We start from the raw sequence: 230,686 nt of genomic DNA on the forward strand, positions 1-230,686 counted from the left end.
GCGGTATGTGCCGTTTTTCATGTACGGTCCGGCGATTGAGGCAGGGAAACGGGTTGATGAGAAAAGAAGCCTCGTCTCGCTGGCGCCGACGATCGCCTATTTGCTCGGCGCGCCGTATCCGAGCCATAGCCGTGGTCCGGTTTTGATCGAGGCGATGAGAAAGGAGGAGAGCGATGAAGAAGCAGCGCGTCATCGTCTTTTTGCCGGCGCACAATGAGGAAGGGGCGATTGGGGACGTGATTCGCCGCATTCCGCGTCATTTCCATCCCGATGTAGAGGTCAGCGTCTTGGTCATTGATGACGGGTCGACCGACCGGACTGCTGAAGCGGCGCAAGAAGCGGGGGCCGATATCATTTGCCGCCTGCCGGAAAACCGCGGCCTCGGTGCGGCGGTGCGGCGAGGGCTTGAAGAGTGTGTCCGTCTTGGCGCGGATATCGGCGTGATGATCGATGCTGACAACGAATATCCGCCGGAACAAATTCCTGACCTTTTAGCGCCGATTTTCACCGGTGAAGCGGACTATACGATCGGCTCGCGCTTCCTTGGCACGATTCGCGGCATGAAATGGCATCGCCGCCTTGGGAATTATTTGTTCACTTGGCTGCAGTCGCTTCTTCTAGGACAGCGGCTGTATGACGGACAGTCGGGGATGCGCGCCTTTTCGCGCCACGCGATGGAGGAGGCGGAAATCATCCACGATTACAACTACGCCCAAGTGCTGACGCTCAACTTGGTGCGCAAAGGGTTTCGTTTGAAAGAAGTGCCGATCCGCTATCAAGTGCGGACGACCGGCCGTTCGTTCATCAAATTCACCGCCTATATGACCGCGGTCATCCCGGCCATCTGGAAGGAAATGCGCCGTCCGGTGAAAAAGGTGGCCGTCGATCGAGAAGCGCATGGGCGCTCCCAAGAGCGGGCGCGCCATTGCTCGTAAGGCAGTTCGTGCTTAGAAGGCAGGCGAAAAACTGCATTCACGCGCCAATCGGCGGCATTTTCATCAGAAAAGAAAGCTGATTCTGCGAAGTTTCTCTAATTGAGAAATAGATGGAATCAGCAGTATTTTGCACTAAATCATCAGCCTTTTAGAAGGCGGGTGATGTCATAAGACATGCGGATCTACTTCTCAACTTGAGGAATCCTGTTTTTCTCTCTAATCGCGAACGATGGATTGAGGAAGATGATCGTTTTTTCACCAGCCTTTTCGACGATGGATGATTTTTTATTGACAATAAGTATGATAATGATTATCATTGATCTTGATGGAGGGAGAAGGGAACGTGAAATCGTTTCGTTTCTTTTTTTACATAGCAGTGATCATTATTCTCAATCTCATTCCGCTGAAAGCGTTCGCCTATTCGTATGGAGACCCGAACAAAGAGGCGGTTGCTGAGGCGTATAAAGAGATGAAAGAAAAGTTGAACGAGCAGCCGCCGAACTTTGCCGCAGCGAAGGAAATTTTCGAAACCGTAAAAGAAGAAATCGACATGCATATGGGACCTGAGCCGTCCAAGGCGGTGCTTGCGGCCATCGAAGCGAAGGACCGTCAAACGGTGATCAAGGACATGGAAAACATTTTAGTGCTCAATATCGCTCGCCGTTTGGACAATATTGAGGCAAACTTTGATCAGTACGACACGAGCAAGCGGCTGTTGGCGAAGGCGTTTGCGACGTATGAAGCGCTGTCGCCGGTCATCCAAGGGAAAGACCCTGCACTTGATAAACAGCTGCGCACCGAGTTTGACAAGGCGCTTCAGTCGCTTGGCAACCCGGGGCTGTTCGGTGTCGGCGAGAAAAAATCGGATATCAACGTGTTTAAGAAAAGCAAAGAGACGATTTTAACAACGCTGCAGAAGCAATTCGGCCTGAAAAGCCTAAAAGTCGGCCATTTTTCGGAAAACGCTGCAGAAAAGCCGGATGCAGTGCAAAAGAAAGAGTGGACCGATTTGTCTAAAGTAAAAAACTGGATTCCGCTCGTTGTCATCGTTATTGTGGTTCTCGGCGCGGCTCTCATTTATGTGCGGCGTCGGAAACGGGCTTAGTCCAAATATAAGGGGAGGCGGAGACATGGAAGTCCAAGCGCTGCTCATTACGTTTCGTGAAGCGCTGGAAGCGCTGCTGATCGTCGGCATCATTACATCGTATTTGAAACGTGTCGATCACCGCGAATACACGAAGTACGTATGGCTTGGTGCTGGTTTGGCCGTGTTGGCGAGCATCGGGGCGGCCATTTTGTTTCAAGTCGTGTTCACGGGATTTGCCGCGATGGGCAGTGAAATCTACTTAAAAATCGGCATCATGATCGTCTCCGCGTTGCTCTTGACGCAGATGGTGTTTTGGATGGCCGAGCATAGCCGGGACATGAAACAAAACGTTGAAGGGAAAATGGACCAGTTTATTACCGCCGGCAATGTCGCCGGCATGGTCATTCACTCGTTTTTAGTCGTGCTGCGCGAAGGAGTGGAAACCGTTTTTTTCTTCGCTGCCATCACGCACGGCAACATCGGCGCGGCCATACAAGGCTGGGGAGCGGCGACAGGCATTGCCATTGCCGCTTTGGTCAGCTACTTCTTCTTTAAAGGAACGATGCGCATTCCGCTGAAAGCATTCTTTAAAGTAACCGGAGCTTTTATCGTCTTGATCGCCGCTGGCCTGCTCGTGCAAGCCATTTCGATGATGCAGGACATTGGGCTCATCGGCAGCGTCATGCCGCACGTATATGATTTGACATGGCTGCTTCCAGAACATCCGATTGACTACGAACATTACGTGCGCGATCATGGCGTCGCCCCCGTCTTTTCCGGCGAAGTCGGCGTCTTTTTAAAAGCGTTGTTTGGTTATTCAGCGATGCCGTCGCTTGAAGAAGTGATCGCCTATATCGGCTACTTCGCCGTCGTGTATTTGCTGGTGACGAGCCGCCGCGGTCAAAAGAGCGCTGTGGTCGAGAAACCGGCGATTGCCGCTTTGGAGGAAAAAGCAAAAAACGTCATGTAACGTACAAGGCTGCTGCGCCTTGTACTTTTTCTTTGGAGGGGAACACGGTGAACAAACGGTTCGGCGACCGCTTTTGGATTGGCTTTGGTGTCGGAACGGCCTCTTTGTTGGTTGGCGCCTGTTTGTATTGGGCGAGCCCGTATGCGGCCACATGGGATGAAGTTGATTTTGCCTTGGCGCTTAGGCGCTATGATGTGTTAGCCATGCAGCCGCATTTCCCAGGCTATCCGTATTTCGTCCTCGGGGGCATGGCGGTGCACGCTTTCATTGCCAATCCGGCCAAAGCGCTTTCGATCTTGAATGTGCTCGTGTTGTTTTCCGCCGCCTTTCCCATCGTTTTGCTGCTTGCTCGGCATATGCCGCGTCCAGCGGCGTTATGGGCGGCGCTTTCGGTGCTTTCTTCAAGCTATGTGCTTCTTGCCTCCGCCCGACCGATGTCAGACGGTGCGGCGCTCGGCGTGCTTTGGTGGTACATCTGGGCCGTGGAATGGGCGCGGCGGCGAATGGCATGGACCGCGCAGCTGCTGCCGATGGCGTTATTCAGCATCCTCATGGGGGTTCGCCTATCGTACATCCCCTTTGCCTCGGCGTTATTGTTGCTTTGGCATGAAGACTGGAAAACGCACCGCCGCCTCGGCCGCGTGGCGGCATCGCTGTTGGCGGCGGCCGCCTTTCAATTTGTTTGGGTGGCAGCGGTCGCGGCGACGGAAGGCGGCCTTTGGCCGTTTTTCAAGCTTGGCTTTGCGTTTGTTGTCGGTCATTTCAGCGACTGGGGGGGAACGGCGGCGGCGAGCCCTCTTCCATTTTGGGAGCGGGTGTGCCGCTTTGTCCTTGACAACTTTCTTTGGACCGGCATGGCCAGCCGAAATGCTTGGCTGCTGGCTGCCTATGCAGTGGTCGGCGCCATCGCCTGGCGCGCGGGGCGGTTGGGGCTTCCGCGCCCGCTTGTCGTTTCCGCGTTGCTGTATGCTTTGTGGGCGCTTTTCGGACAAAACATTGACAAGCCGCGTCATCTCCTTCCGCTCGTTCACATTGCGCTCGTTTTCGTGTGGGGGCGGCTGCTGGCCGCGCCCCGGACATGGCGGTTTGTTCTTGCCGCGGCAGTGGTGATGCTGCAGTCTACAATCGGCATCGGGCTGTTGCGCGAGCAGGCAAAGACGCCGCCGGCAGTGTATCAGCTTGCGGACGATTTGCGTGACAAACGGCAGCCGTTTGTGGTATATACGTGGGAAGAGACGCGCGTCCTAGACTATTTGAACGTGCCCTTTCCACATAAAGACGTGCTCCATTTTTCCTTCTTTTTGCAAGACAAAGAAAACTACCGCCATGCTGCGATATATATGACCAATCACGTTGTCCAAGGGTTCGAGGCTCAAGGGATCGATGTTTCCTGCCATGTGCGCAAAATGAAAACGTATCGTTCCAGTTTGCTTGCTGATCCGGTGTATGGGACGATTACGCTGTACGAATGGGTTGATGGAGCAGTGAGGTGATGGCCAATGAACGAGCGGCTGAAAGAAAAATTGGCTGTGCTGCCGGAGCAGCCGGGCTGCTATTTGATGAAAGACAAACACGGAACGGTCATTTACGTCGGCAAAGCGAAGTCGCTGAAAGCGCGCGTCCGCTCGTATTTTACCGGGACGCATGACGGCAAGACGCAGCGGCTTGTTGAGGAGATCGCTGATTTCGAATACATCGTCACCTCGTCAAACGCCGAGGCGCTCATTTTGGAGATGAATTTGATCAAAAAGCATGATCCGAAATACAACGTCATGCTGAAAGATGATAAAAGCTACCCGTTTATTAAAATCACCGCAGAAAAGCATCCGCGCCTGCTTATCACCCGCAAAGTGAAAAAAGACGGCGGCAAATATTTCGGCCCGTATCCAAACGTGCAGGCGGCGAACGAAACGAAAAAGCTGCTCGACCGCTTATATCCGCTCCGCAAATGTTCGACGCTGCCTTCGCGCGCCTGTTTGTATTACCATATGGGCCAATGCCTCGCCCCGTGCGTCCACCCGGTGTCGGACGAACAAAATAAGGCGATGGTTGAACAAATCGTCCGCTTTTTAAACGGCGGGTATGAAGACGTGAAGCGGGAGTTGGCCGAGAAAATGCACGAGGCGGCGGAAACGCTCGAGTTTGAACGGGCGAAAGAATACCGCGATCAAATCGCGGCGATTGAGATGACGATGGAAAAGCAAAAAATGATGCTCAACGACTTCATCGACCGCGATGTATTCGGCTATGCGTACGACAAAGGCTGGATGTGCGTGCAAGTGTTTTTCCTTCGCCAAGGGAAGCTGATTGAGCGCGACGTGTCGATCTTCCCGCTTTACCAAGACCCGGATGAGGAAATGCTTACGTTTTTGGGTCAGTTTTATGCGAAAGCGCATCATTTGAAGCCAAAAGAAGTCGTCCTCCCGTCCGACATTGACGGCGAGCTCGCCCGCGAATTGCTCGGCGTTGCCGTCGTCCAGCCGAAAAAAGGGAAGAAAAAAGAGCTTGTTGAGCTGGCGAGCAAAAACGCGGCCATTGCTCTGAAAGAAAAATTTTATTTCATCGAGCGGGACGAAGAACGGACGATCAAAGCAGTCGAACGTCTCGGAGAGCGTCTTGGCATTCCGGCGCCGCGCCGCATCGAGGCGTTTGACAACTCGAACATTTACGGGGCCGATCCGGTCTCGGCGCTCGTCGTTTTCCTCGATGGCAAGCCAGCGAAAAAAGAATACCGGAAATATAAGGTGAAAACGGTCGCAGGCCCGAACGATTATGAAACGATGCGCGAAGTCGTGCGCCGCCGCTATACGCGCGTGTTGAAAGAAGGATTGCCGCTTCCCGATTTGATCATCATCGACGGCGGCAAAGGCCACTTGTCGGCGGTGCGGGATGTGCTCGAAAACGAACTTGGACTGGATGTGCCGCTGGCTGGATTGGCGAAAGACGAAAAACATCGCACATCAGAGCTTTTGGCCGGCGACCCGCCGGATGTCGTGCCGCTTGACCGGCAAAGCCAAGAGTTTTATTTATTGCAGCGCATCCAGGATGAAGTGCATCGGTTTGCCGTTATGTTTCACCGAAAGACGCGGCAGAAAACGATGTTCCATTCCGTGCTTGATGACATCCCCGGCGTCGGGGAAAAGCGGAAAAAAGCACTCTTGAATTATTTCGGCTCGGTGAAAAAGATGAAAGAGGCGACGGTGGAAGAGTTGCAGCGGGCGAACATTCCGCGAGCGGTGGCGGAGAAAATCTATGAAAAACTGCATGAATAATGGCTGAACGGGCGCCCGTTTTGCGAGCGGGCGCCCGTTGCCTACATTTCATTCGATCGCCTGCTTCCGATCCCATTTCACCAAAATGCGCGCTTTGCCGTCCCGCTTTGGCGGCAGTTCGACCGCTTCGGTGACGAACCGCTTTTGTTGTTCGATTTGCTGGGCGAGAAATCCAGCCTCAAGCTGGAACGAGCAGCTGCCGTACAAGGAAAAGCGGGCGGCGATGATGGGGCCTGACAGCTCGATATATAGTTCGTCGTTTCGCTCTTCGCCGGTTGATAGCTCCCCCCAGCCCGCCCGTTCAAAAAATACGGCGACGTCATCGAGCGTTCCGAGCGGGTAGCGCCGTGCCAGCTGTTTGCCGGCCCAGTACAGCAGCGAAGCGGCATCTTTGCCAAGCAGCTCGGGAAGAAGCGAATGGCGAAGCAGCTCAGCCCCGAATGCGGAAAGCGCAATCGACCCAAACATTTGATATTGATCCTCTAATGGTGGCTGTTTCATCGTTTTCCCCTCTTTCTATCCATTTCCCCATTATAGCTGAATTGCTGCCGGAGTGCATCCTCTTTCCTAAGGTGGCGCAACTATGAGAATGTTTGAACATTTTGTGGCAGTGTTTTCTTGACGCTTGTACAATGTGGGAGTACAATGAATGTGACAAAGCGAATAAGGGAATGGAAGGCGTTTCCGTTTCCGCATGGCGAGCGAGAGGGACATATTTTTTATTCAATTGAAGGGGGTTTACATAATGGCAGGGAATCGCGAGTTTTACTATCGCCGGCTCCATTCGCTGCTGGGGGTTGTTCCCGTCGGCATCTTTTTAGTGCAGCACTTGGTCGTCAACCATTTTGCGACCCGTGGGTCGGAAGCGTTTAACCGGGCGGCGGCGTTTATGGAAAACTTGCCGTTCCGCTATTTTCTTGAAATTTTTGTTATTTTCCTTCCATTGTTGTTCCACGCTGTATACGGCATTTATATCGCGTTTACAGCCAAATTCAACACTCGCCAGTACGGCTATTTTCGCAACTGGATGTTCATGCTTCAGCGGATCACCGGCATCATTACATTGATTTTTGTCGTCTGGCATGTGTATGAAACGCGGGTGCAAGCCGCATTCGGCGCCGAAGTGAACTACGATATGATGGCCAACATTGTCGACAATCCGTTTATGCTCGGATTTTATATTGTTGGAATCTTGTCCACTGTCTTTCACTTCGCCAACGGCTTATGGTCGTTCTGCGTCAGCTGGGGGTTGACGGTGTCCCCTCGTTCGCAGCAAGTATTTACGTACATTACGATGATCATTTTCATCGCGCTTTCCATTGTCGGCATTCGCGCCATCTTAGCGTTTGCGTAAGACAAGCGTTCCATTCTTAGGGAATGATTCGACGATGAACTGCTGCGTTGGCTCGTGACAGATCGCGTCTTAGCCGTTCGCCGAACGATCGCTTGGTCGATGGCGGGCCGGCAAGGCAAAACGTGCGGCATGCAAGCAAAAGCAGCAATCTATTAGGGAGTGAGTAGCTATGAAAAAAGGGAAAATCATCGTTGTTGGCGGTGGGCTGGCCGGTTTGATGGCCACGATTAAAATCGCCGAAGCAGGAGTGCCTGTCGAACTGTTTTCGCTCGTTCCGGTAAAGCGTTCTCACTCCGTCTGTGCCCAAGGCGGCATTAACGGAGCGGTCAACACGAAAGGGGAAGGCGACTCGCCGTGGGAGCATTTTGACGACACCGTCTATGGCGGGGACTTCTTGGCGAACCAGCCTCCGGTCAAAGCGATGTGTGAAGCGGCGCCGGGGATTATTTACATGCTCGATCGGATGGGCGTCATGTTCAACCGGACGCCGGAAGGGTTGCTTGATTTCCGTCGTTTCGGGGGGACGCAGCATCACCGGACCGCCTATGCTGGAGCCACGACTGGCCAACAAATTTTGTATGCACTTGATGAACAGGTGCGCCGCCATGAAGTGGCCGGGCTCGTCACGAAGTACGAGCATTGGGAGTTTTTAGGCGTCGTTTTGGATGACGAGCAAATCTGCCGCGGCATCGTCGCACAAGATTTGCGGTCCATGGAAATCAAAGCGTTTCCAGCCGATGCCGTCATTTTGGCGACCGGCGGCCCGGGGATCATTTTTGGGAAATCGACGAACTCGGTCATCAACACTGGTTCAGCGGCTTCGATCGCCTATCAGCAAGGCGTTTACTACGCGAACGGCGAGTTCATCCAAATTCACCCGACCGCCATTCCGGGCGATGACAAGCTCCGCCTTATGAGCGAATCGGCGCGCGGGGAAGGCGGACGCATTTGGACGTATAAAGACGGGAAACCGTGGTACTTCCTTGAGGAAAAATATCCGGCTTACGGAAACTTGGTGCCGCGCGACATCGCCGCACGGGAAATTTTCCACGTCTGCGTCGATTTGAAGCTCGGCATCAACGGCGAAAACATGGTGTATTTGGATTTGTCACATAAAGATCCGAAAGAGTTGGATGTTAAGCTCGGCGGCATTATCGAAATTTACGAGAAGTTCATGGGCGAAGACCCGCGCAAAGTGCCGATGAAGGTGTTCCCGGCCGTTCACTACTCGATGGGCGGCTTATGGGTCGACTATGACCAAATGACGAACATCAAAGGGTTGTTTGCTGCCGGCGAGTGCGACTATTCGATTCACGGCGCGAACCGCCTCGGGGCAAACTCGCTTCTGTCGGCGATTTACGGCGGAATGGTCGCCGGCCCGAACGCCGTCCGCTACATCCGCGGCCTCGAGAAATCGGCGGATGCGATGCCGTCGACGTTATACGACAGCTATGTGAAACGGGAGCAGGAAAAATGGGAGAACATTTTGGCGATGGACGGCACGGAAAACGCCTATGTGCTGCATAAAGAGCTCGGTGAATGGATGACGGCGAACGTGACGATCGTCCGCTACAACGACCGGTTGCTGAAGACGGATGAGAAAATTCAAGAGCTGATGGAGCGGTACAAAAACATCAGCGTCACCGACACGTCGAGATGGAGCAACCAAGGAGCGACGTTTATCCGCCAGCTGTACAACATGCTGCAGCTCGCCCGCGTCATTACGCTTGGCGCTTACCATCGCAATGAAAGCCGTGGGGCGCACTACAAGCCGGAGTTTCCGGAGCGCAATGACGAAGAGTGGCTGAAAACGACGATGGCCCGCTACACGCCAGATGGTCCGGCGTTCCATTATGAAGACGTTGACGTCTCGTTGATTAAACCGCGCAAGCGCGACTACAGCAAAAAGAAAGAGGAAGTGAAGTAAGATGAGCGAGAACAAAACGGTTCGTTTGATCATCACGCGCCAAGATCGTCCGGATTCCGCGCCGTATGAAGAAGAGTTTGTCATTCCGTACCGCCCGAACATGAACGTCATTTCGGCGCTCATGGAAATTCGTCGCAATCCAGTCAACGCCAAAGGGGAAAAAACGACGCCGGTCGCTTGGGAAATGAACTGTCTGGAAGAAGTATGCGGAGCCTGTTCGATGGTCATTAACGGCAAACCGCGCCAGGCGTGCGCCGCGCTCATTGACAAACTCGAGCAGCCGATCCGCCTTGAGCCGATGCGCACATTCCCTGTCATCCGCGACTTGGTCATCGATCGGAGCCGGATGTTTGACGCGTTGAAGCGAGTGAAAGCATGGATTCCGATCGACGGAACGTACGACTTGGGTCCGGGGCCGCGCATGCCAGAGCGGAAGCGGCAATGGGCGTACGAGCTGTCAAAATGCATGACATGCGGCGTCTGCCTCGAAGCGTGCCCGAACGTCAACAGCAAGTCGAACTTTATCGGCCCGGCGCCGCTGTCGCAAGTGCGGCTGTTTAACGCCCACCCGACCGGGGCGATGCATAAAGCCGAACGGCTGCGGGCGATTATGGGCGACGGCGGACTGGCCAACTGTGGCAACTCGCAAAACTGCGTGCAATCGTGCCCGAAGGGCATTCCGTTGACGACATCGATCGCGGCGTTAAACCGCGAAACGACGATTCAAATGTTCCGCGATTTCTTTGGCAGCGACGAAGTGTAGCGGCAGAATCAAAATCCCCTTCATTCGAATAGACATGAGGGGGATTTTTTGTTTTTCTGGACAAGCGGCAGCCAACCGTCTCCGGCGAACCGAAAGATGAAGAAAAAAAAAGACCCATTTTTCTATTAGATAAGCAAATTTTCGTCACCGCCGCTCTTGCTCTCACATACGATATGGCGAGGAAATACCCATCCGGCAGTTCGGGCCCATTGAGAGCAAGGAGGGTTACAACCGTTGAAGGACAAATCGTTTCAATCGAAGCCGCTTTTGACAAAAAGAGAAAAAGAAGTCTTCGAATTGCTCGTGCAAGACAAGACGACGAAAGAGATCGCCAAAGAGCTGTTTATCAGCGAGAAAACGGTCCGCAACCATATTTCGAATGCGATGCAAAAGCTTGGGGTCAAGGGGCGCTCGCAAGCTGTCATTGAATTGCTTCGAATGGGCGAACTTGAACTATAAACGATGCCGGCTTTCCTTGTTGGACAGCCGGCTGTTATGTTCCCTTGCGGCCGGACGAGGCTTGGCGCCCGTCCGGCCTTCGTCCGCGGCGGCCGCCGCATTTTTTTGTTGATTATCTTTGCCGGTGTTGTAAAATGAAAAGTAAGAATAGCTGTCGGCGCAAGCCGCCGTTTGAGGCTGGCCGCGGAAACGATCAAGGAGAGATGGTATGCCGTCTGCGATGAATGAAAGAACGGTCGCCGAGTTGGAAAAATTGCTTCGCTATATCGCCGCAAATTTGAAACAGCGCGGCCGTGAAATTTTAACCAACTATCCGATCACCCCACCGCAATTTGTCGCCCTGCAGTGGCTGCTTGAAGAAGGGGACTTGACGGTCGGCGAGTTATCGAACAAAATGTATTTGGCGTGCAGCACGACGACCGACTTGGTCGACCGCATGGAGCGGAACGGACTTGTCGCCAGAGTCCGCGATGAACACGACCGCCGCGTCGTCCGCATTCGCCTTCTTGAAAAAGGGGAGCGCATTATCGAAGAAGTGATTGAGAAACGCCAGCGCGATCTAGCGAGCGTGCTTGAAAGCTTTTCAGACGAGGAAATCGTCGTCTTTGAGCGTTGTTTGCGCAAATTGCATCAAGAAATGACGAAAGAATGAGGCGATCACTTGGAAAGAGCAATTGGTGTCATTGACTCAGGAGTCGGCGGTTTGACCGTCGCCAAAGAAATTATGAGGCAGCTGCCGAAAGAACAAATTATTTACTTAGGCGACACCGCCCGTTGCCCGTACGGGCCGCGGCCGGTGGAAGAAGTCCGTCGATTTACGTGGCAAATGATTGATTACTTGCGGCAATATCCGTTGAAAATGCTTGTTATCGCCTGCAACACCGCGACGGCGGTCGCGCTTGACGACGTGCGGGCGAAGCTTGACATTCCTGTGCTTGGCGTTATTCATCCCGGCGCTCGCGCCGCCCTGAAAGCGACTAGGCGCGGGCACATCGGCGTCATCGGCACGATTGGCACGATCCGAAGCCGGGCGTATGAAAAGGCGCTTCAATCAATCAATCCGCGCGTCCAAGTCGAGAGCTTGGCCTGTCCGAAATTCGTTCCGCTGGTGGAAAGCGGCGACTTTGAAGGGCAGGAGGCGATGGCGATCGTCGCCGAATCTCTCGCTCCGCTCCGACCGTTGCCGATCGATGTGCTGATTTTAGGCTGCACGCATTATCCGTTGCTCGCGCCGCTCATTCGCACGTATATGGGCAAACGCGTGAAGCTCATTTGCTCAGGCGGTGAGACAGCTCGTGAAGTGAGCGCGATTTTGCATCACAGCCAGCTCCTTTACACCGGCGAGCGCGAACCGGAGCATTTGTTTTTCACGACTGGGCCGAAAGAGCTGTTTGAAAAGATTTCCGGGAAGTGGTTTGGCAAGCCGATCGGCACGGTCGAAGCGATTCGGCTGTAACCAACAAATCCTTTAGCGTCCATGCGCTAAAGGATTTTTTTTATTCTATTTTGGAAAACGGCTCGTATACATAGTAGTACAAACTACGAGTAGGAGGGAACGTCAATGAAACGGACGACTCACATATGGGCGGCGCCGCTGCTCGCCTCGCTGTTGTTGCTTGGCGGCTGCGGTTTGTTTGGGCGAGATGAGGCGGTGAAGGAGATCGATCCGCCGCAAGAGACGAGTTATGTCAAAGACGGCCAAGCGCTTCAGGAAGCGACGGAAAGCCAAAAGGAAGAGAAGGAGAAAGCGAAGGCCACCGAGACGGTGAAAAGAGAGCTGTACTTGATTGACAAAAACGGCTTTGTCGTGCCGCAAACAGTGGAATTGCCGAAAACGCAGGCCGTGGCGAAACAAGTACTCGAATATTTGGTTGAAGACGGACCTGTGTCAGAAATGTTGCCGAACGGCTTCCGCGCGGTCATTCCGGCCGGAACGACGGTGCTTGGCACAAAATTGGAAAAAGACGGAACGTTGATCGCCGACTTCTCTCCGGAATTTAAAAACTATAAGCCGGAGGACGAAAAACGAATTTTGCAGTCCATTACGTGGACGTTGACGCAATTTGACAATATCAAGCGCGTCAAAATCCGCATCAACGGCTACGATCAAAACGTGATGCCGGTCAATAAAACACCGATTCAAGATGGGGTAAGCCGCGCCGACGGCATCAATATGGAAGCGAGCGGCGTGCCAGACATTACGAATACGCATCCAGTCACCGTTTATTTTGTCGCCCAACAAGGGAACAGCACATACTATGTGCCGGTGACACGGCGTGTGTCCAATAAGGAGAAAGATGATATTGCCGCGGCCGTCAACGAACTGATTCAAGGACCAGAGCAAGGGAGCGGGCTTGTCGGCGTCTTTCAGCCGGACGCGAAGCTTGTCGATGCCCCGAAATATGAGGATGGCAAAGTGACGCTCAACTTTAACGAAGGCATTTATGGAAGCAACAAGAAAAATGTCATTTCCGACGTCGTGTTGAATTCCCTCGTTTTGTCGCTCACTGAGCAAAAAGGAGTCGAAAGCGTGGCGATCACAGTCAATGGCAAAGCCAATCTTGTCACGGAAGACGGCAAGCCGCTCACCAAACCGGTCGCTCGGCCGCAAAACGTCAATACCGGGACATTTTAACCGGTTGGTGCTGACAGGCTGGAAACGAATAGGACGTTATGGTATAACAAAGAGGTGGAAACGTATTCCGCCTCTTTCTTTTTTTCGCTAGGCGGAAAGAAATGCGGCGTCTGGCATTCCGTTGAAGATGGAGAAAAGGAGGACTCAGTTGATGAGAGCGGACGGACGAAGCAGTTGCGAGCTGCGCCCTGTACATATACACCCGCATTACATGAAGCACGCTGAAGGGTCGGTGCTCATTGAAATCGGCGACACGAAAGTCATTTGCACGGCGACGGTCGAAGAGAAAGTGCCGTCGTTTATGCGCGGCGGCGGTAAAGGATGGATTACGGCCGAATATGGGATGCTGCCGCGGGCGACAGAGCAGCGGAATGTGAGGGAAGCGAGCAAAGGAAAAGTGTCGGGGCGGACGATGGAAATTCAGCGCTTAATCGGCCGTGCGCTTCGCTCGGTTGTTGATCTTGAACAGCTTGGCGAGCGGACCATTTGGATCGATTGCGACGTCATTCAGGCGGATGGCGGAACGCGGACGGCGTCGATCACCGGTGCGTATGTGGCGCTTGTGTTGGCGCTTGCCAAACTGGTGGAAGAAGGGAGGCTCGAGGCGCTTCCGATCCGCGATTTTCTCGCCGCTACCTCGGTCGGCATCGATCCGGAGCATGGGGTGATTCTTGATTTAGATTACAACGAGGATGCGCGGGCGAAAGTGGATATGAACGTCGTCATGACCGGAGCCGGTCAATTTGTTGAGATTCAAGGGACCGGAGAGGAAGCGGTTTTTTCACGCGCCGAGCTCGATGAATTGCTTGAAGCGGCGCAAATAGGCATCGAGCAGCTCATCGCCGTTCAGCGCCGCGCATTGGGCGAGTGGGCGGCGCGCATCGGCGAAAAAAAAGAAGCGGCAGAGGAGGACACAGAGTGAAGGAGATTGTCATCGCGACCAAAAACGCTGGCAAAGTGCGCGAGTTCGCCGCTTTGTTTGCCAAGCGGGGCGTCGAAGTGAAATCGCTGCTTGACTTTCCGGACGCTCCGGATGTCGCAGAAACGGGAAGCACGTTTGCGGAAAATGCCGTGCTCAAAGCAGAAGCGGCGTCGCGGCGTCTAAAGCGGCCGGTGATCGCCGATGATTCCGGGCTCGTGGTCGATGCGCTCGGCGGCCGGCCGGGCGTTCATTCGGCCCGTTATGCCGGGGAAGATAAAAACGATGCACGCAACATCGCCAAGCTGCTTCGCGAGCTTGACGGGGTGCCGATGGAGCAGCGCACGGCTCGTTTTCATTGTGCGCTCGCCGTCGCGATCCCAGGGCGGCCGACCGCCGTTGTCGAAGCGACATGCGATGGTTATATCGCCGAAGCGCCGCGTGGGGAGGGGGGCTTTGGCTATGATCCGGTTTTTTACCTTCCGGAGCGGGGAAAAACGATGGCGGAGCTTGCGCCGGAGGAAAAAAATCAAATCAGTCATCGCGCCAAGGCGCTGACGAAGCTCGATGAGCAGTGGGAGGAGATCGTCGGTGGAAAGGGGCGGACGGAATGAAGGCGGTGATTGTGAGCGACAGCCATGGGCTGACTGCCGAACTTGCTGCAATTGTCAACCGTCATCGCCATGAAGCGGATTTGTTTATCCATTGCGGCGACTCGGAGTTGGAGGTGGGGGCGGACGAGATTGCCCCGTTTGCCGTCGTGCGCGGCAACTGCGATTTCGCCGCGTTTCCTGCTGAGCGCATCGAAGAGGTGGGCGGCGTTCGGTTGTTTGTCACCCACGGCCATTTATACGGGGTGAAAACGTCGCTTTTGCGTTTATCCTATCGCGCGCAAGAAACAGGGGCTCACGTCGTTTGTTTCGGCCACTCGCATTTGGCCGGTGCTGAACAAATCGATGGGTTGCTGTTCATCAATCCCGGCAGCATCGCCTTGCCGCGGGGAAGAAAAGAAAAAACGTACGCGGTGCTGACGGTCGACAGCGGACGGGCGCACGTCCAGTTTTATGAAGTGGATGGACAGCCTATTCTCAAAATGGAACAAACGTTTTCTATCTAAGCCGGCAAAACCGCCGGCTTTTTCACGGTAAGCAAGGCCGCTTCAACAGGTTCGCTTTCAAAATGGAAGTGCCATATAGCGTGTTTGGAAAGGGGGCCTGTGTTTGGGCCGCCTTTTTTCGTTTTGGGGAGATGAAGTGGAAAAAGGCGCATCGTTTTGATTCGTCATTTTCATGTCCGAGTGAGAAGCGAACGTTGCTTACGGATCTTTTCTATCAGAAAAATGAGCGCGCCTTGAGCCCGTTATGTTCATATCGAATGAGGAGCGAACTGCGCTCAAGGGCGTTTTCTATGAGCCGCCAAGAAAAAAATTTTTTGAATCGGCAAAACCTTGATTCTATCATAATGTAAGCGCATTCAAATAGTTTGACCAATCGGAATTTTCAAAAAACGTTATTGACGGCGCAAAGGTTTCGGATTATTATAATTTTCAAATAAGAGAAACGACTCAATACAATGATCGAGCCGTTCAAAGCAACTGCTGACTGATCAAGGAAGAGGGGAACCGAAGTGGGCGAACAATGGATCTTTTTAAACGGAGAATTTGTGACAAAAGAAAACGCCAAAATTTCCGTGTATGACCATGGGTTTTTGTATGGCGACGGGGTATTTGAAGGCATTCGCGTCTATAGCGGCAACGTATTCCGCCTCGAAGAACATATAGATCGGCTATACAATTCAGCGAAGTCGATTTTGCTCGACATTCCGTACACGAAGGAAGAAATGATTGGCCACGTGCTCGAAACGATCCGCCGCAACGGCTATCAAGATGCATACATCCGCCTGGTCGTTTCGCGCGGGGTCGGCGATTTAGGACTGGATCCGTACAAATGCAAAACGCCGCAAATCGTGATTATCGTCGAGCCGCTCGCGCTCTTCCCGAAACATTTATATGAAATCGGCATCGAAGTGGTGACAGTGGCGACGCGCCGCAACCGCTCTGATGTGCTGAGCCCGAAAGTCAAATCGCTCAACTACCTAAACAATGTGCTTGTCAAAATCGAGGCGCATTTGGCGAACGTAAGCGAAGCGCTGATCTTAAACGATCAAGGCTATGTCGCGGAAGGTTCGGGAGACAATGTTTTCATCATCAAAAACGGCGTCATTTACACACCGCCTGGGTATGTCGGGGCGCTTGAAGGCATTACGCGTCAAGCGATCATCGAAATCGCGGAGGATCTCGGCTATACGGTGAAAGAGGAGCCGTTTACCCGCCATGATGTCTATGTCGCGGATGAAGTGTTTTTGACGGGGACGGCGGCCGAAGTCATTTCGGTCATTAAAGTCGATGGCCGGACGATCGGCGACGGGACGCCGGGACCGCATACCAAGCGGTTGCTTGAAGAATTTCGCCGCCGCGTGGTCGTCGAAGGAGTAAAGGTGTATCCGACGAACGCCAATGTCGGTTGATCGTCCATGACAAGTGGATAGCGAAAAAGCGTTGACGAGGATAAGTAGTCAGCGGGGTCAACATCCACAGAGAGCCGGGGGAGCTGCGAACCGGTGATGTTGCCGCTTGATGAACTCACCTCTGAGCGCCAGCCTGAACGCCGGACGGCTAGTAGGGCTGGACGAGTGGAGACGCGCGCTTCACTCGTTACCAAAATGAGCGGCCGGCTTCGGCTGGCCGCTCCTGAGGCGGCCGTCACGGCCGTGAAGAAGGGTGGTACCGCGGAAAGGAAACCTTTTCGCCCCTTTGGCTGGAAATGACAGCCATCGTGGGCGGAAAGGTTTTTTATATGGATGACAAATCACAGGGAGGATCGACGATGACAAAAATGAAAGTCGAGGAACAAGAAAAAGCGAGGACGAAGGCGAGAATGAGCGGGTCGCTGATGCTCATTGAAGCGCTCAAGGAAGAAAAAGTCGAAGTCATCTTCGGCTATCCGGGGGGGGCGGTGCTCCCGCTGTATGACGAGTTGTATAAAGCCGGCGTGTTCCACGTGCTGACGCGGCATGAGCAAGGGGCCATCCATGCGGCGGAAGGATATGCGCGCATTTCTGGAAAACCAGGGGTCGTCATCGCCACCTCCGGCCCGGGAGCGACCAACATCGTCACCGGGTTGACCGACGCGATGATGGATTCGCTGCCGCTCGTCGTCTTTACCGGGCAAGTGGCCACGAGCGTCATCGGCTCGGATGCGTTTCAGGAGGCGGACGTTGTCGGCATTACGATGCCGATTACGAAACACAACTACCAAGTGCGCGACATCAGCGAGCTGCCGAGAATCATTAAAGAGGCGTTTCACATTGCGACGACCGGGCGCCCCGGACCGGTGTTGATCGATATTCCAAAAGACATTACGACGGCCGAAGGGGAGTTTGATTACGATCAAGACGTTCATTTGCCTGGCTATCAGCCGACGACGCAGCCGAACCATTGGCAAATCCGCCGGCTTGTCGAGGCGGTCAGCCAATCAAAGCGGCCGGTCATTTTAGCCGGCGCTGGCATCTTGCACGCCAATGCGTCCAATGAATTGCGGCAATACGCCGAACAGCAAAACATTCCGGTCATTCATACGCTCCTTGGCCTTGGCGGTTTCCCGGCCGACCATCCGCTGTTTTTAGGCATGGCCGGCATGCACGGTACGTATACGGCGAATATGGCGCTGTGTGAATGCGATTTGCTCATCAACATCGGCGCCCGCTTCGATGACCGGGTCACCGGCAATTTAAAATATTTCGCGCCGAAAGCGACCGTCGCCCATATCGACATCGATCCGGCGGAAATCGGCAAAAACGTGCCGACGAAAATTCCAATCGTCAGCGATGCAAAAGCCGCCTTGCAAGAGCTGATCGCCCAGCAAGGCAAGCCGGCGGACACGGCGGCGTGGCTCGCGCAGCTTGATGAATGGAAGCGGCGCTTCCCGCTCCATTATGAGCCGGAAGCCGGCACGATCAAACCGCAAAAACTGATCGAGATGATCTATGAAATGACAAACGGCGAGGCGATCGTGACGACGGACGTCGGCCAGCATCAAATGTGGGCGGCGCAATATTACAAGTTCAACCGGCCGCACCGGTGGGTGACGTCCGGGGGGCTCGGCACGATGGGCTTCGGGCTTCCGGCAGCGATCGGCGCCCAGCTCGCCGATCGGAGCGCTACGGTCGTTTCGATCGTCGGCGACGGCGGCTTCCAAATGACGTTCCAAGAACTGTCGGTCATCCAGGAGCTACGGCTGCCGATCAAAATCGTCATCGTCAACAACCAGGCGCTCGGCATGGTGCGGCAATGGCAGGAGCTGTTCTATGACAAACGGTACTCCCATTCGCTCATTCCGAACCAGCCGGATTTCGTCAAGCTTGCCGAAGCATACGGGATGCCAGGTCTGCGGGCGAAGACGGAGGCGGAAGCGGCCGAAGTGTTAAAACAAGCGTTTGCGATGGATGGGCCGGTGCTGCTTGATTTCCATGTCCGCGCCGACGAGAACGTCTATCCGATGGTGGCGCCCGGCAAAGGGCTTCATGAAATGGTGGGGGTGAAAGCATGCGAAGAATCATCACGATGACAGTCAACAACCGCCCCGGCGTCTTAAACCGCATTACCGGGTTGTTTACAAAGCGGCATTACAATATCGAAAGCATTACGGTCGGGCATACGGAAATCGAGGGCATTTCGCGGATGACGTTCGTCGTCAACGTTGACGATGAACGGACGGCGGAGCAAATCATTAAGCAGCTGAACAAGCAGATTGATGTGTTGAAGGTGAATGACATCACTGACCAAGCGATCGTCGCCCGCGAGCTGGCGCTCATTAAAGTTGCCGCTCCTCCGGCGGTCCGCCAGGAAATTTACACGCTCATCGAGCCGTTTCGCGCCTCGATCGTCGACGTAAGCAAAGACAGCCTCGTCATTCAAGTGACCGGCGAGCCGGAGAAAGTCGAGGCGTTGATTGAACTATTGCGCCCGTACGGCATTAAGGAAGTGGCGCGCACGGGAACGACCGCGTTCACCCGCGGGGCGCAAAAAGCGACGACGAATCAGAAAACGGCGTTCATTATTTAACAGCTATCATACAAAACAGCGCTGATTGCTTCATGGAACCGCCAAACAAGGGGCGGCCAAGCGTAGGGATTGTCAAACTACAGAACAAAGGAGAGGGTAATCATGGCAAAAGTCTACTATAACGGGGATGCAAACGAACAATATTTGCAAGGGAAAACGGTCGCGATCATCGGCTACGGCTCGCAAGGCCACGCCCATGCGCAAAACTTGCGCGACAGCGGCGTTCGCGTCATCGTCGGACTGCGAAAAGGAAAATCGTGGGAGCAGGCAGAACAAGACGGATTTGAGGTGTATTCAGTCCGCGAAGCGGCGAAGCAGGCTGATATCGTCATGGTGCTGCTGCCGGATGAGAAGCAGCCGGCCGTGTACAAAGAGGAAATCGAGCCGGAACTCGAGCCAGGCAATGCGCTTGTGTTTGCGCACGGCTTTAACATCCATTTCAGCCAAATTGTCCCACCGAATCATGTTGACGTCTTCTTGGTTGCGCCGAAAGGCCCAGGCCATCTCGTGCGGCGCACATATACGGAAGGAGCGGGCGTGCCGGCGCTCATCGCCGTCTACCAAGATGTGACCGGACACGCGAAAGAAACGGCGCTCGCCTACGCGAAAGCGATCGGCGCTGCTCGAGCTGGGGTGTTGGAGACGACGTTCAAAGAAGAGACGGAAACCGACTTGTTCGGTGAACAAGCGGTGCTGTGCGGTGGGCTGACGGCGCTCATCAAAGCCGGGTTTGAAACGCTCGTTGAAGCCGGGTATCAGCCGGAAGTCGCCTATTTTGAGTGTTTGCATGAGATGAAGCTCATCGTCGATCTCCTTTACGAAGGCGGTTTGTCGTGGATGCGCTATTCGATTTCCGATACGGCGCAATGGGGCGACTTTATCACCGGCCCGCGCATTATTAACGACGCTGTGAAAGCGGAAATGAAAAAGGTGCTCGATGACATTCAAACCGGCAAATTCGCGAAGAGCTGGATTTTGGAAAACCAAGCGAACCGTCCGGAGTTCAACGCCATCAACCGGCGTGAGAATGAGCATTTGATTGAGATTGTCGGACGCGAACTGCGAAGCATGATGCCGTTTGTGAAGGCAAAACAAATCGAGGCGGTGGTGCCAGGTGCGAAAAATTAAGTTTTTTGATACCACATTGCGTGATGGGGAACAATCCGCTGGTGTGAACTTGAATTTGCAAGAAAAGTTGGAAATTGCCCGTCAACTTGAACGGCTGCGGGTTGACATCATCGAGGCGGGTTTCCCCGCCTCATCGAAAGGCGATTTTGAGGCGGTCAAACAAATTGCCGAAACGGTGAGAACATGCTCGGTCACCGGGCTGTCGCGCTCGGTCCGAAGCGACATTGATGCGGCGTGGGAGGCGTTAAAAGGCGGCGCGGAGCCGCGGCTCCACCTATTCATCGCCACCTCGCCGATCCATATGGTGCATAAATTGCGGATGACGCCGGAACAAGTGATTGAAGCGGCGGTTGAGGCGGTGAAATACGCGAAGCGCTTTTTCCCGATCGTCCAATGGTCGGCGGAAGATGCGTGCCGAAGCGAGTTGCCGTTTTTGGCGAAAATCGTCGCCGAAGTGATCAAAGCCGGCGCCTCGGTGATCAACATTCCGGATACGGTCGGCTATATTACGCCGAAAGAATACGGGGAAATTTTCCTCTATTTGCAAAACAATGTTCCGAATATTGAAAAGGTTTCACTCTCCGCTCATTGTCATGATGACTTGGGCATGGCGGTGGTGAACTCGCTGTCGGCCATTGAACATGGAGCGACGCAGGTCGAGTGCACGATCAACGGCATCGGCGAGCGGGCCGGCAATGCGGCGCTTGAGGAAATCGCTGTCGCCCTTCACATCCGCAAAGACTACTATCAAGTGGAAACGCGCCTCAATTTGCAGGAAATTAAGCGCACAAGCAATCTTGTCAGCAAGCTGACCGGGGTCGTCGTTCCACCCAACAAAGCGGTCGTCGGCAAAAACGCGTTTGCGCATGAATCGGGCATCCATCAAGACGGCGTCTTAAAAGAAAAAACGACATACGAAATCATTTCGCCGGAGCTCGTCGGCGTGCCGTCGAATTCGATGGTGCTCGGCAAACATTCCGGCCGCCATGCGCTTCGCAACCGGGTTGAGGAGCTCGGCTACACGTTGTCCGATGAAGAAATCAATCAGCTGTTTGTCCGTTTTAAAGAATTGGCGGACAAAAAGAAGGACATTACCGACGACGATTTAATCGCGTTGATTTTCGAAGAGAAGTTCGACCACTTTAAAGATTTTTACCAATTGTCTTCCATTCAAGTGCAATACGGGACGAATCAAATTCCGACAGCGGTCGTTGTACTGAAAGACGGGAAGGGGAATGAAATCCAAGAAGCGGCGACCGGCGCCGGCAGCGTCGAGGCGCTGTACAATACATTGGAACGTTGCTTCCAAACGCCGGTGACGCTGCTTGACTACCGGATCGAATCGGTCGGCGGCGGCCGCGATGCGTTGGCCCAAGTGTTCGTCAAAGTGCGCGCCCATGACATCGAGACGAGCGGGCGCGGCACTGCACAAGACGTGTTGGAAGCATCGGCGAAAGCGTACATCAACGCCATCAACCGTGTGTTTATGATCGAAGCGATGCGCGGCGAAAACGAGAAAGTGGCAACACCATAAAAACGGGGGGATTCAGAATGGGAAACTATCGGATTGCCGTCTTGCCAGGGGATGGCATCGGCAAAGAAGTGACGTCCGGAGCGGTCGAGGTATTAAAAGCGGTCGGCATCCGGTTTGGCCACGAGTTTACGTTTGAATATGGATTGATCGGTGGAGCGGCGATCGATGAGGCGGGGACGCCGCTCCCCGAGGAAACGCTCCGCCTTTGCCGAGAAAGCGATGCGGTGCTGCTTGGGGCGGTCGGCGGTCCGAAGTGGGATGACAACCCTCCGCATTTGCGCCCGGAAAAAGGATTGCTTGCCATTCGCAAGCAGCTCGACTTATATGCCAACTTGCGGCCGGTTGTTTGCTATGACAGTTTGGTTTCCGCTTCGCCGTTAAAACCGGATCTCGTGCAAGGCGTCGATTTTGTCATCGTCCGCGAGCTGACCGGCGGCATTTACTTCGGCCAGCCGAGCGGCCGCGTCGTCGAAAACGGCGAAGAAAAAGCAGTGGACACCTTGTTATATAAAAAGGAAGAAATTGAGCGGATCGTCCGCATGGCGTTTATACTCGCACGCGGGCGGAAGAAAAAAGTGACTTCGGTCGACAAGGCGAACGTCCTTTCGTCAAGCCGTCTATGGCGGGAAGTGGCCGAAGAGGTGGCGAAGCAGTTTCCGGACGTCACGCTTGAGCATATGCTTGTTGACAATGCCGCGATGCAGCTCATCCGTGCGCCGAAGCAGTTTGATGTCATTGTGACAGAAAACATGTTTGGCGACATTTTAAGCGATGAAGCCTCCATGTTGTCCGGTTCGCTCGGGATGCTGCCGTCAGCCAGCTTATCCGCTTCCGGTCCGAGCTTGTATGAGCCGGTGCACGGTTCAGCGCCTGATATCGCCGGCATGAACAAAGCCAATCCGATTGCGGCGATTTTGTCGGCCGCGATGATGCTTCGACTGTCGTTCGGGCTCACCGCGGAAGCGGAGGCGGTAGAGCACGCGGTGTGGCAGGCGCTCGCCCTAGGTTTGCGCACCGCCGACTTGGCGCCAAGCGGCGGCCGCATCGTATCCACGAACGAAATGGTCGAAGAAATCAAAGCGGCGGTGCTGGATTATACGGCCATTGCTCAAATTATGACCGTTTATGCCTAAGACGTGCGAGGTGAAAGCCAATGAAGCCGAAAACGATCATCGATAAAATTTGGGAAAACCACGTCGTCTACCGTGAGGAGGGCAAACCGGATTTATTGTACATCGATTTGCACTTAGTGCATGAAGTGACCTCGCCGCAAGCGTTTGAAGGATTGCGGCAAAAAGGGCGGAAGGTGCGGCGGCCGGATTTGACCTTTGCGACGATGGACCATAACGTGCCGACCGTTAACCGATTTGTGATTACCGACGAAGTGGCGCGCAACCAAATCGCTGCGCTTGAGCGCAACTGCCGCGAGTTCGGCATTCCGCTCGCCGACCTACACAGCGAAGAGCAAGGAATCGTTCACGTCATCGGCCCAGAGCTCGGGTTGACCCAGCCGGGAAAAACGATCGTTTGCGGCGACAGCCATACGTCGACGCACGGGGCGTTTGGCGCCTTGGCGTTTGGCATCGGCACGAGCGAAGTCGAGCATGTATTGGCTACACAAACGCTTTGGCAGCATAAGCCGAAAACGCTGCAAATCTGCATCAACGGCCGCCTCGGCAAAGGAGTGACCGCCAAAGATGTCATCTTGGCCATTATCGGCCGCTATGGCGTTGGCATCGGCACCGGTTATATTATCGAATTTACAGGCGAAGCGATCCGACGCATGTCGATGGAAGAGCGAATGACGATTTGCAACATGTCGATTGAAGCTGGGGCGAGAGCCGGCCTCATCAGCCCGGATGAAACGACGTTTGCCTATTTGCGCGGCCGCAAATATGCGCCAAAAGGCGAGGAGTTTGACAAGGCGGTGGAACGGTGGCGGGCGTTAGCCAGCGATGAGGGGGCAAAATACGATAAAACGATTGAAATCGATGCGTCGACGATCGCTCCGATGGTGACGTGGGGGACGAACCCCGCGATGAGCACTTCCGTCGATGGCGTCGTGCCGCATCCCGAGCAATTTGAAAGCAAAACAGAGCAAAACGCGGTGCGCCGGGCGCTTGAGTACATGGGGCTCAAGCCGGGCACGCCGATTACGGATATTCCGGTGCAGCACGTCTTCATCGGTTCGTGCACCAACTCACGCCTCAGCGATTTGCGCGCGGCGGCGAGCATCGTGAAAGGGAAAAAAGTGGCTCCGGGTGTACGGGCGCTCGTCGTGCCTGGATCGCAGCAAGTGAAAAAACAAGCCGAAGCGGAAGGGTTGGCGCAAATTTTCATCGACGCCGGTTTTGAATGGCGCGACTCCGGCTGCAGCGCCTGTTTGGGCATGAACCCGGACATCATCCCAGAAGGCGAGCACTGTGCGTCAACGTCGAACCGCAACTTTGAAGGGCGGCAAGGAAAAGGGGCGCGCACGCATCTCGTCAGCCCGGTGATGGCGGCGGCGGCTGCGATTTACGGACATTTTGTCGACGTGCGCCAGCTTGAAGCCGAGCCGGTCTGTTAAATTGACGATCGTGATGGCAAAAGAGGCGGCGCGGCATCCTAGGAAGCCGAGCTCCTTTGCCATCAGCGACATCCATAACGGAAGGGGGAAAGGACGATGAAGCCGTTTACGATCCATCGCGGAAAAACCGCCGGCATCGATCGGGCGAATATTGATACCGATCAAATCATTCCAAAACAGTTTTTGAAACGGATTGAACGCACCGGCTTTGGCCAGTTTCTCTTTTACGATTGGCGGTATTTGAGCGACGGCACGCCAAATCCGGCGTTTGAGCTCAACCGCCCGGAAAACGAAGGGGCGACGATTTTAGTCGCCGATGAAAACTTCGGTTGCGGCTCATCGCGCGAACATGCGCCGTGGGCGCTGCAAGATTACGGATTCCGCGTCATCATTGCCCCATCGTTTGCCGATATTTTTTACAACAACTGCTTAAAAAATGGGCTGTTGCCGATCCGGCTGGATAAAGAGGATGTCCGCTACTTGCTGCGCCAAAGCGAGCGCGCAGACTATGAACTGACGGTTTCGCTTGAAGAACAGCGGGTATTTGACGATGAAGGATTTTCGCGTCCGTTTGACATTGACCCGTATCGAAAACAGTTGCTGTTAAAGGGATGGGATGAAATTGATTTAACGTTTGTCTATGAACCGTATATTCAAGCGTATGAACAACAGCATAGCCCGCGGCCGTAAGCGTCTATTTTTTGCGGTGCAGCGCGGCGGCAAAAATCGGCTGTTCCGCCGTTATTTTGGCAGGAACAGCCTCTTTGTTTTGCATATAGGAGGATGAAGAAAATGGACGGCGGCAGCAAGCGCCAAAAAGGGTTGGCTTGTTTCGGCTAAGAAAACTTGTTACACTTGTGGTAAACACATATAGGAGCGGGCGAAGATGGCCGGGAAAAAAGGAAAAATCATCATGTTTCCGCAAACGAAAGAACGGCTGATGGAAGAGGCGTTTGCTGCGCTCGAGGCGAAGCGGTATAAAGAAGCGCTCCGCTTTTTGCGCGCCGCCGAACAGCTTGGCGACCACAGCTTTCCGGTTCGGCTTGGGCTGGCTGTCTGTTGCTATGAGCTTGGGGAATATGATGAGGCGGAGCGGCGTCTTGCCGGTTTGCTTGACGAGCAACCGGGCAACGGTGAACTGTTGCAAATGTATATTGCCATATTGTTGCAAACGAATCGATACAGCAAGGCCGAAACCGTGATCCGCCACGCCTTGCGCCGTCCGTCGTTATCCGTTTCGCTGCGCGAACAGCTTCACCAGCTGCTTCGATTCAGTGAAAAAATGAATGCCCGCACGCTTCCGCCCGCGGAGTGGAAGCGGGTGAGACGGCTGCTTGAGTCCGGGGACATTGCTGAGCAGCTGCAACTGATTAAACAACTGGAAAAAGAAGACATCGAGCCGGTGCTGCCGTTGCTCAAGCAATATTTACGCGCACCGGAAAAAAGCCCGATGGCGAAAACGATGCTCCTTCGCCTGTTGACAGGGAAGCGAGTCAACGAAACGGTGACGGTTGAGAAATTTGGCCGTTGCATGGAGGTCGTCCCGTCAGCGTTGGACGAACAGACGGAAACGGAATTTGCTTCATCGCTGCTGGGTCGGCTTGAACAGCAGCTCGCGGCGGAAAGCCCGAGTTTGTATGAAACGGCGGCGGACATTTGGCTTCGCTATGCATATGTGTTGTACCCGTTTCCGCCAGAGCCGGCGGATGCAGCGGCCTGGCTTGCTGCTCTCCATTGGATGGCGAGCCGGTTTTTAGGCTTGGATGCTGACGCGACCGCCTTGGCCGACCGCTACGGTGTGGAGGCGGCGGAGATGGCAACGCTTTGCCAAAAGCTATACGAAATAGAGGAACTTTCCTCCCTCTAATGGCTCGTTCTCTGTTGAAACATGGCTGTTGTATGTTATAATATAATGGCTGTGCTATGTATCTGTTTTCGCATACTTGTCTACATAATTGGGCATCATAAAAAGATCTGGACAAGCGGAGTGCGCTATGGTCCGAGCAATGATTTCAGGTGGAGGGAACAAGGATGTCAGTCAAATGGGAAAAGCTTGAAGGGAACGAAGGCGTATTGACCGTTGAGGTCGACGCCGAGAAAGTGAACAAAGGCTTGGACGCCGCGTTTAAAAAAGTGGTGAAAAACATCACGCTTCCGGGCTTCCGCAAGGGGAAAGTGCCGCGCGTTCTGTTTGAAAAACGCTTCGGCGTCGAAGCGCTCTATCAAGATGCGCTCGACATTTTGCTGCCAGAGGCGTATGCCAAAGCCGTCGAAGAGGCAGGCATCGAACCGGTGTCAATGCCGGAGATTGACATTGAGCAAATGGAAAAAGGCAAAAGCTTAATTTTCAAAGCGAAAGTGACCGTAAAGCCGGAAGTGAAGCTCGGTCAATACAAAGGGCTTGAAGTGGAAAAAATGGATACAACCGTGACGGACGAAGATGTCGAAAACGAATTGAAACGTTTGCAAGAAAATTACGCCGAACTTGTCGTGAAAGAAGACGGGACGGTGGAAAACGGCGATACGGTCGTCATCGATTTCGAAGGGTTTGTCGACGGCGAGCCGTTTGAAGGCGGCAAGGCGGAGAACTATTCGCTTGAAATCGGCTCTGGAACGTTCATTCCGGGGTTTGAAGAACAGCTTGTCGGCATGAAAGCCGGCGAGGAAAAAGAAATCCAAGTCACATTCCCGGATGAATACCACGCGAAGCAATTGGCCGGCAAACCGGCGACGTTTAAAGTGAAAGTGCATGAAGTGAAAGCGAAGCAATTGCCGGCTTTGGACGACGAGTTTGCCAAAGACGTCGATGAAGAAGTCGAAACGCTTGACGAACTAAAGGCGAAAATTCGCGCCCGTTTGGAAGAGGCGAAAAAGAACGAGGCGGAGACTGCCTTGCGCAATGCGGTTGTCGAAAAAGCGGCAGCCAACGCCGAAATGGATATTCCGGAGGTTATGATCAAAAACGAAACCGACCGGATGCTTCGCGAATTTGACCAACGCCTGCAAATGCAAGGTTTGAACTTGCAGTTGTATTATCAATTCTCCGGCCAAGATGAAGCGTCGTTGCGCGAGCAAATGAAAGAAGATGCCGAAAAACGGGTGCGCGCGGCGTTGACGCTTGAAGCGATCGCGAAGGCCGAAAACATTGAAGTGACCGACGAGGAAGTAAACAAAGAGCTCGAAAAAATGGCGGAAGCCTACAAGCTGAGCGTGGACAAGCTGAAAGAGCTGCTCGGCAGCTTAGATGGCGTCAAAGAAGATTTGAAATGGCGGAAAACAGTTGATTTTCTTGTAGAGCACAGCAAGGTTGCGGCATAATATATCTTAAGGAAGGAACAAGGCGCGAGACTTCGTGCCTTGTTCTTTATCCACAACCATGGCGCCTGAACGGCAATTTTCAAACTTTTCCAAATGGACGACGGTTTTTTCATTCGCTTTCTCAGGAACATGTATGGTAAAATAGCGAATACATACGTTTTTACGACATAAGAGATGGCGGACATGGATACATAAGCAGGCGCGATTTCGTTGGCAAGGGGTGAAATGACATGTTTAAGTTTAATGATGAAAAAGGGCAATTGAAATGTTCGTTCTGCGGCAAAACACAAGACCAAGTCCGAAAGCTCGTTGCCGGTCCGGGGGTTTACATTTGCGACGAGTGCATTGAGCTATGCACGGAAATTGTTGAAGAGGAGCTCGGCAATGAAGAGGAATTTGAATTTAAAGACGTGCCGAAACCGTTGGAAATTCGGGAAATTCTAGATGAGTACGTCATCGGTCAAGATGAGGCGAAAAAATCGCTCGCCGTTGCGGTTTACAATCATTATAAACGGATCAATTCCGGCAGCAAAATCGATGATGTCGAGCTGTCGAAAAGCAACATTTTAATGATCGGGCCGACCGGGAGCGGGAAAACGCTGCTGGCGCAAACATTGGCGCGCATTTTGAACGTGCCGTTTGCCATCGCCGATGCCACCTCGCTTACAGAGGCCGGCTATGTTGGCGAAGACGTCGAAAACATTTTGTTAAAGCTCATCCAAGCGGCGGATTATGACGTCGAACGGGCGGAAAAAGGCATTATTTACATCGATGAAATTGACAAAATCGCCCGCAAATCGGAAAACCCTTCCATCACTCGCGACGTATCCGGCGAAGGGGTGCAACAGGCGCTGTTGAAAATTTTAGAAGGCACCATTGCCAGCGTTCCGCCGCAGGGCGGTCGCAAACATCCGCATCAAGAATTCATTCAAATCGATACGACGAACATTTTGTTCATTTGCGGTGGAGCGTTTGATGGCATTGAGCCGATCATCAAGCGCCGTCTTGGCAAAAAAGTGATCGGTTTTGGCGCGGAAATGAACCAGACGGATGTCGACGAGAAAAACTTGTTGTCGAAAGTGCTGCCGGAAGACTTGCTCAAATTCGGACTGATTCCGGAGTTCATCGGCCGTCTGCCGGTCATTACGACGCTCGAGCCGCTCGACGAACAGGCGTTGATCGACATTTTGACGAAACCGAAAAATGCCATTGTCAAGCAATACCAAAAAATGCTTGAGCTTGACGGCGTTGAGCTCGAGTTTGAAGAAGCGGCGCTCCGTGAAATCGCGAAAAAAGCGATTGAGCGGAAAACGGGCGCGCGCGGCCTTCGCTCGATCATCGAAGGCATTATGCTCGATGTGATGTTTGAGCTGCCGTCGCGCGAAGATGTGCAAAAGTGCATCATCACGCTCGACACGGTGCGCGGCACAAAGCCGCCGACGCTGATCCGTCATGACGGCACCGTCATCGAGCTGGAACGGAAAACATCTGCCTGATGGGAAAACCGCCTTTTTTCGGCGGTTTCTTTTTTTGCCGCCCATGCCCTGGGCGCCGGTCGGCGCTTTTTTTGTTTATTCCCGCCAGTTCGCGGAGATACTATCATACTACATACCATCTAAAGGCAGGAGGATATCGGGGCATGGATTGGACGAACATCGTACTGGTCATCCAGCTGTTTTTCGGGGTCATCATCGGCCTTTATTTTTGGAATTTGCTAAGAGGGCAACGTGTGCAAAAAGTTTCGATTGATAAAGAGTCGCGCAAAGAGATGGAACAGCTCCGCAAGCTGCGTTCGATTTCGCTCACCGAGCCGCTGGCGGAAAAAGTGCGGCCGAAAAGTTTTGACGACATCGTCGGTCAGGAAGACGGCATCAAGGCGTTAAAAGCTGCTTTATGCGGCCCCAACCCGCAGCATGTCATCATTTACGGCCCCCCTGGCGTCGGCAAGACGGCAGCTGCTCGGCTCGTGCTTGAGGAAGCGAAAAAAAATCCGCTCTCCCCGTTTAAGAAAAATGCGGTGTTCGTGGAGCTTGACGCGACGACGGCGCGCTTTGACGAGCGCGGCATCGCCGACCCCCTCATCGGCTCGGTGCACGACCCGATTTACCAGGGGGCCGGGGCGATGGGGCAAGCCGGCATTCCCCAGCCGAAGCAAGGGGCGGTGACGAACGCCCACGGCGGCGTTTTATTCATCGACGAAATCGGCGAGCTTCATCCGATCCAAATGAACAAGCTGCTGAAAGTGCTTGAGGACCGGAAAGTATTTTTTGAAAGCGCCTATTACAGCAAAGAAAATCCGCAAATCCCAAGCCATATTCACGATATTTTCCAAAATGGACTGCCGGCTGATTTCCGTCTTGTCGGGGCGACGACGCGCACGCCGAACGAAATTCCTCCGGCCATTCGCTCTCGTTGCCTGGAAGTATTTTTCCGTGAATTGGACCAAGATGAAATCGCCCTCATCGCGAAAAAGGCGGCGGAAAAAATCCGCTTGAACGTGTCAGAAAGCGGCATTCGCCTCCTTGCCGCCTATGCGCGCAACGGGCGGGAGGCGGTCAACATGATGCAAATTGCCGCTGGCCTGGCCATCACGGAAAACCGAGAAAACATTTTGGACAAAGATATTGAATGGGTCATTCAATCGAGCCAAATGACTCCGCGCTATGAGAAGAAAATCGCTTCCGCTCCGGCGGTCGGCGTCGTCAACGGTCTGGCTGTGTATGGACCAAACACCGGTGCGTTGCTCGAAATTGAGGTGACCGCCTTGCCGGCGAAAGGAAAAGGATTGATCAATGTCACCGGCATTGTCGAGGAGGAAAGCATCGGCAGTGCAGAAAAATCGGTGCGGCGCAAAAGCATGGCGCGCGGCTCGGCGGAAAACGTCATTACGGTGTTGCGGGCGATGGGCGTGCCAGCGGACCGCTACGACATTCATGTCAACTTTCCGGGCGGGGTGCCGGTTGACGGCCCGTCAGCCGGGGTGGCGATTGCCGTCGGCATTTATTCCGCCATCTACCAGCTGCCAGTCGATCATACGGTCGCGATGACCGGAGAAATCAGCATCCGTGGCTGCGTGAAACCGGTCGGCGGCGTGTTCGCCAAAATCAAAGCGGCCAAACAAGCCGGGGCGAAAAAAGTCATCATCCCGATTGAGAATATGCAATCGTTGCTAGGCGAAGTCAGCGGCATTCAAATCATCGCCGTCCGCCGCCTCGAGGAAGTGCTCGTCCATGTGTTCGGCGAAGAGGCGCTCCGCCGCGGCCCCGCGCTGCTGCCAGCGGCTATGGACCGCTCGGAGAAAAAGCTCGTCTAGCCAAAGGAAACGGCGGCAAGGCGAACGATTGGCAACGAAAGCGGGCGATCCGCTCGCAACCGAGTCGGGCGGTTCGCCCGGCCTCTCTTTTATGTACGGCTTCGGCGCAAGCGGATCGTCGCTGAAGTCGGTTTTTCTTTGCCTGCAGACGGAGCGCCGCGCGCTTTTTCGTTCGTCAAATTTTACAAACCCGGCTACCGTACTATACAATAAACGAATAGAAGCGAGAGATGGAGGTGTTCGGCGTGAACGGAAAGAAAAAGGAGACGGTCGTTCCGCTTTTGCCGCTGCGTGGGCTGCTCGTGTTTCCGACGATGGTGCTCCATTTGGATGTCGGGCGCGAGAAATCGGTCAAAGCGCTCGAACAAGCCATGGTTGAGGATCATATGATTTTGCTGACGTCGCAAAAAGACGTTGCCATCGACGAACCGGACATGGATGACTTATATAAAATGGGAACGATCGCGCGCGTCAAGCAACTTCTAAAACTCCCGAACGGCACGTTCCGCGTGCTTGTCGAAGGCGTCGCTCGGGCGCTCATTACGGAAGTGATCAGCGAGGAGCCGTACTTTCTCGTCAAAGTCGAAAAGTTTGCTGATCGGGCGGCGAAAGATTTAGAAGATGAGGCGCTCAAGCGGACGATGCTTGAATATTTCGAGCAGTACATAAACTTGTCCAAGCGGCTGTCGGTCGACATTTACGCCTCGATCGTCGACATCGATGAGCCGGGGCGAATGGCGGACATCATCGCCTCGCACTTGCCGCTTAAGCTTGAGGAAAAGCAGCGCATTTTAGAAACGATCGACGTGAAAGAGCGCCTCAATAAAATCATCCAAATTTTGCACAACGAAAAAGAAGTGCTCCAGCTTGAGAAAAAGATCAGCGCCCGCGTCAAGCAGTCGATGGAGCGGACGCAAAAAGAGTATTATTTGCGCGAGCAAATGAAGGCGATTCAAAAAGAGCTTGGCGAAAAAGAAGGAAAAACGGGCGAAGTCGAGGAGCTGAAAGAAAAAATCGAGGCGGCCGGCATGCCGGAGCATGTGAAACAAACGGCATTGAAAGAGCTTGACCGCTATGAAAAAATTCCGGCGACCTCAGCGGAAAGCGCAGTCATTCGCAACTACCTCGATTGGCTCATCGCCTTGCCGTGGTCGAAAGAAACGGAAGACATCCACGACATTAAGCGGGCGGAAGCGATTTTAAACGAGGAGCATTACGGGCTCGATAAAGTGAAAGAACGGGTGCTTGAATTTTTATCCGTCAAGCAGCTGACGAAATCGTTAAAAGGTCCGATTCTTTGCCTCGCCGGACCGCCGGGGGTCGGCAAAACGTCGCTCGCCCGCTCGATCGCCAAAGCGCTCGGCCGCCGCTTCGTCCGCGTTTCGCTCGGCGGCGTCCGCGACGAATCGGAAATTCGCGGCCATCGCCGCACGTATGTCGGCGCCATGCCGGGACGCATTATCCAGGGGATGAAAAAAGCAGGCACGATCAACCCCGTCTTCTTGCTTGATGAAATCGACAAAATGTCGAGCGATTTCCGTGGCGATCCATCGGCGGCCATGCTGGAGGTGCTTGACCCGGAGCAAAATCATACGTTCAGCGACCATTACATTGAAGAGCCGTACGATCTATCGAAAGTCATGTTTATCGCCACGGCCAACCATTTGGCGGCGATTCCGCAGCCGCTCTTGGACCGGATGGAAGTGATCCACATACCAGGCTACACAGAAGTGGAGAAGCTGCATATCGCCAAGCGGCATTTGCTGCCGAAACAAATCACCGAGCACGGGCTGAAAAAGGCGGCGTTGCAAATTCGCGATGACGCGATGCTCGATATCATCCGCCATTATACGCGCGAAGCCGGGGTGCGGGAGCTTGAGCGGCAGCTCGCCGCTATCTGCCGAAAAGCGGCCCGCCTCATCGTTTCCGGCGAGAAAAAGCGGGTTGTGATCACAGAAAACAATCTTGAGGAATTTTTAGGGAAGCGAAAATACCGCTACGGCCGAGCGGAGGCGGAAGACCAAGTCGGCGTGGCGACCGGGCTGGCGTATACGGCGTTTGGCGGCGATACGCTCGCCATCGAAGTGTCGCTCGCGAAAGGAAACGGCAAACTCGTTTTGACCGGCAAGCTCGGCGATGTCATGAAAGAATCAGCGCAAGCGGCGTTCAGCTACGTGCGGTCGCGCGCTGAGGAGCTTGACATTGATCCGAAGTTCCATGAGAAATATGATATTCACATCCACGTTCCGGAAGGAGCGGTGCCGAAAGACGGGCCATCGGCCGGCATTACGATTGCGACCGCACTCATTTCCGCTTTGACGGGCAAGCCGGTGAGCCGCTTTGTCGGCATGACCGGGGAAATTACGCTGCGCGGCCGCGTTCTTGCGATCGGGGGGCTGAAAGAGAAAACGTTAAGCGCCCATCGTGCCGGATTGAAAACCGTCATTTTGCCGAAAGACAATGAAAAAGATTTGGCTGACATTCCGGAAACGGTGAAGCGCGACTTGCGCTTTGTGCTCGTCTCTCATCTCGATGAGGTGCTGCCGCACGCGCTGGTGGGGTGGAAGCGATGAATGTGAAGAAAGCAGAGCTTGTGACCAGTGCCGTCAAGCCGGAACAATATCCGGACGGCGGACGGCCGGAGGTGGCGCTCGCCGGCCGTTCGAACGTCGGCAAATCATCCTTCATCAACAAAATGATCAATCGGAAAAACTTGGCGCGCACCTCCTCAAAGCCAGGTAAAACGCAAACGTTGAATTTTTATTTGATTAACGACTCGTTTTACTTTGTGGACGTGCCAGGTTATGGTTTCGCCCGCGTGTCGAAGCAGGAGCGGCAAAAATGGGGGAACATGATGGAGACGTACTTTACGACGCGCGAGGTGCTTAAGGCGGCGGTCCTGCTCGTTGATTTGCGCCATCCGCCGACGAAAGACGATGTGATGATGTACGAGTTTTTAAAACATTACGAGATCCCGGTGATCGTCATTGCGACGAAAGCGGATAAAGTGCCGCGCGGCAAGCATCAAAAACACGCGAAAATCGCGCGCGAGACGTTGCGGATGGCTGACGGCGACCCGCTCATTTTGTTTTCCGCCGAGACCGGACAAGGGAAAGACGAAGCATGGGCGGCGCTTTTGCCGTTTGTGGCTTCATGACGAAAACACCAGCGATTCCGCTGGTGTTTTCACTTCCAAGGCTATTTTCGCCTAGTCCATAATATATAGACGCCGATGGCGATGAGTCCGAGCGGCCAAAACTTCCAGACAGAGGAAAGTCCGGCTTGGACGAGGTGAAAGAATGGCTGGCCGCGCCCGGAAAACGTCAGCACGACAGCGAGAAGCAAAAAAAGCACGCCAAAGCCGGCCCCGCCTTTTTGTTTGCGGCTGCTGGCGAAAAAAGCGAGCGCGATGAGGAAAAAAAACATGTTCACGCCGCGGGGCCAGGCCGAAAATGCACTCGCAAGGAGCAGTTCAACGCCAAATCCGAGTAAAAGAAAGCCGGGGAAAAGGTAAGCATATTCGCGCGCTGAATGCGCCTGGCCAAGCAAAGCCGCGCCGCAAATGGCAAGCAAGGCCGGCCACCCTTGGAAGAAATGGAAAAGGGGGGATTCCATCTGTCCGGCGAGAAAATACAGTCCGAGGCCAATGAATAAGATGCCGGCGAATACCGTTCGGGTTTTCATGATCGTCGCGTCCTCCGTTTCCCTTTTGGACATGTTTATGATAGAATGATCACTGTCTACAGTTTAGCATAGCTTTGGAGGCATGTTCACAATTTTTTCAAACCGGAACGATGGACGGTTGTGATATAATGATAAAAGGGATTCGGTCAATAAGGGGGTTGGCATCGTGCAAATCGTAGTCGTTGGCGTCGACTATAAAACCGCCCCTGTAGAAATCCGCGAAAAGCTCGCGTTTGCGGAAGCGGAACTCGGTGCGGCGATGAAACAGCTCGCCAAGCAAAAAAGCGTGCTCGAAAACGTGATCGTCTCGACGTGCAACCGGACGGAAGTTTATGCAGTGGTTGATCAACTGCATACCGGCCGTTACTATATGAAAGCATTTTTAGCCGAATGGTTTGGCGTCAAAGTGGAAGCGATTGCTCCGTATTTGCGTGTGCTTGAAGGAGAAGCGGCCATCAAGCATTTGTTCCGCGTGGCGGCCGGCCTTGATTCGATGGTGCTTGGGGAAACGCAAATTTTAGGGCAAGTGAAAGACAGCTATTTGCTCGCTCAAGAGGTCGGGACGAGCGGCACGATTTTCAATCATCTGTTCAAGCAGGCGGTGACCTTTGCGAAGCGCGCCCACTCGGAAACGGGCATCGGCGCGCACGCTGTATCGGTCAGCTATGCGGCGGTTGAGCTGGCGAAGAAAATTTTCGGCCGCCTTGCCGGCAAGCACGTCTTGATTATCGGGGCCGGCAAAATGGGGACGCTGGCGGCGCAAAACTTGTACGGCAGCGGCGTCGGGAAGGTGACGGTTGTCAATCGGACGCTTGAAAAAGCGAAACAGCTTGCGAAGCAGTTTGCCGGCGAAGCGAAGCCGCTCGGCGAATTGTCATGCGCTTTGCTGGAAGCGGATATCGTCATCAGCTCGACGGGAGCCAAAGGCTATATTTTGACGAAGGAAATGGTGGCGCCGCTTGAGAAAATGCGCAAAGGCCGCCCGCTCTTTATGGTTGACATCGCGGTGCCGCGCGATTTGGATCCGGCGTTGGCTGATTTGGAAACGGTGTTTTTGTACGACATTGACGATTTGCAAGATGTGGTGGCGGCCAACTTGGCGGAACGGCAAAAGGCAGCGGCTCGCATTGAAACGATGATCGAAGCGGAACTTATGGCGTTCAGCCAATGGCTGCAGACGCTCGGCGTCGTGCCAGTCATTGCCGCATTGCGCGAAAAGGCGCTGGCCATTCAAGCAGAAACGATGAAAAGTTTGGAGCGGAAACTGCCGCATTTGTCGGAGCGCGACTGGAAAGTGTTGAATAAGCATACGAAAAGCATTATTAACCAGCTGCTCCGCGATCCGATTTTGCAGGCGAAGGAACTCGCCGCCGGCCCGAATGCCGAGGAGGCGCTTTTGCTGTTTATGAAAATTTTCAATATCGAAGATGCGGTGAAAGCCGAGCGGCATATAGAGCAGGCGAAATCCGTGCAATGCGATGAACAAGACGCGGAAGCGGTCCGTGCCGCCCGCCCATCATGGCAGCTGTAAGGTGGGATGGATGGTGGCGCTGTTGTATGAGTTGTCCATTTTGCTTTACATCGCTTCGATCCTATTCTATTTCATCGATTTTTTGCAACAAAACCGGAAGGCGAACGACATCGCCTTCTGGTTGCTTTCTATTGTATGGCTTTTGCAGACAGTGACGTTTGTTTCTCGCATCATGGAGACGAAGCGCTTTCCGATTTTAACGATGTCGGAAGGGCTTTATTTTTACGCTTGGCTGCTCATTACGCTGTCGCTCGTCATCAATCGGCTGCTGCGCGTCGATTTCATCGTCTTTTTTACGAACGTGCTTGCTTTTTTTATTTTGGCCATTCATACGTTTGCACCGTCTTCGCAGTCGCCGGCTGTTGCGGAGCGGCTCGTCTCGGAGCTGCTGATCATCCACATCACCCTTTCGCTCGGAGCGTATGCGGCGTTTACGCTGTCGTTTCTGTTTTCGGTGCTTTACATGTTGCAGTACAGTTTGCTGAAAAAGAAAAAGTGGGGGGCGCGCCTTTGGCGCATGGCGGATTTGTCGCGGCTTGATTTTTTGTCGTATGTTTTAAATGCGCTCGGCTTGCCTATGTTGTTATTAGGGCTCATTCTTGGCGTGATTTGGGCGTATATTCAAATCGACCATTTCCATTGGTATGATGCGAAAGTGCTCGGGTCGTTTGTCGTTCTTCTCGTCTATGGCGTCTATTTTTACAAGCGAGCCGTCCGGCAGATGCAAGGGAAGGCGATCGCGCTATGGAATATCGGTTCGTTTTTATTTTTGCTTGTCAACTTTTTCTTGTTTGGCAGTTTGTCAAAATTTCATTTCTGGTATTCGTAATCGAGGTGGAACGAGATGCGGAACATTGTCGTTGGCTCGCGGCGCAGCAAGCTTGCCTTGACCCAGACGAAGTGGGTGATCAACGAATTGAAACAGCTTGGGGCGCCGTTTACGTTTGAAGTGAAAGAAATCGTCACGAAAGGAGATCGGGTGCTTGATGTTACGCTCTCGAAAGTCGGGGGCAAAGGGTTGTTTGTGAAAGAGATTGAGCATGAATTGCTCGCCGGCGGCATCGATATGGCGGTCCATAGCATGAAAGATATGCCGGCTGTGCTGCCCAAAGGTTTAGTGATCGGCGCGGTGCCGCGCCGCGAAGATGCACGCGATGTGCTTGTCAGCAAAGGAAACCGGATGCTCTCCGACTTGCCGCCTGGGTCGGTCATTGGCACGAGCAGCTTGCGCCGTTCGGCGCAGTTGCTTGCCTATCGCCCGGATTTGACGATCAAATGGATTCGCGGCAATATTGACACAAGGTTGGCGAAGCTCGAAAGCGAAGAGTACGATGCGATCGTGCTGGCGGCGGCGGGTCTTGCGCGCATGGGCTGGAGCGATGAGGTGATCAGCGATTATTTGCCGCTTGACGTCTGCGTTCCAGCGGTCGGTCAAGGGGCGCTCGCCGTCGAGTGCCGCGAAGAGGATGAGGAATTGCGTGAATGGCTCAACCGACTGAACGACGAGCAAACCGAGCGGGCTGTTCGGGCGGAGCGCGCTTTTTTGCAACAAATGGAAGGAGGCTGTCAAGTGCCGATTGCCGGCTACGCGGAAGTGAAGGAGGGGACGGTGCGTCTTACCGCGCTTGTCGCCTCCCCGGATGGCAAAGAAATGTATAAAGAAATCGTCACTGGCGCCGATCCGGAAGCGGTCGGCCGACAGGCGGCTGCTGTCTTGATCGAACAAGGGGCGAAAGCGCTCATCGAGCGGGTGAAACAGGAGTTGAGCCAATCATGACACACAGCGCGCTCGCCGGCAAAACGGTGCTCGTGACGCGCGGCAAAGAGCAGGCGGCATCGTTTTCTGCCAAGCTGCGCGCTGTCGGCGCCGTGCCGGTCGAGATCCCGCTCATTGCCATCCGACCGGCGGCGCCGGAAGAAATCGCTTCTATGGTTGAGCGGCTTGGCGAATACCGTTGGCTCGTTTTCACAAGCGCGAACGCCGTCCGCTTCTTTTTTCCGCACGTTTCGTTGCCGCGGCCGCTGCCGGAGATGGCTGTCGTCGGCCGGAAAACAGCGGCGGCGCTCGCCGAGCATGGTCTTTCCCCGGCGCTTGTGCCGGATGATTACACCGCTGAACGGCTGGCTGACTTGCTCATGCCGCGCGTCAAACAAGGCGACCGGGTGCTGTTTGTCAAAGGCAATTTGGCGCGCCCGACCTTGCCTGAGGCGTTGCGAAACGCCGGCGCCGCGGTCGACGAGCTCACGGTGTATGAGACCGAGCCTGATGAAAACGGCCGGGAGCGGTTGTTGTCGCTGCTGCGCCGGCGGGAGCTTGATGCGGTCACCTTGATGAGCCCGTCGGCGGTTGACAGCCTTGTCCGCCTTCTCGACAAAGAAGTGGATGCCCTTCTTTCCGGTGTTGCGGTCGCCTGCATCGGACCGGTGACGAAAGAAGCGGCCGAGCGGGCGGGCATTCCGGTCCATATTTGTCCGACGGATTACACCACGGATGGTATAATCAAAGCGATGGAACAATATTTTTCCATGGAGGGACGATGAATGGCACTGTCATTTGACCGCCATCGCCGTTTGCGGCAAACGGCTGCGATTCGGGCGATGGTGCGTGAGACGCATCTTCGCGTCGAGGATCTCATTTATCCGCTGTTTGTGGTCGAGGGAAGCGGCATTAAGCGGGAAGTGCCGTCGATGCCAGGGGTTTACCATTTATCGCTTGACCGTTTATCTGAGGAAGTGGACGACATCGCCAAGCTTGGCATTCCCGCCGTCATGGTGTTTGGTGTGCCGAATGAAAAAGATGAAGTCGGTTCGCAGGCGTATTGCGAAACAGGGATTGTTCAGCGGGCGATCCGCCAAATCAAAGCTGAACACAAAGATCTAGTCGTCATTGCGGATACGTGTTTATGTGAATATACGAGCCACGGCCATTGCGGCGTCGTCGAAAACGAGCGCGTGCTGAACGACCCGTCGCTTGATTTGCTTGTCAAAACAGCTGTCAGCCAAGCGCAAGCCGGCGCTGACATCATCGCGCCGTCGAATATGATGGACGGTTTTGTGGCCGCCATTCGCCAAGGGCTTGATGAAGCAGGGTTTGAGTATGTGCCGATCATGTCGTATGCGATCAAATACGCGTCGGCGTTTTACGGTCCATTCCGCGATGCTGCCGACAGCGCACCGCAGTTTGGCGACCGGAAGACGTACCAAATGGATCCGGCCAACCGCCTTGAGGCGTTTCGCGAGGCGGAGTCGGATGTCAAAGAAGGCGCTGATTTCTTGATGGTGAAGCCAGCGCTTGCCTACATGGATATTATCCGCGACGTCAAAAACCGTTTTCCGCTTCCGCTTGTCGCCTATAACGTGAGCGGCGAGTATGCGATGGTCAAAGCGGCGGCGCAAAACGGCTGGATCGATGAGAAGCCGGTCGTCATGGAAATGTTGACAGGGATGAAACGGGCGGGCGCGGATTTGATCATTACGTATTTTGCTAAAGATGTCGCCCGCTGGCTGGCGGAATAAAGAGGAGGACGGAATGATGCGGAGCTATGAACGGTCAAAGGCAGCATACGAAGAAGCGGTGAAATTGATGCCAGGCGGGGTGAACAGCCCGGTGCGCGCCTTCAAGTCGGTCGGGATGACGCCGATTTTTATGGCGCGCGGCCAAGGAGCGAAAATTTACGATATTGACGGCAATGAATACATCGATTATGTGCTGTCATGGGGTCCGCTCATTTTAGGGCATGCCAACCCGCAGGTCGTGGAAGCGTTGAAGCGCGTGGCGGAACAAGGCACGAGTTTTGGCGCTCCGACATTGCTTGAAAATGAGCTCGCTAAGCTCGTCATCGAGCGGGTGCCGTCCGTCGAGGTTGTGCGCATGGTCAACTCCGGCACCGAGGCGACGATGAGCGCCCTCCGTTTAGCGCGCGGCTATACGAAGCGCAACAAAATTATCAAATTTGAAGGCAGCTACCATGGCCATGGCGATTCGCTGCTCATTAAAGCCGGCTCTGGCGTGGCGACGCTCGGCCTGCCGGACAGCCCGGGCGTGCCGGAGTCGATCGCCCAGCATACGATCACCGTGCCGTACAACGACTTGGACAGCGTCCGCTATGCGTTTGAGCGGTTTGGCGAAGACATCGCCGCGGTGATCGTCGAACCGGTCGCCGGCAATATGGGCGTCGTTCCGCCAGTGCCTGGCTTTTTGGAAGGGCTGCGCGAGGTGACGAAACAATACGGCGCTTTATTGATTTTTGATGAGGTCATGACCGGATTCCGCGTCGATTACCATTGCGCCCAAGGGTATTACGGCATTGAGCCGGATTTGACGTGCCTTGGCAAAGTGATTGGCGGCGGCTTGCCAGTCGGAGCGTACGGGGGCAAAGCCGAGATCATGGAGCTTGTCGCGCCGAGCGGCCCGGTGTACCAAGCCGGCACGCTTTCCGGCAACCCGCTCGCCATGACGGCCGGGTACGAGACGCTCCGCCAGCTGACGCCGAAAACGTACGAAGAGCTTGGCCGCAAAGCGGCGCGCCTTGCGGATGGTCTTCATCAGGCGGCGGAGAAGTACGGCATTCCGCATACGATCAACCGCGCTGGATCGATGATCGGCTTTTTCTTCACGAACGAGCCGGTGGTCAACTACGAGACAGCGAAAACGTCCGACTTGAAGCTGTTTGCCGCCTATTATCAGGAAATGGCGAATGAGGGTATTTTCCTGCCGCCGTCGCAATTTGAGGGGCTGTTTTTGTCGACGGCGCACAGTGATGATGATATTGAATATACGATTGCCGCTGCTGAGCGGGTGTTTGCCCGTCTGCGTGGATAAGGAAAGGGGCTGCCGACGGTCGGCAGCCCAATTTTTTATCATACCGCCTCTTTTCCGTTCATACAATGGATAATGTCATAGAAACTATTTGCCGAAGGGACGGAAGGAGGAGGCCCGGTTGGAGCAATCGTATTTGCGTTTTTCATTGGAAGAATCGGTCTGGTTTAAAAGAGGACAGGAAGTCGCCGAGTTTTTATCCATTTCTCTTGATCCGGTCATTTCCGTCGATGAGTACGACCAATATATTACGATCCGCGGCGCGCTTGAGTTGAGCGGCGAATTCCGCCAAGCGGACGAAGGGCAGGCCGAAGCGGATGACGACGTGTTTGAGCTGGCCAGCTATCGGTTCATTCAGCACATTGCGGTGCGCGAAGACGGGATCAGCGAACTGTCGCACCGGTTTCCAATCGATATTACGATTCCAAAAAACCGCATTCGTTCCCTTGAGGATGTATACGTGACGGTTGAATCGTTTGATTATGATTTGGATGAAAACGGAAGATTGCTGATCACTGCCGACATTTCGATCAGTGGGATCAGTGAAGCGCCGCTTGACGATGATTTGCCGGACGATGAGGAGGACGATGAGCCGCTGTTTGCCCCGTTTGAATCAATCGCCCGCAAGGAAGCGGCCGGTGAGGAAGCGTTTGCTTCCGTGGATGATCTCGCCGATGAGGCGGATGAACAGCCGGCTTTTGCCGCCGGCGAAACGACGGTTTCCGTCATGGAGCCGGCCGCCATGCGTCATGAAGAAACGGAGGCTGAGGAAGAAGAGGAGGCCAAAGAGCCGTTTTTGCCGCTTGAGACGGAAACGAAGACGGTCAGCGCACAGACGGAGGAAGACATCGCTTCGCTGCTGCCGCCAACTGAGGCGAAGGTATCGATCGGGGCGGCGAAAAAGGCGGTTGAGGAAGAAGAGGAAGAAGAAACGAAAACAAAAAGCGAAAATGCGCTTTACTTGACGAAACTGTTTGCGAAAAGCGAGGCGGAAGAGTTTACGAAACTGAAAATTTGCATCGTCCAGCAAGGAGATTCATTGGACAAGATTGCCGAACGGTATGATGTGACCGTCTCGCAGCTTTTGCGCGCCAATGATTTGGAAAGCCCAGATGACGTGCACGAGGGGCAGCTTTTGTATATTCCGGCCATGGCGGGAAGCCGTCCTTTCTCATAAAAGGGACGCTTTCCGTTTCTTTTGCCGATAAGGGGGCGTAACGATGGCCGCACAGTCTGACCGATATGATGCTGTGCTCGTCCAGTATGGGCTTCGTCCAGTGCGCATGGAGCAGCGAGGCAAAGCCGTCAAGGTATACACGAACCGCGGCGTTTTCGCTTTAAAGACGCTTGAAAGCGAGCAAGAAGCCGCCGCCGTTTGGCAGTCTCTTCAGCATGGCGGCCCCCGTTGTCTCCCGCTTTACCTGACGCGGCGGCGGTCGCTGTTTGCCACAGAAGGCGGCCGTCTTTATTATTTGCAAGCATGGCATGACGGCGAATCAAAGGTGGAGAAGGATGCCGTGGACGCCTTTTTTCGCGAGCTCGCCCGCCTCCATCGCACCACCGTCCGCACGATCGAGGTGAGTGAGGAAGAGGCGGCGGCGTACCGAAAGAAAAAAAAGGACGAATGGCAACGGGCGCGGACGGTGTGGGAAGAACGGATTGAGCGGTACGAAGCGGCGTGGTACATGTCTCCGTTTCAGCTCCAATGCTGCACGTATTTTCATGAGGTGATGCGCGCGTACTCGTTCGCTGAAGAACGGCTCGATGTGTGGGAAGAGACGCTCAAAGAGACGAAGCAATGGCGCATCGCTTGGGTGCACGGCAAAGCGCGCCTCTCCCACTATATCCCGCCGTATTGGATCAGTTGGGAGCGGGCGCATTGGAATTCGCCGCTCTTTGATGTGATCGCCGCGCTCCGTTTTCACGTACAGACAATGCCGCCGCTTGGGCGCGAGTGGCTTGAAGGGATGGGGGAGTACGAGAAGGAGTTGCCGCTGTCCGACGGGGAGCGGGCGTTTTTATACAGCCATTTGGCGGAGCCGCGTGGGTTTGTCCGCTGTTTGGAGCGGTATGAGGCCGCTTCGCGAAACGAGCGGAACGAACGGGAATATGTGGCCGCGTTGCAGCGTCGTTATTTGGCGTTCAAAAATATGGAGGCGCTCGTTATGCACCTTGTCCAACGCGACGCCGTGCGGCAGCAGGAAGAAGCGGTAGACAACGAACCGCCGGCGGATGAAAGCAGCAATGATTAAATGGGTTTTGAATGCAGCCCAAACAAAACGGCGTCGCACTAAATCCATTCCAGATGGAGCGCCACCGCAATGAAAACGAAGATGGCCAATAAAATGACATCAAACGTTGTTGGCAGAAAAATGGTGCGGATCGCTTGAAAAATGGTGAGCGGGATGATCACTTGGGCGCAGACGGCGCGCACTTGCCTCAGCCACGGCGGCCACGAATACGGGTTGAATCGCCGCATCGACATTCCCTCCTTCTCCGGTTTACTATACAATATGAAACGTGCGATGGTTTGTCACCAAATGCACACGGATGGAATAAATAAATAAAAACTTGGCAAAGATGATGGACAATGGTAGTATAATAATCGAATCATGACGACAAAAGCGAAGACGGGGAGGAGTACAGCGGTCCGCGCCTGCAGAGAGGGAAATCGGAAGCTGCGAGATTTCCTAGGATGACGGCTGCTGGAAGGTCGCCCTTGAGCTGCTTCTTTGAAAGGCGCTGCTGCCGAGTAGAGGAAGCCGGCATCATGCCGTTATGCCAATGAAGCGCTTAAGCTTCTAGAAGGCCGGTCAACCAAACTGATTGTGGGCTCGCCAGCCGATGTTTCACCGGTGGGTTGGCCGTGTTGCGGTTCTCTTCATCACCAGCCTTCTAGGCTTAAGAAAAAAGGTGGTACCGCGAAAGCAGCTCCTTTCGTCCTTTTTGGATGAAAGGGGCTTTTTAGCTTGCCGGCTGTGCGGCATTGCTTAGTGGGAAGCCGCCGTCGGCCGCATTGTCCATCATGTTGAAGGAGGGAAATGAAACATGGCACAGCACGAAGTGTCGATGCCGCCGAAATACGACCATCGCGCCGTTGAAGCCGGGCGCTACGAATGGTGGCTGAAAGGAAAATTTTTTGAAGCGACCGGTGATCCGAACAAACGACCGTTTACGATCGTCATCCCGCCGCCCAACGTCACCGGCAAATTGCACTTAGGGCATGCGTGGGATACGACGCTGCAAGACATCATTACGCGCATGAAGCGGATGCAAGGGTATGACGTTTTGTGGCTTCCGGGAATGGATCACGCCGGCATCGCCACCCAGGCGAAAGTCGAGGAAAAATTGCGCCAGCAAGGGCTGTCGCGCTACGATTTAGGCCGGGAAAAATTTTTAGAAGAAACGTGGAAGTGGAAGGAAGAATACGCCGGCCATATTCGCAGTCAATGGGCGAAGTTAGGGCTTGGGCTTGATTACACGCGCGAGCGGTTTACGCTTGACGAAGGGCTTTCCAAAGCGGTGCGCGAAGTGTTCGTCTCGCTCTACCGGAAAGGGCTTATTTACCGCGGCGAGTACATCATCAACTGGGACCCGGTGACGAAAACGGCGTTGTCGGACATTGAGGTGGTTTATAAAGAAGTGAAAGGCGCGCTCTACCATATGCGCTATCCGCTCGCCGACGGCTCCGGCTTCATCGAAGTGGCGACGACCCGTCCGGAGACGATGCTCGGCGATACGGCCGTTGCCGTGCATCCGGATGACGAGCGGTACAAGCATTTGATCGGCAAAACGGTCAAGCTGCCGATCGTCGGCCGTGAAATTCCGATCATTGCCGATGAGTACGTCGACATGGAGTTCGGCTCTGGGGCGGTCAAAATTACGCCGGCGCACGACCCGAACGACTTTGAAATCGGGAACCGCCACAACTTGCCGCGCATTCTCGTCATGAACGAAGACGGCACGATGAACGAAAACGCCTTGCAATACCAAGGGCTTGACCGGTTTGAATGCCGGAAACGGATCGTCCGCGATTTGCAAGAACAAGGCGTTCTCTTTAAGATTGAAGAGCATGTTCACTCGGTCGGCCATAGCGAACGAAGCGGCGCAGTTATTGAACCGTATTTGTCGACGCAATGGTTCGTGAAAATGAAGCCGCTCGCCGAAGCCGCCATCAAGCTCCAGCAAACGGACGGCAAAGTGCAGTTCGTGCCGGAACGGTTTGAAAAAACGTATTTGCATTGGCTTGAAAACATCCGCGACTGGTGCATCTCGCGCCAGCTTTGGTGGGGGCACCGGATTCCAGCTTGGTACCATAAAGAAACGGGTGAAGTGTACGTCGACCATGAGCCGCCCAAAGACATCGAAAACTGGGAACAAGACCCCGATGTGCTCGACACATGGTTCAGCTCGGCGCTTTGGCCGTTCTCGACCATGGGCTGGCCGGATACAGAATCGCCGGATTACAAGCGCTACTACCCGACCGATGTGCTGGTCACCGGCTATGACATTATTTTCTTCTGGGTGTCGCGCATGATTTTCCAAGGGCTCGAATTCACCGGCAAGCGCCCGTTCAAAGACGTGCTCATCCACGGCCTCGTCCGCGACGCCCAAGGGCGGAAAATGAGCAAGTCGCTCGGCAACGGCGTCGATCCGATGGATGTGATCGACCAGTACGGCGCCGATGCGCTCCGTTACTTCTTGGCGACCGGCAGCTCGCCGGGGCAAGACTTGCGCTTCAGCACAGAAAAAGTCGAAGCGACGTGGAATTTTGCTAACAAAATTTGGAACGCCTCGCGCTTTGCCTTGATGAACATGGGCGGCATGATGTACGAGGAGCTTGATTTGAGCGGCGAAAAAACGGTCGCCGACCATTGGATTTTAACGCGTCTCAACGAAACGATCGAGACGGTGACGAAGCTCGCTGAGAAATACGAATTCGGCGAAGCGGGGCGTACGCTGTACAACTTTATTTGGGACGACTTGTGCGACTGGTACATTGAAATGGCGAAATTGCCGCTTTACGGTGACGACGAAGCGGCGAAAAAGACGACGCGCTCCGTGTTGGCGTATGTGCTCGACAACACGATGCGCCTGCTTCACCCGTTCATGCCGTTCATTACCGAGGAAATTTGGCAAAACTTGCCGCATGAAGGCGAATCGATCACCGTCGCTCCGTGGCCGCAAGTGCGCCCTGAGCTGTCGAACGAAGAAGCTGCGGAAGAAATGCGGCTGTTGGTTGACATCATCCGCGCCGTCCGCAACGTCCGCGCCGAAGTGAACACGCCGCCGAGCAAGCCGATTGCGCTCTATATTAAGGTGAAAGATGAACAAGTGCGGGCGGTGCTCATGAAAAACCGCGCCTATCTTGAGCGGTTCTGCAACCCGAGCGAGCTCTTGATCGATACAAACGTTCCCGCGCCGGACAAAGCGATGACGGCGGTCGTCACCGGCGCCGAGCTCATCATGCCGCTTGAAGGATTGATCAATATTGAGGAAGAAATTAAGCGGCTTGAAAAAGAGCTTGACAAATGGAACAAAGAAGTCGAGCGCGTCGAAAAGAAACTGGCGAACGAAGGATTTTTGGCGAAAGCGCCGGCTCATGTCGTCGAAGAAGAGCGGCGCAAGCGGCAAGATTACATGGAAAAACGCGAAGCCGTCAAGGCGCGCCTCGCCGAGCTCAAACGGTAGACAAACGATCTAGCTGTTGATTATGATGAAGACGAATCCGCTTTCCTGTGGATTCGTCTTTTTCGATGGATCATGATGGAAGGTTGGCATATTCTGAGAAGAGGTTTGTTGTCAACATATACTCGCTTTCACCAGGCTTCTCGATGTGTGGCGCATCTGCCGCATGAAGCCGGCAGGGGGCGGCAAGACACCAATGGAAAAAGGAGGATGATGGACATGGTTCGAACGTATGAAGAAGCGGTCGCTTGGATTCACGGGCGGCTGCGGCTTGGCATAAAACCGGGATTGAAACGGATGGAATGGATGATGGAAAAACTTGGCCACCCGGAACGCCGCGTCCGCGCCGTCCATATCGGGGGAACGAACGGCAAAGGGTCAACGGTCGCCTATTTGCGCTCCATTTTGCAGGCGGCGGGCTATTCGGTCGGCACGTTCACCTCGCCGTATGTCGAGCAGTTTAACGAACGAATCAGCATAAACGGCCAACCGATTCGCGATGAAGAGATCGTAGAGCTCGTGCAAACGATCAAGCCGCTTGCGGACGAATTGGAACGGACAGAACTTGGCGGGCCGACCGAGTTTGAAGTGATCACGGCGATGATGCTGTATTATTTTGGAAAACAGAACATTCAAGACATCGTGCTCGTCGAAGTCGGGCTTGGCGGCCGCTTGGACTCAACCAACATCATTTATCCGCTCGTTTCCGTCATTACAAACGTCAGCTACGATCATATGAACATTTTAGGCGATACGCTTGGGCAAATCGCCGCGGAGAAAGCCGGAATCATCAAATCGGGCGTGCCGCTTGTGACGGCGGTGAAGGAACCGGAGGCGTGGGAAGTGATCGCCAAAACGGCGGCGGAGCGGAAGGCGAAAACATATCGTCTCGGCGTCGATTTCATTGTTTCCGACCGGCAGGCGACGGTGGAAGGGGAGCAGTTTTCGCTTGTCACGCCGTTTTCTGAATACCGCGATGTGCGCATTCACATGCCCGGCGCCCATCAAGTCGAAAACGCGGCGGTGGCGGTGATGGCGGCCGAACTATTGCGGCTTGGCTATTCGTTTTTGATCGACCCGGAGCATATCGCCGATGGGCTGGCTGCAGCTGCTTGGCCCGGCCGGTTTGAGCGGGTGAGCGACAAACCGCTCATCATTCTCGATGGCGCCCATAACGAAGCCGGGATTCGCTCGCTCGTGGAGACGGTGCGCGCCCATTATCCGGACAAACGCGTCCATGTCTTGTTTGCCGCTTTGGCGGACAAGCCGCTTGAGCGGATGATTCAACGGCTTGATGAGCTCGCGGATACGATCACGTTTACCACGTTTGATTTTCCGCGCGCGGCAGCAGCGGAACAGTTGGCGGACCTTTCGTCTCATCCGCAGAAAGCGGTGACAGGTGATTGGATCGGCTGGGTCGATGGGAAGAAAAACCGAATGGGGAGAAATGAGTTGCTGCTCATTACGGGATCGCTTTACTTTATATCTGAAGTGCGAAAACGTTTAAAAAAATAATGCCAAGCGATGAAAAGGCTTGATATAATGGAAGAAAGATAGTCCTTTTGGCGTGGGAGGGGAGGCGCATGGAGCGGTGGCGCGGCTGGCTTTTATGGGGAATGTTGTTTTGGCTGATGACAAGCCTATGGCCGATGAAAGCAGGTGTTGTGTATGCCGATCAAACAGAGGGGGCCATTACGTTCGTTTCGGATGAGAAGATCGAGGGATGGGCGACCGCACCAGGGAGCGGCAACGGGCAAGGGAACAGCATTCGCTACTTTATGATTCGCATTCAGCCGAAGGAACAAAGCGGCGCGGCAGTCAGCTACCGAGCCGAAGCGGTGGAAGCGCCGGCGGACCGAAACGGGGAGAAAAAATATACGTTTTCTCTTGATATGCGCGGGAAGTGGCCGTCGGCTTCGGGAACAAGGGCGACTTACCAAATCACTGTCGATGCGTATCGCGTGTTGGGAAATGGAAAAGAGGATGTGTATTTTTCATTTCCACAGATGCCTTATCTATATACGAGGCAAATGGAGGCGAGCACGGCGAAATTGGATTTTTCCCTTGCGTTTTCACAGCCGGAATACGCTAAGCCGCCGAACGGCGATGCCCAAGGCCGGCTCGATGTGACGCTCATTCCACAAGGGGCCGTTTCGTCGCCCGTCCGTCCGCCGATCGATGTTGTGTTTGTGTTTGACGTCTCGGGCTCGATGACATGGGAGAAGCTTTCGAGCGCCAAGACGGCGCTCCGTTCGGCTGTCGATTACTTTAAAGCCCATTCGCATCCGAACGACCGGTTTGCCCTCATTCCGTTTTCCGACCAAGTGAAACAAGTCGTTCCGTTTGGGGATCAGCCGAATGTCGCCGCCCAACTCGAGAAAATTCGGACGGTCGGCGACAGTTTGACCGCTGGAGGCGGCACGAACTATTCGGCGGCGCTGTCGCTTGCGCAGTCGTATTTTAACGACCCGGTGCGCAAAAAGTATGTAATTTTCTTGACAGACGGGATGCCGACCACCCTTAACGCAACAGAAACAATCACCTATCGGGAAGTCGAACGGATTCTTTGGTTCTACTACTATACAGGAGAAAAAATCACGGCGCCGTTGCCGCTGACGTACGAATTGTATACAAATGGAAAGGCCGGCATTCGTTTTATCGACAAACGCGGTTTTTCCCGCTTGTTTACAAGCGACGGATGGGACTATGTAAACGGTGCTGATATCCCTCTAGGTCGAAGCGACTATCCATTTAGTTACAGCAGCATAGAGAAGAAAATTCGTGATCATGCTATCAATGTGGCTAAGGCGCTCGGAATGAACAATATTACGCTTTATTCGATCGGTTTTGGCAGCAACGATGAAGTCGATATGAGCTTTTTGCAAACGCTGTCCGCGACTGCCGGCGGCGAGGCGCGGCAAGGAACGACGCAAAATTTGACCGCCTTGTTCCAACAGTTTTCCCAGCTTGCCACCACGCCGGCGATCACAGGAACGATCCGCATCCCGCTTTCGTCGTTTGGCGGCAATGTCGCCGTTGCGGAAAACGGCCAAGTATGGCTGGATGAAAATAAGCAAAATGCGTATATTTCGTTTTCGATTCCGTATGAGGTCGGGAAGCCGGCGCCGGCTCCTATTACGATTCCGGTTTCCGTCTCCTTTAAGCAAAAAGGGACCTATACGTTGACCGCAGAGTTGACATACCGCGATGTGTATGGGCAACTGCAGCCGCCGATCGCAAAATCGGCCACGATCTCGATCGTTGTTAAGGTTCATAGCTTGACGCTTGGCGATTACAAACCGACGATGAACGTTGACGAAATGCAAACCATTCCAGTGACGATCGTTCCGAGCGACGCGACGAACAAAACGCTTGCGTGGACATCAAGCGACCCGAATGTCGCATCCGTAGATCAAAACGGCATGGTGACAGCGCGAAAGCCTGGAACGGTTACGATCACCGTCCGCGCGACTGACGGCAGCAACGCGTCGGCATCGGCGGTCATCAAGGTGATGAATCTGGCGCTTCAAGGTATGGAGTTCCGCAACCCAATCGTACGCATGAACGTTGGCGACCGGCTGGAGGTGGCGCCAGAGCTCCGCTTTATTCCGGAAAATGCAAGCGACCGAACGCTCCGCTCTGTTGCATCGTCTGACCCGCGCTTTGTCAATGTTGTCCAAGAAAATGGCCGATGGTATTTGGAAGCAGTGGATGTCGGCTACGCGGTTGTGACGGCGACCGCCAATGCGAGAACGCCGGATGGCAGGCCAATTCAAGCCTCAGTGTGGGTCTTTGTCCAACCGCGTGAAGATGAGGGGGGAAGCGGCAGCAGTGGTGGGCGTTGGTGATGATGGAAAAAGCGGCCTCCTGAATTGGAGAGCCGCTTTTTTTCGTTTGTCCAGGGGATCGAGAGGATGAGAGAGGGAATTTAGCCGTCTTCGTTCACTCAACTTCAAGCCGGTCGGCGACGAGCGAGATTTGATTGACAAACGGCAATCCTGTTCCTTGTTCGACTAACACCCGTGGATTATATTTGATGATCAGACGAGATTGTTGCATGTCAGAGCTTGGAATGAAGTTCCCCGGCTCACCGTCTTTCGGCTCGATCCGGCCGCGAAAGGCGTTGATGACGAGCCCGTTGATGTCTGTATCCGGAGCAGCCGCTCCGTTCCCGCGGGCGAACAACCCGCCTTCAATGTACAAATACGATCCGACAGCATAAATCGTCGCGCTGCTGTCCGTATAAAAATACCCTTTTAAGTTCGGGATTTCACTTGAGTCTTGAAATTCATTGATGCGGGCGATATCGAGCGTGCCTTTGGACAACAACACGAGCCCTTTTCCATCCGCTCCGTCGATATGGCTGTTGTAAATGGTCGTCTTGCCAGTGACGTAAATGCTCGCGTTCAACGCCAAGTTTCCGGTGAGCGTCAAATCACCGAACACGATCAAATTGCCGCGTACAGCCGCTGTTGATTTTGTCGGTCCTTCAATGCGGAGATCGCCATTGACAATGAGCCATTGGTTTTGGCCATTTTGCCGCACGTCAATGTCGCGATAAAGGGTGATCTCCTTCCCTTCTGCGTCCAACCAAAGCGGCTTGTCTTTTGGCATCTGATTGATGGATTGTTCATACGGCGTTTCGTCGTCTGTCACGACCCGAGCCAATTTCCCTTCTTGCTCAAGCTCCCGCGCTACATCGAGCGGCGGCTGGTGATCGTTTTCAATGCGCTCGATATACGCTTGTTGGGTTTCAGGCGACAACGGCGAGAGACCGGCCGCTTGAAGCAATTTATCTTTCACGGTGCGCTCGAAATCAGTATCGATGAAATCGTCCGTCTCTTGTTGAATGAGAGGGCCGCCATCGTCCGGCCATCCTGGGAAGAAAAGGCCTTCTTCCATTTGGAAAGCTCGGCCGCCAGTCTTCCAGCAACTGCTCGTTTGCGTGCATGAAAACAGCAGCTTGTCATGAATGTGCCAAATCGAATCGCTCATTGATGCGGGCAGTCCGGCATCGATAGGAGCGATCGTTAACTCGCCGCTTTTTTTCACGTAGTTTGCCGCGTTGCTGATGTAAGCGCTTTGTCCGGCGTATACGTTTCCTTGCTCCACGTAGACGCCGCCGTTTAAGATGACTGTTTCTTTTGATCCGAGCGCGTATTTGAGAAAGCTGGGCGTATTTGTTAAAAAGACGAGCCGTTTGACTTTCCGCTCGCGATGGCCGTCCGTAAACGGTTTGGACAAATCGAGCGCGCGGAGGAACACTTTGTTCGTCGGAATGTTGTACAAGCGATAGGACACGTCTTCCACCTCCACGCCGTAGCGCGCTTTCAGCTTGCCGGCGATCGTATCCGGGCCGGGGGTGTCCTCGTTAATGCCGAGAAAGGCATCCCATTGACTGGGGGTGAAAATGTCATGACGAACAAAAAAATCGTCGTCTGAAAGCTCAGCTTTAAGTCCAGCAATTGCTTCATTAAGCGCTGTTTTGGCTTCATGAAACGATTCGATGTTCTCGACGCGCACCGCGGTAAATCGCGCTTGCTGGACGGCGACTGTTAAAATCGTCAAGCCGAGCAAAAAAAAGAGGGTGATCATGAGCATTGTTGTCACCAAGCTGTAGCCAGCAGCGTTCAAGCGCAGTCGGTTCATCGCGGCCCCTCCCTTCATAGGACAAAATTTCGGAACGCAATACTTAAAAGCCGAATTCTGTTGTTAATGTAAACGGCGGCACATACAGCCAACCACTCGGATCGGCGTGTCGACGGTCGGAGACAATGAGACGGATCGTCATGACGCCGCTGCGGCACAGGTTGCCTTCTTTTCGTGCGCAACGGAATGAAAACGATGAAGAGTCGTCCAGCAAAAAGCGGGAAGAGGTGATCGTTTCGCCATTGATCGCGAGCGCGCCGTCTTGGATGGACATCGTCATCCGCTCGATGCTTTCCGGCTTTTTCTTTTCACGGGAGACAAGCCCGGTGTCCGCATCGGCTTTGAATTCTTGGTTTTTCACAAAAGTGACGGCCGTTAACGGCTTGTTTTCTTCTTGACTTTCCATTCCATCCGGAGAGAGCGTGTACAGCTCGTTCATTATTCGGGCCATGGCGTAGTCCGCTTCGCTGCGCAAGTCGTTTTCGATGCCGATGCGCTCGTAGGCGCGAATGCCGGTTAAAAACACCGTGTAGATAGCGCCGATGATGAGCAAAGAAATGGAAACGGCGGCCAACAGCTCGATCATCGTCATGCCGGCTTCGCTTCTAGCGGATTGTTTCATCGGTGATCACTCCTTCGACCCACGCCGTCTCGTTCGTGCGCTCGCCCCAACGGACGGAGGTGTATAATTTGATCATGTAGCCGCCGGCGTTTGATTCGGCTGCTTTTTCCGTTTCAGCGCGGATGCGCGCCTGCAGCGGCGCAGGCAAGGAAGTGAATTTCGACGATGAAGTGAATGCATCCCATGCCTCCTTGTCGTATCGGACAAGGTAAACGGAAGCTTCGTAACGGACATTGTTGATTTTCGGGGCGAACTGCGCTTCACATACCGTATGCAGTTGGCCAGATTCACCGGGAAAAAACAGCGCCGCCAACGATTCGTTGCCGCAATCGTCTTTTGTTAGCTCAAGAAACGGTGTTTGATGGTCTTCCATATACTCTTTTAGCCGGGAGAAATCTGCGTTTTTTTCAAAATAGACAGCGACGCCGCGGGCGACGTTGACGGCCACCGTCCGACCTTGGTTGTAAGACGTATGCATCATCGCATTCGTGAAAAAGTAAAACAAACCGATCGCGACGCCCGATAAAAGAGTGATGGCCAGCAACGTTTCGATCAACGTAAATCCTGCTTGACGACTAGGAAGAGGAAAATTGCTTCCCGCCATTTGTCATAACCTTCTTTCAAAATATGTAACTTTATTATACAATATTTTCGAGTCGAACCATGTAGAATTTTAGGATAAGAGAACGAGCAATGGCATATTTGTCGCGTTATTGCCAATGATACGCCGGGAAGGAACGGGTGGGCATGTGGAAAGAGGCGGTTGTTTACGTTGTTGCATTCATAGTGGCGCTGTTGGCCGTTTGGCTGCTGCCGCTTGGCTTCAGCAGGGCCGGGGGCGCGGCGGTGGTGGCGGCTGCCTTTTTGGCTGCGGGGCTGGCGCAGTTGGCCGAATCGGCGATTCCGTTATGGCAAATCGTCCTGCTCGTCGGGCTTTTGCTGTTGGCGGGCTCGTATTTGCTTGATCGTTGGTTCGGTCCGCTTCTTTACCGGTCGGTGGAGACGGAGGAAGCTGGGGAACGGAGAAAGGGAGGATGGAAAGAGAGTGGCGACCGGACGGCAGCGGGCGATAGGTACGGGACGATGGTCCAGAATGCAACGGAAAATCTAGTCGATTCGGCCTGGCCGGCAGCTTTTGGACAAAACGGCGCTTCTAGGGAATTTCAAGGCGCTGACTCGGGTGGGGAGGCGTTGCGATCGCACGTGCAGGAAACCGGTAACACCGCTTCAGGAGCGTCGCCTGCAGAGTCGGAAGCAGCTTCGGGAGAGACGGAGCGGGCGCCGAAATCCAGCGAGGAGCCCTGGGAAGAACAGACTGTTTTCTTGCTTCGATCGATGGATGGCATAGAGGAAGCCGCTTCCGATCCCGGAGCGGATCAAACCGAGCCGGAGGAGCTGCTTTCGTTGGATTCGGCCGATGCGGAGCAAAAAATGCGCTCCGTGGACCGAGACGATGCCGAGCAAGAGGAGTTTTTCCCGTTGGATTCGGATCGTGTGGAGCTGGAGAAGTTGTCCGCCTTGGATTTGGATGCAGTAGAGCCGACCGCCATGACGGGTGACGGTGGCGGGCTGAATGTTGAGCCGGCGCGCCGTCTGCGCGATTGGCTCGATGAGCTGCCTGTCTCGATGACGCCAGACATCGAAGCGGCGGTGCTGCAGGCGGGAGCGGCCGCCGACGGCCGCGGCCTGTTGCAGGCGCTTGATCTCAGCCATGAAGAAGAGGAGGGGCAACTTTCCGCGTTCATGTCTTCTAGCTCGGCGGGCGTTTCTGCTGTAGAAAACGGGCTGCCTTCCGGCCAGGCAATGCCGCGTGAAGGGGCGCTTTTGGAAGAAGCAATGCCGGGTATTGTCGACTGTTCGCTGCCGGAAACGGACGAGGCTGCCGAACCGCCCCGTCAGGAGGACGCGATGAAAGCAGAGCCTGACAGGCAGGAAGGGCAACGAGCGGAGCATGGCCGGTCGGAAGGCGAACAATCAACCGAGCGCCGCGAGCCGGAAGAAGATGGGCAAACGGAAAGCCGGCGGGAGAAAGAGAGCGAACGGCCAGCGCGAATGATCGGTCCGGAAGTCGTGCAGGCGGTCGTTCTTGAATTGCGCCTCAACCGCCGTCGTTTGGGCGCCGCCGATTACGAGCGCTGCATACGCCGCTGTTTGGACGCTCCGCTTTCTGACCGCGACTATTACGTATTGGCCCGTTTGTTAATGGAACATTATGTAGTAGAACAACAGTACGGCAAGCTCGCAGCGTGGCTCGAGGAGCTCGCTGACCGTTTTCGCGCCTATCCGGCTGTGGCCGAAGAGTTGGCGCTTTGGCGGCAGTTTGCCGCAACACTAAACAGTTGGGGTGAACAAGATGAAAGCTAGCGCGCAAATCATTGGGCTGCCGATCATCAGCATTGCTGACGGTGCACAAATCGGCACGGTGAAAAGTTTGGTGATCAACCCGGACAAAGGATCGATCGATTTTTTGACCGTCGAACAAGACGATGTGCAACTCAGTTTAAAGGCCATTCCGTTTAAAAAAGTCGTCGGCATCGGCGAGTTTGCCGTGACGGTGGAGCAAGGGCACGATGTGATTGACCTCTCGGAAATTCCGATCGCCAATCAGCTCGTCAATAAGCAAATCCGGATTAAAAATACGAAAGCCATCACGCGAAAAGGGCAGCTGCTCGGCGAAGCCCGCGAGTTTTTTGTTGATGAAGAGTCAGGGGATATTGTCGGCATCGCTCTTCAGCTCGAGAAAGGGGAAGCGGTGCTGCCGGCCTCGGAAGTGTTGACGTACGGCAAAGATATTTTGATCATCAACGACGGAGCGAACGAGTCGCTTCTTGATGACCCGGCGGAGTTGTTGAAGGCAGAGAGCATCGAGCCAACCAGCGTTATGGCGGAAGAGGACGTTTCCGCGCAAATGGAGGCGATGGCCGAAAGCGCGGAAAATGTTGAAGCGCTGCAGTCGCTGAGGGAAAAACAAGTTGCGCTGTTGGCTGGAAAACGGCTGACAAAAGATATTTATGATGCAGACGGCCGCCTGCTGTTTAAAGCGGGCACTCTGCTTGGAGAAGAGGATGTGCGCAAGGCGCAAGAGGCGGGGCCAAGCGTCATCGTCGATGTCTCGATGAATGTGGAGGCGTAATGGAGGAGGGTCGGCGGTGAAAAAGGCTGCCGCGTGGAAATTGTTTGTTGTCATGGCTGTTTGCACCGTTTATTTTATCGCTTTTTCGCATCTGGGCACCTTCGCCTATGATGTTTTGGCCCCGGATGACGGCCGCCTTGGCCCGGGCACGGCGGTCGGTCCAGTGTCACTCTCCGGCATGACGCCGGAAAGAGCCCGACAGGCGGTTGTCGAGCGGGTGAACGAGTGGCGGGCGACCGCTTCCATTTCTTTGCAGTACCAAGAAAAGCGCATTGACCTGCCGGCGGACGCGTTTGCGTTCCGTCTTGCCGAGAGCACGAAGCGGTTTGTCGACGGGAGGCGCACGCCGCTGTTTGTGATCGCTGATTTAGAAAAATGCCTCCAAGCGGCGGCAGCCATCGTTCCGCCGGCGGCGTTATCGGCGCTTGACATCAAGAAGCTTGGGGCGGATTTAGAGGGACAGGCGGCTCAGCTGCAAAAGTCATCATCTCCGATCGACTTGGCTCGCTACATATCGTTGGCAAACGGCCGGCAGCTGGTCGTCAGCGAAGCGGCCGCATCGGTGCCTGACTCTTCGGCCGTCCGCTGGCTGTCTGGCGAGCGGCGCGCGGTGATCAAGGCGAAACAGCTGTTTTCGTTTGGCGATTATATGAAAAAGGCGAAGGCCGATTTGTCCGATGAAGCGGCCGATGCGATCGCTTCAGCGGTGTACCGGGCGGTGCTGGCGACCAATTTCACTGTCGTGGAGCGCTATACGAGCCGTATGTTGCCGGATGGAGTGACGCCCGGTTTTGAGGCGGCCATTAGCGGCGGCCGCGATTTGGAATGGTTCAACCCCAACACGACCGACTACACGCTTCTTCTCCGGCATGATGGACGAAAGGTGCGTGTTGCCATTATCGGGTTGCCGTTTGCCTATCAATATATCATTCGCCTGGGCGAGGCGGAGTCTATCGAACCGCGTGTCATCGTCCGCTATGACGCGCGCCTGGCGCCGGGCGAGAAGAGGACGGAACAGATCGGGCGGCCGGGGCTGGTTGTGACGGTGGAACGCGAAGTGCGTGACGGCGCTCGGCTCGTGCGCAAAGAAACGATAAGCGAAGATTTTTATCCGCCAACGTATACGATTAACGTGCGCGGCCTTGAAGTGCCGGAAAGCAATGTTGGGCAAAGCGGCGACGGAGAAGGCGGAACGATGGAGCCGGCGAATGGGGTGACGGAAAACAACGGAGCGGCGAACCAACCGGATTCGACTGCGGAAAACAGCGGTGGGAATATAGAGAGCCGGACCGGGTCAAAGAAAGGCGATGAGGCGGGCAACGGGGAATCGGCCCCCGCCGCTGGCAGTGAAGAGAAGACGGATGCGGGCGGAGGAGAGGACAAATGAGCAAAAAGCAGGAACGGAAACGGCTTGGTGATTTGCTTGTCGAAGCGGGGTTGATCACCGAAAGCCAGCTGGCCGAGGCGCTGCGCGAGAAGGCGCCCGGGCAAAAGCTCGGCGACGCCTTGTTGCAGCGCGGCTACATCACGGAACAGCAGCTGATTGAGGCGCTCGAGTTTCAGCTCGGCATTCCGCACGTCAGTTTGTACCGGTACCCGATCGATCCGAAAGCGACAAACCTCGTGCCGAAAGAGTTTGCCCGCCGCCATATGGTCATGCCGCTCAAGGTGGAAGGCGATCGGCTGCTCGTTGCCATGGCTGATCCGATGGATTTTTTTGCCATCGACGATTTGCGCCTGTCGACCGGGTTTCAAATTGAAACGGCGATCGCTTCAAAAGACGATATTTTGCGGGCGATCAATAAATATTACGACATCGACGAAGCATTTGAGGATTTTTTGCAAACGCCGCCGCCTGAGGTGCGCGACGACGAGCGGGCTGCTGAGGACGATTCTCCCATCGTTCGTTTGGTGAACCAAATTTTGCAGCTTGCTGTTGAACAGCGGGCGAGCGACATTCATATCGATCCACAGGAGACGAAAGTGCTCATCCGCTATCGGATCGACGGCCTGCTTCGCACCGAGCGCGCGCTGCCGAAACATATGCAAAGCATGTTAACGGCGAGAATTAAAATTTTGGCCAATATGGACATCACCGAACACCGCGTGCCGCAAGACGGACGGATCAAAATGGACATCGATTTTCATCCGGTTGATTTGCGCGTTTCAACGCTGCCGACCGTATACGGTGAGAAAATCGTCATGCGTGTCCTCGACTTGGGCGCAGCTTTAAACGATATTCATAAACTTGGCTTCAATCCGATTAATTTAGATCGATTCATCCGCTTGATCGAGCGGCCGAACGGCATCGTCTTGATCACCGGGCCGACCGGTTCGGGGAAATCGTCGACGCTCTATGCGGCGCTCAACCATTTAAACAGCGAGCACGTGAACATTATTACGATTGAAGATCCAGTCGAATATCAGATCGAAGGCGTCAACCAAATTCAAGTCAACCCGAATGTCGGCTTGACGTTCGCCCAAGGGCTCCGCTCGATTTTGCGTCAAGACCCGAACATCATCATGGTTGGGGAGATTCGCGACCGCGAGACGGCGGAAGTGGCGATCCGCGCTTCGCTCACCGGTCATTTAGTGTTGAGCACGCTCCATACGAACGATGCATTAAGCACGATCACCCGCCTGATCGATATGGGGATTGAGCCGTTTTTAGTGGCCACATCGCTCGCCGGCGTTGTCTCGCAGCGGCTTGTGCGCCGCGTCTGCCGCGACTGTCAAGAGGTGTATGAGCCGACAAAGCGGGAGAGGGACATTTTCGCCCGCCGCGGCATTGAGGTTCATCAACTTGTCCGCGGCCGCGGCTGCCCGACGTGCAACATGACCGGTTACCGCGGACGGCTGGCGATTCACGAGCTGCTTATTGTCACCGATGAGATGCGGCGCGTCATTTTAAACAACGAGCCGTTTTCGAAATTGCGCGAGCTTGCCCTGCAAAACAAAATGATTTTTTTGCTGGATGATGGGCTGTTGAAAGTGAAGCAAGGGTTGACCACGCTTGAAGAAGTGCTGAAAGTGGCCATTTTGCATTGATGGGTGAGACGGATGAAGGAAAAGCTTGAGGCGTTATTGCGCGCGGCCTTTGAATGCCGCGCTTCCGACGTGCATTTGACCGTCGGTGCGCCGCCGATTTTTCGCGTGAACGGGGAGTTGAGAGCTTACGGCCATGAGCGCCTGCACCCGGAGGAAACAGAGCAAATGGCGAAAGCCGTCATTCCGGCGCCGCTTTGGCAGCAGTTTCAGGAAACCGGAGAGCTTGATTTTTCGTATGGCATTGCCGGCGTTTCCCGCTTTCGCTTAAACGTGTTTAAACAGCGGTCATGCGTGTCGCTCGCCGTGCGCCTCATCCCGGTGCGCATCCCGACGCTGGAGGAACTTGGCCTGCCGGATGTTTTAAAGCGCATCGCCGAAAAGCCGCACGGACTCGTGCTTGTCACCGGACCGACCGGCAGCGGCAAATCGACGACATTGGCGGCGATGATCGACTATATGAACAAAACGATGTCGAAACATATCATCACGCTGGAAGATCCAATCGAGTATTTGCATAAACACGGGAAATCGATCATCGACCAACGCGAGGTGGGATTCGACACTGGCAGTTTTGCCGCCGGATTGCGTGCTGCGCTTCGTCAAGATCCAGACGTCATTTTAGTCGGGGAAATGCGCGATTTGGAAACAATCCAAACGGCAATCACCGCCGCGGAAACGGGCCATTTAGTGCTTGGCACGCTTCATACGGCGAGCGCGCCGGCGGCGATTGAGCGGATGATTGACGTCTTTCCGCCGGCCCAGCAGGCGCAAATCCGGCTGCAGCTCGCTTCCGTGCTTGTCGCCATCATCGCTCAGCGCTTGTTTCCAAACAGACACAAAACCGGGCGGACGGCAGCGCTGGAAATTTTAGTGAACAATGCGGCCGTCGCCAACTTAATCCGCAACGAAAAAGAACATCAAATCATCAACATTATGCAAACGAGCCGCAGCATCGGCATGCAGACGATGGAAATGAGCGTTAAGGAGCTTGCAGCCGCCGGGCGCATCGATCCGCTGGCGGCCGAGGCGTATTTGGCGGGGGAGCGTGAACAGGATGGCACAGTTTAAGTACGAAGGGCGCGACCGAAGCGGACGGAAAAAAGCTGGGGTGATCACTGCCGTTTCGCGGCGCGAGGCGGCGGCAAAGCTTCGGGAAAAAGGAATTCGCCCGCTGGCGCTTGCCGAAGTGCCGCCGTCCATATGGAACAAAGAAATTTCGTTTGGCCGCGCCGTCAAACTGCAGCACTTTGTCATCTTTTTGCGCCAGTTCGCAACGCTTGTGCGCGCCGGAGTGACGATCGTCGATTCGATCCGCATTTTGGCGGAGCAAACGGAAAGCAAGCCGCTCGCTAAGACGCTTCTTGACATCGAACAGTCATTGCGCGGCGGGAACCCGCTCTCAGCGGCAGCGGCGAATCATCCGCGCATCTTTCCGCCGCTGTTTGTCAACATGGTGCGCGCCGGTGAAGCGAGCGGCACGCTCGATGAAACGCTCGACCGGCTTGCCGACCATTTTGAAAAGGTGCATCGAACGCGGCAAAAAATCGCCTCGGCGCTCGCTTATCCGGCGGCGGTCGCCATCATCGCCACGGCCGTCGTCATTTTTTTGCTCGTTGCCGTCGTGCCAACGTTCGTCGAGATGTTTGCCGAGTTTCATGCTGAGCTGCCAGCGATTACGAAGTTTGTGCTCAAGGCAAGCGGTGTGATGCAGCGGTATTGGTGGGCCGTCGTCCTGCTTTTTGCCGGCGTGTACGCATCGTTTGTGGTCCTTCGGCGGCAAAAGACAACGAAGTACTATTTGGATTATGCCGCCCTGCGGATGCCGATGTTCGGCACGCTCGTGCAAAAAGCGGCGCTTGCCCGCCTGACGCGGACGCTCAGCTCGCTTGTTGCAAGCTCGGTGCCGATTTTAGAGGCGCTTTCCATCGCCGGGCGCGTCGTGGAAAATGAAGTGATCGCATCTGTGCTGGCTGAAGCGCGAACCTCCCTCGAGCGCGGGCAATCGCTCTCGGAGCCGCTCCGCCGCCATTGGGCGTTTCCGCCGCTTGTTGCGCAAATGATCACGATCGGTGAACAGACCGGTGCGCTTGACGCCATGCTCGGCAAAGTCGCCGATTTTTACGAAGCGGAAGTCGATGCAGCCACCGACCGATTGAAATCGCTCATCGAGCCGCTTATGATCGTGCTTCTCGCCGGCGTCGTCGGGACGATCGTCACTTCGATCATCGTGCCGATGTATGATATTTTCAACCATATTCAACAATAAAATAAGAATATATTCCTATTTTTCTTCCTATGTTGTAGAATAATAGGGAAAACAGGCTAAAAATGAAAGAAAGGGAGAGTGAACCATGTTCAAACGGGTGTTGAAAAACGAGCGCGGCTTGACGCTCATCGAACTGCTCGCCGTCATTGTCATTTTGGGGATCGTTGCGGCGATTGCCATTCCGGCCATCGGCGCTATTATGGACAACTCGAAAAAAGACGCCCATATTGCCAACGCGAAGCAGGTTGCGAGCGCAGCGCGGCTAGCCATTGCGGCAGATAATAACACGAAAACGAGTTACACGTTGAAACAATTATATGATGGTGGATATTTGGAAAACATTCCGAAATCTCCAGGGAAGCATTCGACAGCGAAGTATGATGCAGATGAAAGCAAAGTAGACATTGTAAAAGAAACAGATAATAATAACAACGTCACGGGTATTCTATACAAAGTAAAACTCGTGGATGGTGACGGAAGTTTTGTTTACATTGACGGCACCAAAGATGTAAATGAATTGACTCGTAAGGATGTGGACCTGGAATAAGGAGTTAATTTGTTGTACAAATGATACTTTTTCTCATTTTTCTTTACTCCCTCCTCCTCGCCTCGTTCTTTAACGTCGTCGGGCTGCGGGTGCCCGTCGGGGAGTCGATCATCAGGCCGCGGTCGCATTGCCCGGCGTGTGGGCGGACGCTGTCGGCGAGGGAGTTGATCCCAGTTGTGTCTTATGTCGTGCAGCGCGGGCGGTGCAAAGGGTGCGGGGGGCGCATCTCCCCCCTTTACCCGGCGATGGAATTGGCCACCGCTGCCTTGTTTACGGCCGCGCCGATGTGGGTCGGCTGGAGCGGGCGGCTCGTTGTGGCGTGGACGTTGATCAGCTTGTTTGCCATCATTGTCGTCTCCGATCTTCGCTACATGCTCATCCCCGACCGGGTGCTTTTGGTGTTTGCCGGTTTGTTTTTGGTTGAGCGGCTTGTGATTCCGTTTTTGCCGTGGGCCGATATGCTCCTTGGGGCGGCGGTCGGATTTTCGCTTTTATGGCTGATCGCCGTTTTGTCCAAAGGCGGGATGGGGGGCGGCGATGTGAAGCTGTTTGCCGTGCTTGGGTTTGTGCTCGGTTGGAAAATGGTGTTGCTCGCGTTTTTCTTGGCGACGTTGTACGGAACGGTGATCGGGCTTGTCGGCATGGCGTTGGGCCGCGTGCGGCGCGGCAAGCCGATGCCGTTTGCGCCGGCGATCGCACTCGGGGCGTTGACCGCGTTTTTCTTCGGAGAAGCGATCGTGCGCGCGTATATTTCACTCATGATGTAAAGACGGCAGAAAGGAAGCGGAATGAAGATGGCGTTATGGCGGCGAAAGGCGAAACAGGCGAACATCATCATCAAAGATCATGTCCTCCGCTATGTGGAAGCAAAGCCGGGGCAGCCGCCCGAGGCGAGGCGATGGGGCGAGCGAGCCTTGCCGCCCGGCATCATTCGCGATGGAAAAATCGCCGATCGGGAAACGTTGGCGATGATTTTGGACGAATGTGTTGACGAATGGAAACTTGACGGGCGGCGTGTCCGCTTTGTCGTTCCCGATCCGTTTGTGATGATCCGCCATTTGCCGCTTCCCGCTCATTTGTCGGACGAGGACATCCGCGGCTATTTGTTTATGGAGCTTGGTGAATCGATTCCGCTTCCGTTCGCCGATCCGGTGTTTGACTACGTCGTGGCCGAGAGAACAAGCGAGGTGCTGAACGTGCTGTTGTTTGCCGCGCCGGAAGAGGCGGTGGCCGAATATGCGGCGCTCTTGGAAGACGCCGGCCTGCGCCCGGTGGCGGCCGATGTGTCACCGCTTTGCGCCTATCGCCCGTTTTTTGTTGCCGGACAAGCCGCGGCGGACGACCACATTTTGCTTGTCCAGTTTGACGAATCGGCTGTCAATTTGAGCGTCTTCCACCGCCATTTGCCGCAGTTTATGCGCCATGTGCCGCTTGAGGCGCCCGGGGAGCCGACGGCGGCGATCGTCGACCCGTTTATTGACGTGTATAAAGAAATCGAGCGGATGATGAGCTTTTATTCGTTTTCCATCCAGCAAGGAAAACAGCAAATTACGCGCCTCTTCCTCACCGGCGACCATCCGCGGCTTGACGATGTGTTTGCTGTTATGTCAGAGCGGCTTGATGTGCCGCCGGAGCGGCTTTCTCGCTCGCTTGATCCGTTGCCGGACCGTTATCATCTCGCCTGGGGATTGGCGTTGAAAGAAGGAATGGCTGACCATGATCGTTGACATCAACTTGCTGCCGCGCAAAGAGCCGCGCCGTGCGGCGGGCGCCGTGCTGGCGGCCTTCGCCGTTTTGCTTCTGCTGCTTGGCGCTGGGGGAGGCTACTGGCTGATGGAGCGTGCGAATCAACGGCTCGCGGCGCTTGAAGGGGAGCTTCGGCAAGTGCGCGCCGAGCAGGCGGCGATGGAGGCGAAGGGAAAAACGACGGAGCAGCAGCAAGCTGAGCAAGAGCTTGCTAAAGCGGTCGAATGGGCGAACCGTTATCCGCTCAAAACGGTGCCGCTGTTGCGTGCGTTGGCCAAACAACTGCCGGAGCGCGGCTTTATCATGAACTTTTCGTATGCCGGTCAAAAGACGGTGACGATGACAGTGCAGTTTGATGCGGCGGAAGAAGCGGCCTATTATTTAGATCGGCTTGAGGAAGTTCATTTGGTCAAAGCCGTCAAATTGACCGGCATCTCGGCCAGCGGCGAAAGCGGCGGGGCAGAGGGGGAAACGATCGTGCCGCGGTATATCGCGCAATATGAGCTGGAACTTCAGCCGACAGGAAAAGAGGGGGACAACGAATGATGGGCCGTTTTGGCAAATGGCCGCTCGTGTTTACCGGGGTGTTTCTTCTTGCCGCTCTTTTGTTTGCCGCTTTCTATGTTTTTGTGCTCATGCCGCGCTACGAACAAATGGATCGGCTCGAGTCGGTCGTACAAAGCGAGAAAAACGTGTTGGCTGCAATGAAAAAGCAGGCGGCGGGGAATCGAGAAGAAACGGCAGAGAGCCTGGCGGCTTTGCAGAGGAAAGTGCCGGTGCGCCCGTTCGCCGACCAACTGTTGCTGGCGTTTCAAAAAGCGGAATATATTTCTGACAGCCGGTTATTGAGCGTCAGCTTCGATGAAGGGCAAGGAACCGGAGAATCTCCTTCGCAAGGGAACGCGAATGGAGCGGAAAGCAAGGCGTCCGGAGACAAGGCGTTGATTCCTCCAAGCGGCATCCAGTCTATTACCGCCCAATTGACGGTGGAATCTCCCTCCTATTATCAGCTTGAACGGTTTTTAGAGGTGCTTGAGCACTCTGAGCGCATTTTGGCGGTGGAAGGATTGACGTTTACCGGCCCGTCGGAGTTGACGTCCACCGCTGTCGACGTGCAACCGCTCGCCTATTCCATCAATGTCCGCGCCTTTTACGCGCCGCAGCTTGAGAAATGGAAGCAGCTCATTCCCATCCGCGATGTCCCTCCGCCAAGCGGCAAAGACAATCCGCTCGTGGAAGTGGCGCCGCCTTCGGGACGGTAGCGGGGATGGTGGAAGGCCGATATGCTCATTCGCATGAAGCGGGGGATGACCCTCATTGAGCTTTTGGCTGTGCTCGTCATCATCGGTATTGTGGCGATGATCGTCGGTCTTGCCATGTGGACGGTGATTGATCGGGCGCGCGAGCGGGCGTTTGTTTCCGATGCGTATGGACTATATGAAGCGGCGCGGCTGTATGTCGGCGCCGAGAAAGTGGAATTTTTGCCAGCCCGTTCTTCTGCCATATTGTCGTATGGAGAATTGGTGGGCAACGGTTTGCTGGATCCAATCGAAGATCCGTTTACCGGAAATGTATTGCCGCCGGAAACGAATCCATCGTACGTGCTTGCCACGAAGCGGGAAGACGGCGGGATCGATTATGCCGTTTGCTTAAAAGGCGAGACAAAGCAGCTTTGCACCTATGAGGGGCGCGAGCAGCCGATTCCTGTCGAAGCGCTGGGGACCGAGGCGATTCGCAACCGTTGATGTCGGAAAATGAAGAACAGAAGCGGGGACAAGACGACAAATGTCTTGTTCTTTTTTTTTCCGTTTGTGGTAAGATAGGCGAAAGAAATCGAAGCATGAAGAAGGACGGTGGCCAAATGGACAAGCAGCGCATGCGCATTATGGTGAATATCAACGGCAAGCCCCGCCCATTTACCGTGGAGCGTTCGTCGGAAGGACGGCCGTCCGAGGAGTCGGGTGGATATCCGGTGGACAGCCATCTAGGGAAAGGACAGCGAGCCAAAAACGAGGCGGATGACAGCCGCCAAGTGAGCGCGTTTCAAGAAGGCGGGCCATCCGCAGGCAAGCCATCAACAGGCCTGTGGGTTGTGGAGGATGGGCAAGTTCGAGAAGATGTTGAAACGACGGGTTGGGAAGAGGCGGCCGCCCTTGAGGCGGATGAACGGGTCATTTCCGTTTCCGAGGCGATGCAACAAAAGAAAAGCGCCAGACGTCGGACATGGCGGCTGCCGGCTCAAGCCAAGTCGCTGCTCGCCGCCGCGTTGGTCGCTGCGTTGGTCGGCATGGCGTTTGGCATGACGGTGCTGCGCATCATTCCGAAGGAAAAATTGGCTTCGTCGCCGGCATCTGAAGCGATGACGGAATTGACAAAGCCTGAAACAGCGGCGGGCGAAGAAGGAAGAGAAAGCGTCGTACGAGCGCCGTTTTCCATTGCGGTCATTCAAGCTGGCGTCTATTCGAATGCGGCGGCGGCCAAGCAGGCGTCCGAATCGATCAAAACAGCAGGCGTGCCGGTCGTCGTCGCGGGGCAAAAACCGGCAGCGCTCTATATCGCCGTCGGCGCGGATAAGGAAACGTTGCGGACGGTCAACGACCAATACCGCCAAAGGGTGCCAAGCACGTATGTCAAAGAGCTGTCGTTTGCCGCCGAAGCGGCGGCGCGCCGGTCGGAGGCCATCCAAAAAGGGGAGGTTTTGTATGAAAACATGGCAGCGGTCTCCGCGGCTTTGCTTGGCGGCAGGAAAGCAGGAGAAGATGACTGGCAGGCGCTCCAAAAGGCGTATGACGCGTTAGAAAAAAGCAACGCTTCAAGCGACAAAACAGTCGGGCGGTATGTTGAAGCGCTGAAGCAGGCGTATGTCGCCCTTGCCGCATACAAAGAGCAACGGGATGAAGCGCTGTTGGCCAAAGCCCAGCAACAGCTGCTCGAGGCGCTCGCCGTTTATATCGAATTGGTGCCGCTAGGGAGCTAGAAGCCCCGTTTTTTTTTGCCTATTGCATGTATAAAGAATTTCCGATTTTTCGTTTCTATATTTATCTCCATACAAGTCGACTATGATATAACGTGGCGAGTGATCGGCTGGATGTAAAACAAAATTTCAACTTTATATAGATGGCAACGAAAACGTTTCACATATCCTTGACGGAAAAGCCGTTTGTCCATTTTTCGACTGTCGAAGGCAAGCCTGTGGCTTGGAAGACCGAACAACCACCCGCTTCACAGACCCATACATGGGTCTGAAAGCCGCGTTGTTCGGTCGCCCGACAGTCGATCAAATGCCTAGTAAAATCTGCAAATGTTCATGCTTCAAATGGCATCTATACAGAAAATTGCCTTTCACCGCAAAATTTGCTACGATACAAATGAATCTTCCGAGCCGAAACGAGTGAAAGGAGAATGAACGATGCCTCCACGGTTCGTGCTTGCTTCCCGCTCCCCGCGCCGCAGGCAGATCCTCGAGCTGGCCGGTTGGCCGTTTGACGTTCAAGAAAGTCAAGCCGATGAGACGATCGCCCCCGGAACGCCCCCTGATGAAGCTGTCCAACTGCTTGCCCGCCGGAAAGTTGAGGCGGTGGCGCCGTCTGTCCCTGATGCGTACGTTCTTGGCGCTGATACAATCGTGGTGTGCGATGGCCGCTTGTTAGGGAAGCCGCGCACGGAAGAAGAAGCATTCGCCATGTTGCGGCTCTTGTCCGGGCGAACGCATGACGTATGGACCGGCGTCGCCATCGCACTCCCTCATGGTGTCATCACATCGTTTGCGGAAAAAACAGCCGTCACGTTTTGGGAGCTCGATGACGAGGAAATTGCCGCCTATATTGCGACCGGGGAGCCGATGGACAAGGCGGGGGCGTATGGCATCCAAGGCCGCGCCGCCCTGTTTGTCAAACGGATCGAAGGCGACTATTTGACGGTCGTCGGCCTGCCGCTGTCGCGGACGGTGAGGGAATTGCGCCGGCTCGGGTGGCCGCCGGCATAGATGAAAGCACAGGCGGCCGCCGTCTGGCGCCTTTTTGGCAAAAGAACGCCCCCGCAAACGGATTCTGCTGTCGTACCGAGGGGCGGTTCAAGCCTCTCCATCTTTCGATGAAGCAAAACAAAAAAGGGGGAGTATGATGGCGTGGATGATCCGCGATGTTCCGAAAGACAGCCGGCCGCGTGAACGGCTGCTGTCATCAGGGCCAGAAAGTTTATCCGACCATGAACTGATCGCCATTTTGTTGCGCACGGGCACGAAGGAGGAGTCGGTCGTGCAGCTCGCCCAGCGTCTCCTTCGCCATTTTGAGGGGCTGAGGTCGCTCAAAGACGCAACGGTCGAAGAAATGACGAACATCAAAGGGATCGGGCCGACGAAAGCCGTGCAAATTTTGGCGGCGCTCGAGCTCGGCCGACGCATCCACCAGTCCGGCTGCGCCGACCGCTATGTGATTCGTTGCCCGGAAGACGGAGCGAAATACGTCATGGAAGATATGCGCTTTTTATCGCAAGAACATTTTGTCGCCATTTATTTAAATACGAAAAATCAAGTCATCTACCGCAAAACGGTGTTCATCGGCAGTTTAAACGCCTCGATTGTCCATCCGCGCGAAGTGTTTAAAGAGGCGATCAAACGTTCCGCCGCCTCAGTCATTTGTGTGCATAACCACCCTTCTGGCGATCCGACTCCAAGCCGCGAAGACATCGATGTGACGAAACGGCTCGCGGAATGCGGCCGCATCATCGGCATCGAGCTCTTGGATCACCTCATCATCGGCGATCAAAAATTCATCAGTTTGAAAGAAAAAGGCTATGTCTGACGGTTCTCATTTTTTGTCGAATCAGTTATAATATCAACTATGGGTTTTTCCGAATCCGTTCGGGCGGTGTTGTACAATTTATAAATGACTTGACATCCGATCCATGTTGTCAATAGAAAATCATATGCATTTCGTTTCGGAAAGGAAGATCGATCATATGTTTGGAATTGGGACGAAAGATCTCGGGATTGATTTAGGAACAGCGAATACGCTCGTTTATGTGAAGGGAAAAGGGATCGTTTTGCGCGAGCCGTCGGTTGTCGCCATTCAGCGCGACACGAAGCAAATCGTCGCTGTCGGCAATGAAGCGAAAAACATGATCGGGCGCACGCCGGGCAACATCGTGGCGCTTCGTCCGATGAAAGACGGCGTCATCGCCGATTATGAAACGACGGCGACGATGATGAAATATTTCATTCGCAAGGCCGTCAAAACGAAAGGGTTGTTTGCCAGCAAGCCGTATGTGATGGTATGCGTGCCGTACGGCATCACAGCCGTGGAGGAGCGCGCGGTCATCGATGCGACTCGCCAGGCTGGAGCACGCGATGCCTATACGATTGAAGAACCATTTGCGGCCGCGATCGGCGCCAATTTGCCGGTGTGGGAGCCGACCGGGAGCATGGTCGTCGACATCGGCGGCGGTACGACTGAAGTGGCTGTGATTTCGCTCGGCGGCATCGTGACGAGCCAGTCGATTCGCATCGCCGGCGATGAAATGGATGAGGCGATCATTCAATACATCCGAAAAACGTACAATTTGATGATCGGAGAACGGACGGCGGAGGCGATTAAAGTCGAGATCGGCTCAGCCGGAAATCCGGAAGGAATCGGAAACATGGAAATTCGCGGCCGCGACTTGCTCACTGGGCTGCCAAAAACGATCGAAATCAGCGCCGAAGAAGTGGCTGAGGCGCTGCACGATACGGTCTATGCGATCGTCGAGTCGGTGAAAAACACGCTCGAAAAAACACCGCCGGAGCTGGCGGCTGACATTATGGACCGCGGCATCGTGCTGACAGGCGGCGGCGCTTTGTTGCGCAACTTGGACAAGGTCATCAGCAAAGAGACGGACATGCCGGTCATCGTCGCGGAAAATCCGCTTGATTGCGTGGCCATTGGCACCGGGAAAGCGCTCGACCACATCGACTTGTTTAAAAACAAGGCGAGAGACCATCGCTGACGGTAAGAAGGTGTGACGCATGCCACAGCTTTTTGGGAATAAGCGTCTCATTTTTTTGCTCGTCAGCATCGTCATCCTTGTCATGTTGATCGGCTTTTCCCTGCGCAGCCGCAAAGAATTGACGTGGCCGGAGCAGTTTGTAAAAGATACGGTTGGTTTTGTTCAGCTTCTGTTTGGGAAGCCCGCCCAGGAGATCGCGGGCTTCTTTGAAAATGTGAGCGATCTTCGCCGTACATATAAGGAAAACGAACTGCTGAAGGCAAGACTTGAGGAATATGCGGCGCTTGAGACCGAGGTCGAGGCGTTGCGGCAAGAAAACGAACGGCTGCGCGCGTTGCTCGATAAAAAAGAGAGCTTGCGTGATTTTGTTTCGATTCAGGCGACGGTGATCGGGCGGAACCCGGATCGTTGGCGGGAAACGATCATCATCAACAAAGGCGAGCAACACGGCGTGAAAAAAGATATGGCCGTCATCACCCCAGCGGGGCTTGTCGGCAAGGTGCAGCACGCTTCCCAATTTACGTCCACTGTGCAGCTGTTAAGCGCGCTTGACCAAAACAACCGCATTTCCGCTTATATCCAAGGAAAGGAAAACGTGTTTGGGTTGATCGAAGGCTACGATGAGAAGCGGCGCGAGTTGCTGCTCGGAGAAATTCCGATTGACGCCAAAGTGGAAAAAAGGCAAAAAGTGTTGACTTCCGGCCTTGGCGGCGTGTTTCCGAAAGGACTGCCGATCGGTGAGGTGACCGAGATCAAGCCGGACCAATACGGATTGACGAAAGTCGTCTATGTCAAGCCGTTTGCCAACTTGTATGATATTGACGACGTCATGATTGTGAAACGAACCATCGATGTAGCACTGCAGGAAAAGGAGGAGGCAAAGTGAACAAGTGGCGTCTCCCTTTCCTTGCGGTGTTATGTTTTGTGAGTGAGAGCCTTTTTGTTGATGTATGGCCAAAAGGCGACTTGTATGTCCACTATTTTTTTGTTCCCCGGTTTTTTCTTGTTTTTCTCGTGTTCACAGCGATGCATTTCGGCGGGACGCGGGCGATGGGGTACGGGTTCATCTTCGGGTTCCTGTATGACTGCGTCTACACAGAGCTGCTCGGTGTTTATGCGTTTGCCTATACGCTTATAGCCTACTTGGCGGGCAAAGCGATGAAATGGTTCCACCAAAACTGGTTTGTTGCATCGCTCTTGTCGCTGCTTTCCATTGTGCTGCTTGACAGTTATATCTACGGCATCCAGCTGTTGATCGGGCGGACCGATTGGTCGTTTTCTGTTTTTTGGGACCGCCGTCTATGGCCGACGCTGCTTCTGAACGTCGCGTTTTTGCTCGTCTTTTCGTACCCGCTCGAACGGCGATTGGCCAAAATTCGCCGGTTTGAGCAGGAAGAATAAAAGAGGAAAAACGGCCCGTTTTGTAGAATTATTCGTTGGGGTGAACGTTGTGGCGAAACAAAAGCAGCAGTACGTGACGATTAAAGGGACGAAAGATGGGCTGACGCTGCATCTCGATGACCGCTGCTCGTATGACGATTTATTGAAAGAAATCGAGGAGCGGCTTGTCAAACAAGCTGGCGTCGCGCCAGACAGCCCCCTTGTCTCTGTTCATCTGAAAATTGGGAACCGCTATTTGACGCCTGCCCAAGAGGAAGAGGTGCGTGCGCTCATCCGCCGTTCAAAAAATTTGGTCGTCGATTCGATCGAAAGCAATGTCATGTCGAAAGCAGAAGCGATAGAATGGATGAGAAAAACGGAAATTGTGCCCGTTTCGCGCATTGTCCGTTCGGGACAAGTGCTTCATGTCGAAGGGGATTTGCTGCTGATCGGCGACGTGAACCCTGGCGGAACGGTCATTGCCGGAGGCAACATTTTCATTCTCGGCGCCTTGCGCGGCATCGCCCATGCCGGGTATGCCGGCAATAAACAGGCGATCATCGCTGCATCGGTCATGAAACCGATGCAGCTGCGCATCGGCGACATCATGAGCCGAGCGCCCGATTCGAAAACGGATGAAGGAAATGAAATGGAATGCGCCTATATTGATGAGCATAACCAAATTGTTGTCGACCGCCTTCAGCTGCTTATGCATTTGCGGCCGAATTTGACGCGCTTAGAAAGGAGAATGTGACCGTGGGAGAAGCGATCGTCATCACTTCCGGAAAAGGCGGCGTCGGCAAAACGACGACGACCGCGAACCTTGGGACGGCCCTCGCCATTCTAGGGAAGCGGGTGTGCCTTGTCGACACCGACATCGGGCTGCGCAACCTCGATGTCGTGCTTGGGCTTGAGAACCGAATTATTTATGATTTGGTTGATGTCGTGGAGGGGCGTTGCACGGTGCAGAAGGCGCTTGTGAAAGACAAGCGGTTCGATAACCATTTGTATTTGTTGCCGGCCGCGCAAACGAGCGATAAGTCGGCGGTCAACCCCGCGCAAATGAAACAGCTCATTGAGGAGCTGAAACAGGAATACGATTATGTGCTCATCGACTGTCCGGCTGGAATCGAACAAGGCTATCGCAACGCTGTCGCCGGCGCGGACGAAGCGATCGTCGTCACGACGCCGGAAGTGTCGGCGGTCCGCGACGCCGACCGCATCATCGGCTTGCTTGAAGCGGAGGAGCACGTCAAACCGCCGCGCCTCATCATCAACCGCATTCGCAGCCATATGGTGAAAAACGGCGATATGTTGGATGTCGACGAAATCATCTCGCATTTATCGATCGAGTTGCTCGGCATTATCGCCGACGATGAAAACGTGATCAAAGCGTCGAACCGCGGCGAGCCGATTGTGCTGGACCCAAACAGCAAAGCGTCGATCGCCTTCCGCAACATTGCCCGCCGCATCCTCGGCGAGTCGGTGCCGCTGCCGCCGCTTGAGGAAGAGGAGAAGGGGCTGTTTTCAAAGATTCGGAAAATATTTAGTTTGAAATAATGGAGTTGGCGCAAGAAGGCCGTTGAATGGGCCTTCTTTTTTTATTCATAATTGTTGTGCTGTTTGGAATTCCTGATCTGTAACAACGGAAGCAGATGGTATCGATCGGTTGCGGCGCTCAGCCGAAACGTTGGTGTGAAACCGTTTGAGGGATTTGTTCGCGGACGTGTTCGGCGAGGCGCGGCGAAAAACGCTCGTTCATATTCCATGAGGTTGTCTCATAAATTAGTACAAACGTTGTTGGAAAGGTGGAGGGGGGACGTATGGATCGACGCGTCCGTGAGATGAAAAAACGCATTGAAAAACGAAGAAGGGAACGTCAATATAAGGGGCAGGATCCAAAAGAATCTAGATGGAGCGCCGCTGATGAGGAGCGGTACGGGCTGCCGGTCGTCACGTATGACCGCTATTCGTTTGAATCCGCTCCCCATCCGTTGTTCCGCAAAGAATGGTTTTTATTCAAAACACTCATCGCTGCCTGTCTCGTGCTAGTGACGGCCATTTTGTTCCGGCATCCGTCCGCTTCCCTCGAGCCGGCGCGGCAGTTTATTGCCCGGACGATGGAAACCGAGTTTCAGTTTGCGGCCGTCTCAGCCTGGTATGAAAAAACGTTCGGTGAGCCGCTCGCTTTTTTTGCCCCGAAAAAGGAAGAAAAGGTGAAAACGGCTTCATCCTATGCAGTGCCGGCTTCTGGACGGATTCTCGAAAGTTTTGAAAAAAACGGGGAGGGTGTGACGATCGAAACCGAGAATGGAGCCAAAGTGGAAGCGATGAAAGAAGGGATTGTCACCTTTGCCGGTACGAAAGACCGTCTCGGCAAAACGGTCATCATCCAACATGCGGACGGCACGGAGACGTGGTATGGACGTTTGGGGGCCATTTCGGTGAAATTGTATGATTTTGTAGAAATGGGGCAGGAAGTTGGCACGGCCGGGGCGAGCGAGGCAAATAAACAGAAAGGGCTGTTTTATTTTGCGATTAAACAAGGAGATGAATTTATCGATCCGATTCAGGTGATTTCCTTTGAATAAGTATATGGCGCTGCTCGGGAAGCTGCACGTCCACCCGCTGTTATGGTTGATCGGCGGCATCGCGGTGCTTACCGCCCATTTCAAGCAGCTTTGCCTGTTGTTTTTCATCGTCCTCGTTCATGAGCTTGGCCATGCGGCGGCAGCCGCGTTTTTCTCTTGGCGGGTGAAGCGGATTTTGCTGCTGCCGTTCGGCGGAGTGGCGGAAGTCGAAGAGCACGGCAACCGGCCGTTCCGCGAGGAGTGGATCGTGACGCTCGCCGGGCCGGCCCAGCATCTGTGGCTCGTAGCGGCGGCGTTTTTTTTGTGGAAGGCCGGCATGATGGATGGCGGGAGCTGGGAGCTCTTTTTTCGCTACAATGCGGCCATTTTCGCTTTGAACTTGCTGCCGATCTGGCCGCTGGATGGAGGCAAGTTATTGTTTTTGCTGCTGTCCTACCGCCGCCCGTTCAGCGAAGCGCATCGAAACACGGTCGCCATATCGGCCGCCGTGCTTGCTGTCGGCGTTGTTCTTTTGTTTGTGTTGGCGCCGCGCCAGCTTGATTTATGGGCGATCGCCGCCTTTTTGGCGCATGCTCTTTGGCAGGAGCAAAAGCAGCATCCGTATGTCGTCATGCGCTTTTTGCTTGAGCGGTATTATGGAAACAAAGGCGGCTATACAAAGCTGCGGACGATTACGGCGCCGGCGGACGAACGCATCTCGGCCGTGCTGCAGCGATTTTACCGCGGACAAAAGCATGCGATCATCGTCGTTCGCGACGGGCGCGAACGGGCGACGCTCGATGAAAACGAGCTGCTGCATGCGTTTTTTGCCGAAAAACAAGCCGATGCGCCGCTTGGCGCTCTCATCTATTGATCGTGGCTATATATAAAAGTTTCACATATCCTTGATGGAAAAGTCGCTTATCTATTTTTCGACTGACGAAGGCAAGCCACAGGCTTGCCCTCGTCACACCTTGGCGTGACGGGAGGCCGAACAGCCGCTCGCTTCACAGACTCATACATGGGTCTGAAAGCGGCGTTGTTCGGTCGATCAACAGTCGATCAAATACTCGGTAAAGTTGCAAATGGCAAAGCTTCAAATGGCCTCTCTATATAGTCGTTTGCACCGTTTCATCATCGCCCGCCGGGGGACGAAGATGACGGTTGACGGCCGGCCGTTTCTATGTTACGATAGATGACGTTGTAGACTTTTTGTCCTGCCAACAAGGGCAAAAGAGGGCGGCTGTCGCAAAAAGACGCACCCGCACTACAACCGCTCAGCGCGGGCGATGAAGCGCTCCGTCTTGGGCCGCCTTGGCGCTGGCGAGTCTGAGTCCATGAAGGAGGTGCGATGCATGTACGCAATTATCGAAACTGGCGGCAAACAATTGAAAGTCGAAGAAGGCCAAGAAATTTACATCGAAAAATTGGATGCGAATGAAGGCGATACGGTCACGTTTGACAAAGTGCTGTTCGTCGGCGGGGAAACGGTGAAAATCGGCAACCCGACAGTCGAAGGCGCAACCGTGACGGCGAGAGTGCAAAAACACGGCCGACAAAAGAAAATCATCGTCTTCAAATATAAAGCGAAAAAGAACTATCGCCGCAAACAAGGCCACCGTCAGCCGTACACGAAAGTCGTCATCGAAAAAATCAACGCGTAAAGATGATCCGCGTCACGATTGAACGGGAAGCGGACGGCCGCATCCGCGCGTTTACGATGGAAGGGCACGCCCATTTTGCGAAACGCGGGCAAGACATTGTATGCGCCGGCGCTTCGGCGGTCTCGTTCGGCACGATCAACGCCATCGAGACACTTATTGGCGTAAGCCCGCATGTTTCGCTCGGCAAAGACGGCGGCTACCTCCGCTGCGAGCTTCCGGAGCTGGAAGAAGCGGCGGCAGAGAAAGTACAGTTGTTGTTGGAAGCGATGGTCGTTTCGCTAAAGACGATCGAACGCGATTACGGAACATTTATCCGCGTGACATCCATCTAGCGGGAGGTGACTGCCATGCTGAGACTTGACCTGCAATTTTTTGCTTCGAAAAAAGGGGTCGGTTCGACGAAAAACGGCCGCGACTCGATCGCGAAACGTCTTGGCGCAAAACGGGCTGACGGTCAATTCGTCACCAGCGGTTCGATTTTGTACCGTCAACGCGGAACGAAAGTCCATCCGGGCTTGAACGTCGGCCGCGGCGGCGACGATACGCTGTATGCGAAAATCGACGGCATCGTACGCTTCGAGCGGCTCGGCCGCGACCGCAAACGCGTCAGCGTCTACCCGGTCAGCCAAGAAGCGTAATCGATGTGGAAAAAACTCTAACCGTTCGGTTAGAGTTTTTTCTTTTTGGCGTAGAAAAATCGTTCCTGTTCAATGTCAAAAAATGTTATAGTAAAAGTACATGCCTCCCCCATGGAGGCGGAAGTCCAAGCGAGGCAGGGAGCCTACGCTTAGTGGATAGGGGAGCGTCGGATGGAGAAGCGATGGACTGTCGTTGAGGTGATGCGCCATGCCCGCCATGACTGGCTGAACAAAATTCAGCTCATCAAAGGGCATTTGGCGCTTAATAAAATCGAACGGGTGCAGGAAATCATTGAAGACATGATCGGCGAGATGCATCAGGAAACACGGTTGACGAATTTGAAGGCCGAGCGGTTCGCCGAGCTTATCATGACCTATAACTGGGAGCCGCGCCCGCTCGTTCTTGAGTATGAAATCATGGACGGCAAAGCGGATTGGTCGCAGTACGATGAACAGCTGGCTGAATGGTGCCGCAAATTTTTTCGCCTGCTCGAAGCGCAATCCGATGAGCGGACAGAAAACCATTTATGTTTGTCCATTGAGCTGTCCGACCGACGGGCGGCGCTGTTTTTGGATTACCGCGGCACGTTTAGGGACGGCGAAACCATTCGCGCTTGGCTTGAGCGCTGCGAACCATCACCGCCGCTTCGGCTCGCGTCGTTTGCCGTTGGCGAGGGCGAATTGACGGTGGAGCTTGAGCTTTTGTCGGCGGAATCTTGATCGTTGATTGGATGAAGGAGCACGGAAGAGTTCATGGAGTGCGGACGGATCGATCCAATCGGACCGGAAAGCGGCGGATGGGCTTGAACCGCCCGCCAGCCCGCAGACGGCCGGTGCTTGCGTACATATTGACATCATGGAATCGACTCTGTATACAATAATAAGTATTAGTCATACTCATTTCGCCATGATACCATGATGGAAGCGAATCGGAGGAACAGCCATGTTTGTTGATCAGGTGAAAATTTATGTGAAAGGCGGGGACGGCGGAAACGGCATGGTCGCGTTCCGCCGGGAAAAATACGTCCCAAAAGGCGGGCCGGCCGGCGGAGACGGCGGCAAAGGCGGCGATGTCGTCTTTGTCGTTGATGAAGGGCTGCGGACGTTGATGGATTTCCGCTACCAGCGCCATTTTAAAGCGCCGCGCGGCGAAAACGGCATGTCGAAAAACCAGCATGGCAAAAATGCGGAAGACTTGATTGTCAAAGTGCCGCCAGGCACCGTTGTCATCGATGCGGATACGAACGAAGTGCTCGCCGATTTGACCGAGGCGGGGCAGCGGTTTGTCGTCGCCAAAGGCGGGCGCGGCGGGCGCGGCAACACCCGATTTGCGACGGCGTCCAACCCAGCGCCGGAAATTGCGGAAAACGGCGAACCGGGCGAAGAGCGCAACATCATTTTAGAGCTGAAGCTTCTCGCTGACGTCGGGCTGGTCGGGTTTCCAAGCGTCGGCAAATCGACGCTGCTGTCGGTTGTCTCCGCAGCCCGTCCGAAAATCGCCGAGTACCATTTTACGACGCTCGTTCCGAACTTGGGCGTTGTCGAAACGGAAGACGGGCGCAGTTTTGTGATGGCCGACTTGCCGGGATTGATTGAAGGGGCCCATCAAGGGGTCGGGCTCGGGCATCAGTTTTTGCGCCATATTGAACGGACGCGTGTCATCGTCCATGTCATCGACATGGCGGCGGTCGAAGGGCGCGATCCGTACAACGATTATCTCGTCATCAACGAAGAGCTGAAACAGTACAATTTGCGCTTGACCGAGCGGCCGCAAATTGTTGCCGCCAATAAAATGGATATGCCGAACGCCGAAGAAAATTTGCGCCGCTTCAAAGAGAAAGTCGGCGATGCGGTGCCGGTCTTTCCGATTTCTGCAGCGACAAGACAAGGAGTGCGCGAGCTGTTGTTTGCCATCGCCGACCTGTTGGAAACGACGCCGGAATTCCCGCTTCATGAACGGGAAGATCCGGCCGTGCAGCGCGTCGTGTACAAATATGAAAAAGAGGAGCCGCCGTTTACGATCACCCGCGCCAGCGACGGAGCATTCATTTTGGCGGGCGACAAAATTGAAAAGTTGTTTAAGATGACGGATTTCTCGCGCGAAGAATCGGTGCGCCGCTTCGCCCGCCAGCTTAAGGCGATGGGGGTGGATGATGCGCTGCGCGAGCGCGGCGCGAAAGACGGAGACACGATCCGGTTGCTTGATTACGAGTTCGAGTTTGTCGACGACTGGGATGAATAGAGCGGGGGAAGGTGCGGTGGAGAAAAAATTTTATTTGGTGCGCGAAGACGTCCTGCCGGAAGCGATGAAGAAAGTCGTGCTCGCTAAACAGCTGCTTGAGCGGAAAAAAGCCGCCTCGGTCGCCGAGGCGGCGCAGCTCGCCAACATCAGCCGCGGTGTGTTTTACAAATACCGCGATGCCATTTTTCCGTTCCAAGCGGTGACGAAAGAAAACATCGTCACGCTCTTTTTCCATTTAGAAGACCGCTCCGGAACGTTGTCACAGCTGCTTGGCGTTGTGGCGGCGGCCGGCTGCAACGTGCTGACCATCCATCAAACGATTCCGCTTCAAGGGAGGGCGAACGTGACGCTGTCGGTCAGCACAAACGATATGAACGAGGAGATTGATGAGCTCCTCGCTAAGCTCAAACAGCTCGAATTTGTCGAAAAAGTGGAAATTGTCGGTTCGGGAGTGTATTAAAGCAAGGGAGAGGCAAACGAGATGAAAATCGGTTATTTAGGACCGAAGGCGACGTTCACCGAAGCGGCGGCTGCTCTTCTTTTTCCGTCGCAGCCGCGGGAGCCGTATGACACGATTCCCGATTGCATTGACGCCGCGGCGGCCGGAGAGATTGAAGCGGCCGTGGTGCCGCTCGAGAACGCCTTGGAAGGATCGGTCAATTTGACACTCGACTATTTAATTCACGAACAGCCGTTGCCGATCATCGGCGAAATCGTTGTGCCGATCGAGCAACATTTGATGGTGCACCCATATTTCACCCCTCATTGGCGCGAAGTGAAAGAAGTGTATTCCCACTCGCACGCCATTGCCCAATGCCGGAAGTTTTTGCATACGGTGCTGAAAGGGGCGAAGCAAGTGCCGATGACGTCAACGAGCGCCGCCGCGAAATTTGTGAGCGAGCATCCGCACTTGCCGGCGGCGGCGATCGCCAACCGGCTGGCGGCGGAAAAATACGGGCTAGTGATCGTGCAGGAAAACGTCCACGATTACGATTACAACCATACGCGCTTTATTGTCGTCAGCCGGCGCAAAGAGCCGCTTTCGCCTGCTTCGCCTCTTTATGCTGGCGACAAGACGACCGTGGTCGTCATGCTGCCGCAAGACCGTCCGGGCGCACTCCATCAAGTGTTATCAGCGTTTGCCTGGCGGCGGCTCAACTTGACGAAAATCGAATCGCGCCCAGCGAAAACGGGCCTTGGAAATTATTTCTTTATTATTGACATCGACGCGCCGATGGATGACGTCCTCATCCCGGGGGCGATCGCGGAAATTGAGGCGCTCGGCTGCACAGTGCAGCTGTTGGGCAGCTATCCATATTATTTTGCTTGATACAGACAAAAACACGCGGGCGGTCTGCTGCCGTCCGCCTGTTCCTTTTTAGACGGCCCGCCGCGCAGTATTCCGCAGGGAATGAACCGATGTTCGGCCAGGTCCAGTTTACGCTTCGATGAGAAAGCCGGCTTGTTTCAAGGCGCGGCAGGCGGCGTCAAGCTTCACTGGTGAATCGGCTTCCAGCGTATGCAAATGGGTTCCGTCCGTCAGCTGCAACAAATACGACGATTTTGTCGCCTCGATTTTGGCGATGAATTGGTCGACTTCTAGGCGGTTGCTCACCATGATCGAAGCGGTTAAATCGCCGTAAACCGGATGCTCGATTTTGACGTCCTTGACTGTCACGCCGCAATCCACGAGCAAATACAACTCTTCTTTCGTCTGTTCTGGCGTATGGAAGCAGGCGACCGTCCTCGTGTACGTTTTGGCCGGTTCAGCCGGCTTTAAATACAAATAGCCTTGGCTTGTGGCGATGATTGGTTCGTTGCGCGCCTTTAACAGTGAAATGTCTTGGACGATCACTTGGCGGCTGACGTTCGTTTTCGCTGCCAGCTCAGCCCCCGTGAGCGGCGCTTCGCTTTCTTTCAACCATTGCAAAATGAGCTGGCGCCGCCTTTCCCCTAAAATTTTCTTTTCCTCTTTCACCTGCCATTCCTCCTTTCATGCCGATGTAAGTCGCTCCAATGTGGAAACGAACTGGTCGATCTCCGCTTCGGTCGTGGCCGCGCCCAATGAGACGCGGATGAATTGCTTCGCTTCTTCAGGCGTTTTCCCGACGGCGAGCATCGTCCGCGACGGCGCTTGCAGCCCGACTTGGCAGGCGCTGCCGGTGGAAATGGCGATGCCGGCGCGGTTGCATTCAAGCATCACAAGCTGCCCTTCGTACCCAGCGACGGACAAACCGATAATATGGGCAAGACGGAAATCGGGATGGCCTTCCACCGCCACGGGCAGCTGTTTGGCGGCGATGGCGTGAAGCAACCGATTCCGCAGTCGTTCCAAACGCGACTGTTCGTCCGCCATTCGTCGATGGAGCTGCTGCGCGGCCGTAATGAAGGCGGCAATACCCGGTACGTTGACCGTTCCCGGCCGAAAGCCTGATTCGTGCGTCGCTCCCGGGAATACCGGCTTCCAATGCCGGCGCGGGTTGATGTACACAGCGCCGACTCCTTTGGGGCCGTACACTTTATGGGCGGAAACCGATAGGCTGTCCAACCCGATCGCTTGAACATCTAGCTGTATTTTAGCAAAAGTTTGCACGCAGTCGCTATGAAAAAGGATGCCGTGCGCCCGCAGGAGGCGTCCAATGTCGGTGAGCGGCTGAATCGTGCCGATCTCTGAGTTGGCATGCTGAATGGAAACGAGAACGGTCTGCGGCGTGATGGCGCGTTCCAAATCGGCCAGCCGAATGCGCCCGAATCGGTCAACGGGCAAATACGTGACCGTATATCCTTCTGTTTCCAACTGTTTGAACAGATGATGGAGCGAGGCATGCTCGATTTCAGTCGTGATCAGGTGGTTTCCCTTATGCCGGTAGGCGGCGGCCAGCGAACGGACCGCAAGAACATTCGCTTCCGTTCCGCCGCTTGTGAAATAGATTCCTTCCGCTTCTCCGTTGATCATGGCGGCGAGTTCGCGCCGGCATAAGGCAAGCAGTTGTTTCGCTTTCGTTCCGATGTCATGCAGGCTGCTTTCGTTGCCAAAGTAAACGGAAGCCGCTTCAGCGTAAGCGGCGATCGCCTCTTGGCACATTGGCGTTGTTGCCGCGTAATCCAAATAAATCATATTCTCCCCGCCTTTGCATCATTTTTTTCGCTAAACCTCTTGTCATTAGTTTAAATATGTGTAAATATATATGTCAAGACAGGTGAAAAGAAAGGGGCGTCCGAGAGTGAAGGAAGGTGGCGTCATTATTGTTGGGAGTGGGCTGGCTGCTTTAACGGTCGCCGATCATTTGTCGCAACATGAACATGTGATCATTTTCACGAAAAAGCGCCGCACCGACAGCAATTCATGGCGGGCGCAAGGAGGGGTGGCCGCGGCGCTGGCAGAGAGCGACGATTGGCGCGCTCATTTCCGCGATACGATGGCCGCCGGATGCTTTCATAATGATGAACGAATGGTCGAACGGCTCGTCCGTGAAGGACCGAGGCGGCTGCAAGAATGGATCAACGCCGGCATGGCGTTTGATCAGGACGAACGCGGCCGGCTTTGTTTCGGTCTTGAAGGCGGGCATAGCTGCCGCCGAATTTTGCACGCCGGCGGCGATCAGACGGGCAAGGCGCTCGTTTCGTTTTTGCTTGAGCGGCTCGAGGGACGCGTATGGATGGAAGAAGGCGAGCAGGTGATCGATTTGCTTGTGGAAGAAGGGCGTTGCGTCGGGGTGAAAACGAAGCGGGAAGACGGTTCGGTCTCCATTTGGCCGGCGTCGGCCGTCGTGTTGGCGACCGGGGGATGCGCGGGATTGTACACGGTGACGTCCAACGCGCCGACGGCGACCGGCGACGGCATTGCCATGGCGTACCGCGCCGGCGCGGCGGTCGCGGATATGGAGTTTATCCAATTTCACCCGACGATGCTCGTTGCCGGCGGAAAAGCGGTCGGGCTCGTCTCGGAAGCGGTGCGCGGCGAAGGGGCGGTGCTTGAAACGGAAGACGGACGGCCGTTGATGGACGGCATCCATCCGCTTGGCGATCTTGCGCCGCGCGATGTGGTCGCCCGGGCGATTGCAGCGGAGCAAGACCGAGGCGGCCGCGTCTATTTGAATATTTCCTGCGTGTCTCACTTCCGCCGCCGCTTTCCGACGATCGCCGCGCTATGTGAGGACTATGGCGTCGACCTTGAAGCCGGCCGCCTTCCGGTTGCGCCGGGCGCCCATTTTTTAATGGGCGGCATTGTTGTCAACGAGTGGGGGCAGACGACGTTGCCGGGCTTGTACGCCGTCGGGGAAGCGGCGTGCACCGGTGTGCACGGTGCCAATCGTCTTGCGAGCAACTCGCTGCTTGAAGCGATCGTCTTTGGATCCCGGGCAGCCTGCGCCATCCGCCGCCGTGCCGCGTGGCCGAAAACGATGCGGCAGGCGGCCCCGTCACATCCGCGCCGTTCGTTTGCGCCGCGGCTGCCCGGGCGGGCGTTGATTCGCGAACAGCTGTCAACGTTTGTCGGCATCGTCCGTGACGGCGATCGGCTTCGCAAAGCGGTCGACTGGTTGGAACAGTTTTCATTGCCGGATTGGCTGGATGGCGACCTTGAACGATTGTCAGCAGAGGAGATTGAAACAGGATATATGCTGCTAGTGGGCTGGCTTGTCGCCTCATCAGCGCTTGGGCGCACGGAAAGCCGCGGCGGTCATTACCGGAGCGATTTTCCGCGTGAACGCCCGGAGTGGCGGGGACGGCGCCTTGTGCGAACGAAAGAAGAGTGGGCCCGCCTTGGGGCTAGGCGGTAAAGCGGCAAAGAAAACGGAGGGATGAAAGATGAACCGGTTGAAGCTCGAACAACTGCTGCGACAGTTTTTTCTTGAAGATATTGGCGATGGCGATGTGACGAGCGAGATGATTTTTCCGGCTCATGAACGGGCATCAGGCATGTTTATGGCCAAAGCGGACGGGGTGGTGGCCGGCGTCGGCATTATTGCGGCGGGCTATCAGTTGCTGGATCCACGCGTCGAAGTAACCATCATGAAACAGGACGGCGAACGGGTCCAAGCGGGTGAAACGATCGCCGCCGTGTCCGGGCCGGTCGGGCCGCTGTTGTCCGGCGAGCGCGTCATTCTAAACTTGCTGCAGCGGTTAAGCGGCATTGCCACCGTGACGCGGCAGGCCGTTGACTTGATTGGCCAAAGCCACACGCGCATTTGTGACACAAGGAAAACGACGCCGGGGCTGCGCATGCTTGAAAAATATGCCGTCACATGCGGCGGCGGCTACAACCACCGCTTCGGCCTGTACGACGGCGTTATGATTAAAGATAATCATATCGCCTTTTGTGGATCGATTGCCCGCGCTGTCAAAATGGTGCGGGAGCGGCTTGGGCATATGGTGAAAATCGAAGTAGAGACGGAAACGGAAGACGAAGTGCTCGAGGCGGTCGAAGCCGGGGCGGACGTCATTATGTTTGACAACCGGACGCCGGATGAAGTGCGGGCGTTCGTCCGGCTTGTGCCGAAGCCGATCATCACGGAAGCATCGGGAGGAATTACGCTCGCGAATGTGGCGGCGTACGGCGCGACCGGAGTCGACTACATTTCGCTCGGATGTTTAACCCATTCCGCCCCGGCGCTCGATATGAGTTTCAATTTGCGATAATGGAGGGGAGAACCGTGAACGTCCTTGAACAGTTGAAACGGCTGGATGAGATGCCCAAACGGTATAAAACGATGGAACGAAGCGAGCTCGAAGCACGCGCCCGCGCGGTGAAAGAACGGTTCGGACGGCGTCTTTTCATCCCGGGCCATCACTATCAAAAGGATGAAGTCATTCAGTTCGCCGACGCGACTGGCGATTCGCTTCAGCTTGCCCAACTCGCGGCAAAAAACAGCGAGGCGGAATATATTGTGTTTTGCGGCGTCCATTTTATGGCAGAAACCGCCGATATTTTAACGAGCGACAGCCAAACGGTCATTTTGCCGGATTTGCGCGCCGGCTGTTCAATGGCCGATATGGCCGATATTTTTCAAGTCGAGCGGGCATGGGGGGCGCTTACTGAGCGGTTTGGCGAGACGATCGTACCGCTTGTGTACGTCAATTCGACCGCGGCGATTAAAGCGTTTGTCGGCCGCCATGGCGGAGCGACCGTCACCTCGTCGAACGCGAAAAAGATGATGGCTTGGGCGTTTTCACGGAATGAACGGATTTTCTTTTTGCCGGATCAGCATTTAGGGAGAAATACGGCCTATGCGCTCGGCATCCGTCTTGACGAGATGGCGGTGTGGGATCCGCATGAGGAGACGCTCCAAGGGGCGGACGATCTTGACAAGGTGAAAGTCATTCTTTGGAAAGGACATTGCTCCGTGCATGAAAACTTCACCGTGCGACAAATCGAGCATATTCGACGGATGAAGCCGGGAATCCATGTCATCGTCCATCCGGAATGCAGCTGGGAGGTCGTCCAGCAAGCAGACTACGCCGGTTCGACAAAATACATTATTGAAACGATCCGCAATGCTCCACCCGGCACCCAGTGGGCGATTGGAACGGAAATGAATTTGGTGAACCGGCTGAAGCATGAACATCCAGACAAAGAAATCGTTTCTCTCAATCCATATATGTGCCCGTGTTTAACGATGAATCGAATTGATTTGCCGCATTTCGTCTGGGCGCTCGAATCGCTTGAGCAAGGAGCGATCGTCAATCGCATCACCGTTCCGAAAGACATCGCCGCAGAGGCAAAAGAGGCGCTCGACCGCATGCTTTCGCTTGCCTAGCTTTTTCCCTGGCTTGACGAGGAGGGATCCTCGTTCGGTCAGGGATTTTTTTATCATAAATCAACGATCATCGTCATACATTGTGTTGAAAGACGATAACGGGAAACAAGCATCGGTTCGATCGAGCGTAAACAGTCTCGGTTTAGGAGGGGAATGGAGTGAAAATCCATATTGTCCAAAAGGGCGACACCCTTTGGAAAATCGCCCAAAAATATGGAGTGGATTTTGAACAATTGAAAAAAATAAATGGGCATTTGAGCGACCCGAATATGATTATGCCTGGAATGAAAATCAAAGTGCCGACAGCAGGGGTGCCGGTCAAAAAAGAGACGAAGGCGCCTGTGTCACCCAAAAAAATGCACGTAAAAGAGCACCCGTACGCGGAGGCGAAACCGTTCGTCTCATTCCACATTGATACCGAGCTTGACACTGCTGTCGCCCCTGCTCCGGAAGGCGAGGCAGCGGTAAACGAACCGGCGGGTGAGGCGCCGAAAGCAGTGGTAAAGAAAACGCCCAAAGCAGTCGTAAAGGAAACACCGAAAGCGCCGGAGAAGAAGGCGGAGAATGTGCCAGTGAATGAAGCGCCAAACGTGCCGGTGAACGAAATGCCAAATGTATCAGTGAATGAAACGCCAAACGTGCCGGTGAACGAAATGCCAAATGTATCAGTGAATGAAACGCCAAATGTGCCCATCAATGAAGCGCCAAAGGCCGTCGAGAAGGAAGCGCCAAAAGCGGCACCAAAAGCAGTGGTGAATGAAGCGCCGAACGTACCGGTGAACGAAACGCCGAATGCGCCCATCAATGAAGCGCCAAAGGCACCGGCGGGTGAGGCGCCGAAAGCGGCGATGAACGAAACGCCAAAGGCTGTCGAGAAAAAAGCGCCAAAAGCAACGGCACAAGAAGCACCAAAAACGCCGAAAGCGGAGGCAAAAGAAGGGGCAAAAGCGAAAGGCGCCTCTGTGCCGCCGCTTGTGCATACGATTCCGCCGGTGGCCCCGCCTCCTCAACTTTCGTTCGCTCAATCGCTGGCCAACGTGCCGCCGATTCCGCCGAAGCCGAGCAATATTTTGCCCAACATGATGAAAGAGGAGGACAATGAAAGCCCAGCTGAATGGAAAGGGGAACCGGCGGCTGAGAGCGAAGACGCGCCGCCGCTGCCGAACATTCCATACGTTCCTGTCGCCCCGCCGACGATCCCAATATTTGGCACTGACCAAGGATGTACGCCAGTGCCGCCAGTTTGGCCGGGGAGCGGTTTTTACGCGCCGCCGCTGCCGATCATGCCGACGTCCTATCCGCCATCGTCTGCGCCGTCGGCCGTTGGGAAAAGCGGTGAAAGTCCGGAAAACGGTTCGGCGCCGTTTCCCGGCATTCACGAAAGCAGCAGTGAATCATTAGAGCCGCCGTTTTCTGGGCCTGGGGTTGCCGCCCCGTTTGTCCCGTCCGCAGGGGGCGTTCTCCCGCCGCCCGGCGCTGCAACGCCAGTTTATGCGCCGCCTGCGGCGCACCCCTCGCCTGTCGGCTATCCGCCTTTTGGGTATGCACCGGCCTATGCGCCGCCCCCGTACTATTATGGAGGGTACGCCCTGCCGGCTCCATACGGATATGCGCCGCAGTCAGCGCCGCCGCTTCCGTGGCCAGGCGTCGTTTATCCGACAAGTCCAGCGGGATACTCGCCGCCATCCTACCCGCCATCATCCGCCCCGCCGGTCGCCGGCCCCCGTTTGTTTAGCGAACCGCCGGATGAGGAGAGCGGGCATGGCGAGGAACAATAACCAAGTGAAAAGAGACGCCGCCGGCCGTCTCTTTTTTCTTCTTGACCGCCAATATCGGCTTGTTATTCAACAAGTTGTGGCATTGAAACCGCATGTCTTAGCCATTGCCGCCCGGCAAGGAATGTTTGTCGCCAAAGCGTATCGCTTTCCTGTTGCGGCCGCGCGGCACGCCTGGCTTCTTGCCGCATTAAGGAAGACCGGTTTTTCCGCCGCGCCGGCCCCTATGCCGATCGGGCGCGGAGGAGTGGTTGAAGCCGGCGGATGCTATTGGCTGCTGACGGAATATGTAGCCGGAGCGCGTCCAATCTCGTTTGCCGCTTGGGCTGACGCCGCTGACGGACTTCATTTGCTCGAACGTTACCATACCATAACGGCAAACATCGCCAGCAGCAAGCAGGAGGCGATGGGGCTGCCGCGTGCGCAGCTGTATGACAAATGGCGGCGCCGCTATGAGGAGTTTTGCCGACATTTGCCTGTTGTTGAAACGATCATGGACAAAGAAGACATTTTATTTACGCTGCGCTGGGCGGATTACTGTCTATCAACGTGTCGCGAGCATGCTCCAGAGTTGACGGCGGATTCTGCTGCCATCATTCATGGTGATGTCGCCTCCCATAATTTTTTGCGCACCACAACCGGCCAGATGTACCTCATCGACTATGACGCGGCCGCTCTTGCCTCGCCCGGGCTTGACTATTGCCAATACGCCAATCGCCTCTTGCCGTATATCGGTTGGTCATATTCAACACTCGCCCGTTTCGCTCCGCTTCGCCGTTGGTTGGAAAAACGCTGGTTTTTGCATGCGCTCTTATTTCCGGCTGATGTGTTTCGCGAATGGCGGTCAGCCGCCGCGCGCCGCCGCCCTCTTGTGTTTGACCGCAAGCGTAGAGAACGGTTTGTCCGCCGCCTTTATGCTATGCTACAATGAGAAATGGAATCTTTGGAAAAGGAGTCGAGGGCGGATGCAAGAAAAAATTGACAAACTCGTGCAATGGTTGCGTGACCAAGTCTCATCAGCCGGTTTAAACGGGGCGGTCGTCGGCATCAGCGGCGGCATCGACTCGGCGGTTGTCGCCCATTTGATTAAGCGTGCCTTTCCGGACGATTCGCTGGGGCTGATTATGCCTTGCAAAAGCAATCCGAAAGATATGGAAGATGCGCTGAAAGTGGTGAAAAGCTGCGGCATCCGGCATTTGGTCATCGATTTGACCGAGGCGCACCGGACGTTGTTTGGCGCGGTCGAGGCCGAGCTGAAAGCCATCGGGGAATGGAGCGAAGAGCGCGCGCGCCTCGGCGATGCGAATACAAGGGCGCGTTTGCGCATGACGACGTTGTATGCGGTCGCCAACAATTACGGCTATCTCGTCGTCGGTACGGACAACGCCGCCGAATGGCATACGGGCTACTTTACGAAATACGGTGACGGTGGAGTCGATTTAGTGCCGCTCATTCACTTTACAAAAGGCGAAGTGCGCGAAATGGGCCGTCTGCTCGGCGTCCCGGAAGAAATTATCAAGAAAGCTCCAAGCGCCGGACTGTGGGAAGGGCAGACGGATGAAAGCGAAATGGGCACGACGTATGAAATGATCGATAAATATTTAAAAGGGGAAGATATTCCAGAACGCGATCGGAAAATTATTGAACGGCTTCATGAACGTTCGCATCATAAACGGCAGTTGGCGATTGCGCCGCCGAAGTTTTAGCTGTCATCTCGTTGGGTTGAACTGACAGCGATAAACCCCCCGCGTTTGCCGCAAGCTAAACGTAAGGCTGGCTTCATGCCAGCCTTGGGCGAAGGAAACCAAGGGGGGTTTTCCATTGAGATACGCGGTCAGATGGATCGGCGCGTTGTCGGTCGCCGGATTGCTCGCCTCATGCACCAACTACCGGGCGAATGAGGAAGGGGCGCAACGTTATCATGATGCGGCGAGACCGATCGGTTTTTACTCGACGGAGCGAGGCGACGATTTCCGCTATGGCCGATACGGGACGAATGCGCTCAATTATGACAACCGTTATATATGGGCGCGCCGCGGTCCGGTCACCGATTATTTGACGGACGGCGGCCGCCTCGGAGGACCAGCAGCGACCCGGTTTGACACGGACGTTCCGGCTCTTCCGCCCGACGTCGATTTCGGTGACAGTGATTACAACTACCATGGGCATTTGCACTCGCTAAACGTCGATCCGCACCCGTCGTACTACCGAAGCTATGCCGGCGGTTTGGCTGAGAAGCTCTCCCGCCGCGCCGCAGCGGTGAACGGAGTCGACGATGCCCGCGCGGTTGTGTATGGCGATCAGGCGCTCATCGCGATTGCCACAGACGCCCGCCATCCCAAGCGGCTTGAGAAGCGTGTCGAGCAAGCGGTCGCTCCGTACGCGGACGGCAAGCGGGTGCGCGTCACCTCGAATCCGAGCATGTACCACCGCATTCGCACGATTGACAACGCGCTTCGACGCGGGACTCCAATCAATATGGAAGAAATCCGCCGTGATTTGCGCACCATTTTTATCGATGGCACGATTCAAGAACGGCCGGAAAACACTCGGTGACAAACGAAAAAGGCGTCCCAAAAAAGCGGGGCGCCTTTTTTCATGGCTGCTCCTTCGCTGGAGCTTGGCTGACAATTTCCGCGTTTTTTGCTATAGTAATAGTCGGAACATTCCGTTGCGATGAGAGGAGAACTGTCGATGGCTGGACATTCGAAGTGGAAAAATATCCAACGGCGGAAAAATGCTCAAGATGCCAAACGCGGCAAACTGTTCATGAAACTGGCGAAGGAAATTTATGTGGCCGCCAAAAGCGGCGGAGGCGATCCAGCGTCCAATCCGAGCCTGCGCCTTGTCATTGAGAAGGCGAAAGCGGCCAACATGCCGAGCGAAAACATTGAACGGGCGATTAAAAAAGCAACTGGAACCCAAGAACATACCAACTATGAGGAAATTCGCTACGAAGGATATGGACCAGGCGGCGTTGCCGTCATGGTCGTTTGCCTGACGGATAATAAAAACCGCACCGCCGCCAACGTGCGTGCGGCGTTTTCGAAAAACGGCGGCAATTTAGGGGAAACGGGCTGCGTCTCCTATTTGTTCGAGCGCAAAGGGCTGCTCGTGATTGACCGCGAACAGCACAACGTTGATGAGGATGAATTGCTGCTGTTGGCCATTGAAGCGGGCGCCGAGGAGATGGAAACAACGGACGAATCGTTCGAAATTTATACAGCGCCCGAATCGTTTGAAACGGTGAAAGACGAGCTGGAACAGCAAGGATTCACGTTTGCCAGCGCGGAAATTACGATGATTCCGCAAACGTATACGACGCTTGAGGGCGACGATTTGAAAAAAATGCTGAAGTTGATCGATACGCTTGAAGATGATGATGACGTCCAAGAAGTGTACCATAATTTGGACGAATCGGTGCTTGAGGAGTAGCGACGTCCGTCGGCGAAGCCGGCGGATTTTTTTGTACATACGTTCGAAGGTCGTGGAACATAATGGAATATGATGATCGAGCGCCGTTGGCTCGAATCCCCGCCCCACTTTTTGGATCGGCGGCAGCTTGCTTGGCAAAAAAGCTGATGGATCAAGGAATAAAATGGCGTCCGCTGGTGAAACTAGTGGCGTAAAGGAACCATCATCCGAGAAGAGAGGAACAAACGATGCGAATTCTTTCCCTCATACTGTGGATCGCCGCCATCGTGTTGCCGGTTCATTCGGCCTCCGCCGCACCGGTTAAGATGACGATTGTGCTCGAGCGGCAATACTTGGACGGAGAGATGAGCGAAGAGAAAGTCACCGAAACCGTCGATTCGATGACAGAAATATGGAAAAAATATCGCGGTTGGCAACTCGTGACGCTCGATGATCAGACGATCGTGTTTCGCAAAACCATCAACGACATTTCGCCGTTGTTAAAAACAAACGGCTACTTCGGAATTACGGACGATGGCACGTTGTCTATCTTCAACGGCAAACCGGGCCGGTCGAGCGAAATCATCCAGTCGTTTTTCCAAATCGACGTGCAAAAGCTCGAAAGCCGTCAGCAAGAAAAGCTGAAGAAAGGAATTCGCGTCCTCTCGAAAGAGCGGTATGAACAAGTGATCGAAATGTACCGCCATTTTGCGGTCGTCCAATAAACCAAGCGAAAGCCCGTGGTGCAAAGCGCATCGCGGGATTTCTTTTTGCTATAATGAAATCATATGATACAATGAAAGGACGAAAAAAGGAGAGGAGCATCCATTGATCGAGTTTATCCGTGGGTATGTCGATTACGTCTGCCCGGAATATATCGTCATCGACCATAACGGCATCGGCTACGAGATCTTTACGCCGAACCCGTTTGCGTTTCAGGAAAGCCGCGAGGCGGCGGTGACCGTCTATACATACGAATATGTACGCGAAGGTGTGCACGCCTTGTACGGGTTCCCAACGCGCGAGGAGCGCAACTTGTTCGCCAAGCTGCTGCAAGTGTCGGGCATCGGGCCGAAAGGCGGCCTCGCCATTTTGGCGGCCGGGCGTCCGGATGAACTGGCGCGGGCCATCGAGGAAGAAAACGAGGCGTTTTTATGCAAGTTTCCAGGCGTGGGCAAAAAGACGGCCCGGCAAATGATTTTGGATTTAAAAGGGAAGCTCGGGGCGCTTGCGGCGCCGGCGGCTGCACGTTCGGCCGCACCGCTTTCCGGTGCGCTCGCCGAGGCGGTGGCGGCGCTCAAGGCGCTCGGCTACGCTGAACGGGAGATCGAGAAAATCATTCCGGCGCTCCGCGAAGAAGCGATGTCGACGGAACAGTATGTGAAGCGGGCGCTGGCGCTGCTTTTGGGATAAACAGCGGCCAAAGGGAGGAATGACGGTGGAGGAACGGCTTGTATCCGGGGAGGTCTTAGGGGAAGAAACTGCGCTTGAACCGAGTTTGCGCCCGCAATATTTGCATGAATATATCGGGCAAGATAAGATCAAAGAAAACTTAAAAGTGTTCATTGAAGCGGCCAAGCTCCGCGAAGAGACGCTCGACCATGTGTTGCTGTACGGACCGCCGGGGCTTGGGAAAACGACGCTCGCCGTGATCATCGCCAATGAAATGGGCGTCAAGCTGCGAGCGACATCTGGACCGGCGCTCGAGCGGCCGGGAGATTTGGCGGCGCTTCTCACTTCGCTTGAGCCGGGGGATGTGCTCTTTATTGATGAGATCCACCGGCTGCCGCGGGCGGTGGAAGAGGTGCTCTATCCGGCGATGGAAGATTATTGCTTAGATATCGCGATCGGCAAAGGGCCGGATGCGCGCACGCTTCGCCTCGACTTGCCGCCATTTACGCTCGTCGGGGCGACGACGAGAGCCGGGGCGCTGTCGGCGCCGCTTCGCGACCGGTTTGGTGTCATCAGCCGGCTCGAATACTATCACGTCGACCAACTCGCCCAAATCATTGAGCGGGCGGCGGCCATCTTGCAAATCGGCATCGAGCGCGAAGCGGCGCTTGAGCTTGCCCGTCGGGCGCGCGGCACGCCGCGCATCGCCAACCGTTTGCTGCGGCGCGTCCGCGATTTTGCGCAAGTGCGCGGAGAGGGGGGAATTACGCTGCCGCTTGCTGTCGAGGCGCTCGAGCGGCTGCAAGTCGACCGGCTCGGGCTCGACCAAATCGACCATAAGCTGCTTTCAGCGATGATTGAAAAATTCGCCGGCGGCCCGGTCGGGCTCGAAACGCTGGCGGCCGTCATCGGCGAAGAAGCACAAACGATTGAAGAAGTGTATGAGCCGTACTTGATGCAGATCGGTCTCTTGCAGCGTACGCCGCGCGGGCGCGTCGTCACGCCGGCTGCGTACACCCATTTAGGAATGGAGGTTCCGAAGCGGTGAACAGCTTGCCAAAGTTGATCATGACGATCGGCGTTGTGCTCATCATTGTCGGGTTTGTCATGCAGTTTGTCAAACTCGGCCGCTTGCCGGGGGATATCGTCATCCGCAAAGGGAATATGACGTTTTATTTTCCCGTTGTGACATCCATCTTGCTGAGCGTTGTGTTATCGTTGATTTTTTACGTGCTCGGACGATTTCGCTGAAGGAAGGAGAACTGCATGAAAGTCGATTTGTTTGATTTTCATTTGCCGGAAGAGTTGATTGCGCAAACGCCGCTTCCAGACCGGGCGGCATCAAGGCTCATGGTGCTCGATAAACGAACGGGCGCCATTCGCCATGAAACGTTTCGCAACATTATTTCGTACTTGAATCCGGGCGACTGCCTCGTTTTAAACGATACGCGCGTCATGCCGGCGCGGCTTTACGGCGAAAAAGAGGAAACGGGCGGAACGGTCGAAGTGCTGCTGTTAAAGCAATTGGACGGCGACCGTTGGGAGACGCTCGTCAAGCCGGGAAAACGAGTCAAGCCAGGAACGAAACTCACCTTTGGCGGGGGGAAGCTTGAAGCCGTCTGCCTCGATACGCTGGAACACGGCGGGCGAGTGCTTGAGTTTTCGTATGACGGCCTGTTTTATGAAGTATTGGCCGAACTTGGGGAGATGCCGCTGCCCCCGTACATTAAAGAAAAGCTTGACGACCCGGAACGGTATCAGACGGTGTACGCCCGTGAAATTGGTTCGGCAGCGGCGCCAACCGCCGGTTTGCATTTCACCGAAGAGCTGCTTGACGCCATTCGCGAAAAAGGGGTGCATATCGTCTTCATCACCCTTCATGTCGGGCTTGGCACGTTTCGGCCGGTGCAAGTGGACGAAGTCGAGAAGCACGATATGCACGCCGAATTTTATCAAATGAGCGAGGAAACGGCCGAGACGTTAAACCGCGTCCGGGAGCAGGGCGGCCGCATCATCGCCGTCGGCACGACGTCGACACGGACGCTCGAGACGATCGCCGGCAAACATAACGGCCGATTTGTTGCAGAAAGCGGCTGGACCGACATTTTCATCTATCCGGGCTATGAGTTCAAAGGGATTGATGGGCTGGTGACGAACTTCCACCTGCCGAAATCGACGCTCATCATGCTCGTGAGTGCGCTCGCCGGGCGCGAAAATATTTTGCACGCGTATCAAGTAGCGGTCAAAGAGCGATACCGCTTTTTCAGCTTCGGTGATGCGATGCTCATCATTTGAGAAAGGAGACGAGCACGTTGACGACACCGATTCGCTTTGAACTGATCAAAACGTGCCGGCAGACGGGCGCGCGCCTTGGCATCCTCCATACGCCGCACGGCTCGTTTGAAACGCCGATGTTTATGCCGGTTGGGACGCTCGCCACGGTCAAGACGCTGTCGCCGGAAGAGCTGAAGGAAATGGGGGCCGGCGTCATTTTAAGCAACACCTATCATCTTTGGCTGCGCCCGGGGCATGACATTGTCGCGGAAGCGGGCGGGTTGCATGCGTTTATGAATTGGGATCGAGGCATTTTGACGGATTCCGGCGGCTTCCAAGTGTTCAGCCTCAGCGAATTCCGCCGCATCGAGGAAGAAGGCGTCTATTTCCGCAACCATTTAAACGGCGATAAGCTGTTTTTATCGCCGGAAAAAGCAGTCGAAATTCAAAATGCGCTTGGCGCCGACATCATCATGGCGTTTGATGAGTGCCCGCCGTATCCGGCGACGTATGAATACATGAAACAGTCCATCGAGCGGACGAGCCGTTGGGCGGAGCGCTGCTTGAAGGCGCACCGCCGCCCGAATGAGCAAGGGCTGTTTGGCATCGTCCAAGGCGGCGAGTATGAGGAGTTGCGCCGGCAGAGCGCCCGCGATTTAGTGTCGCTCGATTTCCCGGGCTATGCGGTCGGCGGGTTGTCGGTCGGCGAGCCGAAAGAGGTCATGAATCGGGTGCTCGAGTTTACAACGCCGCTTCTGCCGGCGGACAAGCCCCGCTATTTAATGGGCGTCGGTTCGCCGGATTCGCTCATCGACGGAGCGATCCGCGGCATCGACATGTTCGATTGCGTGTTGCCGACGCGCATCGGCCGCAACGGGACGGTGATGACGAGCGAAGGACGGGTGGTGATCAAAAATGCCCAGTACGCTCGCGACTTCTCGCCGCTCGATCCGAACTGCGACTGCTACACGTGCCGGAACTATACGCGCGCGTACATCCGCCATCTCATCAAATGTGATGAAACATTTGGCATCCGCCTCACGTCTTACCATAACGTCTATTTTTTGATAAAATTGATGGAGCAGGTGAGACAAGCGATCCGCGAAGATCGACTCGCCGATTTCCGTGAGGAATTTTTCGAACGCTACGGCTTCAACAAGCCGAATGCAAAAAACTTTTGACGACCGGAAAGGAGGGGGATTGCATGAACGCAGCGATCGCCAATTTGTTGCCGATTGTGCTGTTTTTTGTGATTTTCTACTTTTTGCTCATTCGCCCGCAACAAAAACGGCAACGCGCCATCCAGCAAATGCAGGCGAATTTGAAAAAAGGCGATAAAATCATCACGATCGGTGGATTGCACGGCATCATCGACTCGGTCGATGAGGACAAAATCATCGTTCGCGCCGGCGACGGCACGCGACTGACGTTCGACCGCTCCGCGGTGAGAGAAGTGGTGGCGGAAAGCAAGGCGTAGCGAAAGCGCGGCCATCGGCGTCTAAGCTTGAGCGCCGATTTGAACGGCGGTGTGAAAAGCGCGAGCGAGACGCAATCTCGTTTCTTACCATCGCGCTCTCCATCACAAAAGGTGTCCCGTTTGCTTTGAGGACACCTTTTGCTTTTGCGCTGGTTTGTCGTTTTTACGTCCGTTCATAGCGCGACGATGACAAATTGACCCCGACGATGCCGCCTAAGGAAGCAGCGGCGAAAAAGGCAAGGTGGTACAGCCATTGTTCGACGGTAAACGATTTTTCCATGCCAAGAAATTGAAACAAAAAGATGATCGCCGTAAATAAGAGGCCGGTCAGCCCGCCGGCGAGCCATCCTTTTTCTTGGCTTTTTCCGCCGGCGACAACGCCGCCGATAAACAGCGAGACAACCGAGGCGGCAAACACGATCCAGGTGAGCGACGATTCGTGAATGTCCGTCCATTTGAGCAACAACGAAAAAATGAAGCTGACGAGCGCCGCCAACACAAAAACTGTGGCGATTCCATACACCAGTGCGCTGCCAAGCCGTGACACCGCGATCCCTCCTTGGCCCAAACGCTTTTTACCACAATATATTCACCGCCGGACAGGTTTAGACGTTTATTTTCGCTTGTTTTTGCCGGCCAGCCAGTGCAGCCCCGGAAGGTAGACGAGCTCTTCGCGCCGGATGAGCCGGAACAGAACGAGGCAGGCGGCATATAGGGCGGCTGTCGCGGCCATGGCAAGCAGCGTCCAAAGCGGTGCGGGCACCGCCAAAAGCGGATGGCGGGAGAGCGCATAGCCGATTGCGCCCGCAGCGATGATGGCGCCAAGCGCTTTGATGTACTCGCGCGCATCGATGGAAAAAGACACCGTCTTGACGACCGTGGCAAAGTGAAGCAACGTCACAAGAACGGTGCTGACTGCAGTCGCCAGCGCCGCGCCCATAATGCCCAAACTTGGACGGGAAGCAAGGACGAAGATGCACACGAGCTTCACCACTGCTCCGATCAAGCTGTTCGTCATGGCGGCGTTCGCCAAGTCCAGTCCTTGCAAGACCGCCTGCAGCGGGCCTTGGAAATAATACAATAAGAAAAACGGCGCCATCACTTGAATAAAGATCGCGGCTTCACTTGTGCCGTACATCCAGCGCATGAGCGGCTCGGCGAACAAGTAAAGAACGACGGTGGAAAGGCCGCCGGTGACAAGCGACAAGCGCATCGCCTGGGCGATCCGGTATTCGACCAAAAGCAGCTTGCGTTGCGCCATGGCTTCGCTGATGGCCGGCACCAGGGCGGTCGAAAGCGCGTACGTAATAAACGACGGCAACGTCAACAACGGCAGCGCGTAGCCGACAAGCTGTCCGTATTGCCTTGTGGCAGTGGAGGCGGCGATGCCGGCCAATGCCAAGCTGTTGGCGACGACGATTGGCTCAAAAAACCAAGAAAGCGAGCCGATCAAACGGCCGCCGGTCGTCGGCAAGGCAATGCGCATGAGGCGGACGAACGTCTCTTTGCCGGCTTGGACGTAGTGAAAAAACTTTGTCCGCAGGCGAATCGATTTTTTAACCTTAAATAAAAACAGCAAATACAATAATGCTGCCAGCTCGCCGAGAACGGAAGACGCCATGGCGCCGGCGGCGGCATACTCGACGCCGTACGGCAAAAGCGGCTGTGTGCATAAGGCGATCAAGCTGATGCGAACGATTTGTTCCATCAAGAGCGAGTAGGCGTACGGTTTCATTTGCTGGCGTCCTTGAAAGTAGCCGCGCAGCACCGAAGAGATGGCGACGATCGGCACAATTGGAGCGATGGCAAGAAGCGGATAGTACGTGCGCGGGTCGGTGAACATCGTCCGGGAGAGCCATGGCGCAGCAGCGATCAACGCCGGCAGAAGCACGATGCTTAGCGCGCCGGTGGTGGCCAGCGACACGACGAGAATTTGTTTCACCCGCTGCCGGTCGCCGGCCGCCTCTGCTTCGGCGACGAGTTTGGAAATGGCGACCGGCAGCCCGATCTGCGTCGCGGTAATCGCTAAAACGAGCGTCGGCACGGCCATCATGTACAGCCCGACTCCTTCATCGCCGATCATGCGGGCGACGACAATTCGGTTGATGAAGCCGAGAATTTTCGTAATAAAGCCAGCGGCGATTAAAATGACCGTACCTTGTAAAAATTTAGACATTTTCTCCCCCTGCCTTCTCAAATGCCTCCGTCTTTTATACAATATATGCAAGGCCCATGGCCAAGCATGACAAGATTGGCAGGCGGCAATGGATACAAGGGGGTATGGGGGATGGATGAAAACCGGAAGCTGCGCGAACAGCTCATGCCGGCGCTCGAGTCGAAGTGCGATGAGTTTCGTCTTCTCGGCTATACGCAAGTGACGATGGACGGGCTGTGGGAATGTTTATGTTCCCGCAAGTGGAAGCATCGGCCGGCGGAAAAAAAACTGCATGAGTTGGTCAGCGACATTTTCTCTCTTTCGCCGAGCGAGTATATGATGTTTTTGACGATGCGTTCGTATAAGCAGCAGGCGGCCGGCGATGATGAGTTGGAGCGGGTTTTAAAGGAATTGTTATAGTGGAAAATTGACACTTGCCGGCTGCTGTTTCATAATGGAAGGCGAGGCCAATGTTTTGCTTGGCGCTGCGGCGGACGGCGCCGAGGCAAGTTGAAGGAGGATCTTAAGGAGAATGGTAAAACGAAGCCGCATCGTCGCCTTTTTTCTGCTCCTGCTTTTGTTCGCCGGAGTGATGGGGCCGACGATTCAAGGAATTGTACATAACATCAAACTGGGCCTTGACTTGCAAGGCGGTTTTGAAGTGCTGTATGAAGTGAAGCCGGCCAAAAAAGGCGATAAGATTGACCAAGAGACGCTGCAAAGCACCGTCAGCGCGCTGAATAAACGGATCAACGTCCTTGGCGTCAGCGAGCCGCGCGTTGACATCGAGGGAGGAAACCGCATCCGCGTCCAGCTCGCCGGGGTGAAAGACCAAAATGAGGCGCGCGAAATTTTGTCCACGCAGGCGAAATTGACGTTCCGCGATGTCAATGACAACGTGCTTATGGATGGAAGCGACCTCGTCCAAGGCGGAGCGAAGCTGTCGTTTGATGAAAACGGCCGGCCGAGCGTCGCTCTGAAATTGAAAGACGCCGACAAGTTCCGCCAGGTGACGGAAAAAGTATATAAAATGGGGCCGCCAAACAACATTTTAGTCATTTGGCTCGATTTTAAAGAAGGGGTGGACTCCTACCGGAAAGAAGCGGGCAAAGCTGATCCGAAATTTATTTCCGCCGCTTCAGTCAACCAAGTGTTCAATCAGACGGATGTGTCGATCGTCGGCAATTTTACGGTCAAAGAAGCGCAACAGCTGGCCGATTTGCTCAATGCCGGCGCGCTGCCGGTCGAGCTGCATGAAATTTACTCCACGTCCGTCGGCGCTCAGTTTGGGAAAAACGCCCTGCAAAAAACGGTGTTGGCCGGCATCATCGGTGTGGCGGCGATCTTCTTGTTCATGATTTGGTTTTACCGGCTTCCCGGGATCATCGCCGTCATTACGCTGTCGGTATACATTTATTTGATTTTGCTTTTGTTTGATTGGATGAACGTCGTGATGACGCTGCCGGGCATTGCCGCCCTGATTTTGGGGGTTGGGATGGCGGTCGATGCCAACATTATTACGTACGAACGGATCAAAGAGGAGCTGAAGCTCGGCAAGTCGATGCTGTCGGCGTTCCGTGCTGGCAACCGCGGGTCGTTTGCGACGATTTTTGACGCCAACCTTACGACGATCATCGCCGGCGCTGTTCTTTTTATTTACGGGACAAGCTCGGTGAAAGGGTTTGCGACGACGCTCATCATCAGCATCGTCGTCAGCTTTCTCACCGCCGTTTACGGCACACGGCTGTTGCTCGGACTGCTTGTGTCAAGCCGCTGGCTCGATAAAAAGCCGGAGTGGTTTGGCGTCAAAAAGTCGGAAATCTTAAACATTGCCGAAACGACCGAGGAAACGGAAGTGCCGACGAAGTTTGACCGCTGGGATTTTGTCAAACATAGCAAAAAGTTTTTCATTTTCTCTGGCGCATTGACGATCGCCGGCGTCATCTCGTTGTTTGCTCTGGGGCTGAATCTTGGCATTGACTTCACGAGCGGAACGCGCGTTGAGGTGACGAGCAGCCAGCCGATCGATGCGAAAGAGTTGAGCCGCTATTTCGAGCGGCTCGGCTACAAGCCGGAAGATGTCGTCCTGTCCGGCACGGATGGGAAAACAGGCGTCGTCCGCTTGATTGGCGTGCTCGATAAGCAAGAAATTGCCAAGCTGAAAAATGAATTGAAGCAAGCGTATGGCAACGAACCAAACATCAGCACCGTCTCTCCGGTCGTCGGCAAGCAACTGGCTCGCAATGCGCTCATTGCTGTGCTGATTTCCTCGATCGGCATCATTCTTTACGTGACGATCCGCTTTGAGTGGCGGATGGCGTTGGCGGCGATCGTCGCCCTGTTGCATGACGCCTTTTTCATTGTCACTGTGTTCAGCTTGACGCGTCTTGAAGTCGATTTGACATTCATCGCCGCGGTGCTGACGATCATCGGGTACTCGATCAACGATACGATCGTCACGTTTGACCGCATCCGGGATTTGATGAAAAAGCGGAAAGTGAAAACGGTTGACGACTTGAAGTATATCGTCAACCGGGCGTTGCAGCAAACATTTACGCGCTCGGTCAATACCGTATTGACCGTCTTGTTTACGGTCATCGCGTTGCTCATCTTTGGCAGCGAAGCGATCCGCAATTTCAACCTCGCCTTGCTCGTTGGACTTGTGTGCGGCGTCTATTCGTCGCTTTGCATCGCTTCTCAGCTTTGGGTCGTTTGGAAAGGACAGGAGCTCAAAAAAGGGAAAGGAGCCAAAAAAGCGGCGGCCGAGGCCGAACCGCAGGTGTAACAGCGCGCCGGAAAAGTGAATGTGCTTTTCCGGCGCCTTTTTTGTTCGGTGCAATGCTCGGGGCGGAAAATGGATACACTAACCGTCAGATGCAACATAGGCAGCGTGTGAGGCTGCTGAATGCAAAGGTGGGGGAGATGGCCATGGAACACGAACAGCGGTTCAGGCAGGCGAAAACAGCAGCGGTCGTCGGCATCGCCGGCAACATGGCGCTTGCTGCTGTCAAGGCGGCGGTCGGCGTGTGGAGCCAAAGCCAAGCGTTGATCGCTGATGCCGCCCATTCAGCGTCCGATGTTGCCGGCTCGTTCGCCGTTTGGGTCGGACTGCGGGCCGCTGCGCGCCCGCCGGATGAGGATCATCCGTACGGGCATGGGAAAGCGGAATCAATCGCCGCCATTATTGTGGCGGTTCTTCTATTTCTCGTTGGGATCGAGATCGGGCGCTCGGCGTTTCTGTCATTTTTCGCCCCACTGTCGCCGCCCGGGGCGGCCGCCATTTACGTCTTGTTGTTGTCGATTGCTGTCAAAGAAGCGATGTTTCGCTATAAATACCGGCTCGGGAAAAAGCTAAACAGCGATGCGCTGATCATCAACGCCTATGAGCACCGATCGGATGTGTTTTCGTCGTTTGCTGCGCTCATCGGCGTCGGCGCCGCCATTGTCGGTGGAAAATGGGAGATTGACTGGCTTGTATACGCCGACCCGCTCGCCGGATTGTTCGTCTCGCTGCTTGTTCTGAAAATGGCATGGGACCTTGGCCGACAGTCGGTCCATACGGCGATCGACCATGTGCTTCACGAGGAAGAGGCCGGCTATTTGCGCGAGGCGGTCTTGTCCATTCCCGATGTGCGGCAAATCAATGAGCTGCATGCGCGCGAGCACGGCCATTACGTCATCGTCGATTTGAAAATCGCCGTCGATCCGCGCTTGACGGTCGAAGAGGGGCACCGGATCGGAAAGAAAGTGAAAGAAAAACTGCTGACGCTGCCGCGCGTCCGCAATGTCATGGTTCACATCAACCCGTACAACCCGGAAAAAAAACCGTAATGTCGTTGCCTGCCCTTTTCTCCTTTTTGTATAATAAGGAGAGTTGAGGTGGGAGACATGTTGAAAGCGAAAACGCGTTGGGAGGTGGAGCGCCTCGATGAGCAGGCGGTGAGGCGGCTGGCTGAGGAAGCCGGCGTCACGCCCTTATTGGCGAGGCTTCTCGTCCGCCGCGGGGTGCGGACGGCCTCGGAGGCGGCGGCGTTTCTCAATCCGCTTGAGCAACCGTTTCATGATCCGTTTTTGCTTGATGGGATGGAGCGAGCGATTCAGCGTCTAAAGCGGGCGATCGACGCGGGTGAACGCGTGTTGGTATACGGCGATTACGATGCCGATGGCGTTTGCAGCACGTCGGTGATGGTGAGTGCTCTCAAGGAGGCGGGGGCGTCGGTCGAGTTCTACATTCCGAACCGATTTACGGAAGGATACGGGCCGAACATGGCGGCGTTTCGCTCCGCAAAAGAGCGCGGCGTTTCCGTCATTGTGACCGTCGACAATGGGATTGCGGCGGTCAAGGAAATTGCGGCCGCCAACGAGTGGGGGATGGATGTCATCGTAACGGATCACCACGAGCCAGGTCCGGTGTTGCCGGAGGCGCATGCGATCATTCATCCGAAGCAGCCGGGAAGTACATATCCGTTTCGCGATTTAGCCGGCGTCGGCGTTGCGTTTAAGGTAGCCCATGCCTTGCTTGGGCGGGTGCCGCGCCATTTGCTTGATTTGGTCGCGATCGGCACGATCGCTGATTTGGTTCCGCTTGTTGGGGAAAACCGCCTCTTTGTTGCACACGGGCTTGAAGCGTTGCGAGCGACGGAGCGCATCGGGCTGCGCGCTCTTTTTCGGCAATGCCGCATTGATGCGGCGGCCATCAACGAACAGACGGTCGGATTTGTCATCGCTCCGCGCTTGAACGCGGCGGGGCGCCTCGGCGGCGCCGATCCGGCAGTGGCGCTCTTAATGACGGACGATGAGAACGAAGCGGTGCAGCTGGCGGCGGAGATGGACGAGTTAAACCGCGAACGTCAGCAGCTTGTGGCACAAATCGCTGAAGAAGCGGCGGACATGGTGCGCCGCCAATTTCCTCCTGAGGAACATCGCGTCTTGGTTGTGGCAGGCGAAGGATGGAATGCCGGAGTGGTGGGCATTGTCGCTTCTAAGCTTGTCGAGCAGTTTTACCGCCCGGCGGTCGTGCTTTCAATCGACCGGGAAAAAGGGATCGCCAAAGGGTCAGCCCGCAGCATTCATGGGTTTGACTTATTCGCCAGCCTGTCGCAATGCCGCGACCTGTTGCCGCACTTTGGCGGCCACCCGATGGCGGCGGGGATGACATTGTCGCTTGATGATGTCGAAGAATTACGGCAACGGCTGAACGACATCGCCGCCGAAACGTTGTCTGAGGACGATTTTACGCCGCCGACGTTCATTGATGCTTCCTGTTCGATTGCTGAGTTGACGCTGTCGGCCGCCCGCAGCCTTGAGCGGTTCGCTCCGTTTGGCGTCGGCAATCCGCGGCCGCTTGTTCTCATTGAAGGGGCGTCCGTTGAAACCATGCGGCGCGTCGGGGCGAACGGAGCCCATATGAAAGCCGTCTTTTCCCAAGACGGGGCCGCGATCGATGCCATCGGCTTCGGCCTTGGGCCGTTATGCGAAGAAATCGCTCCGGATGCGCGCATTTCGGCGGTCGGGGAGCTGTCGGTGAACGAATGGAACGGGTTCGCCAAGCCGCAGCTGTCGTTGTGTGATCTGGCGGTCAGCGACTGCCAGCTGTTTGACGTCCGCGGCTGCCGCGACGTCCGTCCACTTCTTGAGCGGCTGCCAAAAGAGAAGCGGCTAGTCGTCTCCTTTCGCTGTGAAACTGGGCAGCGCCCGGACGTGGCGCCATTTCGCGGGGAGCTTCATTGCGTGCCGACCGAAGAAGAGGCGGGCGCCTTATCGATTGACGACCGCTATGTCGTGCTGCTTGACGTGCCGCCGCGGCTGGCCTTGCTGTCGGCGCTTCTTGGCAGCGGGCGGCCGGCGCGCATTTACGCGGTGTTTGCCCAGCCCGAGGCGCAATTTTTCCGCACGTTTCCGACGCGCGAACATTTTAAATGGTTTTACGCCTTTTTGCATCAACACCGTTCGTTTCCGCTCGCCAAGCGCGGTGGTGAGCTGGCCCGCGCCCGCGGTTGGACGGAAGAGACGGTTCATTTTATGGCGAAAGTATTTTTAGAGCTTGACTTTATCAGCGAACAAAACGGCGTCATTTCGCTCGTTCATCAGCCGGCGAAGCGCGATTTGCACGAATCGCCGACGTACCGCCGGCGGCGGGACGAGCTCGAGGCGGAGCATCAGTTAGTCTATTCCACTTACGAGCAATTGAAACGCTGTTTGGCGGAAATGACACGTTCGCAAACGCACGAGGAGGCAAACGTATCATGGACTTAAAACAATACATTACGATTGTGCCCGATTTCCCGAAGCCGGGCATCATGTTTAAAGATATTACCACGCTGATGGACAACGGTCCGGCGTACAAATATGCGACCGACCAAATTGTTCAATATGCGCGCGAAAAACAAATCGATATCGTCGTTGGTCCGGAAGCGCGCGGCTTTATCATCGGATGCCCAGTCGCCTATGCGCTTGGCGTCGGATTTGCGCCGGTGCGCAAGGAAGGGAAGCTGCCGCGCGAAGTCGTCCGTGTGGAGTATGGCCTGGAATATGGAACAGATGTCTTGACGATGCATAAAGATGCCATTAAGCCAGGGCAGCGCGTGTTGATCACCGACGACTTGCTGGCGACGGGCGGGACGATGCGGGCGACGATCGATTTGGTGGAACAGCTCGGCGGAGTGGTGGCCGGATTGGCGTTTTTGATTGAGCTTACCGAGCTTGGCGGCCGCAAAAAATTGGAAGGCTACGATATTTTGACGCTGATGCAGTTTTAAACAGTCGACATTGTTCGCATCTTCGGATACAATAAAGAAAAAAGGGGCACTCACACATGAGTGCTCTTTCTTATTAACCGTATGAACGCAACGGACCTCTGTGCTTTGCAGCTTCAATTTTAATCGATTAAAAAGGTGATTCAACCCTATGGCCAATGAACAAGTGCTGACAGCGGAGCAAGTGTTTGAACGAGCGAGCTGTTATTTGTCGGAACAAGACGTCGCCTTTTTGAAAAAGGCGTATGAGTTTGCCAAGCACGCCCATCGCGACCAATTTCGGAAATCGGGCGAACCATACATCATCCATCCGATTCAAGTCGCGGGCATTTTGGTGGACTTAAAGATGGATGCCACGACGATCGCCGCCGGGTTTTTGCATGATGTCATCGAAGACACCGAGGCGACAAAAGAAGACCTCGAGCGCGAGTTCGGCGCGGAAGTGGCGATGCTTGTCGACGGGGTGACGAAGCTTGGGAAAATTAAATATAAATCGCAGGAAGAACAGCAGGCGGAAAACCACCGGAAAATGTTTTTGGCCATGGCGCAAGATATCCGGGTCATTTTGATCAAGCTCGCCGACCGGCTGCACAATATGCGGACATTGAAACATTTGCCGGCCGAAAAACAGCGGCGCATTGCCAATGAGACGCTCGAAATTTTCGCTCCGCTCGCGCATCGGCTCGGCATTTCGAAAATCAAATGGGAGCTTGAGGATACGGCGCTTCGCTATTTAAACCCGCAGCAATATTACCGCATCGTCAATTTAATGAAGAAAAAGCGGGCCGAGCGCGAGCAATATTTGGAAGAAGTCATTCAAGAAGTGCGCGAACGGCTCAACGAAGTGCATATTCCTTGCGAAATTTCCGGGCGTCCGAAACATATTTACAGCATTTATCGAAAAATGGTGATGCAAAATAAACAGTTCAACGAAATTTACGATTTGCTCGCTGTCCGCATCATCGTCAACAGCATCAAAGACTGCTATGCTGTGCTCGGCATTATTCATACATGTTGGAAACCGATGCCCGGGCGCTTTAAAGACTACATCGCCATGCCGAAGCCGAACATGTACCAATCGCTCCATACGACGGTGATCGGCCCAAAAGGCGAACCGCTTGAGGTGCAAATCCGCACGTTTGAAATGCATCAAATCGCCGAGTTCGGGATTGCCGCCCATTGGGCGTACAAAGAAGGAAAGACGATCAAACCCAACTCATTTGAAGAAAAGCTGTCTTGGTTTCGGGAAATTTTGGAATGGCAAAACGACGCGAGCAATGCCGAAGAGTTCATGGAATCGCTCAAGATGGATTTGTTTTCCGACATGGTGTTCGTCTTCACGCCAAAGGGCGATGTCATCGAGCTGCCGGCCGGATCGGTGCCAATCGATTTCGCTTACCGCATCCATTCGGAAATCGGCAACAAGACGATCGGGGCGAAAGTGAACGGCAAAATGGTGCCGCTTGATTACAAGCTGCAAACGGGCGACATCGTCGAAATTTTAACTTCCAATCATTCGTACGGTCCGAGCCAAGACTGGCTGAAACTGGCGAAAACGTCGCAGGCGCGCAACAAAATCCGCCAGTTTTTCAAAAAGCAACGGCGCGAAGAAAACATCGAAAAAGGCAAAGAGATGGTCGAAAAAGAGGTGCGCAGCCTCGGCTTTGAGCCGAAAGAAGTGATGACGGCGGACAACGTAAAGCGCGTCGCCGAAAAGTTCAACTTCTCGAACGAAGACGATATGTATGCGGCAGTCGGCTATCATGGCATCACAGCGGCGCAAATCGCCCATCGGTTGACGGAAAAATGGCGGAAGCAGCGCGATCTCGAGGAACAGCAGCGCAAACTGGCCGAAGCGGTCTTCGAAGCCAAGCTGCCAGCTGGCAAAAAGCGCGACTGCGGCATTCGCGTCCAAGGAATGGACAACTTGCTCATCCGTTTGTCGCGCTGCTGCAACCCGGTGCCGGGCGATGAAATTATCGGCTTCATTACCCGCGGCCGCGGCATTTCCGTCCACCGCGCCGATTGCCCGAACGTCAAGACCGAAGAAGCGGCCGATCGATTGATTGCCGTTGAATGGGAGAGCGGAGCAAACGGCGAGCGTGAGTACAATGTCGATATTGAAATCACTGGCTTTGACCGTCGCGGCCTGTTGAATGAGGTGCTGCAGGCGGTGAATGAAACGCGCACCGATATTTCCGCCGTCTCGGGACGCTCAGACCACCGACATAAAATTGCGACGATCCATATGACAATCGCCATTCATAATTTGAGCCACTTGCAAAAAGTCGTCGAACGAATCAAACAAATTCCCGACATTTATTCCGTCCAGCGCTTGATGAACAACTAAGGGCGGCGAAAGGAGGGATGCAAGTGAGAGCGGTCATCCAGCGGGCGAAAGAGGCCAAAGTCACCGTCGGCGGCGAAGTCGTTGGTGCCATTGATGCGGGTTTTGTCGTCCTTCTTGGCATCACGCATGAAGATACAGAAGACGATGCTGCCTATTTGGCTGAGAAAATCGCTCATTTGCGCGTTTTTGAAGATGAAGACGGAAAAATGAACCGCTCCTTGCTTGACGTCGGCGGGGCGGTGCTGTCGGTGTCGCAGTTCACCCTTTACGGCGACTGCCGAAAAGGCCGGCGCCCGAACTTTATGGCGGCGGCCAAGCCCGACCATGCCTTGCCGCTGTATGAGGCGTTCAACGCCGCTTTGCGCGAAAGAGGCGTTCATGTAGAAACCGGCGTATTCGGTGCGATGATGGACGTATCGCTCACAAACGACGGGCCAGTCACCTTGATCATCGACAGCAGCGAGAAACCGGGAAACAGATGAAGTTTCCCGGTTTCTTTTTTATTTTCGGCGAAAAATGGGAAAGATGAAAACAAGTGCGGCGATAGAGAAAGGAGGAGCGCGATGCGGCAAACCAAAAGAGGCGAGCAGGCGCACCGGACAAACGATGTGCTGTCCGTCGACTTTCACGAATGGGTGCGGCTCGAGGCCCAATATAGAGCGTTTGAGTTGGCATCCGAATTCGGTGTGGCGCCGAAAGACGTACAAATGTTGAGAAAACAGCAGCCCCGTCCGTAAACATGGCGAGTTGGAAGGAGCGCACGGGGCGTGCGGATGTTTCGTGGGCCGAGGCAGTGTGGCTGTTCAGACGAAACAGCTGCGAATGAGCGCTGCGCATCCGCTCAACACTGATCCGGCTCGGTAGAGGAAAAAATCCATTGCATATGTATTGACAAACATATGCCCCTATATGATAATAAGTATTGGTTTAAAATTATTATAAACTAACAGTCGCAGGAGGTAGATGAAGCAATGTCTTTGGTTGGGAAAAAAGTACAACCATTCCGTGCCCAAGCGTATCACAACGGCGAATTCATCGAAGTGACAGAGCAAGACTTCATGGGAAAATGGAGCATCGTTTGCTTCTATCCAGCGGACTTTACGTTCGTCTGCCCGACGGAGCTCGAAGATTTGCAAGACCACTACGCGACGTTCAAAGAACTTGGCGTGGAAGTGTACTCAGTTTCGACCGACACCCACTTTACGCATAAAGCATGGCACGATACATCGCCAGCCATCAGCAAAATCGAATACGTGATGATTGGCGATCCTTCGCATCAACTGTCGCGCATGTTTGATGTGCTCGATGAAGAACAAGGATTGGCGCAGCGCGGCACGTTCATCATCGATCCAGACGGCGTCATTCAAGCGGTGGAAATCAATGCGGACGGCATCGGCCGCAACGCCAGCACGCTGATTGATAAAATTAAAGCGGCCCAATATGTGCGCAACCATCCGGGTGAAGTCTGCCCGGCGAAATGGAAAGAAGGAGCGGAAACGCTGAAGCCAAGCCTAGACCTCGTCGGCAAAATTTAAGGGGGGGCTTAGGCGATGCTGCTGGATGCTGACATCAAGGCGCAACTAGCCCAGTATTTGCAATTGCTTGAAAATGATATTGTCTTGACGGTAAGCGCGGGAGACGACAACGTTTCCCGCGATATGCTTGCTTTAATCGATGAATTAACGGCGATGTCGCCGAAAATCAAAGTGGAAAAAGCGAAGCTGGAACGAACGCCAAGCTTCAGCGTCAATCGGGTCGGCGAAAACACCGGCATCACCTTCGCCGGCGTGCCGCTCGGCCATGAATTTACGTCCCTCGTTTTGGCGCTGCTTCAAGTGAGCGGGCGGCCGCCGAAAGTCAGCCAAGACGTCGTGGACCGCATTCAACAAATCAGGGGCAAACATCATTTTGAAACGTACGTCAGCTTGACTTGCCACAACTGCCCGGACGTCGTGCAAGCGCTCAACATCATGAGCGTGTTAAACCCGAACATTTCGCATACGATGATCGACGGGGCGGCGTTTAAAGAAGAAGTGGAGCAAAAAGGGATTATGGCCGTACCGACGGTGTTTTTAAACGGCAAACTGTTCGCGAGCGGCCGCATGTCGCTTGAAGATATCCTCGCCAAATTAGGGAGTGCTCCGGACGCTTCTTCCTTCGCCGACAAAGAGCCGTTTGATGTGCTGGTGATCGGCGGCGGCCCTGCAGGTGCGACAGCAGCCATTTACGCAGCGCGCAAAGGCATTCGCACTGGCATTGTCGCGGAGCGCTTCGGCGGACAAATTTTAGATACGCTCGGCATTGAAAACTTTATCAGCGTCAAATATACGGAAGGACCGAAGCTTGCGGCCAGCATTGAAGAACATGTAAAGCAATACAACGTCGACATCATGAGCTCGCAGCGGGCAAAACGGCTCGAGAAAAAAGACTTGATTGAAGTCGAGCTGGAAAACGGCGCCGTGTTGAAAAGCAAAACGGTTGTCATCGCAACGGGCGCCCGTTGGCGCAACCTTGGCGTGCCGGGCGAGGAAGAGTTCAAAAACAAAGGGGTCGCCTATTGCCCGCATTGCGATGGCCCGCTGTTCGAAGGGAAGCACGTGGCGGTCATCGGCGGCGGGAACTCTGGAGTCGAAGCGGCGATTGACCTCGCTGGCATCGCCAGCCATGTGACGCTGCTTGAGTTCGCCCCTGAACTCAAGGCCGATGCTGTTTTGCAAGATCGTTTGTACAGCTTGCCGAACGTAACGGTGATTAAAAACGCGCAAACGACGGAAATCACCGGCACGGACAAAGTCAACGGCTTGACGTACATTGACCGGGAAACAGGGGAAGAACATCATATCGAATTGCAAGGCGTGTTCGTACAAATCGGCCTTGTTCCGAACACCGAATGGTTGGAAGGAACGGTGGAACGGAATCGCTTCGGTGAAATCATTGTTGATAAACGCGGCGCAACGAACATTGAAGGCGTCTTTGCCGCGGGCGACTGCACGGACAGCGCCTATAAGCAAATCATTATTTCGATGGGCTCGGGTGCAACCGCAGCGTTAAGCGCGTTTGATTATTTGATTCGCCATTAAAGAGAGCCGAAGGTGGACCGCCTCTTCGATCCCATGGAGGGGCGGTTCAATGAATCGGCTCTCTTTTTTTAAACAAGGTGAAAAATGTGATGAGACATCAAAGTTTTTCTCTTTGCGAAAAACCATGGATCACAGCCGCTAGGACAACTTGACAAACGGCCGAGATTGTCCGTAATATAAAATTACATCTTTCTCATACGGAACAACCGATGATGGAGAAAAGTAGTTAAGGCCCACATGGCCAGAGAGGAAACGCCTAAGGCTGCGAGCGTTTCTCCATGATGGCTTAACGAAAGACACTCCGTAGGTTTCCTTTTGAACGCGCTTTGCGCCAGTAAAAAGGAACGCGCGTCATGCGTTAATGGCGACAAGCGGAAGCCGGATCGGCTTCAATTAGGGTGGCACCGCGGGAATGACGCTCTCGTCCCTATCGATGACAGGGACAAGGGCGTTTTATTTTGGGCAAAGGAGGATGAGCATGGCTTTTCAAATTCCAAGAGGGACGCAAGATGTGCTGCCAGGGGACACGGAAAAATGGCAATATGTCGAACATGTTGCCCGCAACCTTTGCAGCCGATACGGGTATCAGGAAATCCGGACGCCGATTTTTGAACATACGGAGCTTTTTTTGCGCGGCGTGGGGGATACAACGGACATTGTGCAAAAAGAAATGTACACGTTCGAAGACAAAGGGGGGCGCGCGCTGACGCTCCGCCCGGAAGGCACGGCGCCGGTTGTCAGAGCGTTTGTCGAGCATAAGCTGTACGGCAGTCCGCACCAGCCGCTGAAACTGTATTACAGCGGGCCGATGTTTCGCTACGAGCGTCCGGAAGCGGGACGGTTCCGCCAGTTCGTCCAGTTCGGCGTCGAGGCGCTCGGCAGCAGCGATCCGGCGATTGACGCCGAGGTGATGGCGCTAGCGATGCATATTTACGAAGCGCTTGGCTTAAAACGGATCCGGCTTGTCATGAACAGCTTGGGCGACCTTGACAGCCGCCGGGCGCACCGAGAGGCGCTTGTTCGCCATTTTTCAAACCGCATCCACGAGCTGTGCCCGGACTGCCAGACGAGGCTTCATACGAATCCGCTCCGCATTCTCGACTGCAAAAAAGACCGCGATCATGAGCTGATGGCGACGGCGCCGTCGATTTTAGACTATTTAAATGACGAATCGCGCGCCTATTTTGAGAAAGTGAAACAATACTTGACAGCGCTCGGCATCCCGTTTGTCATCGATGCGCGGCTCGTGCGCGGGCTTGACTATTACAACCACACGACGTTTGAAATTATGAGCGAAGCGGAAGGATTTGGCGCGGCGGCGACGCTGTGCGGCGGCGGGCGTTACAACGGGCTTGTCCAAGAAATCGGCGGTCCGGAGACGCCGGGCATCGGCTTTGCCTTGAGCATCGAGCGGCTGTTGGCCGCCCTTGACGCCGAAGGAGTGGAATTGCCGGTGGAGAGTGGGCTTGACTGCTATGTCGTCGCTGTCGGTGAGCGGGCGAAAGACGAGGCGGTCCGCCTCGTTTATGCATTGCGCCGCTTTGGATTGAGGGTCGATCAAGATTATTTGGGCCGAAAATTGAAGGCGCAGCTGAAGGCCGCCGACCGGCTTGGGGCATCGTTTGTCGCCATTATCGGCGATGAAGAACTCGAGAGACAGGAAGCGGCGGTAAAGCATATGGCGAGCGGCGAGCAAACGAATGTACCGCTCGGCGAGTTGGCGCACTTTTTGCATGAACGGATCGGGAAGGAGGAGTGAGCGAATGGAACGCACATATTATTGCGGAGAAGTGCCGGAAACGGCCGTCGGCGAGCGCGTCGTGCTCAAAGGCTGGGTGCAAAAGCGCCGCGACTTAGGCGGCCTCATTTTCATTGACTTGCGCGACCGAACGGGCATCGTCCAAGTTGTCGCCAGCCCGGACGTGTCGGCTGAAGCGCTGGCGGCAGCGGAGCGCGTGCGGAGCGAATACGTTTTAAGCGTCGAAGGAACGGTCGTCGCCCGCGCGCCCGAGACGGTCAATCCGAACATCGCGACCGGCCGCATTGAAATTCAAGCGGAACGAATCGAGATCATCAACGAGGCAAAAACGCCGCCGTTTTCGATTTCCGATGACACGGATGCGGCGGAAGACGTGCGCTTAAAATATCGGTATTTGGATTTGCGCCGCCCAGTCATGTTTCAAACACTGGCGCTTCGCCACAAAATCACAAAGACGGTGCGCGACTTTTTGGATAGCGAATGCTTTTTGGAAATTGAAACGCCGATGTTGACGAAAAGCACGCCGGAAGGGGCGCGTGACTATTTGGTGCCAAGCCGCGTCCATCCGGGCGAATTTTACGCCTTGCCGCAGTCGCCGCAAATTTTTAAGCAGCTGCTCATGGTCGGCGGCGTGGAACGGTACTACCAAATCGCCCGTTGCTTCCGTGACGAGGATTTGCGCGCTGACCGCCAGCCGGAATTTACGCAAATCGACATCGAAATGTCGTTTATCGAACAAAAGGATATTATGGATTTAACCGAACGGATGATGGCTGCCGTCGTGAAAGCAGCAAAAGGGATCGACATCCCGCGCCCGTTTCCGCGCATCACGTATGACGAGGCGATGAGCCGCTACGGCTCGGACAAGCCGGATATACGCTTTGGCCTCGAGCTCGTCGACGTATCGGAAATCGTCCGTAATTCAGCATTTCAAGTGTTCGCCCGCGCCGTCAAAGAAGGAGGCCAAGTGAAGGCGATCAACGCGAAAGGCGCTGCCCCTCGCTATTCGCGTAAAGATATTGACGCCTTAGGAGAATTTGCCGGCCGCTACGGGGCGAAAGGGCTCGCCTGGCTGAAAGCGGAAGGCGAAGAGCTGAAAGGACCGATCGCCAAGTTTTTCACCGATGAGGAACAGGCGGCGCTGCGTCGAGCGCTTGCTGTCGAAGACGGAGATTTGCTTTTGTTTGTCGCCGACGAAAAAGCGATCGTCGCAGCGGCGCTCGGCGCGTTGCGGCTGAAGCTTGGCAAGGAGCTCGGCTTGATCGACGAAGCGAAGCTCGCGTTTTTGTGGGTGACGGATTGGCCGCTTTTGGAGTATGACGAAGAAGAAGGGCGCTATTACGCCGCCCACCATCCGTTTACGATGCCGGTGCGCGACGACATTCCGCTGTTGGAGACAAACCCAAGCGCCGTCCGCGCGCAGGCGTACGATCTCGTCTTAAATGGCTATGAGCTTGGCGGCGGCTCGCTTCGCATTTTCGAGCGGGACGTGCAAGAAAAAATGTTCCGCGCCTTAGGGTTCAGCGAAGAAGAAGCGCGCCGCCAGTTCGGATTCTTGCTTGAGGCGTTTGAATACGGCACTCCGCCGCACGGCGGCATTGCGCTTGGCCTTGACCGGCTGGTGATGTTGCTCGCTGGGCGCACGAACTTGCGCGATACGATCGCGTTTCCGAAAACGGCGAGCGCGAGCTGCTTGCTTACCGAAGCGCCGGGGCCGGTCAGCGACAAGCAGCTCGAGGAGCTGCACTTGGCGGTTGTGCTTCCAGAAAACGAGTAACAGCGGCATCTGAAAAAGAAACGTTGGCAATAGATGTTCACAAAGGCTGAAAAATGTGTTACAATAAAACTAACAACCGTCCTAATGTGTTCGTCGGATCACTGATCGTTTTGACCGAACAGTTTATGATCCGGGAGCTCGGGGTTTCCAAGCGGCGTGCACGCCTCTTCGTCACAGGGGAAGCGCAAACCTTGGAACAGGGCACCCACCTATGGGAGAGCGGGTTCAAAACGAAGGCATCGACGGCACGATTGGGACTGGCGACATTAAGGAATCAACAGCATTTCCCCTATGCGGATGGCCGCATAGGGGTTTTGTTTTGCCAGCAAAATGCCGTTGCCTCTTTTGCTGTCTTGATGGTAGGATAAAAAGCGGCATAAACATCAATTTTGAAGCAAACGGAGAGGAGAACGATGCTGCACCAATTTTCCCGCAATGAACTCGCGATTGGCCCTGAAGGGTTGGAACGCTTAAAAAACGCCACCGTCGCCGTCCTTGGCGTCGGCGGCGTGGGGTCGTTCGCCGTCGAGGCGCTCGCCCGTTCCGGCATTGGCCGATTGGTGCTTGTTGATCGCGATAACGTCGATATCACCAACATCAACCGGCAAATCCATGCGTTGCTCTCGACCATCGGGCGTCCGAAAGTGGAGCTCATGAAAGAGCGCATCGCCGACATCAACCCGGCGTGCGAGGTGATCGCTTTGCAAATGTTTTATACGGAAGAGACGTATGAGCAATTTTTCGCCTATGATCTGGATTTTGTCATCGATGCGTCCGACACGATTGTGTACAAAGTGCATTTGATGAAACAATGCCTCAAGCGCGGCATTCCGATCATCTCCAGCATGGGTGCGGCGAACAAAATGGATCCGACCCGGTTCCGCATTGCCGATATTTCGAAAACACACACCGATCCGATCGCGAAAGTCATCCGCGCCAAGCTGCGCAAAGAAGGGATCCGCCGCGGCATTCCGGTCGTCTTTTCCGACGAGAAGCCGGTGAAAATCCGCGAAGATGTCCGCCAGGTCGTCGGCAATGACGCTTCGCCGATCCGCAAGGCGAAAATGCCGCCGTCTTCGAATGCTTTCGTTCCATCAGTTGCCGGGCTTATTATGGCTTCCTACGTGATTCATCGTCTATTAGAGGGAATTCCCATAAGGCGCGTTGGCGACGATTGAACGACTCCACCTTCATTTCGAACAAAATGGGAAGGTGGAGATTCCTGTGAACATCGGTGCATTCACCGGTTTGTTAGCGGGCGCTGTCCGTCGTTCCAGCGGTGAAAACGTGTCCCGATGCTTGTTGGGGCACCTTCTTTTTTTATGAATGGGCGAGCGATTCGTTCGATCCGTTCGCCTCGGCGGCAAACAGCTGGGCAAGAGAGAAGCGGTCGCCTTCTTCGGAAGCGAGCTGGCGGGCGCGGGCCATGATTTTCACGAGCGCTTCATAATCTTCTTGCACGGTGGTCTGCCTCGTTTCAAGGCGTTCGAGTTTTTGAGCAAGCTGTTCGTTCCGCGTCTGCCATTCCGCCCGCTCGCGTTTCAGGCGCTCGTTGTCCTGGCGGATCGCTTCCATCTCCTCGATGCCGCGCCGCAATGTTTGCAAAAATGAAATGCACTGCTCCAGTGTCAATGGGGCCGCCGGGAGAAAAGGCGATGACCCTTCGGCGCCATCCCGTTCTCCAGAAGGACTCCAAGCAGCAACCGTACTGTCTTTTTGCCACTTTTTCATCATTTCGAGCGCCCGTTTCCGTTCTTTCCGCTGCTTTTTTGCCTGTTCGATCGCCTCAAGGTACCGTTTGCGCACCTCGGCGTTCCAACGGAATCCGCATGCTGCCGCTGTGCGGTGCAGTTGTCTCCCAACGACTTCAAAAGCGGCAAGTTGCGTTTTTCCTTCGCGTATATATTGCAGCACCGTTTCAGCCAACAGTACATCTTCTTCATGTGACCAAGCATCCTGTCTTGTTTTCATGTTGTCCACCCCATCAAATGGTAATGTTGATATGGTCATAGTTTTTCCGTTTGATTTCCACTTTAAACTTCGCCCTTTTCATTTTTCCCATTTTCATGTATCATAGAAATAGTTTTGTATGACCGGTCAGTTCAAAACAATTAGACTGATTGGTCAAAATCGTGGGATGAGAGGTGGCATGATGACGTTTTTGACCAGGTTCAGTTTGAAAAATGCGGCAGCTGTGTTTGTATGTTCGTTTTTGCTCATGTTTCTAGGACTGTATTCCTTCTCCTCCTTGAAGGTCGATTTGCTGCCGAACATTGAATTTCCCCAGTTGTCGATTGAAGTGGTCTATCCTGGGGCTTCTCCGCAAGACGTGAATGAGGAGGTCACGGCCAAGCTCGAGGAAAAACTGAAGTCCCTTGACGGGCTTAAGCAAATGCAGAGTTCTTCCTATGAAGGAATGGCCGTTATGAATCTTGAATTTCCGTTTCGGACGGATATGGAGAAAATGGAGCGGCAGGTCGAATCGCTCATTGATAAGGCAGGATTGCCCGATAATGTGCAAACGGAAGTCAATCGGTTTTCATTCGGTTCCATCCCGGTTTTCAACATTTCCTTGTTTGCCAAAAACGGAACCGATCTGCAAACGTTGCTGGAAACCGAAGTGATTCCAGAATTGAATAAAATCGACGGGGTGAATTCCGTTTCGATCGGTGGAGACAGCGAGCGCCTCATCCGGATCACAGTCGATCGGAAAAAGGCTGCTCAGGCGGGATTGAACTTGTCAGAGATTAAAAACCAAATCAATGAAAAGGTGTTGGCGTTCCCGGCTGGAACGTTGCAAACCGATACATGGCAAATTCCTGTTCGCGTCGAGGAAAAATTGAACACCATCCATGAGTTGAAAAATCTGAAACTCGTGCCGACAGCTGTTCCTATGGCGGCGAATGGATTGCAGCGCGTTGCGTCCGTGAAGCTTGGGGATATTGCGACGATTGAGGAAGTCAACGAGCAAAGCGAATTCACCCGCTATAATTTGAAGCCATCGCTGTCGATGGCGGTGACGAAAAAACAAGATGCCAATACGATTGAAGTGGCAGACCAAGTGATCAAAGTGCTGAATTCCTACAAACATCAGTTTGATTATTCCATCGGGTTTGATTCGTCAGCTGGCATCAAACAATCCGTTGAATCGCTTGTCCGTGAAGGGCTGCTCGGGGCGCTGTTCGCTTCGCTGGCCGTCTTGCTCTTTTTGCGCAACGTTCGGGCGACTGTGATTGCCATCGTCTCGATTCCGCTCTCGCTGCTTGTATCGGCCATTTTTCTCAATCGCATGGATATTACCCTCAATGTCATGACGCTTGGCGGCATGGCCGTCGCCGTCGGCCGAGTCGTGGATGACAGCATTGTCGTGATCGAAAATATTTTCCGCCGCGTCCGCCGGGAGAAAACAGGCATGAGCGATGATTTAGTCGAGCAATCAACGAAAGAAATTGTCAAAGCGATTGTGTCCTCGACCATCACAACGGTTGTCGTCTTTTTGCCTCTTGGGCTTGTTGGGGGCATTACAGGGGAATTTTTCCTGCCTTTTGCCTTGACGATTACGTTTGCCCTGTTGGCCTCTTTGTTGGTGGCCGTGACAGTTGTGCCGATTTTAGCGAAATTTTCGTTCCGCCGTGTGCCGCCAGAGGAAAAAGAAGGAGCGCTTCAGCGTCTGTATGGCCGAATCATTGAATGGGCGCTCAACCATAAAGCGATTGTCTTTGTGTTGTCGGTTGTGCTATTGGTTGGTTCATTGACGCTCGTGCCGAAACTTGGATTTACGTTTTTGCCGAACGAAGAGCAGAAAACGCTGGTGGCGAGCATTGAACTGCCGGCTTCCACATCGGTGGCCAAAACGAATGATGTGTCGTTGGAGATGGAAAAGATGTTTTTAAAACGAAGCGATGTCGAGAGCGTCACCGCCGCGGTGGGAAGCCGCGATTTCCGCACAGGATTGAAGCGGCCCAATCAAGCCAGCTATTATATTCTATTAAAGGACAGCGCTGACACCGCGAAAACCGTGGCCGTTTTCGAAAAAGAAATGCGCCGCATCGCGAATCAGCTCGCGCCCGGGGCAAAAGTGGGCGTGCAAGAGATGTCGAGCGGAGGGCCGCCAACGAATAATAACGTGAATATTGACTTATACTCCAATGATTTGGAGGCGCTCCAAACAGCAGCCAAACAGGTCGAGACGTATTTAAAACAACGCGATGATGTCAAAGATGTGACGAATAACTTGACGGAAAAGCAAAAACAAGTGATTGTCGCCATTGATCCGGAAAAGGCGGCCGCTTATGGCGTTTCGGGCATGCAATTGCTGGGGGCGGTGGCCGATGCGACCAAACCGGTCGATGTGGGGACGCTGAAACTCGGCGGCAAGGATGAGCAAGTCGAACTTTCGTATGATGAAACGTTGGGATCGATCGATGAGTTGAAAGAGCTTCCGATCGTGACGAGAAACGGAGTGATTCCACTTTCAGCTGTCGCCGAAGTGAAAGAGGCGGACGTGTATACGTCCATTCAAAAGCTGGACGGAAAAGTGTTTGCCCGCGTATCCGCCCAGATTGTCGGCGACAACATTCAGAAAGTAACGAATGATATTTCGAAACATGTAAATGATTTGAAGATCCCATCCGATGTCACAGTGAAAACGGGCGGCGGAAGCGATGAGACGGTGCAGACGTTCCGCGAGCTCGGTGTGGCCATGGCGGCGGCCATCGGGCTTGTGTATTTGACGATGCTGATTACATTTGGCAAAGTGCGGGTGCCGCTGATCATTTTATCTTCCCTTTTGTTTGTTCCCATCGGTTCGCTGTTTGCTTTGTATGTGGCCGATGAGCCGCTTTCCATCAGCGTCATGATCGGCTTGTTGATGCTCATTGGCATCGTGACGACCAATGCGATCGTGCTGGTGGATCGAATCGGACAAAACCGCGAACAAAAACGGATGACGGTGCGAAGCGCCATCATTGAAGCCGGCAAAACACGGCTGCGGCCGATTTTAATGACAGCCTTTGCGACTGTGACAGCGCTCATTCCGCTTGCGCTGACGAATGAGGCCGGCACGTTGATTTCGAAAGGGCTGGCCATCACGGTCATCGGCGGCCTGACGTCGTCGACGTTATTGACGCTTGTGTTCATTCCTGCGATGTATGAGGCGTTTTTCTTCCGGACGGCAAAACGCGAACCGATGGCAAAATGACAGGGCTGGATGGCCGGATAACGGGCCGTCCGGCATTTTTTTTCATGGCAAGATCGACTATAATGGACATGAAGAAGGAGTAAGGAAGGAGAAAACATTGGGACGGAAAGAGGACATCATTGAAACGGCGATGAAATTATTCGCCGAAAAAGGCTATCACGCTACCTCCATGCAGGAAATAGCCGAGCGGAGCGGAGTAGCCAAAGGTTCGATTTACAATTATTTCAAATCAAAAGAAGAGTTGGCTGTATCGATTTTCCGCTACCATTATGAAGTCTTGTTTCGCCAGCTTAAACAAATCGAGGCTGATCCCGCCTTAACCGCGCGCGAGCGGTTTTGCCGTCAGTTGACTGTACAAATCCAGCTGTTTGACGAACATAAAGAGCTGGTGCAAATGCAGTTGGGCGAACAAGCTGTGAAGGTGAGCCATGAGGTGCAGCATCTGGTGTTTCGCATCCGCGCCCATACGCTCCACTGGTATCGCCGGGCGATTGAAGACATATACGGCGAACAAGTGCGTCCAGTTTCGTTTGATTGCGCGACGATGCTCAACGGAATGCTGAAAGAATATCTGATTTACTTGGCGGTAGACCGAAAGCCGCTGCTTCCTGAGAAGCTTGCCCCCTTCTTGCTCGATCGGCTTGATGCCATCGTTGCCAGCCTGCTTGACGGCAAGACGGGATTGCTCGATGAAACGGTGATGGCGGATTACATTGCTGCGGCGACCCAAGAGCGGAGTCAATGGAAAGAACGGGCCATCAGCTGTTTAGAGCGCATGGCGGCGCTGCGTCCGGTTGAAGACGATATTCTTCGCTCGCTGCGCTTATTGAAGGAAGAACTCGAGAAAGGGGAGACAGCTAGGCGGTTTATGGTGGAGGCGCTTCTGCTCTATTTGGCGAAATACTCGCTTCCGCTGTACAATGAGTTGAAGGAGGCCATTGAACGCTATTTTTATTAAAACCACCGATCTTCCCACGGGGAGACGCCCCATTCGCCGAAAATGAATAGGCGGCATCGGAGGATGTCTGTGAACATAGCGTCATCAATCTCAAGGAGGGGGTCGGCATGCCCAAAACGACGGAGCCGCTTGCTTGGCGGATGCGGCCGCGGACGATCGATGAGATCGTTGGGCAACAGCACATCATTGGCCCTAGTACGCCGCTTTATAAAATGGTCAAAAAAGGTCATGTTCCATCGCTTTTGCTTTACGGAGAGCCGGGGACAGGGAAGACGTCGCTCGCTTACGCCATTGCCCGCACCGCCGGGCGCGAATGGGTCGCTATCAATGCGACGGCCGCCGGCAAAAAGGAAATCGAAGAGGCAGTCGAAGCGGCGCGCTGGTCAGGGAACGTCGTGTTGTTTATCGACGAAATCCATCGGCTGAATAAAGCGCAGCAAGACGTTTTGTTGCCGCATCTCGAATCCGGGCTCGTGACCTTGATTGGCGCCACAACGGAAAACCCGTTTCACGAGGTCAATCCCGCCATTCGCAGCCGCTGCGGGCAAATCCAACAACTGAAACCGCTCAAGCCGGATGACCTCATGATCATTCTGAAGCGGGCGCTCGCTGATCCGGAACGAGGGGTCGGCGAGCCGCCGGTTGTCATTGACGAGTCGTTGTTATGGCGCATCGCCGAGGCAGCCGGTGGGGATGCGCGCATCGCGCTTTCGCTTCTGGAGGCGGCGGTTGCGGCTGCCGATGAGCGCCACGGCCGCTTGTATATTGATGAGGATATCGTGGCTTCATGCACCGCAAACCGCGGTTTTACCCATGACAAATATGGCGATCATTATTATTCGTTGTTGTCCGCGTTTCAAAAAAGCGTGCGCGGCAGCGATGCCGATGCCGCGCTTCATTATTTGGCCCGTCTGCTTGAAGGAGGAGACTTGGCGTCCGTTTGCCGGAGATTGCTTGTGATGGCTTATGAGGACATCGGACTTGCCAATCCGATGATGGGAGTGAAAGTACAGGCAGCGGTCGAAGCGGCGGAACGCCTCGGACTGCCGGAAGCGCGCATTCCGCTCGCGGTTGTGACGATTGAACTCTGTTTAAGCCCGAAATCCAACAGTGCTTACAAGGCGCTGGACGCTGCCATTGCCGATGTCCGTTCCGGCAAGCTTGGCGATATTCCGGATCATTTAAAAGACGCTCATTACAAAGGGGCGGCTGCACTCGGGCGTGGACAAGGCTACTTGTATCCGCACGATTATCCGAACGGCTGGGTGGCGCAAGCGTATTTGCCCTCCGCTCTGGAAGGCGTCCGCTATTATGAACCGAAAGAGCATGGCGAGGAAAAACATTACGCCAAGGTGTACCGGCGGCTTGAGCAGTTGAAACAAGAGGTCAAGGTTCAGCCGTGAAGGGAAAGGGATTTTTATGATATAATAACACAGGCGTTTCATGCTCGCTTTGACCGAGCTGACCGGATGGAACGTGGCGTACATTCGCATCGGGATCGAAGCGTTCGTGCTGTTGGCCGGCTGGTTGCTCGGCGGCCCGGTGTCGTTTGGCACGTTCCTTTTTTGTGTGACGATCGGTTCGATGCCGGCTTGGCGCTGCCGCAATGCCAAAAGGTCGCAAGCCGCCTGCTTGGACCGGCCGCCGGCACTCGGACGCAAGGGTTAAGCGGTTAGGAGGGATATGAATGAAGATTTCGACGAAAGGCCGATATGGCTTGACGATTATGATTGAATTGGCCAAAAAATATGGCGATCGTCCGATCTCGCTTCGTTCGATCGCCAAGGCGAACAATTTATCTGAACATTATTTAGAGCAGCTCGTCACGCCGTTGCGCAACGCCGGGCTCGTCAAAAGCATTCGTGGAGCGTATGGCGGCTATGTGCTCGCTGAGCATCCGGCGAAAATCACCGCCGGCGACATTTTGCGCGTGTTGGAGGGGCCGCTGACCCCGGTCGAGGAGCTCGAGGAGGAAGAGCCGGCGAAGCGCGAGCTATGGATTCGCATCCGCGATGCGGTCGAGGAAGTGCTCGACAGCACAACGCTCGAAGATTTGGCGAAGTATAGCGACGGGGATGAAGGGGCATATATGTTTTATATTTAAGCAACAGAAAGGAAAGGAGAATGACCGTTGGAACGGATTTATTTGGACCATGCGGCAACTTCCCCGGTCCATCCAGACGTAGCTGCCGGTATGGTCCAGTGGATGACGGAACAGTTCGGCAACCCGTCAAGCATCCATCATTTTGGACGGCAGAGCCGCCGCGCGGTCGATGAAGCGAGGGCTGTTGTCGCCCGCTCGATTGGGGCGAAAGAGACGGAGATTGTGTTTACAAGCGGCGGCACGGAAGCGGATAACTTTGCGGTCATCGGAACGGCCATAGCGAACCGCGGCCGCGGCAATCATATCATTACAACCGCCATCGAGCATCATGCGGTGCTGCGCGCTTGTGAATATTTAGAGACGCAAGGGTTTGAGGTCACGTATTTGCCCGTTGACGAACAAGGGACGGTATCGGTCGAGGATGTCAAGGCCGCGCTGCGCGATGAGACCGTTTTGGTGTCGGTCATGTTTGCCAACAACGAAGTCGGCACGATCCAGCCGATTCGCGAAATCGGGGCGCTGCTTCGCGATCATCCGGCTTATTTCCATACGGACGCCGTCCAGGCGTACGGGCTTCTTCCGATCGATGTGAATGAATACGGGATCGATTTGCTGTCGATTTCCGCTCATAAAATCAACGGCCCGAAAGGAAGCGGGGCTTTGTATGTCCGGGAAACGGTCCGCATCACTCCGCTCCTTTTCGGCGGCGAACAGGAGCGGAAGCGGCGCGCCGGCACGGAAAACGTCCCCGGCATCATCGGCTTGGCGCAGGCGGCGGAAATCGCTGAGCGAACAAGGGAAGAGAAACGTCGGCAATATGCGGCGTGGCGCGAGGCGATGCTTGCGATTTTCCGCTCCTCAGGGATCGACTATGCGGTCAACGGCCGCCCGGATGGCCTGCCGCATATTTTGAATGTCGCCTTCCCGGGAACGAATGTCGAATCGCTGCTCGTGAACTTGGATTTAGCCGGCATTGCCGCCTCGAGCGGGTCAGCATGCACCGCCGGGTCAATCGACCCGTCGCACGTGCTTGTCGCGATGTGCGGAAAAGAGTCGGAGCGCATCCGTTCGTCTGTGCGCTTCAGCTTCGGGCTCGGCAATACGATGGAACAAATTGAGCGGGCGGCCGAGGAAACAGTGAAGATCATAAAGCGGCTCACAAACCGCTAAAGGGGGGAAACAGCATGAACAAAGCGCCGCACGAAACGCGCGTCGTCGTCGGCATGTCCGGCGGGGTCGACTCGTCGGTCGCTGCGCTGCTATTGAAAGAACAAGGATATGATGTGATCGGCATTTTTATGAAAAACTGGGATGACACCGATGAAAACGGCGTTTGCACGGCGACTGAGGACTACGAAGACGTCGTGCGCGTTTGCAATCAAATCGGCATCCCGTATTATGCGGTCAATTTTGAAAAACAGTATTGGGACAAAGTGTTTACGTACTTTTTGAATGAATACAAAGCCGGGCGCACGCCGAACCCGGACGTGATGTGCAATAAGGAAATTAAGTTCAAGGCGTTTTTAGAGCACGCCATGTCGATCGGCGCCGATTACATCGCAACCGGCCATTACGCCCGCGTCGAGTTTCGCGATGGCGAATATAAAATGCTGCGTGGAGCCGACCCGAACAAAGACCAAACGTACTTTTTAAACCAGCTCGGCCAAGCTCAGCTGTCGAAAGTGATGTTTCCGATCGGCCATTTGCAGAAAGCGGACGTGCGCCGGATCGCCAAAGAGGCTGGGCTCGCCACCGCTGGAAAAAAAGACAGCACGGGCATTTGCTTTATCGGCGAACGCGATTTCAAAGAATTTTTGAGCCATTATTTGCCGGCTCAGCCAGGAGTGATGAAAACGCTCGATGGCGAAGTGAAAGGGCGGCATGACGGCGTCATGTATTACACGATCGGCCAGCGCCACGGCCTTGGCATCGGCGGCAGCGGCGAACCGTGGTTTGTCGTCGGCAAAGATGTGCGCGAAAATGTGCTGTATGTCGCCCAAGGGTTTGAAAACGAATATTTGTATTCCACCTCGCTAAAGGCGGTCGATGTCAACTGGGTGTCTGACCGCAAGCCGGAAGCGCCGTTCCGTTGCACGGCGAAATTTCGCTATCGTCAGCCTGATGTCGGCGTGACGGTCCACCCGCTTGCGGACGGCGGGGCGGAAGTCGTGTTTGATGCGCCGGCGCGGGCGGTGACGCCGGGGCAGGCGGTTGTTTTTTACAACGGCGAGGAATGCCTCGGCGGCGGTACGATCGATGAGGTGTTCCGCAACGGCGAAAAGCTTTGGTATGTTGGTTGACGGATGTGCCGGTGCGCACGATCTTCAATCAGGCTATTAGGCTGGAGGCCGTTGCTTGAAAATCACGTTGAATCAGGGAGGGGATGGGCGGTGGCCAATTTCAACGAACAAGGCTTGGGGTATATGCGCGAGGGGAAGTATGAGGAAGCCATCCGCTGTTTTTCCGCTGCGGTCGAACAGCATCCGGACGATCCAGCCGGGTACATTAACATTGGCACGGTTCTCGTTGCTGCCGGTGAAGAAGAGAAGGCGCTTGACTGTTTCCGGCAGGCGTTGAAAATTGACAAGAAGGCGGCGGCCGCGTATTACGGCATGGGTACAGTGCATTATAAGCGTGAGCAGTTCGCGAAAGCGAAAGATATGTTTGAGCGCGCGCTAGGGCTTGGTCTTGACGATGCCGATACGCATTTTATGCTCGGCATGTCCTTATGGCGGCTCGAGATGCCGCGGCTGGCGCTGCCGTATTTGCAGCGCGCGGCTGAGCTGAACGAGACGGATGCCGAAGCGCTGTTTCAGCTTGGCCTTTGCCTCGCCACGCTCGATTATGTCGATGAGGCGAAGCGTTATTTCGAAAAAACGTTGGAACTCGATCCGCGCCACGCTGATGCGTACTACAATTTAGGCGTCATTTATGCGTACAAAGATGAGCTCGATGCCGCCCGCAATATGTTTGCCGCTGCCTTGGAAGCCAAGCCCGATCACGTGCTTGCCGGATACGGAAAGAAACTGATGGAAAAGCGGCTTGCGCCGTAAAAAGGCAGGGGGATGGCTGTTGCAAGAGCAACAAATCCTCGCCCTTGACGGACGCACGTTCATTAAAGGAGTGTGCTTGGCGGTCATTTTTCATAATGAGGAAACATTGTACACGGTCGTCCGCGTGCGCGTTGAGGAAACGAACGAAGCGCCCGTTGAGGAGGAAGTCGTCGTCACCGGCTATTTTCCGCGTTTAAACGAAGGGGACGTCTACATCTTTTACGGACAATTCCGCCAACATCCGCGTTTTGGCCGCCAATATGCGGCTAGTCAGTTCCGCAAACAGCTTCCGAACACGAAAGAAGGAGTCATTCATTATTTATCGAGCGGTTTGTTTAAAGGAATCGGCAAAAAAACGGCTGCGGCGATTGTCGAGACGCTCGGCGAAAACGCGATCGCCGCGATTTTGCGCGACCCCAGGGCGCTAGAGCGTGTGCCGAAGCTGACGAAAAAAAAGGCGAAGCAGCTGTACGATGCGCTTCGCGCCCACGAAGGGCTTGAGCAAACGATGATCGCCCTCGCCCAGCTCGGTTTTGGCCCGCAGCTGGCCATGAAAATTTACCAAGCGTATGGCGAAGAAGCGGTTGACATCATCCACGAGAACCCGTACCAGCTCGTTGAGGATATCGAAGGGATCGGCTTTGGCCGCGCTGATGAAATCGGGCGCCAGCTCGGCATTTCCGGCAGCCATCCGGCCCGGCTGCGCGCCGCCTCGTTGTTTGTTCTTGAACAGGCGTGCTTGCAGGAAGGGCACGTTTATTTGCGCGAGGAAGAGCTGATGGAGCGCGTCGGGGAGCTGCTTGACGGAAGGCTGAGCGGTGCGGTGGATGGACGAGCGATCAGCCAAACGCTTCTGATGTTAAGCGAAGAAGGGAAGCTGATCGCCGAGCAAGGGCGTTATTATCTCCCTTCCCTTTACTTCGCCGAGAAAGGGATCGTCTCCAACATTAAGCGGCTGCTCGGGCAGACGCCGCCGTCGGCGTTTGCCGAGTCGGAGTTTTTGCTGGCGCTTGGGGCGCTTGAAGAACGGCTTGGCATGCAATATGCCCCCCAGCAAAGGGAAGCGATCCAACAAGCGCTTTCTTCGCCGCTGTTTATTTTGACCGGCGGTCCGGGAACGGGGAAAACGACGGTCATCAAAGGCATCGTCGAGCTGTTTGCCGCCCTAAACGGCCTGTCTCTTGACCCGGCTGACTACAAACAAGGCGAGCCGTTTCCGGTGCTGCTGGCCGCACCGACCGGCCGGGCGGCGAAACGGATGAGCGAGGCGACCGGGCTGCCAGCCGCGACGATTCACCGGCTGCTCGGCTGGAACGGGGCGGAAGGGTTCAGCCGCGATGAAGATGAGCCGATCGCCGGCCGGCTGCTGATTGTGGACGAAATGTCAATGGTCGACACATGGCTGGCCAATCAGCTGCTCAAAGCGGTGCCAAACGGCATGCAAGTCGTTTTCGTCGGCGACGAAGACCAATTGCCTTCTGTGGGGCCTGGACAAGTGCTGAAAGATTTGCTTCAATCAGGCGTTATTCCGTCCGTGCGGCTGACTGACGTGTACCGCCAGGCGGAAGGATCATCGATCATCGAGCTTGCCCATAAGATGAAGCGCGGCGTCGTGCCGGACGATTTGACCGCTCCCAAGGCGGATCGTTCCTTCATCCGCTGCCGCGCCGGGCAAGTGGCGGACGTCGTCCGGCAAATCGCCGACAACGCCCGCAAAAAAGGGTTTTCCGTCAAAGATATTCAAGTGCTCGCCCCGATGTACCGCGGCCCGGCCGGCATCGACCAGTTGAACAAAGTGCTGCAGGAGCTGTTCAACCCTCCGGCTGCCGGAAAGCGGGAGCTGGCGGTCGGCGAGGTCGTATACCGGGTCGGCGACAAAGTGCTGCAGCTCGTCAATCAACCGGAAGACAATGTATTTAACGGCGACATCGGCGAAATCGTTGCCATTTTTTACGCCAAGGAAAATATTGAAAAGCAAGATTTGCTCGTCGTCTCGTTTGATGGCATTGAAGTGACGTACACACGGCAAGATTTAGGACAAATCACCCATGCGTACTGCTGTTCGGTTCATAAGGCGCAAGGAAGCGAGTTTCCAATCGTCATTTTGCCCGTCGTCAAAAGCTATTACCGGATGTTGAAACGGAATTTGTTGTATACTGCGGTGACAAGAAGCAAGCAGTTTCTCGTTTTATGCGGGGAAGAGGAAGCGTTTCGATTCGGCGTCGCAAAACAAAGCGACGGAGCGCGCCAGACGGCGCTCGCTGAGAAGCTGGCGGGGGCGGCGGCGCCGTTTGTCGAGGTCGAACTGCCGTTTGAAGAGGCGAACATGGGGATGGAAAACGTTACGCCGTATGACTTTATGGGCGATGAGCCAAGCTAAAGGTGGCTGGAAAGGTGGGAGAACGATGCGGACGTTTTCCGACATCAAGGGCCTTCCCATTTATGAACAAACGACGGGAAAAATGGTCGGAACGATCGCTGACATTTGGTTTACCAGCCACGGCGCGGTCAAAGGGCTTGTCGCGGAACAGGGCGGTTTGTTCGGCCGCCGCCGCTATTTGCCGCTTTCAGCCGTGCAGTCGTTCGAAAACGACCGAGTCATCATCTGTGATGCCGATAGCTTCCAGCCGTTTCCTTCTTCTGACAGCGGCCACTCTCTTTACGGCGAACGCGGCCTCGCCGGCAGCATGGTTGTCGCCGCGGACGGAACAACGATCGGACTGTTGGATGACGTATATTTTGACGGGCAATTGGGCAAAATTGACGGATACGAGATCAGCGAGGGATTTTTTTCCGATTTGACCGAAGGAAAGAAACGAATGGAGCTCGCTCCGTTCACCGCCAGAGAAGGCGTGGTCACCGTGGAAACAACGATGTAAGGAGAGTGGCTGTCCATGCTCATTTGCCCGAATTGCAAACGAAAAAATTTAGGGAAAATCGGCGTCAACCAGTACTACTGCTGGGATTGCTTTATTGAGCTGTCCGTCTCGAAAGGGATGATCCACGCCCATCAAGTGGAAGAAGACGGAACGTTGAGTTCTCTTGACGACTTGTTTGACGACCACGAACGCACGATCCAATTTTAGGGGGGACACGCATGAACCGGATGATGACGTCGCTGTTAGCAGTCGGATTAGGCGTCGCCGCTTATCAGCTCGCCCAACGAAACGATTGGATGAACGGTCGCACGATGCGGAGGATGCGCCGCCGCTTGATGCAAGCGATCCGCTGACGGCGCTCGCCCTCGCCTTTGCGCGGGGGCGTCGCCTTGTGGCTGTCAAATAGTGCTAAAAGCGGTGAAGGCATATTTCCCGCCGCATCTCCTACACTAAACGGTAGGAGGTGTGGCGATGGGCGAGCAACAATGGCTGTCGTTCTTTCGCATCGGAAAATGGCTGCTCATGACGGCAATCATCTATTTGATCGTTCGGATGAAAGACGTTTGGCGGCCGGTCATTGATTTTATCGCAACGGTGTTGACGCCGTTTTTGCTGGCGTCGTTTATTACGTATTTGCTCTACCCGCTTGTGGAATCCATCCATCGCAAAGGAATGCCGCGCGCCCTTGCCATTTTGTTGATTTATTTGTTGTTTTTCGGTTTGGTCGGCTACGGCTTGTACCGCGGCGTGCCGCTATTCATCGCCCAGTTGCGTGAACTGGATGAACAGCTGCCGTCTTTGATGAATACATACCGCCAATGGGTGCGCCACATCCACGACGAGACGTCGAATTGGCCGCTTGAGGTGCACACACGCATCGAGGCGATGTTTGCCGAGATCGAGCAGGCAGCGGCGGCCGCCGTCGCGATGGCGATCAACGCCGCCAAATCGTTCATCGGTTCGGCGGCGACGCTGTTGATCATTCCGTTTATCGTCTTCTATATGTTAAAAGACATCGATGTGTTGAAAAAAGCGATTTGGTACATGACACCGAAGCGGTGGCGTGGGCCGGGGATGACGTTTTTGAAGGATGTCGATGAATCGCTCGGCGGCTACATTCGCGGCCAGCTGTTCGTCTGTGCGGCGATCGGTCTGGCAGCGGCGCTCGGCTTGTGGCTTGCGGGCATGGATTATCCGCTGTTGCTCGGCTTTGTCATTGGCGTGACGAACATCATCCCGTATTTTGGCCCGCTGATCGGCGCCGTTCCAGCGGTCATTTTGGCTGCCACCGTCTCGCTGAAAATGGTCGTGATCGTGCTTGTCATCATTTTTACCTTGCAGTTTTTAGAAGGGAACATCTTGTCGCCGTTGATCGTCGGCAAAAGCGTGCATATGCATCCGCTTGTCATTATGCTCGCCCTCTTTGCCGGCGGCGAGCTCGCCGGCGTGCTCGGCCTCATTCTCGCCGTTCCGACGGCGGCGGTGCTGAAAGTGGCCATCGCCCATTGGAAAGAGCATTATGCTTCGCATTGACAAATGCTCTCTGCTTGTCTATAATCTTTCAATGAAAAAAGCGAATACATAACGCGATGACGGATCGAGTATGTTGCAGTCCATCTTAACGCGCGAGCTCGCGCACAGAGAGGAATTTCCGCGGCTGAAAGAAATTCCAGATGAAGGGCAACAGAAGGCTAATCCGGAGCGCAGGCAAAACCTGACGCAAGGCTGCGTTACGGCCAAAGAGGTGATGGGCGTTTTTTGCCCATAAACAGGGTGGTACCGCGAGCATAACTCTCGTCCCTGCAGGGGATGGGAGTTTTTTTATATAAAAGGCGAAAGGGGAGGATCATCATGAAAAAGCTGACATCCGCCCAAGTGCGGCGCATGTTTTTAGAGTTTTTCCAAGAAAAAGGCCATGCGGTTGAGCCGAGCGCATCGCTCATTCCGGTCGACGACCCGTCGCTGTTGTGGATCAACAGCGGCGTCGCGACGTTGAAAAAATACTTTGACGGGCGCATCGTTCCGGAAAACCCGCGCATTTGCAACGCGCAAAAATCGATTCGCACGAACGATATCGAAAATGTCGGGAAAACGGCGCGCCACCATACGTTTTTTGAAATGCTCGGCAACTTTTCGATCGGCGATTATTTCAAGCGTGAAGCGATCCATTGGGCATGGGAGTTTTTAACGAGCGACAAATGGATCGGTTTTGATCCGGAACGGTTGTCCGTCACCGTCCATCCGGAAGACGAGGAAGCGTACAACATTTGGCGCAACGAAATCGGCTTGCCGGAAGAGCGGATCATTCGCCTTGAAGGCAACTTCTGGGACATCGGCGAAGGCCCGAGCGGTCCGAACACGGAAATCTTTTACGACCGCGGCGAAGCGTTCGGCAACGACCCGAACGATCCGGAGCTGTACCCAGGCGGGGAAAATGACCGCTATTTAGAAGTATGGAACCTTGTCTTTTCGCAGTTTAACCATAACCCGGACGGCACGTACACGCCGCTGCCGAAGAAAAACATCGACACCGGCATGGGCTTGGAGCGGATGTGCTCGATTTTGCAAGACGTGCCGACGAACTTTGAAACCGACTTGTTCCTGCCGATCATCCGCGCGACCGAGCAGATCGCCGGCGAGCGGTATGGCGAAGATCCGGACAAAGACGTCGCCTTTAAGGTGATCGCCGACCATATTCGAGCCGTGACGTTCGCGATCGGCGACGGGGCGCTGCCGTCAAATGAGGGCCGCGGTTATGTGCTGCGCCGCCTGCTCCGCCGCGCGGTGCGCTATGCGAAACATATCGGCATTGACCGTCCGTTTATGTACGAACTCGTCCCGGTCGTCGGCGAGATTATGCACGACTACTATCCGGAGGTGAAAGAAAAAGCCGATTTCATCGCCCGCGTCATCCGGACGGAAGAAGAACGGTTCCATGAAACGCTCCATGAAGGGCTCGCCATATTGGCGGAGGTGATCGAAAAGGCGAAAGAGCAAGGAAGCGACGTCATTCCGGGCGAGGAAGCGTTCCGCCTGTATGATACGTACGGCTTTCCGATCGAGCTGACGGAAGAGTACGCCGCTGAAGCGGGCATGACGGTCGATCATGCCGGATTTGAGCGCGAGATGGAGCGGCAACGCGAACGGGCGCGCGCGGCCCGGCAAGATGTCGATTCGATGCAAGTCCAAGGCGGAGTGCTCGGTGACATTAAAGATGAAAGCCGGTTTGTCGGCTACGATGAGCTTGTTGCCGCATCGACGGTCATCGCCATCGTCAAAGACGGGCGGCTTGTCGAGGAAGTGAAAGCCGGCGAAGAGGCGCAAATCATCGTCGATGTGACGCCATTTTACGCCGAAAGCGGCGGACAAATCGCTGACCAAGGCGTGTTTGAAAGCGAAACAGGAACAGCGGTCGTCAAAGATGTGCAAAAAGCGCCGAACGGCCAACATCTTCATGCGATCATCGTCGAACGCGGAACGGTGAAAAAAGGATCCCGCTATACGGCGCGCGTCGATGAAGCAAAGCGGATGCGCATCGTAAAAAACCATACGGCGACCCATTTGCTCCATCAAGCGCTAAAAGACGTGCTCGGCCGCCATGTCAACCAAGCGGGGTCGCTTGTCGCCCCGGACCGGCTTCGTTTTGACTTCACCCATTTTGGGCAAGTGAAGCCAGAGGAGCTCGAGCGCATCGAAGCCATCGTCAACGAACAAATTTGGAAAAGCCTCCCGGTTGACATTTTTTATAAACCGCTCGAGGAAGCGAAAGCGATGGGCGCGATGGCGCTGTTTGGCGAAAAATACGGCGACATCGTCCGCGTCGTCAAAGTCGGCGACTACAGCCTCGAGCTGTGCGGCGGCTGCCATGTGCCCAACACATCAGCCATCGGGTTGTTTAAAATCGTCTCCGAGTCCGGCATCGGCGCCGGCACGCGCCGGATTGAAGCGGTGACCGGAGAAGCGGCATACCGCTTTATGAGCGAACAGCTTGCTATTTTGCAAGAGGCGGCGCAAAAACTGAAAACAAGCCCGAAAGAATTGAATGCGCGTCTTGACGGACTGTTTGCCGAGCTGAAAGAGCTCGAGCGCGAAAATGAATCGCTTGCTGCCCGCCTCGCCCATATGGAAGCTGAGCACCTCACCCGTCAAGTGAAAGATGTAAACGGCGTGCCGGTGTTGGCGGCAAAAGTGCAGGCCAATGACATGAATCAACTGCGGGCCATGGCTGATGATTTGAAACAAAAGCTCGGCACGGCGGTCATCGTGTTGGCGTCCGCCCAGGGCGGAAAAGTGCAACTGATTGCCGCAGTAACGGACGATTTGGTGAAAAAAGGATTCCATGCCGGCAAGCTGGTGAAAGAAGTAGCGTCGCGTTGCGGTGGGGGCGGCGGCGGGCGCCCGGATTTGGCGCAAGCTGGCGGCAAGGACCCAAGCAAGGTCGGCGAAGCGCTCGGTTATGTCGAAACATGGGTGAAATCCGTTTCCTAATTGGCGCGGATCGTGTACAATGGATGTAAAAGGACGGGGTGCCTGAATAAGGAGCGAGGTGGAAACGGTGAGCTCGTTTGACCAAACGATGCAGTTTCATTTTTCCGAGGAGCCGGCCGAGACGAACGTTCGCGAAGTGTTGTTGACGGTGTATGGCGCCTTGCAGGAAAAAGGCTACAATCCGATCAACCAAATTGTCGGCTACTTGTTGTCCGGCGACCCAGCTTACATTCCGCGCCATAAAGATGCGCGTGCGCTCATCCGCAAAATTGAACGCGACGAATTAATCGAGGAATTGGTGAAATTCTATTTACAGGGGCAACGAAAGGATTAACCTGATGCGGACGCTAGGATTAGATTTGGGAACGAAAACGCTCGGCGTTGCCGTTAGCGACGAACTCGGCCTTACAGCGCAAGGATTGGAGACGATCGCCATTGATACGGAGCGCGGCGACTACGGCTTAAAGCGGCTGCGCGCCATCATCGATGAGTACGGCGTCGATACGATTGTCGTCGGGTGGCCGAAAAACATGAACGGCACGCTCGGGCCGCGCGCTGAGGCAAGCGAGCGGTTCGCCGCCAAATTGCGAGAGGAGTTTTCTTTGCCCGTTGTGCTTTGGGATGAACGGCTGTCGACGATGGCCGCCGAACGGATGTTGATCGCTGCCGACGTCAGCCGGAAAAAGCGGCGGAAAGTGATCGACAAAATGGCGGCGGCCGTCATTTTGCAGTCATATTTGGACAGTAAACGATAAATTGGAGGAGAAAACATGGAACACGGAGACCGTCATATTACCGTTGTCGACGAACATGGCAACGAGCAGCTGTGCGAAATTTTGTTTACGTTTGAATCGGATGATTTCGGCAAATCGTATGTGTTTTACTATCCGGTCGGCGTCGAGGCGGAAGATGAGAACGGCGAGACGGAAGTGCACGTTTCCGCCTTCATCCCTGGGGATGAGAACAAAGAAGGCGAACTGCTCCCAATCGAGACGGAAGAAGAGTGGGACATGATCGAAGAAGTATGGAATACGTTTTGCGCTGAACAGGAAGAGGAAGACGACGAATAACGGACAGCAGAGGGGGGCCAAAAGGATCGGGGCCCCTTTTCTTATTGCCGTATTATGCGCTGAGAAACGATAAGTTGTGTTCCATGCAATGGTTCAGACATCTTCTTGTTTGTCCGACAAATGTTGCGAAGGGCTTCGATTGACCGGCGCGTTTCCTCCCCTGGCTTTGCATTTTTTGACCGTCAAGGGCGAAAAATGCGGAACTTTGTAGTATAATATGGCCGGGTGAAAGGAGGACAAAGATGAAACAGAACGATTTTAGGGCGCCAGAGGCGCGGCTTGTGCGGAAAATCGTCTTGATTGTCTGTGCTGTTCTGCTGGCGGCGTTTGTCATTGCCGGCGCCAGCAGTTTCTTATACATCCGTTCAGCGCTTAAGCCCGTCGACCCGAATGACCGCACCCCGGTCCATGTCTCGATTCCGATCGGTTCATCGGCGGCGGCGATTGCCGAGCAGCTCGAACAAAAGCGGCTCATTAAAAGCGCGGCCGTGTTTCGCTTATATGTCCGCTGGAAAAATGAATCCGGCTTCCAGGCTGGGGAGTATGAGTTGACGCGGGCGATGCCAATGGCGCGCATCATTGAGCTGTTAAAAACGGGGAAATCGCTAAAAATCGGATTGAAGCTGACCGTTCCGGAAGGGTCGCAATTGGTGCAAATCGCTGACCTCATTGCTGCGAAAACAGGGTACAAACAAGAACAAATTATGAAATTGCTTAACGATCGCGCGTATATCGAACGGCTGATGAAAATGCACCCGGATTTGTTGACTGATGATATTTTTCGGAAAGGCATCCGCTATCCGCTGGAAGGCTACTTGTTCCCGGCGACGTATGTGTTTGCTGACGAAAAGCCGCCGCTCTCAGAGATCATTGAGGCGATGGTGGCGAAAACGGCAGCTGTGCTTGACACATATAAGGCAGCGATGAAAGAAAAGAACATGTCGCCGCATCAGCTGTTGACGATGTCGTCGCTCATTGAGGAAGAGGCGACGGAAAAAGCTGACCGCCAAAAAATCGCCAGCGTGTTTTACAATCGGCTGCACCGCGGCATGCCGCTTCAAACCGACCCGACCGTTTTGTACGCCCTTGGCGAACATAAAGAGCGTGTGTTGTATAAAGATTTGCAGGTCAATTCGCCGTACAACACGTACATTCATAAAGGGCTGCCGCCGGGGCCGATCGCCAACGCCGGCGTAATGTCGATCGAAGCGGCGCTTGAACCGGCGGCGACCGACTATTTATACTTTTTGGCGACACCGGGCGGCGAGGTCATTTTTACGAAAACGTTGGCCGAGCATAACCGGGAAAAGGCGAAGCATATTGGAAAACAATAGGTCAAAACGGAAGGTAATGGCCGGTGGGGTGAAACGGCTTCGCTTTTCCGCTGTTTTATGGTAGTATAGTTGAACAGACCAACGATAAGAGTCCTTTGCGGCTCTTATTTTTCATGACGACAAAGCGCAAATGCCGGGTTGTATATAGATGCAATTTGAAGCTTTACCATTTGTAGTTTTTCCCGAGTATTTGATCGACTGTCGGGCGACCGAACAACGCCGCTTCCAGACCCATATATGGGTCTGTGAAGCAGGCCGGTTGTTCGGTCTTCCGTCACGCCAAGGCGTGACGGAGGCAAGCCACAGGCTTGCCTCCGTCAGTCGAAAATGGGCAAACCGCTTTTCCGTCAAGGATATATTAAACTTCTTCGTTGCATCTATATAGTTCAACTTTGGCGAGCGCTTTTCAGTTTGCTGACGGCAGGGAGGAATTCCTCTTGCTTTCCAATGACATTGTTTCGTACTTGCAAAAGCTGCGTCCGGCGCCGGATGAGGACATTGAGGAGATGGAGCAGTACGCCTATCGGCACCGCATACCGATCATGGATCCGGTGAGCGTCGAAGTGCTGTTATTCATCTTGAAGCTGATCAGGCCGCGCCGCATTTTGGAAATCGGCACGGCGATCGGCTATTCGGCGATCCGGATGGCAAAGGCGCTGCCGGATGCGCGCATTGTGACGATCGAAAAAGACCGGGAGCGGTATGAGCGCGCCCGTTTTTACATCGAAAAGACGAACACCAAGCGGCAAATCGAGGCGGTGTTGGGCGATGCGCTCGCGGTCGAGGCCGGTGTGGCGGCCGCCGCGCCGTTTGATGTGCTGTTTATTGATGCCGCCAAAGGGCAATATGAGCGCTTTTTTACGCTCTATGAGCCGTTTGTGGCTGCAGACGGCCTCATCATCAGCGACAACGTCTTGTTTAAGGGGCTCGTCGCCGCCGAAGCGCCGGCGGACAATCGACGGCTTTGGAACATCGCCCGAAAAATTCGCCGCTACAATGAGTGGCTCATGAGTCGAAGCGGTTATGATACGGTCATCATTCCGGTCGGCGATGGGCTCGCCATATCGAAAAAACGAGGTGAAGAACAGTGAAAAAACCCGAATTGCTCGTGACGCCGACGAGCGTTGCCCATATCGACGAGCTGGCTGAAGCCGGAGCGGACGCGGTCATCATTGGCGAGCAGCGCTACGGTTTGCGGCTTGCCGGCGAATTTTCCCGCCATGATGTCGCTGCCGCCGTCAAAGCCGCCCACCGGCGCGGCATGAACGTGTATGTGGCGATGAACGCCATTTTCCATAACGATAAAGTGGACGAGCTTGGCGACTACGTCGCGTTTTTGGCTGATGTCGGCGCCGATGCCATCGTCTTCGGCGATCCCGCGGTGCTCTTGACTGTCCGAGAAACGGCGCCGCACATGAAGCTCCACTGGAGCACGGAGACGACAGCGACGAACTGGTATGCGTGCAACTATTGGGGCCGGAAAGGGGCGAAGCGCGCCGTCTTGGCCCGCGAGTTGAACATGGACGCCATTTTGGAAATCAAAGCCCATGCCGAAGTGGAAATCGAGGTGCAAGTGCACGGCGCGATGTGCATGTACCAATCGAAGCGCTCGCTGATCGGCAGCTATTTTGAATATCAAGGGAAAGTGATGGAAGTTGAACGGAAGAAGTACGAAAAAGGGATGTTTCTTTACGACAAAGAGCGCGACAACAAATATCCGATTTTTGAAGACGAAAACGGCACGCATATTATGAGCCCGAACGATGTTTGCATGATCGATGAGCTCGGCGACATGGTCGAGGCCGGCATCGACAGCTTTAAAATTGACGGGATTTTGCACGAGCCGCGCTACATTACCGAAGTGACGAAGCTGTACCGCCGCGCCATCGATTTATGCGCGGATGACCGCGAGCGGTACGAACGGGAAAAAGAGGAGCTGCTTGCGGCCGTTGAAGCGCTTCAGCCGCCGCATCGCCGCATCGACACCGGATTTTTCTTCAAAGAGACCATTTATTGAGAAAAGGAGGGAAGCAGCATGCTTTTAAAAAATGATCGCATCTCCGAAATCATTGACGGCAAGCGCGTCATTGTGAAAAAGCCAGAGCTGCTCGCCCCGGCCGGCAACTTGGAAAAACTGAAAATCGCCGTCCATTACGGTGCAGACGCCGTCTTTATCGGAGGCCAAGAGTACAGCTTGCGCGCCAACGCCGACAACTTTACGATCGAGGAAATTCGCGAAGGGGTCGAATTTGCCAATCGATACGGAGCCAAAGTATACGTAACGGCCAATATTTACGCCCATAACGAAAACATCCCTGGCCTTGATGACTATTTGCGGGCGCTTGAAGATGCCGGTGTTTGCGGCATCATCGTCGCCGACCCGCTCATCATCGAAACGGCGCGCCGGGTGGCGCCGAAGCTTGAAGTGCATTTAAGCACGCAGCAATCGCTTACCAACTGGAAAGCGGTCCAATTTTGGAAAGAGGAAGGGCTCGAGCGGGTTGTGCTCGCTCGTGAAGTGGGCGCAGAAGAAATCCGGCAGATCAAAGAGAAAGTCGATATTGAAATCGAGGCGTTCATCCATGGGGCGATGTGTTCCGCCTACTCCGGCCGCTGTGTATTGAGCAACCATATGACGGCGCGCGACTCAAACCGCGGCGGATGCTGCCAGTCGTGCCGCTGGGATTACGATTTGTATCAGCTCTCGGACGGCCGGGAAATTCCGTTGTTTGAAAAAGGGGACGCTCCGTTTGCGATGAGCGCGAAAGATTTGAACTTAATCCGCGCCATTCCGGTGATGATCGAATTGGGTGTGGATAGCTTGAAAATTGAAGGGCGGATGAAATCGATCCATTACGTGGCGACGGTTGTCAGTGTCTACCGGAAAGTCATTGATGCCTACTGCGCTGACCCAGACCATTTCACGATCCGCGAAGAGTGGGTGCGGGAGCTGGAGAAATGCGCCAACCGCGAGACGGCGCCGTCGTTCTTTGACGGCTTCCCGGATTATACGAACCATATGTACGGGACGCACAGCCGGAAAACGACGCATGAATTCGCCGGTTTGGTGCTTGGCTATGACCCGGAGACGGGCATCGCCACCGTCCAGCAGCGCAACCATTTCCGCCCGGGCGATGAAGTCGAATTTTTCGGTCCGGAAATTGAAAACTTCACCCAAGTGATTGAGAAAATTTGGGACGAAGACGGCAACGAGCTTGATGCGGCGCGCCATCCGCTGCAAATCGTGAAGTTTAAGGTCAAGCGCCCTCTCTTCCCGTACAACATGATGAGAAAGGAGAATTAAGATGGGGAAGAAGCCCGTTGTCATCGGCGTCGCCGGCGGCTCCGGCTCGGGGAAGACGAGCGTCGCCCGCGCGATTTACGACCATTTCGGCGACCGCTCGATCCTTGTTTTGGAGCAAGACTTTTACTATAAAGATCAAAGCCATCTTCCGTTTGAAGAGCGGCTGAAGACGAACTATGACCATCCGCTGGCGTTTGACAACGATTTGTTGATTGAGCATATTCATAAGCTGCTTCGCTATGAGCCGATTGACAAGCCGGTGTACGATTATACGCTGCACACTCGCTCAAGCGACGTCATTCGCGTGGAGCCAAAGGATGTCATCATCGTGGAGGGCATTCTTGTCTTGGAGGATGAGCGACTCCGCAATTTAATGGACATTAAAGTATATGTCGACACCGACCCGGACATCCGCATCATCCGCCGTCTCATCCGCGATATTAAAGAGCGCGGCCGCACGTTCGATTCGGTCATCGAGCAATATTTGTCCGTCGTCCGGCCGATGCACAACCAGTTTGTCGAACCGACGAAGCGCTACGCGGATGTGATCATTCCGGAAGGCGGACAGAACGTCGTCGCCATCGATTTAATGGTGGCAAAAATTCGCACAGTTCTTGAACAAAAAGCGGTTTTGTAATAACATAACAGAGACAAAACAATATATTATATAACAAGTAAGCGTACGAACAGCCGTTTTTGCTGTTCGTACGTTTTACATAATGCAGAATATATAGAGGAGTGAGATGAATGGCGAACGAAAAGCAGTATCCGATGACGAAAGAGGGAAAAGAGAAACTGGAACAAGAGCTTGAGTACTTAAAAACGGTCAAGCGGAAAGAAGTGGTGGAGCGCATTAAGATTGCGCGCGGGTTCGGGGATTTGTCGGAAAACTCGGAGTACGATGCTGCCAAAGATGAGCAGGCGTTTGTCGAATCGCGCATCCAAATGCTTGAAAACATGATCCGCAACGCCGTCATCATTGAAGAAGACAAAGAAAACCCGGACGTCGTCTCGCTCGGCAAGTCGGTCACGTTCATTGAACTTCCAGACGGCGAGGAAGAGACGTATACGATCGTCGGCAGCGCTGAAGCCGATCCGTTTGAAGGGAAAATTTCCAACGACTCGCCGATTGCGAAATCGCTTCTCGGCCGCCGCGTCGGCGATGAGGTGACGGTGCAAACGCCGGGCGGGGAAATGCTTGTGAAAATCGTGGCTGTGAAATAAGAAGCAGGAGGCGGCCGACCTGAACAAGCGGCGGTGTGCGAAGCGAAGCGAAGAAAATTGCCGCCGCTTGACGTTTCAAACGGAAACACCTCGTCAACACTGATGATGAGGTGTTTTCTTTATGTGGAAAAAACGAACGCTTGCCATGCTCGCCCTCATTCAACTGGGCTTGTTGTTGCTTGTCGGGCGATTGGCGCAGATCCAGCTGATTGACGCCGAGTCGTTCGCCAATCATAATTTAATTGCCGAAAGCGTCGCCCAGCGGACACAAGAACTGATCATTGACGACGGGCGCGGCTCGTTCGTCGACCGAAATGGCGCGCCGCTCACGAAGCGATACGTGCCGTCGCTTGTCTTATTCCCGTTTTTAACGACGATGAAATGGCCGATGGAACAAGTCGCCCGCATCACCGGCGTCTCTAAAGAAGAGATCCGCCGCCAGCTTGAGCAGGCGGACGGTCCGTTCGTCTTAGAGAAGGATGGAGAGCCGCTCGCCTTGAGCGCCCAGCAAATGAAGCAAATTAACGATTTGCGCATTCCGGGCGTCTTAGCTGTCAATAAACAATACTCTCTTGAGGTGGTGTACGCTCCGCATTTGCTTGGCTTCACCCGCCCAGATCAGGAGCTCATCAAGAAGCGTTATCCAAAACGGCCGCTGCCGCCAAAGACCGAAGTGGGCATTCAAGGACTTGAGAAGGCGTTTGATGAGTTTTTGCTCGCCGACGGCGAAACGAAGCTGCTTTATCACGTTGACGCCGAAGGGCGGCCGCTGTTTGGGCTCGATGTCAAATACAGCGATACGGGCAACCCGTTTTATCCCGTCACCGTGCAAACGACGCTTGACCGTGACTTGCAGCAAGAGATGGAGCAGATCGTTGACCGATACGGGTTGAAAAAAGGCGGTCTCGTTTTGCTGGATATTGACACAAACAGTGTGCTCGCCATGGTCAGCCGCCCAAACATGGACCCGCGTGATCCGTACAAAAACCGCGGGGCGGAAAACCAAATAGTGTTGCCGCAAATCCCTGGCTCGATTTTTAAAACAGTCATTGCGGCCGCGGCGCTTGATGAGGGGCTCGCCTCGCTTGAGACAACGTTTGACTGCAGCCGAAAAATTGACGGCAAAACCCGCGATGAGGAGCATGATTACGGCATGCTTGATTTAGCGGACAGCTTTGCCGTCAGTTGCAACAATGCTTTCGCCACGCTCGGCAAGCAGTTGATCGAGCACGATCCCGATGCGTTTGAAACGTATGCGAGAAAGCTTGGGCTGTATCCGACGGCCGGCTGGGAAGGGGCGGTGTACCATGAAGAGCATTTCCGTCAGTTCCCGGAGGAGCAGAAAGGAACGATTTGGCATGATCCGCGCGACAAGAGGGTGCCGCTTGCGGTGGCGCAAACGGCGATCGGGCAAAAAAATGTACGCGTCTCGCCGCTTGGCGTCGCCAACATGATGGCGACCATCGCCCGCGGCGGCGAAGCGCTTCAGGTGCGGGCCGTTGACAAAGTGCTGTATAAAAACGGTGCGACCCTCTTTTCGTTTCCGCCTCAACCGGCTTCAGACATGGCGCCGATCGCGCCGCAGACGGCCGAAGAGCTGCAGCGGCTTTTGCGCAGCGTTGTCACCAAAGAGGATGGCACCGGCCGCCGCTTCCGTTCGCTGCCGTATCCGGTCGCCGGCAAATCCGGGACGGCGGAGACAGGAAAAATGGACGGCGGTGCTGAATTCATTAATAAATGGTTTGCTGGCTATTTTCCAGCCGACCGCCCGAAATACGCCCTCGCTGTCGTTGAGCTCGACTGTCCGAGCGGGCGGGCCTCGACGAATGATGTGTTCGCCGCCGCAGTCGAGGCGCTTTATGCTTATGACCACGCCAAAAATGAAGTGAAGTGACGAACCAAATGTAAGGGGAATCCATGTTTCCAGCACGAACATCATCCAAAGAAGGGAGAGGAGACGGTGGCGCAAATGGGGACACGCTTTGCCGCCCGCGCCAAGCGGCGGAGAATCAACCGTTGGCTCAATGGAGCCATTGCCGTTGTCGTGCTGCTCATTTTGATTGTCGGCGGGAACTTGCTGTTTGGCGATCAACCGAGCGAGAAGGCGGTTGATCGCGAAGCCAAAACAGAAGCGGCCAATGCGAAGCGGGTGGAAGTGGAAACAGGCGAAGCGGCGGCGCCGGCGGAAGCCGAAACGCCCGCCGAGGAAGAAGATGCTGCTTCCACCGATGAAACGAGCGAAGCGGGCATGACAGAAACGCCGGGCCCGCCGGGGTCCAACGTTGAAAAAGAAATCGTCAACCCGGCATGGCAGCCGATCGGTACGACGCAAACGGAGCCGCATGAAACGGTGTTTAAGAAAGATTCGGTCGACTGGAAGGAAATGCTCGATGCCGTCAGCTATGCGACCGGCATCGCCCCGGAGGAGATGATCGTTTGGTTCATCGGCAACAACGGGCCGAACAAAGCAGTCGCGACGATTTCGACGAAAGATCAAATCGCCCATTACAAAGTGTACATTGAATGGGTGACGAACGAAGGCTGGAAGCCGACGAAAGTGCAAAAGTTGAAGCAAAAGCCATAAGCGGCATGATGAGGGGAAGCGGAGATATTCGAAACTTTGGCGGCATCAGTGAAACGATGGCGGTTCATTAGCGGCGGAAAAATACACAGGCGCCCAAAAACGAAGGGCGCCTGTTATTTTTTCGCTTTGAAATGAACGACTGCGCTGTACCACCGCTTTCCGTTTTCCATGACGTGCATTTGATGGGATACATGATGGACGGAAAGCAAGAGCGCCTTGTTATGTTCAATTTGTTCGTTGATTTTTTTCTCGAGCGTCCGCAAGTCGTCCGCTTCAAAAAATTCGATTTTGTCCTCGATCAAATCAAGAGAAATGTTCGGCATCGTTCTTCCTCCTTTCCATTGTCAGTGTAGCAAATTTTCCCGCCCTCATCCACCGGAGTACAAGGGGGAACAATACGAACGAACATGATCGTTGAACAAGGGAAAAACATATGCTACAGTAAGAGCAGGCAATACGAAAAAACATACTATATTTATAGGAATTATAAACTTTTTTGGGGTGTGACCATATGGGCAGAGAGTTTCTTGACTTGTTTGAGCAATGGGCGGAATCGTATGACCGATCGGTCGAAGGATACGATGAGCAATATCGAGACGTGTTTGCCGGTTATGACCGCATTTTAAGCACGGTCGCCGACAAAGCCGGCCAAGTCGTGCTCGAGTTTGGCGTCGGCACAGGCAACTTGACGAAAAAGCTGCTTGAGCGCGGCAAGCAGGTGTACGGGATCGAGCCATCGGCGCCGATGAGGAAAAAAGCGGCGGAAAAGCTCAGCGGGCGAGCGGTCATTCTGGACGGCGATTTTTTGCAATTTCCGACACCGCCGGAGCCGATCGACACGATCGCCAGCACGTATGCGTTTCATCATTTGACGGATGCGGAAAAAGACGAAGCGCTGGCCAAATATAGTCAATTGCTCCATCCGGGTGGTAAAATAGTGTTTGCCGATACGGCGTTTCGCGACAAAGAGGCGTTCCGCCAGGCGATTGAGGAAGCCCGGGCGCGCGGCTTCTACGATTTGGCCGACGATTTGGAACGCGAATATTATACGACGCTTGACGTATTGGCATCACTGTTTTCCAAGCATGGCTTTTCCGCCTCCTTTGCGCAGCAAAACGCGTTCGTCTGGGTGATGGAGGCGGTGAAACAAACGACATAGAAAGAGGGAGAACGATGAAAGCAGCCATTATTGGAGCCATGGAAGAGGAAGTGGCGATTTTGCGTTCGCGCATGGAAGGGCGCGAGGAAACGGTCATTGCCGGGTGCGAATTTTCCAAAGGGCGCCTTGACGGCGTGGAGGCGGTGTTGTTGAAATCCGGGATCGGCAAAGTGAACGCCGCCATGGGAACGACGCTTCTGCTTGATCACTTTCGCCCTGATTTCGTGATCAATACCGGTTCGGCCGGCGGATTTTTGCCTTCGCTTCGTGTCGGAGATCTTGTCATTTCCGAGGAAGTCGTCCATCATGACGTCGATGTGACCGCGTTCGGCTACGCTTACGGGCAAGTGCCTGGCCTGCCGGCGCGCTACCGGGCGGATGAGGCGCTTGTTGAGGCGGCCAAGCAGGCGGCGGCGCGGCTTGATGGCCTGCAGGCAGTGACCGGCTTGATCGCCACCGGCGATTCGTTTATGAACGATCCAAAGCGAGTCGAATTTGTGCGCGGTCAGTTTCCGGAATTGTGCGCCGTCGAAATGGAAGCGGCGGCGATCGCCCAAGTGTGCGTGCAATTTGGAACGCCGTTTGTCATCATCCGGGCGTTGTCTGATATTGCTGGTGAGGAGTCGGACGTGTCGTTTGAACAGTTTTTGGAGACGGCGGCGAAACATTCGGCTGAACTTGTCTTGTCGATGCTTTCCGTTATGAAACAGAAGCGCTATTAAGATGCAGCGAAAAAGCAGCTTGTCTATTTTCTCGACTGTCGAAGGCAAGCCTATGGCTTGCCTCCGTCACGCTAAGGCGTGACGGAAGACCGAACAACGACTCGCTTAAAGACCCATGAATGGGTCTTTAAGCGGTGTTGTTCGGTCACTCGACAGTCGGATGAAATGATCGGCAAAAACGAAAAATGTTAAAGCTTTAAATTGCATCTATATATAGACAACAGAACACCGCCGTTTTGCTGCTAAACTGAGCGTGAAGAAACGGAGTGACTTGTATGCGCGTAGCAAAAAGCATCCATGAGTTGATCGGCCATACGCCGGTTGTCGAAATTACGCGCTTCACCCTCCCGGAAGGCGTTCGGCTGTTCGCCAAGCTTGAATACTTCAATCCTGGCGGAAGCATTAAAGACCGGCTCGGACAAGAGCTGTTGCGCGAGGCGTTTGCATCAGGAAAACTGAAAGAGGGGGGCACGATCATCGAGCCGACGGCCGGCAACACCGGCATCGGTCTGGCGCTGGCGGCGATCGGCAAAAACGTGAACATCATTTTTTGTGTGCCGGAAAAATTCAGCATCGAAAAACAACAGCTGATGAAGGCGCTCGGGGCGCAAATCGTTCATACACCGACTGAAGAGGGAATGGAAGGAGCAATCCGCAAAGCGGAGGAGCTCGCCCGCACGATTCCAGGCGCCTATTGCCCCCAGCAGTTCCAAAACCCGGCCAATCCAAGGACGTATTACAAGACGCTCGGTCCGGAGCTGTGGGACGATTTGGACGGACAGATCGACATTTTTGTCGCCGGCGCCGGCTCCGGCGGCACGTTTATGGGGACAGCGACGTTTTTAAAAGAAAAAAACCCGGCCATTAAAACGGTCATCGTGGAACCGGAAGGCTCGATTTTAGGCGGCGGCAAGCCGGGTCCGCATCGGACGGAAGGGATCGGCATGGAGTTTTTGCCGCCGTTTATGGATCCGGATTATTTTGATGCCATCTACACGATCGCGGACGATGACGCGTTCCGGCGCGTCAGCGAACTCGCGAGACAGGAGGGGCTTTTGGTCGGCAGTTCGTCCGGCGCCGCGTTTCATGCCGCTTTGATGGAAGCAGAGAAGGCAAAGCCAGGGACGAATATCCTCGTCATTTTTCCGGACGGGAGCGAACGCTATTTAAGCAAACACATTTATGAAGGTGGGAGGTAACGATGAGGCGGAAAACAATGCTCATTCATGGCGGCATTCCGGGGGATCCGCATACTGGAGCGGTGTCGGTCCCGATTTATCAAGTGAGTACGTATAAGCAAGAAGAAGTTGGAAAGCATAAAGGGTTTGAATACTCGCGCACCGGCAACCCGACGCGCGCGGCGCTTGAGAAGCTGATCGCTGATCTCGAGGGCGGCGAAGCCGGCTTTGCGTTCGCTTCCGGTATGGCGGCAATTACGGCCGTCATGATGTTGTTTCAAAGCGGCGACCATCTAGTGCTCACTGACGATGTGTACGGCGGCACGTATCGCGTCATGACGAACGTGCTGAATCGGTTCGGGCTTGAGGCGACGTTCGTCGATACGAGCGATGTCGCCAACATCGAGGCGCACATCCGGCCGAATACGAAAGCCATCTATATTGAAACGCCGACGAACCCGCTGTTGAAAATCACTGACTTGCAAGCCGCCGCCGCCATTGCCCGTGCGCATGGGCTGCTATTGATCGTCGATAACACGTTTTCCACTCCGTACTTTCAGACGCCGCTTGAGCTTGGCGCCGATATCGTCATCCATAGCGCGACGAAATATTTAGGCGGCCATAGCGACGTCGTCGCTGGGTTGGCGGTTGTCCGCACGCCGGAGCTTGCCGAGCGGCTCCATTACGTGCAAAATTCAACCGGCGGCGTGCTCGGGCCGCAAGATTCATGGCTATTGATGCGCGGGATGAAAACGCTCGCCGTGCGGATGGAGGAACATGAAGAAAATGCGCGCCAAATCGCTGTTTTTTTGGCTGAACACAAGGCGGTCAAGCGCGTCCATTATCCAGGTCTTCCGGATCATCCGAACCACGAGTTGGCGAAAAAGCAAATGCGCGGATTTGGCGGCATGATTTCGTTTGATGTCGGCAGCTTGGAGCGCGCCGAGAAAGTGCTGTCGCGCGTGCGCTACTTTACGCTTGCCGAAAGCTTAGGGGCGGTCGAAAGTTTAATTTCGTTGCCAGGGAAAATGACGCACGCCTCGATCCCGAAGGAACGGCGCGAACAGCTCGGCATTACCGATGGCCTGATCCGTTTGTCGGTCGGGCTTGAAGATGTCAACGATCTGCTTGACGATTTGGCGAAGGCGCTTGGCTGAAATTGCCGCTCCCCCCTTCTGTCCATGTATGATACAGTGAAAGGGGAGAGGAGGGATCGGGCTTGAACGAGCAGCAACGAAACGAGCTGCGGGCCAAGGCGGGCGACTTTAAAACATACAGCCTCGTCTTGTTCGCGTTTGGAGCGTTTCTCTATTTCGGAACGATCATCCCAGGAGCGGTTGAGACAGCGAAAAAGCCGTTCGCCCTATTGGCAGTCGCCGTCTGTTTTACCGCGTCGCTTTCCTGTTTGCGCCAAGCCGCCCGCTATGCCCGCCGTCTTGAGGAAGAAGAAAAGCGGTTCGAACCGTAAACCTGCCTTTTGGCCGAAAGGCGGGTTTTTGTTTAGCCACCATGCTGGCGTTCAAGGGAAAGCAAGCTTTTTGCCTATTTTGCAAAAAAACGGTTTACAATGGAAATAATTTTGGATATAATTGCCTACGTAGCATCATTTCCAAAGGGAGGTCGAAGACAATGACAATGATGATGTGGACAACAGTAACGCATCCATTCTATCAAACGGCTATTCGACCTTCCGCCGACCGGGAATGAACGTGCACCGATGACGAAAAACAGCGATCAGGCCGCAGAAGGGGAGTAGTCTCGCTTTCTGCGGCCTTTTTGTACGCTTAGCCGCAGAAACGCCTTCCTTCTGCGGTTTTTTGCATGGAAAGGAGGTGAGGGGGTATGACGATCCATTTGTTTTTTATCACGATCACGATTGAGCGGAGAAAGCCGCGGCAACGGAACATCGAAGAGGAGCGGTTCGCGCGTGCAGCTGAGGAGGAGTTGCTTGACCGCAAATGTTCCGCTCATCAACGGTTGTTTTAAAACAATGGAGATGAAAGGGGAGAAGATTCATGTCAATTGTACCAGTATGGCTTGTGATGTGGATGAAACAGACGGGAGACTCGACTTGACTCAGGCTAAAGGGGGGATATCGGTGCTCCGCGTGCTGTTGTTGACGGTCGAATTTCACGAATTGTTCAAAATGTGGCGGAAGCGCTCCTTGTCTTCTTTGGTAAAATAAAATCTAGAAGAGAAGGTCAAGGAGGGAACGGGGATGTTCGCCATTGTCATGTCGATCATCATTACCGCGTCGATTGCGCTTGTTGTCGCCGCGGAAGTCAGCGTTGAGGCAAGAGCGTAAGCACGGCGGTTCTTCTGCATCGGGAGGGGGATAAGCAGGCGGACCGCATCAGCAGAACGTTGGCATCAATCGTTTTTGATTGGTCAGGTCATTGCCGGCTCATTTCGGGCCGGTCTATTTTTGTCGTAAAGACACGGACAACATCGCCCCTGCATATACATAACGATAGGCGGTTTCCGCCGATGACAGCAGGCGGGGGTGAGAGCATGTCCGGCATTTTCACGGCGTTTACGTTTCTGTTGAAAGAGCTGACGTTTCTTGTCTCGTATATTAAAAACAATGCGTTTCCCCAGCCGTTAAGCGCTCAAGAAGAGGAAAAGTATTTGGCGCTGATGGCAAAAGGCGACGAGCAAGCCCGCAACCGGCTCATCGAACACAACTTGCGCCTTGTTGCCCACATTGTGAAAAAGTTTGAAAATACGGGAGAAGAGGTCGAGGATTTAATCTCCATTGGCACGATCGGCTTGATCAAGGCGATTGAAAGCTATTCGCCGGGCAAAGGAACGAAGCTGGCAACGTATGCGGCTCGATGTATCGAGAACGAAATCCTGATGCACCTGCGTTCATTAAAAAAAACGCGCAAAGACGTCTCGTTGCATAAGCCAATCGGCCAGGACAAAGAAGGAAACGAAATCAGCCTGCTTGATATTTTAAAAGCCGAAGGCGAAGACATCGTCGATGAAATCCACTTGAACATGGAGCTCGAACAAGTCAAACAATATATCAGCGTGCTTGATGAGCGGGAAAAAGAGGTGATCATCAATCGCTTTGGCCTCGGTCGGCAGCGGGAAAAAACGCAGCGTGAAATCGCCAAAGAGCTCGGCATCTCGAGAAGCTATGTCTCGCGCATTGAAAAACGGGCATTAATGAAAATGTTTCACGAGTTTTATCGGCAGGAAAAAGAAAAACGGCGGTCATAACAAAAGCGGGTTGCTGGTGCAACGACCCGCTTTTTCAGTAGTGGAAGAATAGAAATTATTTTAAAAAACTGAATTCTTTCATTTATATCCTTTGATGAAGCGATTTCAATCAAAAATATTGACAGATTTTATTTTTAAAAGTAAAATAATTTTGTCGTCTTTTGTCTAAATTTGTCTAAAGGAGGCGAAAAAGCATCATGCGCAAGATCGGCTTGGCATGGCAAATTTTCATCGGCCTTATTCTCGGGATTATGGTTGGGGCCATTTTTTACGGAAGCCCTAAAGTAGCGACGTATTTGCAGCCGATCGGAGATGTTTTTCTCCGTTTAATTAAGATGATCGTCATCCCGATCGTCGTCTCGAGCTTGATTGTCGGCGTCGCCAACGTCGGTGATGTGAAAAAGCTCGGAAAGTTGGGCGGCAAAACGATCCTTTATTTTGAGATCATTACGACGATTGCCATTATCGTCGGCCTCTTGGCAGCGAACATTTTCCAACCAGGCGTCGGCGTCAATATGAAGTCGCTTGAGAAAACGGATATCCAGTCGTATGTCGATACGACGAACGAAGTGCAGCACCATTCGATGGTTGAAACATTTGTCAACATCGTGCCGAAAAACGTGTTTGAAGCGCTGTCGACCGGGAATATGCTGCCGATCATCTTCTTCTCGGTGATGTTCGGGTTGGGCGTAGCCGCGATCGGTGAAAAAGGGAAACCGGTGCTTCGCTTTTTCCAAGGCACAGCGGAAGCGATGTTTTATGTGACGAACCAAGTGATGAAGTTTGCGCCGTTTGGCGTTTTCGCCTTGATCGGCGTGACGGTGTCGAAATTCGGCGTCGCTTCGCTCCTTCCGCTCAGCAAGCTTGTTGTGCTCGTTTATGCGGTCATGGCGTTCTTCGTGTTGGTGGTGCTTGGCGCTGTGGCCAAATTGGTAGGTACAAATATTTTCCATATTATAAAAATCTTAAAGGATGAATTAGTGCTTGCCTATAGCACGTCGAGCTCGGAAACCGTGTTGCCTAAGGTTATGGAAAAAATGGAGAAATTCGGTTGTTCAAAGGCTGTAACATCCTTTGTCGTTCCGACCGGCTATTCGTTCAACTTGGATGGGTCGACGCTCTATCAGGCGCTGGCGGCTGTCTTTATCGCTCAACTGTACGGCATCGACATGCCGATTTCGCAGCAAATCTCGCTTGTGCTCGTTTTAATGGTGACGTCCAAAGGGATTGCCGGCGTCCCAGGCGTATCGTTTGTCGTCTTATTGGCGACGCTTGGCACGGTTGGCATTCCAGTTGAAGGATTGGCGTTTATCGCCGGCATCGACCGCCTTTTGGACATGGCGCGCACAGTGGTCAACGTCATCGGCAACTCGCTGGCGGCGGTTGTGATGTCGAAATGGGAAGGGCAATATAACGAAGAACAAGGAAAACAATACATTGCAGAACTGCAGCAAAGTGCTTAAGATGAAGATATAGTGGCGAAAACGTTTAACATATCCTTGATGGAAAAGTCGCGTATCCATTTTTTGGCTGTAGAGGGTGTGGCTTGGAAGACCGAACAACCGCCCGCTTCACAGCCCCCACAAATGTGAAAGCTTCAAATGGCATCTATAAAGAAAGCGGTCTTCTGTCGACCGCTTTTTCATTTTGTTTGCTAGAAGCGTATAGTATAATAGAACAATGGGCAACGGGAATTGAAAAATGAAGGAGGAAAAACGGTGCACGAAATCGTTCAATCGATATTTTCGTTTTTAACGAGTTTAGGCTACGCCGGCATCGCCCTAGCCTTGATGGTCGAAGTGATCCCGAGCGAGATCGTGTTGGCTTATGCTGGTTATTTGGTAGCGCGGGGCGATGTCTCATTTGCTGGAGCCGTGGCAGCCGGGACAGTAGGCGGCACGGTGGCGCAGTTATTTTTGTATTGGATGGGTTGCTATGGTGGACGACCGTTTCTAGATCAGTATGGGAAATATGTATTGATCCAGAAAAAACATTTGGATGTGGCGGAACGCTGGTTTGCGAAATTTGGCCCCGGCGTCATTTTCAGCGCCCGGTTTATACCCGTTGTCCGCCATGCGATTTCGATCCCCGCCGGCATTGCGCGGATGAAGTGGTTGCCGTTTACGATTTACACGGTGTTGGCCATCATCCCATGGTCCATCTTGTTTATTTGGTTGGGAGAGCAGCTTGGCCAACGATGGCGGCAAATTGACGAGATGGCGGCGCCATACGTCCGACCGGCTATTGCAGCGGCGGTGGCGGTGGCGGCGATTTACATCGTTTGGCAACGACGACGCCGCGCTGCAGATGAAAACGAGCGCATGAAATAGTTGCCCGTCCGCATGCTGTCGGCTATATTTATACATGAACCATCTTTTGGCTAAATTTTTATGAAAAATGAGGGACGAACGTGAAACGTTGGATTATCATTGCGTTGCTATTCGCTGTGGGGCTATGGCTTGTGCCATACAGCGTGCCTCTTCTTTTCGCACTTGCGACCGCGCTTTTGCTCGAGCCGTCCATCCGCCGATTGCAAGAAAACTATAAGCTGAAGCGCGCGCACGCCGTCACGGTGATTTTTTCATTGTTCATCATCATTCTTGGGCTTTCCCTTTACTTTCTAGTCGTGATTTTTGTGCAACAAGTGATGGCGCTCTCGCAAAAACTGCCTTATGTGCTAAACGAAGCGACGAAAGTGCTCGACCGCCTCATTCAAACGTGGCAGTCGTATTCCAGCTCCATTCCGCAGGAAATCATCGATTCGCTTGAACGCGGCGTCAATACCGTCGAGCAAATGCTTTTGTCGTTTGCAACCAACTTGACGCAGTCGCTCGTCCATTATATTGCCGCCATTCCGGCGTTTTTGATTCATTTTTTAGTGTATTTGATCGCACTGTTTCTCATTTGCCTCGATTTGCCGCAGCTGAAGCAAGGCATGCGCCGCTATTTGTCCGAACGGACCGAACAGCGGCTTGGGATGGTCGTCGCCCAGCTGAGCAAAGCGGGGATCGGCTTTTTAAAAGCGCAGTTTTTGCTTAGTTTAATTACGTTTTTCCTCGCGCTGGCTGGCCTTTTCGTGTTGGGGGTCGACTATGCGGCGTTGATGGCGCTGGTCATCGTCGTCGTTGATATTTTGCCGATTTTAGGAACGGGTTCCGTGCTTGTTCCGTGGGGGCTCATCAGCATGGCGAACGGCAACAATACGCTTGGCATCGGGCTCATCGTGCTGTTTGTCGTCATCACCGTCGTGCGCCGGATCATTGAGCCGAAAGTGTTTTCCACCAATTTGGGCATTTCCCCGCTCGCCGCGCTCGTCAGCGTCTATCTGGGGTTTCAGCTGCTTGGCTTTATCGGGTTGTTCGTCGGGCCGGTCGTTGTCATTTTGGTTGAGGCGCTTGCCAAAGCCGGAGTCATTAAATGGACGATCAAGCTTTGATTTTTTCGAATAAAGGTCTTTGCGGACGAAGGAGGAAAAACCGGCGAACCGCCGGTTTTTCTGTTTGGACATGGAAAAGAGAGTTTTGGCAAAGCGACGGCTAAAGAAAACCGCCCGCTGAAGGCGCGGCGGTCACTGAGTGGATGTGGACGAATCATTGACGTCGGTGCGCGGCAAAATTAAAATTTCGACACGCCGGTTTTTCATCCGCCCGGCAGCGGTGGCGTTGGAGGCGATCGGCTTGTATTCGCCATACCCTTTGGCGCTGAAATAGCGCGGATCGAGTTGCTTGTTTTCAAGCAGCACTTTCATGAAATTGACGGCGCGCATGACGCTCAGCTCCCAGTTGGAAGCAAATTTCTCATTATGGATCGGCACGTTGTCCGTATGGCCGCTGATGATGATATTGCGCGGCGGGTTCATGACGAGCAAAGCGGAGATTTCCGCCGCAAGATGCCGGTCTTTCATGCGCACTTCGGCGCTGCCGGAGTCGAATAAAATATCATCCAAAATGGTAATCGCGAGCCCTTCGTCCGTCAAGGAAGTCTGCAGTTTTCCCGTCAGCTTGTTGTCGTGGATGTAGCTGTCGATTTTCGCTTTGATTTGCCCTAATTCTTCTTTTTCCTTTCCGTTTACGGCTGGGGAAGGCTGCTTTGCTTGATGCCGTCCTTCTTCGTCTTGGGCCGGTGGAGTGATCGGCTCGATCGGGCTTTGAAAGTCAAGAACACCCGTTCCGCCGGCAAAGGCGGTGCTAAAGGCGCGCGCAATTTCTTGAAACTTCTTTTGGTCGATTTGGCTGCTCGCAAACAAGACGATGAATAGGGCGAGCAATAGCGTCAATAAATCCGCGTACGGAATCAGCCATGCCTCGCTCATATGGTCGTCATGCTTGTTCTTTTTTTTCTTAGCCATTGGCCGTTTCCCCTTGCACCAGCGCTTGGCGCCGCTCGTTTTCCGGCAAGTATGAGGCGAGTTTTTGTTCGATCATGCGCGGGGCTTGTCCTTCCAAAATGGACAGCACCCCTTCAATCATGATGTAGCGCACGCGCGCCTCTTCCTTCGATTTCCGCCGCAGTTTGTTGGCAAACGGATGCCAAAGCACATAGCCGGTGAAAATGCCGAGCATCGTGGCGACAAAAGCGGCGCTGATCGCCTTGCCGAGCTCGGCGATGTTTTCCATATTGCCAAGGGCGGCAATCAGGCCGATGACGGCCCCAAGCACCCCGAGCGTCGGCGCGTACGTGCCTGCTTGGGAAAAAATCGCGGCATTCGCTTCGTGGCGCTCTTCCATGGCAACGATTTCCTCTGTCATGACATCCCGGATGAACTCTTGCGTTTGCCCATCGATTGCCATGCTGAGTCCGTTGCGCAAAAACGGGTCGTCAATGTCGTCCAATTTCGCCTCGAGCGCCAGCAGCCCTTCGCGGCGGGCGATATTCGCCCAATCGACGAACAGCGGAATCAGTTGTTCGACCGTCGGCGTCGTTGATTCCGTGAAAATGACTTTGAAAAGTTTTGGCACTTTTTTAATTTCGTGCGTCGGAAAGGCGATGACGACCGCTGCCGCCGTCCCGACGAGAATGATGAGGATGGCGGCCGGATTGATCAATACAGCAGGCGAAACGCCCTTAAAGTACATGCCCAGCCCGACGGCAATGACGCCAAGGATGATGCCGATGACCGATGTTTTGTCCAAATGAATCCCCCCGCTTTTTCCATACGAACGATCTACGCCATTGGGCGTTTTTATGAAGAAACCATATTTATCATATACTGAATATAGGAGGTTGAAAAGGGAAAAAGGTGTGACATGAGACGCAAAAAGCCGCCCGCTCCATTAGGATGACGGAAAGGGCAGCTCCGGTGATCATCATATTTTTTTCAGTTTAAACGTGCCGACCATTAAAAACGATAAAATGAGCGCCAAAAACATAAACGATTGCGGCGGGAAGTACGGGATGGCTAAATAGCCGAGCGTCATCAGCACCCCGGCGGCGGTGATCGGCAGCCCCGCAAAGTAGCCGTTGTTTTCTGTGATGTTGAAGCGAGCGAGGCGGAAGGCGCCGCAAGCGATGTACAAAACGGTGAATACCGCGCCGGGCGCGCCGAACTCATGGAACAAGCCTTGGTACATCAGCAAGGCGGGAGCGACGCCGAAGGAGACGATGTCGCTCATCGAATCGAGCTGCTTGCCAAGTTCGGATTCAATGTTCATCTTGCGCGCCACAGCGCCGTCAAAGCGATCGACAAACGCTGCTAAAAAAACGAGCAGCACGCTCATATGAAGCTGCCCTTTCAGCGTAGCCAGGACGGAAAAGCCGCCAAGCGACAGGTTTGTCATCGTCAAAATGTTTGCCACGTTTGCTTTCAGCTTTTTTAACGTATAATCTAAATAGTCCGATAAGAACAAGTTTCCCCACTCCTTTTCCAACAGAAAACGCCAAAAGAAAATTCTACTACCATTATACTCATTTTGGCGGTAATATGGAAGGTAGTAACGAATGGCGATGTTGCGCTACTGGAGGGAACGTGCTTGCGAAAATGGCTTTATCGTTTGTTCATCGAGCTGACCAATCACTCGCTTTCTTCAAAGCTGCTCGCTTCGTTTGCCAAATCGCGACTCAGCGGGCTATTGATATCATCGTATGCAAAAATTTATCATATTAACCAAGACGAAATGGAAAAAAGCTTAAAAAATTATAAGACGTTGCAGCAACTGTTCGTCCGCCGGCTGAAGGCTGGGGTGAGGCCGGTCGACGCTGATGAGCATACGGTCGTCAGCCCGGTCGACGCCGTCATTGAAGACATGGGCACGATTCGAGAAAACTGCGAAATGATCGTCAAGGGAAAGCCGTATTCCATTGCAGAAATGCTCGGCAGCGTTGAAGCGGCACAACCGTATGTGAACGGGTTCTTTTTTATTCTGTATTTAAGCCCGAGTCATTATCACCGCATCCACAGCCCAATATCTGGAGTGATCGAAAAGCAGTGGGCGCTCGGCCGCAAGTCGTATCCGGTCAACCGTCTTGGCTTAAAATATGGGCGTCGGCCGCTCGAGAAAAATTACCGCCTCATCACCGAGGTCACAGCCGGCGGCAAGCGCTTGGCGATCGTGAAAATCGGCGCCATGTTCGTCAACAGCATTGAATTGACCCATGAGGGTGAGCAGCTTGTAAAAGGAGAGGAAATGGCGTATTTTTCGTTCGGTTCAACGGTCGTCTTGCTGTTTGAACGCGGAAGTTTCGCCCCTGACCCACGCATTGTTGCACCCATGCCGATCAAAGTCGGCGAGCGGCTCGGCTATTGGCGCGAGGCGCACGAGCCATAAGGCTTTTGGCAACAAAAAAAAGCCCGAAGGCCTTCGCTTATGAGGACAGCTTAATTTTGTGGGTTAATGACCGGCGCTGGATTTCTTTTTCAATCAACTCGATGAATTCAGGGCTGAGGTTGAGCTCTTTCGCTTTGAAGTACGACTCGATCAACAGCTCGTCCGACAAATGTTTCATCGGGGGCGTCCTCCTTTTTTGGATGGAATAGGACAAGCCTGTCATACATATAATGGTAGGTTACTTACAATGTACCATGACTTGTGAAAGAGAACAACCGTTCTGTTATCCACAGAAAGTGGTGGATAACATGTGGAAAACATGTTTATAAATCGTAGGAAATGTGATGTTTAGCTTGTGTATAATGTGGACAACAGTTATCCACAAGATGGAGGGGCGCAAAATTTGTCGAAAGTTTTTTCTATTTATCATCGGTAAACTTTGTTTTGAAACAAACGATAAAATTCGTTATGATGGGAAAAGCAAATGGAAAGGCGGGTGTCCGGTATGCTTCACTACTTTTTGCCAAGCCAGTTTGCCAAGCGTGTGATCGACATTACTCCGGATGAGCTGAAACAAAAAGGGGTCAAAGGGATCATCACTGATTTGGACAATACGCTCGTTGAATGGGATCGGCCGAGCGCCACCCCGGAGCTGGCCGCATGGTTTGATGCGATGAAGCAGGCGGGCATTAAGGTCGTCATCGTATCGAATAATAATCAACAACGCGTGCAGTCGTTTGCGGAGCCGCTTGGCATCCCGTTCATCTTTGAAGCGCGCAAACCGCTGACACGCGCGTTTTTGCAGGCATTAAAGATGATGGAGCTTAAGAAAGAGGAAGTCGTCGTCATCGGCGATCAGTTGCTGACTGATGTGCTTGGGGGCAACCGGCTCGGACTGAACACGATTTTAGTCGTCCCGGTCGCCCAGACGGACGGATTATGGACGCGTTTCAATCGAAAAATGGAGCGGAGAATTTTAAAGGTGATGCGCAAAAAAGGGATGATTTACTGGGAGGAATGATCGTGGAGCCACAACTGCGTTGCATCGGCTGCGGAGCGGCCATTCAGTTTGACGATCCGAAAAAGGCGGGCTATGCGCCGAAAAGCGTGCTCGAAAAAGACGAGGAAGAAATCATTTGCCAGCGCTGCTTCCGCTTGAAACATTACAACGAAGTGCAAGACGTGCCGCTTGATGACAGCGATTTTTTAAACATGTTGCATCGCATCGGGGAATCGAAGGCGCTTGTCGTCAACATCGTCGACATTTTCGATTTCAACGGCAGCTGGATTCCTGGCTTGCCGCGGTTTGCGGCCGAGAATCCGATTTTGCTTGTCGGCAACAAGGCGGATTTATTGCCGCGGTCGGTCAAATACCCGAAGCTGCTGCGCTGGATGCGCCGCATGGCTGAAGAGCTCGGGCTCTGTCCGGTTGACGTCTGCCTTGTCAGCGCAGCGAAAGGAATTGGCATGGCGAAGGTGATGGAAGCGATCAATCGCTACCGTGAGGGCGGCGATGTCTACGTCGTCGGCTGCACGAATGTCGGCAAGTCGACGTTCATCAATCGGATCATTGAAGAGGCGACCGGCAAAGGGAATGTGATTACCACGTCATATTTCCCGGGGACGACACTCGATATGATCGAAATTCCGCTTGAGGGTAGAGCGACGCTGTATGATACGCCGGGGATCATCAACCATCACCAAATGGCGCACTTTGTTGATGCGCGCGATTTGAAGATCATTACGCCGAAGCGGGAAATCCATCCGCGCGTTTATCAGCTCAACGAAGGGCAGACGCTCTTTTTCGGAGGCTTGGCCCGCCTCGATTACATCAAAGGCGGGCGCCGCTCGTTCGTCTGCTACATGGCCAATGAGTTGACGGTTCATCGGACGAAGTTGGAAAAAGCCGACTCCCTTTATGCCAATCAGCTTGGCGATTTGCTGTCGCCGCCAAACAAACGCTATGCCGCTGAATTTCCGCCGCTTGTGCCGCGCTCGCTGTCTGTCAAAGAGCGGAAGACGGACATCGTTTTTTCCGGACTCGGCTGGGTGACGTGCAACGACCCGGGTGCTCAGCTTGTCGTCCATGCTCCAAAAGGGGTCGACGTATTTATCCGTCAATCGTTGATTTAATGGAAAGCGGGAGGGGAGAAACGTGGAAAAGGTATACGGGTTGATTGGGTTTCCCGTCGAGCACTCGCTGTCGCCGCTCATGCATAATGATGCATTCGCCCGTTTGGGCATTCCGGCGCGCTATCATTTGTTTTCCGTCGAACCGGGGCAAGTCGGTGCGGCGATCGCTGGCGTGCGGGCGCTCGGCATCGCCGGGGTGAACGTGACGATTCCGCACAAACTGGCGGTCATTCCGTTTTTGGACGAAGTGGACGAACATGCGCGCCGCATCGGGGCGGTCAATACGATCATCAACAATGACGGCCGGCTCGTCGGCTATAATACAGACGGGCTCGGTTATGTCCAAGCGTTGGAAGAGGAAATGAACATCACCTTGGACGGCAAGCGGATTTTGGTGATCGGCGCTGGCGGCGGGGCGCGCGGCATTTACTTTTCGTTGCTGTCGACGGCAGCCGAGCGCATCGATATGGCCAACCGGACGGTGGAAAAAGCGGAGCGGCTCGTCCGCGAAGGGGACGAGCGCCGCTCGGCGTATTTTTCACTCGCCGAGGCCGAAACGCGGCTGGCCGAATACGATATTATCATCAATACCACTTCTGTCGGCATGCATCCGCGTGTCGAGGTGCAGCCGCTTTCTCTTGAACGGCTGCGCCCAGGGGTGATCGTTTCCGATATTATTTACAATCCACTGGAAACAAAATGGCTGAAAGAAGCGAAAGCCCGCGGCGCCCGTGTGCAAAACGGCGTCGGCATGCTCGTATACCAGGGAGCGCTGGCGTTCGAAAAGTGGACCGGCCAATGGCCGGATGTCAACCGGATGAAACAGCTTGTCATCGAAGCGTTAAGGAGGTAACATATGCTAACGGGAAAGCAAAAACGGTTTTTGCGCGCTCAAGCCCATCATTTGAAACCGATTTTCCAAGTCGGCAAAGGCGGCGTGACGGAAGCGATGACCGAACAAATTGCGGCGGCGCTCGAAGCGCGCGAGCTGTTGAAAGTGAGCGTTTTGCAAAACTGTGAAGAAGACCGCTGCACCGTCGCCGAGCAGCTCGCGGCTGGAACGGGGGCGGAAGTCGTGCAAGTGATCGGCAATACGATCGTCTTATACAAAGAATCGAAGGAGCATAAACAAATCGTTCTGCCTGATTGACAATGGGAGCAGCCACGGCAGGCGGCGGGAGGAAAGAAGATGGGAAAAATCGGGATTTTCGGCGGCACGTTTGATCCGCCTCATTACGGTCATTTGCTCATGGCGAATGAAGTGCTTGACGCCCTTCAGTTGTCAGAAATTTGGTTTCTGCCCAACCGCCTTCCTCCCCATAAGCAGCACGAACAAGTGACCAAAAGCGAAGACCGGCTGCGCATGCTCGAGTTGGCAGTGGCTGGCCATCCGCGCTTTCATATTGAGACGATCGAACTCGAGCGGGAAGGGCCTTCGTATACGTACGATACGATCCGGCAGCTTGTCGCGATGCATCCCAATGACGAGTTTTATTTCATCATCGGCGCCGATATGGTCGAATATTTGCCCCATTGGCACCGCATCGATGAGCTCATCGAGTTGGTGACGTTTGTTGGCGTCAAGCGGCCGGGGTTTTCCATGGAAACGCCGTATCCGGTCATCGAAGTTGAGGCGCCGCAGTTTGCCGTTTCTTCCTCGCTCATCCGCGAGCGGGTGCGGAACGGGCAGACGATTCGCTATCTTGTGCCGGAAGGCGTTAGACTTTATATTGAGGAGAAGGGGCTATATGGAGCGAGAACAGGCGTTACTGATCGTGAAACAACAGCTGACAGAGCAGCGCTACGAGCATACGCTTGGCGTTGTCGAGACCGCTGTTAAGCTCGCCAGGCAATACGGCGCCGACGCGAAAAAGGCGGAACTGGCGGCGATTTTCCACGACTATGCCAAATTCCGTCCGGTCGAGGAAATGAAACAAATCATTTTGGCGCAAAATATGCCCAACGATTTGCTTGCTTACAACAGAGAGCTATGGCATGCGCCCGTTGGCGCCTATTTGGTGCAGACAGAAGTCGGCATCGACGATCCGGAGGTGCTGGATGCCATTCGCTACCATACGTCCGGGAGGGCGGGAATGACGGTGCTTGAAAAAATTATTTATTTGGCCGACTATATGGAACCAGGGCGCCGCTTCCCCGGCGTCGACGACGTACGGCGCTTGGCGGAAGAAGACCTCAACCGGGCGCTTTTGCAGGCGGTGAAAAATACGATCGCGTTTTTGCTTGAGAAGCGCCAGCTCATTTATCCAGATACGATTCATGCGTACAATTCACTCATGCGTGAAGTGAAGGGGGAAGCAAAACGGTGACGGAACAAGAGGCGTTGCAGCTTGTCGTCCGCGCGGCGGATGATAAAAAGGCGGAACAAATTGTCGTCTTGAACATGAAAGGCATTTCGCTTGTCGCCGATTATTTTGTCATTTGCCATGGCAATTCGGACAAACAAGTGCAGGCCATCGCCCGCGAAATTCAAGACCAAGCGGAAGAACACGGCCTAGTGGTGAAGCGGGTTGAAGGATTCCATGAGGCGAAATGGGTGCTTGTCGACTTGGGCGACATCGTTGTGCATGTTTTTGCCAAAGAGGAGCGCGAGTATTACAACCTCGAACGGCTCTGGGGGGACGCCCCGACGGAAGACGTCGCGGCTGTGTTGCAGCCATGACGTACGGCCGCTTCGCCGACTGGTATGATGCGCTCATGGCTGAGGCGCCGTATGACGCATGGCAATCGTTTGTTGAACGGGCATTCGCCCAATACACCAAACGGCCGGGGAGACGGGTCATTGACATCGGCTGCGGGACGGGAGAGCTTGCCATCCGCCTTGCCAAGGCCGGATGGCAAGTATCCGGCGTTGATCTCTCTGAACATATGCTCGCCGTCGCCCAGGCGAAAGCCGAAGCGGAGGGAGTGGAGGTGCCGTTTTTCGAGCAAAACATGGCGGAGCTCGACGGGTTTTCTGATCTGGATGGCGCCTTCCTGTTTTGCGATGCTCTCAACTATTTAACGAATGAAGAGGATGTGAAGCGGACGTTCGCCGCCGTCTCCCGCGCCCTTGGCGGCGGCGGGCTGCTTTTGTTTGATGTCCATTCGGTCTACAAAATGGACGTCCTGTTCCGCGACGCCGTGTTTGCGGATCAGGATGAAGACCTCAGCTACATATGGATGTGCCATCCGCTTGACTGGCCGCACAGCGTCGGGCATGAATTAACCTTTTTCGTCCGCCGCGGCGATCTATACGAACGTTTCGACGAATGGCACGAACAGCGTACGTTCGAGCGCGCCGTCTATGAGCGATGGCTCGAATCCGCTGGCTTCGAGGTGCTTGAAGTGACCGCCGATTTCACCGATGCGCCCCCGACCGAGACGGCGGAGCGGTTGTTTTTCGTCGCGCGGAAGCGGTGAGGGGCGAAGAGCGAGAAATCATAAATCATAAAAAGAAACGTGGATGAGGAAGATTTAGGGAGATTTTGGTTGAAACATAAAATCATGCAGGGAAAATGCTCTATCGTTTTGCATCCGGCTTAATAGCTGGCTGAGGATTGAAACGAGTGTAATGTCAACCAAACGTAATTGGAAGAAATCTTGTGCCCGGCTCAATAGCCGAATGAGGATCGAAACAATATAGATAAAAACAAGCAACAGCTGAAAGGTTGAACGACGATGGAATCCAACGAAAAATCCGTAAATATGAAAACCCCAGCCGTACAAGCTGGGGTCCATTTTTTTGTCGAACGAAGCAGGATTTTCGCTGCTGCTTGTCAAATGAAAATCAATCAAGGAAACTGTTGCTTCACCTTCTCCACATCTTCTTTAAACTTCTCATGTGTTTTCGCCAGCACTTCTTCAAAGACGCCGTTCATTCGTTGTTCCAGCACAGCGATTCCTTCCCCGGTAATGCCGCCTTTGACGCATACTTTTTCCTGCAACGTTGGCAATGTGTACAGATTCCGCTTGAGCAGTTCCCCAAGGCCGATGATCATATCGGTCGCCAGCATCGTCGCCTGTTCCTTCGTGATGGCGGTTTTGGCCGCTGCGGCGTCGATGAAGCGCTGAAGCAAATAGCTGAAAAACGCTGGACCGCAGCTTGAGATGTCGGAAGCGACGCGGGTGATGGCCTCGTCGATGTACACCGGCGAGGCGATGCGCCGGAGAAGATCATCGATCGTTTGCCGGCAGGCGGCTGAGCAGCGCGAGCCGAAGGTGACAAGGATGCTGCCGGAGAGCGCCCGGTTTGCAATGCTCGGAATGGCGCGCACGACTTGACAAGGGACGGCTGCTTCAAGCTGTTTTACGCTGATCGGGCTTGTGATCGACACAAGGCAATGCTCCCTTGTCCAGTGCGGGGCCAGCTGCTGCAACAATGGGTGGATGTCGAGCGGTTTGACGCATAAAAAGACGAGGCTGGATTGTTTGATGACTTCAGCCGCATCGGCAACCACTGCAATGCCGGGATGCGCGCGTTGTATCGCGAACGCTTTCGCAAGCGTACGGTTCGTTATGACGAGCTGATCCGCTTTCACGGCGCCGGAGTCGAGGAACGCTTCGATTAAGATGGTGCCCATATTCCCCGTGCCGATAACGCCGATGTTCATGCATTGTCCCCCCTCCCGGTTTTGGTTCACCGGAACTCTCTTTTTCGATATGTATGAGAAAAAGGCTCGGTTTATGACTGGAGATGGAAAGGATGGGATCGTATGTGGGAGCATGTGCAGGAGCTTGGAAAACGTTATGGGAAAGCGGGGGTGCTCTTGTTGTTTGCCGCGGCGGCGGGGTTATGGGTGTTTCGTCATCCGACGGATGAAAAGGAGCAAGTCGTCTTGCCGGCGGCGGCTGAAACGGATGCCGCCCGGCCGGAAGAAAAAAAGGACGAGGCGCCCAAAACCGCTGTGGTGGATGTGAAAGGGGCGGTCGCGAAGCCAGGAGTGTACGAAGTGGCGGCGGACGCCCGCGTTCGCGATGTTATCGCCCTAGCCGGCGGATTGACGGACGAGGCGGATGAAACGAAAATCAATCTGGCGGCAAAAGTGCGCGATGAGATGATGATTTACGTGCCGGCAAAAGACGAGGCCGCACCAGCGTCAGATGCCGTCGGCAAGTCTCCAAGCGATGGAGCTCGGGACGGGCCGCAAGTGGCGGTCAATACGGCGACGGAAGAGGAGTTGATGCAGCTTCCCGGCATCGGACCGGCGAAGGCAAAAGCGATCATCGCCTATCGCGAAGAACACGGGCCGTTCCAGCGGGTGGAAGATTTGTTGAATGTAACCGGAATTGGCGAAAAAACGCTGGAGAAATTGAAACCGTATTTGCTTGTGCCGTAAACGAGGCGGGGGAGCGCAATGCTTCTCGTTTATGGGCGGATCAGGGCTGCTGCGGACGTTTTTCGGCGTTGACGGGGGCAGGCGGCGGCGGGTAGACTAAAAGTATGGAAACGAGCGGAGGGACGTAGAATGGAACGCATCACATGGGATCAATACTTTATGGCGCAAAGCCATCTGTTGGCGCTGCGCAGCACGTGCACAAGGCTGGCGGTCGGGGCGACGATTGTGCGCGATAAGCGCATCATCGCCGGCGGGTACAACGGCTCGATCGCCGGGGGCGCCCATTGCACCGATGAAGGGTGCTACGTTATTGACGGCCATTGTGTACGGACGATCCATGCGGAAATGAATGCCATTTTGCAATGCGCCAAGTTCGGCGTCCCGACCGAGGGGGCCGAGATGTATGTCACCCATTTTCCGTGCTTGCATTGTTGCAAGGCGATCATTCAAAGCGGCATTCGCGCTGTCTATTACGCCCAAGACTACAAAAACCACCCGTACGCCTTGGAGCTGTTTGCTCAAGCTGGCGTCCGGCTTGTGCAAGTGCCGCTGAAAACGGATGTGTTCGCCTTGCTTTCCGGCGGCGGAGGGGGAGCATGAAAGGACAAGCCGTCTATCCCGCCGCGGCGGCGCTCTTTGCCGTGGCGGCGGCCTCGCCGTCCAAAACCACATGTCTTCTCCTTATCATTTATCTCCTTCTTCTTTTCATCCGCCGGCCGCACTGTTTCCTTCCTGCTCTCGTTGCAGCTCTCTTCTTTTTTGTCTATTTTCTCATCGTTGACCATCATAACAAAACTTCCCTTTCCGGCGGCCGTCATTCGCTTTCCGTTCGTTTTTCCGCCGCGCCGGCGATCGACGGCGATCGATTGCAGGCGGCGGTGCAAGCTGGCAAGGAGCGGGTGCAGCTTCGTTACATCATTCGGACGGCTGCGGAAAAAGAAGCGCTGCGTGCGCGTCTTATGCCCGGGGTCGTGTGCCGGCTGAGCGGAATGCTCGAGCGCCCTATGCCAGCCAGCAATCCGTATGCATTTGATTACCGCCGTTATTTGCGCCGCCATCGTATCCATTGGCTCTTTCTCCCTGAGGCGATCGATCTTTCCGCTTGCGTGCGCGTCCGTCCCACCATCATCGAACGGCTTGAGGCGATTCGTGAGGCTGGCGTCCGCCGCATTGAAGCCCAGTTTCCGCCGGAAGCGGCCGGCATCGCCGCTGCGCTCATTTATGGCGAACGCCGCTCGTTGGACGAGGAAGTGATTAGCGGTTACCAGCAGCTCGGGATCATCCATTTGTTGGCCATTTCCGGCGGCCATGTCACCCTGCTTGTCGGCGCTGCGTTGGCCGCTGCCATTCGGTTTGTGACGCGCGAAGCGGCCGTGCTTGCTTTGCTCGTTTTCTTGCCTATGTATGCGGTGCTCGCCGGCGCTTCGCCGTCGGTGCTGCGCGCCTGTGCGACCGGGATGATTGTATTGGCCGTCCAGTGGAAAAAAGGAATGATCCATCCGCTGGATGCGTTGAGTTGGACAGCGCTTGCCCTGCTCGTCTTTGATCCCTATATGGTTTGGGATGTCGGTTTTCAACTATCATTTCTTGTCACGTTTGCCCTTCTCGCCCATGTGTCGGTGCTCGCCTCTGCTCGTTCGATGCTCCAAAACTTGTTTCAGACCGCGCTCGCCGCTCAGCTTGCCGCGCTGCCGATTTTGCTTTACCATTTTTATGAAATTTCTGTTTGGAGCATAGGGCTGAATGTCTTCTTCGTCCCTTGGTATTCATTTGTCATTTTGCCCATTGCTTTTCTATCCGCAGTTTTTTCCTTTTCTCCGCTCATTTGGCTGTTTAGCCGCCTCATTGAGCTGACGGACGCGGTTGTCCGTTTTTTCTCGGTCGATTACTCGTTTATGCTTGTGCTCGGGCGTCCGGGGCCGTGGTGCTTAGCTGGCTATCTGACGGCCATCGCGGCGGCGTTTTTGGATTGGGAGCGCGGCCGCCTGATCCGCGGATTGACAGCGGTGGCGGCGGCGACGGCGCTTCAGCTGGCCGCCCCGTATGTGGATCCGAAAGGGGAAGTGACGGTATTGGATGTTGGGCAAGGGGACTGTATTTATATTGAGCTTCCTTATCGAAAAGCAGTCTATCTCATTGATACCAGCGGGACGCCGGAATGGGTGCGCGAACCGTGGCGCAAACGGTCGCGGCCGTTTGCCGTCGGCCGCGACGTTGTCGTGCCGTTTTTAAAAGCCCAAGGGGTGAGGACGCTTGATCAACTGATTTTGACGCACGATGATGCCGACCATATCGGGGCTGCTCCCGAGGTGATGGGAGCCGTGCGCGTCAAGAAGATTGTCACAAGCCCAGGAGCGCTGCCGGCCGTCAAGGCGATGGCGCGCCCGTTTTCTGTGTCGGTGGCCGCCAGCGTGCGGGGGGATCGGTGGAAGGTGGGGGATGCCGCGTTTTCCGTATTGCACCCGGAGGCGGGAAACAATGAGGATAATAACGGCTCGCTTGTATTGCTCGCCCGCCTCGGCCGCTTGACATGGCTGTTTGCTGCGGATATCGAGGAAGAGGCGGAACAGGCGCTCATCCGCGCTTATCCAGAGCTGCGCGCCGATGTATTGAAAGTCGCCCACCACGGCAGCAAAACGTCGACAACAGAGCCGTTTTTGCGGACGATCAAGCCGCGAGCGGCCATCATTTCCGTCGGCCGCTACAATCGCTACGGGCATCCGTCCCCCGAGGTGCTTATGCGACTTCGGCAACAACGGGCGATCATTTGGCGGACGGATGAAAACGGGGCCATTCGCTATGTGTATGACGAAAACGGTGGAACCTTTCAGGTGATGAAACCATAAGATGTAGTGCACAAAAAAGCGGAACGTTTCAGCAGAAACAAAAAAATAAGGATTGCTTATGTAAGCAATCCTTATCGACCGAAAAATTCGATCAACGTTGCGATGATGAACATGGTAGCGAAAAAGCCGAACGACACGATGAATCCGACGGCGGAATCGACGGCGTCATTTCGTTGGCTTTGCACTTCCTTTTCAAATACGTTCATCGTTTTCCCCCTCCTCGTTCAATCATTTTTAGTATAGACGAAAACGCGTGAAAAATCTACCGCCGCTCGCTTCTTTTCCTTCCTTGACAACAGTTGACACAAATACTTTCAAACAGCCGGGAAAACATAAAAATAACCCGCTGGCCAATAAGGTCCTAGGACTTATAGGCTGGCGTTTATATAAAGGGGAACCGGTTTTTTCGGCAGCCGGTTCCCTTGTAAAATGACGAAAAACGGTGTATCTTTTCTAGCAGAGACGTTTGCTAGGGAATGGAGACGGGAACATGCTGGAACGCGTATGGGGAAACATTGAAAAACGGCGTTTTTCTCTTCTTTATTTATTATACGGCAATGAGCCGTTTTTATTAACGGAAACGTATGAGCGATTGGTGAACGCAGCGCTTGGCCCCGAGGAGCGGGAGTGGAACTTGGCTGTGTACGACTGCGAGGAAACGCCGGTCGAGGCGGCGCTTGAGGAGGCCGAGACGGTGCCGTTTTTCGGCGAGCGGCGTGTCATCCTCATCAAGCATCCATATTTTTTCACGTCTGAAAAAGAGAAGGAGATCGAACATGATTTGGCGAAGCTGGAGGCGTACTTGAAGGCGCCGTCGCCGTTTTCGATCGTCGTCTTTTTCGCGCCGTACGAGAAGCTTGATGAGCGAAAAAAAATTACGAAGCTCGCCAAAGAGCAAAGCGAAGTCGTCATCGCCGCCCCGCTCGCCGAAGCGGAGCTGCGCGCCTGGGTGCGGCGCCGCATCGAGAGCCAAGGGGCGCAAGCAAGCGACGAGGCGATTGATGTCCTGTTGCGGCGGGCCGGGACGCAGCTTTCCGCCTTGGCGAATGAAATCGATAAATTGGCCCTGTTTGCCGGATCGGGCGGAACCATCGAGGCGGCGGCGGTTGAACGGCTTGTCGCCCGCACGCCGGAAGAAAACGTATTTGTGCTTGTCGAGCAAGTGGCGAAGCGCGACATTCCAGCGGCGTTGCAGACGTTTTATGATCTGCTTGAAAACAATGAAGAGCCGATCAAAATTTTGGCGCTGCTCGCCGCCCATTTCCGCTTGCTTTCGCAAGTGAAATGGCTTGCCTCCTTAGGCTACGGGCAGGCGCAAATTGCTGCGGCGCTCAAGGTGCACCCGTTCCGCGTCAAGCTCGCTCTTGCTCAAGCGGCCCGCTTCGCTGACGGAGAGCTTGCTGAGGCGATCAACGAGCTCGCTGACGCCGATTACGAGGTGAAAAGCGGAGCGGTCGATCGCCGGTTGGCCGTTGAGCTGCTTCTGATGCGGTGGGGCACCCGCCCGGCGCAAGCGGGGCGTCACGGCCGGCGGTGAAGCGATCGCCCGGCCGTTTGCCGTGAACATAAAGAAAAACAAAAAAACGACCTGGCGCCAGGTCGTTTTTGATTAGGAAGCTTGGATGCTGTTCAATTTTTTCGCTAAGCGCGATTTTTGCCGGCTGGCGGCGTTTTTATGGATAAGGCCTTTGCTTGCAGCTTTGTCTAATTTTTTCGACGCAATAATGAATGCCTCGCGCGCTTTTTCCACGTCTTTCAATTCAACAAGCGCTTCAAATTTTTTGATCGCCGTACGCATGGCCGATTTCATCGAGGCGTTGTGAGCCCGGCGCTTTTCGCTCGTTTTCGCGCGTTTGATCGCTGATTTGATGTTAGCCACGTTCGTTCACCTCCGTTACCATTCCTACTTTCTGTTGTGAACAACAGGAAGAACAAGTGTTATTCTATCAAACGTGTTTGGATTATGCAAGAGTGTTCAAGCGAAAATCCTTTACGAAACATGAATGACCGGGCCTGATTGCGGCGACAATAAAAGAAAACGGCAGAAATGGGGAGGAACGACATGGAACAGCCGCTCGATTTACGCCAGTACTCGGTGCGCACGGATTTAGCGATCGAAGCGCATGAGATCGCACTCGAGGAGCGCTTGCAGCAAAAACAAGAAAGCGCCGCGCCGATTGAGGGGGTCATCATTCATGACGAGGAGATCAACGGCGTCAAGCTGTCGCATGTGCATGTCACGGAACAAGGAGCGGCCTCGATCGGCAAAAAGCCAGGCCACTACGTGACGATTGAAGCGCAAGGCATCCGCGAACAAAACACCGAGCTGCAGCAAAACGTGCAGCGCATTTTTTCCGAGCAGCTCAGCGCCTTTTTCAAGCGGCTCCGCATTCCCGATCAAGCGAGCTGCTTGATCGTCGGGCTCGGCAACCAAAACGTCACCCCGGACGCGCTCGGGCCGCTCACGGTGGAAAACGTGCTTGTCACCCGTCATTTGTTCCAGCTGCAGCCGGAAAGCGTCGAGGAAGGCTTCCGGCCGGTGAGCGCCCTTGCTCCGGGGGTGATGGGGACGACCGGGATTGAAACGAGCGACATTATCGACGGCGTCGTCCGGAAAACAAAGCCGGATTTTGTCATTGTGATTGACGCCTTGGCTGCCCGCTCGATCGAACGGGTCAACGCGACGATTCAGATTTCTGACACCGGCATCCATCCTGGCTCCGGGGTCGGCAACAAGCGGAAAGAGTTAAGCTATGAAACGCTTGGCATTCCGGTCATTTCGATCGGCGTTCCGACGGTTGTCGATGCGGTCTCCATCACGAGCGACACGATCGATTTCATTTTGAAGCACTTCGGCCGCGAAATGCGCGAAGGGAAACGGCCGTCAAGCGCGCTCGCTCCGGCGGGCTGGACGTTTGGGCGCAAACGAAAATTGACGGAACAAGACATGCCGTCGCCGCAAGAACGGTCGACGTTTCTTGGCATGGTCGGCACGCTTGGCGATGAAGAAAAGCGGCGCCTCATCTATGAAGTGCTCGCGCCGCTTGGGCATAATTTGATGGTGACCCCAAAAGAGATCGATTCGTTTATCGGCGATATGGCCAACTTATTAGCCGGCGGCTTGAATGCGGCGCTGCATCGGCAAGTCGACCAAGGCAATGTCGGCTCCTACACCCATTAGACAAAAAACAGTTCTATCTTTTCCCGCTTGGCCATACGTTAAACTGAGGAGACAAGCCGGGAAAGGGTGGGAATATGAAACGATGGCGCTCCCCAAACGTCATGATCGCGATTCCAGGAGCCAGCATAAAGAAACTGTTGATGCTCATCATCCTTGGCTGCATGATGATGTTTATGCTTGTCGGAGCGCTCACATCGCTGCGGCCGGAATACCGTCCGTCGTCATCATCGCTGAACGATATGGCGGCCCATTTTCCGGAAGAGACGTTCATTCGTCTGTTCGCCTTGGAAAATCGATATTTTGCGCAGCTGCTGCCGAAAGATCGGCGGCAGACGAATTACTCATCGCTATTGTTCCGCCTGGCGACGAGCATCAATCCCGATGACCCGCGCAGCCTGCTTGGCAGCGAGCTGCCGGGCTTTGCCCTTTATGACAGCAAAATTCTCATCGCTGGTGAAGGAACGGATTATACGAACATGCCATACGAATCAGCGCCGCCGCTTGAGGCGATGCTTGCGGAACGGCAAGCCTCGGTCGATGAACTCGAACAAGCAAACAAGAACGAAGATGAAAAACCGGTTCCCCCGCCATCGCAGACGACCGGAGGGAAAAAAGTGGTCTACATTTACAATACCCATACGCATGAGTCGTTTTTGCCGGCGCTCAAAGGGGTCACTGACCCGGATTTGGCGTTTCACCCGACGGTCAACATCACAAAAGTGGGGGAAAAGTTAGCGGAAGAACTGGAAAAGCGCGGCATCGGGGCTGAAGTGAGCAAAATCGACATTGTCAGCGAATTGTTAAAGAAAGGGATGAAATACTCCCAATCGTATGATATGTCCCGCCAAACAGTGGTCGCAGCAATGAAGCAAAATCGTGACTTGCACTACTTCATCGATATCCATCGCGATTCGCGGCGGCGGAAATATACGACGGCTACGATCAACGGCGTTGATTATGCGCGTGTCGCATTCATTATTGGCGGAGAAAACGCGACATACGAGAAAAACTTGCAGCTGGCTACCGCGTTGCATCAGTTGCTGCAAAAGAAATATCCAGGGTTGAGCCGCGGGGTGATCGAGAAAAAAGGAGCCGGGACGAACGGCAAGTTTAATCAAGATTTATCGGAAAACGCGATTTTAATTGAAGTCGGCGGTGTTGACAATACGTTTACTGAGTTGTTTCGTTCCGTGTCGGCGTTGGCCGATGTGTTCAGCGACTATTATTGGCAGGCGGAAAAAGTCGAAGCGCCGGCTCCGGCGGAGAAAAAGTAAAGGAGCGTCACTATGGCACGATGGTTCATCCGCTTTACTCTAGCGATCTTTCTTCTTTTTTTCGGCGTGTTGTTTGGCATGCAAGAGGCGCATCGCGGCATGGAACGGATGCGCGGTTATGCCGATCCGTCGTTTCCATCCGTCATCGATATGAAAAAAAGGGAAAATGGTGAGGTGGAAGCGGCGGTGTTTGGCCGGCCGGTCGTTGCTGGAGATTTAGGAGAAAAGCAAGAAACGATTCGCGAGCTGAAAACGTTCAACTTGTTCTCTAGGCTCGGCCAACTTTTTGCCGATGCCGTCACCGCGCTCATGGAAATGCTGTTTTCGCTCGTCGGCCGGGTGTTGGACTAGCCCGTTCATGTGCGGACGAAACAGGAACGTGCCGTCACAATGGCGGCTTTTTCTTTTGGACGCCGTCCGCCGGCTGGAGCACAAAGTGCTGCGCTTTCCATATTGTCGATTGTTTTCTTGGCGCGGCTCTGGCCGTTTCGCGTCTTTCCGGAAAGCCCGAACGGCGGCTTGGCTTTTCGTTCATCATTGAATCTTCTTCGCGCTGTTGCTATAATCAAAGCTAGTGTAGTTTTGCGAAGAAGCAGGAGTGAGAGACGATGAACCGGGAAGAACGGTTGAAACGGCAGGAACGGATCCGCAATTTTTCGATTATTGCTCACATTGACCACGGAAAATCGACGCTGGCGGACCGCATTTTGGAAAAGACGGGGGCGCTGTCGGAGCGTGAATTGCGCGAGCAGACGCTCGATACGATGGAGCTTGAGCGCGAGCGCGGCATCACGATTAAATTGAATGCGGTTCAGTTGACATATAAAGCGAAAAATGGCGAAGAGTATATTTTCCATTTGATCGACACGCCGGGCCACGTCGACTTTACGTACGAAGTGTCGCGCAGCTTGGCCGCTTGCGAAGGGGCGATTTTGGTCGTCGATGCGGCGCAAGGCATTGAAGCGCAGACGCTCGCCAACGTGTATTTGGCGATCGACAACAATTTAGAAATTTTGCCGGTCATTAACAAAATCGATTTGCCAAGCGCTGAACCGGAGCGGGTGCGTCAAGAAATTGAGGATGTCATCGGTTTGGACGCCTCTGACGCGGTGCTTGCTTCGGCCAAAGTCGGCATCGGCATCGAAGAAATTTTGGAAAAAATCGTCGAAAAAATTCCGGCTCCCTCGGGTGATCCGGATGCGCCGCTGAAGGCGCTCATTTTTGATTCCCTTTATGACCCGTACCGCGGCGTCGTCGCCTATGTCCGCGTCGTCGACGGAACGGTGAAGCCAGGGCAGCGCATTAAAATGATGTCGACCGGCAAGGAGTTTGAAGTGACGGAAGTCGGCGTGTTCACGCCGAAGCAAAAAGTCGTCGACGAATTGACGGTCGGTGATGTCGGCTATTTGACCGCCTCGATTAAAAACGTGAAAGATACGCGCGTCGGCGATACGATCACCGATGCCGAACGGCCGGCAGCTGAACCGCTCCCGGGCTATCGGAAGCTCAATCCGATGGTGTTTTGCGGGATGTATCCGATCGATACGGCGCGCTACAACGATTTGCGCGAGGCGCTCGAGAAGCTGCAATTGAACGATGCGGCGCTCCACTTTGAGCCGGAAACGTCGCAGGCGCTTGGGTTCGGCTTCCGCTGTGGATTTCTCGGCTTGCTTCATATGGAAATCATCCAAGAGCGGCTCGAGCGCGAATTTCATATCGATTTGATCACGACCGCGCCGAGCGTCGTTTACAAGGTGCATTTGACCGACGGAACGGAAGTTGACGTCGACAACCCGACGAACATGCCCGACCCGCAAAAAATCGACCGCATTGAAGAACCGTATGTGAAAGCGACGATCATGGTGCCAAACGACTATGTCGGTCCGGTGATGGAGCTGTGTCAAGGAAAGCGCGGCACGTTTGTCGATATGCAATATTTGGATGAAAAGCGCGTCATGCTCATTTACGATATTCCGCTCTCCGAGATCGTCTACGACTTTTTCGACGCTTTAAAGTCGAACACAAAAGGGTACGCGTCATTCGACTACGAATTGATCGGCTACCGGCCGTCCAATCTCGTCAAGATGGATATTTTGCTAAACGGCGAAAAAATCGATGCCTTATCGTTTATCGTTCACCGCGACTCTGCGTACGAGCGCGGCAAAGCGATCGTTGAAAAGCTGAAAGATTTGATTCCACGCCAGCAATTTGAAGTGCCGGTGCAGGCGGCGATCGGCAACAAGGTCATCGCCCGTTCGACAATCAAAGCGTTGCGCAAAAACGTGCTCGCAAAATGTTACGGCGGCGACGTGTCGCGGAAGCGGAAGCTGCTTGAGAAGCAAAAAGAAGGAAAGAAGCGGATGAAACAAATCGGGTCGGTCGAAGTGCCGCAAGAAGCGTTTATGGCCGTCTTGAAAATCGACGACCAGAAAAAATAACGAGCAAGGCTGTCTCCGTTGGGGATAGCCTTGTTTGTTTCCTGCGGCGCCGCCGGCTGAAAGGAGGAGGACCGATGGCCGTTTCAGCGTATTTTCATATTCCATTTTGCGCCCATATTTGCCATTATTGCGATTTTAACAAAGTATTCGCCGCCGGCCAGCCGATTGACGACTATTTGCGGGCGATGGACAAAGAAATGGTGTGGACGGCGGCGGAATTTGGCAGCCAACTCAAGACGCTGTTTATCGGCGGCGGCACGCCGACGGTGCTTGAGCCGGCGCAGCTCGGCTGTTTGCTTGCGAGCATCCACCGCCATTTTCAGTTTGACCCGCAAACGGCCGAATTTACCGTCGAAGCCAACCCGGACGGCTTGACGAAAGAAAAGCTCGCTATTTTGCGCGATGCCGGAGTGAATCGACTGAGCCTGGGGGTGCAGACATTTGACGATCAGCTTCTGCAAACGATCGGCCGCACGCACCGGCGAGGCGACGTCATACGGGCTGTAGCGTTGGCCAGAGAAGTCGGGTTTCAGAACATCAGCATTGATGTAATGTACGGTTTGCCGGGGCAGACGCTTGAGCAGTTTACGGCCGATTTAGAAGCGGCGTTTTCGCTTCATGTGCCGCATCTTTCTGCTTATTCCCTCATTTTGGAGCCAAGGACGATTTTTTATAACGAATGGCGGAAAGGGCGGCTCCGTCTACCGGGCGAAGAGATGGAAGCCGAGATGTACGAAGCAGCGATGGAGCAGATGGCTGCCGCTGGCTATCGGCAATACGAAATCAGCAACTATGCTTTGCCGGGATTTGAAAGCCGGCACAACTTGACGTACTGGAACAACGAGGAGTACTACGGCATCGGCGCTGGGGCGCACAGCTATATCGACGGGGTGCGGCGGGCGAATATCGGTCCCATCCGGCATTACATCAGCGCGATCGAACGCGGCCAATGGCCGCACCGCGACGTGCGCCGCTTGACCGTTCGCGAGCAGATGGAAGAGGAAATGTTTTTAGGGCTGCGCAAAACGGAAGGGGTGTCCAAAGCCTGCTTTCGGCAAAAGTTCGGCCGCGACCTCCACGACATATTTGGCGCGGCGATCCGCCGGGAAATCGAAAACGGACGCCTCGAGGAAACGGAGACTCACATCCGCTTGACCAAACGAGGCAAGCTGCTCGGCAATGAAGTGTTTGCCGCGTTCCTCGGCGAAATGTAAACATTGACATTTGCCGGGCGATTTGCTACCCTAGTAGTAGATTTAGCACTCGAATTGTTCGAGTGCTAACAGAGGTGAGACACGTGCTAACGGACCGCCAACTGCTGATTTTGCAGGTGATTATCGACGATTTCATTCGTTCTGGGCAGCCGGTCGGTTCGCGGACGTTATCGAAAAAGCATCAAATCGCGTTCAGCTCGGCGACGATCCGCAATGAGATGGCGGATTTGGAGGAGCTCGGCTATATTGAAAAAACGCACATTTCTTCCGGCCGTGTGCCGTCGGAAAAAGGGTACCGCTACTACGTCGACCATTTGCTGCCGCCGCAGCGGCTGACAAGGGCGGACATTCAAAAAATCCGCTCCGTGTTTGCCGAGCGCATCTATGAGCTGGAAAAACTGATGCAAAAGTCGGCGCAAATTTTATCCGAGCTGACGAACTATACATCCATCGCGCTCGGGCCGACGTTTAAAGAAAGCAAACTGAAGCGGATGCAAATCGTTCCGCTCAACGAACAGACAGCCGTCGCCATCGTCGTGACGGACACCGGCCATGTTGAAAACCGGGTCGTGACGATTCCGTCATCGATGGACGCAGGCGACCTCGAAAAAATGGTCAACATTTTCAACGAGCGGTTGAACGGCGTTCCGCTCATTGATTTGAAAGAAAAAATGGAGACGGAAGTGGCCGACGTATTGCGCCGGCACATCCGCAACTACGACAGCGTGCTCAATACGCTCATTGAGACGCTCGATGCCCCTGAAGAAGAAAAAGTGTTTTTCGCCGGCAAGGCGAATATGCTCAACCAGCCGGAGTTCAGCGACATCCAAAAAGTGCGCCCGCTTCTGGACATCATTGAGCAGGAAAAAGACATTTATCGCCTGCTCCGCAAGCAAACCCAAAAAGGAGTGCGGGTTTCGATCGGGCATGAAAACGAACTGCGCGGCATGGAAAACTGCAGCTTGATTACAGCGACGTATTCGGTCGGCGATGAGCCGCTCGGGGCGATCGCGATTCTTGGTCCAACGCGCATGGAATACTCGCGCGTCATCACTGTCTTAAACCGTGTCGCTTCCGATTTGTCGGCCGCGCTCGCGAAATGGTATCAAAGTCAATAAGAATGGCCATATTGGATAACGGATGGATCGCGCATCCATCCTTTCCTTGTGGCCATTGATACATAAAAGGGAAGAGCCCCGGCAGGGAGGTGAAAGCGATGGAGCAAGGAGAAAAACAAGTGATGGAACAAGCTACATACGATGAGCCGGAGCGGGAGCAACCGATCGAGGAAGAAGCCGCCCCGCAGCCCGAGGGGGGATCAGGCGGCGTTCCGCTTGAAGAGGCCGGTGGGGAGGAAGCGGCGGAGCCGGCGGAAAAAGCGCCAACGGCCGAGGAGTTGGCGGCGGCCAAGGCGCAGATCGCCGAATTGGAAGCGAAGCTTTCAGAGATGGAACACCGGTATCTCCGCCTGTACGCCGATTTTGAAAACTTCCGCCGCCGGACGCGCCAGGAGATGGAAGCGGCTGAAAAATACCGCGCCCAAAGCTTGGCGAGCGATTTGCTTCCGGTGCTTGACAACTTTGAACGCGCGTTGAAAATAGAGACGGACAACGAACAGGCGAAATCGATTTTGCAAGGGATGGAAATGGTGTACCGGTCGCTTGTTGACGCCTTGAAGAAAGAAGGCGTCGAGGCGATCGAGGCGGTCGGAAAGCCGTTTGACCCTTATTTGCACCAAGCCGTCATGCAGGCGGAAGCGGAAGGCTATGAGCCGAACACGGTTGTTGAGGAGCTGCAAAAAGGTTATAAGCTGAAAGACCGCGTGCTGCGGCCCGCCATGGTCAAAGTAAGCCAATAAACGGAAACGGAGGGTGATCAGTGATGAGCAAAATTATCGGCATCGACTTAGGAACGACGAACTCTTGCGTCGCCGTGTTAGAAGGCGGCGAAGTGAAAGTCATTCCGAATCCGGAAGGAAACCGCACGACCCCGTCGGTCGTCGCGTTTAAAAACGGCGAACGCCTAGTCGGCGAAGTCGCCAAACGGCAAGCGATCACGAACCCGAACACGATCATCTCGATCAAGCGCCATATGGGGACGGATTACAAAGTCGAAATCGAAGGGAAGCAATATACGCCGCAAGAAATTTCGGCGATCATTTTGCAATACTTGAAGTCGTACGCCGAAGACTATTTGGGCGAGCCGGTGACGCGTGCGGTCATCACGGTGCCGGCGTATTTCAACGACGCCCAGCGCCAAGCGACGAAAGACGCCGGCCGCATCGCCGGCCTCGAAGTCGAGCGCATCATCAACGAGCCGACGGCCGCGGCGCTTGCTTACGGCCTTGATAAAGAAGAAGACCAAACGATTCTCGTCTATGACTTAGGCGGCGGGACGTTTGACGTCTCGATTTTGGAGCTTGGCGACGGCGTGTTTGAAGTGAAGGCGACGGCCGGCGACAACCATTTAGGCGGCGACGACTTCGACCAAGTGATCATCGATTATTTGGTCAATCAGTTCAAGCAAGAGCACGGCATCGATTTGTCGAAAGACAAAATGGCGCTCCAACGCTTGAAAGATGCCGCGGAAAAAGCGAAAAAAGAGCTGTCCGGCGTCACGCAGACACAAATTTCGCTTCCGTTTATCAGCGCCAATGAAAACGGTCCGCTCCATTTGGAAATGACGTTGACAAGAGCGAAATTTGAAGAGTTGTCCGCCCACCTCGTCGAGCGGACGATGGGGCCGGTCCGCCAGGCGCTTCAAGACGCCGGCTTGACGCCAGCCGATATTGATAAAGTCATTTTGGTCGGCGGTTCGACGCGCATTCCAGCTGTCCAAGAAGCGATCAAGCGCGAGCTTGGCAAAGAGCCGCACAAAGGCGTCAACCCGGACGAAGTCGTTGCCATCGGTGCGGCGATCCAGGGCGGGGTGATCGCTGGCGAAGTGAAAGATGTCGTCCTGCTTGACGTGACCCCGCTTTCGCTTGGCATTGAAACGATGGGCGGCGTATTTACGAAACTGATCGAACGGAACACGACGATCCCGACAAGTAAATCGCAAGTGTTCACAACGGCGGCTGACAATCAAACGACGGTCGACATTCACGTTTTGCAAGGAGAGCGCCCGATGGCGGCGGACAACAAATCGCTCGGCCGCTTTCAGCTGACCGGCATTCCGCCGGCGCCGCGCGGCGTGCCGCAAATTGAAGTGACGTTTGATATTGACGCCAACGGCATCGTTCACGTGCGCGCCAAAGATTTAGGAACGAACAAAGAGCAGTCGATTACGATCAAATCGTCGTCCGGCCTGTCGGAAGAAGAAATTCAGCGCATGATTAAAGAAGCGGAAGAAAACGCCGAAGCCGACCGGAAGCGGAAAGAAGCCGCCGAGTTGCGCAACGAAGCCGACCAGCTCATTTTCATGACCGACAAAACGATCAAAGAAGTCGAAGGAAAAGTGAGCGCCGATGAGATCAAGAAGGCGCAGGATGCGAAAGAGGCGTTGAAAGCGGCGCTCGAGAAAAACGACATCGACGACATCCGCAAGAAAAAAGACGCGCTGCAAGAAGCGGTGCAGCAGCTGTCGATCAAGCTGTATGAACAAGCGGCGAAACAGGCGCAAAGTGCAGGATCGCAAGGCGGCGCTGCCAATCATAAAGACAACGTGGTGGACGCCGAGTTTGAAGAAGTGAACGACGATAAATAATGCAACCGAAAGTCAAAGTCAGGCCTGCCTTGGCTTTGACTTTTTTTCTAGCATTGACATATTGCCTTGCCGCAGAGGGAAATGATAAAATTAAATTTATGTGAGTGAATCGGGAGTGGATGATCAACGATGGCGAAGCGCGATTATTACGAGATTCTCGGCGTCAGCAAAAACGCGACGAAAGACGAGATCAAAAAAGCGTATCGAAAGCTTTCGAAGCAGTATCATCCAGATGTGAACAAAGCCCCGGACGCCGCGGAGAAGTTTAAGGAAATTAAAGAGGCGTACGAAGTGTTAAGCGATGATGAAAAGCGGGCCCGCTACGACCGCTTTGGCCATGCCGACCCGAACGAAACGTTTGGCGGCGGCGGATTCCAAGGCGGAGGGTTTGATTTCGGCGGCTTTAGCGGCTTTGGCGGTTTTGAAGATATTTTTGAAACGTTTTTCGGCGCCGGTCCGCGCAGGCGGGCGAGCGGTCCGCGCAAAGGCGCGGATGTCGAGTATATGATGACGCTTACGTTTGAAGAAGCGGCGTTCGGAAAAGAAACGGAAATTGAAATTCCGCGGGAAGAGACGTGCGACACGTGCCAGGGCAGCGGAGCGAAACCGGGCACAAGCCCGACGTCTTGTCCGCATTGCCACGGCAGCGGGCAAGTGACAAGCGAACAAGCGACGCCATTTGGCCGCATCGTCAACCGCCGGACATGCCCCGTCTGCGGTGGCACGGGCCGGTACATTCCGGAGAAATGCCCAACGTGCGGCGGCACGGGACGCGTCAAACGGCGGAAAAAAATTCACGTCAAAATTCCAGCCGGCGTCGACGACGGCCAGCAGCTGCGCGTCGCCGGCCAAGGGGAGCCAGGGGTCAATGGCGGGCCCCCGGGCGATTTGTACATCATCTTCCGAGTCGAACCACATGAGTTTTTCAAACGCGACGGCGACGATATTTATTGCGAAGTGCCGTTGTCGTTCGCCCAGGCCGCGCTCGGCGATGAGATCGAAGTGCCGACGCTCCATGGCCATGTGAAGCTGAAAATCCCGGCCGGCACGCAAACGGGCACGCGCTTCCGCTTGAAGGGAAAAGGGGTGCCGAACGTACGGGGCTACGGCCAAGGCGATCAGCACGTCATTGTCCGCGTTGTGACGCCGACGAAGCTGACCGAAAAGCAAAAGCAGCTGCTGCGCGAGTTTGAACGGCTCGGCGGAGACACGATGCACGACGGGCCGCACGGCCGTTTTTTTGAGAAAGTCAAAAAGGCGTTTAAAGGAGAAGCGTAAGCGCGATGAAATGGTCAGAAATCAGCATTCATACGACGCATGAGGCGGTCGAGGCGATTTCGAACATTTTGCATGAAGCGGGCGCCGGCGGCGTCGTCATCGAAGACCCATACGATTTGGTCAAAGAACGGGATGACTGGTACGGCGAGATCGTCGAGCTCAACCCGGACGACTATCCGGAAGAAGGGGTGATCATTAAGGCATATTTGCCGGTCAACAGTTTTCTTGGCGAAACGGTCGAACAAATTAAGCAGGCGATTAACAATTTATGGCTGTATGATATCGACCTTGGCAAAAATAAAATTACATTGAGCGAAGTAAACGAAGAGGAATGGGCAACGGCGTGGAAAAAGCATTATCACCCGGTGAAAGTGTCCGAAAAGTTTACGATCGTGCCGACGTGGGAAACGTACGAGCCGGCGTCTAGTGATGAGCTGATCATCGAAATGGATCCGGGCATGGCGTTTGGGACCGGCACGCACCCGACAACGGTCATGTGTCTGCAGGCGCTCGAAAAGTATGTGCGCCCCGGCGATCATGTCATTGACGTCGGCACCGGCTCCGGCATTTTAAGCATCGCCGCAGCGATGCTTGGCGCTCAGTCGGTGCGGGCGCTCGATTTGGACCCGGTGGCGGTCGACAGCGCGCGGCTGAACGTGAAGCTCAATAAGGTGCAGCATATCGTAACGGTCTCACAAAACAATTTGCTCGACCATATCGAGGAACCGGCTGATGTGATCGTCGCCAATATTTTAGCGGAAATCATTTTGCGCTTTACTGGTGACGCCTACCGGTTGTTAAAGCCAGGCGGCCGCTTCATCACGTCTGGCATCATTCAGGCGAAAAAGCAGGACGTCAAAGACGGGTTGCTTGCCGCCGGCTTTGCCATTGAGGAAATCAACGTGATGGAAGACTGGGTGGCGGTTGTCGCCCTGAAACCGTAAGCAAAGAAGGGATGGCTGTGCAGCGCTATTTCGTTTCCGGCCAGGCGCAACAAGGCGGGATCGTCGCGATCAGCGGCGATGATGCCTATCATATCGCCCGCGTCATGCGCATGAAGCCGGGGGACGGGATCATTTGCGTCTTTCCAGACGGGCGCACGGCGGTGTGTGAAATTGAACAAATTGCCAATGAGCATGTGCAAGCTCGTATTGTACAATGGAAAGAGGAGCGAAGCGAGCTGCCGGTGCGCATCTACATCGCCCAAGGGCTGCCGAAAGGCGAAAAGTGGGAGCTCGTCATCCAAAAAGGAACAGAGCTCGGCGCCGCCGGCTTTCTTCCGTTCGAAGCCGCCCGGTCGGTCGTGAAATGGGACGCGAAAAAGGCGGAGAAAAAAGTCGAGCGATGGAAAAAAATCGCGAAAGAAGCGGCTGAGCAGGCTGAACGAACGGTGGTGCCGGACGTGCGGGCGCCGCTTTCGTTTGTCGAGCTCCTCTCCTTTGGCCAAACGGTCGATGTTCGGCTGTTTGCCTACGAAAAAGAGGCGCGAAACGCCCGGCATGCCGCGCTTCCGGCGCTTCTTTCCCGCCTCCGTCCGGGCGGCGCGTTGCTGGCTGTTTTCGGGCCAGAAGGCGGGTTCAGTCCGGAAGAAGCAGAACAGCTTCGGCAGCACGGCTTTTCGCCGTGCAGCCTTGGGCCGCGCATTTTGCGGACCGAAACAGCTCCGCTCTATTTGCTTTCCGCCGCCTCTTATGAATGGGAGCTGCGCGCGCCGAACGGCGAAGCGGAGCGCGCTTAGTGAGCAACATTGGCTGTTTCTTATAAAAGTTCGGTCCCGCTGATCCCTAAGCGGGGGGCAGAGTGAGGTGAACAAGATGCCGACAGTGGCTTTTCATACACTAGGCTGCAAAGTCAATCATTACGAAACCGAAGCGATTTGGCAGCTGTTTAAAAAAGCCGGCTACGAGCGAAAAGAGTTTGAAAGCCGTGCGGATGTGTATGTGATCAACACGTGCACGGTGACGAACACCGGCGATAAAAAGAGCCGTCAAGTCATCCGTCGTGCGGTGCGCCGCAATCCGGACGCCGTCGTCTGCGTGACCGGCTGCTATGCGCAAACATCGCCGGCTGAGGTCATGGCCATTCCGGGCGTTGATATTGTCATCGGCACGCAAGACCGGCATAAAATTTTGGATTACATCGAGCAATTCCAGCGCGAGCGCCAGCCGATCAACGCTGTTCACAACATTATGAAAACGCGCGTTTTTGAGGAGATGGATGTGCCGGAATTCACTGATCGGACGCGGGCGTCGCTTAAGATCCAAGAAGGGTGCAACAACTTCTGCACGTTTTGCATCATCCCGTGGGCGCGCGGCTTAATGCGCTCGCGCGATCCGCAGGAAATCATTCGCCAGGCGCGCCAGCTCGTCGCCGCCGGCTATAAAGAAATCGTTCTGACCGGCATTCATACAGGCGGCTATGGCACCGATCTGAAAGACTATAACTTTGCGTCCTTGTTGCGCGATTTGGACGAGCAAGTGCCGGGGCTGAAGCGGCTCCGCATTTCGTCGATTGAGGCGAGCCAAATCACCGATGAAGTGATTGATGTGCTGAAGCGGTCGGAGAAAATCGTCCGCCATTTGCACATTCCGCTCCAGTCTGGGTCGAATACGGTGCTCAAGCGGATGCGCCGCAAATATACGGTGGAATTTTACGCGGAGCGGCTCGCCCGGCTGCGCGAAGTGTTTCCAGAGCTGGCGGTGACTTCTGACGTCATCGTCGGCTTCCCAGGCGAGACGGAAGACGAATTTATGGAGACGTACAACTTTATTCGTGAACAACGGTTTTCCGAACTGCATGTCTTTCCTTATTCGAAGCGGACCGGCACGCCGGCGGCGCGCATGCCGAACCAAATCGATGAAGAAACGAAGCATGACCGCGTCCGCCGCTTGATCGCTCTGTCCGACCAATTGGCGAAAGAGTACGCCTCCCGGTTTGAAGGGCAAGTGCTCGAAGTCATTCCGGAAGAGCGCGACAAAGAGCGGCCGGATTTGTACGTCGGCTATACAGACAACTATTTGAAAGTCCGCTTCCCGGCAACCGAGGAAATGGTCGGTGAACTTGTCAAAGTGAAGATTACGAAAGCCGGCTATCCGTACAATGAAGGAGAGTTCGTCCGCGTTGTGCCGGATGAAATGGCCCGTTCGGTCAAATGGAGCTCATAACCCAGCCTAGTTGCTGGGTTTTTTCTGTCTTTTTCCGGAGACAATACGGATGGCTAGTTTTTGTCGAGGGAGCATGGTATGATGGTAGACGTCAGACTTTCCATCTTGACGGAAATGGCAGAAAGGGGTTTCTCCGAATGACGATGAATATCGCGAAAATGATCGATCATACGCTGCTCAAACCGGAAGCGACAGAACAACAAATCGTGCAACTGTGCACGGAAGCAAAGCAATACGGCTTTGCTGCCGTGTGCGTCAACCCAACGTGGGTGAAAACGGCGGCGCGCGAGCTTTCCGGCACGGATGTCCGCGTCTGCACGGTCATCGGCTTTCCACTTGGGGCAACGACGCCGGAAACAAAGGCGTTTGAAACAACGAACGCCATCGAAAACGGCGCTCGCGAAGTCGACATGGTGATCAACATCGGCGCGTTAAAAAGCGGGCAAGACGAGCTTGTCGAGCGCGACATTCGTGCGGTTGTCGAAGCGGCGGCTGGCAGGGCGCTTGTCAAAGTGATCGTTGAAACGGCGCTTTTGACCGATGAGGAAAAAGTGCGCGCCTGCCAGCTCGCAGTGAAAGCCGGCGCTGATTATGTGAAAACGTCGACCGGGTTTTCCGGCGGAGGTGCGACGGTGGAGGATGTGGCGCTGATGCGGAAAACGGTCGGCGACAGAGCAGGCGTCAAAGCATCAGGCGGCGTCCGTGACTGGAAAACCGCTGAGGCGATGATCAACGCCGGCGCGACGCGCATCGGCACAAGCTCTGGGGTGGCGATCGTCACCGGCGGGACGGGCCGCGCTGACTACTAAGCCCGGTTTCGGTCATGCAAAAACAGAATGACCTTTTCGATGGCGCCGACAAATGGAAGAGCAGCCACTGAGCAAATGACGTTGAACAAGACGCTCACATGAGCGAGCTGCACATCAGGCGCTGGGCTGAGCCTGGCGGCAAAACTGGCGAGCGGCTCGGTCCAAAAGGCGAACAAAGCGGCGCCGACGACGTTCAGCCATAGATGGGTGTAGGCGGTCAGCTGGGCCTCTTTGCTGGAGCCGATCGAAGCCAAAAGCCCGGTGATGCACGTACCGATGTTGGCGCCAAGCAACAGAGCAATCGCCGCGGACAGCGTCAACAGCTGTTCGTTTAAAAATCCCATGGCGATACCGATCGTTGCCGCGCTCGAATGAACGAGAGCGGTGAGGACGATGCCGACAAGAAGGCCGACAGCGACGGATCGGTTCGTTTCTTTAAGCCATGCATCAACGAACGGATAGGCGGCAAGCGGTTTAGCGAGGCTGCCAAAGCCGTCCATGGCAAACAGCACAGCGGCGAGGCCGACAGTGGTCATGCCGATGCCGAGAACAAGGCGATGGCGGCCGAAAAAAACAAGCAGCGCGCCGCTGACAAGAAGTGGGATGGCGCCATCGCCGATATCAAGCGTCATCAGCTCGGTCGTGACCGTCGAACCGATGTTGCTGCCTAAAATGATGCCGATCGATTGGCGGAACGACAAGTAGCCGGCGGCGACAAGGCCGACCGTCATCACCATCACCGCTGAGCTGCTTTGCAGGAGAGCGGTCGTCGCCAAACCGGCGGCAAATCCTTGCAGCGGCGTGGCGGTAAAGCGCATGAGCCACCGTTTTAACCGATGGCCGGACAACGTGTAAAGCCCAGCTTTCATCATAAACATGCCAAGAAGAAACAAAGCGGTGTAAATGGCAAACAGCATCAGAAACGACCCCATGGGCGACTCCCCTTTCACCCTATATGTATGGGCCTTGTCCGCGGGTGATGACCGTTTTTTCAGCGCGGGGAAGAGGCGGCCAGCAGGCCGCCGCTGCTTTTTTTTATTGACCTTTTCTGTCAGCATGTATTATAATTGACAAGTACAATATGCAATGGTTGTTGTTCGGAGGGAGGGAAGCAGGATGTCCAAAACGATCGTTCGCAAAAATGAGTCGATCGACGACGCTCTTCGTCGCTTCAAGCGTGCCGTTTCGAAAACGGGCACTTTGCAAGAAGTGAGAAAGCGCGAATTTTATGAAAAGCCAAGCGTCAGACGGAAGAAAAAATCTGAGGCGGCTAGAAAGCGCAAGCACTAAGAGCATGCATTAAAGAGGGTGTATAATCGGTGAGTCTTCTCGATCGTTTGAATGACGATATGAAGCAGGCGATGAAAAACAAGGAGAAAGAAAAACTGTCTGTTCTCCGGATGCTGAAAGCGGCGCTGCAAAACGAAGCGATCAAGCTCGGCAAAAGCCCGCTCTCGGAAGACGAAGAGCTGACGGTTCTTTCTCGCGAACTGAAACAGCGTAAAGACTCCCTCCAAGAATTTGAAAACGCTGGCCGTTCAGATCTTGTCGAAAAAGTGAAAACCGAAATTGAAATTGTTCAATCGTATATGCCAACGCCGCTGACAGAGGACGAGCTGCGCGAATTGATCGAGCAGACGATCAAGGAAGTCGGCGCCTCTTCGAAAGCGGATATGGGAAAAGTGATGGGCGCGATCATGCCGAAAGTGAAAGGAAGAGCGGATGGTTCGCTCGTCAACAAACTTGTCCAACAACAGCTGTCATAAATGCAATGGGCCTTGCCGGCAGGCGGGCCCGTTGTTTTTGAAAAGCGGTGCTAGAACCCCCTTTTGTCTCATACATATGAGATGAAAGGGGGTTCTTTTTGATGGTGAAAAAATGGCGCCAGCAGATGAAGCGGTGGATGGCGGAAAAGCTTGAACTTCCCGCCGACATTATGATGGATCTGCCCCGCATTACGATGGTTGGGCACATACATATTTACATTGAAAACCACCGCGGGCTGCTCGCGTTCAGCGATAAAGAGCTCCGCCTTTTGCTGCGGAACGGACAGCTCGTTGTCCGCGGCGAACAGTTTGTGATTAAAACGATTTTGCCGGAAGAAATTTTGTTGGAAGGAAAAATCAGCCAAGTCGTTTATATAGATGAATAGCGAGGAGGAACGGAGATGAAAAACGAATGGGTCGACACACTCGCCGGCAGCGTGCGGGTCAAAGCGAGAGGGAAAGGGATCGAACGGTTGATCAACGCCTGCGTCCGCCAAGGGATTGCCGTCTGGAACGTGAAAAAGCATAGCGCGGATACCGCGACGTTTTTCATTAAGCTCAGCGACGTGAAACGGCTGCGCCATGTCGCCCGGCAAAGCGAATGCAAACTTTCGTTTGTCGGGAGAACCGGGCTGCCGTTTTTTTGGCGGCAGGCCTGGCGGAACAGCGGGTTTTGGCTCGGCTTGCTCCTTTTTATAGCGATTGTGTTTTTGCTTTCGAACATCGTTTGGAAGATCGAAATCAAAGGGGCGGCTCCAGAGACGGAGCATCAAATCGCCCGCGAGTTAAAGCGAATGGGAGTCGAGCGCGGCGTATTTCAGTTTCTGCTTGATGACCCGGAGACGCTGCAAAAAAAGCTGACGGAACGCGTTCCGGACATCACGTGGGTCGGCGTTGAGTGGAAAGGGACGTCGCTTCACTTCCGCGTCGTTGAAAAAGAGATTCCGGAGCCGAAAAAACCGATTCCGCCGCGTCATCTCGTGGCAAAAAAAGAGGCGGTCATCGCTGATTTGTTCGTTGAAGAGGGACAACCGCTCGTTTCCGTCAACGACTATGTGCAAAAAGGCCAGCTGCTTGTTTCTGGCATTATCGGCGCTGAAGGGAGGACGAAGTTTGTGCCGGCGTCAGGGAAAGTGTTTGGCGAAACATGGTACAAGTCTACGGTCGTCCTGCCGCTTGAGACGACGTTTCATGTGTTGACCGGCAAGTTCACCGAACGGCATTATGTCGGAATCGGGCGCCTTTTGATTCCTGTTTGGGGATGGAAGAAGCCGGTGTTTGCCCATACCATCGTTGAGACAGAAAAACGGCCGTTTCGTTTTTGGAAATGGGACTTGCCGCTCTATTACGAGCGCATCACGATCCGCGAGGCGGAAGAAGTGAAGCGGCGCTACACGTGGGAAGAAGCGTTCGCGGAAGCGAAAGAGATCGCCCGCCGCGAGCTGCGGGCGAAATTGCCGGAGGAGGCGGCCATTCGCAGCGAAAAAGTTTTGCATCAGGCGAAAGAGAATGGTAAAGTAAGGGTAGAATTGCATTACGAAGTCATCGAAAATATTGCTGTACCACAACCCATCGTCCAAGGAGATTGAGAATGTCAGAGCAGTTCGTTACGATCAGCCAACATGTGCGAAACCCGCAGGAAGCGGCGGCGCTCTTTGGCGTCCATGACATCCATTTAAAGCGGATCGAGGAAGAGCTCGGCGTGTCGATTGTGACGCGCGGGGAAACGGTCAACGTCTCCGGCACGCCGCAGCAAGTTCAGCTCGTTGATGAATTGCTTCGCCATTTATTGATCGTCATTCGCAAAGGGGCGGCGGTCAGCGAGCGCGACGTTCTTTACGCCATTCAGCTTGCAAAAAAAGGAGCGCTTGACGGCCTTGTTCAACTGTACGACGAGGAGATTACAAAAAACGCCAAAGGAAAGCCGATCCGCGTCAAAACGTTGGGCCAGCGCTATTATGTTGCAGCAATTGAACAGTATGACTTGACGTTCGGCATCGGCCCAGCCGGCACCGGAAAAACGTATTTGGCGGTCGTCATGGCGGTCAAGGCGTTAAAAAACGGCAGCGTCAAGCGCATCATTTTGACTCGTCCGGCCGTTGAGGCTGGAGAAAGCCTCGGCTTTTTGCCAGGCGACTTAAAAGAGAAGGTTGACCCGTATTTGCGCCCGCTGTATGATGCCTTAAACGATGTGTTGGGAGCGGAGTATACGCAGCGGTTGATTGAGCGCGGCACGATTGAAATCGCCCCACTCGCCTATATGCGCGGCCGGACGCTGGAGGATGCGTTCGTCATTCTTGACGAGGCGCAAAATACGACGCCAGCGCAAATGAAAATGTTTTTGACCCGGCTCGGCTTCGGCTCGAAGATGGTCATTACCGGCGATATTTCCCAAGTCGACTTGCCGAAGGGCGTCGAATCGGGGCTTTCGGTCGCCAAGCGCATTTTGGCCTCCATTGGCGGCATCGCCTTTGTGTTTTTGGAACAGTCGGATGTCGTTCGCCATCCGCTCGTCGCGAAAATTATTGACGCCTATGATGAGGCGGGCTTATAGAACGAGAGCGACGGGATCGGTCTTTTCTTGCAAAGCGAGGGGAAAACCGGTGGGAAGGTTTCGTTTTTTTCTTGAGCGGACAAAAACAGTCCGCTTTGTCCGCTTTTGGCTGTTTTTGCTTTTGGCTGTTCTGTTGTTTGCCGCTTTGTATTGGCAAGTGAAGCCGCGCCAGTATGAGCTGCGCCTGTTTGACGTCGCGAAGGAAACGATCCGTTCGCCGGTGACGGTCGAGGACAAAGAGGCGACCGCCAAGCTGAAAGAAGAGGCGGCGGCGAAAGTAGCGGATGTCTATACGTTAAAAAAAGAATATGCCGAAAACCGGGTCGACCTTCTTTCCTCGCTGTTTGCCGCGATTGAAAGCGTGCAGCGCGAGGCGGAGCCGGACCGCCCGCTCGGCGATATGATCGCCAAACTTGAGGAACGGCTGCCGCCGGAATGGCTTGCCTATCTGTCTGCCGCTGAATGGCAACGGCTGCTTGCCGCCTCGCCGGAGGAGCTCAAGACGGCGAAGGAAGCCGCCTTGACCGCGGTGCATGCCGTCATGAGCGAGCGCATTTCCCAAGCGGAACTTGACACGGCGCGGGCGGAAGCGGCCAAAGAGCTTGAATACGCTGCGCTGTCGCCGCCGCTTCGCGAGGCGGTCGCGAAGCTTTGCCGACAGGCGGTCATTCCGAACGTCGTCTACGATCGGGCGGCGACGGAAGAAAAACGGCGGCAGGCGATGGACGAAGTGAAGCCGGTGAAAATTTTGCAAGGGCAAGTGATCGTCGAGGAAGGACAGTTTATCACGAATGATGTTTACCGCCGGCTCGAGCTGGTCGGCTTGCTTGAGAGCGGGCGTCCGTCTTGGACCGCCGCTGGGCTTTTGGTGTTCGTTTTGTTGCTGCTTGCTCCGCTCATTTATTATTTTCGGACGGAAACGACGAATGAAAAGCTGTCGCTTTATACAGCCATTTTTGCGTTGATGATGACGACAATGGCGCTCATTCGCCTTCTGCCATCTAGCGGCGCTGTTTCCATCGGTTACCTTGTGCCGGCGGCGTTCGGGCCGATGCTCGTCCGCATTTTGCTCGGAGAGCGGCTCGCGATGATGACGACCATCATCGGAGCAGTGTGCGGCAGTTTGCTGTTCAATGAGGAAATTGGAACGGCCGGCGCGGTGTCGGTGTCGTTGATTGTTTACTTTCTTGCCGGCGGCTTGGCCGGGACGTTTTGTCTGCCAAAGGAGCTGGCGAAAGCGAACATTTGGCGGGCCGGCGTGTTTGTCGCCGCGGTCAATATCGTTTCGCTTTTTTCGCTGTTGCTGTTAAAAAACGGCCGCTATTCGCCGACGGAAATCGGCTTGTTGGTGCTGATGGCGGCGGCCTCAGGGGTTTTTTCTGCCATTTTGACGATCGGTCTCTTGCCGGTGTTGGAGGCGGCGTTTGGCATTTTGTCGCCGCTTCGGCTCATTGAACTGTCCAATCCGAACCATCCGCTCTTGCGCAAGTTGCTCACTGAAGCGCCGGGGACGTACCATCATAGCATTATGGTCGCCAATTTGGCCGAAGCGGCGTGCGAGGCGATCGGCGCCGACGGCTTGCTGGCGCGCGTCGCCTGCTACTACCATGACATCGGCAAGACGAAGCGGCCGCGCTATTTCATCGAAAATCAAATAGGCGGCAATCCGCATGACCATTTGTCGCCGCAGTTGAGCAAAAATATTATTATCGCCCATGTCGCCGACGGCGTCGCTTTGCTGCGCAAGCACCGGCTGCCGAAGGAGATCATCGACATCGCCGAACAGCACCACGGCACGACGCTGCTGAAGTATTTTTATCATAAGGCGCGCGAGCAAACCGAGTTTGTCTCGGAAGCGGAGTTTCGTTATCCCGGGCCGAAGCCGCAGACGAAAGAAGCGGCGGTCATCAACATCGCCGACAGCGTCGAAGCGGCTGTTCGCTCGCTATCCAACCCGTCGCAGGAAAAAATCGAGAAGATCGTCCGGTCGATCATCGCTGATCGCTTGCAGGACAACCAGCTGAACGAGTGCGACATTACGCTGAAGGAGTTGGAACTCGTCGCCCGTTCGCTTTGCGAGACTTTAAACGGCGTCTTCCATTCGCGCATCGAATACCCAGAAGTACGAAAGGAAAAGGTGAAGCATGCATGACCATTCACATTGATTTTCTAGATGAAACGAACGAGGTGACCGCTGAGCAAATCGAGACGATCGAGCGGCTGCTCGCCGAGGCGGCGGCCCTTGAAAACGTGCCGGACGGGGCGGAGGTGAGCGTCACATTTGTGGACAACGAACGCATCCGCGCGATGAATCGCGACTATCGCGGCAAAGATGCGCCGACCGATGTGCTTTCGTTTGCTCTTGAGGAGGAAGGGGAAGAAGAGGTTCACATCGTCGGCGCTGATATGCCGCCGGTGCTCGGCGATATCGTCATTTCGATTCCGAAGGCAAAAGAGCAGGCGGCAGCCTATGGACATTCGTTCATGCGCGAGCTCGGGTTTTTGGCTGTGCACGGTTTCTTGCACCTGCTTGGTTACGATCATGGGACAGAAGAGGAAGAGCGCGTCATGTTCGCCAAGCAGGAAGACATCTTGGCGAGGTTCGGGTTGACAAGATAATGCGCGGCAAACGAGAGCGAGACCGGTTTGCTTGGGCGTGGGCGGGAATGAAGGCGGCGGTGAAAGAGGAAGCTCATTTGCGCTTCCACTTGGCGGCCGCTGTTGTCGTCTTTGCCGCCGGGTGGGTCGTTGGGCTGTCGCGCTGGGAGTGGATCGTGCTGCTCATGGCGGTCGGCGCGGTCATTGCGCTTGAGCTTGTCAACACGGCTATTGAGCGCGCCGTCGATTTGGCGACGGGTGAGTTTCATCCGTTGGCGAAAGCGGCGAAAGACATCGCTGCCGCGGCGGTGCTCGCGGCGGCCGGATTTGCGGTTGTGATCGGCATTTTGCTGTTTTGGCCGCATCTTCGCTAAACGAATGAGAGAGAAAATTCGAATTTTTCTGTTACATTTTGATTTCAAATGATGAAATGGATGGCGTTTTTTTGTAAAATAAAAGAAAGCAGCGTTTGCTTGCAGGAAAGGAAGAGTCAACTCGTGGAGATTGAGCAGCTCATTGTCGAAGCGAAAAAAGCGCGCGAACTCGCCTACGTGCCGTACTCGAAGTTTCCAGTCGGCGCCGCGCTGTTGACGAAAGGCGGCAGTGTGTACCGCGGCTGCAACATTGAAAACGCCGCCTACAGCGTGTGCAATTGTGCGGAGCGGACCGCGTTGTTTAAGGCATATTCGGAAGGGGAGAAGGAGTTCACTGCTCTTGCGGTCATCGCCGACACTCCCCGCCCGGTGCCGCCGTGCGGCGCATGCCGCCAAGTGATCGCCGAACTTTGCCACGGCGATATGAAAGTCATTTTAGCCAACCTCAAAGGCGATGTGAAAGTCATGACAGTCAGCGAATTGCTGCCAGAAGCTTTTTCAGCGGAGGATTTGCATGCGTAAAGAAGGATACAAATCAGGATTTGTTGCCATTATCGGAAGACCAAACGTAGGAAAGTCGACGTTTTTAAACCGCGTCATCGGGCAAAAAATCGCGATTATGAGCGATAAACCGCAAACGACGCGCAATAAGATTCAAGGCGTGTACACGGACGATGACGCGCAAATCATCTTTATCGACACGCCTGGGGTGCACAAACCGAAGCATAAGCTCGGCGACTTTATGATGAAAGTGGCGCTCAATGCGCTTCGCGAAGTGGATTTGATTTTGTTTATGGTCAATGCCGAGGAAGGATTTGGGCGCGGTGAGGCGTTCATCATCGAACGGCTGAAAGAAGTGGACACCCCGGTGTTTTTAGTCATCAATAAGATCGACCGCGTCCATCCGGATGAATTGCTGCCGCTCATTGACCGATACAAAGATTTGTACCCGTTTGCTGAAATCGTGCCGATTTCGGCGCTTGAAGGGAACAATGTCGACCGCCTGCTTGAGCAAATTAAAGAGCGGCTGCCGGAAGGGCCGCAATATTATCCGCCGGACCAGATTACTGACCATCCGGAGCAGTTTATCATCGCCGAGCTCATTCGCGAGAAAGCGCTTCACTTAACGCGCGAGGAAGTTCCGCACTCGATTGCTGTCGTCGTCGAACGCATCGAGCGGCGAGAAGGGTCGCCAACGGTGTATATTAGCGCGGTGATCGTTGTGGAGCGCGATTCGCAAAAAGGAATCATCATCGGCAAGCAAGGCCGGATGCTGAAGGAAATCGGACAGCGGGCGCGCGCTGACATCGAAGCGCTGCTTGGGTCAAGAGTGTTTTTGGAACTGTGGGTCAAAGTGCAAAAAGACTGGCGCAACCGCCTTTCGCAGCTGCGTGATTTCGGGTTCCGTGAAGACGAGTATTGACGGTTAGAAAATTTTACGCGACATAAACCGTTTTTGCCTGAGCCAACCTATAGGTAAACCACCAATACGCAATGCCTGCAGGCGGAAAGAGGTGTCATTCCATGCTTGAGTTTACGTGGAAGTTGTTTAGCCAAACAGGCAATATCGACACGTACCTCCTATTTAAAGAGTTGGAACGAGAGCAACAGTTTGGCGGTGAAGAGCAAAACGCTGAACAGAAAGAAATCGACCAGCCGATCTCGTAGCATCGTTGTTGGTAGAAGCGGTGGTGATGGGATGTTCGAAACGTGTGAAGCGATCGTCATGCGGACGGTCGATTATGGCGAAACAAATAAAATTGTCACATTGTTTACCCGAGAATGGGGAAAGGTGGCTGCGATGGCAAGGGGAGCGAAAAAGCCAAGCAGCCGCCTTTCTGCTGTTACGCAGCCGCTCTCATATGGCCATTATGTCATCCGCCGCAGCCGCGGCGTCGGCGTTCTTCACCAGGGAGAGCTCATCGACTCGATGCGGGCGCTGCGCGAAGATTTGTTTGCCGCCGCCTATGCGGTGTATATTGTAGAGCTCACCGACAAAAGCACGGAAGAGCAAAAGCGCAATCCGTACTTGTTTGAGCTTCTTTTGCAGACACTACAATATATGAGCGAAGGCCGCGATTTAGAGATTTTGACGTTCATTTACGAAATGAAAATGCTTGCAGTGCTTGGCATTCCGCCGGTGCTGGACCGTTGTGCCCGCTGCGGGGCGACGGAGGGGCGCTTCTCGTTTTCCGTCAAGGAGGCGGGCTTCCTTTGCCATCGCTGCGAGGCGTCCGATCCCCATCGGTTCCCGCTCTCTTCGGCTTCCGTCCGGCTGTTGCGCCTCTTTTTTCATATCGATCTTGCTCGGCTTGGATCCATATCGGTGAAAGAAAGCACAAAGATGGAGCTGGGCGCCGTATTGTCCGCCTATTATGATGAATATGCCGGCCTGTCGCTGAAGACGAAGCGTTTTTTGCAGCAAATCGGTGAACTGAAAGACAAGCTCAGCCCCGACGGAGGGCAAGGAGCATCATTTTCATTGTGAATGGGGCGTGTAGTATAATATAAATGAGAGTGATAGCGTGTGGGACCTTTTTTGGCAAGGTGGTGAACGACGATCGAACTAAATAAACGCCAAGAGCAGATTTTGCAAATTGTGAAAGACTACGGGCCGATCACCGGAGAAAGCATCGCTGAGAAACTGAACTTAACGAGGGCGACGCTGCGGCCGGATTTGGCCATCTTGACGATGGCTGGCTACTTGGAAGCACGGCCGCGCGTCGGCTATTTCTATACGGGAAAAACCGGCAAGCAGCTGTTCGCCGATAAAATGAAAAAGATGAAAGTCGAGGATTACCAATCGATTCCGGTTGTCGTCAATGAGAATGTGAGCGTCTATGATGCGATCGTCACAATGTTTCTAGAGGACGTCGGCACGCTGTTTGTCGTCGATGACGAGTCGTTGCTTGCGGGCGTTTTGTCGCGCAAAGATTTGTTGCGCGCAAGCCTCGGCAAGCAGGAACTGACGGCGATCCCGGTCAATATTATTATGACGCGGATGCCGAACATCGCCGTTTGCTACAAGGACGACCCGCTCATTGACGTGGCTGAACAGCTGATTGAAAAACAGATCGATGCCATGCCGGTCGTGCGCAAAACGGAGAAAGGATATGAAGTGATCGGCCGTATTACGAAAACGAATATAACGAAAGCATTCGTGTCGCTAGCCAAAGAGGACTAAATCCAAACAAAGGAGGAGAAGAATGAACCAGCGCCTTGTTTACGTCGTATCCGATTCCGGCGGGGAAACGGCCGAGCTTGTCGTCAAAGCGGCGGCCAGCCAGTTTCACGCCTCGCCGATTCAAGTGAAACGCGTCCCGTATGTGGAAGATAAAACGACATTGGCTGAAGTCGTCGCTTTAGCGAAAATGAACCGCGCCATTATCGCGTTTACGCTCGTCGTTCCGGAGATGCGGGAATTCTTGCTCGCCGAAGCGGCGCGCGAAGGGGTCGTCGCATACGATATCATCGGTCCGCTCATTGAAAAGATGAGCAATTTGTTCCAGCTGACGCCAAGATATGAGCCGGGTCAAGTGCGCGTACTTGACGAAGATTACTTCAAAAAGATTGAAGCGATCGAATTTGCCGTCAAATACGATGACGGGCGCGACCCGCGCGGCATTTTGCGCGCCGATATCGTGCTCATCGGCGTATCGCGCACATCGAAAACACCGCTGTCGCAATATTTGGCGCATAAGCGGCTGAAAGTGGCGAATGTGCCGATCGTTCCAGAGGTCGAGCCGCCGGAGCAGCTGTTTCGAGTCGGTCCGGGGAAATGCTTCGGCTTGAAAATCAGTCCGGATAAACTGCTTTCGATCCGCCGCGAGCGGCTGAAATCGCTCGGCCTGAACGACCAGGCGATTTACGCCAATATGGATCGAATCAAAGAGGAGCTCGCTTATTTTGATGAAGTCGTGAAAAAAATCGGCTGCGACGTCATCGATGTGACGAACAAGGCGGTCGAAGAGACGGCGAGCATCATTATGAAAAAGTTGAAGCGCTAGCTTCGCCTCATCCGCACGATTTCTTGATTTGGAGTCGTGCGTTTTCTTATGGCATATTGCCGCGATTTATATTATAATAAAAAATTGCGAGAAAAATGACCTATATAGGTTTAGAGCGGCCATGAGACGAGTAAACTATTTATAGCCGCTTGTCAAGAAGAACGAAAAAAAGATTTTCGACAAAGTTGTCAATCATTCGGCAAAAAAGCAGGATTTTTTTGCGATGGTGTAGAATAATAGGGGGTGTAAAGCAACCCTTGCTTTGAGAGCGCGGTCATCTGCTGCATAAGATCATCAAGAAAAAAGTGAAATTTTCTTTTTCTTGCTGAAATATAATATACCGAAGCGCATCTTCGAGATGCACCGCTCTGATGAATCTTTGTCCAGACGGCGGGCTGAGGGGCGGGAAGCGGATGATCAAGCCAGCCGACTTTACGGGCAAGGGGGCGAAACGAACGTTTTGAAAAAATTTGTCGAAATGGAAAGGAAAATCGGCTTGCTGCCGAGAATAAATACGATACGGGGTTGTTCGTATGGGACATCGCATTCCCGAGGAAACGATTGAAGCCATCCGCCGCGGCGTTGACATCGTTGACGTCATTGGCGAATACGTCCAGTTGAAAAAGCAAGGCCGCAACTATTTTGGCTTATGCCCGTTTCATGGAGAAAAGACGCCATCGTTTTCCGTTTCCCCAGAAAAGCAAATTTTCCACTGCTTCGGCTGCGGGGCAGGGGGGAATGCCTTTACGTTTTTAATGGATATCGAAGGCATTCCGTTTGTGGAAGCGGCGAAACGTCTTGCGGCCAAAGCAGGGATCGACTTGTCCGCCTATGAGCTGGACAGCCGCGGGAGTGATGGCAGCCGGGCCGACGAGGCGAAGGCGATGGTCGAAGCACACACGTTGTTGAAACGATTTTACCATCATTTGCTTGTCCATACAAAAGAAGGACAAGCCGCGCTCGATTATTTGCAGGTGCGCGGGTGGACAAAAGAAACGATCGACCGATTTGAAATCGGCTATGCGCCGGATGTCCCTGATGCCGCCGTCAGGTTGCTGGAGAGCCGTTCGTTTCCGTTGGTGTTGATGGAAAAGGCGGGCTTGTTGGTGAAAAAAGAAGACGGGCGATACGTCGACCGCTTCCGGAATCGGATTATGTTTCCGATCCATGATCATCGCGGCGAGACGGTTGGTTTTTCCGGCCGTCTGCTCGGCGACGGGCAACCAAAGTACATGAACAGCCCAGAAACGCCGATTTTCCGCAAAGGCACGCTTTTGTATTTTTTTCACGAGGCGCGCGTGTCAATCCGCAAGCGTCAAGAGGCGCTGCTCGTTGAAGGATTTGCCGATGTCATCTCTGCCGTGCAGGCCGGCGTTGACTATGTGGTGGCAACGATGGGAACGTCGCTGACCGAGGAGCAGGCACGCATTTTGCGCCGCCATGCGGAAACGGTCACGATTTGCTATGACGGCGACAGCGCCGGAACGGAAGCCGCCTGGCGCGCCGCCGAACAATTGAGCGCGTTCGGGTGCCGCGTGAAGGTAGCGTTGCTCCCGGACGGGCTGGATCCAGATGAATATATACGCACTTGCGGCGCCGACCGTTTTGCCGAAGAGATCGCCGCCGCCCGGCCGCTCATGGCGTTTAAAATGGATCGTTTGCGGCGGGGAAAAAATTTGCAGGAAGAAGGCGACCGGCTCCGTTATATCGAGGAAGCGCTCCGAGAAATCAGCAAGCTGTCGAGCCCGGTGGAAAAAGATTATTATATGCGCCAGCTTGCGGATGAGTTTTCGTTGTCGCTCTCCGCGCTTTACGAACAGTTGTCCCGCTCCAAGCCGGAACAGCCAAAGCCGCAGGTGAATGACGGCGGAAAACCGGTCCGGCCGGCATTGACGAAAAAATTGCTTCCGGCCTTTCAAAATGCCGAGCGGTTGCTGCTTGCCCATATGATGCGGAGCCGCGATGTGGCGTTCATCGTTCAGGAGCAGGTCGGCGGCCGATTTAATATCGAAGAGCATCGGGCGTTGGCTGCTTACATTTACGCCTTTTACGAAGAGGGGCATGAAGCCGACCCCAGCGCGCTCATGTCTCGGCTTCCCGGCGAGTTGCGGACGCTGGCGAGCGAGCTGTCGCTTTTGTTGGTCGCAGACGACGTTTCCGATCGGGAGCTTGCCGATTGCATCCGGCATGTGTTGAATCACCCGAAATGGTTAATGCTAAAGGAAAAAGAGCAAGAAAAGACGGAAGCGGAGCGAAGAAAAGACTTTTTGACGGCCGCCCGCATCGCGAAAGAGATGATTGAGATGAAAAAAATGTTATCTTCTTCATAACATGGTGGTATGAGTTTTTAAAGGAGGTAATGAAATGGCTGAAAAACCAGCCCAATCAAAGCAGGCTGAAGCTGCCGGCGAATCGCTTGAACAAGTGAAAGAGCAACTCGCTGAGCTCGGCAAAAAGCGGGGGATCCTCACCTATGAGGAAATCGCTGAGCGGTTGTCTGGCTTTGATTTGGACTCCGACCAGATGGATGAGTATTATGAATACCTCGCTGAGCAGGGCATTGAAGTGATCAGCGAATCCGACCTTGAAGCCGATCCGGACATCGACGACTTGGCCAAAGAGGAAGAATTCGACTTAAATGACTTGTCCGTTCCTCCCGGCGTCAAAATCAATGACCCGGTGCGCATGTACTTGAAGGAGATCGGCCGCGTGCCGCTGTTGTCGGCGGAAGAAGAAATCGAGCTGGCGAAACGGATCGAGCAAGGCGATGAAGAAGCGAAACGCCGGCTGACGGAAGCGAACCTCCGCCTCGTCGTCAGCATCGCCAAACGGTATGTCGGCCGCGGCATGCTCTTTCTTGATTTGATTCAAGAAGGGAACATGGGGCTGATCAAGGCGGTCGAAAAGTTTGACTATCGGAAAGGCTACAAGTTCAGCACGTACGCGACCTGGTGGATCCGCCAAGCCATCACAAGGGCGATCGCCGATCAGGCGCGGACGATCCGCATCCCGGTTCATATGGTCGAAACGATCAATAAACTGATCCGCGTCCAACGGCAATTGCTCCAAGACCTCGGGCGCGAACCAACGCCGGAAGAAATCGCCGAGGAAATGGATTTGACACCGGAAAAAGTGCGGGAAATTTTGAAAATCGCCCAAGAACCGGTGTCGCTCGAGACGCCGATCGGCGAGGAAGATGACTCGCATCTTGGCGATTTCATCGAAGACCAAGACGCGACATCGCCATCCGAGCACGCTGCTTACGAGCTGTTGAAAGAGCAGCTCGAAGATGTGCTTGATACGCTGACGGATCGCGAGGAAAATGTGCTGCGTCTCCGCTTCGGGCTTGACGACGGACGGACGCGGACGCTCGAAGAAGTCGGCAAAGTGTTCGGCGTGACGCGCGAACGCATCCGTCAAATTGAAGCCAAAGCGTTGCGCAAGCTGCGCCATCCAAGCCGCAGCAAACGGCTGAAAGACTTTTTAGAGTGACCGTTTTGTTCGATAGTTTACTTCTTCGGAAGTAAACTATTTTTTCTTTCTTTATGGGAAAGGTGGTCTATCTATGAATCGGCAACGACGGGAAACGATCATCCAAGAAATCGAATATTGGAAACGTTCGCGCCTTCTGCCGGAACATTATTGCGACTATTTGCTCGCGTTGTACACGGAAGGAGACGCCCGTTCGCACGGACGACGGTGGCGCAGCGCGCTCGCCGCTGGTCTCTGTTTATTGCTTCCAGCCGCTGCTCTTGTCATTTATTTTACTGAATTGTCATTCGTTTTGCAAACGCTCCTTTTCGCCCTATTTTTGGCTGCCTGCTTGTTCTTTTGTTGGCGGTGGCGGAACAAGCGAGAGCTCCTTCACTTTCCGCTCATCGGAAGCGCCTGGATTTTGCTTATGGCATCCATTCTTGAGGTTGATCGGTATTTTCCCAGGCAAACGGGTGCGCTAGTAGCTGTCGTGCTCGGAAACTGTGTTCTCTGGTTTGTTGTCGGCCGCCTGCTTCACCTTCGCTACTTTTCGCTCGCCGCTGTCAGCGGGGCGTTGCTTGTAACCGCCGCCATCTGGTGGCGCTGAGGCGTGTTGTTGCCTTTTCGGCAACTTAGGGCTTTTCCTTGTCCATTATTTACAGTAAAATAAAATTGTTTGCAGCGTTCTTCATTATACATAAGGGAGGTAAAAGAGATGAACCGCAATCCGCTCATCCCGTTTTTCATCATCATGGCATTCGGGATTGTGCTGACGTTCGTCTTGTCGTTTAAAGGGCTAGGCGATGCGAAGGAAATGGCCAAAGAGAAAAAAGGCGGCGAAAAAACGGAACAAACGGCCGAATTCAACCCAGAACAGTTTTACCAACAAACGTGTTCTGGCTGTCACGGCCAAAACTATGAAGGCGGCGTCGGTCCATCGTTGAAAGGGGTCGGGCAACGGCTGTCGATGGACCAAATTAAAGACGTCATCCAACACGGGCGCGGCAACATGCCGCCAGGGCTTGTGCCGGCGGATAAAGCCGATGCCATGGCGAAATGGCTCGCCGGTTTAAAATAATGGATGGTGAACATCCCTTTGCTTTTTGGCAAGGGGATGTTTTGTTTAGTACAATAGAGGCGCGCGGTGTTGGAGAGGAAAGGAGGGGAAGGCGAACCGCCTTCGCGCTGCAGGTGGCGGAAGGTTGGTTGCCATTGCGATGCTATGAACGAATTTCGCCTGTCGAAACGGCTGGAAACGGTCGCCTCATTCATTCCAAAAGGGGCGGTGCTTGCTGACATCGGGTCGGATCATGCGTATTTGCCTTGCTATGCCTGCTTGCACGGCTGCGCATCAAAAGCCATTGCCGGCGAGGTGGCGGACGGACCGTTCCGCCTAGCGCAGCAGCAAGTCGAGAAGTCCGGGCTTTCTCATCTCATTTCCGTGCGCAAAGGGGATGGGCTTTCGGTCCTTGCCTCGGGGGAGGCGGACTGCATCACGATCGCCGGCATGGGTGGGGCGCTTATCGCCCGCATTTTGGGCGACGGAAAGGAAAAGCTTGCCGGTGTCAAACGGCTCATTTTGCAACCGAACATCGGTGCGGAACTTGTTCGCCGTTGGCTTCTTGATCATGGGTGGGAGCTCGTGGCTGAGCGCATTTTGAAAGAAGATGGGCAAATTTATGAAGTACTCGTCGCCGAGCCTGGCGCCCCCCGACGGCCTTACCGACATCTTGAGGCGGAGCTGCTCCTTGGACCGTTTTTGCGCCGGGAAAACAGCGAGGTGTTCCGCGAAAAGTGGAAGCGCGAGATTGAAAATTGGAAACGGATCATCGCTGATTTGACGGCCAAAGGGCAAAGTGAAGCGGCTGAGCGGAAAAAGCGTGAACTGGAGAGAAAAGTTCAATTGGTGGAGGAGGCGTTGTTATGAGCCGCGTTCCGTACGGCTATGAAATCATTCAGCTTCTTGAGCAGCTTGCTCCGAAACAGTTGGCGATGGAAGGGGATCGGATCGGTCTGCAAATCGGGACGCTAAACAAGCCGGTCAAAAAAGTGATGATCGCTCTTGATGTGCTCGAAGATGTCGTTGTCGAAGCGATCGATCAGCAAGTGGATTTAATCATCGCCCACCACCCGCCGCTGTACCGCCCGCTGAAGCAATTGCTGACTGATGATGGGCACGGGCGGATGATCGCCGCGTGCATCAAGCATGACATTGCGGTGTACGCCGCCCATACGAATTTGGATGTGGCCGATGGCGGTCTGAACGATTGGCTTGCCGAGGCGCTCGGCTTAAACGATACGGCTGTGCTTGTGCCGACGTATACCGAACCGTTGAAAAAGCTCGTTGTTTATGTGCCGGTGACGCATGCTGAGGTGGTGCGGAAGGCCTTAGGCGATGCCGGCGCCGGGCATATCGGCCGCTACAGCCATTGCACGTTCAACAGCCGCGGCGTCGGCACGTTTTTGCCGCACGAAGGGGCGCGGCCGTTCATCGGCGAGCAAGGGCGGCTCGAGGAAGTTGAGGAAGTGCGCATCGAAACGATCGTGCCGGCCTCTCTTGAACGGGAAGCGATTCAGGCGATGCTGGCTGTTCATCCGTATGAGGAAGTGGCCTATGATATCTATCCGCTTGACAATGAAGGCCGCCGCTTCGGGCTCGGGCGCATTGGCCGGCTGCCGCAGCCGGTGACGCTTGGCGCTTTTGCCGAGCAGGTGAAAACGGCGTTTTCCGTTCCGGCGGTGCGCGTCGTTGGCCGGCTGGATGATCTCGTGCAAACGGTCGCGGTGATTGGCGGGGATGGGAATAAGTTTGTCGCTGCCGCCGCATCGGCCGGGGCGGACGTATACGTGACAGGGGATGTGTATTACCACACCGCCCATGACGCCCAAGCGCTCGGCCTTCACATCATTGATCCGGGACATAATGTAGAAAAAATCATGAAAGAAGGCGTAGCCCGATACTTAATCACTGAGCTCTCGAAACGTCAATGGGAGGCAGAAGTGGTTGCTTCCAGCGTCCATACTGATCCGTTTCAGTTCGTATGAACGGCCAACGAAAAAGGCTGTCCTGGATGAGCGGTTCAACCGTTTGTCCAAGACAGCCTCTCTTTATGGATGAAACAACCGTCACTCTTCTTTCTTTGTTTTCACTTTCGGCAAGATTTTTTGCAGCGGCACTTTCCGTTCCCTCTTCCATGTCGATGGGTCGTTCGGGTCAAACTGCTCCAAAAAGTCGATCACTTCTTTCGTAATCGGCGTCGGGGTGGAAGCGCCGGCGGTGACAGCGACTTTTTTCGCATCTTTAATCCAGTTGATGTCGATTTCCGTCACATCAGCGACGCGATACGCCTTCGTGCCGGCGATCTCTTCCGATACTTGGGCGAGGCGGTTCGAGTTGTTGCTGCGCGGGTCGCCGACGACGATCGTCACATCGGCTTCCTTCGCCTGCTCAGCGACCGCCTCTTGTCGAAGCTGGGTGGCCAGGCAAATTTCTTTATGCATTTCCACGTGCGGGTATTTTTCTTTCACTTTCGCCATGATGTCGGCGACGTCCCATTGGCTCATCGTCGTTTGGTTCGTCACCATGATGCGCTCATTGTGAATGGACAGCCGTTCGACATCATCAATGGTTTCCACAAGATGGATTCTTTCCGGATTGATGCCGACCGCTCCTTCCGGTTCCGGATGTCCTTTTTTGCCGATATAGATGATATCGTAGCCATCGGCGAGCTTTTGTTCGATGAGCCGATGCGTTTTTGTCACATCGGGGCATGTCGCATCAATCGTGACAAGTCCCTTTTCGAGCGCTCGTTTTTTTACTTCCGGTGAGACGCCGTGGGCGGTGAAAATGACGGTGCCCTGGTCGATTTTTTCCAAAATTTCCAAACGATTTTCTCCATCGAGCGTGATGATGCCTTCTTCGGCAAACGCGTCCGTGACGTGCTTATTATGGACGATCATGCCGAGAATGTAAATCGGACGCGGCAAAGATGGGTCCAACGCCGCGTTGCGGGCGATGACCATTGCATCGACCACCCCGTAGCAATACCCGCGCGGGGTAATTTTAATCACTTCCATCATATTCCCTCCCTGCCGCCGGTTGTGCGGCGGTTGTTCACCTTCCATTATATCGGAGCACCGGGGAGAAGACAAAGAATAACCGCCCTAAACAGCGGGTGCGCTAGGGCGGGGAAAGAAACTAGATATACAGTTTCGGCTTGGAAGGCTTCGGGGCGGCCGGTGCTTCTTTTTCTTGCGGCTCTTCGCGCTTTGCCTGCGGAACGGAGCGTTTTTTTGGCGCCTTGGCGGCCGGCTTTTGTTTCGTTTCGTTGGCCGGTGCGCTTTCCGACGTTGTTTCGCCTTCCCCTTCATCGGCCGGTTTCAACTCGCGGAAAATGCGGATCATCGCCGGAAGATTGCGGATGAGCGGTCCATACTGTTGCACCATCGGCATGACGTTTTGTGCGATGCCAAGCATTTTTTGCACGTTGTTTAACATGCCAACCAAGCCGCCGCCCGTGTTGGATGCGGCGGTGTTAGCGGCGTTGGACAGCAACGGCAGCCCCCACGGAGACGATGCAGCAGCCGGCGGCTGCCCGCGCGAAAACAAGCGGGCCAAGAAGCCGCCGGGGCCGCTGGGGCCAAAAGGCGGCGCCGGCATGCGGGCGAACGGGGATGGCGGCCTTCCGGCAAACGGAGAAGGCATCATCGGGGGCCGACTGTATCTCATAGCAGCTTCCTCCTTTCGGTCGTGCGGATGAACGAATGTCCTCCTTTCTACAATATGCGGGCAAGGCGGGAAAGGTTTGTTGCAGGATCGTCTTTAGTTGCGGCAGGGGGCAGCGATTCGCTATAATGATGAAGCGGACGAAGCGGTGCCCATATGCCATTTAAAATGTTCACGTTTACGCTTTTTTATGGAGCCAGCCAGTATTTGATCGACTGTCGGGTGATCGAACCATACCGCTTCCAGACCGATGCATGGATTTGTGAAACGGTTGGTTGTTCCGTCTTCCGTCGCGTCAAAGCTTGCCGCCGACAGTCGGAAAAATAGACGGCACGCTTTTGGGCCAACGAGATGGGAAACCTTCCAGTTGCATTTATTTCATAGAAGGGAGTGGTGCTTGATGACAGAAACGCAGTTCACTCGTTTTTCATTTCAGCCGTTTATCATCGAAGCGATCAAGACGCTTCGTTTTTATAAACCGACGGAAATTCAAGAGCGCATCATTCCGGGGGCGCTGCGCGGCGAAAGCATGGTCGGCCAATCGCAAACCGGAACGGGAAAAACACATGCGTACTTATTGCCGATCATTGAAAAAATCAAGCCGGAACGCGCCGAAGTGCAAGCCGTCATCACGGCGCCGACGCGCGAGTTAGCGACGCAAATTTATCACGAAACGCTGAAAATTACGAAGTTTTGCCCGAAAGATCGGATGATCGTCGCCCGTTGCTTGATCGGCGGGACGGATAAGCAAAAAGCGCTCGAAAAGCTCAACGTGCAGCCGCATATTGTCATCGGCACGCCGGGGCGCATCAACGATTTCATTCGCGAGCAGGCGCTTGATGTGCATACGGCCCACATCCTTGTCGTCGATGAAGCTGACTTGATGCTCGATATGGGCTTTATCACTGATGTCGACCAAATCGCCGCCCGGATGCCGAAAGACTTGCAAATGCTCGTCTTTTCAGCGACGATTCCGGAAAAGCTGAAGCCGTTTTTGAAAAAATATATGGAAAACCCGACCTTTGTCCACGTCGACCCGAAGCGGACGGCGAACCAAAACATCGAACATGTGCTCATCCCGCTGCGTGGACGCGAGAAAACAAAACTGCTCCGTGATGTGCTCCTCAGCTACAACCCGTATTTGGCCATCGTATTTGTCAACACAAGGAAAATGGCTGACGAGGTCGCCGACCGTCTCGCTGAGCAAGGGTTGAAAGTCGGCGTGCTGCACGGCGATTTGACGCCGCGCGAGCGGAGAAAGATGATGAATCTTATCCGCGATTTGGAGTTTCAATATGTCGTCGCGACCGATTTGGCGGCGCGCGGCATCGATATTGAAGGCGTCAGTCATGTCATCAACTACGAGTTGCCTGATGATCTGCAGTTTTATATTCACCGGGCCGGACGGACGGCGCGCGCTGGCTATAGCGGCATTGCGGCGACGATTTACGAGCCGTCTGACCAAGATGCGATTGCCCGGTTGGAAAAAATGGGAATTTCGTTTGTCCACCGTGATCTCGTGCGCGGCGAATGGAAGGAGCTGCCGCCGTGGAACCGGCGGAGCAAGCGGGCGGGCGAAAAGGATGACGAACTGGCGCTGCTTTTCGCCAAACTGAAAAAAACGAAGCAGGTGAAGCCGGGCTACAAAAAAAAGTTGCGCGCGGAGCTGGAGAAGAAGAAAAAGCGGCTTGGCCGCTTCAAAAAATCATAATCGCCGTCCGCCTTTAACGCAAAGAAAAGGGAGAGAAGAACATGTTAAAAATCGGTTCACATGTTTCCATGAGCGGAAAGAAAATGCTGCTGGCCGCCAGCGAGGAAGCGGCCTCCTACGGAGCGAACACGTTTATGATTTACACCGGGGCGCCGCAAAACACAAAGCGCAAGTCGATTGAAGAGCTCAACATCGAAGCCGGGCGCCAGCATATGCAAGCGCACGGCATCGAAGAGATTGTCGTCCACGCCCCGTATATCATCAATATCGGCAATACGACCAATCTCGATACGTTTTCGCTGGGCGTCGACTTTTTGCGCGCGGAAATCGAGCGGACGGAAGCCATTGGAGCCAAACAGCTTGTGCTCCATCCAGGCGCTCACGTCGGCGCAGGGGTGGAAGCCGGACTTCGCCAAATTATTCGTGGACTGAATGAAGTGTTGACGCGCGAACAGAACGTGCAAATCGCCCTAGAAACGATGGCCGGCAAAGGGTCGGAATGCGGGCGGACGTTTGAGGAGCTCGCGTACATTATCGACGGCGTCGCCTATAATGATAAGCTGTCCGTTTGCTTTGATACATGCCATACGCATGACGCCGGCTATGACATCGTCAACGATTTTGACGGCGTCCTTGAGGAGTTTGACCGGATCATCGGTCTCGGGCGGCTGAAAGTACTGCACATCAACGACAGCAAAAACCCGCGCGGCAGCCGGAAAGACCGCCATGAAAACATCGGTTTCGGCCATATCGGGTTTGCTGCGCTCAACTATATCGTCCATCACCCGCAGCTTGAGGATATTCCGAAAATTTTAGAAACCCCATACGTGGGCGAGGACAAACACAACAAAAAACCACCGTACAAGCACGAAATCGCCATGCTGCGGGCGCAGTCGTTCGATGACCAGTTGCTTGAAAAAATCAACGCTGGGGCGGAATGAGAAAAGGGCTATGCGCCCTTTTATTTTTTTTGCACGAATTTCAAAAATAGCTCGTTCGCTTTTCGAGCGATGTCCGGCGAGGTGATTTTCGCTAACTCTCGCACCCATTTTTTCCGCTCCTCGGGGTCAAAGACGTTAATGTCGTTCGTCCGGGCGAGATGAAGAATTTGTTTCGCTTGGCTTGTCGTGATGGGCAAGCCGTACTCTCGGCTGTACGCAACGAGTTCTTCCGGGGTGATCGTTTTTAATTTTTGCTTGACAAGCTGTTGGTAAATGTTCATCGCAGCCGCCTCCTTGCTTCTGTTCCATCATATGACGTGAATGGAAAAGGCGTGTATGGTATAATAGAAAAAACAAAAAGGGAAAGGGTGGTAGTTTGGTGCCAAAACAGCATAAAAAAGAACCGCTAGGCCATGTGTTGTATCGGGTGTTGATGATCGCCATCGGCGCCTCTTTGGCGGCGTTTGCCATCGAGCGGCTGCTCGTTCCGAACAAAATGATCGACGGCGGCATCATTGGCATATCGCTGATTCTGGACTACTTGACTCCGGACGAATGGCGGCTGCTCAATTTCGCCACGCTCGTCATCCTCTTAAACGCCCCGTTCATGTATTTCGGCTACAAGCAAATCGGAAAAACGTTCATGCTGTCAACGATTTTAGGCGTCGTGATCCTCGGCGTCACCGAACGGCTGTTTCACCATCTTTCCCCGCTGACGACCGAGCCGATTTTAGCCACCGTTTTTGGCGGGTTGTCGCTCGGTCTTGGCGTCGGATTGGTCATCCGTCATGGCGGATCGCTCGATGGGACGGAAATTTTGGGGATTTTGATGACGAAAAGAATCCCGTTTTCGGTCGGCGAGTTTGTCATGTTTGTCAACGTTTTTATTTTTGGCTGGGCGGCGTTTGTGTTTGGCCTCGAGCCAGCCATGTATTCGGTGATGACGTACTACATCGCCTCAAAAACGATCGATGCGGTCATTGAAGGGCTTGACGAGACGCGGGCGGCCTTTATTGTGACCGATCATTATGAGGAAATTTCCGACGCCATTTTGCACCGGCTCGGCCGCGGGACGACGAAATTGCTCGGCAAAGGCGGATATACGGACGAGCAAAAGGAAATCATTTATGCAGTCGTCACGCGCTTGGAAGTGACAAAACTAAAATCGATCGTCAATGAAATCGACCCGGATGCGTTCATCACCATTATGCCGACGCATGAAGTGCGCGGCGCCCGCTTTAAATCAGCGATTCATTGAGGTTTACAAAACGCGGATGGTGGGGTATACTTGCATAGTGAAGCAAATCGGAATGATTCTGAATTAGCAAGGGAGAACCGCCATGGAAAATGGGCTTGTTGTGCAAATTGAGGATGTGTCGTTCCGCTATGAAAACGAGAACGTGCTTGAGCATGTTAGTTTAACGGTGCCGAAAGGGGCATTTTTAGGATTGGTCGGCCCGAACGGCTCGGGAAAATCGACGCTGCTCAAATGTGTGCTCGGCTTGTTAAAACCGAACAGCGGCCGCATTTTTTTGTTCGGCGAGCCGATTGAATCGTTTCGCGAATGGCATCGAATCGGTTTCGTGTCGCAAAAAGCGAACAGCTTCAACCGCAGCTTTCCGGCGACGGTTGAGGAAGTGGCGGCGAGTGGGTTGGCGGCCAAACGCGGCTTATTTCGGCCGCTGACACACGAAGACCGCCGTGCGGTCGAAGCGGCGCTCGCGGCCGTTGGGTTGAGCGGCCTGGCAAAGCGCAATATCGCGGAGCTGTCCGGCGGCCAGCAACAACGGGTATTTATCGCCCGCGCACTGGCGAGCAAGCCGGATTTGCTCATTTTAGACGAGCCGACGGTCGGCGTGGATGCGCGCCATGTGCATGAATTTTACGAACTGCTCGGCGACTTGAACCGCCGCGGCTTAACGCTTATCTTAGTGACGCATGACATCGGGACGATCACGGACCGGGTGACCGATATCGCCTGTTTGAACAAGCGCCTCTATTTCCATGGAAAGGCGGAAGAGTTCGAACATCTTGGCAACGAGGCGATTTCGCAGTTTTATGGCCATCCGCTCCATGTTCTCTCTCACGAGCATGAACGGGCGGAATGAAACGGTGACGGTGGAGGAATGACACGTGTGGGAAGCCATTTGGCAATACGAATTTTTGCGCAATGCGTTTGTTGCCGGCGTTTTGACCGGTTTTACGGCGCCATTGCTCGGCGTTTTTATTGTCGTTCGGCGGCTGTCGCTCATCGCTGATGCATTGAGTCATGTGACGCTCGCCGGCATTGCCGCCGGGCTCTTGCTTGGAAAAGCGGCGCCGGCAGCCGCGAGCTGGAACCCGCTTTACATCGGAATGGGGTTTTCCGTCGTCGGGTCGCTGTTTATCGAAAAGCTGCGCGCTGTGTATCGGCATTATGAAGAGCTTGCGATTCCAATCGTGTTGTCGTCCGGTCTTGGCTTGAGCATCATTTTCATTTCGATGGCCAACGGGTTTACGACCGATTTGTTTTCGTATTTATTCGGCAGCGTCAGCGCCGTCAGCCGTGCTGATGTTTGGACAGCGTTTGCTGTCGCCGCAGCTGCCGCGATCGTGATTTTGACGTTTTACAAAGAGCTGTTTCTTCTTTCCTTTGACGAGGAATACGCCCGAGTCTCCGGCGTTCGCACCACATGGATCCATTTTTTGTTTATTGTGCTTGTTGCGCTCGTCATTGCTGCATCGATGCGCATCGTCGGCGTGCTCCTCATCTCGTCGCTCATGACGCTGCCGGTGGCGGCGAGCATCCGCATCGCCAAAAGTTTTAAACAGGTGATCGGGCTTTCGATTTTGTTCGGGGAGCTGGCCGTCATCGCCGGGCTCTGGGCGGCGTATGAGCTAGACTGGGCGCCGGGTGGAACGATCGTCATCGCAGCGGTTGTCATTTTGCTTTTCGCACTCGGATGGAAAAGGGGGCGGCAGCGATGAATATCGACGAAGCGTTGCAGTTGATGAAAGAGAAAGGATTTAAATATACGGAAAAACGGAGACAAATGCTTGAGTTGTTTGCCGAAAGCGACAAATACTTGACGGCCAAAGACGTGCTTGAAGCGCTCCGTCCCCTCTATCCGGGCTTGAGCGTTGATACTGTGTACCGCAATTTGTCGCTCTTTACGCTGCTTGGCATTTTGGAAATGACCGAGCTTTCCGGGGAGAAACATTTCCGTTTTGCCTGCGGCGCCCGCCGCCACCACCATCATTTCATTTGCATCCAGTGCGGAAAAACGAAGAAGATTGACGCTTGTCCGATGGACGGGTTTGCGGCGCAGCTCGATGGGTATGAGATCACGGACCATAAGTTTGAAATTTACGGCACATGTCCGCAATGTCAACAGAGGGGCTGATCCCAAAACGCATTCGCGTTTTGGATCAGCCCTTTGTTTATGGCTGGAGGCGCTGTTCGATTTCTCGCTTTGCTTCAAGCCAGTTATTGACGCGGATGACGTTTTCGGGGAGCGGGCCTTGGTTGTACGGGGTGTCGAACAAAATGACGGGAATGCCGCATGTTTTGGCGATTTCGCAGGCATTATCGTACTTGTCTTCAAAGAAGGCCGACAGCTTATATTGGCGGACGGCGGCGATTTTGTCGTGCGACCCAATCAGATCAATATGGTGGTAATGGACGCCGTGCCGCCGGAACCAGCGCTCGGTGAGATCATACAAATGGCGGCCGCGGGCGCTGATGTAATACAGCTCGTATTTGTCTTTCCAGCTGTCAATCACCTCAAGCGCATAGCGGGCAAGCGGAGCCCTCTCATAAATATCCGCTTCGTTTTCCTCAAGCCAGCGGTCCATTTCTTCCTCCGCCACGCCGTATAACGGCGCCAAATTGTATTGCGTAATGTCGTGTAATGCGAGCTCTTTGCCGAATGCTTCGTTTAAATACGGAATGAACGTGCTCGGACATGTCACCGTGCCGTCAATGTCGATGCCAAGCCGTTTTTTCACCGCTTCATCCTCCTGTTAGAAAATATTCACACTGATAAAATAACGCCGGTTTCTCATACTAATAATGCTTCTTACTTTAGGAAAGCGAGGGAAGCATATGGCAGACGACCGCGAGCGCACGTATAACGGAAGTTACGTGCAATCGATCGGAAAAGAGGAACCAGAACGCAATTTTATGGAAGAAACAGCGGCGGAAGTCGCTGAACCGATTCGCCGCGGCGACGAACGGGACGAAGAACGCGCGGACGGCGCCGGGCTCGGCTGGCTCGCTTTGGCCCTGTCCATCATCGCCTTGTTTATTTGGCCGATTTTGTTAGGGGCGGCCGGCATTATTGTCGGGTTTATCGCGCGCCGGCGCGGCGCAGAGACGCTCGGTGCGTGGGCCATCGGCATCGGCGTCATCGCTATTCTCGTCCGCCTGTTTATTATGCCGTTTTATACGTAAAAAGCGAGGGTGTCCCCAAGCGGGGACGCCCTTTCTCGTTGTGCAGGAACCTTCCGCTCATTGGGCGGCGCTGCCTTTCAGAGCGGCTTTGTTTTCCTTTTGCTTTGCAAAATATTCTTCCGCCAGCTTGTCGATTTCTTTTTTCAGTTCTTCCACCATTTGCTCTTCCGGTACTTTTCGGACGATTTTGCCGTGGCGGAACAACAAGCCTTCGCCACGGGCGCCGGCAATGCCGATGTCGGCTTCCCGTGCTTCCCCTGGTCCGTTGACGGCGCAACCGAGCACGGCGACTTTGATTGGCGCCTTAATTTTGGCGATATAGTCCTCGATTTCATTGGCGATGCTGATCAAATCGATCTCAATCCGCCCGCACGTCGGGCAGGAAATGAGCGTCGCCGCATTGGAAGCGAGTCCGAACGTTTTTAAAATTTCGCGCGCTACTTTCACTTCTTCAACCGGGTCGGCGCTTAACGAAACGCGGATCGTATTGCCGATGCCTTTGCTTAAAATGGCGCCGAGTCCAACCGCGCTTTTGATCGTGCCGGAGAAAAGCGTGCCCGCTTCGGTGATGCCGACATGGAGCGGGTAGTCGAACGTGCGCGCCGCTTTTTCGTACGCTTCAATGGCGAGGCGTACGTCGGACGCCTTTAACGAAACGATAATATCGTGAAAATCAAGTTCTTCTAAAATGCGGATATGATATAAGGCGCTCTCAACCATGCCGTCGGCTGTTGGATATCCATATTTTTCTAAAATGCGTTTTTCCAGCGATCCGGCGTTGACGCCGATGCGAATCGGTACGCCGCGCTCTTTCGCCGCTTTCACGACCGCTTCGACTTTTTCGCGGCGCCCGATGTTGCCTGGATTGATGCGGATTTTATCGACGCCGCCTTCGATCGCTTTCAGCGCCAATTTATAGTCAAAGTGGATGTCGGCGACAAGCGGGATGTTGATTCGCTTTTTGATTTCCGGTATGGCCTCAGCCGCCCGCTCGTCCGGGCAGGCGACGCGGACGATTTGGCACCCCGCTTCCTCGAGACGGTGGATTTGCGCCACCGTCGCTTCGACATCGTGCGTTTTTGTCGTCGTCATGCTTTGAATGATGACTTCGTTGTTGCCGCCGATTGTCAGCGGACCGACGCGGACCGGCCGAGTCTTTGAACGATGGATGATTTCACCCACGGGAATTCGCTCCTTTTGCATTCAAGTCGCTTTCTGCATTATTGTAACAGTGCCATCCGCCGTTTGACAAGCGATTCGCCGGTTAGCGATAGATCGGCACTTTATAAGTTTTCCCGATTTTTAATGTTTGCGCATGTTCGCCTGGATTTAACCGTTCAAAATCACGGATCAGCTGCTCGAGCGGAACGGGCAATGGGCCGTTGAGTTCTTTCTCGATGATGGACAACAACGTATCGCCAGGGCGAATGGTCACCGTCCGGTACGGGATGGCCGCCTGTTTCGACTGGACAACGGCTGCCGCTGTTTCAGATGAAGGGTGAAGCGTTCCGATGACAAGGTCGCGGTAAACGATATAACTGGAAAGAACGAGAAGCAGGAGAAACATGAATTTTTTCATGACGCTTCCTCCGCATGCGTATATCTATTTCATATGTATGCTTGTCCAGCGAAAATATGTCTTCCTTAGCAAGGTCGTTGAGTTCATGAGGAAAACACTTCAACAAAAGAATGTCTCCAATTTGAAAAACGGCATCACCGTTCTTCTTTGCCTTCAAGGCTCGCTTGACGGCTTTTTGAAAATATTCCTGTTTTTTGTCTTTACAGAAACTTAACAACTGCTTTATAAGGGCCTAACAATGTCTCGCTACAATGGTCTTGTACGTTGAAAGTACGAAAACAAAACGGGGGGATTTCTGAATGTGGAGCAAACGAGTCAAATTGGGATTGGCCGCCTTGTTGATGACCGGCGTTTTGGCCGGCTGCGGGCAGACTGAAAAGAACAACGCGGGCGGCAATGAAGGAACGGCAAAGAAAGAAGAAACCTACTCCGGCACCATTGCACTAGCAGGATCTACAGCGCTTCAGCCGCTGGCAGAGGAAGCGGCAAACGCGTTTATGGAAAAGTATCCGGACGTATCGATCACCGTTCAAGGCGGCGGCAGCGGTACGGGCGTCAACCAAGTGGCAGCCGGCGCCGTGCAAATCGGCAACTCGGATGTGCCGGCGGCGGAGAAGCTGGACGACAAATCGAAAGCGTCAGAGCTTGTTGACCATAAAGTGGCCGGCATCGCCTTTGCGATTGTGGTTAACGACGATGTGAAGGTCGATAATTTAACGACGAAGCAAATTCAAGATATTTTCAGCGGAAAGATTAAAAACTGGAAAGAAGTCGGCGGACCAGATGAAGCCATTCACGTGATCAACCGTCCGGCGTCATCGGGTACGCGGGCGACATTTGAGAAAACGATCATGAAAGGCGTAAAAGTCGATGATTCCATCGGTACGGTGCAAGATTCGAACGGAGCGGTCGAACAGGCGATCAGCTCGACGCCGGGCGCTGTCAGCTATGTAGCGATGTCGTATTTAATCGGGGAAAAGAAAAACTTGAAAACGGTCAAAATTGACGGCGCGGAACCGACGGTGGAAAACATCCGCACGGAAAAGTACCCGTTTTGGTCGTATGAATACATGATTACCAAAGGGGAAGCGAAGGAAGAAGTGCGAGCGTTTATCGACTTTGTCAAGAGCGAAGAATTTGCGCCGACCGTTAAAAAGATGGGGTATATCCCGATGACGGAATTGGAGTAGAGAAGGGCGGAAGGCCGGCTCGTTAGGCCGGCCTTTGACAATGGAGGGATGAAGCCATGCAACAAATGCATACGAAACGGCGGAATCGCTGGCTTGAAGAGTACATCGGCCGCACGTTTGCGGTCATCTGCGGCTGGCTGATCGTTCTGATTACGGTGACGATGATCATCTTTTTGGCGGTAAAGGGAATTCAGTCCTTTACGGACAGCGGTCTTTCGCTTTCCGACATGTTGCTTTCGATGCAATGGGATCCAAACGGCACGCCGCCGAAGTATGGGGCGCTCATTTTTATTGTTGGCTCGATGCTCGTCTCGCTTGGCGCTTTGTTGATCAGTGCGCCGATCGCGTTGGCGTTGGCGATTTTCATGAACTTTATCGCTCCCAAATGGTTCGTTTCGTTGCTCAAGCCGGTGCTGGAGCTGCTTGTCGGCATTCCGTCGGTGGTGTATGGCTGGCTTGGGGTGACGATTCTCGTTCCGCTCTTGCGCGAATGGTTCGGAGGCTCCGGCTTTAGTCTGTTGGCGGGGATCATCGTCCTTAGTATGATGATTTTGCCGACTATCACCAGCATTGCGGCCGACGCCTTGGCCAATGTCCCGATGACGTATATGGAAGCATCATACGGGCTTGGCTCTACGCGTTGGCAGGCGATTTCCCGCGTCATCGTTCCGGCGGCGAAAGCCGGGATTGCCACCGGCGTCGTTCTCGGCTTGGCGCGGGCGTTTGGCGAGGCGCTTGCCGTGCAGATGGTGATCGGCAATACGATTAAGCTGCCTTCAGGCCTTGACAGCCCGACGGCGACGTTAACAAGTGTATTGACGATGGATATGGCGAATACGATCAACGGAACACCATGGAACAACGCGTTATGGACATTGGCGCTCATTTTGCTCTTGATCTCGTTTTTCTTCATTGCCGTGATCCGTTTGGTCGGCCCGAGAAAGGAGCGATAAGATGACAGCGCGAATGATCGATAAAGTTTGGACAGGCATTTTCTATGCGGTGGCTGCTGCAGTCATCGGGTTGCTCATGTTCTTTTTTGCCGTTGTGTTGTCGAAAGGAGCGGGGTTTTGGCAACCTGAGTTTCTGTTCGGACGGCCGAGCAATACGCAAGCGGGCGGCGGCATTGGTCCGCAGCTCATCAATTCATTTTATATGTTGGTTGTGACATTGCTTTTGTCGGTTCCGCTTTCGTTGGGAGCTGGAATTTATTTGGCTGAATACGCCAAACAAGGGCGGATCGTCGGGTTCATTCGCCTTTGCCTGGAAACGATGGCATCATTGCCGTCGATTGTCGTCGGGTTGTTTGGATTGTTGGCGTTTGTCACCTTGACGGGTTGGGGCTATACGCTGCTCGGCGGAGCGTTAGCCGTCACGATCATCAATTTGCCTGGATTGACGCGCATTTGCGAAACGGCGATTTTGGATGTTCCAGCCAACATTAAAGAGGGGAGTCTTGCCCTTGGAGCGACGCGCTGGCAGACGTTGGTCAAAGCGGTGCTTCCGGCCGCCATCCCGCAAATTGTCACCGGCGTCATTTTATCGGCTGGGCGCATTTTCGGCGAAGCGGCTGTTTTCATTTATACCGCTGGGCTGACGACTCCGATGCTTCGTTGGGATGCGGATTGGGGCAGCCAGGCCAACCCGCTGAACGTGTTCCGGCCGGCCGAAACGCTGACGGTGCATATTTGGAAATTGAATTCGGAAGGCATTGTCCCAGACGCAAAGCTGATCGCGGCCAAATCGGCGGCTGTATTGATGGTGGCCGTTCTTTTATTCAATTTGGCCGCACGGCTCGCTTCTTCCTTGCTTGCGCGGCATTTCTCCGGGGGGCGGCGCGCGCGTCGAGGACGAGGAGAAAGAAGCAAAGCAGCGTAAGCACAAAAAAAGCTGTCCTGCATCGACAGGCAGCTTTTTTATATTTCCCGTTTGGCTGATGGCACTTCCTTGACTGCCAAAAAGAGAACGACAAGCGAAACGAACCAATGGATCAACGCGCCGTAGGGCACGACCGCTTGCACCGTTTCCATCACGGTGAAAAAGACGGTCGACAGCGTAATGGCGTAAGCCGACATCACCCATGTATGGCGGTAGCGCAGCGTTTTGTCGAGCACGCCGGCCAAAATCAGGCCGAAAAAGGCAAAGATGCACACGCTGATGAATTTCCCGGCGCAGGCGAGCACGTATAAAACGAGCCCAAAAAGCGGGATGAGGACAGGGAGAAGCGACTGAAGACCGGCGATGAACGCGCGAACGTCTTCGTCGGTAATGGTCACATCCGGAAACGTGGCATAGCTGTAATGCTGCGCCTGATGGCCGGCGACGAGCACGGCTTCATGCTTCAAGAGCGCGATGGCGTTCGGAAACTGCTCGACGTTCTCACTCGTCACTTTGCCGGTGCTGTCAAAAATGATCGTAAATCCGCCTTGATCAATATGAATCGGCGTGGCCGCCTCCGAGTGAAGTTCGCCGTTTTCAATCGAAAACGGCGGCAACTCGTTATTCAATAAGGCGCTCGTTGTGCGGATGCCTTCAGTGAGCGACGAGGAGACATAGTAAAACGTCGGAAGAATGGACAGCAAAGTCAGCAAAAACAAATAACCGATCGTTTTCCCAATTCCCTGAAATCGAAAGCGGGCGATGTCTTTTGGAGAATATAAGCTTTTCCACAGTTGGACGAATACGTTCATCGCAGACACACCTTTCTTTGTCTCCTTTTCCATTGTAGCCGGGAAAGAGGAAGAATTCAACTTGAGACAAAGAAAAAGCGGGCATCTTCCCGCTTTAGTCAGAAGGCAAATGAAAGGTTTCAAGCAAGGCGCGCCATTGCAACACCCGTTCATTTAGTGCATCGGCTTCGGAACGAATGGCAGCCATGGCATTGTGCTGGCCGTCGGTAAAACTCGAAATTTGCTCCATCGACGAAGCAATCTGTTGGGCGACGGTGGCAATCTCTGCGATATGTTCACGCATTTCGCTGATTTGCCGCTCGATGGCGGCGAATTGTTCTGAAATTTGCAGCGTATGTGCGGATGAATGCGACACCATTGTGGTGATTTCTTTAAAGGCTTGTTGGCTTTCCGTGAACGTTTTTTTCGTTTCATCGAGTTGTTTTGCGCTTTCTTTCATCGATTGAACCGCGGCCTCGATTTGGCTTTGCACATCTTGGCTCCTTGCAAATCACTTGAACTAGAAAATGCAGCCAGCCATTGGTCTGTATGCAAAACACCTTGCTTCTTTTTCAATATATCGCGCACGACCTGTTCGGGCAGCGTTTGGTTAGGCGAGGATGGCCGTTTTGCCACCGCCTTTCCCGTTTTCGTTACAATCAATTGCACCGGATGAAGGTGTAAGGCGTGGAATTTCCGTTCATTTAACGTCAATGAATAATTCAGTTTTTGAGAAAACGCTTCATTGGTCGTTGTCGCTTTTAAAATAGAAATTTTTTCAACCATCGTTTCGCTTGATAGCTGCAACTGTTGTTGGATCGACTGAATCGCTGAATGGCGCCCTTGAATATAGCCGATTGAGGTGATGACAAGGGCCGACAACGTCGTTGTAAGCACCATGGCCATCATGACAATGGTCTCAAGTCGAAAGGCGTTCCATAAAGAACCTGATCGTTTCGTTTCCATTTTCGCTGAGTTCCCCCTTAACTGGAAGCTACCTTATACTATAGCTTGTCATTATGAAGAAACGGTCAACGGTGTGTTGAAAATATGTAAACAAAAAGCGAGGACAAGCAAATCGATTGAAACATTGTGCCAACTTTGGTAAGCTAATCTCAAGCGAACGCGTTGGCGTTCGTGTACATAAACCAAAAAGGAGGAGATCGGTATGCCATTTGAATTGCCAGCATTGCCGTATCCGTACGATGCCCTGGAGCCGCACATCGACAAAGAAACGATGAACATTCACCACACGAAGCACCATAACACATACGTTACAAATTTGAATGCGGCGCTTGAAGGGCATCCGGATTTGCAAAACAAATCGCTCGAAGAATTGCTCAGCAATTTGGAAGCCCTTCCGGAAAGCATTCGCACGGCGGTGCGCAACAACGGCGGCGGCCATGCGAACCACTCGCTTTTCTGGACGATTTTGTCGCCAAATGGCGGCGGTGAGCCGACGGGTGAGCTGGCTGAGGCGATCAACAAAAAATTCGGGAGCTTCACCGCGTTTAAAGACGAGTTTTCGAAAGCAGCGGCTGGCCGTTTCGGTTCTGGCTGGGCATGGCTTGTCGTGAACAACGGCGAGCTGGAAATTACGAGCACGCCGAACCAAGATTCGCCGATTATGGAAGGCAAAACGCCGATTCTCGGCTTGGACGTTTGGGAGCATGCGTACTACTTGAAATACCAAAACCGCCGTCCGGAATACATTGCCGCATTCTGGAACATTGTCAACTGGGACGAAGTGGCGAAACGGTACAGCGAAGCGAAAGCGAAGTAATCAACAAAGCGGGGCGAAACAAAGCGCCCCGCTTTTTTTCGCGACGGAGGGTGCAGGCAAAAGAAGCGGTTTTCTTCGCGCCGGGTGCATAGAGGCTGCGGAAACGGCCACACTACCGGATAGATGAAAAGGGGAGTTTGCAATGGCATTTTTCCAAAAACTAACCGGCCAAGAACAAGTGAACCGCGATTTGTTGCTTTTGCTTTGCATCGGTGGGGTTTACGCGCTCGGTGTTTCCCTGTCGAACACGTTTGTCAACATTTATTTATGGAAACAGACCGGCGATTTCCGCGACTTGGCGCTATACAATTTGGCGATTGTCACGATGCAGCCGCTGACGTTTATTTTCGCTGGCCGGATGGCAAAACAAATTGACCGCATTCTCGTTTTGCGGCTTGGCGTGTCGTGTTTAGCCGTTTTTTTTGTCACGGTTTTGCTGGTCGGCTCTCGCGCCCATCAATATTTGCTTTTTCTCGGCGCGCTGCTCGGCGTCGGCTATGGTTTTTATTGGCTGGCATTTAACGTGTTGACATTTGAAATTACCGAACCGGAGACGCGCGACTTTTTTAACGGTTTTTTCGGGGTGTTGACCTCATCAGCCGGCATGATCGGGCCGATTGCCGCCGGTTATATCATCTCATCGCTCCATGGAGCGAAAGGGTATACGTTCGTTTTCTCGCTGTCGCTCGGCTTGTTTCTTGTCGCTGTGCTGCTCAGCTTTTTCTTGAAGCGCCGCGCGGCCGCGGGGAAATATTTGTTCGTCCGCATTTTAAAGGAGCGGAATGAAAACCGGAACTGGCGGCTCATTACGAATGCCCACTTTTTTCAAGGATTGCGTGAAGGCACGTTTGTGTTTATCATTTCCGTGCTTGTGTACGTCACTTCTGGAAGTGAATGGGCGCTCGGCAAATTCGGGCTTGTCAACTCGTTTACGTCGTTTGTCGCCTATTATGCCGTCTCCCGGCTGATCAAGCGTGAATATCGGATGAAAGCGATTTTGCTGGGAGGAGCGCTGCTATATGGGGCGATTTTTTTGATCGTTTTCCATCCGACCTATCCGCGCCTCATTCTTTATGCCATCACGATCGCCATTGCGTATCCATTGCTGCTTGTTCCGTATTCCTCCTTGACGTTTGACGTCATCGGAAAGAGCTGGAAATCGGCCGAGGCGCGCGTCGAATACATCGTTGTCCGCGAATTGTTTTTAAACGCCGGACGGGTGGCGTCGATTTTCGCCTTTTTGACGGCTGTGGCGCTCTTTGGCGAAGAAGCTGGCATCCGCGTGTTGATGTTTGTGTGCGGAGCCGGGCATTTGGTGATTTATTGGTTTGTCCGCCGCATTCGTTTCACCGATGGCCATCCGGAGCACGGCCGGCGCGAGCGGCTTTTGCTTCGGCCGAAGCTGGCCGGCGAACGAGGCCGTTCGCCGGTGTGAGGGGCCAAGTTTTTCCCTAGCCATGACCGACTTTTTCTTTTACAATAGGGGGAGGAGAAGGAGGACCGGGGGATGAAACGGAAAAAGCGAGCACAAGTGCCGATTCGGTTAAACATTTTGTTTTTCTTTGTTTTTTTGTTGTTTTCAGCACTGATTTTACGCCTTGGCGTCGTACAAATCGTCTACGGTGAAGATTATCGGCGCGAAGTGGAGCGAACGCAGGATGAAATCGTCAGCACGCCGGTGCCGCGCGGCAAAATTTACGATCGATTCGGCCGCGTGATCGTCGACAACACACCGCAAAAGGCGATTACGTACACGCGCTCCAAAACGACACAGCCGGAAGAAATATTGGACATAGCAAGGAAACTTGCCCAATACATCGACATTCCCGATGCTGAGAAAAAAGTAACTGAGCGCGATATGAAAGATTATTGGATTTTAACGCATCCGAAAGAAGCGAAACGGAAGGTGAGCGAACAAGAACGGAAAAAGCTCGCTGATCAAGGATTGACGCAAAAAGAGATCGACAAAAAAGTGTACGAGTGGACGCTCGATCGCATCACCAAGCAAGATTTGGCGCAAATTTCGAAAGCAGAGCTTGAAGTGATCGCCATTAAACATGAGATGGAGAGCGGCTACGCCTTGACGCCACAGACGGTCAAAAGCAAAGGAGTGACCGACCGCGAATATGCGGTCGTCAGCGAGCATTTGAGCGAGCTGCCCGGCGTCAATACGACGGTGGATTGGGACCGGAAATACGTCTATGACAACACATTCCGCTCTGTGCTCGGCAGTGTGACTGAAGAAGACGAAGGCGTCCCGCGCGAACGGCTCGATTACTTTTTAGCCCGCGACTACAGCCGCAATGACCGCGTCGGCAAAAGCTATTTGGAGATGCAGTATGAAGAAGTGCTGCACGGCAAAAAGGCAAAAGTGAAAAACGTTGTTGACAAATCGGGCAATGTCATCTCGGTTGAGCAAGTGTATCCAGGCGAGCGCGGCAAAGACCTCGTGTTAACCATTGATGCCGAGCTCCAGCAAAAGGTTGAGCAAATCATTCAACAAGAGATTCTGGCGACGAAGCGCAAAGGCCGATCGCCGCTCTTGGACCGGGCGTTTGTCGTCATGATGAACCCGAAGACGGGCGAAGTGTTGGCGATGGCCGGCAAGCTTCTTCAAGACGGCAAATTTGTCGACTTTGCCATCGGCAACATCACGTCCGCCTATGCGATGGGATCGGCGGTGAAAGGGGCGACCGTTCTCACCGGCTTTCAAACCGGGGTGCTTCATCCGAATACGTATATAAAGGACGAGCCGCTGTATATTAAAGGAACCCCGGTGAAAAAATCATGGAAGACGATGGGGACGATCAACGAACTGACGGCGCTCAAGCAGTCGTCGAACGTCTATATGTTCAAAACAGCGATCGCCATCGGGGGCGGTGTGTACCGTCCGCATGCGCCGCTTCGCATCAATCCAGAGGCATTTGCGACGATTCGCCACTATTTCAGCCAATTCGGCCTTGGCGTGAAAACGGGCATCGATTTGCCGAACGAACTTAGCGGCTTCCAAGGACAAAGCACGCGCGGCGGATTTTTGCTCGACTTAGCCATCGGCCAGTACGATATGTATACGCCGATGCAGCTGGCGCAATACGTCTCGACGATCGCCAACGGCGGCTATCGGATGAAGCCGCAGCTTGTCAAAGAAATTCGTGAGCCGTCGGCTGACGGAAAAAAACTTGGCCGGATCATGAAACGGTTCGAACCGGTTGTGCTAAACCGGATTGATATGAAGACGGAATACATCAAGCGGGTGCAAGAAGGATTCCGCCGTGTGATGCAAGAGCCGGGCGGAACGGCGTATTCGTACTTTGCGAGTGCTTCGTACAAGCCGGCCGGCAAAACGGGGACGGCAGAGGCGTTTTACGATGGACCGATCCAAAGCCGACGGAATGATCCAACGTACAACTTGACGCTTGTTGGCTATGCGCCGTACAACGATCCAGAAGTGTCGTTCGCCGTTGTCGTCCCGTGGGCGACGCAAGGGGAGAGCGACGGGATTAATGACCGGATCGGCCGCCGCATTTTGGACGCCTATTTTGAATTGAAAGCGAAGCGGGCGGCCGGAGGCGGGAGCAGCTTCGATGCGCAAGGCGGCGCGGAGGCCGCCGATGCGCGCTGACAGGAAAGGCGCCTAGCCAGGCGCCTCTTTTTTTGCGCTTGCAAAAAAATGGCTCTTCACTAAAAGTTGTACTTGATTTTTTCTGAACATACCCTATTTACGCTTGTGAGGGAAAATCAGCACTTTTTGCATATCTTTGTGCCGGAAACCGTATTGCTTGTCAAGTACATGTTGTGGTGAAGAGCCAAAAAATGATGTTCGTTTACAAAAACTTTACATACCGTCCACACAGCGTTAACGATCGTTTTGTATGCTCATGATAGGAAAAACTCGATCTTCCGCTGCCAGTGAGGGCGGAAGGAAATGAAAGGAGTCACGCCGATGAGTACGATGGCGGTGGTGGAGCGCCGAAAAGAGGACATTCCTTCGGCCCAGTTGGTGAAAAAAGAGGTTGTTTACGAAACGAATGGACTGAACGTATGGTATGGCGAGCATCATGCGTTAAAACATATTCACCTGTCTTTTTATGAACGCGAGATTACAGCGATTATCGGCCCGTCAGGATGCGGCAAGTCAACCTATATCAAAACGCTCAATCGAATGATCGAGCTCATTCCAAACGTCCGGCTCGAAGGGGAGATTTTGTATCGCGGCCGCCGCATTTTTGACACGTCATACCCTGTTGAACAGCTGCGGACGCAAGTGGGCATGGTGTTTCAAAAGCCCAACCCGTTTCCAAAGTCGATTTATGACAACGTCGCCTATGGGCCGCGCATTCATGGGATCCGCGACCGGCGGCGGCTCGATGAGATCGTCGAAAAAAGCTTGCGCCAAGCGGCGCTCTGGGAGGAAGTCAAAGATCGGCTTCATGAAAATGCCCTCGGTTTATCGGGCGGCCAACAGCAGCGGCTGTGCATCGCCCGCTGTTTGGCCGTCGAGCCGGATGTCATTTTAATGGATGAACCGACATCAGCGCTCGATCCCATTTCGACAGCGAAGGTCGAGGAGTTGATGGGCGAGCTGAAAACAAAATACAGCATCATCATTGTCACGCATAATATGCAGCAGGCGGCTCGCATTTCCGATCGGACAGCGTTTTTCTTAAACGGAGAAGTGATTGAGTACGGCGAGACAAAAACGTTGTTTTCTCGTCCAGCTGATCAGCGGACGGCGGATTATATCGCCGGGCGGTTCGGATGATAAAAGCGGCCGGAGGGCGTCAGGCATGACGGACAAAAAGTTCGTTTCAAAAAAGATGTGTTTCTTTCAAAAAACGCTGTTTGATGCGCAGACACAGCCTTAAGAAAAGGTGTCCCGGTCCTTTGGGAGGGACACCTTCTTTCGTTATGGTTCGGCAATCAAACGGCCGATGGCTGCGTAGTCCATATCGCTCCGCACGTTGTAGACGCCGGGGCGGATGGAGCGCGTCAGCCCATGTTGTTCCAAGTAGTCGTTGAAGGCGCGGGCGCTTTGAACGATGCCAGCCTCTTCAAGTTCGCGGGCAAATGTCTCTGGCGTATCTCCTTTTTGAATAACGAGTCGATAGACGTAAACGGTTTGCCCTGATGGTTCGGACATCTGCTTGGACGCCGCTTTCGGAGCGGCGTTCGGCTGAGCGCTGCGGAGCCTGTCGTATTCCTCTTTCGCCACGGCGACAAGCCCATGCTGTTTGAGGAACGTCTTGATTTCCGCTTCCGTCGGTGCAGCCGGGGGTGAAGCGTAATACGAGGCGCCGATCAGTGCTGTCGATGCAAGCAGCCCGAGGGCAAACGAACGCATGGATCGCTTGTTCATCGGCGCAACCTCCTTACCGCCCGCTCGACTTCCGCAACGGTCAGCCCCGTCTCACGGGCGATGTCTTCGAGCGGGAATCCTTGTTTATGCAAAAACAAGATGCGCCGATCGGCCGGCGACAATGATCCGCCAAGCCGCGGCGAAGCGGACCGTTGCCGCTCCGGAATGAGGAGCTCCTCCTCGATGACTTGCAGCCGCTTTTTGATCTGGTACGTTTCTTGCGCCAGGGAAACGGTCAAATGATCGATTTGTTCTTCGAGCGGTTTCAGTTCATCTTTCGCAAAAAAGGAAAGAACAAGGAGAATAATGGCTAGAGCTGCCAAAGCGATGATTGCGTATTCCACCACATGCATCCCTCCCCTTTTCACTATACCATACCATTCTCTGCTTGTGGCGCTCTTATTGAACAAAGATGAAATTTAGAGGTGGAAATCGCCGAAGAAAAATGGTATCATAGAAAGGTCTGATTATATATAAAGTATAAAGCTCGTTTGGAGGGAAAAAAGATGCGCGTGAACATTACATTGGCATGCACAGAATGCGGCGAACGCAACTATATTACATCGAAAAATAAACGCAACAACCCAGAGCGTTTGGAATTGAAAAAATATTGCCCGCGCGATCGCAAAGTCACGTTGCACCGCGAAACGAAGTAAGCAGTGGGAAGATGATTCCTGCTGCTTTTTATCTTTATGGGAGGAAGGGGAAGATGATGGACGGCAAACAGGAATGGCGCCAGCGCATGTTGAATCAGCTTCGGCAGCTTAAAGCGGCAGAAAAAGAGATGTACGATCGGCAAATCGCCGCTCATTTATATCGGTGGCCATTATGGCAAACGGCGCGGACGATCGCCATGACGGTGTCGAGAGAGACGGAAGTCAACACCTTGCCGATCATGGAACAGGCGTGGCGGGAAGGAAAAACGATCGGCGTCCCGAAATGCGATCCAAGGGCAAAAACGATGTCCTTTCGGCGGCTTGAGTCGTTTTCCCAGCTCGAAAAAGCGTACGCCGGATTGTTTGAGCCGATTGAAAAACAAACAACGCCGATCGACCGCGATGAGTTTGATCTCATCATTGTCCCGGGGGTCTGTTTTGCCAAAACCGGCTACCGGATCGGCTATGGCGGCGGGTATTACGATCGATATTTGCGGGGAGCTTCGGCGGTGACGGCAGCGCTGGCTTACTCCTTTCAAGTGATGGACGACATTCCGGCCGAGGAGCATGATGTGCCGGTGAAATTCATTATTACTGATCAAGGAGTTCTTCACTGTGAGCGATGAATGGTGGTATATCGCGGTCTCTGCCCTCGCCGCCGGCGGCGGGTGGTTGTTGCGCTTGTTGTCCATATCAGGAGCGGCGGCAACCGTTGTCATCGGCGCAGCGGTTGGATGCGGCTTTTCATGGGGCGGAATATGGGTGTTAGGCTGCTTTTTTGTCAGCTCCAGCTTCTTTAGCCACATCGGAAGGCAACGCAAGGCAAAACTGTCTGAAAAATTGGCGAAAGGCGGGCGGCGCGATGCCATCCAAGTGCTGGCCAATGGCGGGGTGCCGGCCGTGTTGGCGCTATTGGCCGCTGTCCGTCCCGACCCGATTTGGGATGATCTGTTTGTTGTCGCCGTCGCTGCAGCGAACGCTGATACGTGGGCATCTGAAATCGGTTCTTTAAGCCCGTGGCCGCCTCGGGTTTGGCCGAGCTTTCGGCCGGTGGAAGCCGGCACCTCAGGGGCTGTGACGCTCCTTGGCACGGCTGCTTCGTTTGCCGGCGCACTGTTTATTGCGGCTGTTGGCGTGTTTTTTCTCGACGTCCGACCCGTTTTTACTCTTGCCTTTTTCGGTTGGCTCGGCAGCTGGTTCGATACGTGGCTTGGCGCGGCTTGGCAAGCGGCTTACCGCTGTCCGGCATGCGGGGCGACGACTGAGCGGAAATGGCATTGCGGGCAGGCGACCATTCATATGAAAGGCTGGCGGTGGCTTGACAATGATGCGGTGAACGTTCTTTCGGTCATCTTTGCGGTGCTGGCCGCCTTCGTGCTGGCGCGTTAGACGCGCCCCGCTTCATATTTGGAGAGAAAAAGGGAAAAAGAATAACGAGCATGTCATATGATGAAGGAGGAACAACGATGAATAAATGGTCGTACCCGCTGCTTGTCGTTGCCGCTGGATGTCTTGCTTACCGCTATCGCTACCGAATGGCCGCCTTCGCATTGCGCGTTCCGTCGTTGCGAAAGCAACTTGTCCGATTTGCGCTCCACATTCCTCCTGTGCGCAACGCTCTTGTTTCGCAAATGTTGCGTCCATGATGCAATAGCGGTGAATCATTTTTGAAGAAGTCGGTTATGAAAAAACCGGCCGCCGCGGCCGGCGCCCGCCGGCCCATTCGCTCCGGTTTGCCGGACGGTCGATGAGTTGGCTTTGTTGCTGTTTGTCGGACTTGGCCTCGCCAGGGAAAGGGAGAGGAGAACGTGATGGGAACGATGGATGTACTGTTTTGGCAGCTTGTTCAGCGTTTGTCTCGCGGCGGCTACCGCATCGTACGGATGTCTGAGCAGGCCGATGAAGTATGGCTGGAATCAAACCATTGGCGTCGCCCAACACTCATCCGCCTCGTGCGCGCTGATTTTGATTGGAGCCGATCGTTGCGCCTTGATATGGAATATACATGGCAATTCGTTCAGCAAATGAGGGGATGGAATTTCAGCAAAGCGGGCCGGGTCATCAATGTTTATGTGATGGTGTATCCGCCGGTTGACGATTGGGAATTTCTTGTCGCCGAGCCGTTGCCGCTCTCTGGAGTGTCCGATGGCGTGCTTCATACGCTCCTCCTTCACAGCGGCAATATGGGGGACGTGCTGCCGCGGCTTGCGGAGATGACGGGTGTTGCGCTCCGTTTTGAGCCGCCTGTGGAAACGTCCGATCCGTTTGCTGCCGCCGAGCGCTTAAAGCGCGAGGTGGTCCGCGAATGGCGGCGCCGCCGTGAGGAGGAACGGCGCATTTTTGAGTATGGCAAGCCGATGTTCACCCGGCTGTTCATCGTCGTGCAGGTTGCGATGTTTTTGGTTCTCGAATGGAGCGGCGGGAGCACGAATCCGGATGTGTTGATCCACTACGGCGCCAAATTCAATCCGCTCATTGAGGCGGGAGAATGGTGGCGGCTGTTGACGCCAATGTTTTTGCATATTGGTTTTTTGCATCTGCTGACCAACACGCTCGCCTTGTATTATTTAGGGATCACGGTTGAGCGGCTGTACGGCTCGCTTCGCTTTTTGTTCATTTACGTAACGGCTGGATTTTTCGGAGCGCTGGCGAGTTTTTTGTTTACACCGTCATTATCGGCCGGGGCGTCGGGAGCCATTTTCGGGCTGTTCGGGGCTCTTCTTTACTTCGGCACTGTCTACCGGCATTTATTTTTTCGAACGATGGGGATGAACGTCATCAGTTTAATCATCGTCAACCTGTTGTTTGGCCTGCTTGTTCCCGGCATCGACAACGCCGGCCATATCGGCGGACTGGTTGGCGGTTTTTTGGCGGCTGGCGTCGTTCATTTGCCAAAACACACCGCTTTAGGGCGGCAGGCGGGAGCGTTGGCGGTGGCGGCGTTGCTTGTCGCCGCTGGCTTATGGATCGGATTTCGGTAAACGCCCCCACTTCGCTTTGTTTGAAGTGGGAGGCCTCTTTTCGAAATGTGTTAAAGAAGTTGCACGAGCATCACTTTTTCCCCGGTTTTCGCTTCAATGAGAACGAAGAGCCTACTGTAATCTTTGCGAATGAGAATGAGCGGCATCGTGCTGCCGATTGGCGAGAGGATGGATCCATCCTCTTTTTTTATGCCAAGGATGTACGACTTGTACAATCCTTCCCAAAGACGGCCGATGACGGTTTGCGTTTTTGCCGTTGACAACCCCGGCAACGGTTGTTCCGTGTAGGCGACGAGCTCCGGCAAATAAAGGGCGTAATAATCTTTCTTTGACAAAGAAAAGTGGGTGAGCAGCTCGTCCGCTTTATGACGAAGAAATTCATTCGTGGCTTTGTTCAAGACGCGCTGCCATTCGCGCTCGTCATCTGTTCTTGGCCGCCGGAACGATGCGCGCGGATGGTACGGTGAGTCAATGACGTACAAATAGCTGCTTGACATCGTTTGGCTGCTTGTGATGTTCTCTCCTGTATGCAGCTCGCCGTGATGGAACGAGACGGCTTGAAAAAAGCGGCTGTCCCGCATCCGGACCTTCTTTTCCATGTCGATGGCATCCGTGTTCGTTTTCCATTTCGACAGCACATCGGCCAAGCGGCCATCGGCAAACAACAGCGAGACGTCCTGACGCAAATAGGCGCGGCGGTTTAAAATGGAAGCGGCTGACCAGCGGAGCGCGTAGCGTCCGGGTTCATTGTCGCCCTCAAGCGCAAGCGATGTTTTCGCTTCGATGAACGCCGCTTCGCGATCAAGCGGGAAAAACTTGATCGTTTCAGCGGTCTGATCGTGCTCCCACAGCGAGGCGAGCGCGGCGGCAAGGAAAAAAGCAAGCGCCATGAAGGGGATCATCCATCGTTTCATGACATCCTCCCGGATTGGACAAGGTTTTCACCAATATATGCATTGCAAGGAACATTTATGTATGAATTTCCTCATGCTTGTCTATGATGAGAAGTATACAGTGCAAACGATGCAGGGGGATGACGATGGAGAAACAGATGCCCAAACGCCCGGCGTCCCGTCGCCTTCATGACAATGCATCCTATTTAGCCGAACGGCTTGGAGTCGGCAAGAGCTTCGATGTCATTCGCCTTGACGTCGAATATGGCGGCCGGGCAATGGCGTTGTTTATGATTGACGGATTTGTCAAAGACGATATTTTGCATTATTTGATGAGATATTTGTCCCGGCTTGAGGAACACGAACTGGACGTTCACCCGCTTGAGAAGCTCCTGAAAAAATATCTTCCGTACGTCGAGATCGGACAGACAGACGACTTGGAAGAAGCGGTCGCGATGGTGCTTGCTGGGCCGACGGCATTAGTCGTTGACGGCGTTGAGCGGATCATTTTGATTGACGCTCGCACGTATCCGGTGCGCGGGCCGCAAGAGCCGGATACGGAACGGGTCGTACGCGGGGCGCGCGACGGTTTTGTCGAGACGATCGTCTTTAACACCGCGCTCATCCGCCGCCGCGTCCGCGACCCTTCCTTGCGCATGGAGTACGTGCAGGTGGCGCGGCGCTCGAAGACCGATATTTGCATTTGCTATATCGAGGAAATAGCCGACCCAGAACTCGTTCGCCGCGTTCGGGAATCGATTGCCGCCATTGACACAGACGGGCTGGTTATGGCTGAGAAAACGGTGGAAGAGTTTATTTCCGGACGGCATTGGAATCCGTACCCGGTTGTCCGCTATACGGAACGCCCTGATACGGCAGCGGCCCATTTGTATGAAGGCCATGTGCTTGTGATCGTCGATGGATCGCCAAGTGTCATTATTACCCCGGCAACGTTTTGGCATCATTTGCAGCACGCTGAAGAGTACCGGAATAAGCCGATCGTCGGGGCGTATTTGCGGCTCGTCCGCTTTCTGGCCGTTTGGGCGTCGGTGTTTTTGCTGCCGCTTTGGTATTTGCTCATGATCGAGCCGGAACTGCTGCCGGATCCACTCCAGTTTTTGGGAAAGGCCAAATTGGGAGACATTCCGCTGTTTGCACAAATTTTGATGATTGAAATCGGGATGGATATGCTGCGAATGGCCGCCATTCATACACCGTCTTCGCTGGCGACCGCGCTCGGCCTCGTCGCCGCGCTTATGATCGGCGGCATCGCGGTGGAAGTTGGACTCTTTTCCAATGAAGTGATTTTGTATTTTTCCGTTACGGCCATCGGTACGTTTGCGACGCCCAGCTATGAAATGAGTTTGGCGAACCGGCTCGTCCGCATTGCCTTGCTCATTTTGTCGGGCCTGTTCGGCCTGTACGGTTATGTCATCGGCATCACCGTTTGGATTCTTGCCTTGGCGCGGATGACGTCATTTGGCGTTCCGTACTTATGGCCGTTCATCCCGTTCTCCTACCGAGCGATGCGCGACGTGCTCATCCGGTCGCCGATGCCGCTCAAAAACCGGCGACCGGCGATTCTTCACCCGCGCGACCCTGACCGCTGACGCAGGTGCTGATTTTTAGCGCCTGCGTTTTTTGTCTTGACGGCCGCGGCCGTTTGCCGCTACATTAAAAGAGGAAAAAAGGAGCATGAATGATGATGAAGACGGTATACGATGTTCAGCAGCTGTTGAAACGGTTTGGCACGATCATTTACGTGGGCGACCGGCTCGCTGATCTGGAGCTGATGGAAGAGGAAGTGAAAGAGCTGTACCAGTCCCAGCTGATCGATGCGAAACAGCTGCAAGCCGCTTTGTTTATTTTGCGGCAGGAAGCGCAAATGGAGCGGGAAAAACGGATGAAAAAAGGATGAGGATGCAATGGAACCATGGTTGGTAGGCATTGACCTCGGGGGCACGACAATCAAAATGGCGTTTGTCACCACCGAGGGTGACATCGTGCACAAATGGGAAATTCCGACGAACACCGCCAATCGCGGTGAGCATATCGTCGCTGACATTGCCCGATCGCTTGAAAAGACGCTCGCCCAGCTCGGCGGAGCGAAAGAGAGGCTGCTTGCCGCCGGCATCGGCGCCCCCGGACCGGTCGAAGAGGAAACCGGCATGTTGTATGAGACGGTCAATATAGGGTGGACGAATTATCCATTGAAGCAACGGCTGGAAGAGGCGACGGGGCTGCCCGTTTCGGTCGATAATGACGCCAATCTCGCCGCGCTTGGCGAAATGTGGAAAGGAGCAGGGGGAGGAGCGCGCCATTTGTTGTTTGTGACGCTTGGCACCGGCGTTGGCGGCGGTGTGATTGCCAACGGAGCCATTGTGCGCGGCATAAACGGCGCCGGCGGAGAGATCGGACATATGACGATGATCCCTGATGGCGGCGCCCGTTGCAACTGCGGCAAAACCGGATGTTTGGAAACGATTGCGTCCGCCACCGGCATCGTGCGGATCGCCAAGGAGAAATTGACCGCAGATGAGCGTCCGAGTGAGCTTCGCAACGGGGATGTGACGGCCAAAGCGGTGTTTGACGCCGCCAAAGCGGGCGATGCGCTGGCATTGGAAGTGGTCGATGAAGCAACGTACTATCTTGGTTGGGCGTTGGCGAATGCCGCCAATGTGACGAACCCGGAGAAAATCGTGATCGGCGGCGGCGTGTCCAAGGCGGGTGACATGCTTGTCGAGCGCGTGGCCGCCCATTTCCGCCGCTTCGCGTTCCCGCGCGTCGCCGCTGGGGCGAAGCTTGTTTTAGCGACGCTTGGCAACGATGCCGGCGTCATCGGCGCCGCCTGGCTGGCGAAAGAGCTTGTCGGCGCGTAAACAACGGAAGGTGTCCCAAAAAGGTTGGGGCGCCTTTTCTTATTGTTGGATGATATGAGATTGGAACGAACTTTAAAGAAGGAGATGTTTGCGAACATTCGTGCACTGCCGCCTGCCAGGCGCTCATTTTTTGCCGTCTGCCGACATATGTTAAGGTAAAGAAATGGGAAGGGGAGACGGCGCATGCACCTTCAAGCATGGCCCGGCGATACGTTTGAAACATATGGACGATGGTTTTCGGTGCCGACTGAACTGATCATCGATTCGAATCCGCATGTGGAAGAGGGATTGCGCCCTGGGCAGACCGTTGCCATCCCGGGATACGCGCCGATCGATACGTGGGAAGCGCTCGCTGACCGCCTATCGCTGCCGACGGAGGTGCTGCGGCGGCTGCCGGGGGCGATGGCGGTCATCAACGGAACAGCGCCGCTGCCGAAGCGGATTTCGTCCCCGGTCGTCCGCAGCGTCCGTCCGTACGATTTTGCCGCTTTGATGGAGGATATCACCGCCCTCGTCTGTCGCTATCCGTTTGTGCGCCAGCGGACGATCGGCCATAGCGTTCTCGGCTTGCCGCTCGTTGAACTGCAAATCGGCCGCGGGCCGGTGCGCGTGCATATGAACGGATCATTCCACGCGAATGAGTGGATCACGACGGCCGTAATCATGGCGCTCATCGACGAGTACGCGAGGGCGTTGGTTAACGATGACGAGCTTGCTGGCCATCGGGTGCTTGATTATTACCGTAAAGTGACTCTTTCCGTTGTGCCGATGGTCAATCCCGACGGCGTCAACCTTGTGCTGAACGGCCCGCCGGAAGAAGAGCCGCATCGGAGCGAAGTCGTCTGCATCAACGGTGGATCGCTCGACTTTTCGCAATGGAAAGCGAACATCCGCGGCGTTGATTTAAACAATCAATTCCCAGCTAACTGGGAAATAGAACAGGCCCGCAAACCGCCGAAAGCGCCGGCACCGCGTGATTTTCCAGGATTCGCCCCACTTACGGAGCCGGAGGCGAAAGCGATGGCGGAGCTCGCCGAGTCGGGCGATTTTGCGATGGTCGTCGCGTTTCATACACAAGGCAAGGAAATTTATTGGGGATATGAAGGGTTCGAGCCGCCGGAGGCGAAGGCAACGGTTCAGGCGATGGCTGAAGCAAGCGGCTACCAGGCTGTTCGCTACATTGACAGCCATGCCGGCTACCGCGATTGGTTCATTCAAACGTGGAGACGGCGCGGTTACACGGTGGAGCTCGGCGAGGGTGTCAATCCATTGCCGCTCTCGCAGTTTGCGCGAATATACCGCGACAGCCTCGGCCTGTTTTTAGCAGCGCTCAAAATGGCATAAAAAAACGCAAGAGGCATGATTCGCCTCTTGCGTTTTCAGTGCGTGCCGGTTGGAATGCCATGATGTAAAATGGTCATGATGGTAAACCAGCCGAATACGGCGGTAGTGGCAAGTCCAAACAAAAATCCGAGCACGTTTTTCTCGCGCAATGTACGGAGCATTCCATAAAGGGCAAGCAACGTCACAAGTGCAAAAATAATGACCGTACCCATCGTTTTACCCCCTCATGAAACAGTATGTACAAACGTGTCCATTCTTTTTCATTGTAATCTTTTTTCCTCCATTTGTCGAGGTCCCTTTCTCTTTTCTCTTCCATCGCTTGAAAAAAAGCAGTAAAATAAAGTTAAATATTGGACATGTCAAGGAAAGGAGGAGATGGCCATGGAATGGACGCGCATCCCTGTCGGCCCGATTCAGGCCAACGCTTACTTGTTGTCGTCTGCAGATCGACAATGCCTGATCGTTGACCCCGGCGCGGAAGGCGCGGCGCTCGTCCGCCGGATCGAGGAAAAAGGGCTGACCCCGTTGGCGATTTTGCTGACGCATGCGCATTTTGACCATATTGGCGGCATCCCGGACGTGCTTGCCCGCTGGGACATTCCAGTGTATGTGCACGAAAAGGAAAAACAATGGCTGCAAGATCCGGCATTGAATGGCTCGCTTTATTTC

General features: G+C 54.3%; 237 protein-coding genes, 1 other RNA gene and 5 other annotated features (2 of these 243 only partly in view). Of the genes, 204 read left to right on the plus strand and 34 right to left on the minus strand.

Annotated features, from left to right (window positions below):
* The 6 genes from JCR24_RS01075 to uvrC all read left to right on the plus strand — a co-directional run.
* Positions 1-217: the 3' end of an alkaline phosphatase family protein gene (locus tag JCR24_RS01075; protein ID WP_238980005.1), read on the plus strand. 1,283 nt of this gene lie to the left of the window's left edge; only the last 217 of its 1,500 coding nucleotides appear in the window; its start codon lies beyond the left edge, outside the window; the stop codon is at positions 215-217.
* A complete protein-coding gene (locus tag JCR24_RS01080) occupies positions 174-935 on the plus strand; it encodes a glycosyltransferase family 2 protein (RefSeq protein ID WP_238979931.1) in 762 nt (253 codons plus the stop codon). The genes JCR24_RS01075 and JCR24_RS01080 overlap by 44 nt, the downstream gene beginning before the upstream one ends.
* 343 nt (positions 936-1,278) lie before the next feature.
* Complete coding sequence (locus tag JCR24_RS01085; RefSeq protein WP_011232152.1) at positions 1,279-2,040, plus strand: hypothetical protein; 762 nt, start codon at positions 1,279-1,281, stop codon at positions 2,038-2,040.
* 25 nt (positions 2,041-2,065) lie between these two features.
* Positions 2,066-2,992 (plus strand): FTR1 family iron permease, encoded by a 927-nt coding sequence (locus JCR24_RS01090; RefSeq protein WP_014196469.1) that lies wholly within the window; start codon positions 2,066-2,068, stop codon positions 2,990-2,992.
* 47 nt (positions 2,993-3,039) lie between these two features.
* The gene (locus JCR24_RS01095) at positions 3,040-4,485 is read left to right on the plus strand and encodes a hypothetical protein (RefSeq protein ID WP_023633490.1); all 1,446 of its coding nucleotides are present in this window, start codon (positions 3,040-3,042) and stop codon (positions 4,483-4,485) included.
* 6 nt (positions 4,486-4,491) lie between these two features.
* On the plus strand, positions 4,492-6,264 hold the full coding sequence (uvrC, locus tag JCR24_RS01100; protein ID WP_011232149.1) for an excinuclease ABC subunit UvrC: 1,773 nt from the start codon (positions 4,492-4,494) through the stop codon (positions 6,262-6,264).
* A gap of 48 nt (positions 6,265-6,312) precedes the next feature.
* Here the strand turns inward: uvrC and JCR24_RS01105 are convergent, their stop codons facing one another.
* Positions 6,313-6,765, minus strand: coding sequence for a YslB family protein (locus tag JCR24_RS01105; protein WP_013144566.1), 453 nt, complete (start codon positions 6,763-6,765; stop codon positions 6,313-6,315).
* A gap of 244 nt (positions 6,766-7,009) precedes the next feature.
* Between JCR24_RS01105 and JCR24_RS01110 the strand changes: the two genes are divergently transcribed.
* The 24 genes from JCR24_RS01110 (at position 7,010) to yihA (ending at position 34,462) form a co-directional block, all read left to right on the plus strand.
* Positions 7,010-7,618, plus strand: a complete 609-nt coding sequence (locus JCR24_RS01110; protein WP_238979932.1) for a succinate dehydrogenase cytochrome b558 subunit — start codon at positions 7,010-7,012, stop codon at positions 7,616-7,618.
* Between the two features lie 169 nt (positions 7,619-7,787).
* Positions 7,788-9,545 carry a succinate dehydrogenase flavoprotein subunit gene (gene sdhA, locus JCR24_RS01115; RefSeq protein ID WP_011232146.1) on the plus strand — a complete coding sequence of 586 codons (1,758 nt, stop codon included), beginning with the start codon at positions 7,788-7,790 and terminating at the stop codon, positions 9,543-9,545.
* A 1-nt stretch (position 9,546) separates the two neighbouring features.
* Positions 9,547-10,308: a succinate dehydrogenase iron-sulfur subunit gene (sdhB, locus tag JCR24_RS01120; RefSeq protein ID WP_011232145.1), complete on the plus strand. Its 762-nt coding sequence runs from the start codon at positions 9,547-9,549 to the stop codon at positions 10,306-10,308.
* Between the two features lie 234 nt (positions 10,309-10,542).
* Positions 10,543-10,767, plus strand: a complete 225-nt coding sequence (locus JCR24_RS01125; RefSeq protein WP_008881129.1) for a helix-turn-helix domain-containing protein — start codon at positions 10,543-10,545, stop codon at positions 10,765-10,767.
* A 208-nt stretch (positions 10,768-10,975) separates the two neighbouring features.
* Positions 10,976-11,419, plus strand: a complete 444-nt coding sequence (locus JCR24_RS01130) for a MarR family winged helix-turn-helix transcriptional regulator (protein ID WP_014196465.1) — start codon at positions 10,976-10,978, stop codon at positions 11,417-11,419.
* Positions 11,420-11,428: 9 nt separating this feature from the next.
* Positions 11,429-12,223: a glutamate racemase gene (racE, locus tag JCR24_RS01135; protein WP_011232143.1), complete on the plus strand. Its 795-nt coding sequence runs from the start codon at positions 11,429-11,431 to the stop codon at positions 12,221-12,223.
* A gap of 105 nt (positions 12,224-12,328) precedes the next feature.
* A complete protein-coding gene (locus JCR24_RS01140; RefSeq protein ID WP_011232142.1) occupies positions 12,329-13,402 on the plus strand; it encodes a GerMN domain-containing protein in 1,074 nt (357 codons plus the stop codon).
* 151 nt (positions 13,403-13,553) lie between these two features.
* The gene (rph, locus tag JCR24_RS01145; protein WP_042382079.1) at positions 13,554-14,324 is read left to right on the plus strand and encodes a ribonuclease PH; all 771 of its coding nucleotides are present in this window, start codon (positions 13,554-13,556) and stop codon (positions 14,322-14,324) included.
* The gene (locus JCR24_RS01150) at positions 14,321-14,935 is read left to right on the plus strand and encodes an XTP/dITP diphosphatase (protein WP_011232140.1); all 615 of its coding nucleotides are present in this window, start codon (positions 14,321-14,323) and stop codon (positions 14,933-14,935) included. The genes rph and JCR24_RS01150 overlap by 4 nt, the downstream gene beginning before the upstream one ends.
* Positions 14,932-15,438 (plus strand): metallophosphoesterase family protein, encoded by a 507-nt coding sequence (locus tag JCR24_RS01155; protein ID WP_011232139.1) that lies wholly within the window; start codon positions 14,932-14,934, stop codon positions 15,436-15,438. The genes JCR24_RS01150 and JCR24_RS01155 overlap by 4 nt, the downstream gene beginning before the upstream one ends.
* Positions 15,439-15,947: 509 nt before the next feature.
* Entirely contained in the window at positions 15,948-16,847 is a 900-nt protein-coding gene (gene ilvE / locus JCR24_RS01160; protein WP_238979933.1) for a branched-chain-amino-acid transaminase, read from the plus strand.
* Between the two features lie 22 nt (positions 16,848-16,869).
* Positions 16,870-17,136 (plus strand) — a binding site (T-box leader).
* 70 nt (positions 17,137-17,206) lie between these two features.
* The gene (gene ilvB / locus JCR24_RS01165) at positions 17,207-18,946 is read left to right on the plus strand and encodes an acetolactate synthase large subunit (RefSeq protein ID WP_033845346.1); all 1,740 of its coding nucleotides are present in this window, start codon (positions 17,207-17,209) and stop codon (positions 18,944-18,946) included.
* Positions 18,925-19,443 carry an acetolactate synthase small subunit gene (gene ilvN, locus JCR24_RS01170; RefSeq protein ID WP_011232136.1) on the plus strand — a complete coding sequence of 173 codons (519 nt, stop codon included), beginning with the start codon at positions 18,925-18,927 and terminating at the stop codon, positions 19,441-19,443. Before ilvB ends, ilvN begins: the two co-directional genes overlap by 22 nt.
* 102 nt (positions 19,444-19,545) lie before the next feature.
* A complete protein-coding gene (gene ilvC, locus JCR24_RS01175; protein ID WP_014196461.1) occupies positions 19,546-20,571 on the plus strand; it encodes a ketol-acid reductoisomerase in 1,026 nt (341 codons plus the stop codon).
* Positions 20,558-22,105 (plus strand): 2-isopropylmalate synthase, encoded by a 1,548-nt coding sequence (locus JCR24_RS01180; protein WP_014196460.1) that lies wholly within the window; start codon positions 20,558-20,560, stop codon positions 22,103-22,105. Before ilvC ends, JCR24_RS01180 begins: the two co-directional genes overlap by 14 nt.
* A gap of 17 nt (positions 22,106-22,122) precedes the next feature.
* Positions 22,123-23,238: a 3-isopropylmalate dehydrogenase gene (leuB, locus tag JCR24_RS01185; protein ID WP_014196459.1), complete on the plus strand. Its 1,116-nt coding sequence runs from the start codon at positions 22,123-22,125 to the stop codon at positions 23,236-23,238.
* 20 nt (positions 23,239-23,258) lie between these two features.
* Positions 23,259-24,674 (plus strand): 3-isopropylmalate dehydratase large subunit, encoded by a 1,416-nt coding sequence (gene leuC / locus JCR24_RS01190; RefSeq protein ID WP_238979934.1) that lies wholly within the window; start codon positions 23,259-23,261, stop codon positions 24,672-24,674.
* Between the two features lie 96 nt (positions 24,675-24,770).
* Entirely contained in the window at positions 24,771-25,364 is a 594-nt protein-coding gene (gene leuD, locus JCR24_RS01195) for a 3-isopropylmalate dehydratase small subunit (RefSeq protein WP_238979935.1), read from the plus strand.
* 196 nt (positions 25,365-25,560) lie between these two features.
* Positions 25,561-26,541: a tetratricopeptide repeat protein gene (locus tag JCR24_RS01200; protein ID WP_014196456.1), complete on the plus strand. Its 981-nt coding sequence runs from the start codon at positions 25,561-25,563 to the stop codon at positions 26,539-26,541.
* A 164-nt stretch (positions 26,542-26,705) separates the two neighbouring features.
* A complete protein-coding gene (tig, locus tag JCR24_RS01205; protein ID WP_015375529.1) occupies positions 26,706-27,992 on the plus strand; it encodes a trigger factor in 1,287 nt (428 codons plus the stop codon).
* A 230-nt stretch (positions 27,993-28,222) separates the two neighbouring features.
* Positions 28,223-29,488, plus strand: coding sequence for an ATP-dependent protease ATP-binding subunit ClpX (gene clpX / locus JCR24_RS01210; protein WP_011232128.1), 1,266 nt, complete (start codon positions 28,223-28,225; stop codon positions 29,486-29,488).
* Between the two features lie 143 nt (positions 29,489-29,631).
* Positions 29,632-31,305: an ATP-dependent protease LonB gene (gene lonB, locus JCR24_RS01215; RefSeq protein WP_011232127.1), complete on the plus strand. Its 1,674-nt coding sequence runs from the start codon at positions 29,632-29,634 to the stop codon at positions 31,303-31,305.
* A gap of 230 nt (positions 31,306-31,535) precedes the next feature.
* On the plus strand, positions 31,536-33,878 hold the full coding sequence (gene lon / locus JCR24_RS01220) for an endopeptidase La (RefSeq protein WP_119877903.1): 2,343 nt from the start codon (positions 31,536-31,538) through the stop codon (positions 33,876-33,878).
* Positions 33,875-34,462 carry a ribosome biogenesis GTP-binding protein YihA/YsxC gene (yihA, locus tag JCR24_RS01225; protein ID WP_013144582.1) on the plus strand — a complete coding sequence of 196 codons (588 nt, stop codon included), beginning with the start codon at positions 33,875-33,877 and terminating at the stop codon, positions 34,460-34,462. Before lon ends, yihA begins: the two co-directional genes overlap by 4 nt.
* A gap of 41 nt (positions 34,463-34,503) precedes the next feature.
* On the opposite strand, the gene JCR24_RS01230 is transcribed toward yihA, so the two are convergent.
* Positions 34,504-34,989 carry a LiaI-LiaF-like domain-containing protein gene (locus tag JCR24_RS01230; RefSeq protein WP_013144583.1) on the minus strand — a complete coding sequence of 162 codons (486 nt, stop codon included), beginning with the start codon at positions 34,987-34,989 and terminating at the stop codon, positions 34,504-34,506.
* Between the two features lie 166 nt (positions 34,990-35,155).
* Here JCR24_RS01230 and hemA point away from each other — a divergent pair, with 166 nt between their 5' ends.
* From hemA to ysxE, 8 genes are all read left to right on the plus strand, one after another.
* Positions 35,156-36,520, plus strand: a complete 1,365-nt coding sequence (gene hemA / locus JCR24_RS01235) for a glutamyl-tRNA reductase (protein WP_011232123.1) — start codon at positions 35,156-35,158, stop codon at positions 36,518-36,520.
* Positions 36,521-36,530: 10 nt separating this feature from the next.
* A complete protein-coding gene (gene ccsA, locus JCR24_RS01240; protein WP_013144585.1) occupies positions 36,531-37,349 on the plus strand; it encodes a cytochrome c biogenesis protein in 819 nt (272 codons plus the stop codon).
* A gap of 15 nt (positions 37,350-37,364) precedes the next feature.
* Entirely contained in the window at positions 37,365-38,297 is a 933-nt protein-coding gene (gene hemC / locus JCR24_RS01245; protein ID WP_238979936.1) for a hydroxymethylbilane synthase, read from the plus strand.
* The gene (locus tag JCR24_RS01250; protein WP_020754244.1) at positions 38,294-39,061 is read left to right on the plus strand and encodes a uroporphyrinogen-III synthase; all 768 of its coding nucleotides are present in this window, start codon (positions 38,294-38,296) and stop codon (positions 39,059-39,061) included. Before hemC ends, JCR24_RS01250 begins: the two co-directional genes overlap by 4 nt.
* On the plus strand, positions 39,062-40,036 hold the full coding sequence (gene hemB / locus JCR24_RS01255) for a porphobilinogen synthase (RefSeq protein WP_238979937.1): 975 nt from the start codon (positions 39,062-39,064) through the stop codon (positions 40,034-40,036).
* 16 nt (positions 40,037-40,052) lie between these two features.
* Positions 40,053-41,342, plus strand: coding sequence for a glutamate-1-semialdehyde 2,1-aminomutase (gene hemL, locus JCR24_RS01260; protein ID WP_031407912.1), 1,290 nt, complete (start codon positions 40,053-40,055; stop codon positions 41,340-41,342).
* A gap of 118 nt (positions 41,343-41,460) precedes the next feature.
* Positions 41,461-42,516: a stage VI sporulation protein D gene (spoVID, locus tag JCR24_RS01265; RefSeq protein WP_015375522.1), complete on the plus strand. Its 1,056-nt coding sequence runs from the start codon at positions 41,461-41,463 to the stop codon at positions 42,514-42,516.
* A gap of 43 nt (positions 42,517-42,559) precedes the next feature.
* Positions 42,560-43,591, plus strand: a complete 1,032-nt coding sequence (gene ysxE, locus JCR24_RS01270) for a spore coat protein YsxE (protein ID WP_238979938.1) — start codon at positions 42,560-42,562, stop codon at positions 43,589-43,591.
* A gap of 38 nt (positions 43,592-43,629) precedes the next feature.
* Here ysxE and JCR24_RS01275 read toward each other — a convergent pair whose 3' ends face one another.
* Positions 43,630-43,818, minus strand: a complete 189-nt coding sequence (locus tag JCR24_RS01275; RefSeq protein ID WP_011232115.1) for a hypothetical protein — start codon at positions 43,816-43,818, stop codon at positions 43,630-43,632.
* Between the two features lie 139 nt (positions 43,819-43,957).
* Positions 43,958-44,287, plus strand: a binding site (T-box leader).
* A gap of 100 nt (positions 44,288-44,387) precedes the next feature.
* On the opposite strand from JCR24_RS01275, the gene JCR24_RS01280 reads away from it, so the two are divergent.
* The 3 genes from JCR24_RS01280 to JCR24_RS01290 all read left to right on the plus strand — a co-directional run bounded on the left by JCR24_RS01280 (position 44,388) and on the right by JCR24_RS01290 (position 50,875).
* Positions 44,388-47,030, plus strand: coding sequence for a valine--tRNA ligase (locus JCR24_RS01280; protein WP_238979939.1), 2,643 nt, complete (start codon positions 44,388-44,390; stop codon positions 47,028-47,030).
* A gap of 216 nt (positions 47,031-47,246) precedes the next feature.
* Positions 47,247-48,542 carry a bifunctional folylpolyglutamate synthase/dihydrofolate synthase gene (locus tag JCR24_RS01285; protein ID WP_238979940.1) on the plus strand — a complete coding sequence of 432 codons (1,296 nt, stop codon included), beginning with the start codon at positions 47,247-47,249 and terminating at the stop codon, positions 48,540-48,542.
* A 68-nt stretch (positions 48,543-48,610) separates the two neighbouring features.
* Positions 48,611-50,875 (plus strand): VWA domain-containing protein, encoded by a 2,265-nt coding sequence (locus tag JCR24_RS01290; protein WP_238979941.1) that lies wholly within the window; start codon positions 48,611-48,613, stop codon positions 50,873-50,875.
* A gap of 94 nt (positions 50,876-50,969) precedes the next feature.
* Here the strand turns inward: JCR24_RS01290 and JCR24_RS01295 are convergent, their stop codons facing one another.
* From JCR24_RS01295 to JCR24_RS01305, 3 genes are read right to left on the minus strand one after another with little or no spacing between them, the layout of a single operon-like run.
* Complete coding sequence (locus JCR24_RS01295; RefSeq protein WP_238979942.1) at positions 50,970-52,676, minus strand: hypothetical protein; 1,707 nt, start codon at positions 52,674-52,676, stop codon at positions 50,970-50,972.
* Positions 52,677-52,719: 43 nt separating this feature from the next.
* Positions 52,720-53,298, minus strand: a complete 579-nt coding sequence (locus tag JCR24_RS01300) for a PilW family protein (RefSeq protein ID WP_238979943.1) — start codon at positions 53,296-53,298, stop codon at positions 52,720-52,722.
* Positions 53,282-53,902 (minus strand): type IV pilus modification PilV family protein, encoded by a 621-nt coding sequence (locus JCR24_RS01305; protein ID WP_160269979.1) that lies wholly within the window; start codon positions 53,900-53,902, stop codon positions 53,282-53,284. Before JCR24_RS01305 ends, JCR24_RS01300 begins: the two co-directional genes overlap by 17 nt.
* 143 nt (positions 53,903-54,045) lie before the next feature.
* Here JCR24_RS01305 and JCR24_RS01310 point away from each other — a divergent pair, with 143 nt between their 5' ends.
* The 29 genes from JCR24_RS01310 (at position 54,046) to pheA (ending at position 79,844) form a co-directional block, all read left to right on the plus strand.
* A complete protein-coding gene (locus tag JCR24_RS01310; RefSeq protein WP_238980006.1) occupies positions 54,046-55,662 on the plus strand; it encodes a hypothetical protein in 1,617 nt (538 codons plus the stop codon).
* Entirely contained in the window at positions 55,652-56,431 is a 780-nt protein-coding gene (locus tag JCR24_RS01315; RefSeq protein ID WP_171698037.1) for a PRC-barrel domain-containing protein, read from the plus strand. Before JCR24_RS01310 ends, JCR24_RS01315 begins: the two co-directional genes overlap by 11 nt.
* A gap of 16 nt (positions 56,432-56,447) precedes the next feature.
* Positions 56,448-57,818: a G5 domain-containing protein gene (locus tag JCR24_RS01320; RefSeq protein WP_238979944.1), complete on the plus strand. Its 1,371-nt coding sequence runs from the start codon at positions 56,448-56,450 to the stop codon at positions 57,816-57,818.
* Complete coding sequence (locus JCR24_RS01325) at positions 57,815-59,479, plus strand: GspE/PulE family protein (RefSeq protein ID WP_238979945.1); 1,665 nt, start codon at positions 57,815-57,817, stop codon at positions 59,477-59,479. Before JCR24_RS01320 ends, JCR24_RS01325 begins: the two co-directional genes overlap by 4 nt.
* A gap of 12 nt (positions 59,480-59,491) precedes the next feature.
* Positions 59,492-60,547 carry a type IV pilus twitching motility protein PilT gene (locus tag JCR24_RS01330; RefSeq protein ID WP_238979946.1) on the plus strand — a complete coding sequence of 352 codons (1,056 nt, stop codon included), beginning with the start codon at positions 59,492-59,494 and terminating at the stop codon, positions 60,545-60,547.
* On the plus strand, positions 60,534-61,745 hold the full coding sequence (locus JCR24_RS01335) for a type II secretion system F family protein (RefSeq protein WP_238979947.1): 1,212 nt from the start codon (positions 60,534-60,536) through the stop codon (positions 61,743-61,745). Before JCR24_RS01330 ends, JCR24_RS01335 begins: the two co-directional genes overlap by 14 nt.
* Before the next feature lie 85 nt (positions 61,746-61,830).
* Entirely contained in the window at positions 61,831-62,292 is a 462-nt protein-coding gene (locus JCR24_RS01340; RefSeq protein ID WP_238979948.1) for a prepilin-type N-terminal cleavage/methylation domain-containing protein, read from the plus strand.
* 20 nt (positions 62,293-62,312) lie between these two features.
* Positions 62,313-63,059: a prepilin peptidase gene (locus JCR24_RS01345; protein ID WP_238979949.1), complete on the plus strand. Its 747-nt coding sequence runs from the start codon at positions 62,313-62,315 to the stop codon at positions 63,057-63,059.
* 21 nt (positions 63,060-63,080) lie between these two features.
* Positions 63,081-64,019 (plus strand): type IV pilus biogenesis protein PilM, encoded by a 939-nt coding sequence (gene pilM, locus JCR24_RS01350; protein WP_238979950.1) that lies wholly within the window; start codon positions 63,081-63,083, stop codon positions 64,017-64,019.
* Entirely contained in the window at positions 64,009-64,584 is a 576-nt protein-coding gene (locus tag JCR24_RS01355; RefSeq protein ID WP_013144607.1) for a fimbrial protein, read from the plus strand. Before pilM ends, JCR24_RS01355 begins: the two co-directional genes overlap by 11 nt.
* The gene (locus JCR24_RS01360; RefSeq protein WP_238979951.1) at positions 64,581-65,300 is read left to right on the plus strand and encodes a pilus assembly protein PilO; all 720 of its coding nucleotides are present in this window, start codon (positions 64,581-64,583) and stop codon (positions 65,298-65,300) included. Before JCR24_RS01355 ends, JCR24_RS01360 begins: the two co-directional genes overlap by 4 nt.
* A 21-nt stretch (positions 65,301-65,321) precedes the next feature.
* Positions 65,322-65,783, plus strand: a complete 462-nt coding sequence (locus tag JCR24_RS01365; RefSeq protein ID WP_011232097.1) for a type II secretion system protein — start codon at positions 65,322-65,324, stop codon at positions 65,781-65,783.
* Between the two features lie 116 nt (positions 65,784-65,899).
* Positions 65,900-67,015 carry a stage II sporulation protein D gene (locus JCR24_RS01370; protein ID WP_370643289.1) on the plus strand — a complete coding sequence of 372 codons (1,116 nt, stop codon included), beginning with the start codon at positions 65,900-65,902 and terminating at the stop codon, positions 67,013-67,015.
* 432 nt (positions 67,016-67,447) lie between these two features.
* Positions 67,448-68,023, plus strand: a complete 576-nt coding sequence (locus JCR24_RS01375; RefSeq protein ID WP_238979953.1) for a Maf family protein — start codon at positions 67,448-67,450, stop codon at positions 68,021-68,023.
* A 136-nt stretch (positions 68,024-68,159) separates the two neighbouring features.
* On the plus strand, positions 68,160-68,840 hold the full coding sequence (radC, locus tag JCR24_RS01380; RefSeq protein WP_013144611.1) for a RadC family protein: 681 nt from the start codon (positions 68,160-68,162) through the stop codon (positions 68,838-68,840).
* Between the two features lie 157 nt (positions 68,841-68,997).
* Positions 68,998-70,020, plus strand: a complete 1,023-nt coding sequence (locus JCR24_RS01385; RefSeq protein ID WP_011232093.1) for a rod shape-determining protein — start codon at positions 68,998-69,000, stop codon at positions 70,018-70,020.
* A 19-nt stretch (positions 70,021-70,039) separates the two neighbouring features.
* Positions 70,040-70,906: a rod shape-determining protein MreC gene (mreC, locus tag JCR24_RS01390; RefSeq protein ID WP_238979954.1), complete on the plus strand. Its 867-nt coding sequence runs from the start codon at positions 70,040-70,042 to the stop codon at positions 70,904-70,906.
* Positions 70,903-71,421 (plus strand): rod shape-determining protein MreD, encoded by a 519-nt coding sequence (gene mreD, locus JCR24_RS01395; RefSeq protein ID WP_013144613.1) that lies wholly within the window; start codon positions 70,903-70,905, stop codon positions 71,419-71,421. Before mreC ends, mreD begins: the two co-directional genes overlap by 4 nt.
* 40 nt (positions 71,422-71,461) lie before the next feature.
* Positions 71,462-72,154, plus strand: a complete 693-nt coding sequence (gene minC / locus JCR24_RS01400) for a septum site-determining protein MinC (RefSeq protein ID WP_013144614.1) — start codon at positions 71,462-71,464, stop codon at positions 72,152-72,154.
* A 2-nt stretch (positions 72,155-72,156) separates the two neighbouring features.
* Positions 72,157-72,960 carry a septum site-determining protein MinD gene (gene minD, locus JCR24_RS01405; RefSeq protein WP_011232089.1) on the plus strand — a complete coding sequence of 268 codons (804 nt, stop codon included), beginning with the start codon at positions 72,157-72,159 and terminating at the stop codon, positions 72,958-72,960.
* A 263-nt stretch (positions 72,961-73,223) separates the two neighbouring features.
* Positions 73,224-73,991 carry a M23 family metallopeptidase gene (locus JCR24_RS01410; protein WP_011232088.1) on the plus strand — a complete coding sequence of 256 codons (768 nt, stop codon included), beginning with the start codon at positions 73,224-73,226 and terminating at the stop codon, positions 73,989-73,991.
* Complete coding sequence (locus JCR24_RS01415; protein WP_023633735.1) at positions 73,984-74,844, plus strand: site-2 protease family protein; 861 nt, start codon at positions 73,984-73,986, stop codon at positions 74,842-74,844. Before JCR24_RS01410 ends, JCR24_RS01415 begins: the two co-directional genes overlap by 8 nt.
* A gap of 387 nt (positions 74,845-75,231) precedes the next feature.
* Positions 75,232-75,311: a sequence feature (ribosomal protein L21 leader region), on the plus strand.
* A 14-nt stretch (positions 75,312-75,325) separates the two neighbouring features.
* A complete protein-coding gene (gene rplU, locus JCR24_RS01420) occupies positions 75,326-75,634 on the plus strand; it encodes a 50S ribosomal protein L21 (protein ID WP_011232086.1) in 309 nt (102 codons plus the stop codon).
* 2 nt (positions 75,635-75,636) lie between these two features.
* Positions 75,637-75,966 carry a ribosomal-processing cysteine protease Prp gene (locus tag JCR24_RS01425; protein ID WP_011232085.1) on the plus strand — a complete coding sequence of 110 codons (330 nt, stop codon included), beginning with the start codon at positions 75,637-75,639 and terminating at the stop codon, positions 75,964-75,966.
* 15 nt (positions 75,967-75,981) lie between these two features.
* Positions 75,982-76,272, plus strand: coding sequence for a 50S ribosomal protein L27 (gene rpmA, locus JCR24_RS01430; protein WP_011232084.1), 291 nt, complete (start codon positions 75,982-75,984; stop codon positions 76,270-76,272).
* 171 nt (positions 76,273-76,443) lie between these two features.
* Positions 76,444-76,992, plus strand: a complete 549-nt coding sequence (locus JCR24_RS01435; protein WP_011232083.1) for a sporulation initiation phosphotransferase B — start codon at positions 76,444-76,446, stop codon at positions 76,990-76,992.
* A gap of 223 nt (positions 76,993-77,215) precedes the next feature.
* Complete coding sequence (obgE, locus tag JCR24_RS01440; RefSeq protein WP_011232082.1) at positions 77,216-78,514, plus strand: GTPase ObgE; 1,299 nt, start codon at positions 77,216-77,218, stop codon at positions 78,512-78,514.
* A 16-nt stretch (positions 78,515-78,530) separates the two neighbouring features.
* Positions 78,531-78,974, plus strand: coding sequence for an ACT domain-containing protein (locus JCR24_RS01445; protein ID WP_011232081.1), 444 nt, complete (start codon positions 78,531-78,533; stop codon positions 78,972-78,974).
* 21 nt (positions 78,975-78,995) lie between these two features.
* Positions 78,996-79,844: a prephenate dehydratase gene (pheA, locus tag JCR24_RS01450; protein ID WP_011232080.1), complete on the plus strand. Its 849-nt coding sequence runs from the start codon at positions 78,996-78,998 to the stop codon at positions 79,842-79,844.
* A 108-nt stretch (positions 79,845-79,952) separates the two neighbouring features.
* Here pheA and JCR24_RS01455 read toward each other — a convergent pair whose 3' ends face one another.
* A complete protein-coding gene (locus JCR24_RS01455; RefSeq protein ID WP_013144620.1) occupies positions 79,953-80,492 on the minus strand; it encodes a transcription repressor NadR in 540 nt (179 codons plus the stop codon).
* A gap of 15 nt (positions 80,493-80,507) precedes the next feature.
* Positions 80,508-81,632 (minus strand): IscS subfamily cysteine desulfurase, encoded by a 1,125-nt coding sequence (locus JCR24_RS01460; RefSeq protein ID WP_238979955.1) that lies wholly within the window; start codon positions 81,630-81,632, stop codon positions 80,508-80,510.
* A gap of 70 nt (positions 81,633-81,702) precedes the next feature.
* Between JCR24_RS01460 and nadB the strand changes: the two genes are divergently transcribed.
* The 15 genes from nadB (at position 81,703) to yajC (ending at position 95,604) form a co-directional block, all read left to right on the plus strand.
* Positions 81,703-83,295 carry an L-aspartate oxidase gene (gene nadB / locus JCR24_RS01465; protein WP_238979956.1) on the plus strand — a complete coding sequence of 531 codons (1,593 nt, stop codon included), beginning with the start codon at positions 81,703-81,705 and terminating at the stop codon, positions 83,293-83,295.
* Positions 83,296-83,323: 28 nt separating this feature from the next.
* Positions 83,324-84,154, plus strand: coding sequence for a carboxylating nicotinate-nucleotide diphosphorylase (gene nadC, locus JCR24_RS01470; RefSeq protein WP_238979957.1), 831 nt, complete (start codon positions 83,324-83,326; stop codon positions 84,152-84,154).
* Positions 84,155-84,168: 14 nt separating this feature from the next.
* Complete coding sequence (gene nadA / locus JCR24_RS01475; RefSeq protein ID WP_238979958.1) at positions 84,169-85,272, plus strand: quinolinate synthase NadA; 1,104 nt, start codon at positions 84,169-84,171, stop codon at positions 85,270-85,272.
* Positions 85,273-85,430: 158 nt separating this feature from the next.
* Positions 85,431-87,050, plus strand: coding sequence for a SafA/ExsA family spore coat assembly protein (safA, locus tag JCR24_RS17515; protein WP_238979959.1), 1,620 nt, complete (start codon positions 85,431-85,433; stop codon positions 87,048-87,050).
* Complete coding sequence (locus tag JCR24_RS01485; RefSeq protein ID WP_011232073.1) at positions 87,034-87,978, plus strand: phosphotransferase; 945 nt, start codon at positions 87,034-87,036, stop codon at positions 87,976-87,978. Before safA ends, JCR24_RS01485 begins: the two co-directional genes overlap by 17 nt.
* 34 nt (positions 87,979-88,012) lie before the next feature.
* Positions 88,013-88,753: an NAD(+) synthase gene (nadE, locus tag JCR24_RS01490; protein WP_011232072.1), complete on the plus strand. Its 741-nt coding sequence runs from the start codon at positions 88,013-88,015 to the stop codon at positions 88,751-88,753.
* 115 nt (positions 88,754-88,868) lie between these two features.
* A complete protein-coding gene (locus JCR24_RS01495; protein ID WP_011232071.1) occupies positions 88,869-89,603 on the plus strand; it encodes a YhcN/YlaJ family sporulation lipoprotein in 735 nt (244 codons plus the stop codon).
* Positions 89,604-89,741: 138 nt separating this feature from the next.
* On the plus strand, positions 89,742-90,482 hold the full coding sequence (locus tag JCR24_RS01500; protein ID WP_014196414.1) for a YebC/PmpR family DNA-binding transcriptional regulator: 741 nt from the start codon (positions 89,742-89,744) through the stop codon (positions 90,480-90,482).
* Between the two features lie 227 nt (positions 90,483-90,709).
* Positions 90,710-91,186: an intercompartmental signaling factor BofC gene (locus tag JCR24_RS01505; RefSeq protein WP_011232069.1), complete on the plus strand. Its 477-nt coding sequence runs from the start codon at positions 90,710-90,712 to the stop codon at positions 91,184-91,186.
* 103 nt (positions 91,187-91,289) lie between these two features.
* Positions 91,290-91,874 (plus strand): Holliday junction branch migration protein RuvA, encoded by a 585-nt coding sequence (ruvA, locus tag JCR24_RS01510; RefSeq protein ID WP_011232068.1) that lies wholly within the window; start codon positions 91,290-91,292, stop codon positions 91,872-91,874.
* A gap of 25 nt (positions 91,875-91,899) precedes the next feature.
* Positions 91,900-92,901, plus strand: coding sequence for a Holliday junction branch migration DNA helicase RuvB (gene ruvB, locus JCR24_RS01515; protein WP_021321863.1), 1,002 nt, complete (start codon positions 91,900-91,902; stop codon positions 92,899-92,901).
* Complete coding sequence (locus tag JCR24_RS01520) at positions 92,898-93,104, plus strand: DUF2905 domain-containing protein (protein ID WP_013524224.1); 207 nt, start codon at positions 92,898-92,900, stop codon at positions 93,102-93,104. The genes ruvB and JCR24_RS01520 overlap by 4 nt, the downstream gene beginning before the upstream one ends.
* A 15-nt stretch (positions 93,105-93,119) precedes the next feature.
* On the plus strand, positions 93,120-94,148 hold the full coding sequence (gene queA / locus JCR24_RS01525) for a tRNA preQ1(34) S-adenosylmethionine ribosyltransferase-isomerase QueA (RefSeq protein WP_013524223.1): 1,029 nt from the start codon (positions 93,120-93,122) through the stop codon (positions 94,146-94,148).
* Positions 94,149-94,165: 17 nt separating this feature from the next.
* A complete protein-coding gene (gene tgt / locus JCR24_RS01530; protein ID WP_013144633.1) occupies positions 94,166-95,308 on the plus strand; it encodes a tRNA guanosine(34) transglycosylase Tgt in 1,143 nt (380 codons plus the stop codon).
* A 23-nt stretch (positions 95,309-95,331) separates the two neighbouring features.
* On the plus strand, positions 95,332-95,604 hold the full coding sequence (gene yajC / locus JCR24_RS01535; RefSeq protein WP_023633728.1) for a preprotein translocase subunit YajC: 273 nt from the start codon (positions 95,332-95,334) through the stop codon (positions 95,602-95,604).
* A gap of 163 nt (positions 95,605-95,767) precedes the next feature.
* On the opposite strand, the gene JCR24_RS01540 is transcribed toward yajC, so the two are convergent.
* Both JCR24_RS01540 and spoVB read right to left on the minus strand, forming a co-directional pair.
* Entirely contained in the window at positions 95,768-96,151 is a 384-nt protein-coding gene (locus JCR24_RS01540; RefSeq protein ID WP_033006360.1) for a TIGR04086 family membrane protein, read from the minus strand.
* Between the two features lie 66 nt (positions 96,152-96,217).
* On the minus strand, positions 96,218-97,780 hold the full coding sequence (gene spoVB, locus JCR24_RS01545) for a stage V sporulation protein B (RefSeq protein WP_013524219.1): 1,563 nt from the start codon (positions 97,778-97,780) through the stop codon (positions 96,218-96,220).
* Positions 97,781-97,891: 111 nt separating this feature from the next.
* On the opposite strand from spoVB, the gene JCR24_RS01550 reads away from it, so the two are divergent.
* The 14 genes from JCR24_RS01550 to JCR24_RS01615 all read left to right on the plus strand — a co-directional run bounded on the left by JCR24_RS01550 (position 97,892) and on the right by JCR24_RS01615 (position 114,658).
* Positions 97,892-98,179 carry a post-transcriptional regulator gene (locus tag JCR24_RS01550; RefSeq protein ID WP_013524218.1) on the plus strand — a complete coding sequence of 96 codons (288 nt, stop codon included), beginning with the start codon at positions 97,892-97,894 and terminating at the stop codon, positions 98,177-98,179.
* Positions 98,180-98,291: 112 nt separating this feature from the next.
* Entirely contained in the window at positions 98,292-100,544 is a 2,253-nt protein-coding gene (gene secDF / locus JCR24_RS01555) for a protein translocase subunit SecDF (RefSeq protein ID WP_238979960.1), read from the plus strand.
* Positions 100,545-100,681: 137 nt separating this feature from the next.
* Positions 100,682-101,590 carry a cation diffusion facilitator family transporter gene (locus JCR24_RS01560; RefSeq protein WP_238979961.1) on the plus strand — a complete coding sequence of 303 codons (909 nt, stop codon included), beginning with the start codon at positions 100,682-100,684 and terminating at the stop codon, positions 101,588-101,590.
* Positions 101,591-101,647: 57 nt separating this feature from the next.
* Positions 101,648-104,014, plus strand: a complete 2,367-nt coding sequence (recJ, locus tag JCR24_RS01565) for a single-stranded-DNA-specific exonuclease RecJ (RefSeq protein ID WP_042380643.1) — start codon at positions 101,648-101,650, stop codon at positions 104,012-104,014.
* Complete coding sequence (locus JCR24_RS01570) at positions 104,005-104,517, plus strand: adenine phosphoribosyltransferase (RefSeq protein ID WP_013144641.1); 513 nt, start codon at positions 104,005-104,007, stop codon at positions 104,515-104,517. The genes recJ and JCR24_RS01570 overlap by 10 nt, the downstream gene beginning before the upstream one ends.
* A gap of 148 nt (positions 104,518-104,665) precedes the next feature.
* Positions 104,666-106,864 carry a RelA/SpoT family protein gene (locus JCR24_RS01575; protein ID WP_011232055.1) on the plus strand — a complete coding sequence of 733 codons (2,199 nt, stop codon included), beginning with the start codon at positions 104,666-104,668 and terminating at the stop codon, positions 106,862-106,864.
* Between the two features lie 23 nt (positions 106,865-106,887).
* A complete protein-coding gene (dtd, locus tag JCR24_RS01580) occupies positions 106,888-107,346 on the plus strand; it encodes a D-aminoacyl-tRNA deacylase (RefSeq protein ID WP_031205947.1) in 459 nt (152 codons plus the stop codon).
* 81 nt (positions 107,347-107,427) lie between these two features.
* Positions 107,428-107,601 (plus strand): hypothetical protein, encoded by a 174-nt coding sequence (locus JCR24_RS01585; protein WP_238979962.1) that lies wholly within the window; start codon positions 107,428-107,430, stop codon positions 107,599-107,601.
* A gap of 234 nt (positions 107,602-107,835) precedes the next feature.
* Positions 107,836-108,399 (plus strand): alkyl hydroperoxide reductase subunit C, encoded by a 564-nt coding sequence (gene ahpC / locus JCR24_RS01590; RefSeq protein ID WP_011232052.1) that lies wholly within the window; start codon positions 107,836-107,838, stop codon positions 108,397-108,399.
* 15 nt (positions 108,400-108,414) lie between these two features.
* Positions 108,415-109,944, plus strand: coding sequence for an alkyl hydroperoxide reductase subunit F (gene ahpF, locus JCR24_RS01595; protein ID WP_129447176.1), 1,530 nt, complete (start codon positions 108,415-108,417; stop codon positions 109,942-109,944).
* A gap of 200 nt (positions 109,945-110,144) precedes the next feature.
* Positions 110,145-110,376: a binding site (T-box leader), on the plus strand.
* A gap of 46 nt (positions 110,377-110,422) precedes the next feature.
* Positions 110,423-111,703 (plus strand): histidine--tRNA ligase, encoded by a 1,281-nt coding sequence (gene hisS, locus JCR24_RS01600; RefSeq protein ID WP_238979963.1) that lies wholly within the window; start codon positions 110,423-110,425, stop codon positions 111,701-111,703.
* Positions 111,704-111,707: 4 nt separating this feature from the next.
* The gene (aspS, locus tag JCR24_RS01605) at positions 111,708-113,480 is read left to right on the plus strand and encodes an aspartate--tRNA ligase (RefSeq protein WP_238979964.1); all 1,773 of its coding nucleotides are present in this window, start codon (positions 111,708-111,710) and stop codon (positions 113,478-113,480) included.
* A gap of 75 nt (positions 113,481-113,555) precedes the next feature.
* A non-coding RNA gene (gene ssrS, locus JCR24_RS01610) (6S RNA) lies at positions 113,556-113,742 on the plus strand.
* Between the two features lie 151 nt (positions 113,743-113,893).
* Entirely contained in the window at positions 113,894-114,658 is a 765-nt protein-coding gene (locus JCR24_RS01615; protein WP_014196406.1) for a tRNA threonylcarbamoyladenosine dehydratase, read from the plus strand.
* Between the two features lie 142 nt (positions 114,659-114,800).
* On the opposite strand, the gene JCR24_RS01620 is transcribed toward JCR24_RS01615, so the two are convergent.
* Positions 114,801-115,451 (minus strand): RsfA family transcriptional regulator, encoded by a 651-nt coding sequence (locus JCR24_RS01620; RefSeq protein ID WP_014196405.1) that lies wholly within the window; start codon positions 115,449-115,451, stop codon positions 114,801-114,803.
* A gap of 181 nt (positions 115,452-115,632) precedes the next feature.
* Here JCR24_RS01620 and JCR24_RS01625 point away from each other — a divergent pair, with 181 nt between their 5' ends.
* The 25 genes from JCR24_RS01625 to JCR24_RS01745 all read left to right on the plus strand — a co-directional run bounded on the left by JCR24_RS01625 (position 115,633) and on the right by JCR24_RS01745 (position 141,678).
* Entirely contained in the window at positions 115,633-118,680 is a 3,048-nt protein-coding gene (locus JCR24_RS01625) for an efflux RND transporter permease subunit (protein WP_011232046.1), read from the plus strand.
* A gap of 97 nt (positions 118,681-118,777) precedes the next feature.
* Positions 118,778-119,638: a TetR/AcrR family transcriptional regulator gene (locus JCR24_RS01630; protein WP_011232045.1), complete on the plus strand. Its 861-nt coding sequence runs from the start codon at positions 118,778-118,780 to the stop codon at positions 119,636-119,638.
* Between the two features lie 107 nt (positions 119,639-119,745).
* Positions 119,746-121,041, plus strand: a complete 1,296-nt coding sequence (locus tag JCR24_RS01635; protein ID WP_238979965.1) for a replication-associated recombination protein A — start codon at positions 119,746-119,748, stop codon at positions 121,039-121,041.
* A gap of 40 nt (positions 121,042-121,081) precedes the next feature.
* Positions 121,082-121,306, plus strand: coding sequence for a hypothetical protein (locus tag JCR24_RS01640; RefSeq protein WP_011232043.1), 225 nt, complete (start codon positions 121,082-121,084; stop codon positions 121,304-121,306).
* 19 nt (positions 121,307-121,325) lie between these two features.
* Positions 121,326-121,742, plus strand: a complete 417-nt coding sequence (gene cymR / locus JCR24_RS01645; RefSeq protein ID WP_011232042.1) for a cysteine metabolism transcriptional regulator CymR — start codon at positions 121,326-121,328, stop codon at positions 121,740-121,742.
* 27 nt (positions 121,743-121,769) lie between these two features.
* Positions 121,770-122,912, plus strand: coding sequence for a cysteine desulfurase family protein (locus JCR24_RS01650; protein WP_011232041.1), 1,143 nt, complete (start codon positions 121,770-121,772; stop codon positions 122,910-122,912).
* A gap of 14 nt (positions 122,913-122,926) precedes the next feature.
* The gene (gene mnmA / locus JCR24_RS01655) at positions 122,927-124,042 is read left to right on the plus strand and encodes a tRNA 2-thiouridine(34) synthase MnmA (RefSeq protein WP_011232040.1); all 1,116 of its coding nucleotides are present in this window, start codon (positions 122,927-122,929) and stop codon (positions 124,040-124,042) included.
* Positions 124,043-124,132: 90 nt separating this feature from the next.
* On the plus strand, positions 124,133-124,795 hold the full coding sequence (locus JCR24_RS01660; protein WP_033025900.1) for a tetratricopeptide repeat protein: 663 nt from the start codon (positions 124,133-124,135) through the stop codon (positions 124,793-124,795).
* Between the two features lie 19 nt (positions 124,796-124,814).
* On the plus strand, positions 124,815-127,175 hold the full coding sequence (recD2, locus tag JCR24_RS01665) for an SF1B family DNA helicase RecD2 (RefSeq protein ID WP_238979966.1): 2,361 nt from the start codon (positions 124,815-124,817) through the stop codon (positions 127,173-127,175).
* A 25-nt stretch (positions 127,176-127,200) separates the two neighbouring features.
* Positions 127,201-127,674, plus strand: a complete 474-nt coding sequence (locus JCR24_RS01670) for a PRC-barrel domain-containing protein (protein ID WP_014196401.1) — start codon at positions 127,201-127,203, stop codon at positions 127,672-127,674.
* A gap of 15 nt (positions 127,675-127,689) precedes the next feature.
* Positions 127,690-127,881 carry a hypothetical protein gene (locus tag JCR24_RS01675; protein ID WP_008881018.1) on the plus strand — a complete coding sequence of 64 codons (192 nt, stop codon included), beginning with the start codon at positions 127,690-127,692 and terminating at the stop codon, positions 127,879-127,881.
* Positions 127,882-127,892: 11 nt separating this feature from the next.
* On the plus strand, positions 127,893-128,027 hold the full coding sequence (locus tag JCR24_RS01680; RefSeq protein WP_013144658.1) for a YrzQ family protein: 135 nt from the start codon (positions 127,893-127,895) through the stop codon (positions 128,025-128,027).
* 118 nt (positions 128,028-128,145) lie between these two features.
* Positions 128,146-129,207, plus strand: coding sequence for an AI-2E family transporter (locus tag JCR24_RS01685; protein WP_021321998.1), 1,062 nt, complete (start codon positions 128,146-128,148; stop codon positions 129,205-129,207).
* Positions 129,208-129,254: 47 nt separating this feature from the next.
* Positions 129,255-129,479: a binding site (T-box leader), on the plus strand.
* Positions 129,480-129,525: 46 nt separating this feature from the next.
* Entirely contained in the window at positions 129,526-132,162 is a 2,637-nt protein-coding gene (alaS, locus tag JCR24_RS01690; protein ID WP_014196399.1) for an alanine--tRNA ligase, read from the plus strand.
* Positions 132,163-132,229: 67 nt separating this feature from the next.
* A complete protein-coding gene (locus JCR24_RS01695; protein ID WP_011232033.1) occupies positions 132,230-132,496 on the plus strand; it encodes an IreB family regulatory phosphoprotein in 267 nt (88 codons plus the stop codon).
* 4 nt (positions 132,497-132,500) lie between these two features.
* Positions 132,501-132,917, plus strand: a complete 417-nt coding sequence (gene ruvX, locus JCR24_RS01700) for a Holliday junction resolvase RuvX (RefSeq protein WP_011232032.1) — start codon at positions 132,501-132,503, stop codon at positions 132,915-132,917.
* A gap of 15 nt (positions 132,918-132,932) precedes the next feature.
* Positions 132,933-133,232, plus strand: coding sequence for a DUF1292 domain-containing protein (locus JCR24_RS01705; protein ID WP_011232031.1), 300 nt, complete (start codon positions 132,933-132,935; stop codon positions 133,230-133,232).
* Between the two features lie 242 nt (positions 133,233-133,474).
* Complete coding sequence (gene mltG, locus JCR24_RS01710) at positions 133,475-134,566, plus strand: endolytic transglycosylase MltG (RefSeq protein WP_011232030.1); 1,092 nt, start codon at positions 133,475-133,477, stop codon at positions 134,564-134,566.
* Between the two features lie 437 nt (positions 134,567-135,003).
* Positions 135,004-135,657, plus strand: a complete 654-nt coding sequence (locus tag JCR24_RS01715) for an O-methyltransferase (protein WP_011232029.1) — start codon at positions 135,004-135,006, stop codon at positions 135,655-135,657.
* The gene (locus JCR24_RS01720; RefSeq protein WP_011232028.1) at positions 135,654-136,583 is read left to right on the plus strand and encodes a peptidase U32 family protein; all 930 of its coding nucleotides are present in this window, start codon (positions 135,654-135,656) and stop codon (positions 136,581-136,583) included. Before JCR24_RS01715 ends, JCR24_RS01720 begins: the two co-directional genes overlap by 4 nt.
* A gap of 18 nt (positions 136,584-136,601) precedes the next feature.
* The gene (locus JCR24_RS01725) at positions 136,602-137,870 is read left to right on the plus strand and encodes a peptidase U32 family protein (protein ID WP_011232027.1); all 1,269 of its coding nucleotides are present in this window, start codon (positions 136,602-136,604) and stop codon (positions 137,868-137,870) included.
* Position 137,871: 1 nt separating this feature from the next.
* Positions 137,872-138,507 (plus strand): uridine kinase, encoded by a 636-nt coding sequence (gene udk, locus JCR24_RS01730; protein WP_011232026.1) that lies wholly within the window; start codon positions 137,872-137,874, stop codon positions 138,505-138,507.
* Positions 138,508-138,617: 110 nt separating this feature from the next.
* On the plus strand, positions 138,618-139,094 hold the full coding sequence (greA, locus tag JCR24_RS01735) for a transcription elongation factor GreA (RefSeq protein ID WP_011232025.1): 477 nt from the start codon (positions 138,618-138,620) through the stop codon (positions 139,092-139,094).
* Between the two features lie 121 nt (positions 139,095-139,215).
* Complete coding sequence (locus tag JCR24_RS01740) at positions 139,216-140,988, plus strand: peptidoglycan D,D-transpeptidase FtsI family protein (RefSeq protein ID WP_014196396.1); 1,773 nt, start codon at positions 139,216-139,218, stop codon at positions 140,986-140,988.
* A 66-nt stretch (positions 140,989-141,054) separates the two neighbouring features.
* Positions 141,055-141,678 carry a YrrS family protein gene (locus JCR24_RS01745; RefSeq protein ID WP_020278376.1) on the plus strand — a complete coding sequence of 208 codons (624 nt, stop codon included), beginning with the start codon at positions 141,055-141,057 and terminating at the stop codon, positions 141,676-141,678.
* 113 nt (positions 141,679-141,791) lie between these two features.
* Here JCR24_RS01745 and JCR24_RS01750 read toward each other — a convergent pair whose 3' ends face one another.
* Positions 141,792-142,001 carry a YrzA family protein gene (locus JCR24_RS01750; RefSeq protein ID WP_011232022.1) on the minus strand — a complete coding sequence of 70 codons (210 nt, stop codon included), beginning with the start codon at positions 141,999-142,001 and terminating at the stop codon, positions 141,792-141,794.
* A 188-nt stretch (positions 142,002-142,189) separates the two neighbouring features.
* Here JCR24_RS01750 and JCR24_RS01755 point away from each other — a divergent pair, with 188 nt between their 5' ends.
* The 10 genes from JCR24_RS01755 to ytvI all read left to right on the plus strand — a co-directional run bounded on the left by JCR24_RS01755 (position 142,190) and on the right by ytvI (position 151,398).
* Entirely contained in the window at positions 142,190-142,837 is a 648-nt protein-coding gene (locus JCR24_RS01755; protein ID WP_015375461.1) for a class I SAM-dependent methyltransferase, read from the plus strand.
* A 14-nt stretch (positions 142,838-142,851) separates the two neighbouring features.
* On the plus strand, positions 142,852-143,559 hold the full coding sequence (gene mtnN / locus JCR24_RS01760) for a 5'-methylthioadenosine/S-adenosylhomocysteine nucleosidase (protein ID WP_021322000.1): 708 nt from the start codon (positions 142,852-142,854) through the stop codon (positions 143,557-143,559).
* Between the two features lie 275 nt (positions 143,560-143,834).
* Entirely contained in the window at positions 143,835-144,758 is a 924-nt protein-coding gene (locus JCR24_RS01765; protein WP_238979967.1) for a PLP-dependent cysteine synthase family protein, read from the plus strand.
* Between the two features lie 2 nt (positions 144,759-144,760).
* On the plus strand, positions 144,761-145,894 hold the full coding sequence (locus JCR24_RS01770; protein ID WP_011232018.1) for a bifunctional cystathionine gamma-lyase/homocysteine desulfhydrase: 1,134 nt from the start codon (positions 144,761-144,763) through the stop codon (positions 145,892-145,894).
* Between the two features lie 62 nt (positions 145,895-145,956).
* Positions 145,957-146,205: a YrhC family protein gene (locus JCR24_RS01775; RefSeq protein WP_011232017.1), complete on the plus strand. Its 249-nt coding sequence runs from the start codon at positions 145,957-145,959 to the stop codon at positions 146,203-146,205.
* A 374-nt stretch (positions 146,206-146,579) separates the two neighbouring features.
* Positions 146,580-146,723, plus strand: a complete 144-nt coding sequence (locus JCR24_RS01780) for a YrzI family small protein (protein ID WP_011232016.1) — start codon at positions 146,580-146,582, stop codon at positions 146,721-146,723.
* A gap of 525 nt (positions 146,724-147,248) precedes the next feature.
* Positions 147,249-147,962: an RNA polymerase sporulation sigma factor SigK gene (gene sigK, locus JCR24_RS01785; protein ID WP_238980007.1), complete on the plus strand. Its 714-nt coding sequence runs from the start codon at positions 147,249-147,251 to the stop codon at positions 147,960-147,962.
* Between the two features lie 197 nt (positions 147,963-148,159).
* On the plus strand, positions 148,160-149,425 hold the full coding sequence (locus tag JCR24_RS01790) for a cation:dicarboxylate symporter family transporter (protein WP_238979968.1): 1,266 nt from the start codon (positions 148,160-148,162) through the stop codon (positions 149,423-149,425).
* Between the two features lie 255 nt (positions 149,426-149,680).
* Positions 149,681-150,292 (plus strand): undecaprenyl phosphate transporter UptA, encoded by a 612-nt coding sequence (uptA, locus tag JCR24_RS01795; protein ID WP_238979969.1) that lies wholly within the window; start codon positions 149,681-149,683, stop codon positions 150,290-150,292.
* 80 nt (positions 150,293-150,372) lie between these two features.
* A complete protein-coding gene (gene ytvI, locus JCR24_RS01800) occupies positions 150,373-151,398 on the plus strand; it encodes a sporulation integral membrane protein YtvI (RefSeq protein WP_011232010.1) in 1,026 nt (341 codons plus the stop codon).
* A 132-nt stretch (positions 151,399-151,530) separates the two neighbouring features.
* Here ytvI and motB read toward each other — a convergent pair whose 3' ends face one another.
* From motB to pssA, 3 genes are all read right to left on the minus strand, one after another.
* Positions 151,531-152,310 carry a flagellar motor protein MotB gene (gene motB / locus JCR24_RS01805; protein ID WP_238979970.1) on the minus strand — a complete coding sequence of 260 codons (780 nt, stop codon included), beginning with the start codon at positions 152,308-152,310 and terminating at the stop codon, positions 151,531-151,533.
* Complete coding sequence (gene motA, locus JCR24_RS01810) at positions 152,303-153,094, minus strand: flagellar motor stator protein MotA (protein WP_011232008.1); 792 nt, start codon at positions 153,092-153,094, stop codon at positions 152,303-152,305. Before motA ends, motB begins: the two co-directional genes overlap by 8 nt.
* Before the next feature lie 174 nt (positions 153,095-153,268).
* Positions 153,269-153,808: a CDP-diacylglycerol--serine O-phosphatidyltransferase gene (gene pssA, locus JCR24_RS01815; protein WP_014196390.1), complete on the minus strand. Its 540-nt coding sequence runs from the start codon at positions 153,806-153,808 to the stop codon at positions 153,269-153,271.
* A 123-nt stretch (positions 153,809-153,931) separates the two neighbouring features.
* On the opposite strand from pssA, the gene JCR24_RS01820 reads away from it, so the two are divergent.
* Entirely contained in the window at positions 153,932-154,726 is a 795-nt protein-coding gene (locus JCR24_RS01820; RefSeq protein ID WP_238979971.1) for a phosphatidylserine decarboxylase, read from the plus strand.
* Between the two features lie 37 nt (positions 154,727-154,763).
* Here the strand turns inward: JCR24_RS01820 and sda are convergent, their stop codons facing one another.
* Positions 154,764-154,904 (minus strand): sporulation histidine kinase inhibitor Sda, encoded by a 141-nt coding sequence (gene sda, locus JCR24_RS01825; protein ID WP_008879941.1) that lies wholly within the window; start codon positions 154,902-154,904, stop codon positions 154,764-154,766.
* Positions 154,905-155,231: 327 nt separating this feature from the next.
* Here sda and JCR24_RS01830 point away from each other — a divergent pair, with 327 nt between their 5' ends.
* Genes JCR24_RS01830 through JCR24_RS01865 form a run of 8 tightly spaced genes read left to right on the plus strand, consistent with a single transcriptional unit; the run spans position 155,232 to position 160,279 of the window.
* The gene (locus JCR24_RS01830) at positions 155,232-155,747 is read left to right on the plus strand and encodes a YqeG family HAD IIIA-type phosphatase (RefSeq protein ID WP_013144682.1); all 516 of its coding nucleotides are present in this window, start codon (positions 155,232-155,234) and stop codon (positions 155,745-155,747) included.
* 2 nt (positions 155,748-155,749) lie between these two features.
* A complete protein-coding gene (gene yqeH / locus JCR24_RS01835) occupies positions 155,750-156,859 on the plus strand; it encodes a ribosome biogenesis GTPase YqeH (RefSeq protein ID WP_238979972.1) in 1,110 nt (369 codons plus the stop codon).
* Positions 156,860-156,881: 22 nt separating this feature from the next.
* Entirely contained in the window at positions 156,882-157,712 is an 831-nt protein-coding gene (aroE, locus tag JCR24_RS01840) for a shikimate dehydrogenase (RefSeq protein ID WP_011232003.1), read from the plus strand.
* A 3-nt stretch (positions 157,713-157,715) separates the two neighbouring features.
* On the plus strand, positions 157,716-158,009 hold the full coding sequence (gene yhbY / locus JCR24_RS01845; RefSeq protein ID WP_014196388.1) for a ribosome assembly RNA-binding protein YhbY: 294 nt from the start codon (positions 157,716-157,718) through the stop codon (positions 158,007-158,009).
* 39 nt (positions 158,010-158,048) lie between these two features.
* On the plus strand, positions 158,049-158,699 hold the full coding sequence (locus tag JCR24_RS01850) for a nicotinate-nucleotide adenylyltransferase (protein WP_011232001.1): 651 nt from the start codon (positions 158,049-158,051) through the stop codon (positions 158,697-158,699).
* On the plus strand, positions 158,608-159,186 hold the full coding sequence (gene yqeK / locus JCR24_RS01855; RefSeq protein WP_238979973.1) for a bis(5'-nucleosyl)-tetraphosphatase (symmetrical) YqeK: 579 nt from the start codon (positions 158,608-158,610) through the stop codon (positions 159,184-159,186). Before JCR24_RS01850 ends, yqeK begins: the two co-directional genes overlap by 92 nt.
* Positions 159,183-159,539, plus strand: coding sequence for a ribosome silencing factor (gene rsfS, locus JCR24_RS01860; RefSeq protein ID WP_011231999.1), 357 nt, complete (start codon positions 159,183-159,185; stop codon positions 159,537-159,539). The genes yqeK and rsfS overlap by 4 nt, the downstream gene beginning before the upstream one ends.
* Positions 159,536-160,279: a class I SAM-dependent DNA methyltransferase gene (locus JCR24_RS01865; protein WP_238979974.1), complete on the plus strand. Its 744-nt coding sequence runs from the start codon at positions 159,536-159,538 to the stop codon at positions 160,277-160,279. The genes rsfS and JCR24_RS01865 overlap by 4 nt, the downstream gene beginning before the upstream one ends.
* Positions 160,280-160,333: 54 nt before the next feature.
* Here the strand turns inward: JCR24_RS01865 and JCR24_RS01870 are convergent, their stop codons facing one another.
* Both JCR24_RS01870 and comER read right to left on the minus strand, forming a co-directional pair.
* Positions 160,334-160,654: a hypothetical protein gene (locus JCR24_RS01870; RefSeq protein ID WP_021322005.1), complete on the minus strand. Its 321-nt coding sequence runs from the start codon at positions 160,652-160,654 to the stop codon at positions 160,334-160,336.
* Positions 160,651-161,469 carry a late competence protein ComER gene (gene comER, locus JCR24_RS01875; RefSeq protein ID WP_238979975.1) on the minus strand — a complete coding sequence of 273 codons (819 nt, stop codon included), beginning with the start codon at positions 161,467-161,469 and terminating at the stop codon, positions 160,651-160,653. The genes JCR24_RS01870 and comER overlap by 4 nt, the downstream gene beginning before the upstream one ends.
* A 102-nt stretch (positions 161,470-161,571) precedes the next feature.
* On the opposite strand from comER, the gene JCR24_RS01880 reads away from it, so the two are divergent.
* The 3 genes from JCR24_RS01880 (at position 161,572) to JCR24_RS01890 (ending at position 165,041) form a co-directional block, all read left to right on the plus strand.
* Positions 161,572-162,195, plus strand: a complete 624-nt coding sequence (locus JCR24_RS01880; protein WP_014196384.1) for a helix-hairpin-helix domain-containing protein — start codon at positions 161,572-161,574, stop codon at positions 162,193-162,195.
* Between the two features lie 129 nt (positions 162,196-162,324).
* Positions 162,325-162,795, plus strand: a complete 471-nt coding sequence (locus JCR24_RS01885) for a ComE operon protein 2 (protein ID WP_011231995.1) — start codon at positions 162,325-162,327, stop codon at positions 162,793-162,795.
* Positions 162,792-165,041, plus strand: a complete 2,250-nt coding sequence (locus JCR24_RS01890; protein ID WP_238979976.1) for a DNA internalization-related competence protein ComEC/Rec2 — start codon at positions 162,792-162,794, stop codon at positions 165,039-165,041. The genes JCR24_RS01885 and JCR24_RS01890 overlap by 4 nt, the downstream gene beginning before the upstream one ends.
* Positions 165,042-165,112: 71 nt before the next feature.
* Here the strand turns inward: JCR24_RS01890 and JCR24_RS01895 are convergent, their stop codons facing one another.
* Positions 165,113-165,247: a YqzM family protein gene (locus JCR24_RS01895; protein ID WP_011231993.1), complete on the minus strand. Its 135-nt coding sequence runs from the start codon at positions 165,245-165,247 to the stop codon at positions 165,113-165,115.
* A 284-nt stretch (positions 165,248-165,531) separates the two neighbouring features.
* Between JCR24_RS01895 and holA the strand changes: the two genes are divergently transcribed.
* Positions 165,532-166,578, plus strand: a complete 1,047-nt coding sequence (gene holA, locus JCR24_RS01900) for a DNA polymerase III subunit delta (RefSeq protein WP_011231992.1) — start codon at positions 165,532-165,534, stop codon at positions 166,576-166,578.
* Positions 166,579-166,650: 72 nt separating this feature from the next.
* On the opposite strand, the gene rpsT is transcribed toward holA, so the two are convergent.
* Positions 166,651-166,920, minus strand: a complete 270-nt coding sequence (gene rpsT / locus JCR24_RS01905) for a 30S ribosomal protein S20 (protein WP_011231991.1) — start codon at positions 166,918-166,920, stop codon at positions 166,651-166,653.
* Between the two features lie 183 nt (positions 166,921-167,103).
* Here rpsT and gpr point away from each other — a divergent pair, with 183 nt between their 5' ends.
* The 13 genes from gpr (at position 167,104) to deoC (ending at position 182,104) form a co-directional block, all read left to right on the plus strand.
* Positions 167,104-168,222 (plus strand): GPR endopeptidase, encoded by a 1,119-nt coding sequence (gene gpr / locus JCR24_RS01910; RefSeq protein WP_011231990.1) that lies wholly within the window; start codon positions 167,104-167,106, stop codon positions 168,220-168,222.
* Between the two features lie 74 nt (positions 168,223-168,296).
* Positions 168,297-169,496 carry a stage II sporulation protein P gene (gene spoIIP / locus JCR24_RS01915; protein WP_011231989.1) on the plus strand — a complete coding sequence of 400 codons (1,200 nt, stop codon included), beginning with the start codon at positions 168,297-168,299 and terminating at the stop codon, positions 169,494-169,496.
* Between the two features lie 12 nt (positions 169,497-169,508).
* Complete coding sequence (locus JCR24_RS01920) at positions 169,509-169,847, plus strand: YqxA family protein (RefSeq protein WP_011231988.1); 339 nt, start codon at positions 169,509-169,511, stop codon at positions 169,845-169,847.
* 257 nt (positions 169,848-170,104) lie between these two features.
* Positions 170,105-171,934, plus strand: a complete 1,830-nt coding sequence (gene lepA / locus JCR24_RS01925; RefSeq protein ID WP_011231987.1) for a translation elongation factor 4 — start codon at positions 170,105-170,107, stop codon at positions 171,932-171,934.
* A 74-nt stretch (positions 171,935-172,008) separates the two neighbouring features.
* Entirely contained in the window at positions 172,009-173,148 is a 1,140-nt protein-coding gene (gene hemW / locus JCR24_RS01930) for a radical SAM family heme chaperone HemW (RefSeq protein WP_238979977.1), read from the plus strand.
* Positions 173,149-173,231: 83 nt separating this feature from the next.
* Positions 173,232-174,266 carry a heat-inducible transcriptional repressor HrcA gene (hrcA, locus tag JCR24_RS01935; protein ID WP_014196378.1) on the plus strand — a complete coding sequence of 345 codons (1,035 nt, stop codon included), beginning with the start codon at positions 173,232-173,234 and terminating at the stop codon, positions 174,264-174,266.
* A 98-nt stretch (positions 174,267-174,364) separates the two neighbouring features.
* Positions 174,365-175,006: a nucleotide exchange factor GrpE gene (gene grpE / locus JCR24_RS01940; protein WP_033025858.1), complete on the plus strand. Its 642-nt coding sequence runs from the start codon at positions 174,365-174,367 to the stop codon at positions 175,004-175,006.
* Positions 175,007-175,029: 23 nt separating this feature from the next.
* Entirely contained in the window at positions 175,030-176,853 is a 1,824-nt protein-coding gene (dnaK, locus tag JCR24_RS01945) for a molecular chaperone DnaK (protein ID WP_013144701.1), read from the plus strand.
* A 129-nt stretch (positions 176,854-176,982) separates the two neighbouring features.
* Positions 176,983-178,131: a molecular chaperone DnaJ gene (gene dnaJ / locus JCR24_RS01950; protein WP_011231982.1), complete on the plus strand. Its 1,149-nt coding sequence runs from the start codon at positions 176,983-176,985 to the stop codon at positions 178,129-178,131.
* A gap of 5 nt (positions 178,132-178,136) precedes the next feature.
* Entirely contained in the window at positions 178,137-179,075 is a 939-nt protein-coding gene (gene prmA, locus JCR24_RS01955; protein WP_033025857.1) for a 50S ribosomal protein L11 methyltransferase, read from the plus strand.
* A 17-nt stretch (positions 179,076-179,092) separates the two neighbouring features.
* Positions 179,093-179,869, plus strand: coding sequence for a 16S rRNA (uracil(1498)-N(3))-methyltransferase (locus JCR24_RS01960; RefSeq protein ID WP_011231980.1), 777 nt, complete (start codon positions 179,093-179,095; stop codon positions 179,867-179,869).
* A 76-nt stretch (positions 179,870-179,945) separates the two neighbouring features.
* Entirely contained in the window at positions 179,946-181,295 is a 1,350-nt protein-coding gene (mtaB, locus tag JCR24_RS01965; protein ID WP_011231979.1) for a tRNA (N(6)-L-threonylcarbamoyladenosine(37)-C(2))-methylthiotransferase MtaB, read from the plus strand.
* A gap of 137 nt (positions 181,296-181,432) precedes the next feature.
* Complete coding sequence (gene deoC, locus JCR24_RS01970) at positions 181,433-182,104, plus strand: deoxyribose-phosphate aldolase (protein WP_047758083.1); 672 nt, start codon at positions 181,433-181,435, stop codon at positions 182,102-182,104.
* On the opposite strand, the gene JCR24_RS01975 is transcribed toward deoC, so the two are convergent.
* Positions 182,101-183,036 (minus strand): Na/Pi symporter, encoded by a 936-nt coding sequence (locus tag JCR24_RS01975; protein ID WP_023634651.1) that lies wholly within the window; start codon positions 183,034-183,036, stop codon positions 182,101-182,103. The two genes, deoC and JCR24_RS01975, sit on opposite strands and share 4 nt — an antisense overlap.
* Before the next feature lie 184 nt (positions 183,037-183,220).
* Between JCR24_RS01975 and rpsU the strand changes: the two genes are divergently transcribed.
* The 20 genes from rpsU to JCR24_RS02075 all read left to right on the plus strand — a co-directional run bounded on the left by rpsU (position 183,221) and on the right by JCR24_RS02075 (position 199,922).
* Complete coding sequence (gene rpsU, locus JCR24_RS01980; protein WP_008879912.1) at positions 183,221-183,394, plus strand: 30S ribosomal protein S21; 174 nt, start codon at positions 183,221-183,223, stop codon at positions 183,392-183,394.
* Positions 183,395-183,423: 29 nt separating this feature from the next.
* The gene (locus JCR24_RS01985) at positions 183,424-183,870 is read left to right on the plus strand and encodes a GatB/YqeY domain-containing protein (protein WP_011231976.1); all 447 of its coding nucleotides are present in this window, start codon (positions 183,424-183,426) and stop codon (positions 183,868-183,870) included.
* Between the two features lie 101 nt (positions 183,871-183,971).
* Positions 183,972-184,256, plus strand: coding sequence for a sporulation protein YqfC (gene yqfC / locus JCR24_RS01990; protein ID WP_013144709.1), 285 nt, complete (start codon positions 183,972-183,974; stop codon positions 184,254-184,256).
* A 15-nt stretch (positions 184,257-184,271) separates the two neighbouring features.
* A complete protein-coding gene (yqfD, locus tag JCR24_RS01995) occupies positions 184,272-185,459 on the plus strand; it encodes a sporulation protein YqfD (RefSeq protein WP_011231974.1) in 1,188 nt (395 codons plus the stop codon).
* Between the two features lie 2 nt (positions 185,460-185,461).
* The gene (locus tag JCR24_RS02000; protein WP_011231973.1) at positions 185,462-186,424 is read left to right on the plus strand and encodes a PhoH family protein; all 963 of its coding nucleotides are present in this window, start codon (positions 185,462-185,464) and stop codon (positions 186,422-186,424) included.
* A 49-nt stretch (positions 186,425-186,473) separates the two neighbouring features.
* On the plus strand, positions 186,474-188,576 hold the full coding sequence (locus tag JCR24_RS02005) for an HD family phosphohydrolase (RefSeq protein ID WP_033025850.1): 2,103 nt from the start codon (positions 186,474-186,476) through the stop codon (positions 188,574-188,576).
* A complete protein-coding gene (ybeY, locus tag JCR24_RS02010; RefSeq protein ID WP_011231971.1) occupies positions 188,573-189,043 on the plus strand; it encodes an rRNA maturation RNase YbeY in 471 nt (156 codons plus the stop codon). The genes JCR24_RS02005 and ybeY overlap by 4 nt, the downstream gene beginning before the upstream one ends.
* Entirely contained in the window at positions 189,043-189,396 is a 354-nt protein-coding gene (locus JCR24_RS02015) for a diacylglycerol kinase family protein (protein ID WP_033025849.1), read from the plus strand. The genes ybeY and JCR24_RS02015 overlap by 1 nt, the downstream gene beginning before the upstream one ends.
* A 123-nt stretch (positions 189,397-189,519) precedes the next feature.
* Entirely contained in the window at positions 189,520-189,918 is a 399-nt protein-coding gene (locus tag JCR24_RS02020) for a cytidine deaminase (RefSeq protein ID WP_021322326.1), read from the plus strand.
* Positions 189,911-190,819 (plus strand): GTPase Era, encoded by a 909-nt coding sequence (era, locus tag JCR24_RS02025; protein ID WP_011231968.1) that lies wholly within the window; start codon positions 189,911-189,913, stop codon positions 190,817-190,819. Before JCR24_RS02020 ends, era begins: the two co-directional genes overlap by 8 nt.
* A 101-nt stretch (positions 190,820-190,920) precedes the next feature.
* On the plus strand, positions 190,921-191,064 hold the full coding sequence (locus JCR24_RS02030; protein ID WP_011231967.1) for a YqzL family protein: 144 nt from the start codon (positions 190,921-190,923) through the stop codon (positions 191,062-191,064).
* Between the two features lie 31 nt (positions 191,065-191,095).
* Positions 191,096-191,884: a DNA repair protein RecO gene (gene recO, locus JCR24_RS02035; RefSeq protein ID WP_011231966.1), complete on the plus strand. Its 789-nt coding sequence runs from the start codon at positions 191,096-191,098 to the stop codon at positions 191,882-191,884.
* A 72-nt stretch (positions 191,885-191,956) separates the two neighbouring features.
* Complete coding sequence (ccpN, locus tag JCR24_RS02040; RefSeq protein WP_272945229.1) at positions 191,957-192,580, plus strand: transcriptional regulator CcpN; 624 nt, start codon at positions 191,957-191,959, stop codon at positions 192,578-192,580.
* A gap of 22 nt (positions 192,581-192,602) precedes the next feature.
* Positions 192,603-193,403 carry a pyruvate, water dikinase regulatory protein gene (locus JCR24_RS02045; protein ID WP_014196367.1) on the plus strand — a complete coding sequence of 267 codons (801 nt, stop codon included), beginning with the start codon at positions 192,603-192,605 and terminating at the stop codon, positions 193,401-193,403.
* Between the two features lie 533 nt (positions 193,404-193,936).
* Entirely contained in the window at positions 193,937-195,733 is a 1,797-nt protein-coding gene (dnaG, locus tag JCR24_RS02050; protein ID WP_011231963.1) for a DNA primase, read from the plus strand.
* Positions 195,734-195,767: 34 nt separating this feature from the next.
* Positions 195,768-196,895 (plus strand): RNA polymerase sigma factor RpoD, encoded by a 1,128-nt coding sequence (gene rpoD / locus JCR24_RS02055; protein ID WP_011231962.1) that lies wholly within the window; start codon positions 195,768-195,770, stop codon positions 196,893-196,895.
* A gap of 73 nt (positions 196,896-196,968) precedes the next feature.
* Positions 196,969-197,484: a hypothetical protein gene (locus JCR24_RS02060; protein ID WP_033025847.1), complete on the plus strand. Its 516-nt coding sequence runs from the start codon at positions 196,969-196,971 to the stop codon at positions 197,482-197,484.
* A gap of 108 nt (positions 197,485-197,592) precedes the next feature.
* Positions 197,593-197,955: a cytochrome c550 gene (cccA, locus tag JCR24_RS02065; protein WP_011231960.1), complete on the plus strand. Its 363-nt coding sequence runs from the start codon at positions 197,593-197,595 to the stop codon at positions 197,953-197,955.
* A 144-nt stretch (positions 197,956-198,099) separates the two neighbouring features.
* Positions 198,100-198,804, plus strand: coding sequence for a tRNA (adenine(22)-N(1))-methyltransferase (locus tag JCR24_RS02070; RefSeq protein WP_033025845.1), 705 nt, complete (start codon positions 198,100-198,102; stop codon positions 198,802-198,804).
* Positions 198,801-199,922, plus strand: a complete 1,122-nt coding sequence (locus tag JCR24_RS02075) for a Nif3-like dinuclear metal center hexameric protein (RefSeq protein WP_033025843.1) — start codon at positions 198,801-198,803, stop codon at positions 199,920-199,922. Before JCR24_RS02070 ends, JCR24_RS02075 begins: the two co-directional genes overlap by 4 nt.
* 81 nt (positions 199,923-200,003) lie before the next feature.
* Here the strand turns inward: JCR24_RS02075 and JCR24_RS02080 are convergent, their stop codons facing one another.
* Positions 200,004-200,954, minus strand: a complete 951-nt coding sequence (locus tag JCR24_RS02080; protein WP_011231957.1) for a 4-hydroxy-3-methylbut-2-enyl diphosphate reductase — start codon at positions 200,952-200,954, stop codon at positions 200,004-200,006.
* Between the two features lie 121 nt (positions 200,955-201,075).
* Positions 201,076-201,606 (minus strand): VrrA/YqfQ family protein, encoded by a 531-nt coding sequence (vrrA, locus tag JCR24_RS02085; protein WP_011231956.1) that lies wholly within the window; start codon positions 201,604-201,606, stop codon positions 201,076-201,078.
* Positions 201,607-202,003: 397 nt separating this feature from the next.
* On the opposite strand from vrrA, the gene JCR24_RS02090 reads away from it, so the two are divergent.
* Both JCR24_RS02090 and JCR24_RS02095 read left to right on the plus strand, forming a co-directional pair.
* Positions 202,004-203,314, plus strand: coding sequence for a DEAD/DEAH box helicase (locus JCR24_RS02090; RefSeq protein ID WP_011231955.1), 1,311 nt, complete (start codon positions 202,004-202,006; stop codon positions 203,312-203,314).
* 41 nt (positions 203,315-203,355) lie between these two features.
* The gene (locus tag JCR24_RS02095; RefSeq protein ID WP_014196359.1) at positions 203,356-204,255 is read left to right on the plus strand and encodes a deoxyribonuclease IV; all 900 of its coding nucleotides are present in this window, start codon (positions 203,356-203,358) and stop codon (positions 204,253-204,255) included.
* 20 nt (positions 204,256-204,275) lie between these two features.
* Here JCR24_RS02095 and JCR24_RS02100 read toward each other — a convergent pair whose 3' ends face one another.
* Positions 204,276-204,536 (minus strand): DUF2624 domain-containing protein, encoded by a 261-nt coding sequence (locus JCR24_RS02100; RefSeq protein WP_011231953.1) that lies wholly within the window; start codon positions 204,534-204,536, stop codon positions 204,276-204,278.
* A 95-nt stretch (positions 204,537-204,631) separates the two neighbouring features.
* On the opposite strand from JCR24_RS02100, the gene JCR24_RS02105 reads away from it, so the two are divergent.
* From JCR24_RS02105 to JCR24_RS02120, 4 genes are all read left to right on the plus strand, one after another.
* Positions 204,632-205,513 carry a YitT family protein gene (locus tag JCR24_RS02105; protein WP_238979978.1) on the plus strand — a complete coding sequence of 294 codons (882 nt, stop codon included), beginning with the start codon at positions 204,632-204,634 and terminating at the stop codon, positions 205,511-205,513.
* A gap of 82 nt (positions 205,514-205,595) precedes the next feature.
* The gene (locus tag JCR24_RS02110) at positions 205,596-206,363 is read left to right on the plus strand and encodes a metal ABC transporter ATP-binding protein (RefSeq protein ID WP_011231951.1); all 768 of its coding nucleotides are present in this window, start codon (positions 205,596-205,598) and stop codon (positions 206,361-206,363) included.
* A gap of 25 nt (positions 206,364-206,388) precedes the next feature.
* Positions 206,389-207,222 carry a metal ABC transporter permease gene (locus JCR24_RS02115; RefSeq protein WP_238979979.1) on the plus strand — a complete coding sequence of 278 codons (834 nt, stop codon included), beginning with the start codon at positions 206,389-206,391 and terminating at the stop codon, positions 207,220-207,222.
* Positions 207,219-207,638, plus strand: coding sequence for a Fur family transcriptional regulator (locus tag JCR24_RS02120; protein ID WP_021322332.1), 420 nt, complete (start codon positions 207,219-207,221; stop codon positions 207,636-207,638). The genes JCR24_RS02115 and JCR24_RS02120 overlap by 4 nt, the downstream gene beginning before the upstream one ends.
* A gap of 37 nt (positions 207,639-207,675) precedes the next feature.
* Here JCR24_RS02120 and JCR24_RS02125 read toward each other — a convergent pair whose 3' ends face one another.
* Positions 207,676-208,242, minus strand: coding sequence for a haloacid dehalogenase (locus JCR24_RS02125; protein WP_020756540.1), 567 nt, complete (start codon positions 208,240-208,242; stop codon positions 207,676-207,678).
* A gap of 97 nt (positions 208,243-208,339) precedes the next feature.
* On the opposite strand from JCR24_RS02125, the gene JCR24_RS02130 reads away from it, so the two are divergent.
* Positions 208,340-208,687 (plus strand): hypothetical protein, encoded by a 348-nt coding sequence (locus JCR24_RS02130; protein WP_011231947.1) that lies wholly within the window; start codon positions 208,340-208,342, stop codon positions 208,685-208,687.
* Positions 208,688-208,744: 57 nt separating this feature from the next.
* On the opposite strand, the gene ispG is transcribed toward JCR24_RS02130, so the two are convergent.
* Complete coding sequence (ispG, locus tag JCR24_RS02135) at positions 208,745-209,869, minus strand: flavodoxin-dependent (E)-4-hydroxy-3-methylbut-2-enyl-diphosphate synthase (protein WP_021322333.1); 1,125 nt, start codon at positions 209,867-209,869, stop codon at positions 208,745-208,747.
* Positions 209,870-209,951: 82 nt separating this feature from the next.
* The gene (locus JCR24_RS02140; RefSeq protein ID WP_020756543.1) at positions 209,952-210,266 is read right to left on the minus strand and encodes a type IV pilus assembly protein FimV; all 315 of its coding nucleotides are present in this window, start codon (positions 210,264-210,266) and stop codon (positions 209,952-209,954) included.
* Between the two features lie 299 nt (positions 210,267-210,565).
* On the opposite strand from JCR24_RS02140, the gene JCR24_RS02145 reads away from it, so the two are divergent.
* The 3 genes from JCR24_RS02145 (at position 210,566) to pstA (ending at position 213,334) form a co-directional block, all read left to right on the plus strand.
* The gene (locus tag JCR24_RS02145) at positions 210,566-211,456 is read left to right on the plus strand and encodes a phosphate ABC transporter substrate-binding protein PstS family protein (RefSeq protein ID WP_020756545.1); all 891 of its coding nucleotides are present in this window, start codon (positions 210,566-210,568) and stop codon (positions 211,454-211,456) included.
* A 65-nt stretch (positions 211,457-211,521) separates the two neighbouring features.
* On the plus strand, positions 211,522-212,409 hold the full coding sequence (gene pstC, locus JCR24_RS02150) for a phosphate ABC transporter permease subunit PstC (RefSeq protein ID WP_020278347.1): 888 nt from the start codon (positions 211,522-211,524) through the stop codon (positions 212,407-212,409).
* A 1-nt stretch (position 212,410) separates the two neighbouring features.
* On the plus strand, positions 212,411-213,334 hold the full coding sequence (pstA, locus tag JCR24_RS02155) for a phosphate ABC transporter permease PstA (RefSeq protein WP_011231941.1): 924 nt from the start codon (positions 212,411-212,413) through the stop codon (positions 213,332-213,334).
* 38 nt (positions 213,335-213,372) lie between these two features.
* Here the strand turns inward: pstA and JCR24_RS02160 are convergent, their stop codons facing one another.
* From JCR24_RS02160 to JCR24_RS02170, 3 genes are all read right to left on the minus strand, one after another.
* Positions 213,373-214,146, minus strand: a complete 774-nt coding sequence (locus JCR24_RS02160) for a DUF1189 domain-containing protein (RefSeq protein ID WP_014196356.1) — start codon at positions 214,144-214,146, stop codon at positions 213,373-213,375.
* A gap of 94 nt (positions 214,147-214,240) precedes the next feature.
* Positions 214,241-214,618 carry a methyl-accepting chemotaxis protein gene (locus tag JCR24_RS02165; RefSeq protein WP_238979980.1) on the minus strand — a complete coding sequence of 126 codons (378 nt, stop codon included), beginning with the start codon at positions 214,616-214,618 and terminating at the stop codon, positions 214,241-214,243.
* Positions 214,582-215,091 carry a chemotaxis protein gene (locus tag JCR24_RS02170; RefSeq protein WP_238979981.1) on the minus strand — a complete coding sequence of 170 codons (510 nt, stop codon included), beginning with the start codon at positions 215,089-215,091 and terminating at the stop codon, positions 214,582-214,584. Before JCR24_RS02170 ends, JCR24_RS02165 begins: the two co-directional genes overlap by 37 nt.
* Positions 215,092-215,293: 202 nt before the next feature.
* On the opposite strand from JCR24_RS02170, the gene sodA reads away from it, so the two are divergent.
* The 4 genes from sodA (at position 215,294) to pstB (ending at position 220,670) form a co-directional block, all read left to right on the plus strand.
* Positions 215,294-215,908, plus strand: coding sequence for a superoxide dismutase SodA (sodA, locus tag JCR24_RS02175; protein WP_011231937.1), 615 nt, complete (start codon positions 215,294-215,296; stop codon positions 215,906-215,908).
* 142 nt (positions 215,909-216,050) lie between these two features.
* The gene (locus tag JCR24_RS02180) at positions 216,051-217,343 is read left to right on the plus strand and encodes an MFS transporter (protein ID WP_238979982.1); all 1,293 of its coding nucleotides are present in this window, start codon (positions 216,051-216,053) and stop codon (positions 217,341-217,343) included.
* A 72-nt stretch (positions 217,344-217,415) separates the two neighbouring features.
* Positions 217,416-219,530, plus strand: coding sequence for a peptidoglycan D,D-transpeptidase FtsI family protein (locus tag JCR24_RS02185; protein WP_042381064.1), 2,115 nt, complete (start codon positions 217,416-217,418; stop codon positions 219,528-219,530).
* 330 nt (positions 219,531-219,860) lie between these two features.
* A complete protein-coding gene (gene pstB / locus JCR24_RS02190; RefSeq protein WP_119878022.1) occupies positions 219,861-220,670 on the plus strand; it encodes a phosphate ABC transporter ATP-binding protein PstB in 810 nt (269 codons plus the stop codon).
* 144 nt (positions 220,671-220,814) lie between these two features.
* On the opposite strand, the gene JCR24_RS02195 is transcribed toward pstB, so the two are convergent.
* Together JCR24_RS02195 and JCR24_RS02200 are read right to left on the minus strand one after the other, a co-directional pair.
* Positions 220,815-221,264, minus strand: coding sequence for an endolytic transglycosylase MltG (locus tag JCR24_RS02195; protein WP_015375407.1), 450 nt, complete (start codon positions 221,262-221,264; stop codon positions 220,815-220,817).
* The gene (locus tag JCR24_RS02200; RefSeq protein ID WP_012820534.1) at positions 221,261-221,611 is read right to left on the minus strand and encodes a sigma factor-like helix-turn-helix DNA-binding protein; all 351 of its coding nucleotides are present in this window, start codon (positions 221,609-221,611) and stop codon (positions 221,261-221,263) included. The genes JCR24_RS02195 and JCR24_RS02200 overlap by 4 nt, the downstream gene beginning before the upstream one ends.
* A 159-nt stretch (positions 221,612-221,770) precedes the next feature.
* Between JCR24_RS02200 and rpmG the strand changes: the two genes are divergently transcribed.
* From rpmG to JCR24_RS02225, 5 genes are all read left to right on the plus strand, one after another.
* Positions 221,771-221,920 carry a 50S ribosomal protein L33 gene (gene rpmG, locus JCR24_RS02205; RefSeq protein WP_011231931.1) on the plus strand — a complete coding sequence of 50 codons (150 nt, stop codon included), beginning with the start codon at positions 221,771-221,773 and terminating at the stop codon, positions 221,918-221,920.
* Positions 221,921-221,973: 53 nt separating this feature from the next.
* A complete protein-coding gene (locus JCR24_RS02210) occupies positions 221,974-222,546 on the plus strand; it encodes a 5-formyltetrahydrofolate cyclo-ligase (RefSeq protein WP_015375406.1) in 573 nt (190 codons plus the stop codon).
* Positions 222,536-223,309 carry a DUF92 domain-containing protein gene (locus tag JCR24_RS02215; RefSeq protein WP_011231929.1) on the plus strand — a complete coding sequence of 258 codons (774 nt, stop codon included), beginning with the start codon at positions 222,536-222,538 and terminating at the stop codon, positions 223,307-223,309. Before JCR24_RS02210 ends, JCR24_RS02215 begins: the two co-directional genes overlap by 11 nt.
* Before the next feature lie 77 nt (positions 223,310-223,386).
* The gene (locus tag JCR24_RS02220; RefSeq protein WP_011231928.1) at positions 223,387-223,566 is read left to right on the plus strand and encodes a hypothetical protein; all 180 of its coding nucleotides are present in this window, start codon (positions 223,387-223,389) and stop codon (positions 223,564-223,566) included.
* A gap of 165 nt (positions 223,567-223,731) precedes the next feature.
* Positions 223,732-224,901: a rhomboid family intramembrane serine protease gene (locus JCR24_RS02225; RefSeq protein ID WP_014196348.1), complete on the plus strand. Its 1,170-nt coding sequence runs from the start codon at positions 223,732-223,734 to the stop codon at positions 224,899-224,901.
* A gap of 50 nt (positions 224,902-224,951) precedes the next feature.
* Here JCR24_RS02225 and JCR24_RS02230 read toward each other — a convergent pair whose 3' ends face one another.
* Positions 224,952-225,815, minus strand: coding sequence for a hypothetical protein (locus JCR24_RS02230; RefSeq protein WP_238979983.1), 864 nt, complete (start codon positions 225,813-225,815; stop codon positions 224,952-224,954).
* 125 nt (positions 225,816-225,940) lie between these two features.
* Here JCR24_RS02230 and JCR24_RS02235 point away from each other — a divergent pair, with 125 nt between their 5' ends.
* From JCR24_RS02235 to JCR24_RS02250, 4 genes are all read left to right on the plus strand, one after another.
* The gene (locus JCR24_RS02235; RefSeq protein ID WP_238979984.1) at positions 225,941-227,404 is read left to right on the plus strand and encodes a spore germination protein; all 1,464 of its coding nucleotides are present in this window, start codon (positions 225,941-225,943) and stop codon (positions 227,402-227,404) included.
* Positions 227,405-227,499: 95 nt separating this feature from the next.
* A complete protein-coding gene (locus JCR24_RS02240) occupies positions 227,500-227,712 on the plus strand; it encodes a YqgQ family protein (RefSeq protein WP_011231924.1) in 213 nt (70 codons plus the stop codon).
* A gap of 7 nt (positions 227,713-227,719) precedes the next feature.
* Positions 227,720-228,673, plus strand: coding sequence for an ROK family glucokinase (locus JCR24_RS02245; RefSeq protein WP_011231923.1), 954 nt, complete (start codon positions 227,720-227,722; stop codon positions 228,671-228,673).
* Between the two features lie 183 nt (positions 228,674-228,856).
* Positions 228,857-230,017 carry a M14 family metallopeptidase gene (locus tag JCR24_RS02250; protein WP_011231922.1) on the plus strand — a complete coding sequence of 387 codons (1,161 nt, stop codon included), beginning with the start codon at positions 228,857-228,859 and terminating at the stop codon, positions 230,015-230,017.
* A gap of 35 nt (positions 230,018-230,052) precedes the next feature.
* On the opposite strand, the gene JCR24_RS02255 is transcribed toward JCR24_RS02250, so the two are convergent.
* Entirely contained in the window at positions 230,053-230,229 is a 177-nt protein-coding gene (locus JCR24_RS02255) for a DUF2759 domain-containing protein (protein ID WP_011231921.1), read from the minus strand.
* A gap of 169 nt (positions 230,230-230,398) precedes the next feature.
* On the opposite strand from JCR24_RS02255, the gene JCR24_RS02260 reads away from it, so the two are divergent.
* Positions 230,399-230,686, plus strand: the start of a protein-coding gene (locus JCR24_RS02260) for an MBL fold metallo-hydrolase (RefSeq protein ID WP_014196343.1). 345 nt of this gene lie beyond the right edge of the window; only the first 288 of its 633 coding nucleotides appear in the window; the start codon lies at positions 230,399-230,401; its stop codon lies beyond the right edge, outside the window.

This window comes from Geobacillus sp. YHL, assembly GCF_022341265.1.
GTDB classification, from domain to species: Bacteria; Bacillota; Bacilli; order Bacillales; family Anoxybacillaceae; genus Geobacillus; species Geobacillus thermoleovorans.

Coding starts and splice junctions, on each gene's coding strand:
- comER (WP_238979975.1), bottom strand. CDS start 161,469: ATGAACATCGGCGTTATCGGCACGGGGAATATGGGCACCATCTTAATC.
- dnaK (WP_013144701.1), top strand. CDS start 175,030: ATGAGCAAAATTATCGGCATCGACTTAGGAACGACGAACTCTTGCGTC.
- JCR24_RS01550 (WP_013524218.1), top strand. CDS start 97,892: ATGGATGAAAACCGGAAGCTGCGCGAACAGCTCATGCCGGCGCTCGAG.
- JCR24_RS01675 (WP_008881018.1), top strand. CDS start 127,690: ATGCTCATTTGCCCGAATTGCAAACGAAAAAATTTAGGGAAAATCGGC.
- JCR24_RS02230 (WP_238979983.1), bottom strand. CDS start 225,815: ATGAAACGATGGATGATCCCCTTCATGGCGCTTGCTTTTTTCCTTGCC.
- JCR24_RS01750 (WP_011232022.1), bottom strand. CDS start 142,001: ATGCCGAACATTTCTCTTGATTTGATCGAGGACAAAATCGAATTTTTT.
- JCR24_RS02180 (WP_238979982.1), top strand. CDS start 216,051: ATGGCATTTTTCCAAAAACTAACCGGCCAAGAACAAGTGAACCGCGAT.
- JCR24_RS01625 (WP_011232046.1), top strand. CDS start 115,633: ATGACGTTTTTGACCAGGTTCAGTTTGAAAAATGCGGCAGCTGTGTTT.
- yhbY (WP_014196388.1), top strand. CDS start 157,716: ATGCTAACGGGAAAGCAAAAACGGTTTTTGCGCGCTCAAGCCCATCAT.
- mnmA (WP_011232040.1), top strand. CDS start 122,927: ATGAACAAAGCGCCGCACGAAACGCGCGTCGTCGTCGGCATGTCCGGC.
- JCR24_RS02210 (WP_015375406.1), top strand. CDS start 221,974: ATGATGGACGGCAAACAGGAATGGCGCCAGCGCATGTTGAATCAGCTT.
- JCR24_RS02110 (WP_011231951.1), top strand. CDS start 205,596: ATGGAAAATGGGCTTGTTGTGCAAATTGAGGATGTGTCGTTCCGCTAT.
- JCR24_RS01850 (WP_011232001.1), top strand. CDS start 158,049: ATGGGAAAAATCGGGATTTTCGGCGGCACGTTTGATCCGCCTCATTAC.
- rpsU (WP_008879912.1), top strand. CDS start 183,221: ATGTCCAAAACGATCGTTCGCAAAAATGAGTCGATCGACGACGCTCTT.
- JCR24_RS01560 (WP_238979961.1), top strand. CDS start 100,682: ATGGCCATGGAACACGAACAGCGGTTCAGGCAGGCGAAAACAGCAGCG.
- JCR24_RS01110 (WP_238979932.1), top strand. CDS start 7,010: ATGGCAGGGAATCGCGAGTTTTACTATCGCCGGCTCCATTCGCTGCTG.
- JCR24_RS01740 (WP_014196396.1), top strand. CDS start 139,216: ATGTGGAAAAAACGAACGCTTGCCATGCTCGCCCTCATTCAACTGGGC.
- prmA (WP_033025857.1), top strand. CDS start 178,137: ATGAAATGGTCAGAAATCAGCATTCATACGACGCATGAGGCGGTCGAG.
- motB (WP_238979970.1), bottom strand. CDS start 152,310: ATGGCTAAGAAAAAAAAGAACAAGCATGACGACCATATGAGCGAGGCA.
- cymR (WP_011232042.1), top strand. CDS start 121,326: ATGAAGATTTCGACGAAAGGCCGATATGGCTTGACGATTATGATTGAA.
- dnaJ (WP_011231982.1), top strand. CDS start 176,983: ATGGCGAAGCGCGATTATTACGAGATTCTCGGCGTCAGCAAAAACGCG.
- yqfD (WP_011231974.1), top strand. CDS start 184,272: ATGAAAAACGAATGGGTCGACACACTCGCCGGCAGCGTGCGGGTCAAA.
- JCR24_RS01755 (WP_015375461.1), top strand. CDS start 142,190: ATGGGCAGAGAGTTTCTTGACTTGTTTGAGCAATGGGCGGAATCGTAT.
- gpr (WP_011231990.1), top strand. CDS start 167,104: ATGGAACAGCCGCTCGATTTACGCCAGTACTCGGTGCGCACGGATTTA.
- JCR24_RS01725 (WP_011232027.1), top strand. CDS start 136,602: ATGCTTTTAAAAAATGATCGCATCTCCGAAATCATTGACGGCAAGCGC.
- JCR24_RS01330 (WP_238979946.1), top strand. CDS start 59,492: ATGAAGGAAAAGCTTGAGGCGTTATTGCGCGCGGCCTTTGAATGCCGC.
- JCR24_RS01370 (WP_370643289.1), top strand. CDS start 65,900: ATGGACAAGCAGCGCATGCGCATTATGGTGAATATCAACGGCAAGCCC.
- holA (WP_011231992.1), top strand. CDS start 165,532: ATGCTGGAACGCGTATGGGGAAACATTGAAAAACGGCGTTTTTCTCTT.
- JCR24_RS01155 (WP_011232139.1), top strand. CDS start 14,932: ATGAAGGCGGTGATTGTGAGCGACAGCCATGGGCTGACTGCCGAACTT.
- JCR24_RS01340 (WP_238979948.1), top strand. CDS start 61,831: ATGTTCAAACGGGTGTTGAAAAACGAGCGCGGCTTGACGCTCATCGAA.
- JCR24_RS01505 (WP_011232069.1), top strand. CDS start 90,710: ATGCGAATTCTTTCCCTCATACTGTGGATCGCCGCCATCGTGTTGCCG.
- uvrC (WP_011232149.1), top strand. CDS start 4,492: ATGAACGAGCGGCTGAAAGAAAAATTGGCTGTGCTGCCGGAGCAGCCG.
- JCR24_RS02075 (WP_033025843.1), top strand. CDS start 198,801: ATGAGCCGCGTTCCGTACGGCTATGAAATCATTCAGCTTCTTGAGCAG.
- JCR24_RS01230 (WP_013144583.1), bottom strand. CDS start 34,989: ATGAAAACCCGAACGGTATTCGCCGGCATCTTATTCATTGGCCTCGGA.
- JCR24_RS01080 (WP_238979931.1), top strand. CDS start 174: ATGAAGAAGCAGCGCGTCATCGTCTTTTTGCCGGCGCACAATGAGGAA.
- JCR24_RS01765 (WP_238979967.1), top strand. CDS start 143,835: ATGCGCGTAGCAAAAAGCATCCATGAGTTGATCGGCCATACGCCGGTT.
- yajC (WP_023633728.1), top strand. CDS start 95,332: ATGAACGCAGCGATCGCCAATTTGTTGCCGATTGTGCTGTTTTTTGTG.
- JCR24_RS01140 (WP_011232142.1), top strand. CDS start 12,329: ATGAAACGGACGACTCACATATGGGCGGCGCCGCTGCTCGCCTCGCTG.
- JCR24_RS02090 (WP_011231955.1), top strand. CDS start 202,004: ATGACAGAAACGCAGTTCACTCGTTTTTCATTTCAGCCGTTTATCATC.
- ahpC (WP_011232052.1), top strand. CDS start 107,836: ATGTCTTTGGTTGGGAAAAAAGTACAACCATTCCGTGCCCAAGCGTAT.
- leuD (WP_238979935.1), top strand. CDS start 24,771: ATGAAGCCGTTTACGATCCATCGCGGAAAAACCGCCGGCATCGATCGG.
- tig (WP_015375529.1), top strand. CDS start 26,706: ATGTCAGTCAAATGGGAAAAGCTTGAAGGGAACGAAGGCGTATTGACC.
- JCR24_RS01385 (WP_011232093.1), top strand. CDS start 68,998: ATGTTTGGAATTGGGACGAAAGATCTCGGGATTGATTTAGGAACAGCG.
- JCR24_RS01290 (WP_238979941.1), top strand. CDS start 48,611: ATGGAGCGGTGGCGCGGCTGGCTTTTATGGGGAATGTTGTTTTGGCTG.
- JCR24_RS01130 (WP_014196465.1), top strand. CDS start 10,976: ATGCCGTCTGCGATGAATGAAAGAACGGTCGCCGAGTTGGAAAAATTG.
- JCR24_RS01830 (WP_013144682.1), top strand. CDS start 155,232: ATGCTTCACTACTTTTTGCCAAGCCAGTTTGCCAAGCGTGTGATCGAC.
- nadB (WP_238979956.1), top strand. CDS start 81,703: ATGTCAAGACAGGTGAAAAGAAAGGGGCGTCCGAGAGTGAAGGAAGGT.
- JCR24_RS02060 (WP_033025847.1), top strand. CDS start 196,969: ATGAATCGGCAACGACGGGAAACGATCATCCAAGAAATCGAATATTGG.
- hemB (WP_238979937.1), top strand. CDS start 39,062: ATGGCACTGTCATTTGACCGCCATCGCCGTTTGCGGCAAACGGCTGCG.
- recO (WP_011231966.1), top strand. CDS start 191,096: ATGTTCGAAACGTGTGAAGCGATCGTCATGCGGACGGTCGATTATGGC.
- JCR24_RS02140 (WP_020756543.1), bottom strand. CDS start 210,266: ATGAAAAAATTCATGTTTCTCCTGCTTCTCGTTCTTTCCAGTTATATC.
- JCR24_RS01285 (WP_238979940.1), top strand. CDS start 47,247: ATGGTTCGAACGTATGAAGAAGCGGTCGCTTGGATTCACGGGCGGCTG.
- JCR24_RS02160 (WP_014196356.1), bottom strand. CDS start 214,146: ATGAACGTATTCGTCCAACTGTGGAAAAGCTTATATTCTCCAAAAGAC.
- JCR24_RS02185 (WP_042381064.1), top strand. CDS start 217,416: ATGAAACGGAAAAAGCGAGCACAAGTGCCGATTCGGTTAAACATTTTG.
- JCR24_RS01880 (WP_014196384.1), top strand. CDS start 161,572: ATGTGGGAGCATGTGCAGGAGCTTGGAAAACGTTATGGGAAAGCGGGG.
- rpoD (WP_011231962.1), top strand. CDS start 195,768: ATGGCTGAAAAACCAGCCCAATCAAAGCAGGCTGAAGCTGCCGGCGAA.
- dnaG (WP_011231963.1), top strand. CDS start 193,937: ATGGGACATCGCATTCCCGAGGAAACGATTGAAGCCATCCGCCGCGGC.
- JCR24_RS01435 (WP_011232083.1), top strand. CDS start 76,444: ATGGAGAAGCGATGGACTGTCGTTGAGGTGATGCGCCATGCCCGCCAT.
- JCR24_RS02080 (WP_011231957.1), bottom strand. CDS start 200,954: ATGGAAGTGATTAAAATTACCCCGCGCGGGTATTGCTACGGGGTGGTC.
- ilvN (WP_011232136.1), top strand. CDS start 18,925: ATGCGAAGAATCATCACGATGACAGTCAACAACCGCCCCGGCGTCTTA.
- lepA (WP_011231987.1), top strand. CDS start 170,105: ATGAACCGGGAAGAACGGTTGAAACGGCAGGAACGGATCCGCAATTTT.
- JCR24_RS02120 (WP_021322332.1), top strand. CDS start 207,219: ATGAATATCGACGAAGCGTTGCAGTTGATGAAAGAGAAAGGATTTAAA.
- JCR24_RS01300 (WP_238979943.1), bottom strand. CDS start 53,298: ATGAAACAATCCGCTAGAAGCGAAGCCGGCATGACGATGATCGAGCTG.
- JCR24_RS01310 (WP_238980006.1), top strand. CDS start 54,046: ATGTGGAAAGAGGCGGTTGTTTACGTTGTTGCATTCATAGTGGCGCTG.
- JCR24_RS01105 (WP_013144566.1), bottom strand. CDS start 6,765: ATGAAACAGCCACCATTAGAGGATCAATATCAAATGTTTGGGTCGATT.
- JCR24_RS01375 (WP_238979953.1), top strand. CDS start 67,448: ATGCCTCCACGGTTCGTGCTTGCTTCCCGCTCCCCGCGCCGCAGGCAG.
- sigK (WP_238980007.1), top strand. CDS start 147,249: ATGTCCGGCATTTTCACGGCGTTTACGTTTCTGTTGAAAGAGCTGACG.
- sda (WP_008879941.1), bottom strand. CDS start 154,904: ATGAAACATTTGTCGGACGAGCTGTTGATCGAGTCGTACTTCAAAGCG.
- leuC (WP_238979934.1), top strand. CDS start 23,259: ATGAAGCCGAAAACGATCATCGATAAAATTTGGGAAAACCACGTCGTC.
- JCR24_RS02170 (WP_238979981.1), bottom strand. CDS start 215,091: ATGGAAACGAAACGATCAGGTTCTTTATGGAACGCCTTTCGACTTGAG.
- recJ (WP_042380643.1), top strand. CDS start 101,648: ATGTTGAAAGCGAAAACGCGTTGGGAGGTGGAGCGCCTCGATGAGCAG.
- JCR24_RS01425 (WP_011232085.1), top strand. CDS start 75,637: ATGATCCGCGTCACGATTGAACGGGAAGCGGACGGCCGCATCCGCGCG.
- sdhA (WP_011232146.1), top strand. CDS start 7,788: ATGAAAAAAGGGAAAATCATCGTTGTTGGCGGTGGGCTGGCCGGTTTG.
- rpmG (WP_011231931.1), top strand. CDS start 221,771: ATGCGCGTGAACATTACATTGGCATGCACAGAATGCGGCGAACGCAAC.
- vrrA (WP_011231956.1), bottom strand. CDS start 201,606: ATGAGATACAGTCGGCCCCCGATGATGCCTTCTCCGTTTGCCGGAAGG.
- nadC (WP_238979957.1), top strand. CDS start 83,324: ATGAACCGGTTGAAGCTCGAACAACTGCTGCGACAGTTTTTTCTTGAA.
- pstA (WP_011231941.1), top strand. CDS start 212,411: ATGACAGCGCGAATGATCGATAAAGTTTGGACAGGCATTTTCTATGCG.
- JCR24_RS01365 (WP_011232097.1), top strand. CDS start 65,322: ATGCTCATTCGCATGAAGCGGGGGATGACCCTCATTGAGCTTTTGGCT.
- mtaB (WP_011231979.1), top strand. CDS start 179,946: ATGCCGACAGTGGCTTTTCATACACTAGGCTGCAAAGTCAATCATTAC.
- mltG (WP_011232030.1), top strand. CDS start 133,475: ATGAAACAGAACGATTTTAGGGCGCCAGAGGCGCGGCTTGTGCGGAAA.
- yqfC (WP_013144709.1), top strand. CDS start 183,972: ATGGTGAAAAAATGGCGCCAGCAGATGAAGCGGTGGATGGCGGAAAAG.
- JCR24_RS02250 (WP_011231922.1), top strand. CDS start 228,857: ATGCACCTTCAAGCATGGCCCGGCGATACGTTTGAAACATATGGACGA.
- JCR24_RS01640 (WP_011232043.1), top strand. CDS start 121,082: ATGCTCGCTTTGACCGAGCTGACCGGATGGAACGTGGCGTACATTCGC.
- JCR24_RS02130 (WP_011231947.1), top strand. CDS start 208,340: ATGGCAGACGACCGCGAGCGCACGTATAACGGAAGTTACGTGCAATCG.
- JCR24_RS01770 (WP_011232018.1), top strand. CDS start 144,761: ATGAGGCGGAAAACAATGCTCATTCATGGCGGCATTCCGGGGGATCCG.
- JCR24_RS01615 (WP_014196406.1), top strand. CDS start 113,894: ATGCTGCACCAATTTTCCCGCAATGAACTCGCGATTGGCCCTGAAGGG.
- aspS (WP_238979964.1), top strand. CDS start 111,708: ATGGAACGCACATATTATTGCGGAGAAGTGCCGGAAACGGCCGTCGGC.
- obgE (WP_011232082.1), top strand. CDS start 77,216: ATGTTTGTTGATCAGGTGAAAATTTATGTGAAAGGCGGGGACGGCGGA.
- leuB (WP_014196459.1), top strand. CDS start 22,123: ATGGGAAACTATCGGATTGCCGTCTTGCCAGGGGATGGCATCGGCAAA.
- JCR24_RS01975 (WP_023634651.1), bottom strand. CDS start 183,036: ATGGGGTCGTTTCTGATGCTGTTTGCCATTTACACCGCTTTGTTTCTT.
- rplU (WP_011232086.1), top strand. CDS start 75,326: ATGTACGCAATTATCGAAACTGGCGGCAAACAATTGAAAGTCGAAGAA.
- pstB (WP_119878022.1), top strand. CDS start 219,861: ATGGCGGTGGTGGAGCGCCGAAAAGAGGACATTCCTTCGGCCCAGTTG.
- spoIIP (WP_011231989.1), top strand. CDS start 168,297: ATGAAACGATGGCGCTCCCCAAACGTCATGATCGCGATTCCAGGAGCC.
- ybeY (WP_011231971.1), top strand. CDS start 188,573: ATGACCATTCACATTGATTTTCTAGATGAAACGAACGAGGTGACCGCT.
- JCR24_RS02220 (WP_011231928.1), top strand. CDS start 223,387: ATGAATAAATGGTCGTACCCGCTGCTTGTCGTTGCCGCTGGATGTCTT.
- JCR24_RS01250 (WP_020754244.1), top strand. CDS start 38,294: ATGACACACAGCGCGCTCGCCGGCAAAACGGTGCTCGTGACGCGCGGC.
- greA (WP_011232025.1), top strand. CDS start 138,618: ATGGCGAACGAAAAGCAGTATCCGATGACGAAAGAGGGAAAAGAGAAA.
- hemL (WP_031407912.1), top strand. CDS start 40,053: ATGCGGAGCTATGAACGGTCAAAGGCAGCATACGAAGAAGCGGTGAAA.
- JCR24_RS01315 (WP_171698037.1), top strand. CDS start 55,652: ATGAAAGCTAGCGCGCAAATCATTGGGCTGCCGATCATCAGCATTGCT.
- JCR24_RS01305 (WP_160269979.1), bottom strand. CDS start 53,902: ATGGCGGGAAGCAATTTTCCTCTTCCTAGTCGTCAAGCAGGATTTACG.
- JCR24_RS01295 (WP_238979942.1), bottom strand. CDS start 52,676: ATGAACCGACTGCGCTTGAACGCTGCTGGCTACAGCTTGGTGACAACA.
- JCR24_RS02070 (WP_033025845.1), top strand. CDS start 198,100: ATGAACGAATTTCGCCTGTCGAAACGGCTGGAAACGGTCGCCTCATTC.
- JCR24_RS01460 (WP_238979955.1), bottom strand. CDS start 81,632: ATGATTTATTTGGATTACGCGGCAACAACGCCAATGTGCCAAGAGGCG.
- mtnN (WP_021322000.1), top strand. CDS start 142,852: ATGAAAGCAGCCATTATTGGAGCCATGGAAGAGGAAGTGGCGATTTTG.
- nadE (WP_011232072.1), top strand. CDS start 88,013: ATGCAAGAAAAAATTGACAAACTCGTGCAATGGTTGCGTGACCAAGTC.
- pilM (WP_238979950.1), top strand. CDS start 63,081: ATGAAGATGGCGTTATGGCGGCGAAAGGCGAAACAGGCGAACATCATC.
- JCR24_RS01360 (WP_238979951.1), top strand. CDS start 64,581: ATGATGGGCCGTTTTGGCAAATGGCCGCTCGTGTTTACCGGGGTGTTT.
- JCR24_RS01635 (WP_238979965.1), top strand. CDS start 119,746: ATGCCCAAAACGACGGAGCCGCTTGCTTGGCGGATGCGGCCGCGGACG.
- JCR24_RS01885 (WP_011231995.1), top strand. CDS start 162,325: ATGGAACGCATCACATGGGATCAATACTTTATGGCGCAAAGCCATCTG.
- lonB (WP_011232127.1), top strand. CDS start 29,632: ATGGATTGGACGAACATCGTACTGGTCATCCAGCTGTTTTTCGGGGTC.
- JCR24_RS01865 (WP_238979974.1), top strand. CDS start 159,536: ATGACGTACGGCCGCTTCGCCGACTGGTATGATGCGCTCATGGCTGAG.
- pstC (WP_020278347.1), top strand. CDS start 211,522: ATGCATACGAAACGGCGGAATCGCTGGCTTGAAGAGTACATCGGCCGC.
- JCR24_RS02240 (WP_011231924.1), top strand. CDS start 227,500: ATGAAGACGGTATACGATGTTCAGCAGCTGTTGAAACGGTTTGGCACG.
- queA (WP_013524223.1), top strand. CDS start 93,120: ATGAAAGTCGATTTGTTTGATTTTCATTTGCCGGAAGAGTTGATTGCG.
- JCR24_RS02000 (WP_011231973.1), top strand. CDS start 185,462: ATGTCAGAGCAGTTCGTTACGATCAGCCAACATGTGCGAAACCCGCAG.
- JCR24_RS02145 (WP_020756545.1), top strand. CDS start 210,566: ATGTGGAGCAAACGAGTCAAATTGGGATTGGCCGCCTTGTTGATGACC.
- deoC (WP_047758083.1), top strand. CDS start 181,433: ATGACGATGAATATCGCGAAAATGATCGATCATACGCTGCTCAAACCG.
- pheA (WP_011232080.1), top strand. CDS start 78,996: ATGAAAATCGGTTATTTAGGACCGAAGGCGACGTTCACCGAAGCGGCG.
- ysxE (WP_238979938.1), top strand. CDS start 42,560: ATGGCCGCACAGTCTGACCGATATGATGCTGTGCTCGTCCAGTATGGG.
- JCR24_RS02235 (WP_238979984.1), top strand. CDS start 225,941: ATGGAGAAACAGATGCCCAAACGCCCGGCGTCCCGTCGCCTTCATGAC.
- cccA (WP_011231960.1), top strand. CDS start 197,593: ATGAACCGCAATCCGCTCATCCCGTTTTTCATCATCATGGCATTCGGG.
- JCR24_RS01585 (WP_238979962.1), top strand. CDS start 107,428: ATGCGGCAAACCAAAAGAGGCGAGCAGGCGCACCGGACAAACGATGTG.
- yihA (WP_013144582.1), top strand. CDS start 33,875: ATGAATGTGAAGAAAGCAGAGCTTGTGACCAGTGCCGTCAAGCCGGAA.
- ilvC (WP_014196461.1), top strand. CDS start 19,546: ATGGCAAAAGTCTACTATAACGGGGATGCAAACGAACAATATTTGCAA.
- JCR24_RS01685 (WP_021321998.1), top strand. CDS start 128,146: ATGGGCGAGCAACAATGGCTGTCGTTCTTTCGCATCGGAAAATGGCTG.
- JCR24_RS02045 (WP_014196367.1), top strand. CDS start 192,603: ATGAACCAGCGCCTTGTTTACGTCGTATCCGATTCCGGCGGGGAAACG.
- era (WP_011231968.1), top strand. CDS start 189,911: ATGCGTAAAGAAGGATACAAATCAGGATTTGTTGCCATTATCGGAAGA.
- JCR24_RS01575 (WP_011232055.1), top strand. CDS start 104,666: ATGGCCAATGAACAAGTGCTGACAGCGGAGCAAGTGTTTGAACGAGCG.
- grpE (WP_033025858.1), top strand. CDS start 174,365: ATGGAGCAAGGAGAAAAACAAGTGATGGAACAAGCTACATACGATGAG.
- hemC (WP_238979936.1), top strand. CDS start 37,365: ATGCGGAACATTGTCGTTGGCTCGCGGCGCAGCAAGCTTGCCTTGACC.
- JCR24_RS01200 (WP_014196456.1), top strand. CDS start 25,561: ATGGCCGGGAAAAAAGGAAAAATCATCATGTTTCCGCAAACGAAAGAA.
- JCR24_RS01325 (WP_238979945.1), top strand. CDS start 57,815: ATGAGCAAAAAGCAGGAACGGAAACGGCTTGGTGATTTGCTTGTCGAA.
- JCR24_RS02195 (WP_015375407.1), bottom strand. CDS start 221,264: ATGAACAAGCGATCCATGCGTTCGTTTGCCCTCGGGCTGCTTGCATCG.
- JCR24_RS02255 (WP_011231921.1), bottom strand. CDS start 230,229: ATGGGTACGGTCATTATTTTTGCACTTGTGACGTTGCTTGCCCTTTAT.
- JCR24_RS01355 (WP_013144607.1), top strand. CDS start 64,009: ATGATCGTTGACATCAACTTGCTGCCGCGCAAAGAGCCGCGCCGTGCG.
- JCR24_RS01670 (WP_014196401.1), top strand. CDS start 127,201: ATGCGGACGTTTTCCGACATCAAGGGCCTTCCCATTTATGAACAAACG.
- mreC (WP_238979954.1), top strand. CDS start 70,040: ATGCCACAGCTTTTTGGGAATAAGCGTCTCATTTTTTTGCTCGTCAGC.
- JCR24_RS01500 (WP_014196414.1), top strand. CDS start 89,742: ATGGCTGGACATTCGAAGTGGAAAAATATCCAACGGCGGAAAAATGCT.
- spoVB (WP_013524219.1), bottom strand. CDS start 97,780: ATGTCTAAATTTTTACAAGGTACGGTCATTTTAATCGCCGCTGGCTTT.
- radC (WP_013144611.1), top strand. CDS start 68,160: ATGGCGTGGATGATCCGCGATGTTCCGAAAGACAGCCGGCCGCGTGAA.
- JCR24_RS01280 (WP_238979939.1), top strand. CDS start 44,388: ATGGCACAGCACGAAGTGTCGATGCCGCCGAAATACGACCATCGCGCC.
- JCR24_RS01790 (WP_238979968.1), top strand. CDS start 148,160: ATGCGCAAGATCGGCTTGGCATGGCAAATTTTCATCGGCCTTATTCTC.
- JCR24_RS02095 (WP_014196359.1), top strand. CDS start 203,356: ATGTTAAAAATCGGTTCACATGTTTCCATGAGCGGAAAGAAAATGCTG.
- JCR24_RS02225 (WP_014196348.1), top strand. CDS start 223,732: ATGGGAACGATGGATGTACTGTTTTGGCAGCTTGTTCAGCGTTTGTCT.
- JCR24_RS02245 (WP_011231923.1), top strand. CDS start 227,720: ATGGAACCATGGTTGGTAGGCATTGACCTCGGGGGCACGACAATCAAA.
- udk (WP_011232026.1), top strand. CDS start 137,872: ATGGGGAAGAAGCCCGTTGTCATCGGCGTCGCCGGCGGCTCCGGCTCG.
- JCR24_RS01890 (WP_238979976.1), top strand. CDS start 162,792: ATGAAAGGACAAGCCGTCTATCCCGCCGCGGCGGCGCTCTTTGCCGTG.
- JCR24_RS01090 (WP_014196469.1), top strand. CDS start 2,066: ATGGAAGTCCAAGCGCTGCTCATTACGTTTCGTGAAGCGCTGGAAGCG.
- JCR24_RS02030 (WP_011231967.1), top strand. CDS start 190,921: ATGCTTGAGTTTACGTGGAAGTTGTTTAGCCAAACAGGCAATATCGAC.
- JCR24_RS01680 (WP_013144658.1), top strand. CDS start 127,893: ATGAACCGGATGATGACGTCGCTGTTAGCAGTCGGATTAGGCGTCGCC.
- rph (WP_042382079.1), top strand. CDS start 13,554: ATGAGAGCGGACGGACGAAGCAGTTGCGAGCTGCGCCCTGTACATATA.
- JCR24_RS01620 (WP_014196405.1), bottom strand. CDS start 115,451: ATGAAAACAAGACAGGATGCTTGGTCACATGAAGAAGATGTACTGTTG.
- ruvX (WP_011232032.1), top strand. CDS start 132,501: ATGCGGACGCTAGGATTAGATTTGGGAACGAAAACGCTCGGCGTTGCC.
- JCR24_RS01485 (WP_011232073.1), top strand. CDS start 87,034: ATGGCGAGGAACAATAACCAAGTGAAAAGAGACGCCGCCGGCCGTCTC.
- secDF (WP_238979960.1), top strand. CDS start 98,292: ATGGTAAAACGAAGCCGCATCGTCGCCTTTTTTCTGCTCCTGCTTTTG.
- alaS (WP_014196399.1), top strand. CDS start 129,526: ATGAAAAAGCTGACATCCGCCCAAGTGCGGCGCATGTTTTTAGAGTTT.
- rpmA (WP_011232084.1), top strand. CDS start 75,982: ATGCTGAGACTTGACCTGCAATTTTTTGCTTCGAAAAAAGGGGTCGGT.
- JCR24_RS01570 (WP_013144641.1), top strand. CDS start 104,005: ATGGACTTAAAACAATACATTACGATTGTGCCCGATTTCCCGAAGCCG.
- yqeK (WP_238979973.1), top strand. CDS start 158,608: ATGGAGCGAGAACAGGCGTTACTGATCGTGAAACAACAGCTGACAGAG.
- JCR24_RS01920 (WP_011231988.1), top strand. CDS start 169,509: ATGGCACGATGGTTCATCCGCTTTACTCTAGCGATCTTTCTTCTTTTT.
- ccsA (WP_013144585.1), top strand. CDS start 36,531: ATGGTGGCGCTGTTGTATGAGTTGTCCATTTTGCTTTACATCGCTTCG.
- JCR24_RS02100 (WP_011231953.1), bottom strand. CDS start 204,536: ATGAACATTTACCAACAGCTTGTCAAGCAAAAATTAAAAACGATCACC.
- JCR24_RS02015 (WP_033025849.1), top strand. CDS start 189,043: ATGCGCGGCAAACGAGAGCGAGACCGGTTTGCTTGGGCGTGGGCGGGA.
- clpX (WP_011232128.1), top strand. CDS start 28,223: ATGTTTAAGTTTAATGATGAAAAAGGGCAATTGAAATGTTCGTTCTGC.
- ilvB (WP_033845346.1), top strand. CDS start 17,207: ATGACAAAAATGAAAGTCGAGGAACAAGAAAAAGCGAGGACGAAGGCG.
- sdhB (WP_011232145.1), top strand. CDS start 9,547: ATGAGCGAGAACAAAACGGTTCGTTTGATCATCACGCGCCAAGATCGT.
- hemW (WP_238979977.1), top strand. CDS start 172,009: ATGGCCGTTTCAGCGTATTTTCATATTCCATTTTGCGCCCATATTTGC.
- JCR24_RS01705 (WP_011232031.1), top strand. CDS start 132,933: ATGGAACACGGAGACCGTCATATTACCGTTGTCGACGAACATGGCAAC.
- hisS (WP_238979963.1), top strand. CDS start 110,423: ATGGCTTTTCAAATTCCAAGAGGGACGCAAGATGTGCTGCCAGGGGAC.
- JCR24_RS01410 (WP_011232088.1), top strand. CDS start 73,224: ATGGATCGACGCGTCCGTGAGATGAAAAAACGCATTGAAAAACGAAGA.
- sodA (WP_011231937.1), top strand. CDS start 215,294: ATGCCATTTGAATTGCCAGCATTGCCGTATCCGTACGATGCCCTGGAG.
- JCR24_RS01345 (WP_238979949.1), top strand. CDS start 62,313: ATGATACTTTTTCTCATTTTTCTTTACTCCCTCCTCCTCGCCTCGTTC.
- ahpF (WP_129447176.1), top strand. CDS start 108,415: ATGCTGCTGGATGCTGACATCAAGGCGCAACTAGCCCAGTATTTGCAA.
- JCR24_RS01275 (WP_011232115.1), bottom strand. CDS start 43,818: ATGCGGCGATTCAACCCGTATTCGTGGCCGCCGTGGCTGAGGCAAGTG.
- JCR24_RS01780 (WP_011232016.1), top strand. CDS start 146,580: ATGACGATCCATTTGTTTTTTATCACGATCACGATTGAGCGGAGAAAG.
- JCR24_RS01335 (WP_238979947.1), top strand. CDS start 60,534: ATGGCACAGTTTAAGTACGAAGGGCGCGACCGAAGCGGACGGAAAAAA.
- lon (WP_119877903.1), top strand. CDS start 31,536: ATGGAGGTGTTCGGCGTGAACGGAAAGAAAAAGGAGACGGTCGTTCCG.
- JCR24_RS01895 (WP_011231993.1), bottom strand. CDS start 165,247: ATGAACGTATTTGAAAAGGAAGTGCAAAGCCAACGAAATGACGCCGTC.